Source organism: Amycolatopsis sp. WAC 04197, assembly GCF_003947475.1.
GTDB classification, from domain to species: Bacteria; Actinomycetota; Actinomycetes; order Mycobacteriales; family Pseudonocardiaceae; genus Amycolatopsis; species Amycolatopsis japonica.
In genome coordinates this window covers 55881-280956 of sequence record NZ_QHJK01000002.1, presented here as the reverse complement: position 1 = coordinate 280956, position 225076 = coordinate 55881, and the positions used below count along the sequence as shown (strand labels likewise).

The window sequence follows — 225076 nt, the reverse complement described above, 5'->3', positions numbered from 1 at the left end:
TGAACTGGGCGACGTCGGTTTCGCGCAGCATCGCGAGCCCGAAGTCGAGCACCTTCACACTGCCGTCGGGGCACAGCATCAGGTTCGTGGGTTTGAGATCGCGGTGGCAGATGGACAGCGCGTGCGCGGCGGACAGCACGGCGCAGGCCTGCGCGGCGATCGCGGCCGCCCACGGCACCGGCAGCGGCCCGTGTTCGGCGGCGAGGTCGGCGACGGTCACCCCCTCGATGAACTGCATGACCTGGTACAACCGCTCGTCATAGGTGCCGAAGTCGTACAGCGTCGGCGCGCCCGCGTGTTCCAGGGTGGCCAGGATCCGCGCCTCGCGGATGAAACGCTGTTCGAGTTCGGCGTCCGGACCACCGGGAAGGCCGAGGAACTTCACCGCCACGCGGCGGCCGAGATGCCGGTCGTGGCCCGCGTACACCGCGCCCATCCCACCCCGCCCGAGCGGCAGCTCGTCGAGTTCGTAACGGTCCGCGATCAACAACTAGTTCTCCGGCTTGAGCTGGCCCTCAGTCAGTCCCGCCAAGCCTAGCCTCACCAGCTCCAGGCCCGATTCCGCCGCCTCGCGCAGGGCGTCCTCGAAGGCGGCGAGCCGGGTGAACGCCGCCCCGTGCGCGCGTTGCGTCTCGATCGGCAGACGCGGGATCCGGGTGCGTTTGAGGTCGATCCTGGTCGAGGAGGTCGGCGCGATCTGCCCGGCCGCGCGCAGGCAGCCGGCGAGGAACGCGGCGTCCAGCCGTTCGGGATCGGTGCGGTACTTCGACATCGTCGGCTCCGCCGTGAACGTCTCTCCATTGTGGACATACGCGGGCACGGCGGGTGACGCGACGACGTCGCCTTCTTCCACCGATTCCGGCACGGTGAGCACCCCGGACTTCAGCAGCTCCCCGATCGTGACGTACGAGGGCTTCTCGTCGGACACGACCAGCGATGGCGGTTCCGGCCGAACACCCTCGAAACGCTTGAGGACTTCAAGGAAGGCTTCGCCCGCGTGTTCACCGCGCGCCTGATGGCGAACCGGGGAAAGGTCGATCTCCTCGTCGAGCAGATCGATGATCCGGATCGTGCCGGGTACGTCGGCACCGCGCAGATATCCCTCCACAGTGGACGGGTCAGTCGTCAGAAGAAGCCGGGACGGCGGCCGTTCCCCGGATTCCGGCCGCCGCAGCAACCAGAGATCCGCGCCGCCGACCGTCACCACGGCACGCAAAGCACCGGCACGCAACAGGTTCCCGCGAATCCTCCGCCCCGTGCGACGGCCGGCCGCGGCGGGCGGCATGCGGATCGCGACGAGGCCGCCGGGTTTCACATGCGCGAGACAGTGCTGCACCCAGGCCAGTTCCGGCTCGCCGCGCGGCGGCTGGCCGTACACCCAGCGCGGGTCGCCGATGAGTTCGTCGTAGCCCCATTCCCGTTCGTTGAACGGCGGATCACACACCACCGCGTCCGCGAGAACCCCTTCGTAGGAGTCCATCGACAGGGCGTCCGCGCCGTACATCTCCATGTCCGCGCCCGCGAGCAGGAGCCGGTGCGCGGCGATGCACGAAGTCGCCGGATCGTCGACCTGGCCGAGCAGCCGGGTCCCGCCGGAGGCCAGCAGCAGCGTCCCGAGCCCGCACGCGGGATCGAGCACGACGCCGGGTTCGGGACCGATGAGCCGGGACATCAACGCCGCCACCGGTTCCGGTGTGACGGACAGCTGGCGCGAGTGCGCCTCGACGTAGCGTTCGCACAGGAACTCGTAGGCCTCGCGCGGCCCTCGCTCCTCGGCGAAGCGGTCCAGCAGTCCGAGCAGTTCCGCGTCGTCATAGCGCGGCGAGAAGGTCCACACGCCTCGACGCGAGAGATACGACCCCACGCGGCCGACGCGGTCACCGAGCGCCAGATCGTCGCCGAGGTTCCGCAGCCGCTGCCAGACCCGGTCGCCGAGTGAGATCTCGACCGGCTTTCCCCGCTCACGCAGCCAGCTTTCGACGGCGAACAGGGAAAAGAGGGGGCTCGACGCCGTCCCGCCGACGGGCGGCGGAAAATCGCCGTAACGTCGGCGCCAGTTGCTGACGGCGGCGCGGCCGACGCCGGCGATGCGCGCGATGTCCGCCGCGGTGACGGTGGCTTGCTCCTCCATCGCCGCATCGTAACCGACAGCTGGCTATTCCAACCCTTTGTTTGTGAACTCAGTACACAGCTGCTTTACTGGGACCCATGAGGTACACCCTTCGGTACGCCGCCGGCTCGGACGTCGGACGGCGCCGCCAGGTCAACCAGGACTCGGTCTACGCCAGCGCCAGGATGCTGGCGGTCGCCGACGGCATCGGCGGGCAGCCGCACGGCGAAGTGGCCAGCGCCGCGGCGGTCGGCGTCCTGTCCCGGCTCGACACGGACCTCCGCGGTTTCGACCTCGCGGACGTCGACCTGGTCGAGGTGCTCACCGGCGGGCTTCGCGCCATCGACGACCGGCTCTCCGCGACGGCCGAACAGGACCCCGAGACGCGGGGCATGGGCACCACGCTGACCGCCCTGCTGTTCGACGGCTCGCATTTCACGGCCGCCCACATCGGCGACTCGAAGGGCTACCTCCTCCGCGGCGGCACGCTCCAGCGCTTCACCCGCGACCACACGCTCGCCCAAGCCCTCGCGGACGACGGCCGCATCGACCCGTCAGAGGTCGAGGGACACCCCCGCGGCTCGCTGTTGATGAAGGCGCTCCTGAGCACCGGCAGCGGCGAAGCGGACATCTGGACCTTCGACGCCGCTCCCGGAGACCGTCTCCTGCTGTGCTCGGACGGGTTAACGGCAACGGTTGTCGAAACCGTTATCAAGGACGTCCTCGGCGCCTTCCAAGATCCCGCCGAGACCGTCCCGAGGCTGATCGACCTGGCCAACGAAGGCGGCGGACCGGACAACATCACCTGCGTCGTGGCGGACGTTCTCGCCCCTTCGGCCGCCTGAGCCGGCGAAGCGGCAAACGCAGGTCAGACCCGCCTTCGAGGAGCCGAAACGGCATCCGGTATCGTTCCCCACGGAGGATTGGCCGAGCGGCCTAAGGCGCACGCTTGGAAAGCGTGTTGGGTTCACGCCCTCGCAGGTTCGAATCCTGTATCCTCCGCCGTCAGCAAGGCCCCGGACGTTCCGACGTCCGGGGCCTTGTTGATTACTTAGCAGGACCTTCACTTAACAGAGTCAGTTGATCACGCTAAGTTTAATAGTGGTCGTTCCAGCCCCCGACGTCCCAAGGAGTCCGCCAAAATGGCCGGAGTCGAAGAGATCCGCGCTGGTATCGCGCTCGCGAACGAGAAGGCATCCGCGAGCATCGCCGCACTTCAGCAGGCAGCGCAGTCTCTCGAAGAAGCCCAGCTTTCGCTTTCCCAGGCCACCCAGGGCAGCACCCAGCACGAGGTGAGCCAGGCGCACGGGCTTCTCGCCGAAGCCCTGCAAGGCATCACCGGCATGCAGAGCACCATCCAGGCGGGCATCTCGTCGGCCGAGTCGTACTCGACCCGTCTCTGACATGTACCTCGAGGAACTGCACCAGCTGCTGACGGCCGTCCAAACCGGCCTCGCCGACGGACGCGCCCATGCCGAGCGGGCCAGGAGCCTGCTCGAAGAGTCCAGACGCGCCATCGTGGAACCCCAGGCCCAAGCCGTGCCGTGGGTTCCGCCGCAGCTGGCGCAGGCCGACGAGGGAATGGAAAACCTCCTGACGCGCCTTTCCGCCGCTGACGACCTGGTCAGCGGTTACCAATCCCGCCTCTGAGATCGGCGAGCCGGTATGGGCAGCAAAGCCAGTGAACAGCGCAATCGCGTCGCCACGGCGCTCGAGCGGGTCCGGCACCAGATCGGGCTCGTCCTCGGCGCCGCCGCCGGCGCCCGTCAGGCCGCCGAGGCGGAACTGGCCAAACTGCAACTGGAACAGCACATCGTCCGGGTGGGGATGAACAACTCCACCTCGGAGCAGTACGCCGAATGGTCGCGGCATCCCGCCGCGAACGAGGTGTTCGGCCTGCTGGGCAGCGTGCGCGGCCAGTTCTACGCCGACTGGGAAGCGGGCCCGAACGCGTTGCGCGAACTCGTCGCGAACAACGCGCCGGGTCCCGCGAGCCGGCCGCCGGGCGACTGGCTGGGCCGCGTCGGCGGGAATCCCGGCATCACCTCGCCCGGGCTGTGGCGCGTCGGCTCGGCGACGGTGCCGGGCCAGGACGTCCCGCGCACCTTCGACGTCGCGGTCCCCTTGCTCGACGAGTCGCATCTGTCCATCACGTCGGCGCCGAAGACCAGGGCCGCGGTGGACGGCATCGTGCAGAACCTGCTGATGCGGATCCTCAGCACGTTCGAACCCGGCGCGGTGCGCATCCATCTGTGGGACGTGGGGCAGCTGACCGCGATCCTCCCCGACCTGTACCCGCTGAGCCGCACCAGCGCGCTCACCCTGTACGACCCAGGACGGCTCGAGGACCTCCTCGACGAACTGGCCGGGCACATCCGCCGCATCCACGCGACCGGGATGCAGGCGGGGCACACGTCGCTGCGGGAGATCCGGCGGGCGAGCGGCCAGCGCGTCGAACCGTTCCGTGTCGCGGTGCTCTACGGCAACGGCGAAACCCTCGAACCGGAGCGCGCCCGCGAACTGAAACGGGTCGCCACCGGGGCGCTGGCGGCCGGGATCTGCCTGATCCTGATCGACGTGCCGACCATGCTGTCGACGTCGGTCGAATCGCTGAGCCTGCACGACGAACGGCACGCGACGAGCAGCATGACCGGCCCCGACCTGATGGTCGACCTCGATCCGCCGATGCCGTCCGGGCAGGTCATCCGCGCCGCCGGGCGGATCGCCGAGGCGCTGATCGCCAAACAGGGCGGGCCGCGCGCGTTCGCCGACCTCCTGCCGACCGAACTGGGCAAGGAGAGCTCGGCGCGGGAACTGCGGGCGCCGGTCGGGTTCTTCGAGGGCGAGGCGGTCGAGGTCGTCATCGGCGACGCCAGCCCGCACGTGCTCATCGGCGGGCCGAGCGGTTCGGGGAAGACGAACTTCCTGTATTCGCTGCTCGGCAGCCTCGCGGCACGGTACTCGCCGGACGAACTCGCGCTGTACCTGCTGGACTTCAAGGAAGGCGTGTCGTTCGCCGGGCTCGCGCCAGGGCGGCGGGACGCGAGCTGGCTGCCGCACGCCAAGCTCATCGGGGTCAACGTCAACACCGACCGCGAGTTCGGCCTGGCGCTGCTGCGGTACCTCGCCGACGAGCTGCGCCGCCGGTCGGCCGCCGCGAAACTGCACGAGGTCACCAATCTCGCGGATCTGCGCGAGCAGGACCCCGGCGGGCACTGGCCGCGGATCGTCGCGGTGATCGACGAATTCCAGTACCTGTTCGCCGGTCGCGACGGCGTGACGGCGACCGCGACCCAGCTGTTGGAGGACATCGCGCGGCGAGGCCGGTCGCAGGGCATCCATCTGGTGCTGGCGAGCCAGGACGTCGCCGGGATCGAGGCCTTCTGGGGCAAACCGGCGGTGTTCGAGCAGTGCACGCTGCGGATCGCCATGCCGAAGGCGCGGCGGGTGTTGTCCGAGACCAACAACGCGGCCGTCTCCGCGCCGAAGTGGCACGCGGTGATCAACCACGATTCCGGTGTGGCGCACGGGAACCAGCTCGCGCACGTCCCGGACGCGAGCAGCAAGGACGTCTTCAACAAGCTGCAGCACCGGCTCTGGGAGCGGTATTCGGAGTCGTTCAAGCGGCCCCGGTTGTTCGACGGCGCGCATTCCCCGGTGCTGGAACAGTTCCCGGCGTTCACCGACCTGAAGCCGACGGACAAACCGCGGGCGTTGCTCGGCCAGTCCATCGACGTCGACGAGGCCGCCTGCGGGGTCGAGCTGCCGAAGGCCCCGGGCCGGAACGTCGCCGTCCTCGGCGCGGCCACGGCGGAGGCACTGTCCATCATGGACTCCGCCGCGCGTTCGCTGGCCCGCCAGTATCACCGCGAGACGGTGGAGTTCGTGCTCTCATGCCCCATCGAGGCATCCGTCCCCGCCGTGGCCGAACTGGCCGAGCGCCTGCGCGCGGAGGGCCACCAAGCGACCCTGGTCGACGATCTTCCCGCCCGGGTAATCGATATCGCGGAGAATCTGTCCTCTTTGGACAAAGCGCGGGTGCTGCTGCTGTACGGCGTCGACGCGTCGATCCCCGCCTTGGAGGCGAAGGCACCCGGGCAGCTCAAGAGCGGTCTGGATCAGTTGCGGGTGCTACTGAAGCAGGGCCCGACGCACGGTGTCCACATCATCGGCTGGTGGCGCAGCATCGCCCGGCTGAAGGACACGCTCGGTTTCGCGGGCACCGACGACATCGGCTCCTGGGCGGCGTTGGACGTCCAGGGCAACGAACTGTCGCCGTTCGCCGCCGGGCAGGTCGTGCACTGGTCACCGCGGCCGGGCCGCGCGCTGTTCTTCGACCGCACCACGCACGGCGCCCCTGAGGTGATCATCCCGTTCCAGCGTCCGGAAGGGCTTCTCGATGGATGACGGCATCACCGCGGCCATGCGGTACAAGGAGATCGTCGGCCTCGCGCGCGCTTCGGCGGAGAACCTCCGGAACTGGGAGATCGGCCGCGCGGACGAACTGGAGGCCCGGCTCGCCGAGGCGCATCAGGCGGTCGCGGACGCCGCCGAACGCGAGCAGCGCGCCGTCGACCGGTGCACGCGCTGGTGGAAGATGGCGCAGCACAACGTCGAAGGCCTCTCGTGGCTGCCGGAGGACGAGGAACCGCGTCCGGTGCCGACCGCGCGGGCCGGGTACCTGGAGAAGTACCTGGAAGAGGTCAAGCCGAGCTACCAGGAACTCGTGCAGGCCGTCCTTTCCCTCGGGTGGCGCGCCAAACGCTCCTGACTCCTCCCGCGTTTCGTCCTCTGGATGCGGGTACTTGCGCGTGCAAGTACCGCATCCAGAGGACTAATTGCGGGTCAAGGGCGACCGAAGATCTTCTCCAGGTAATCCGCCAGGTCCCAGAAGGCGTCCTGGACCGGGTTGCCCGCGCTCGGCCGGAACCGCAGCACCTGCGGGTCGTGGTCGCTCGCCTGCTTCGCGAACTCGGCGTTCAGGTGCACGACGTCGTAGTCGAGACCGCGCGGCGCGTTCGACGCCAGGATGTGGTCGAGTACCTGAGACTGGCCCTCGAAAACGTAGCTGTACCGCTCGTTTTCGGGCAGCGACGCGATCAGGTCCTTCAGCGCGCCACCGGCGGTCAGCGTCTTCACGGCGGGCGAGAACGGGTAGTCGTTCAAGTCGCCGGCCACGACGACGTTCGCGTTCTTGTCCGAAGCGAGCAGCTTGTCGACGAAGCCGCGGAGCAGGGTCGCCTGCTTGGCCCGCTGCACCTCGGAACTCCGGACCGGCGGCTGGTTGCGGCCGTGCGTCGGCTGGTCGCCGCCCTTGGAGTTGAAGTGGTTCGCGATGACGAACACGGTGCGGCCCTTGAAGACGAACTCACCGACCAGCGGCTTGCGGCTGGCTTCCCACGCCTCGTTCCCGGGCTCGACGCGGCCGGGCGAGACGGTCAGATGGGTCTTGCCGCGCTCCTTGACCACGCCGACCGGGGTGGTCGCGTCGCCGCCCTGTCGGTCCACAAAGGACACCCGAGCCGGGTTGAACAGGAAGCCGACACGGATGTTCCCGCCGGGCTGACCGCCGTCCTTGCCGTTCTCCGGGTCGATCTGACGCCACTCGTAACGCGGGCCACCGGCGGCGACGATCGCGTCGGTGAACTTCTTCAGTGTCTGGTCCGCGGCGACGGTGCCGTCGTTGGTCGGCCCGTTGTTGTCCTGGATCTCTTCCAGGTTCAGGATGTCCGGCTTCGCGAGGTTGGTGGCGATGGCCTTCGCCAGCTCGCCGAACTTCTCGTCACTGTCCAAAGCGGACAGGTTCTCGACGTTGTAGGTCGCCACGGAGAGCTCACCACTGCGCTGCGCGCGGGTGCTCTCGCGCTGCAAACCGTTGTCCTTGGCGGCGCCGAGCTTCGTCGCGAACAGCGTGTAGCCGCCGAAGTTGCTGTACTCGACCGGGCCGGACGTCTCGCCGGTGAGCACGTCACCGGTGTTGACCTTCGGGAACGGCTGCTCGGCGAACGGGATCAGCGAAGCGACCTTGAGCACGCCGGTGTTGAGCCGGTCGTAGTCCAAGTACACCGCGCCACCGCGGATGCTCGGGTTCTGCTTCGGCTTGGTGGTCACGTAGAGCTCGTTGAACGACGACGTCGGGCCGACGACGCGTGCGTCCGAGACGCTGACGATCTCGCTCTCGTGCGTCTCCCAGAAGTCCAGCGAGTACTTCGCGGGCTCCAGCGGCAACGGCTCGATGCTGCCGCCCGGCGCGGGGGCGACGGTGTCCGGGACCGTGTCCGGCGTGACGACGGTGGGCGCGGGCAGGGCGTTCCCGCTGGAGCCGACCGTCCACTGTGCACTCGTCAGCTCGGTGAGCGACTGGTACGGCGAGGTCGCGGGCGCGTCCGGGTAGAACTCGCGGACGGTGCCGGTGGCGGTCACCGCGTCACCGACGGCCACGGCGGGGGTGGTCGAGCCGGTGAAGACGAACAGCCCTTCGCTGGTGCGCGGGTCGGCGTCGGGCGCGGGGTCGGCGATCCAGAACCCGCGCGCCGAGCCGAAGCTCCGGATCGCGGTGACGACGCCGGTGACCCCGGCGACCTTCCGGTCCTTCAACGGCGAGATCCGCGTGGTGCCCTGGATGTCGTGGATCTTGGCGTCGACCGGCGGCGGACCGGTCTCGCCCGGCGTCTCACCCTTGCCGTTGGTCGGCGTGGGCGCGCCGGAGGTGAAGTCGGCCGCGTTGTCGTCGGTGTCCGCGAGCGTCGTGCCCCTGGCGACGGACGCGGTGTTGGACGGCGCGGGCGCCGCGGCACCCTCACGGATGACGGCGGTGGAGCCGAAGCCCACCAGATCCTTGATGCGGCTGTCGGCCGCGCACTCGGCGGCCGTCTTGCAGGTCAGCGCCGTGGTGCCCTGGACGAGCGCGATGGTGCCGGCGGTCGCGGACAGGGCCAGCGAGCCGGTGGCGTCCGGCGTCGGCAGCGCGACCGTGCCGCCCGCGCCCTTCGCCTGCGCGACGAGATACCGCGCGCCCGGCGCGACGCCGCCGGTCAGCGGCGTGACCTGCCAGCTGTTCCCCGACGCGGGCGCGTACTGGACGCTGAAGCCGTCGAGGCTCACGGCGGCCGCGCCGCGGTTCGCGAGTTCGACGAAGTCGTTGGTCAGCGTGGCGCCCGAGTTGCCGCCACCGCCGTAGACCTCGGCGATCACGGCGTCGGCGCTGGGCGCGGCGAGCGCGGCCGGAGCGGTCAGGCCGCTCACGACCAGGCCCGAGGCGACGGCCACGGTCAGGGCCCGTCTCCGGGCAGCACGTCGGGATGTGGTCACGCTGAGTCCCCTTTTTCGCAAGATCGGTCGAGGCATACTCCCCCGAACAAGTGAAATGAGGAAGACGTCAAGACAACGATTCGTCACCGCTAGCCCGTTCGGATCTCGCGTGAGACGATCGAACTCCGCCGCCTGCCACACACCAGGAGGCGTTTTTCATGCGCGGACTGCTTTGCGCGCTCGTCGCGGCCGGTCTCGTGATCCCGGTTCCCGCGGCGACCGCCGCACCACCACCCGGCAAGGTCGCGTTCGACGTGATGACCCCGGCGAGCACGGTCGCGTCCCGCACCGACCGGCGGCCGAACGCGGGCGGGGTCTTCGACCCGGTCGCGCGCAAGACGTTCATCTCGTGGTCCGGCAAGGCCGCGGACACCTACGTCCAGGCCTACGACCACCGGACCGGCGTCTGGACGGCGCCGAAGAAGATCGCCGACGGCGAATCCGATCCGCACAACTACCCGACGATGCTGCTGGCGGGCGACGGGCATCTGCTGATCTTCCGCGGCATGCACAACACGCGGACCGTGGTCAGCCGCGCGCCGCTCGCCCATTCCCTCGACGGCACCTGGACCGACACCGAGGTGCCCGAGGGTGATTCGGCGAGCTACCCGATGCCGGTGAAGACCGTCGACGGCACGCTTTTCCTGTTCTACCGCGAGACGACAAACGAACTGGATCCGGCGGCGAACTCCGACTTCCGCCCGATGAAGTACCTCGTCTCCCGCGATCACGGGAAGACGTGGAAAAACTCCGTGCAGCTGACCGGGAAGCGGTGGGCGTTCGGCTCGCTGGGCCGGGCCGACCACATGGACGAGATCTACGTCGGGCAGTTGCGGTACCTGCCGTCGTCCGGGCGGATCGACTTCGCCTACACGCTCGCCGGCGGCGGGCCGTCGCAGCACAAACACGACGTCTACCACCGGAACGTCTATCACCTGTCGTTCGACGTGCGGAGCCTGCACTTCTTCTCCGCGGCCGGCCGCGACCTCGGCACGCAGGTCGACGACGCCGAGCAGGAGCGGTATCTCAAGGTCGTCGAAACGCCGCTCGAACTCCCCGGCGGGCTCAAGTCGCCGGACTACATCCTGCAGGTCGGCACCCAGCGCGACGGCAAACCGTTCGTCACCTGGTTCCAGTTCGACGCCGCGGGCTCGCCGCGCGATTTCGCGGGTGCGTGGAACGGCCGGAACTGGGAAGTGCGCGAAGTCGCGAACGGACTCCGATTGCGTGAGATCGAACAGCTCAATGGCGGCACTTGGCGCGTTTACGGAACGCGCGATGGACGACCGGGCATCGAAACGTTCTTGCTCGGGAACGGCCGCGTCTGGACGCCGGAAACCTTGATCACCACACCGAAACCGGTCCAGCGCGTCGAAGTGATCACCGGTTTCCGGGACCCCGCCCGCATTCTGGCGACCGGCGCGTCCAGCGCCCGTGACGTCTCCGTGGCCGACGGTGACGTTTATGTCGCGGGAGCCCCGCGGAAATAGCCCATTGGTGTTCCGCTGCCTTAAATGAACCTCAAGTCCGGGTGCAACCCGGCATTTCCGGAGCTACCTTGACGACGTGAGCGAGGACACAAATCCTCCCTCACGTCGCCGGAGGAGGTGTCCGATGAACTGGCTCATCGTCGGTACGGCACTGGTCCTGCTGCTGACCACCGCCTTGGCCGTCGACCTGCGCGACCGGAAACGCGGCGGACGCCCGGTGGCCCCGTTCGGCGGGGCACGGCTCGACGCCGTCCTGCGCGAGGCCGACCTGGGCGAACGACTTCTGGACGCTCACCGGGGAGGGTGAGCAGGGGGAACTGGGGGCGCACCGCCGGTGCACGGGACCCGTCGGGGGAGGACGGAGCCCGTACACCGGCGGTGTGTCATTTCCGCCTCGCGCCACACGCACTCATCGGACCGTCGATGTCGAGCTCTTCGGATCCGTCACGTCCGCCACGGGCTGATCCGGTTTTGAACCGCCGGAAGGTCACAGCCGTATCACAGGGCGGAGGGGCCGGTTTCCCCTGACTACGGAGGTATCGATGCGACGGCGACTGCCGATGGCCCTGTTCGCGCTGGTCGTCTGGGTGCTCGCGGGCTGCTCGACGGCCACGGGCGCCGCCCCGGCGACACCGGGTGCCAACCAGGCCGACATCACCTTCTCCCAGCAGATGGTGCCGCACCACCAGCAGTCGATCCAGGTCGCGAACCTGGCCTCGGAACGCTCGGCGTCCGAATACGTGAAGGCCACCGCGGCCAAGATCGTCAAGGCGGAGTCGGCCGAAGTCCGGACGATGACCGCGTGGCTCCAGTCGTGGAACGCGGCCGTGCTCCCCGCGGCGGGCCACGCCGGGCACGCGATGCCGGGGATGATCACCGAAGGGCAGGTCGCGTCGCTGCAGAACCTGACCGGCGCCGAATTCGACAAGATGTGGCTCCCGCTGATGGCCGAGCATCTGCGCAACGGCGTCGCGATGGCCAAGACGGTGCTCTCCTCCGGCGAGCACGCCGAGACGAAAGCGCTGGCACAGGAGATCGTCGAGAACCAGACGGCGGCGATCGACGAGATCACCTCGCAGCTTTCTTGACCCCCTGAAGACACCGGAAGGCCCTCCGGTATTGTTCTCGGCGGTGGCGTGTCCGAGCGGCCGAAGGAGCACGACTCGAAATCGTGTGACGGTTAATACCCGTCCGTGGGTTCAAATCCCACCGCCACCGCCATATGCGCGACGTTCAAACCCCGGGTCGGGGCCACCTGACCCGGGGTTTGTTCGGTCTTACGGGCGTCTGACCGACCTGGAACGCCCTGCGAGAACCCCGTAGTGTGGTACTCGTCACAGGTCAACTTGGTTGGTCACTCCCTGACGAGTCGTTTCCTGCGGCAGGTACGAGCACGCGCAGGCATGCAACGGCTCGGTGACGTCGACCCAAGCGATCTCCCCATACTCGTCGACATAGAACTTCGAAGAAGCCTGGTTTGCTGCTGCGCAGGGCGGGGTTCGCCTCGCTATAGAGCCCGGTGGAGTGGCTGGCCGCGAGCGACCAAAAAGCTGATCATCGTGTCTGCCAGTCGCGTGGTGGGGCGGAGTTGAGACCGCAGCGGATCACGACGTCGACAGGGGCGCGGGTCGAGGTCGACGGGGCAGTCCTCGTCGAGACATGGGCTCACCAGGGCCAACGAAAGTCGCGCAGAAGCATAGGGTACGGAGGCCGACGCCCTGAAGCTCCACTCGACCTCTTCTACGCTCCAGGCGCAGCTACGGATCGTCTTGTGCTTCTCCGACAATGTGGTAGCCAATCCGTTCCGAAGTGGACGATCATGGGCAGCTACCGCGCTACGCGACCTGCAGATTGAGGTGCTCGCGGCTGTGCCGCCTGATGGCGTTCGTGCGAGAATCGTCGATGCGCAGCGAGGGCAGTACAGATAGACAGAGTGTGTGCACAGAACTGCTCCTTGTAAGCGCGGCATGTCGGTCAACACACGTGTTGACGCCCTGACAGAATGCCGGCATGGCACATGTCGCCCTTGAAACCGGGTTTCCTGCCGGGGTCGTATCTGTCGCCGCCGAGAAGGAGGCGTGGCGGAAGGAAGTGCACCGCCCCGCAACTCACACGCATAAGTGGTGGGCTCAGCGGCTCGGCAGTGTCTTCCGGGGGATCATCGTGTCTGCGCTTGCCGACTCGGAGGCAGCTGCAGCGAAGCTCTACGGGTCTGTGGTGGATAGGCCGGATGTGGTCGTCTTCGACCCCTTCGCCGGCTCCGGCACAACCCTTGTTGAAGCCGCGAAGATGGGGTGTCGCGTAATTGGGTATGACATTAACCCGGTTGCCACATTGGTTCAGCGTCAAGCAATGGCCGACTGGGATAGCCATGCGCTAAATATGGCCTATAAAGAAGTTGAAGGCAAGGTGCGTCCCGAGATAGACCGGCTGCACGTCAACGCGCGAGGCGAAACTGTTCTTTATTACTTCTGGGTTGGCGTCGCCCCGTGTCCTAGCTGCCCTGTTGACGATCACGATGTAGAGCTCTTCAAGAGCTACGTCTTTGCGCGCCACGCTTATCCTAAGAAGTATCCGACTGCGCAGGCAACCTGCCCGGATTGCCACGCAGTGAACGTTGTGAATCTCACGACCGATACTGAATTCACTTGTTCTTCATGTGACCGATCCGGCTCTTTTGACGGCCCGGTTCGAGGGGCAAGCATGCGGTGCTCGCGAGGGCATGTCACTAAGGTAATTTCGGCCCTGGATGGCAATCCGCCAAAGCAAAAGATGTACGCGAAACTTGTGCTGGGGAAAGACGGAAAGCGATACGAGCCGATCGATTCCTTTGATCTTGAACTTTACGCCGAGTCGGAGGCGTTGTTAGAGGAAAAACGTGAAGAGCTTGTCGGCCCTATCGGAACGCTTGATGCTGGCAATAATACACGGCAGGCAATTAGGTGGGGTTACACGACGTGGCCGCAGTTCTTCAATGCACGACAACTGTACTGCCTTGGCCTACTAGGCGCTGCGATTAGAAATCAGGAAGCCAGTCCAGAGCGAGAAGCTCTCGTTGCCCTATTCTCAGGCGTACTCGAATTCAACAACTTGTTCTGCTCGTATAAGGGCGAGGGCACCGGCGCTGTCCGACACATGTTCTCAAACCACATCCTGAAGCCCGAGCGGACGCCACTGGAAGCGCATCCCTGGGGTACACCTGCGTCGTCAGGATCGTTCTCCACTCTCTTCAAGAGTCGAATCCTACGTGCTCTCGAGTATAAAAAGGCGCCTCACGACATCGTGGATGGCGAACGCGTGGTTGGTATATCAAAGACCCTAGGCTCGCGTATCGTTGACAGTTACGAGCAGTTTGAAGGTGAACCCGCCGCTGCTCTAATTGTCACCGGCTCGTCAGCTGACACTGCACTCCCGGACTCAAGTGTTGATCTCGTCATTACGGATCCACCCTATTTTGACAATGTACATTACTCGGAGTTGGCGGACTTTTTCCACGCCTGGCTGCGTCAGATGTATCCTTTTCCGGCGTATCCATCAAATGAGACAACGCGGATGGTCGGGGAGGTCCAGTCAACCGATGCCGACAAGTTCTCGGCGGCTATCGCCCAGGTATGGAGGGAAGCCGCTCGCGTCATGAAGGAGGATGGCCTCTTAGCTTTCACCTTCCATCAGGCGCGAGCCGCTGGCTGGGAGGCTGTCGTAAAAGCACTTAAACAAGCTGGCCTAATTATCACTGCAGTCCAGCCGGTAAAGGGCGAGATGTCTGTGGCAGCACCGAAGAGTGCTGCCACAGATCCATCTAACCTCGACTCGATTGTTGTCTGCAGAAAAGCAACATCGAGCGCTCGTCCAACACTCGAGCGAGTCATTAATGAGCTACGTGAGTGCAAAAACGCTGGCGTTACTGTTGGCTGGACAGACGTCCAGTCCGTGGTGCGAGGTGCAGTCCTGGCTGCCTATACAGACCCGGCTTCAAAAGAAACGCTCACGCAACTTATGTCACGCGCAGCTGCTGAAGCTGATGAAGCCTGCATTGCACTCGGTGTCACATCGCGAAGGGCTGGGTCACAGGTCGACGACGAAGCGCCCACGAGGTGACGTTTCAACTGACCTGTTCTTAGGTGTAGGGAAGGGATCAACAGCGGGTGTTTCAGAGGTGGTGCGTCCGTCGTTTCGACGGTATGCCCAGAAGCTGTGCTTTGAGCCATCAAAAGCATTGCGAATGACTTCTCGTGCACGAGAGAGATCCTGTTCGTCGGCGAGATCGTCCCGCTCATGAATGAGCGTTGCAGTTCCAGACATCCACTTCCACCCGAGTGGGTTGGCGAAAACAAGCATCGGCCGCTCTCGATCCAAACCATCACCAAACGTCCCCAAGTTGATACTCTTTTTCCGAATGCCGGTCCTGCTTTCATACAGACGCGCATCCTGGTTCAGCGCAGAGCCGCTGACGAGCGCGAGCGACCGCACGAGGTACTGGTCGCCGTGTGGCACATGAAGTGCGAAAAGGTAAAAGGAAGGGACCACAAGAGGTTTCTTGTTCTTTGCGTAGATTCTCACGCGAGAACAGGGAGGTGTAGAGTTGTAGTCCATGCCACCCGCGCGCCCAGATTTACCGTCTTTCGCTGGCTTCACCTTCTTGACCTCGATTGCGACGATATGCCGAGGATCCAGGTCCCAACCGCCCTTGATAAGCAGTGAAGTTTCCTCAGGACGGGCTACGACCAGGTCTGGGCTAACCAAGTTCTTCCCAGAGGAGAGAACGCTTACACCCTGCGGAAGTCGCTCGTCAAGTATGTTTCGTACTAGAACATCGAAGGGATCGTCTTGAGTGTCCTTCTTGTCTGGCTGGCTGAAGGGTAGTGGCTCGCCTGCCTCGTCGAAGAAAGCATCGGCGAGGATGCTGAAGCAAGCAGCGGCCAGGTCGCGCGGCTGAGTCGCGGGCCCTACCGGGACCGTCATGCAGGTTCCCCTCTCGGCAGCGGTCGACTCTGTGTCGACCTCAACGGAACCCACGGTACTCGCCTTATGTGACAGTTTTTGTGTCTTTAGTCGTCTAGCAGAAGGAAGCTGGTCTGGCGCCCGATGGTTCCCGCGTCGCGCCTGCCTGCTAAGCGTGTCTGCGTCGCGGCAGCCAACCCCGCCGGGTAGATTGCTCGGCTGGTGTCCGGTCGCCGGCGCCAAGTGGGCGAGACATGGTTGAGGAGTTGTGGTGACTAGCGCGGACCGTAACCTACTGCCGGGTGAACGGCTCGATTGGACTGCGCGCGCCGACGCAGTAGACGATCGGACATCGGATGAAGCGATCAACGATAAGTACGTACGGGGCGAGATTCGGATCGTCGTTGAACAGGCTCGATACCCACTGAAACAGGTCACTGACCTGGTGCGTAGCGCCGACTATAACTTGCAACCCGACTTCCAGCGTCGGCCACGTTGGTCTCGCGAGCGGCAATCTCGTCTCATCGAATCCTTCGTCGTTAACGTGCCCGTTCCACCAGTTTTCCTTTACGAATCGGAACTCTCACGATACGAGGTAATGGACGGGCGCCAACGCTTGACCGCGATTGCCGAGTTCTATGAGGACAAGTTTAGCCTGCAAGGCCTCACTCAGTGGCCTGAGCTAAACGGACGCAGGTACAGTCAATTACCTGAGCAAGTTAGGCGTGGCATTGATCGACGCTACCTGTCGTCGATCATTCTGCTGCACGAAACGGCGAAATCGACAGCCGAAGCGGATCGCCTGAAGCAGCTCGTCTTCGAGCGAATCAACAGTGGCGGCGAAGACCTATCTGATCAAGAGAAACGTAATGCCTTGCATCCGGGTGCGATGAATACACTGTGTGTTCGCCTCTCCAGGCTGCCGTCATTCTGTGCAATGTGGGGTATCCCGGAGCCTGACAGGACAGAGTTCCGCGGCGGAGAAAATTGGACGCCGCCTGCCGAACTCGGGGACAACGAGTTATATCGGACCATGGGCGACGTCGAGCTGGTTCTGCGGTTCTTTGCACATCGCCAGCGAGGTCGACTATGGAAATCGGGCGCGCTTGATGAGTACCTAACTCGCTACCTCTCTGACGCTAACGGCTTTTCTCGGTCGACATTGCGCGACCTAGAGGAAATCTTTATGAAGACTGCCGACCTCACTTACCGCGTCTTAGGTCCTGACGCGTTCTTGTTATACCGCGCGCGAAAACATGGATGGCTGTGGGTCGGCCGGCCGACTCTGGTCGCGTACGACCCGATCATGTTTGCATTCAGTCGCCTGATCTCCGTCGGCGACCGACTTGTCGAGCAGGCGGCTAACATATGCAACGCCTTGCCTGAATTCTACCAGAATAACTCAGCCGCATTCGATGGTCGAAAAGTAAATTTATCTGACGTGCGAGTTCGCGATCAGTTGTTCTTTGAATTCCTTGAGGGTTTCACGGAATAGACGACATGGCGACCGACATCATGGCACCTGTCTTGCGCCTTCATAATTCAGCGCGAGAGCTAGCGGACTTTATCTCCCTTGTCGAACACTTGGAGACTCTGAGGCGTACCACTCGGCCACCGTCGACCAGTGAAAATGCTGGAATGAACGCGCTGAATAGTCTCGTACCCGTATTAGCAGGTACAGCATGGAAGCGTCAATACTATTCGTTCATCATTGTGCAGCTGTATAGCATGCACGAGAGATTTATTCGCGACCTAGTCGAAAGCTTTGCGCGAGTGCTTGGGCAGGTGTTCAGCAGTTACGATAAACTTCCAGACCGCGTGCGAAAGCATCACCTCTTACTTACGCTTCAGCACCTGCAGGAGCTGAGCCAGAATTCGTCGGGCGACACCACGCTCCTTCAAGATGATGTTCGCCGCCTTGGAGATTGTCTTGATGGTATCATTCAGCTAAACGAAAGTGCCATGTCTAGACATACGGCGAACTTTCGCTACGAAACAATACGAAATATCCTCCTCCGGTTAGATTTTGAAGTTGGACCGACGGAGTCGGATGAGTATTTTAAGACTTTTCCATACGGCGCCCTGGATGGCTTATACACTACACCTGAATCCGTTATCGACGAGCTAGCGGACCGCCGAAATGAGGTGGCACACGGTTCAGATTTCGAAATCTTAGACATCGAAACTCTGAAGGATATCGCTGATACGGTATACAGATTCGACGTTTGGATATTTAGAAACCTGTCCAATTTTCAGATCTGCGACTTGGTCTCCCGAGAGGGGTTAAGTGTTGGCTCCGTAACCCATGTCTGGAAGGACAAGGAGACGGGCGAACGCAGCATTGGCCAATTTCTGCAGGTGGCAGCCGAAGTTTCAGCAGGAGCAAAGGCTTACCTCGTGGGGGAGGCCATCAAAATGTGCTCAGTCAAAGAAATTCAAGCCAATCAAGTGAAGATCAAAACGGCCACACCAGATGGCGGTCCATTTGGAATTAACTTTGATATATCTATCAGGGAGAAGTACGAGCTTAGGCTCCTGGCAGCCAAGTGGTCAGAGGTTGAGTCCGCGTTGCGAGATGCATCCGATGAGCAAGTAAAATTTTCATTTTCTCAAGGTTGATCTAAAGCTTGATAAATTCCCTGCAGTGCCGCGGAGAAGGGTCTGCACTGCGCGTTGATGCTTGAGGGAGGATGGCTTAGGCGAGGGTGGTGACGGGGTGAGACTGCAGCGGACGTGGTTTCACTCGGTTGCTCGAACGCCGAGGTCAAGGTCTGGCCAGCTCGGCCAGCATCGTCGTGATTTCGCGGACCTAACGCAACTCGGTGGCGATGCCGATGCCGAGCCACGCGCGGGTTGGGCACAGGTGTCGCCATTGCGCAAATGCTCCGGCGCCTGTAGGCATCCATCCCTCACCGCGACAGCTCCCGCGCCGGCGCCCCGGTGCACTTCAGGCGACTACGGATGACCTTGACGACACGCGAAAGCATGATGGCGGAAAACTCGAATGCCGACGGCTAGCACAGCACGCGAAGTTCCTGGCAGAACTAGGTTGATCTTGCTCGACGAGCCATCTACCAGCAGCTCCACTACATACAAGAGCAACATCGCCCCATACCACGGTGAATCCCCCTATTGAATCACGGAGAAGCAGAGAATTGCCACCTCGCCGACGCCAATTAGAACATCGTATTGCAGATTGTGATATATGTCAAGCCGAGAACTGTTGTACATCGGCCTCCGCGAAGGCCGCCATAGGTGCGACGTTCAAGCCCGTGGTTGGAATCATCCGGCCAGGGGTTTGAAAGACTTCTCCGGCGTCCGACCGGCCGGGAACGCCCGTCGGCGAGAACGCCGTCGTGTCGTCCTCGCCACACACCGTCAGAATTCGCCTCGCCGTAGAGGCCGACGGAGTGGCTGGCGACGTAGAGCGCGGCTGAGCTGCTCATCGAGGTCTTCCAGCGGCAGATCTCTTCGTCTGTGACGAGCGAAGCGAAAGTAGCAACCGGATCGACGTCGAAGACTCAGGCACCATGACTTCGCACGTAAGTCCGCCAGAGCAGCCGACCTGACACTCAGGCATAGGCGTTGGCGGTCCACCCAAACTGGTTCTGAACGATGGTGGGCTTCGCATCATCGGAACGCACGGCTATGTCGACGCCAAAGGCGGTGAGCACGGCAGGGAGTGACTCCCACATCTAGCAGCCCCCGTACGTACGGCCGAGGGGTTCTCTGCTGTGGGTTCACCATATGCCCGGGACACCAGGTCTCAGTGCGCCACGCACCGCGTCGATCCCGTAGCGACCTACCCGTCTTGGCGCGGACCCGCGTTCCGCAGGGGCAGGCTGGTGTCGATCCGTCCGTCTGACTGAGTACCGGCCCCTCACTACTCTCCGCCGGCACCGAGCGGCCCGCTCCGCCACAGCGCCGCCAGGGCTCTCGCCCAGGTCGCTCCAGTCGAGACGGCAAGATAGACGCGGATGATCGCTACGACGCGTCAGCGGTGTGGCCAGGCTCGTTACGGCAGGGCCCCGTTGCCGAGTTCGACTGGCCGCTCTTTACACGTTCAACTTCGGCCCTCGGGTTGAAAGAAACCCACCGCCACCGCAGCGAAGAGCCGGTCTCCACGGAGACCGGCTCTTCTGCGTTCGCGGCTACTTGTTGAACTTGTCCTTGAGGTCCTGCACGCCGCCTTCCGCGCGGTCGCGGAGGTCGTGCCCGGCCTCCTTGACCTCGCCCTTGGTCTGGTCGGCCCGGCCGGAGTTCGCGAGGTCCTGGTTGTCGGTCTTCTCGCCGAGCTTCTCCTTGGCGGCGCCGATGGCCTGCTCGGCCTTGTCCTTCGCCTTGTCGAAAACGCTCATGGCGGATGTTCCTCCTTCGACTGCGGCCACCGTCTGCGGCCACCTCTCCGGAGGGTTACCCGTGCCCCGGGGTCCGACACATGCTTCACCCGGTGCGGTTACCCCGTTGCCCATGGAAGAAGTCTTCGAGCAGGGCCGCGCATTCGGCCTCCAGGACCCCGCCGACGACCTCCGCGCGGTGGCTGAGCCGCCGGTCGCGGACGACGTCCCACAGCGACCCCACGGCCCCGGTCTTGGGCTCCCAGGCGCCGAAGACGACCTTCGCGACCCTCGCCATCACAAGGGCGCCGGCGCACATCGTGCACGGCTCCAGCGTCACCGCGAGCGTGCAGCCTTCGAGCCGCCAGCCGTCGCCGTAGATCTTCGACGCGGCCCGCAGCGCGAGGATCTCCGCGTGCGCCGTCGGGTCGCCGAGTTCTTCGCGGGCGTTGCGCGCGGAAGCGAGCGGGGTCCCGTCCGGGGACAGGACGACGGCGCCGATCGGCACGTCTTCGCCCGCACCTCGCGCCGCGACGATCGCCGCCCGGACGGCGGCGATGTCGGCGGCGGAGGCGGCGGGGCTCAGATCTCGTCCAGGATCTTGGTGAACTCGGCGGCGAAGCCGCATCGCTGCGCGACCATCTGGAGTTGTTCATCCGGATAGAGATCGACCTCGCCGACGATCACCTGCAGCTCCGCCCCGGGCAGTCCGAGGTCGGACAGGATCTCCAGGTCGCCTTCCGGCCAGACCGCGTCGTCGTCCTCGTCCGGGGGGTCGACTCTCAGCACGTCGAGGACGTCGGCGGCGATGTCGTAGTCGAGCGCCGCGGCGGCGTCGGACAACAGCAGCGACGGGCCTCTGGGGCTCGGCCGGACGATCACGAAGAACTCGTCGTCCACCGCCAGCAGCCCGAACGCGGCCCCTGTCGAACGCAGTTTGCCGAGCTCGGTGATCGCAGCGTCGAGCTCGCCGAGCGCCCCCGGATCAAGGGAACTGCACCGCCACCGACCGTCCTCCCGCACCACGGCCACCGCGAACCCCGTGATCGGCTCTTGCACCGCCATGCGCACACCGTATTCCGCCCGCATTCGGAACGCACGCACGGTGCGCCCGAAGCGCCGCATGCGCCACTATCGAGACATGACCGGACCCACCGACCTGCCCACCCTCCCCGACGCGCGCTTCGCCGGTTTGCTGGACGAAGCCCGCGCTCTCCAGACGAAAACCGTAGAGCTCCGCCGGGAGATCCACCGGAATCCGGAGATCGGACTCGACCTGCCGAAGACCCAGGCCTCGATCAAAGCCGCCCTCGATGGCCTGCCGCTGGAGATCACCGAGGGCAAATCGACCACCTCGCTGACCGCCGTCCTCCGCGGCGCGAAGCCTGGCCCGGCGATCCTGCTCCGCGGCGACATGGACGCCTTGCCGCTGCACGAGGACACCGGGCTCGACTTCTCCTCCGAAGATGACGGCGCGATGCACGCCTGCGGGCACGACACCCACGTCGCGATGCTGGCGTCGGCGGCGAGGCTGCTCAGCGAGCACGTCGACGAGCTGGCCGGGTCGGTGGTGTTCATGTTCCAGCCCGGCGAGGAAGGCGAGCACGGCGCGCGCCACATGATCCACGAGGGCGTGCTCGACGCCGCGGGCGAGCGCGTCGAGAAGGCGTTCGGCCTGCACATCTTCACCTCGGCCGAGTCCGGCGTCGTGCAGACGCGACCGGGCCCGATCATGGCGTCGGCCAACAGCTTCCACGTCACCGTCACCGGCAGGGGCGGGCACGGCTCGGCGCCGCACCAGGCGATCGACCCGGTGCCCGCGGCGGCCGCGATGGTCAGCGCGCTGCAGACGATGGTGACCCGCAAGGTCAGCGTGTTCGAGCCCGCGGTGGTGTCGGTGACCCGTATCGAGACGGGCACGACGACGAACATCATCCCGGAGACGGCGTTCCTGGAGGGCACGATCCGCACGCTGTCCGAGCGGACGCAGGCGTTCGTGCGCGAGGAACTGCCGCGGGTGTGCGAGGCGGTCGGCGCGGCGCACGGCGTCAAGGTGAGCGCCGAGGTCCTCCCCGGATACCCGGTCACGGTGAACGACCCGCAGGTCGCGGCGAGGGTGCTGGACCTGGCGGGCGAGGTACTCGGCGCCGAGAACTCCGAGGTCATGGAAAACCCGGTGATGGGAGCGGAGGACTTCTCGTACGTCCTGCAGCGGGTGCCGGGCGCGTTCGCGTTCCTGGGGGCCTGCCCGCCCGGCGCCGATCTGGCCACCGTGGAGGCGAACCACTCGAACCGGGTGGTCTTCGACGAGGACGCGATGGCCAACGGCGTGGCGATGTACGCCGCGTTCGCCCTGGACGCCCTTCGCTAGCCATTACACAACAGCGTTGATTTAATGGTGTCATGAGCGATGACACCCTGGCCGTCCTGGCCGCGCAGGAGGAGCGCCTGGTCTTCCGCCGGTTCGACAACGAGACCGCGCTGGAGCTGGGCGCCCACCTGCTCGCGGCGGCACGGGACCGCGCCCTTCCGGTGACGGTTTCCGTGCGTCGCGGCGGGCAGCGGCTGTTCCACGCGGCGTTGCCGGGCACCTCGGCCGACAACGACGCGTGGATCGACCGCAAGAGCCGCGTCGTCGACCGTTACGGGCACAGCTCGTTCTTCGTCGGCGAACAGTTCCGCGCGAAGGGCACGACGTTCGAGGCCGACTCCCGCCTCGACCCGGATCTGTACGCCGCGCACGGCGGCGTGTTCCCGGTGATCGTCGAGGGAGTCGGTCCGGTCGGCACCGTCGGCGTCTCGGGGCTGCCACAGGCCGACGATCACGCGTTCGTGGTCGAGCAGCTGGAGATCTTCCTCGCCGCTATGTCCTAAGTGGACTGCCGATCGAGGCGCAAGGTGAGAAAGTCCGCGCTGGGCGAGAGATCCGCGTACTCGACCCGGTAGCCGCCGAAAGCCCCCTCCGCTTTGACCACGTCCATGGTGAACGACACCGCCGGGCCCGCCGACGGCCGGGCGTAGGACATCGTCACGATCGCGCGCCCCGCCGAAGCACATATCTCCCCGTGCGGGCACCGCTCGTCCAGTACCGCCAGATAGACGAGGCGCAGGTCTTCGTCCGGGAGCACCGTCCAGCCACCGAGGCGGAGCGTGAACGCGTCGCCCACCGCCGGCGGGCCACACGAGGCGTTCAGAAACACGAGGACGAGACCGAACAGCACCAGTTTCGCCGGGGTTCCCCAGAGCCGCCGTCTTCGCATACCGGGGAGACGCGCGAACCGGCCGTCCCGGTTGCATCGGACCGCTCGTCCTGATATCCGGGACAGCCGTCCCGACATGCTAGCCTGACGTCGTCACATCATATATCAGATCGGACATGCCAGTGACCTCACCGTTCGACGAGCGGAAACGGCGGCTGTCCGGGGTCGTGGCCATCCCGGTGACCCCGTTCGACGCCGACGGCGCCGTGGCTTCCGAGACCTACGGGCACCTGGTCGACCGCGTGCTCAGCGCCGGCATCGACGTCGTGACACCGAACGGGAACACCGGCGAGTTCTACGCGCTGGACGAGGCCGAGGCACGGCACTGTCTGGAAGTGACGGTCAAAGCCGCGGCGGGGCGGGCGAGTGTGGTCGCCGGGGTCGGGCACGACGTCCGGACGGCGATCGGCGCGGCCCGGCACGCCGGGGACGCGGGCTCCGACCTGGTCATGATCCATCAGCCGGTGCATCCGTACGTCTCGGCGGAGGGCTGGGTCGAGTACCACCGCGCCATCGCGGCGGCGGTCCCGGAGCTGGGTGTCGTGCTCTACGTACGCGACGCGCGTATCACGGGCGAGCAGCTGGCCAGGCTCGCCGACGCCGCGGAGAACGTCATCGGCGTGAAGTACGCGGTGCCGGATCCGGTGCGCTTCGCCTCGGTGGCGCGGGACGCGGGGATAGACCGTTTCGCGTGGATCGCCGGGCTGGCGGAGCTGTCGGCGCCGGGCTACTTCGCCGTCGGCGCGACCGGGTTCACCTCCGGCCTGGTGAACGTCGCACCGTCGCTTTCGCTGGAGATGTTCCGCGCGCTGCGGGACGGCGACTTCGCCGCGGCGATGACGATCTGGGAGCGGATCCGTCCCTTCGAGGAGCTGCGGGCCGCGGACGGCAACGCCAACAACGTGAGCGTGGTCAAGGAAGCGTTGGCACAGCTAGGTTTGTGCCGCGCGGATGTCCGCCCGCCGAGCCGCCCGCTGACCGGCGCGGAACGCGAGCGGGTCACCGCCGCGGTGTGGCCGGGGTTACTCGCGCGTTAACAAGGCGTCAGCGAGGCCGCGCGGAGCGTCAGGGAGACGTTGCCGCGACGGCCGGGCCGGGTCGATCGGAGTTGTGCTGATGAGGCACTGACCGATCGACGCGGAGGTAACCGTGACGCTCAGCGAGCTCCTGCCCAGCCTCGGCTGCGAGGCCGCCGACCACCTCGAACCCGGGGTCTGGCCACGGAGCACCCGGCTCGGGCCGGGCGGGGAACTGCTGTTCGCCGGCGCGCCGGTGTCGCACCTCGCCGCGAGGTTCGGGACACCGGCGTACCTGCTCGACGAGGACGAGGTCCGGCAGAACGCCCGCGCGTACCGGAAAGCACTGCCCGACGCCGAAGTGGCGTACGCGAGCAAGGCCCTCTGCACGCGGGCGGTCCTGCGCTGGGTCGCCGAAGAAGGCCTTTCCCTCGACACCTGCTCGGCGGGCGAGATCGCGGTGGCGCGGTCGATCGGCTTCCCCGCCGAGCGGATCCTGCTGCACGGCAACGCGAAAACCCCCGAAGACCTCAAAGCCGCCTTGTCCTACGGCGTCCGCCGGATCGTGGTGGACTCGCTCGACGAGATCGAGCAGCTCGGCGCGCTGGCCACCGGCGCGCAGCAGGTGCTGATCCGCGTGACCCCCGACGTCGCGGCCGGCACGCACGCGGCGATCACCACCGGCACCGAAGGGCAGAAGTTCGGCTTCTCGCTGCGCGAGGAGGTCCGCGACAACCTCGGGCGCGCCGTGTCCGCCGTGCTCGCGCAGCCCGGACTCCGCCTGGCCGGGCTGCATTGCCACATCGGTTCGCAGGTGTCGCGGGTGGACTTCTACGAACTGGCCGCCCGCAAGATGATCGGGGTGCTCGTCGCACTCCGCGAGAGCCACGGTGTCACCCTGCGCGAACTGGATCTCGGCGGCGGGCACGCCGTGCGCTATCTGCCCGGCGACACGGGTTTCGACATCGACGGTTATGTGCGCCGTCTGCGTGTCGCGCTCGCTTACGAATGCACCTCGCACGGTTTCCCCCTGCCGAAGCTGACGATCGAACCCGGCCGCGCGATCGTCGGTCCGGCGGGGATCACCGTGTACCGGGTCTGCGCGGTGAAACGCGGCTCGCGCACTTTCGTCGCCGTCGACGGCGGGATGAGCGACAACGCGCGGCCTGCGCTCTACGGGGCGGCGTACACCGCCCGTCTGATCGGCAGGCGCAGCCGTTCCGCCCGTCGGCCGATGACGGTGGTCGGACGGCACTGCGAATCGGGCGACGTCCTCGCCGACGGGCTCTCGCTCCCCGACGACGTCCACCCCGGCGATCTGCTCGCCGTCCCGTGCACCGGGGCATACCACCACTCGCTCGCGTCGAATTACAACCTCGTCGGCAGGCCGCCGGTGGTCGGCGTCTCCCGCGGCACCGCGACGCTGCTCGTCCGCCGTGAAACCGAGGAAGACCTGCTGAAACGCGACCTCGGCTGACGCGTCATCCGAAAACCTCGGCACCCGCCCTATCGCACGACAGAATCCTTCGCGCGAAGGCGCCGAGAAAGAGAATCACGACAAACAACTTAACGGCGGTAGCATTCTGGACACTTATCGATACGCTGCGCGACAAGAATCGCATGCCGAAACAAAGGGAGGGACGGCATGGGTGACGAACCACGCGCGCAGATGGAGCAGCGCACACCTAGAGGTTTGGACAATACCGATCGCACCCTGATCGCTCTACTGCAAGTCGACGGGCGGGCCTCGTTCACGGCCTTGGCCAAGGCCGTCGGGCTGTCGGAGGGCGCCGTGCGGCAGCGCGTCCAGCGGCTGCTGCGGGACGAGACGATGCAGATCGTCGCGGTCACGGATCCGGCGAACGTCGGACTCGGCCGTCAGGCGATGGTCGGGATCAAGGTGCAAGGCGATCCGCGGGCGGTCTCCGACCAGCTCTCCGGAATGCCGGACGTCCACTACGTCGTGCTGACCGCGGGAGGCTACGACCTGCTCGCCGAGGTCGCCTGCCGGGACGACGAACACCTCTTGAGTGTGCTGAACGACGACATCCGGCCCATCCCGGGTGTCGTCAGCACGGAGACCTTGGTCTACTTGAAACTCGCAAAACAGACATACGCCTGGGGCAACCTGACCCGATGACAGCACGCCCCGCGTCATGAAAGGGTCGTTCCTGACGTTTTTCGTCAGGAACGACCCTTTCATGACACTCGCGGGAGGGTCAGACGCAGTGCAGGTAAGCGTCGGGAGTCCGCCGCCCGGAATCAAGACCGCGGAGGACTTTCGGCAGCACCCCGCTGTACAGGACCCCGAGCCGCTGCGTCGCCCGCGTCAGCGCGACGTACAGCTCCGCCTCACCGCTCGGGCCTTCCGCGAGGATCCGCTCCGGCTCGACCACCAGCACGGCGTCGTACTCCAGCCCCTTCGTCGCGGACGGCGCGATCGCGCCGGGCACTCCCGGCGGCCCGATGACGACCGAAGTCCCTTCGCGCCCCGCCTCTTCACGGACGAACTCGGCGACGGCGTCCTCGATGTCCACTTCGGACAGTCGCCGCGCCCACGGCCGGACCCCGCACGAGCGCACCGATTCCGGCGGTACGACGTCCGGCGCGAAACTCGCCAGCAGTGACGCCGCCACCGCCATGATCTCCGACGGCGTCCGGTAGTTGACGGTCAGTTTCCGGTACACCCACCGGTCGGCGACGTACCGGGAGAGCATCGCGTCCCACGACCGCGCGCCGGACGGCGACCGGCGCTGCGCGAGATCCCCGACGATGGTGAAGGACCGGCTGGGACAGCGTCGCATCAGCACCCGCCAGTCCATTTCGGACAGTTCCTGCGCCTCGTCGACGACCACGTGACCGTAGGTCCATTCCCGGTCGGCGGCGGCGCGCTCCGCCAGATCCCGCTCGTCGCGTTCGGCGAACCGGTCCGCCAGTTCCTCCGCCATCAGCACGTCCGTCGGCCGCAGCGCGAACTCGTAATCGTCGTGGTCGTCTTCGACCTCGACGATTTCCAGCACCCGCTCGGCGTATTCCTTGCGCGCCAGCCGCCGCCGTTCTTCCGCCCGGCGCTCGGCGGTGCGGTCCCGGCCGAGCAGTTCGACGGCTTCGTCCAGCAACGGCACGTCGGACACCGTCCACGCGTCAGCTTCCTCGCGGAACAGCGCCGGATCGGCCCCGGCGGCCCGCAACCGCTCCGGCGAAGCGTAGAGGTCGGCGAGCAGCCGCTGCGGCGTCAGCGACGGCCAGAGCCGGTCGAGTACCGCACCGAGCTCCTCGCTGGCTTCCAGGTCCCGGCGGGCGTTCTCGAGCATCTCCGGCCGGGTGTGCCGATCGTCCTCCGGGAGCCAGCCCGCGCCGATCCGGTCGACCGCGCGCACGGCGAGCGCGGCGATCACCGTGCGTTCGAAGACGGCCTTGGCCTCGTTGTGCAGCAGGCCGCTCTCCCTGGCCACCTCGCGCGCGGCGGCCGCGATCTCGGCGTCCAACGCCACGGTGACGTCGTCGAGCTCGATCGGCTCCGGTTCGGCGGGCAGTTCCTGCCGGTCCGCCACCGCGGCCGCGAGCACGTCCAGGATCGCGAGCGAACCCTTGATCCGCTGGACCGTCGGCGGATCCTCGCGTTCGGCGCGCAGACCGGCGACGAGGTCGCCGGGTGTCGCGAAAACGGCGCTGGTCTCGCCGAGCGACGGCAGGACCCGGCCGATGTGGTCGAGGAAACCGCTGCTGGGCCCGACCACGAGCACGCCGCGGCGTTCCATGCGCTCCCGTTTCGTGTACAGCAGATACGCCACGCGATGCAGTGCCACCGCCGTCTTCCCGGTGCCGGGGCCGCCCTCCACCACGACGACACCCGCGTGGTCGAGCCGGATGATCTCGTCCTGCTCGGCCTGGATCGTCGCGACGATGTCCCGCATCCCCTCGCCGCGCGGCGCGTTGACCGCGGCGAGCAACGCGACGTCACCCCGTTCCCCCGCCGATTCCGGACGGCCGAAGACCTCGTCGGTGAAGTCGAGGACCTCGCGCCCGAGGGTGCGGAATTGACGGCGCCTCGCCATTCCTTCCGGCGACGCGCCGGTCGCGCAGTAAAACGCGCGTGACGCCGGCGCGCGCCAATCCAGCACCAAGGGTTCGTAGTCGTTCTCTTCGTCGAAAAGACCGATCCGGCCGACGTACGAACGTTCTCCCGAAAGGGCGTCCAAACGGCCGAAACAAAGGCCCTCGTCGGCGACCTTCAGCCGGGCCATCTCGCGAGCCTTCGCGCCGACGGACACCTCGCGGTCGGACAGCGCGAAGCCTTCTCCGCGCAGTGCACCGGCATACGCCTCGCTCACGCGCACGCGTTCGGTGTCCAGCCGCCCGTAGAGCGACGCCACGTAACGCCGCTCGGATCGCAATTCCTCGTCGTACCCCTGATTTGACAAGTTCCCCTCACAGCGGTTAGACTGACAACACATTCGGCGTACTGATCAGTGAATCTGAATCAGGCGCCGATTTTTTATTGTCCCCCGCTTGTCAAGAGACCCCCCGCATTCCCCCGGAAACGACCGTGCGCGATAATGGGGACGGTCGTCCACCATTACCGCGCACGATCCGCGCGAAACTCAGCCGAGCATGAACTCGCGGGGGTCCAGCGCCCTGCCCACCACGCGCACGTCGCCGAGCCAGCCGTGGAACGCCTGCTCGACGATCGAGTCATAGGCGTAGGCGCCGATCAGCCACGAGCCGCCGGGGTTCGCGATCCCCGCCGCCGGCGTCTTCGGGTTCCTCAGCACCGGGCAGCCGTCGACGTAGAGCGTCGTCCGCCTGCCGTCGTTGACGGCCGCGACGTGGATCCATTCCCGCAACGCCAGTTCGTGCCCCAGCAGGTGGAGATCCCGTTCTGGTTCACCGGGAACACCGCCCACTGGAACGCGGCACCGTCCGAAAGGGACAGTGTGGCCGACGGCTCGCCGGGATCGTCGCCGGTCTTGCCCGCCTTGCCGCCCGAGCCCTGCCTGCCGAAGATCGCGGCCCAGGAATGCTTGCCGTCCTTGAAATCCTCAGGCAGTTTCACGAACGCCTCGACGGTGTAGCCGCGGGCGAACGTCTCCGCGTTCATCGGCGCGGAGTCCGCCGTGCGCAGATAACCGCCGCGAGCCGGTTTCTTGCCGCCGTCGAACCGGAGACTCGACCTCGACGGCTGCCGCGTGGAGAACTCGCCGGAGTACCACACCGCTTCGGGCGCGCTCCCGGGCAGGGTCACGCGGACCAGGTCGTTGCCCCTGCCGGAAAGGTCACGGACTCTGTCGACGGGCGCGCCGTCACGGCCCTCGAACCGCCAGTACGCCACGGTTCCGCGGATCAGCTGGCGTTCGGCGGGCCGCGCGGGCGGGACCGGGACCGGCGCGAAACCCGCGAACCTCGACTCGAAGTCGATCTCCATGCTGAAGTAGTCCGCCGGGCCGGTGCGTTCGATCTCCTGCCGCTGCAGCTCGTTCAGCCGCGGCGCCTGGTCCGCGAGCCACGGCGAGACCGTGCGGACGTCGATCACGTTGCGCGCGAGGTCGAACCGGTAGAGCCGGATCATCGCGCTGCCGCCGTAGTAGCGGTCCTGGTAGTTCGTGATGTGCAGATGGACGTCGTGGCCCGCGTTGTTGCGCTTCACCATGCGTCCGGGCGGCCAGTAGTGCCCGTTGAGCGTCAGGAAGATCTGGTCGTTGCCCGCGACCAGTTCGTCCCACACCTTCTGCCCGAACTCCGAGAACTGGGCCTGCCCGGCCTCGTCGGCCCATACCAATTCGTGGATGGTCAGGATCGCCGGAAGCCGCGGATTCCGCGCCAGCACCGACCGCGCCCACTCCAGCCCGCCCGCCGACGGCCGCCAGTCGAGCGCGAGCAGCAGCCACTCACGTCCGCCCGCGCGGAACACGTGGTGGCTGTTGTAGCCGTCCGGGCTCGCGCCGCGGAAGGTCCGCGAACCGCGCTGCCGCTGCGGCCCGAAGGCGTCGAGGTACGGCGTGCGGCCGCGCTGGTCGTCGGTCGAGGATTTGATGTCGTGGTTGCCGGCGAGGGTGCTGTACGGGAACCGGCGCCGGTCCAGGTGCTGGAAGGACCGGCTGATCTGGTCGAACTCGCCCGGTTGCCCGTTCTCGGTGAGGTCGCCGAGATGCGCCAGGAAGACGATGTTCTCGTCGCCGCCGGTGACGTACCGCAGCGTGGCGTCCAAGGGCGCGGGGTCGCCGCGGTCGGCGTCGAACAGGTACTGGGTGTCGGGCAGGACCGCGAGGGTGAAGCGGCCGTCTTCGGTGTCCGGGCCGCGACCGAAGGCCGCCGAGGCGGCGGGGGCACCGAGCGCGGGTAACGCGGAGACCGCCGCACCGGCGCCGAGCAGGCCCGCGCCGCGCAGGAAGGTCCGTCTGGATGAGTCGTTCACGGCCGCAACCTACGGTCGCGGAGGCAACGCGTCCCGAACCGCGGATGAACACTTGCCCCGCTCGGTAGCTTCGTCCCATGGGGAACGTCAAACGCTGGCCCGTGCTCGCCGGGGTCGGTGTGGTGGTGGCCGCGTCGGGCTGGTGGATCGTGGACGAGATGCCGACGGTGGACGACACCGTCGCCCGCGAGGCGCTGCCGCCGATCGACGAGCATCTGCGCGCGCTCGCCGGTTCGGGCGACACGGGAACCCGCTGGGTGTGCACGCAGAAGGTGATCGAGACCAGGCCGGACGGTGACCAGGTCAAGGTCGGCCTGGTCGCGAGCTGCGACGAGGTCGAGCGGGACGCCGGCGGCCTCGTCACGCGCGCCGGATTCCGTCGTCAGCCGATGGTCTACCGCGTCGAACGCACCCCCGGCGGGTTCCGTGTGCTCGATCGGAAGGTCGCCGAGGACGGCGCGGGCTTCTCGCCTTCGGTCAAGGCGATGTTCTCGTGGACCGGCGCCCGGCGGGTGCTCCACGGCGCGAGCCCGGACGACCCGAAGTCCGTGTCGGCCGCCGCTTTCGGCCTGCCCGAAAGCACGCCGGTGCGCACCGGGCGGTGATCAGTCGCCGTTGCGGTCGATCTTCTTCGGCACGACGAGCCACATGACGACGAACAGCACCGCCGACACCACGCCGAGGATCGCCATCGCGATCGGGCCGTAGACGACCTTGGCGATGAGCGCGACGGTCGTGGTGATGGCGGCCGCCAGGCAGGCGAGGCCCGCCAGCACGGAACGATTGCCGACGGTGAGGATGCGCTCACGGTTCCCGGTGCGGAACAGCAGCCGGTGCCACGCGGCGGGCGCCGTCAGGAGCACCGTCGAGCAGACCGTGAGCAGGACCGCCGTCAGGTGGACGGCCTTCTCGAACCCGCTCGCCTCGTGGAACTCGTCGGTGAACACCACCGTGAGCAGGAAACCGAAGAGGATCTGGACACCGGCCTGCGCGACCCGCAGCTCCTGCAGGAGCTCACTGACGTTGCGGGTCAGGCGTTCGTTCTTCGTCTCGCCGGTGTGCTCGACCATGCGGCGGCTCCAAGACCATCGGTTGACGCCTGACCTTTTCATGCCAGCCGAGCGACGTCACTGACACGACCACCACGGCGAGGCCCAGCCACTGAGTACCCGACAATTCGGCGTTCAAGCACAATACGCCGATCACGGCCGCGGTGACGGGGAACGCGAGCTCGGCCAGCGTCGCCCTGGCGGCCGGAGTCGACCGCAGACCCAGGTAGTACAGGCTCAGCGCCAGCAGGCCGGGGACGAAGGCGAGCAGGCCGAGCCCGAGCGCGTTGTCCCAGCCGACCGCGAACTCGCCGCCCTGGTACGCCACGATGCCCGCCGCGACCGGGAGCCCGACGGTGAAGCGCAGGGTGGTGACCTCCTTCGGCGCCAGTTCGGTGGAGAGCAGCCGTCCGAGCACCGTGCCCGCCGCCCACAACGCGGCCGCGCCGACCGCCAGCAGCGCCGCCTTCGCCGCGGCGAGCTGGATGTTCAGCGGATCCTTGAACGCCAGCAGCCAAGCGCCGAGCAGCGCCGGGATCGCGAAGAAGGCGTAACCGGGGCGGACCCGCTCACGAAGGACGAAATACGCCGCCAGCACGGCGAACACCGGCTGGAGCTTCTGCAGCACCAGCGGCGTCACCGGGTCGCCCAGTTTGAAGGCCGCGGTGAACATCGCGGTCGCGAGCGCGGACGATCCGCCGCCGATGGCGAGCACCGCCAGCCATTCCCGCGGTCCGGTCCGGCGCAGCGCGCGGAAAGCGCCGGGAATGAAGGGACTCAGCACGAGCACCACCAGCAGGTGCTCCCAGAAGACCACCGTGGCCGCCGGAAGTGCCTCGGCCAGTGGAAGCCGAAGAAGCCCGTCGGTACCCCAAAGCGCGGCGGCGACCGCGACCAGCCAGGTGCGATCCGGAGGGTTGCTACTCACTTTTCCTGCCCATAGTTTGAGAATGATCGCCCGACGGAGTGACCGCTCTGGCGTGTCCGATTCGTGCCGACTAGGCAAGGGGCATGCGCCCCGTCCCCGCACTCGCCCTCGTCCTGTCCGCGGCCGCCTTGGCCCTGACCGCCGGCGCCGGGCCGGCCACCGCCGTCCCCGGCTCCCGGGTCCACGTGATCACCGCCAAGAGTGGTTTGACCATCTACAAACCCGACCTGGTGCCACCCGGCGCCCGCGCGCACGTCTTCGGGTTGACGTCCAAGGCCCATGGCACCTCGACCGCGATCCTCGTGACCGGCCTGCTGCCCAACCGCGAATACGGCGCCCACGCGCACACGAAGCCGTGCGGCGCCACCGGTGACCTCGCCGGCCCGCACTACCAGAACGTCGAAGACCCGGTGAAGCCGTCGGTGGACCCGGCCTACGCCAACCCCCGCAACGAGATCTGGCTCGACCTCACCTCCGACGCCACCGGCCGCGGCGTCGCCGTGTCCAAAGTGGACTGGACGTTCACCGACCGGCGCGCGAACTCGATCGTGATCCACGAGACGCATACGCACACCGACCCGGGCCACGCCGGGACCGCGGGGGCCCGGCTGGCCTGCGTGACGGTCGGTTTTTAGCAGTGTTTTCTAGAAGCCCCAGGTACGTTCGGGCCGGATCCTGATCCGGACGCTGTACTCCCGGTCGAACTTCGGGACGTCGTAGTCGATCGCCGGGTAGTGCTTCTCGTACTTGGCGAGGAAGCCCGGCTGCTCCGAAGCGAGACCGTCCGGCAGGATCTCGGCCTTGCCGCCGATCACCAGGATCGAGTTCCCGTGCTCGTCGCTGTTGAAGTGGAGGCTGACCTCGGGGTTGGCTTCGATATGGCGGGTCTTCGCCGTGTCCGGCTGGCTGAAGACGATGAAATCCTCACCGTCGAGCACGAACCACACCGGGCGGGGCGAAGGGCGTCCCTTCGGGCTGATCGTGGTCAGCCAGGCGACGTTCTCCTTCGCCCGCTCGGCGAGCCGCGGATCGGGTTGGTAGGTCATGAACCGACCAACCACGATCCCGCGGCTTTTCTTCCACGTCCGCTCAGCGGGACGCGACGAGCTTCGCGTACCGCGTCCCCGCGCCGAGCAGCACCAGCCCGGCGATGAGGAACGCGGCGACCCTGGCCAGACCGTCGAGCGCGGCGAGGTCGAACAGGACCAGCTTCAGCACCGCGGCGCCGACCAGCACGAACCCGATCACCCGCAGGTTGATCGCCGAGATGCCGCGGATGAGCAGCACCAGCGCGGCGACCGTCCACGACACCGTGATCACCACGTGGCCGACGAGGAAACCCGACCGGCCGGGAACCGCCATCAGCGCGCCGCACAGCACCAGCGCGCCCGCGCCGTAGAGCCCGCAGATCCCGGCGAAGAGCCACGGCACCACGTTCTCCGCCGCGGCCTTGAACAGCCCCAGCCGGTGCGAGACCCACGGAAGCGTGATCGCCGCGGCCAAGATCGCCAGCGCCACCAGGAACGCGGCTGCGAGGTCGGCCTCCGAACGGTTGCGGACCAGGAAGAACAGCGTCGGCGGGACGTCGATGACCAGCGCGATCATGCCGCCGATGACGGCGAAGGCGAGGCCGCCGAAGAGCGCGACGTGCTTCTTCGTCCACAGCGCGACCAGGGCCAGCAGGACCGCTTCGCCGATGAGGATCCCCGAACGGGCGCTGCCGTCGAACAGCGTCATCGTGGTTTGCAGGGCCGCGACGAGCCCGGCGGCGCCCGCGAGCTCGCCCGTCCAACCGTCGAGCCACTGCCCGACGGCCCACACCGCGAGCAGCACCAGCGCGACCGAGGCGGTGACGAGCACGGCCGGGGTCTTCGGCAGGAACAGCGCGGCGAGCAAGGACGGGGCGGGGGCGACGGCGAGCAGGGCGAGCCCGGCGGCGTCTCCCGGCCGCTTGAGGGTGACGATCAGGGCCAGCGCGAGAGCGGTGCCGCCCGCGGCCAGCGCGGCGGCGGTGTTGCCCGTGCTGCCGCCGAATCCGACGAACGCCGTGCTGCAGACCGAGGCGAGCAGCGGCGGGATCCCGGCCGCGACCGCGACCGACGGCCACGACTGGCGCAGCTGCACCGGCGTCGAAGCGATCTGGACGACCAGAAGGAACGCGACCAGCTGCGGGGTGAACCCCTGCGTGATGATGGGCGCGCAGATCACGCAGCCGAGCACGACGGCCGTCGCGAGCAGCGAAGACTCCCACCGCACGGCCAGCAGCAACCCGCCGACCGCGATCACGAGCCCGATCGCGAGACCGGCGTAGGCCGGGAGGTACTCGTACATCGTCGTCGCGGCGATGGCGTCGAGGTACAGCGCGCCGATCCCGGTCGCGGCGAGCGCGAACGCCCCCGTGCGGCCCGCCGGCGTGCGGTGCAGGCGGAGGCCGATCCCGACCAGCGCCGCGCCGAGCACGGCACCGCCGATCACCCGCGGCACCGGGCCGAACCAGCCACGCTGGATCGCGAGCACGAGGAACAGCACGATGCCGAGCAACGTGACCGCGCCGCCGATCCAGGCCAGCAACCTGCTGCCGGCGCCCTCCTTGCCCAGCTTCTCGGCGAGCGACACCTTCGGCGCGGGCTGGTACGGGCGGTAGGGCTGCTGGTACTGCTGGCGGTACTGCTGCTGCCATTGCTGCCACTGCGCGTACTGGGCCTGCTGGTGGTACTGGCCCTGGTACTGGGGGTGCTGCGGGTGGGTGAAGTAGCGCGGGTAGGGCTGCTGGGGCACGTGGGGCTGCTGCGGCTGGGCCTGGTGCGGCACCTGGGGCTGCTGCGGCTGTTCGGCCTGGGGCTGCTGCGGCTGGTCAGCCTGCTCGGGCTGGTCTGCCTGCGGCTGGTCCGTCTGCGGCTGGGCTGCCTGCTCGCCTTGCGGTGCCGTGGCCTGCACTTCCTGCTGCTCGGCGGGCTTCTCCGCCTGCTCAGGTGCCTCTTCGGGCTTCGGCTCAGCCTCGGACTGGACGGTCCGCAGCTCGGTGCCGACCCGCGCGAGGCGGGCCCCAAGGTCGTCGATCTCCCCGGCGAGCCTGAGGAGCACATCCCCATCGGTGGTCATGGCGATCAGCATGCGGCCTGCGGCCCGCCGAGGGATCCGTAGCACTACTCAATCGTGATGACGATGTGGTCGCGACCTGCAAGATCATCGCGATCTGGACCACACCCGGAGTGCCCGGCCAGTCCGTGGATCTGCCGATAGGACCCGACACCGGAAGTCGCGTAGAGGTCGTCCTCTGGTCGGGACGCTCAGGAAGGCAAAGCTCTCGAAATCCAGTACTGCGCAGCCGCAACGAGACGATCTTTTCCATCCCATCTCGGGAGATGTCCAGCCCAGCCTTGACGCCTGCGTCTAGCTCTCCTTAGACATACGTCGCCGCCAGGCGGCAACGCGCGGCATGGTGGTGCCCATGCCGAACTGGGCGAGAGCGCGGTGAAGGGGGTGACGGAGGAAGTGAAGACCTATCACGCCGAAGTCGCTCGCGATGGCAGGTTCTGGCTCATCCGTGTCCGCGAGATCGACCGCTCAACCCAGGCTCTCCGCTACAAGGACGTCGTGACGATGGCCAGCGAGCTCATCGAAATCATGGACGGCGCCAAGGACGAAGAGTATGACCTGCATCTCGAAGTACAGTGCTGCTCGCTCTTGGGTTTCACAACGCGAAGCGGGTGAAGTACTCGGCATGTCCTTCCACCGAGTCAGCCAGTTGGCGAAGTCGTCCCGACAGGACGCCGCCCCACGCCACGCGGCGTGCCGCTGATCTGCCGGTGGTCGCGCACGGATCACTCACGGACTACGTTGAACTCGGAGTGTGGCGCCGCGGGCACCGCACGAGTCGCAAGGCCAGGTGCACCCGGGGAATACCGGGACCCTGGCCTTACGCATGTCCGTGGTCAACTTGCATTCGAGCCCGAATGGCCCCGGCGACGATGTCACAGAGCACTGTGTGGATTTCGGGACATCTGACGTCCCAAAATCCACACGGTCACCGCCGGTCGCATGACCTACATCGACGGGACCTACGCCAACGGCGCGATCAAATGGTGGGTGACCGCCCCTCGCGGCGAGGAAATCGGCGCTGGAGCCCGGCCCACCTGCGAGTGACAGACACCACAAGCGACAATGGAGGGCGTGACAGCCACCCTGAGCAAGCCCAGCCTCAAGATCGGCCCCTACGAGGTCGATCCGCCGGTCGTGCTCGCTCCGATGGCGGGCATCACCAACGTCGCCTTCCGGCAGCTGTGCCAGGAGTACGGCGCCGGCATCTACGTCTGCGAGATGATCACCGCCCGCGCGGTGGTCGAGCGCCACCCCGGCACGATGCACATGATGACCTTCGGCGAGAACGAAAAGCCCAGGTCCATGCAGCTTTACGGGGTCGACCCGAAGACGATGGCCGAGGCCGTCCGCATCATCACCGGCGAGGGGCTCGCCGACCATATCGACAGCAACTTCGGCTGCCCGGTGGCAAAGGTGACGCGCAAGGGCGGCGGCGCGGCGTTGCCGTTCAAGCGCAAGCTGTTCGCCGACATCGTGCGCGAGTCGGCGAAGGCCGCGGCCGAGGCGGGGGTGCCGTTCACGGTCAAGTTCCGGGTGGGCATCGACGACGACCACCTGACGTACCTCGACGCCGGGCGCATCGCCGAGGCGGAGGGCGCGGCGGCGGTCAGCCTGCACGCGCGCACCGCCGCGCAGCGGTACTCCGGGCAGGCCGACTGGACGAAGATCGCGGCGCTCAAGGAGGCCGTCACCAGCATCCCGGTGCTCGGCAACGGCGACATCTTCTCCGCCGAGGACGCGCTGCGCATGGTCGACGAGACCGGGTGCGACGGCGTGGTCGTCGGCCGCGGCTGCTTGGGCAGGCCGTGGCTGTTCGGCGAGCTGGAGGCCGCCTTCGCCGGGCGCCCGCAGCCGACGCCGCCGAATCTCGGCGAGGTCGCGAAGGTGCTGCGCCGCCACACGGAACTGCTCGTCGAGCACGACGGCCACGACAAGGCCATGCGCGACATCCGCAAGCACATGGCTTGGTACTTCATGGGTTTCCCGGTCGGCTCGGAGCTGCGACGCGGTTTCGCGATGCTGTCCAGCATGGACGCGCTCGACGACCTGATCGCCAAACTCGACCACGACGCGCCATTCCCCACCGCGGCCACCGGTCCGCGCGGACGGCAGGGTTCGCCGGGCAAGGTCACGCTGCCGCACGGCTGGCTCGACGACCCGGACGACGACTGCGTGCCCGAAGCCGAGGACATGCACTCGGGCGGCTGAAACGAAAAACGCTCCCGCCGGGCGGCGGGAGCGTTTCGTTCACGACTCAGGTTCCCCTGGTCTTGTAGGCGAACTTCCACTGGTCGTGGTCGACCTCGAAGCACCGCATGGTGATCGTGTAATACCGGGCCATGTTGCTCTGCTCGATGAGACACGCCTCGTAGGTCGGGTACGGCCCGAGATGACAACCCGGGTTGCCGTCACAGACCCCGAGCACCGAAACCGGTGCCTCCTGCGCGACCGCGACATTCGCCGCGGTGACACCGATTCCGCCCGCGAGCGCGACGGAAGCGGCGCCGACGGCGAGCCGGCGCCTCCAACTGTTCGACATGTGATACCCCAGTTTCCCCAGTGCGGCCGAAGATCGGCAGCGCGCTTATTAGACGATCAACGAACACTCGTCGTCAATCCCTTGCCGCTCGCCGGAAACCGGAGACCCGTAAAGTCGGCGTCGTGATCGAGCAGCTGAGCATCCCCACCGCGGCCGGTTCCTTCGACGCCATCGCGGCGGGCCCCGAGGACGGCCGCCCCGTCCTGCTGCTGCACGGGTTTCCCGAGGCCGCGGTGGAATGGGAGCACCAGGTCGCGACGCTCGGCGTGCTCGGCTATCGCGCGGTCGCCCCGGATCAGCGCGGCTACTCCCCGGACGTCCGGCCGGAACAGGCCTCCGAATACGGGATCGACGACCTCGTCGGCGACGTCATCGCGATCGCGGATCGCTTGGGGTGGAACGAATTCGATCTCGTCGGACACGACTGGGGCGGCGCGGTCGCGTGGTGGACGGCCGACGCGCATCCCGGCAGGCTCCGCAGTCTCGCCGTGATTTCGACACCGCATCCGGCCGCGCTGGCGGAGGCCATGAAGACCGACGAGGACCAGCATCTCCGGTCGGCGTACATGACCGAATGGCGGCAGACCCGCGTCACCGAACGGCGGATGCTCGAGAACAACGCCGACGCGCTGCGCCGCATGTTCGACTGGAAAGTGCCGCCGAGCAAGATCGACGAATACGTTCAGCGTCTTTCCGAGCCGGGCGCGCTGACCGCCGCGCTCAACTGGTACCGCGCCGGCCGTCCCGGCGGGAAGATCGGGCCGATCGAGGTTCCGACGCTCTACATCTGGAGCACCGAGGACGCCGCCTTCGGTTCGACGGCCGCGCTCGACACCGCGAACCGGGTCACCGGCCCGTACCGCTTCGAGATGATCGAGGACGTCTCCCACTGGGTCGTGGAGGAGGCTCCCGAAGCCGTCACATCTTTGCTCGTGGAGCACCTTTCATCCCACTAACAGGGGTAACTCTGGTCGCGGTACCGGTTACAGCGAGCCTGCTGGTTCAGTGGGTCCGATGAACAACATGACCGAAGTGGACACCGAACGCATCGTCTACGTCACCGAGGACGGCGAGCCGACCGGCGAAACCGCGCCCAAGCTGGCCGCGCACCACGAGCACACCCGGCTGCACCTGGCGTTCTCCTGCTACCTGTTGCGCGGCAGCGACCAGGCCCTGCTGATCACCAGCCGCGCCGCCACCAAGAAGGTCTGGCCCCGCGTGTGGACCAACAGTGTCTGCGGGCACCCCGCACCGGGTGAACCGATCGAGGAGGCCGTCCGGCGCCGTGCCGCCTTCGAGCTCGGGCTGCCGCGGCTGAACGGGCTCCAGTGCGTCCTTCCGTCCTACCGTTACTCCACTCCGCCGTTCGAAGGCGTGGTCGAGAACGAGTTCTGCCCGGTCTTCGTCGCCTGGGTGGACGACGATCCGGAACCGCATCCCGACGAGGTCGGCGACTGGCGCTGGCTGAGCTGGAACGATTACGCACTGTTGCTGAATGACGATGTGACTGACGTGAGTTACTGGGCGAAAGATCAGTTTTCGCAGCTCAAGGACGCCGAGCCGTTTTCGTCCTTATGAAAAGACACTTCGGTGCGTGACAATGGCGCCGAACCGTCGTCCTCTTGAGGGATATTCACTTTGGCCCGTACTCATACCTCAAGAGATCCCTCCTATACGACGAAAACCAATTCGTGGCGGAGGTGAGCGTGGCAGCCGACGACGAGGCCGCGCTCCCACCGGGCGCGCCGGCCACCGATCTGCTCAGTCTCCACGAGTCGATCGCCGGGGTATTGGCCACACAGGGCGACTGGCGGCGCGCGTATCACCACCTCAAATCCGCCTTCGACCTCGCCAGGGCGGGCAGCCTGCGGGACACGCTGACCTCCAGTTACAACCGCCGCTACCTCGACCAGTGGCTGCACGGCCCGGCCGTCGACCACCGCGGTCCGCCCGGTGTCGCGATCGCGCTGGTCGACCTCGACCTGTTCAAGGACGTCAACGACACTTTCGGGCATCTGGTGGGCGATCGGGTGCTCCGCGAGGTGGCCGACCTGCTGCAACAGGGACTTCCGCCGGAGGCGTTCTGCGCCCGCTACGGCGGCGAGGAGTTCGCGCTCGTCATCCCGGACGTCGACGCCGCCCGCGCCGTGCGCATCGCCGACACCGCCCGTATCCGGGTGGCCCGCCATCCGTGGCGCCGCATCCGCCCGGGCCTGTCGGTGACGATCAGCGTCGGGCTCGCGCACGAAAGCCGCATGGAGCCGGACCTCGCGGCCGAACCGGAACGGCAGTTGCGCACCGCCGACGCTTTGTTGTATATGGCGAAACGGGCGGGACGAAACAAAGTGGCCTATCGGGATAGGGAATCGTCGCGCACGATTCCGCATCCGATGAACACGGCGGAGTCCGCGGGCGCTTAGCCACTCGCCGTCCACTCACACAGTCAACGGTCGCACTCTGCGTAGCGGTTTCGAACCTTTTAACGCAGCTTTAACCACGACCGCTCACCCGATCGCATGGACCGTTCGGCGCTTCTCGGTACCTTGGGTGAAGAAAATTCCGGGATGGTTGTCGTCACGAACCTGAGGTGTCCGTACGATAACGAAAGAGCTTCGACGCCAGGCCTGAAAGGAGACCGAGTGCCCGACGAGCACCACACCCCGGGGACCGGTCGCCACAGCAACACCGACAGGAATGCCGGTGAGCGCGGCCGCCGGGCCCGACGCCGCTCGATGGACACCCACGGCGGGATCAGCGTTTCCGACGTCGTCGCACGTCATACCGGTGAACGCCCGATCTTCGACCCCTCCGCCGAAGCGCCCGCTCCGCGCCGTCTCCGGCAGAGCGAGCCGTCGCCGGAGCCTCCGAGACCCGGTGCGCGAGCCGCCCGGACGGAGCCGCCCGCACCTCGCCGTCCTCGTCCCGCCGCCCCCGCCGAGAGTCCGGCGCCCGCTCCTCGCGCGGCCAAACCCGCCGCGCCGCGTGCCCAGATGCCGCCCCGGGGCCCGCAGCCCGACGAGGCCCCGCGTCCGCCTCGCGCGCGCCAGCCGCGCCGCACTTCGCAGGCCGCGCCCAGCCCCGAAGCGCCGACGCAGCGCCGCCCGCCCGTGGTCAACCCGGGCGCGCAGCAGCAGCCCGCGGTACCGCCGCCCCCGCGTCGTCCCCGCCGTCCGGCGCAACGGCCGGTGCAGCAGGCGCCCGTCCCGCCGTCGCCGGGTGTCCCGCCGCGGTCCGAGATGGACCGGCTCACGATGACCGACGAGCTCGAGGCGATCGACGACGCGACGATCACCAAGCGCAAGATCGACCACACGCTCGCCCGGTTCTCCGCCGCGCACGACGAACTCGAGGCCGAAGAGGCCAAGAAGCGCGAGCGCCGCGAACGGCTCGCCCTGCGCCCCGCCGCGCTGCTGGAGCAGACCCGCACGGCATTGCAGCGAGTGGTCACGACCACCGATCCCGAGCCCTCCGCGGCCTCCGAGGAGTCCGCGCCTCAGACCCGGCTGCAGGAGAAGAAGGAACGCAAGACCAGGCAGACGGCCAAGGCGGGCCGGATCACCGCCGCCGTCGTCGCCGCGCTCGTGTTCCTCGCCATCGGTTCGGCTTGGGGCGCCCAGACCTGGTTCGACGCGAAGTTCAACACCGTCGCCTCGCTCGACGAGGATTCGGCCGACATCCAGGACGCCGCGGGCCAGACCGGCGACGAGAACTTCCTGATGGTCGGCTCCGACACCCGTGACGGCGCGGCCGCCGAAGACGGTGTCGGCGACGCCGAGGGCACGCCGGGCGCCCGCTCGGACACGGTGATGATCGCGCACGTCCCCGCGGACCGGCAGCGCGTCGTCATGGTGTCCTTCCCGCGCGACCTCGAGATCAGCCGCCCCGAATGCAAGCGCTGGGACCCGGCGACGTCGTCGTACTCGGACCAGACCTCGCCGGCGCAGAAGATCGCGAAGCTGAACACCGCCTACGCGGTCGGCGGCCCGCAGTGCGTCACGAAGGTCATCCAGCAGATCACCGGCATGAAGATGAACCACTTCGTCGGGATCGACTTCAACGGCTTCAAATCCATGGTCGACGCCGTGCAGGGCGTCACCGTGTACAACGAGAAGCCGATCGACGACACCACGCTCGGCATGATCATCCCGCAGGCGGGCGAGGTGCGGATCTCGGGCGACCAGGCGCTGAACTACGTCCGGGCGCGGCACGTCAAGGGCGACCCGACGTCGGACTACGGCCGGATCAAACGGCAGCAGGCCTTCCTCGGCGCGCTGCTGAAGACGGTGATGTCGAAGGACGTCATCCTGGACACCGGCAAGCTCAGCGGTTTCATCGACGCGTTCGCCAAGGCCACCTTCGGCGAGAACCTCGGCATCAACCAGATGATGACGCTGGCGAAGTCGATGCGCGGGATGGGCTCGGACAAGGTCAAGTTCCTCACCGTGCCCACCACCGAAGAGGCGAACAAACGCGGCAACGAGGTGTTGCTGCAGAGCAAGGCGAAGGCCGTCTTCGACGCGTTGATCAACAACACGCCGCTGGAAGAGAAGGCCCCGGCGCCTCCCGCGAGCGACACGGCGTCGCCCCCGACCAGCTCCGCCAAGTCGGGCGGCGCCAAGAAGAGCAGCAGCTCAGGCTGAGGATCATTCGTTAGTCCGGGTTCACGTCAGGTTCACTCTGGGATGCGGCTTTTGGTCCCTGTTCCCCGTAGGGTTGGGCCATGCGTGAGGCTTACCATGTCGAACTCGAACAGCTCGCCGAGAACCTAGCGAGCATGTCCCTCCAGGTCGCCGACGCGATGGAGCGGGCGACCCGGGCGTTGCTCGAGGTCGATCTCGGGCTCGCCGAGCAGGTCATCAGCGACGACGCGAAGGTCGACGACGCGCGCGCCGAATGCGAGGAGCAGGCGTACGCGCTGCTGGCCCTGCAGGCACCCGTCGCGACCGACCTCCGGACCGTGCTCGCCGCGATCCACGCGGCGGAAAGCCTGGAGCGGATGGGCGATCTGGCGCTGCACGTGGCCAAGGCCGCGCGCCGCCGCCACCCGGACCCCGTTCTGCCCGAAGAGGTGAAGGCGGACTTCGCCAAGATGGGCGAGGTCGGCGTGAGCCTGGCCCGTCAGGTCGAGCAGGTCATCAAGTCCAAGGACGTCGAGGCCGCCCGCACCATCGAGTCGGACGACGACGAGGTCGACGAGATCCACAAGCACCTGTTCACGGTCATCATGGACCGGAACTGGGAGCACGGCGTCGCCGCGGCCGTGGACGTCACCCTGCTGGGCCGCTTCTACGAGCGCTTCGCCGACCACGCCGTCTCGGTCGCGCGCCGGATGATCTTCGTGGTGACCGGCAAGATGCCCGGTTACGGGCCCGACGAGCTGTAAGGGGACTTTCCCGCGAAGGGGTCCTTCACCGCATCTCGTGCGGTGAAGGGCCCCTTCGTCGTGCTGGCGCCGGGGCCGACCTCGCCGCGATCGTCCCCAAGCGCGTGAAGGCCCCCTTCCCTCGGCTCAGCCGAGGAAAGGGGGCCTTCACGCGCGACAAAGATCAGCCAAACCTGCCCGAGATGTAGTCCTCGGTCGCCTTCTCGTCCGGGTTCGAGAAGATCTTCTCCGTGTCGTTCAGCTCCACCAGGCGCCCCGGCTGGCCGACGCCCGCCAGGTTGAAGAACGCGGTCTGGTCCGAGACCCGCGCCGCCTGCTGCATGTTGTGCGTCACGATGACGATCGTGTACTCCTTCTTGAGCTCACCGATCAGGTCCTCGATGGCCAGCGTCGAGATCGGGTCGAGCGCGGAGCACGGCTCGTCCATCAGCAGCACGTCGGGCCGCACGGCGATCGCCCGCGCGATGCAGAGCCGCTGCTGCTGACCACCGGAGAGGCCGCCGCCCGGTTTGTTCAGCCGGTCCTTGACCTCGTTCCACAGGTTCGCGCCGCGCAGGGCGCGCTCGGCGACGTCGTCGAGCTCCTTCTTGCCCTTGGTGCCGCCCAGGCGCAGGCCGGCCACGACGTTGTCGCGGATCGACATCGTCGGGAACGGGTTGGGGCGCTGGAACACCATGCCGATGGTGCGGCGGACCTGCACCGGGTCGACACCGGCGCCGTAGATGTCCTCGCCGTCCAGCAGCACCTCGCCCTCGACGCGGGCGCCGGGGATGACCTCGTGCATACGGTTCAGCGTGCGGAGCACCGTCGACTTGCCGCAGCCCGACGGGCCGATGAACGCGGTGACGTTCCGCGGCGGCACCGAGAGGGTGACGCCGTCCACGGCGTGGAATTTGCCGTAGTAGATGTCCACGTCTTTGACGTCGATTCGTTTGGCCATCTCAAACAGCTCACTTCTTCTTCGGGGCGACAAGACGGGCAAAGAGCATGGCGAGGAGGTTCACGATCGCGATGATCAGTACCAGGGTGAGCGCCGCTCCCCAGATCCTGTCGAACGCGACGGTACCTTCGTCGAACGGGTTGCTGACCCGTTCGTTGTTCATCAGAAGCGGCAGTGCGGCCTGTTCGCCACCGAAGATGTCCCAGTTCACGTAGGCGGAGTACCCCACGAGGACCAGCAGCGGCGCGGTCTCGCCCATCACGCGGGCGAGCGCCATCATGATGCCGCCGATGATGCCGGACAGCGCGGTCGGCAGGACGATCTTCATGATCGTCTTCCACTTCGGCACGCCCAGCGCGTAGGAGGCTTCGCGCAGGTCGTCCGGGACGATCCGCAGCATCTCCTCCGAGGAACGCACGACCACCGGGATCATCAGCAGCACCAGCGCGAGCGACACGGCGAAACCGCTGCGCGGCAGGCCGAACGTCGTGATCCACAGCGCGTAGATGAACAGCGCCGCGACGATCGAGGGGACACCGGAGAGGATGTCCACCATGAAGGTCGTGACCTTCGCGAGTTTGCCGCGGCCGTATTCGACCAGGTAGATCGCGACCAGCATGCCGATCGGGACCGCGATGATCGCGCAGACCAGGCCCTGCAGCACCGAGCCGATGACCGCGTGCAGCACGCCGCCGCCGACCTCGTCCGACAGCACGGAGCCGAAGTCCTCGGTCCACCAGTTGCTGTAGGGGATCCGCTTGACACCGTTGATGACCACGGTGGCGAGCAGCCACACCAGCGGCACGACGGCGATCAGGAACGACAGCCAGATCAACGTCGTGGCGAAGCCGTTCTTGACCTTCCTGGCCAGGCTGACCTGCTGGAAGGCGGGGGTGGTGGCGGGGGTCTTCTCGAGCGTGGTGGACATGCTCAGTCCCCCTTCTTGGCGATGACGGATCGCGCGATGAAGTTGACGACGAGCGTCAGCAGGAACAGCACGAGACCCGCCGCGATGTACGCGCCCGCCGAGATCTCGTTGTTGAGTTCCGCGTAGTCCGCCGCGATCTTCGAGGCGAACGTGGCGCCGCCGTCGAAGAGGCTCCAGGTGAACTCGCGGCCGACCGCGCCGGTCAGGATGATCGCGAGCGCGATCGTCTCACCGAGCGCGCGGCCGAGGCCGAGCATCGAAGCGCCGATGTAGCCCGCCTTGCCGAACGGGAGCACCGTGGTGCGGATGACCTCCCAGCGGGTGGCGCCCAGCGCCAGCGCGCCCTCGATATGCGGGGTGGGGGTCCGCTCGAACACCTCACGGGACAGCGAGGTGATGATCGGCAGGATCATCACGGCCAGCACGATGCCCGCGGTGAAGATGGTGCCCCGCAGGTCCGGCGAGACGTTGCCGGCCGCGAAGAGCGGGATCCACGAGAAGGTGTCGTTGACCCACTGCGAGAAGGGCTCGATCGCCGGCGCGAAGACCATCAGGCCCCACAGGCCGTAGATGATCGAGGGAACCGCGGCGAGCAGGTCGATCACGTAGGCGAAGGGCCGCGCCAGCCGCTTCGGCGCGTACTGGGTGAGGAAGAGGGCGATCCCGAGCGAGATCGGCATCGCGATGATCAGCGCCAGCAGCGACGAGTACACCGTCACCAGCAGCAGGCCCATGATCCCGAAGCGCATGTCGTCCGGGGTGGTCTGCCAGACCTGGCTGGTCAGGAAGTTCACGTTGTCGGCCTGCAGCGCCGGGATGGCCTGCACCAGCAGGAACAGCCCGATCAGGCCGATCAGCGAGACGACGAAGACGCCGGCTCCGGTGGTCAGGATCTGGAAGATGCGGTCACCGGGTCGCACCGTCCTGGAATTGGGGCTCGCGAGGCGCACCGAGGACTGCTCGGGCGGTGACGCGGCAGATTGCTCCGAAATCGGGTCCTCCGTGAAGGTCTCGCGGACGCCAGAACGCCCACCGGGGTCGCCGGTGGGCGTTCTGGGCGAAGACGAATCGCTCATCGACTACTTCTGTCCAGCCTGTTTACTGATCAACCTAGAGGTCGTCGACAGGTCAGGCGATGGCCTTGACGGCGGTCAGGACCTTGTCCTGCAGGCTCTGCGGGATCGGCACGTAGCCCTTGTCCGAAAGCGGCTTCTGACCGTCGGTGGCGGCGACGTTCAGGAACGCCTTGACGGCCTTGCCGACCTCGGCGTCCGCGTACTTCGAGCAGACGATCTCGTAGGTGGCGAGCAGCAGCGGGTAGGCGCCCGCGACGTTGCTGGAGTAGATCGAGTTCAGGTCCAGCGCGAGGTCGTTGCTGCCTTCCTTCTTGAACTTCGCCGAGTCGAGGGACTTGGCGACGTTCGCGGCGGTGAGCTCGACACCGCCGGAGCCGCTGTCGATCAGGGCGGCGTTCAGGCCGTCCTTCGCGAAGGAGGACTCGACGTAGGTGATGGCGCCGTCGGTGGCCTTGACCGCGCTGGCCACACCGTTGGACTTCTCGGCACCGTTACCGACGCCACCGTTGAACTTCTTGCCGTCGCCCTGGGTCCAAGCGCCCTTCGAGGCCGCCTTCAGGTACTTCTGGAAGTTGTCGGTGGTGCCCGACTCGTCGGTGCGGGAGATGACCTGGATGGCCTTGTCCGGCAGGTTGACGTTCTCGTTGCCCTTGACCGCCTTGATGGCCGGGTCGTTCCACTTGGTGATGCCACCGTTGAAGATCTTGGCGGTGACCTCGGGGGTCAGGGTCAGCTTGTCGACCCCGGAAACCTTGTACGCGACGGCGACCGGGCCGATGACGAGCGGGAGGTTCCACGCGTCCGAGGCGCACCGGGCCTTGGCCTTCTCGGCCTCTTCGTCCTTGAGGGGCGAGTCCGAACCGGCGAAGTCGACCTGGTTCGCGTTGAACTGCTTGATGCCGGCGCCCGAACCGCTGGGGTTGTAGTTCACCTTCTGGCCGGAGCACTTGGCGGCGTAAGCCTGCACGAAGATGTCGACCGCGGTCTTCTGGGCGGACGAACCCTCGGCCGAAAGCGGGTTCTTGCCGCCGCATTCGACGTTGGCCGCGCCACTCGGAGCGGCGGCGGCACCCGTGCTGCCGGGCTTGGTCGCCGCCGGGTCGGATCCACAAGCGCCGAGCACGAGGGCGGCGGTGGCCACGATGCCGATCGCGCCCGCGGGCCGCATGATCTTCACTGCATTTCCTCCACTGGGAGACTTTCGCCGGATCGGTGGAACGGGAGCGTTCCTTCCGGACCCGGACATTAAGCACCGACAGTGGACAGGCGGCCGTCTAAGGGTGAACGGCAAGTGAACAAGGCGGCCGATGTGAGCAGCGCGACTACTCCGAAAGTGACCCGTGTCCCGCCCGTGACCTGCGCGTCTGCTCTCCGTGACCGGTCAAGTGCCGCCCGTGTGAACGCCGTTACCGTGCGTATTGAACGTCTACCTCGTATCGGGTGAAGCCGAGCTTCGAATACACGGCGAGTGCGGGCGCGTTGTCCCCTTCGACGTAAAGGATCACTTGCCCCAGTCCGCGATCACGGAGATACCGCAGCCCGGCGAGCGTGAGGGCCTTTCCGAGGCCGCCGCCCTGCGCGTCCGGGTCGATGCCCACGACGTAGACCTCGCCGGCGGGCTCGCCGCCGAACCGGCCGGGGACCGCCTCGTGGACCTTGGTCCAGTGGAAGCCGATGACCTCGCCATCCTCCTCCGCAAGGAAGAAGCCTTCGGGGTCGAACCAGGCGTCCTTCTCGGTCGCGCGGACCTCGTCGGCGGTCAGCGCGCCCTGTTCGGGGTGCCAGTCGAAGGCGCGGGCGTTGACCCGCACCATCGCTTCCTCGTCCTGCCCGGGGACGAACGTGCGCAGCGTGACCCCTTCGCGCGTCACGGGTTCCGGCCAGTCGGCCGTTTCGACGTCGGCGTGCAGGATCAGCAGTTCGCGGGCACGTTCGAAACCTTCGGTCCCGGCGAGGTGGACCGCGGCGGGGTGGTCGCCGTGCGCCCAGACACGCAACGGTTTCCCCGCGGTCTCTTCGACGAGCGCCCTGGTGAGCGCCCTGCCGTGGCCGGAGCGGCGATGCGCGGGGTGGACGAACAGTTCGGCGACCTGGTTGCCGTGCGAGTCGCCCTCGGTGTCCAGATGCGCGTACGCGACCAACGCGCCGTCGACGCGGCCGAGGAGGTGCCGCCCGCCGTCGAACCCGGAGTCCTCCGGGCGGCCGTCGGCCTCGCGCACGGCGAGGAGGAAGTCGTGGATCTCTTCCGTGTCCGGTTCACCGGTCCAAGCCAGATCGAGCATGAAATCGACCCTACCCGGGAACCCGGCACCCGCCTGGACGTCTTGTCAGACAGGAAGGGGGGCTCAGTGCGCGGAGAACTCGCTCGGCTCGTAGACGCTCGAGTCCGGGGCGACGGCCTGCTTGGCCGCCCCCTTCGAGGGACGCTCGAACTTGTAGCCGACGTTGCGCACGGTGCCGATCATCTGCTCGTGCTCCGGCCCCAGCTTCGCGCGCAGACGCCGGACGTGGACGTCGACGGTGCGCGTACCGCCGAAGAAGTCGTAACCCCAGACCTCCTGCAGCAGCTGGGCACGGGTGAACACCCGGCCGGCGTGCTGTGCGAGGTACTTGAGGAGTTCGAACTCCTTGTACGTGAGCTCGAGAGTGCGCTTGCGCAGCTTCGCGGTGTAGGTCGCTTCGTCGATGACGAGATCGCCGACGCGGAGTTCGGCGTCGACCTGCGCGGCACTGCCGTCGCGGGTGGTGACCAGCCGCAACCGGGCGTCGACCTCGGCGGGACCGGCCGTCGGGAGGAGGATGTCGTCGGTGCGCCATTCCGCGCTGACCGCGACCAGTCCGCCTTCGCCGACGACGGCGATGACCGGCGTGGAGGTCTCGTCCTCACCGGCGCCCTTGAGCAGACGGCAGAGGCTCTTCGCGGAGGCGAGATCGGCGCGCGCGTCGAGGACGATGACGTCGCGGTGGCCGGCGTCGAGCAGCGCGGTCACTTCCGGAGCACGGACGCGTACGGTGTGGGGCAGCAGATCCAGGGCGGGCAACACCGTGGTGGCATCTGCTTCCGCGGTCAGTACCAGAAGGTCCAGGCTCATCGCCGCACCGCCTTCGGATCGTGGCCGCCTCGAACGTGGCGACTGCCGGTGCTTAGTGAGAATAGCGGGTGAACAGCCGGGGACCTACCCCGTGCTGGATCGATCACACCTGGCCAAAGAGGTTGACGAAGGAGAATCGACGCAATGGTGAGCAGGCCCGTGGCGCAGGACGACCGACCCTCTCCGGGGCGGTCCGCCAAGCGAGGAAAGCGCCGTGGCCGGGGCTGGCTCATCGCCCTCGCGGTGCTCGTGGTGCTGCTGGTCGGCGCCGATTTCGGGGCGGCGGCGTTCGCCGAGCACACGATCTCCCAGAAGGCCCGCGAACAGCTGGACCTGGCCAACGATCCGGCGGTCACGGTGCACGGTTTCCCGTTCCTGACCCAGGCCCTTTCCGGTGACTACAGTCACATCACCATCAACGCCCAGGGCGTCGCCGTTCCGCCGCGGCTGAGGGACGTGGACTTCAACGCGGACATGAGTGACGTCACGGCGCCGCTGTCGGACCTGACGTCCGGCAACACGAAGTCGATCGTCATCGGCACGCTCAAGGGCGAGGTGACGATCAAGGCCGCGGACATCGCGCGGCAGGCGCCGCTGGACAAGATCGAGAACCTCAAGATCGAACCGGTCACCGAGGACTACGTCCGCAACGGCGACAGCGGCCAGGGCGAGACGAAACCGACGGCGACCAACGAGAACGGCGAGCCGGTGGACACCGCCAGCGCCGGGATCCGGGTTTCGGGCAACGTCCAGATCGCCGGGCAGAAGGTGGAGATCTTCTGCTTCGCGATGATCGAACTCGACGGGCAGAAGATCCGTCTTGAGCCGAAGCGGCTGCAGTTCGGGAATGACAAGGAGACCACCGTCGTTCCCCAGGCGGTACAGGACGCGCTGCTGCCGAACTTCAACGCGACCATCGACACCGGCGCGATGCCGTTCTCGGTGACGCCGACCTCGGTGCGCGTGAACAGCGGCTCGGTGACCATCAAGGGTGAAGGCAAGAACGTGGCCTTCAGCGGAGCGAAGCCTCAGGGGTGACTTGCGGATGACCGGAGTGTGGGTGCTGCTGGGCGTCTTGGTGCTCGGCGGGGTCGCGGGCGCGCTGATGCGAGCGCGTAACGGCCGGATCCGCGCGGCCAAACCCGGCGCGCCCACCTTGCCCGGCCGTGTCTCGGGCGCCCTCGCGCCCGAAGGTGTCACCCTGGTCCAGATCTCCACCACGTTCTGCGCGCCGTGCCGTCACACCCGCGCGATCCTCTCGGCGCTCGCGGACAAGACCGACGGCCTCACGCACGTCGATCTGGACGTCACCGAAACCCCCGAAGTCGCCCAGGCGCTTTCGATATTGCGGACTCCGACGACGCTGGCCTTGACCCCGGACGGCCGGGAGGTCTTCCGGGTCGGCGGCGTTCCCCGAGGTCAGGAGCTTCTCGAAGCCCTGAAGCCTCACCTGGCGAACGCCTGATCCCGAATTTTGGGAAGCGTCCCAAGGTGTGAACACGGTTCCCAACCTGAGGGAGCTCTGCGTACCCTCGTGCCCGTGAACAGGCTGCCCCGAACCTTGCTGACCCAGCGCCGCGCAGTGGATCTGTGCCGCGTTCGCAGCAGCCTGTGTCCCGGCGTTCGCTGAACCTCGCCTGCGCGTGCCCGTCCGGCACGCAGCTCCTTCCCTCTCGTTCGCAGGAGGAACCATGTCCGCAGGACCGGCCGTCGACCCCCGTGGTCCGCGTTTCGCCGCCATCCTGACGACGATCGTGCTCGCGGTCGTGCTCATCACCCAGTGGTGGCCACTGCTCGCGGCGCAGGCGGTGGTGTTCGCGATCGGTGCGTTCGTCGGGCTGAAGCCGGCGCCGTATTCCCTGATTTATCGCTACCTGGTCGCGCCGCGGCTCGGCCCGACGACCGAACGCGAAGACGCCGCCCCGCTGCGGTTCGCGCAGGCCGTCGGGTTCGTGTTCGCGGTCGTCGGCACCGTCGGTTTCGCCACCGGCCTGACCGCGCTCGGCTTCGTCGCCACGGCGTTCGCACTGTTCGCGGCGTTCCTCAACGCGGCGTTCAACTTCTGTCTCGGTTGCGAGATGTACCTGCTCATCAAGCGTTTCAGCCCCAGCCCTCGCGCGTCCTAACCCAGAAAGAGAGTCAGCTCCATGAGCCGTGAAGACGTCCTGGTCACCACCCAGTGGGCCGAGGAGAACCTGGACACCCCGGGTGTCGTGTTCATCGAGGTCGACGAGGACACGACCGCGTACGACAACGGACACATCCGCGGTGCGGTGAAGTTCGACTGGCGCAAGGACCTGCAGGACGGGGTCCGCCGCGACTTCGTCAACAAGGAGGGCTTCGAGAAGCTGTTGTCCGAGAAGGGCATCTCGAACGACGACCGCGTGATCCTCTACGGCGGCAACAACAACTGGTTCGCCGCGTACGCGTACTGGTACTTCAAGCTCTACGGCCACGAGAAGGTGCAGCTGCTCGACGGCGGCCGCAAGAAGTGGGAGCTCGACGGCCGCGAGCTGAACTCGGACGAGGTCAAGCGCGAGCCGACCGAGTACAAGGCCAAGGAGCAGGACCTGTCGATCCGCGCGTTCCGCGACGAGGTCGTCGCCGAGATCGGCAAGAGCAACTTCGTCGACGTGCGTTCCCCCGACGAGTTCTCCGGCAAGCTGCTCGCCCCGGCGCACCTGCCGCAGGAGCAGTCGCAGGTCCCGGGCCACATCCCCGGCGCGCTGAACGTCCCGTGGGCGAAGGTCGCCAACGAGGACGGCACCTTCAAGACCGAGGAAGAGATCAAGGAGCTGTACTCCGACGAGGGCCTCGACGAGTCGAAGTCCACGATCGCGTACTGCCGGATCGGTGAGCGTTCGTCCATCGCGTGGTTCGCGCTCCACGAGCTCCTCGGCTACGACCAGGTGAAGAACTACGACGGTTCGTGGACGGAATACGGCTCGCTCGTCGGCGTGCCGGTCGAGTTGGGAGCTAAGTGATGGCAGACGACAGCTGCGGCGCGCCGGTCCAGGAGGCCACCCCCGCCGATTACGACACCCGCGGCCAGGTCGTGCTGGCCGGCAAGGTGACCGGCTCGGACGGGCCCGTCGGCGGCGCCTTCGTGCGGTTGCTGGACGGCGGCGGCGACTTCACCGGCGAGGTGGTCTCGTCGGCCGACGGCGACTTCCGCTTCTACGCGGCCCCCGGTGACTGGACGGTGCGCGCGCTGCACCGCTCCGGCAACGGCGAGGCCTCGGTGACCGCCCAGGGACCGGGCGTGCACCAGCTGGCGATCTCGGTCGCCTGAGACGGGCTGAAGGGGCCCTTCACCGCATCTCATGCGGCGAAGGGCCCCTTCGTCGCGTCAGATGCGGTGAAAGCGTCCTTCAGCGCGTGTGGGCACTGCCACGCGACCTCGGCAGGCCTGTCGGGGCAGGTAGCGACTAAGGTGCGTGTCGTGGAGATCCTGTTTACGACCCTGCTGGTGCTCGCCGGCGTCGCGATCACCTGGTTCGCCGTGTACGTCGTCTACCGGCTTTACGCGGACCAGCGCTGACCCATGACGGCTAGTGGCGACGAGGCCATCCAGGCCGCGGAAAAGCGCGCGGAGAGCACGCGCGACCGGAACCTTCCGCAGTTCGACGACATGCCCATCCCGGGCGACACCGCGAACTTGCGTGAGGGTCCGAACCTCAACGACGCCTGCCTGGCGCTGCTGCCGCTCGTCGGCGTGTGGCGCGGCGAGGGCGAGGTCGACTACCCGACCATCGAGGGCCCGTACCGGTTCGGCATGCAGCTGACCATCGCGCACGACGGCCGCCCGTTCCTCACGCACGAGGCGCGTGCCTGGCTGCTCGACGAGGACGGCAAGGTCATCCGTCCCGCGGCGCGCGAATCCGGGTTCTGGCGCCCGCAGGCCGACGACACGATCGAGCTGCTGCTGACCCACAACACCGGCATCGTGGAGCTCTTCTACGGCAAGCCGCGTGGCAAGGCCTCGGTCCCGGCCTGGGAGCTCGGCACCGACGCGGTCGTCCGCACCTCGACGGCCAAGGACGTCACGGCGTCTCAGCGGCTCTACGGCATCGTCAACGGCGAACTCGGCTACGTCGAGGAGCGCGCCATGATGGGCCAGGAACTGCAGCCGCACACGTCGGCGCTGCTGCGTCGCGTGGTGGGCTGACGTACTTTCCGATGCGGTGGCGTGCCTACGGCGAGCACGCCGCCCTGCTCGACTGCGCTTCGCTGGCCGAGTCGATGGCGGCGCACGCGATGCTCTCCTCCGCGCGTCCGGACGGCGTCACCGAACTCGTTCCCGGCGCGCGCAGCCTGCTCGTGGTGGAAACCCCCGGCTCGGGCGCGCTCGCGGCCGTCCGTGAACTACTGGCGGACGCCGACCTCGACCATCCGCCGGAAGGCGAATCCCGCGAAATCACCCTCGACGTGACCTACGACGGCGAGGATCTCGAACTCGTCGCACGGGACGCCGGAGTGTCCACAGAGGACGTCGTCCGGCTGCACACCGGCGCCGTCTACACCGTGGCGTTCACCGGGTTCGCGCCCGGATTCGGTTACCTGACCGGACTTCCCGAGCCGCTCCGGCAACCGCGGCTGCCCGCTCCGCGCACTCGCGTGCCACCGGGTTCGGTCGGTATCGCGGGCGAGTTCACCGGCGTGTACCCGCGCGTCTCACCGGGCGGCTGGCGGCTGATCGGGCACACCCGGACCGTGCTGTTCGATCCCCGTGCCGACCGGCCCGCGCTGCTGGCGCCCGGCGACCGCGTGCGGTTCCGGAGCGCCGGATGAGGGCCATCGAAGTGGTCGAGACCGGCCCGCTCGCGCTGATCCAAGATCTCGGCAGGCCCGGCTACGCGCATCTCGGCGTGCCTCCGTCGGGCGCGCTGGACGTCCCGGCGCTGAAACTGGCCAACCGGCTCGTCGGCAACGCCGAGGACGCGGCCGGTGTGGAATGCCTGCTCGGCGGGCTGCGGCTGCGCGCGAGGACGTCCTGCACGGTCGCGGTGACCGGTCCTTCCGTCGCCGTCGAGGTGGACGGGCGTCCCGTCGGCTCGCACGCGCCGGTGTGGCTGGCGGCGGGGCAGGTCGTGGCGGTCGGTGCGCCTGCCACCGGATTACGGTGCTACCTGGCGGTTTCCGGCGGCATCACGGTCGAGGCGGAACTCGGCAGCCGGTCGTGGGACGTCCTCTCGGAGATCGGCCCCGCGCCGCTCAAGAAGGGCGACGTCCTGCCGCTCAGCCCGTCGTCCGTGTCCGGCGGCGCCGACGTCGTGCTGCCCACGACGGCACCGGCGGAACTGGTCGTGCGCGTGGATCCTGGCCCGCGCGCGCACTGGTTCGAGGATCCGGCGGCGGGGCTCGCGAAGACCTGGACGGTGACGGCGGAATCCAACCGCGTCGGGCTCCGGCTCGACGGACCGGCGTTGACCCGCGGACCCGAATACGCGGAGCGGGAGCTGCCGAGCGAGGGCCTGTTGACCGGTGCCGTGCAGGTTCCGCCGAACGGGTTGCCGGTGGTGTTCTTGGCGGATCATCCGACTACCGGTGGTTATCCGGTGGCGGCCGTGGTGAGACAGGCGTCACTCCCGGCCCTCGCGCAGGCCAGACCCGGAACCCTTCTCCGCTTTCACTCGTCCACGAGGGTGTGGAACAGGTAAAGGTCGACGGTGGCACGGGTGTCATCGACACGAATTCGGTACCAACCCAGCCGGAACTGCCGCAGTCGCTGCGGATCGCGCTGGCCACCGGCCAGATGCGGCGTCCGCTCGGCGACACGCTCCGCCCGCTTCTCGACCTCTTCGCCGACGGCGAGTACCAGGTCACCGGACCCGAACGGCTGGCCGAGGACCGCTACCTGACCCCGAGCGCCGACTGGCCGCCCGCCGACGTGTCCCGGGTCGGTTACTACCGGACCGCGATCAAGAGCGGGCACCGGCCGGTCGCGGTCGTGCTGGAGACCACCGACGCGGCGGTGATCCTCGACGGGCACCACAAGATCGCGGCTTACCGTGAGGAAGAGATCCTGCCGCACCTGCTGATCATCAGCCCGCTCGGCTGATGGACGGCCCGCGGTTCCGCGATCCCCAGATTCGGCTCGGGAACCTTGCCGCCGAGCCGATCCTGGTCGTCTGTCCACGCTGCTCGGGCCGTGCCTCCGTCACTCACGAACGGCTGACCTGCGCCGGCTGCGCCCTGGTGCGCGTTCCCCCTGAACCCCACTACCACGTGTGGAACCGGCCCATCGATCCGTTCTTCCACGAACCGCTGTGGCTGCGCGCCGACTGCTGTGGCGGGAACACCCTTTGGGCGTTCCACGAACGTCACCTCGACCTGCTCGAACGATTCGTCGCGGCGAAGCTGCGCGAACGCGGGCTCGGGAACCGTCCCGGCATGACCTTGGTCGCCCGGCTGCCCGCCTGGATCACGACGGCCAAGCACCGGGACGAGATCCTTCGCACCATCGCCAAGCTGCGCGCGACACTCAGCTGATCGCGTACTCGCTCTCGTATGCGGCGGCCAACTCGGCGTGGATCGCGCTGGAGTCGGTGAGCGCGACGCCGTCGAGCGTGTGCACCCGGGTCAGCTTGCGGACCGACGAGGCCAGGAACAGTCCTTCGCCCGCGGTGAGGTCCGAGACCTTGAGCGGCTCGACCTTGACCGACCAGCCCGCGCGCTCGGCGCCGCGGAACAGCGCCGCCTGCGTCGTCCCCGGCAGGATGCCGATGGTCGCCGGCGGCGTGTAGAGCGTCTTGTCCTTCGCGAGGACGACCGTGGAAGTCGGCCCTTCGAAGACCGAACCGTCGGCGGCGGTGAAAATCACATCGCTCGCGCCACGGCGGCCCGCCTCCCGCAACGCCGCCATGTTGACGCCGTACGAAATCGACTTCGCGCCCAGCAGCAGCCACGGCGCGCGCTCGGCGAGGTCGGCCTCGATACCGCGCTCGAGGGTGATCGCCGCGACGCCTTCGACGCGGGCCCGCTGGACCTTCTCGTCGATCTCCACGCCGAGCGCGAACCCGAACGGCTTCGCCTCCGGATCGCCGTCGATTCCCCTGGTGTACACCAGTTTCAGCGCGATCTCGGCGGGGCCCGACCAGTTGTCGATGACCGTCTGCGCGGCGCGCTCCCAGACCGCGAGGTCCGGCTCCGGCAGGTCGAGCATGGCCGCGGAACGGGCCAGCCGCTCGAGGTGCGGGCGAAGCTCACGGGGCCGTCCGTCGACGACGAGGATCGTCTCGAACACGCCGTCGCCGCGAAGCAGTCCCAGATCGTCCACCCGCAGGTGGGCGGCTTCGGGGTCGGCCAGGGTCCCGTCGAGGAAGGCAAGCACGCGCATGGGGACACGGTACTCACTAGCATGGGTTTCATGCCCTACCGCTCCCCCTTGCTCGAGCTTCCTGGACCGATCGCGGCACCCGACGGGCATCCGGAGGAAGGTGTCCCGTGGCACTGGGGTGACCCCTTCGCCGAGCAACGGACCGCGGCGCGCGGCGCGGTCGTGATCGACCGTTCGCACCGCGAGATCCTGGCCGTGACCGGCGAAGAACGGTTGTCCTGGCTGCATTTGGTGATCTCGCAGCATGTCACCGGGCTCGCCGAGGGCACCGGCACCGAGGCGCTCGTGCTGGACAGCCAAGGCCGCGTCGACACGCACATGGTCGTCGCGCACGCGGACGGCACGGTGTGGCTGGACAGCGACCGGGGCGCGGTGGCCACCAGCGCGTTGCCGTCCGGCGGCAAGCAGACACTGCGCGACTACCTCGAAGCGATGAAGTTCTGGTCCAAAGTGGACATCCGCGATGTCTCGGACGAGCTGGCGCTGCTGACCGTCCTCGGCCCGGACGCGGACCGCGTACTGGACTCCGTGGGTGTTTCCGTGGGCTCGGACCCGTACTCGGTCGTGGCGATCCCCGGCGGTTTCGCGCGGCGGATGCCGTGGCCGGGACGGCACAGCGTCGACCTCGCCGTGCCCCGCGCCGAACTGGCCGATTGGTGGCGACGCCTGACCGACGCGGGCGCGCGACCGGCGGGCAGCTGGACCTTCGACGCGCTGCGGGTCGAATCGCTGCGGCCGCGGCTGGGCGTCGACACCGACGAGCGCACGATCCCGCACGAGGTGAACTGGGTCGACTCCGCCGCGCACGTGGCGAAGGGCTGCTACCGCGGACAGGAGACCGTCGCGAAGGTCCACAACGTCGGGCGGCCGCCGCGGTACATGGCGCTGCTGCACCTGGACGGTTCGCCGGAGATCACGCCGGAGACCGGAGATCCGGTGGTGCTGGGCGAGCGGACGGTGGGGCGCGTCGGCAGCGTGGTGCAGCACCACGAACTGGGCCCGATCGCGCTGGCGCTGGTCAAACGCTCGACGCAGCCGGGCGCGGAACTGCTGGTGGGCGCCGAGGATCGCGTCGTGCAGGCGACCATCGACCCGGACTCGGTTCCGGGGGAGGCTCCGGCTCCCGGACGGGAAGCGGCTCAGCGGCTGCGGGGCTGAGGCGGGTCTCGGCTCCATCCGGCGCCTCAGCCGGTGCGCCCAATGTGGCATCGGAGACGCTCAGCGTCCCCAATGCCACATTGGGCGCACTCGTCCGCCGAACCCACGGGCTCCGCCACTTTCGCACCGCGGCCGCGCGTGAAGGGCCCCATCCCTCGGCTGAGCGCTGGAAACTCGGCCTTCGCTCACGACCGAAGTACGTGAAGGCCCCCTTCCCTGCGCTAGACGCAATGAAGGGGGCCTTCACGTACTTTCCGGCTGCCGCCACACCTCCGTCCACAGGTTGTCCACAACTCTGCCCACCTGTGGACAACTCCGCCGACCAGCACTTTTCCCCGCCCACCCCCGGTAGACTGGACCAGGGGCCGCCCCCGGGACGGGTGGGGGGCGGGCTCTGGAAGGGACCGAAAGAGCAGCCGTCCGGCGGAGGGGCTCGGAAGGGGCGGAGATCCTTGTGGTATCGCTCCCTGCGGAACATTTCCGCTGGAGCGCGATAAGCTACGCGCGTGATCGAAGTCCGGCCCGGTGGTCGCCGTCGTATCGACCGCGTGCTCGGCCCTGGGTATCTCAGCGACCTCGGCGAGCTGACGCTTTCCGTGCTGCGCGAGCGCCGTGACGAGGCCGCGCAGGAGGAGACCGACCTGTCGTACCTGCGGCGCCTGCTCCACGCGCGTATCGACATCGTGCGGGCCGAGCAGGAGCGCCGGAGTTCCGGCGGCGAGAGCAGCGTCGTCGAGCGGCTGGCCGCGATCCTGGCGGACAACGCGATCGGCCCGGCCACGGGCTCGGGGAGACATCAGCGGCTGGAGCCGTCTCGCGCGGGCGAGCACCGGCGGTTCGCCGAGGCCCTCATCGGCGACACGGACCTTTCCGACGTCAGCACGCTCTCGGACGAGAAGCTGGTCAACGCCCTCAACCGGTACGCCGACGAAGAGGTCTCCGTCTCTTCGTACCGCCGCGAGGTGCAGAGCGTGATGGACACGATCAACGCCGAGATCGCGACCCGCTACCGCAAGGGCACGGCGTCGGTCGACGATCTCCTCGATACCGAACGCGGCGGGTCCGAGTGACGAATCCGGTCCTGGTCGAGGTCGTCCGATCCGGTTTCGTGGAGAGCGTGCACCGCGGCGCGCTCGTGATCACCGCCCCGGACGGCTCGGTGCGTTTCTCCGCGGGTGACATCGAGCGGCCGGTCTACCCGCGCTCGTCCAACAAACCTCTGCAGGCCGTCGGCATGCTCCGCGCCGGCCTCACCATCGGCGACGAAGAACTCGCGCTGGGCTGCGGCTCGCACAACGGCGAACCCGACCACGTCGAGGGCGCCCTGAAGATGCTGTCCCGCGCGGGGCTCACCGAGGACGCGCTGGCCTGCCCGCCCGCCTTCCCACTGCACGAGCCGAGCATGCTGGCCGTCGCCTCCGCCGGGAAACGCCGGGCCGCGATGAACTGCTCCGGCAAGCACGCCGCGATGCTCACGACCTGCGCCCAGGTCGGCTGGCCGACCGACGACTACGCGGCCGAGATCCACCCGCTGCAGAAGATCATCCAGGCCACGGTCGCCGATCTCACCAGCGAAACGATCGAGACGGTCGGCGTCGACGGCTGCGGCGCCCCGCTGTTCGCGTTCTCCCTCACCGGCCTCGCCCGCTCCTTCGGCAGGCTCGTCACCGCCATGGGCGGGCCGGAACGCCGGGTCGCGGACGCGGTCCGCGCACATCCGTGGCAGGTCGCGGGCACCGGCCGCGAGGACACCGTGCTGATGCGGACCATCGACGGCCTGCTCTCGAAGGGCGGCGCCGAGGGAGTGCACGCGTTCGCGCTCCCGGACGGCACGGCGCTGGCACTGAAGATCGACGACGGCGCGCCCCGAGCCCGGCTCCCGCTGCTGCTCGCGACCCTGCGTCACCTCGGCATCGAACCGGGTGACGAAGCAGTGGACCTCGCGCGCGACGCGGTGCTCGGCGGCGGGAAACCGGTCGGCGAGCTGAAGGTCGCCGCCGGTCTCTTCGGCTAGTTCGCGCGTTCCCGCGCGGCCAGGTCGCCCCAGAAGTCGCGCAGGTCGGCGAACAGTTCCGCCAGCTCGTCGACGTTGCCGGTGCGGAGCGCGTCGAGGATGTCGTGCACCTCTTCGGCGGTCGTGTCGGCCTGCAGGATCGAGTCGGCGAAGAGCTGCACGAGACCGCCGTAGTCGAGTTCGACCGCGGAGCCGGGGTGGAAGCTGTCGAGCCAGCGTCGCGTCTCCAGCAGCACCCGGCCGGGCCCCGAGTCACCGAAGGTCGCTTCGAGCAGGTCCCCGACCTCGCGGGCGCGGTACCGCGCGTCGGCGATGGAGACCCGCCACGACACCTCGCGCTCCGGATCGTCGCGCCCCTTGCCGAGTTTGACCCGGCGCATCCCCGGGTCGAACAGGACGAACCACGGGAGCGGAACGGTCCACGTCGTCGAGAGCGTGTGCGAGGCCGAAGCGGACAAGTCGCCGATCGCGGACTTCGCCCGTGAGCGGATCATGTCCAGCGACGCACCGCCCGCGTCGAGCACCGCGTTCTTCAACGCCGGATGCGCGTCGCCGAGGAAGGTCACCAACGCCGCGGCCGAGCGCGCGCGGATCTCCATCGGACAGATCAGCGGTCCAGGACCGGCGTCGCCGTGCTCACCCTCCGGCACGTCTTCGGGGTCGAGCACGAGGACGTCGGTGACGAGACTGGGGGCGGCCCTGCCGTCCGCGAGTTCGGCGGGCAGCAACCGCCCGACATGCTGTGACTTGAGCCACAGTGCCTGCTCGCGCTCGCCCGCGGCCGAACGATCGAGCCGGGCCACTTCGACGGCCTCGAGCAGGCGTTCGTCCGGTGGATCCCCCAGCGCGAGCAGGGGCTCATAGACGCGGAGATAAGCCGCGAACGGACGGGGCACACGAGCATCGTGGCACGCCGACCTGCGACTATCGCCACCGACTGGCCGGTAACCGGCGTTCCGTGAACACTGTCGCCACCGGCACACCGTGCCACGTCGCATCCAACCCCCCGGACACGGTACGGTGTCAGCAGGAAAGAATTGTCGAGACGATGCGGGGCCGCCGATTCCCCCGGCCGCCCCGCCCCTGTGCGAGGGGGTCGAGCCATGGGGCGCGGCCGGGCTAAGGCCAAGCAGACGAAGGTGGCGCGCGAGCTCAAGTACAGCTCGCACGAAACCGACTTCGATGCTTTGCAGCGCGAGCTGTCCAGTAGTTCCTCGGAAGACAGGCACGAGGACGACAAGCGGTACGACGAAGACCCGTACGACGGGTACGACGAATACCGCCGCTGAGCAACGCGTGACACGCGAGGGTGGATCCGGGCTTGTCCCGGTGACCGCCCTCGCGTGTCGCGTGCTGCCCAAAATATGAGGAGGTGCCATGTCTGACGTAGCGCGAGTAGGTGTCGTCGGGGCCGGGCTCATGGGCTCGGGCATCGCCGAGGTGCACGCACGGGCCGGACTGGACGTGATCGTCACCGAGGTGAACCAGCCGGCGCTGGACTCCGGGCGGGCGCGGATCGAGAAGTCGCTGCAACGCGGCGTCAAGAACGGGAAGCTCTCGCAGGAAGACGCCGACGCCGCGCTCGGACGACTCCGCTTCACCACCGAGATCGGCGAGTTCGCCGACCGCGACCTCGTCATCGAGGCCATCCTGGAACAGGAGCAGGCCAAGGTCGAGGTGTTCCGGTCGCTGGACAAGATCGTCGAGCGCGAGGACGCCGTGTTCGCGTCCAACACTTCCTCGATCCCGATCATGAAGCTCGGGATGGCCACCGGCCGCCCGCAGCAGGTGGTCGGCATCCACTTCTTCAACCCGGTCCCGGTGCTGCCGCTCGTCGAGCTGGTGCCCTCGCTGCTGACCAGCGACGACACCGCCCGCCGTGCCGAGGAGCACGCGACGACGGCGTTGAGCAAGACGGTGATCCGGTCGCAGGACCGCGCCGGGTTCATCGTGAACTCGCTGCTCGTGCCGTACCTGCTTTCCGCGATCCGGATGATCGAGTCGGGCTTCGCGTCCGCGGAGGACATCGACCGCGGCATGGAGCTCGGCACCGCGCACCCGATGGGCCCGCTGCGGCTGTCGGACCTGATCGGCCTGGACACCATCAAGGCCATCGCGGACTCGATGTACGCCGAGTTCAAGGAGCCGCTGTACTCCTCGCCGCCGCTGCTGCTGCGCATGGTCGACGCCGGCCTGCTCGGCAAGAAGACCGGCCGCGGCTTCTACAGCTACTCCTGACCCACGCTTTTCCTCGCGTTTAGTCCTCTGAATGCGGTTCTTGCACGCGCAACTACCGCATTCAGAGGACTAAACGCGGGGCCCTAGACTCGGGGGCGTGGGACAGGGACAGCTGCGCGCGGGTCTGGTCGGTGCCGGTCCGTGGGCGAAGACGGTGCACGCGCCAGGTCTCGCCGATCACCCCGGCATGACGTTGCGCGCGGTCTGGGCCAGGCGTCCCGAGGCCGCGAAGGAGCTGGCCGAGGCCCACGGCGCCCAGGCCGTCGACAGCTTCGACGAACTGCTCGACCAGGTGGACGCGGTCGCCTTCGCCGTGCCGCCCGCCGTTCAGGCGGAGCTGGCGGTCCGGGCGGCCGAAGCGGGCAAGCATCTGATCCTGGAGAAGCCGATCGCCGCGGATCTCGACGGCGCCCGACGGCTCGCGGACGCGGTCGAGGCCGCCGGTGTCGCGGCTCTCGTGGTCCTGATCCTGCGGTTCTCACCGATGACCCGCGAGTGGCTCGACGGCATCAAGGAGGCCGGCGGCTGGCGGGGCGGCGGGGCTCGATGGCTTTCGGGAGCGTTGCTCGGCGGTCAGTACCAGTCCTCGGCATGGCGGCACGACTCCGGCGCGCTCGCCGACATCGGCCCGCACGCCTTCGATCTGCTGGACGCGGCACTCGGCGAGATCACCGACGTGCTCGCGGCGAACCGGACCGATGACGATCTGTGGCAGGTGCTGTTAGCCCACGAGGGTGGCGCGACGAGTACGGCGACCCTGTCGCTGCGGCTGCCGATCCAGCCGACGGTCGTCGAAGTCGCCGTCTACGGCGAGCACGGTTACCGCACGCTCGGCCGGAAGCCGGGCTCGGCCGGCGAGTCGTACACCGCGCTCCTGGACGATTTCGCCGCGATGGCCGCGAGCGGGACGACCTCGCACCCGTGTGACGTACGTCGCGGGCTGCACCTCCAAAAGCTGCTCGAACGCGCGCGGGAGCTCGCCGGACACGGCAAGTAGTACACAGGTCACCCACAAGGCTTTTCCTTGCGGGATAACGCCTTCTTCCGGCTGGTTCGCGGCCGTCCACAGGTTTGTCCACAGGTTCCTTTGTGGACGGTGCCGAGCATGGGAAAACCTTTTCCGCCACCGGAAAAGATCACCTCTTAGTGCGTCCGCTCCGCCATGCCGAGTCGATCTTGTGATGCGAAGGTGATCTTGGGCGCTCCGGAAAGGAAGGCCATGGGTGAGCTGCTCCGCGCTTTCGGTGTGATGATCCCGTTGACGATCACCGCGATTCCGTACGCACTGCTCGGGTGGCCGCTGCTCGCGGCCCATCGACGGCGGCGAAGACAGGCCGACCTCTTCTCCGCGTCGGCGACGGCCGCCGTCGACATGACGCTCGTGCTGACCTGCTTCCTGGTGTTGTGCCTGGTCACGATGCCGGTGACCGGCGCGCACGGCAGCAGGCTGAACCTCGAACCCGGCACCGACCTCCGCCTCGCCTTGAACGACAGCGCCAATCTCTGGCAGGCGCTGGGCAACGTCCTCATGCTGAGCCCGCTCGGCGCCCTGCTCCCCCTGCGGTTCCGCCGCCTGCGCTCACTGGGCCGGATCGCGCTGGGCGCGCTGGCCGTCTCGGTGCTGGTGGAGGGCACTCAGTACCTGATCCAGGCGGGCCGGGTGACGTCGGCGGACGACATCCTGCTGAACACCCTGGGCGCCGTCGCGGGCGCCGCGATGAGCAAACGGCTGTGGCATCGCCTGGACGTCCGGCCGCCCGTGGCGATCCCGGCGCAGGTCCGGCGGGTGTGCGAGGCGCCGGTCCGGCTCCGGGTCCCGAGATCGGTGTGGGACGAGCGGTATTCGGGGATCGCGCATCCGCAGCGGAGGTAAATGGGTTGACCGTCGTGCGAAAGTGATCGCGAAAGCCCTACGCAGCAAGAAAGAGGGATGCCTCATGCCTGACGCCTTCGGTGGCGTCGGCACGAGCTAGCCGGCGCACCCGCCAGCCCCATCACGCACGCGGATCCTCCCGTGCGTCTCCTTCTTCTGCCCGAAAGGCTTTCCACCAGTGCTTTCCGAGACGATTCGTGCTCTGCAGTCCTACATCCGCCTCACCGCGGCGAAATTCCGCGAGACCGAGCGGATCGGGCCGTTCCTGGCCACCTACTACCTCGAATCCAGCAGCCCTTTCCTCAACTACGCGATCCCTGACGACGGCGCCGTCCCCACCGAGGACGACGTCGCCGCGCTCACCGAGGCGTTCCGCAAGCGCGGGCTCGCGCCGCGTCTGGAGTTCCTCACCGAGGCCGTTCCGGCCGCCGAAGCCGTGCTCGTACGGTGCGGCTACACGCTGGAGCGGCGGGTTCCGCTGATGATCTGCATTCCGGGGCAGGTCGTCGAACAGCCGAAACCGGCGGGGATCAGCCTGGTCACCCCGAAGACCGAGGGCGAACTCCGGCAGATGATCCGGGCGCAGAACCTGGCGTTCGGTGAGACCGATCCTGATGAACACCTCGACCCGTCGCCGGATCAGCTGAGCGGCGAGACCATCTCGGTGATGGCGGTCGACGAGAACGGCGAGGTCGTCGGCGGCGGGGTCTCGACCGTGATCCTCGACGGCGCGACGGAGATCGCCGGCATCGGGGTGCTCGAGGAGTACCGGAGCCGCGGGATCGCCGCGGCGATGACGGAGTACCTGACGCGTGAAGCACACGCGCGCGGCGGCCGGTCGGTGTTCCTGACGCCGGGCGCCGGGCAGGCGGAACGCGTCTACGGCCGGGTCGGGTTCAAGACCGCGGCCGAGTGCGTGCACCTGTCAGTCGTCTGAGTAGCCGCCTCGGCGTGACTTCTTGACCTCGCCGCGGCGCTTCTTCGACGCCAGGCGGCGTTCCTTCGAACCCCGTGAGGGTTTGGTGGGACGCCGCTTGGCGGCCGGCGGCGCCGACGCGTCCGTCAGGAGCATCACCAACCGTGCCCGTGCGGCTTCCCGGTTCATCAGCTGGGAGCGGTGTTCGGACGCGGCGATCGTGACGACGCCGTCGACCAGGCGCGACGAAAGCCGGTCCAGCATCCGGGCCCGGAGGTGCTCCGGGACGGACGCCGAACCGGCCACGTCGAAGGACAGTTCGACCCGCGAGTCCGTGGTGTTCACGCCCTGCCCACCCGGGCCCGAGGACCGGGAGAACCGTTCGCTCAATTCGGCACCCGGGATCACGAACCGGGTACCGATCACCACGTCATCAGCCACGGACCCAGTGTGTCACCCGGGCCCAAGCCGTTAAATCAGAAGCGCGGGTGGTCACCCGACAGCACGGCGCGCGGGCCGTCCGGGTCTTCCGCGGGCTGCACGTCGCCGAGGATCCACGCCGGCACGTGCCGCGCGGTCAGCATCGCGAGCGCGCGGTCGACGTCGTCGGGGCCGACGATCGCGACCATGCCGACGCCCATGTTGAACGTCTTCTCCAGTTCGGCGCGCTCGACCTTGCCGCGGTGACCGATCAGCGCGAACACCGGCGCCGGGGTCCAGGTGCCGCGTTCGAGCCGCGCGACCAGGCCGCGCGGCATGACACGGGCGAGATTCTGCTCCAGGCCGCCGCCGGTGACGTGCGCGAACGTACGGACGTCGGCCTCGGCGGCCAACGCGAGGCAGTCCTTCGCGTAGATCCTGGTCGGCTCCAGCATCTCCTCGCCCAGCGAGCGGCCGAACTCCTCGACGTGCCCGTCGAGGGGCATGCGCGCGATGTCCAGCAGCACGTGCCTGGCCAGCGAGTAGCCGTTGGAGTGCAGGCCGGACGAGCCGAGCGCGAGGACGACATCGCCGGGGCGGACCCGCTCCGGGCCCAGCACGTTCGACGCCTCGACGACACCGATGCCGGTGCCCGAGAGGTCGTAGTCGTGCTCGCCCATCAGGCCGGGGTGCTCCGCGGTTTCGCCGCCGAGCAGCGCGCAACCGGCCTGGACACAGCCCTCGGCGATCCCGCCGACCAGCGCCGCGATCTTCTCCGGCACGACCTTGCCGACGGCGATGTAATCCTGCATGAACAGTGGCTCGGCGCCGGTGACGACCAGGTCGTCGACGACCATCGCGACCAGGTCGATGCCGACCGTGTCGTGCTTGTCGAGCGCCTGGGCGACGGCGATCTTGGTGCCGACCCCGTCGGTCGACGAGGCCAGCACCGGCTCTTTCCACTTGTCCAGCTTCAGGGAGAACAGCCCGGCGAAACCGCCGACGCCGCCCATCACCTCGGGCCTCGTGGCCCTCTCGGCGTGCGGTTTGAGCAGCTCGACGGCTTTGTCACCGGCGTCGATGCTGACGCCGGCGGCGGCGTACGTGGCGCTCGTGGACTCGCTCACGGAAGCGGACTCCAACTCTGGAAGAGAGGTCTAGGGACGCCGGATGGCGTCCTCAGCACCGTACCCGGCAGGGCTGACGGGCTTCGCCGCGCCATTCACCGAGTCCAGGCTCTCCAGCAGGTGCTTCCCGATCAGCGCGTCTTCGGGCAGCGCGATCGGGTACTCGCCGGAGAAGCACGCGGTACACAACCGCGACTTCGGCTGCTCCGACGCCGCGACCAGCCCGTCCAGGGAGATGTAGCCCAGGGTGTCGGCGCCGATGGAGCGGCGGATGCCGTCGAGGTCGACGCCGTTGGCCACCAGTTCGGCACGGGAGGCGAAGTCGATGCCGTAGAAACACGGCCAGCGCACGGGCGGCGAGGCGATCCGGACGTGCACCTCGAGCGCGCCCGCCTCCCGCAGCATGCGGACCAGTGCGCGCTGGGTGTTGCCGCGGACGATGGAGTCGTCGACCACCACGAGCCGTTTGCCGCGGATGACGTCGCGCAGCGGGTTCAGCTTCAGCCGGATGCCCAGCTGCCGGATGGTCTGCGACGGCTGAATGAAGGTGCGGCCGACGTAGGCGTTCTTCACCAAGCCCGTGCCGTAGGGGATGCCCGAGCCCTGCGCGTAGCCGATGGCGGCCGGGGTGCCGGATTCGGGCACCGGCATGACCAGGTCGGCGTCGGCCGGGTGCTCGGCGGCGAGTTTGCGGCCGATCTCGACGCGGGTGGCGTGCACGCTGCGGCCGGCGATCGAGGTGTCGGGGCGCGCCAGGTACACGTACTCGAAGACACAGCCCTTGGGCTCGGGGTTCGCGAACCGCGAGGAGCGCAGGCCCTCGGCGTCGATCGCGATGAGCTCACCGGGCTCGACCTCGCGGACGAACGACGCGCCGCAGATGTCGAGCGCGGCCGTCTCGCTCGCGACCACCCAGCCGCGTTCGAGCCTGCCGAGCACCAACGGGTGCACGCCGTGCGGGTCGCGCGCGGCGTACAGGGTGGACTCGTCGGCGAAGACCAGGCAGAACGCGCCCTTGAGGGTGGGCAGCAGTTCCAGCGCGGCGGCTTCGATGCCCTTGTCGGCGGCGTTGGCCGCGAGGAGCCCGCACACCAGGTCAGAGTCGCTGGACGAACCGGTCAGCCCCGCGTGCGGCTTGAGCCCGGCCTCGACCGTGCGATCCCGCAGTTCCGCGGTGTTGACGAGGTTCCCGTTGTGCGCGAAGGACAATCCGCTGCCGGTCGCGGTGGTGCGGAAGATCGGCTGCGCGTTCTCCCAGATGGTCGCGCCGGTGGTCGAGTAGCGGCAGTGCCCGACGGCGATATGTCCCTGCAGCGACTGCAGGACCTGCTCGTCGAACACCTGGCTGACCAGGCCGAGATCTTTGAAGACGACGATCTGCGAACCGTCGGAGACCGAGATGCCGGCCGCTTCCTGGCCGCGGTGCTGAAGTGCGTAGAGCCCGTAGTAGGTCAGCTTCGCGACCTCTTCTCCGGGCGCCCAGACACCGAAGACACCGCATTCCTCGCGGGGTTCCGGATCGGGCTGGTCGGTCACGGGCTGTCCGGCGAGGGACGGGTCGGAAACCACCGAGGTGCTCCCAGGGAGAAAGAGGGCAGGCCGCCACCAGTGTAAACGGTGAGCAGGAGATCAACGCGCCGCACGAGGTGGCGCTGGACACGCTTCGACTGATGACCGTGAGTGACGAGCGGGTGTCAAGACCCGTCACTCACGACCCCCGACCAGCCGACCGCTCCCCCTCGACAGAGGCGGTCGACTGTGCTTAGGAGCTGACTAGCCCGCGGCGAGCCACTTGGACGTGCCGCCGCGGCCGGGGACCCAGCAGCCCTTGGCCGCGGTCTCCGGAACGTAGAGCGAGCCGGGTGTGCGCTCGTCCGGGAGCGCGAGCAGTGCCGTCAGCACCCTCGCCGCGTCTCCGGTGTACCGCCACAGCCAGACCTCGGGTTCGAGGATGTCCTCCTCGGTGCCCGGCATGCGGGTCGCGACGACGTCGTCCTCGGCGTTGAGCCGGACCACGTCGACCACGTTGTCGTGGACTCGCACGCCGACCACGGCCATGACCTCGCCGTTCGCGTCGCACGGATGCACGAACTGGTACCCGCGGTGGATCAGTTCCTGCAGGCCGCTTTCGATGTCGGTGATTTCCGCGGTGATGGTGTCACCCGAGGACGTCATCGAATTCGCCGTCCTTGGCACCCGCGAGGAATGCGGCCATCTCGGCCTGGGTGTAGATCAGGGCCGGACCGGTCGGGAAGCGCGAGTTGCGCATCGCGATCTCTCCGGAAGCGAGCGGCGCCACCTCGACGCAGTTGCCGATCGCGTTGCTGTAGCTGGCTTTGCGCCATTGCGCGCCGGTAAGACGATCGGCCGGGATGCCGTTGTCGAACTGTTCAGCCATGGTCCCCACCTTCCCCGACAGAAGACTTCGGGCGATGCATCTGCATGTGCATTTGCCTGTGATCCCAAAGTTAGCACGTGTGACTGCAGCGGTAAATGCACGTGCAGAAGTTTTTGCAGAATTCGCGTGCAGTGATGACTTAAGTCCTCAGCCGTCCCACCAAAGGGTGACGCGCACTGTCCCCAACGGGTGAACAGCTACGACTGGTCGCCGGAATTTCGGGTGACCGCAAGAAAACCCCGGCCGTCCCCGGCACGGCGGTCAGCCCCACAACGGTGATCGACTCAGATTTCGGCGCGGCGCTTCATCAGCATCTGGCGGCTGCGGTCCGGCGTCTCCGCGTCGACGGCGAGCATGTCCAGCGCGCGGCTGTACCGCTCGATCTCGTCGCGCTTGTCGATGTAGTGCGCGCCGGTCAGGTACTCGGTGTACGCGATGTTCGGCAATTCCTCTTCCGCGAACCTGAGCAGCGAGAACGCGCTGTCCGCGGAGTAGCCGCTCCGGTCGAACGGGAGGATCTGCACCGAGATGTTCGGCTGCTGGATCATCTCCAGCAGGTGGTCGATCTGCGCCTTCAGCACCTCGCGGTCGCCGATCGGCCGGTGCAGCACCGACTCGTCGAGCACCAGCCACAACCGCGGCGCGTCCGGCCTCGACAGCATCTTCTGGCGCCGCATCCGCAGCGCGACCCGGCGGTCGATCTGCTCGTTGACCATGTCCTTGCGGCCGTGGCTCATGATCGCCCGCGCGTAGTCCTCGGTCTGCAGCAGACCCGTGACGTACAGCGGCTCCCACACCTGGATCCGCGCCGCGGCCTCTTCGAGCCCGACGAGGTCGTTGAACCAGCTCGGCATCAGGTCGCCGTAGCGGCGCCACCAACCCGGCTCGTTCGACTCCTTGACCATGTCGAGGAACTGCTGCCGCTCACCGGGATCGGTCATCCCGTACATGGTCAGCAGGTCGGCGACGTCGCGTTCCTTGAAGCCGACGCGGCCGAGCTCGAGACGGCTGATCTTCGATTCCGAGCCGCGGATGCTGTAGCCGGCCTCCTGGCGCGTGATGCCCGCGTCCTCGCGCATCCGGCGGAGCTGAGAGCCGAGGATCATCCGTCGCGCGGTGAGACCCAGGGACTGCTCACCGCCAGGCGGGGTGACCGCGTTCATCGACCGGGGACCTTTCGCGCGACGACACTCACAGGAGAACAAGCCGATTACTGAAAGTACACGTTTGGGCCTCGACACGACAGGGATGGCTCGGTTTACCGGTCGCGTACGTGGTTCTACTCTACGTAGAGCCCGAGACTTCCGACACAGTTTTGTGAGGTTCAAGATGCCCGACGCCCCGACCCGGACGGAACGAGTGCCCGTGGGTGTCGACCCGACCCGGGCCAGCATCGCCCGGGTGTACGACGCCTTCCTGCTCGGCAAGGACAACTACGAGATCGACCGGGAGGTGCTGCGCAAGGTCCAGCAGGCCGCCCCGGAGGCGCAGGACCTGGCGACCGAGAACCGCGGCTTCCTGATCCGCGCCTGCCGGTTCCTCGCCAGCCAGACGGGCATCACGCAGTTCCTGGACCTCGGATCCGGCCTGCCGACGGCGGAGAACACGCACCAGGTCGTGCAGCGGATCAACCCCGAGATCAAGGTCGTCTACGTCGACAACGACCCGGTCGTGCTCGCCCACGGGCGGGCGCTGCTCGAGGAGAACGAGAACACGCACTTCGTCTCGGACGACATCTTCGAGCCGGAGCGGATCATCGAGAACCCGGACATCCGGCGGCACATCGACTTCACGCAGCCGATCGCGTTGCTGCAGCTCGGGACGCTGCACCACTACAACGGGCCGCACGACCAGCCCGCCAAGATCATGAAGAAGTACATCGACGCGCTGCCGTCGGGCTCCTACGTGGCGATCTCGCACTTCTCCGACCCGGAGGACGAGCTGTCCGAGACCGCCCGCAAGATGGAGGACTTCTTCATCCACAGCCCGATGGGATCGGGCACCTTCCGCACGAAGGCCGAGATCGAGGAGCTGTTCCACGACCTCGAGATGGTCGAGCCCGGCGTCAAGCTGTGCGTCGACTGGTGGCCGGACGGCCCGCGGATCAAGGAGCTGAACGCGGCCCAGCGGACCATCTCGGGCGGTATCGGCCGTAAGGCTTAGCCCTCGCGCATGTCATGAAAGGGTCTTTCAGGACATATTTCGTCCTGAAAGACCCTTTCCTGACATCGGGTCTAGAGGCGGACCAAGGGCAGCCAGCGGGCCAGATCGGCCCTGCTCCCGGAGGCGGTGACCCGCCCCGATGCGACGGCGTCGGCCCAGCCGAGCAGCCCAGTCGCCAGTTCCAGCCAGGTACGCGGATCCGTTTCGACGACGTTCGGCGGGGTCCCGCGGGTATGGCGCAATCCTTCGACACACTGCACAGCCGCGAACGGCGGCACCCGCACTTCGACACTCTTCCCCGGGGCGTCCCCGGCCAGCGTCCGCAGGCTCAGCCGCACCGCCGCGGCCAGCTCGGGACGAGCCGGTTCCGGACCGGATCCGCTCAACCAGGGGGAAATCGCCGCGATCGCGGCTCGTAACTCAGCGGGGTCGACCGTACGCGAAGAGGCCATGGGAGAACAGTAGAGTGAGCGCGAACAAACCTTCAGGCACCCGGAACGTGGGGATGGCGATGGCGCAGCGGGACGAGGCGGATCGGTTGGCGTCGAGCCCGGCGGGCAAGAAGAAGCCGAAGATCACCGAAGAGATGCGCGCCAACGCCAAGGCCAACCCGAACAGCTGGCTTTACGTCATCGACGAGGCCTTCGATCCCGACGGCCCGGTGCCGTCCTGGGCGGTCGTCGGCGCGTACCCGGTGAACGGCGGCGGCGAGATCGTCGAGGACTTCCACCCCAACGATCGCTACCGTCCCTCGCCCAAGGCGCTCGGCTTCCCGGAGCCGCGCAACGAGCTCGAGCAGCTCCTCCAGCTGGTGCGCACGAACCACCGCCCGGCCGCCGACCTGCCGCGCGTCATCCTCGACTCGACGCTGTTCGTCTACGCCCTTTCCCCGGTGCAGCGCACGGTGATCGGCTTCCACAACACCGACGGCAAGGTGCTCGTGCCCGCGTACACGGCCAAATCGCTGGTCCCGCGCGAATGGCCGCACGCCCGCGCGGTGCTGGGCCGGGACATGGTCCCGCTGCTCGCTGGCCACCCCGTGACGATCAACCCCCACGACCGGCTCACCGCGATCGTCCCCTCGGAGCACCTCGACAAAGCCCTTTCAGACGAGCGCCGCTAGGGCCCGATTAACCCACTCGGCCCAATTTTTTTCGGCCCGAAAGCAACACTTTCGGGTGATGTTCGAGTCGCTGATTCCCTTTTCCCGAGGGATCGTGGCGACGTGATGAGTCGCAGAGTGTGTTCGAAAGGCTGGGGGGCCGTCCTCGCGGCGGGGGTTCTGCTGCTCGCGCAGACCCCCGCCGTCGCACGGGAAAGCGGGCCCAGGTACGACGGGGCCGAGGAGCATTACGCCGGTTCCCAGATCGCGCTGCACGAAGGCGTCGACGTGTCGGTGGGGCCGCTGTACGGCGGCGAGGCGCATACGCTCGGCCACGACGTCAGCGGCCACCAGGGCGACGTCGACTGGCCCGGCGCCGCGAGGACCGGCGCGAAGTTCGTCTATGTGAAGGCCACCGAAGGCACCGGTTTCGTCAATCCCCGGTTTCCCCAGCAGTACAACGGTTCCTACGGCGTCGGCCTGATCCGCGGCGCCTACCACTTCGCGCGCCCCGACATCTCGGACGGCGCGGCGCAGGCGCACTACTTCGTCGACCACGGCGGCGGCTGGTCCGGTGACGGCAAGACCCTGCCGGGCGCGCTCGACGTCGAATACAACCCGTACGGCGAAACCTGTTACGGCAAGACGCCGGCGCAGATGGTCGCGTGGATGGCGTCGTTCGCCGAGACCTATCTGTGGCGGACCGGGCGGCATCCGGCGATCTACACGTCGACGAGCTGGTGGAAACGCTGCACCGGCAACAGCAACGTGTTCTGGCAGAACCCGCTGTGGATCGCGCGCTACAACACGGAGATCGGCGAGCTGCCCGCGAGCTGGAAGCACCAGACCATCTGGCAGTTCTCGAACAAGGGCAGTCTCCCCGGCGATCAGAACTGGTTCAACGGCACGATCGACCGCGTGCGCGCGTTGTCGCTCGGCTGAACACCCACCCGAGTGGGCGTTACAAGATCACATAACTCGCCCTACTTGGAAATGAAAATCACCCACGCGTAGTACCAATTTCACGGAAGTTAGTGACAAACCCGGCACCCGTCGTCAACAATCGTGCCCGGACGGCTACCACCTGCAAGGTCGCCGTCCTCAGCGAGGGTTATCCGTGAAGGGATTGTCGTGATGCGCACTTCCCGAAGAATCGCCATCGCCGTCGGCTCCGCGCTGCTCCTGCTCGGCAGCACGGTCCAGGCGTCGGCCGCCCCGTCCCCCGAGATCATGTCGATCGAACAGGATCTCCAGCGGAACGACCACACGATCGGATCGCAGATCCGGCGCGTGGAAGGCGACACCTCCACCCCCGAATCGAAGGCCAAGGCCGCCCAGCCGCAGCCCGAGGTCGGCGTGCTCGCGACGGTCGCGGGAATGGACGTGGCCAGTTACCAGGGCAATGTCGACTGGAACTACTGGTGGAACCAGGGCAAGCGCTTCGTGTGGACCAAGGCCACCGAAGGCACCAGCTACAAGAACCCGTACTTCGCCCAGCAGTACAACGGTTCCTACAACAAGGGCTTCATCCGCGGCGCGTACCACTTCGCCCTGCCGAACGTCTCGAGCGGCGCGGCGCAGGCCGACTTCTTCATCAACAACGGCGGTGGCTGGTCGAAGGACGGCAAGACGCTGCCGGGCGCGCTGGACATGGAGTACAACCCGTACGGCGCGACCTGCTACGGCCTGAGCCAGTCCGCCATGGGCTCGTGGATCCGGGCGTTCCACGACCGGTACAAGGCGCGCACCGGCCGCTGGCCCGTCATCTACACCTCGACGAGCTGGTGGAGCACCTGCGTCGGCACGTCGCAGAACTTCGGTGGCACGGTCCCGCTGTGGATCGCGCGCTACGCGTCCACCGTGGGCACGCTGCCCTACGGCTGGGGTTTCTACACCGTGTGGCAGTACACCTCCAGCCCGCTCGACCAGAACACCTTCAACGGCGCTTACGACCGCTTGCAGGCACTGGCCAACGGCTGAGCTGCGCATTCCGTGAACAACGGCTCCCGGCCTCGGCCGGGAGCCGTTTTCGCGCGCGGGGTATTTTCCCTGGGAAATCCCTGGCACGGGCGGATCCGGAACCAGCGCTGACCGCCGGTCGTCTGATCTGAAGCCTCAGGCCCCAGTACGGAAGGCGAGACCGATGACCTACCCACCCCAGCCAGGCCAGCCCTATGGCCAGGACCCGCAGGGACAGCAGCCGCAGCAGGGTGGCTGGGACCCGAACCAGCAGTACGGTCAGCCTCAGCAGTACGGCCAGCAGCAGGGCTGGGATCAGACCCAGCAGTACCAGCAGCAGCCGCAGCAGGGCTGGGACCAGACCCAGCAATATCAGCAGCAGCCGCAGCAGGGCTGGGACCCGAATCAGCAGGGTTACCAGCAGCAGGGCTTCGGTGGCCCGCCCGCGCCGCCGCAGAAGAGCAAGACCGGACTGATCATCGGGATCGTGATCGGCGTGGTCGTGCTGGTGGCGTTCGGTGTCACCGGGTTCGTCGCGCCGGGCTTCCTGCTGAGCAAGGACGAGCCGGTGGCCGCGCCGCCCTCGTCGTCCGAGCCCGCGCCGACCTCCGCGCCGCAGAGCAGCAGCCCGAAGTCGAGCACGACCAGGACCCCGCGGAGCACCGAAAGCGGCGGCACCAGCTCCGGCGACCCTGCGGGCGTCAAGGTCATCCAGGACTTCCTCGCCAAGATCTCGTCGGGCGACCGGCAAGGGGCGATCGCCCTGGCCTGTGAAAACCGTCGGTCGAGCATGGGCTCCGTGCTCGACGTCTTCCTTCCGCCGGGCTCCACGGCCGAGGTCAAGCGGACGCAGGGGACGACCAACCTCGTCATGGCCGAGATCACCGGCACGGTCGAAGGTGAGGACGCCAAGGGAACGATGTTCGCGCAGAGCCAGTCCGGCTCCTGGTGCGTCTCTTCCCTTCTGGTCTCCAAGGCCCGATGAAGCGGTTCCTCCGCTCCCCGTTGCTGTGGACGTTCGTCCTCTCGTTCGTCCTGTTGCTCGCGGTCGGCGGCTGGTTGCTGACGGATCCGGCGACCAGCCGCAGTGAGGCGTTGAAGACCGGCGGTGTCGCCGGCGCCGCCATCGTCGCGCTGTACGCGTTGTGGCTCAACGACCGGCGACGCCGGGTGGAGGAACGGCGGCAGGAGGTCGAACGGCAGCGGCAGGAGCTGGAGCTGCGGCGGGCCGACCAGGACCGGGACCGGATCTCGGACGAACGGTTCGCGAAGGCCGTCGAGCTGCTCGGGCACGACGCCGACCAGGTGCGGGTGGGGGCCCTGCACGCGCTGGCGGGGCTCGCCCGCGGTCGCGAGCTCTACCGGCAGACCGTGCTGGACATCCTGTGCTCGTACCTGCGGCGGCCGTTCGACCATCCGCGCTATGAAGGTGAGGCGAAACGTCCGGGGAACAAGCTTCCCGCGCGGGGTGAACCCGAGCAGGAGCAGGAACTCCAGGTGCGGCAGACCGCCCAGCGCCTCATCGGGGAACTGCTCCCGGCCGCGGACGCCGAGGACGCCCCCGGTTACGACCTCGACCTGACCGGGGCGGTGCTGGAGTACTTCGACCTGTCCGAGCGGAAGGTCGGCAAGCTGCTGCTCCGCTACGCCGGTCTGTACAGCAGCACCAACCTGTCCGGTTGCGTGTTCCTCGGGCCGGTCTACCTGACCGGCGCCGGGACGGAGGCGGGCAAGCGGATCGGCTACTTCCGGTGCAACGAAGCCAAGTTCGAGCAGCGGGCGTGGTTCAGCGGGGTGCGGTTCAGCGAGGACGCCGAGTTCTCCTACACGGTGTTCGCGGGTGAAACGTCCTTTAAGGACAGTGTCTTCGCGAAGGACGCCGTCTTCGCCGACGCCGCATTCGAAGGGGCACTGGATCTGCGCCGTGCGCGGTTCGAAGGGTTCGGGGACCTGAAGTTCCGCAAGGCACCGGGTTCCGTGTCGCTGTACAACACGTCGGTGGATCCGGCGAGGGATCACGAACTCCCGGCGGACTGGTCCGTCGAAACGCTGCCGGACGGCCGTGCCCGGCTCACGGTGAAGGACGTATGAGACGCCTGCTCAAGTCCCCGTTGTTGTGGACGTTGCTGTCGTCGGTCGTGGTGCTCGTGGGGGTCACCGCCTGGCTGCTCACGGATCGCGCGACCAGCCGCGGCGACGCGCTCAAGACCGGCGCGCTGGCGGGCGGGGCGATCGCCGCGCTCTACGGGCTGTGGCTCAACGACCGGCGAAGGCGGACCGAAGAGGACCGGCACGAGATCGAGCGCAGCCGGATCTCCGACGAGCGGTTCGCCAAATCGATCGAACTGCTGGGCAACGAGGCCGATCAGGTCAGGGTCGGCGCGATGCATTCGCTCGCGGGGCTGGCCAGGACCCGGCCGGAGTACCGGCAGACGGTGCTCGACGTGTTGTGCGCCTACCTGCGGCGGCCGTTCGAGCATCCCAAGTTCCCGAGCAAGACGAAGTGGAACAAGGAAACCGAGGCGGCCGCGGAACGCGAACGGCTGGTCCGGCGCGCGGCCGAGCGGCTGATCCGCGACATCCTTCCCCATGCCGGCACCACCGGGCCGACGCTGGGGCTCAACCTCAGCGACGCCCGGCTCGACAAGCTCGAACTACTCGGCAGGCGGGTCGGCTGGTTCGGGGCGGATCGGTGCGAGGTGGCGAGCTACGTGGATCTCACCGACGCCCAGATCTCCGGGAAGTTCTCGCTCAAGGACGTGACCATCCACGGGACGTTCGACCTCACGAGGGCGCGCTTCGAACGCAAGGTGTCGCTGGACCATCTCGTCGTGGAGAAACCCGTCGACTTCGGCGTGGCCACCTTCGTGGAGCCGCCGTCACTTGAGGGCGCGAAGTTCGCGGCCGGTTCGACGCTTCCCGGCCGCAGTACATGAAGGCCCCCTTCCTTGCGTCTAGCGCAAGGAAGGGGGCCTTCATGTACTTGGGGAAGGTGTGACGTATCAGTCGAAGAGGGCCGGGAGCGTGCGCTCCCAAGGCTCCCGAAGCTCCTCCAACGTGAACTCCGTGATGCCCTGGAGTTCGAGCGAGCCCGATTCCGGGTCCACCACGCCGGTCTTGCGCCACGGCAGGCCGCGCGCGGTCAGCATCTCGGTGAACCGCAGTTCCTCGGTCCGCGGCACGGCGACCAGCACCCGGCCCGCGGACTCGGAGAACAGCTGCACGAACGGGTCCTGCTCCGAGTCGAGGAAGACGCGGGCACCGCACTGTCCGATGAGGACGGTTTCGACGAGCGTCTGGATCAGGCCGCCGTCGGAGATGTCGTGCGCGGCGGAGATCATGCCGTCACGGGAACCGGCGATGAGGATGTCGGCGAGCAGCTTCTCGCGCGCCAGGTCCACGCGCGGCGGGCGGCCGCCGAGGTGGCCGTGCAGTTCGCGCGCCCAGGCGGAACCGTCCAGCTCGTCGTGGGTCTCGCCCAGCAGCAGCAGGGTTTCCCCGGCCTCGGCGCCGATCCCGGTGGGGATGCGGCGGGTGACGTCGTCGATCACGCCGAGCACGCCGACCACCGGCGTCGGCAGGATGGCGACGTCACCGGTCTGGTTGAAGAAGCTGACGTTGCCGCCGGTGACCGGGATGCCGAGTTCGACGCAGCCGTCGGCCAGACCGTGCACGGCCTGCTCGAACTGCCACATCACCCCTGGGTCGGTCGGCGCGCCGAAGTTCAGGCAGTCCGAGACCGCGACCGGCTTCGCGCCGCTGGTGGCGACGTTGCGGTACGCCTCGGCCAGCGCGAGCTTCGCGCCCTCGTACGGGTCGAGGTAGACGAACTTGCTGTTGCAGTCCGTCGAAACGGCCACACCGCGACCGGTCGACTCGTCGATGCGGATGACACCCGAGTCCGACGGCTGCGCGGAAACGGTGTTGCCACGCACGTAGCGGTCGTACTGGGAGGTCACCCATTCCTTCGACGCCTGGTTCGGCGACGAGATGAGCTTGAGGATGTCGGCGCGCAGTTCGTCCGAAGTGGACGGACGCGGCAGCTTCGCCGAGGTGTCGGCCTGCAGGGCGTCCTGCGTGGACGGTCGCTGGATCGGGCGGTCGTACACCGGGCCCTGGTGCGCCACGGTGTGCGCCGGGACGTCGACGACGATCTCGTCGTTCCAGGTGATGACCAGGTGCTCGCCGTCGGTGACCTCACCGATGTCGGTGGCGATGACGTCCCACTTCTCGCAGACCTTCATGAACGCCTCGACGTTCTCCGGCGAGACGACCGCGCACATCCGCTCCTGCGACTCGCTGGAGAGCACCTCCGCCGGGGTCATCCCGGTGGCGCGCAACGGAACCCGGTCGAGGTAGATGTGCATACCGCCGTCACCGGCCGCCGCGAGCTCCGACGTCGCGCAGGAGAGCCCGGCGCCGCCGAGGTCCTGGATGCCGACGACGAGCTTCTGGGCGAACAGTTCGAGGCAGCACTCGATGAGCACCTTCTCGGTGAAGGGGTCGCCGACCTGGACGCTCGGGAGCTTCTTGCGGCCGCCCGAGGACTCGTCACCCGAGAAGGTGTCGCTGGCGAGGACGGACACGCCGCCGATGCCGTCGAGGCCGGTGCGGGCGCCGAACAGGATGATCTTGTTGCCCTTGCCCGAGGCGAAGGCCAGGTGCAGGTCCTCGACGCGCATCGCGCCGACGCACAGGGCGTTGACCAGCGGGTTCCCCGAGTAACTCTCGTCGAACACCAGCTCGCCGCCAATGTTCGGCAGGCCGAGGCAGTTGCCGTAGCCGCCGACGCCGGCGACCACGCCGGGCAGCACGCGGCGGGTGTCGGGGGCGTCCGCCGGGCCGAAGCGCAGCGCGTCCGCCACCGCGAGCGGGCGCGCGCCCATCGCCATGATGTCGCGCACGATGCCGCCGACGCCGGTCGCGGCGCCCTGGTACGGCTCGACGTAGGACGGGTGGTTGTGGCTCTCGACCTTGAAGGTGACCGCCCAGCCCTCGCCGATGTCGACGACGCCCGCGTTCTCACCGATACCGGCGAGCATCTTTTCCTTCATCTCGGGAGTGGCGGTCTCACCGAAGTAGCGCAGGTGCTTCTTCGAGGACTTGTACGAGCAGTGCTCGCTCCACATCACCGAGTACATCGCCAGTTCGGCGTCGGTCGGACGGCGGCCGAGGATCTCCCGGATCCGGGCGTACTCGTCGTCGGCGAGGCCGAGTTCGACGTACGGCTGGGTCTGCTCGGGGGTCGCCTCGGCGTGTTGAGTGGTGTCAACGGTGCTGGTCACGGTGTCCGCATCAGGGTTCGCCACGGCCTTGAGAATAGGCGAGGGGATTGTTCACCCGTCGGTCGCCCACGGATAAATCGGTCGCGCCCACGGTGGTGATCCGCTTACCGTCGATAATCGTGCTTTCCGCCACATATCCCCTTCCGCGACTACGACTGCCCGCCAAGCCGACCGCCTGGCGGTACCTGGTCAGGATGATGCTCGCGCGCCCGGGACTGCTCGCCGTCTCGGCGATCAGCGGTGCGCTGTGGTCGTTGCCGATCGCCCTGCTGCCGGTCGCGATCGGCCGGGGTATCGACGCGATCGGCCGCGGCGACGGCGATTCCGTCTGGCTGTGGGGCCTCGCGGCCGCCGGGCTGGGGATCGCGCAGACACTCGCGGGCACTGTGCAGCACTTCGCGTCCTACGGCTGCTGGATCCACGGCGCCGGGGTGACACAGCGGCTCGCCACCGAACACGCGGCGAAGCTGGGCGCGAACCTGCGGGACACGACCACCACGGGTGACGTGGTCGCGATCACCACCAGCGACATCAACCCGATCGGTGACTCCTTCGAGGTGCTCGGGCGGGCGTTCGGTTCGCTGATCGCGTTCATCGTGTGCGCGACGGCGCTGCTGACGACGTCTCCGCTGCTCGGCATGGTCGCGCTGATCGGTGTCCCGCTGGCGGTGGTGGGCATCGGGCCGCTGCTGAAGCCGCTCGAGAAGCGCCAGACGAAGCAGCGCGAGGAGAAGACCGAGGTCAACGCACTGGCCGCGGATATCGTCTCCGGCCTGCGGATCCTTCGCGGGGTCGGCGGCGAGAAGCAGTTCCTCGACCGCTTCCGCCGCTCCAGCCAGAAGGTCCGCGCGGCCGGCGTCCAGGTCGGGCGCAGCGAGGCGTGGCTCGCGGCGGCGGAGGTCGCGCTGCCGGGTCTGGTCACGGTGGTCATCACCTGGCTGGGCGCGCAGCTGGCGATCAACGGCACCATCGGCGTCGGCGAGCTGATCACGTTCTACGGCGTCTCGGTGTTCCTGGTGATCCCGGTGACGACGGCGACCGAGTTCGCCGGCGTGCTGAGCGCCGCACTGGTTTCGGCGCGAAAGGTGTGCAAACTGCTGTCCACCGAACGCACACTCGCCGAGCCGGAGCGTCCGGTGCCGCTGCCGGAAGGCCCGCTGGATCTCTACGACGAGACGTCCGGGATCAAGGTCGAGGCCGGGAAGCTGACCGTCATCGACGTCGGGGCCGACGCCGAAGCGGTGGCGTCGCGGATGGCGCGGTTCACCGATCCGAGTGAACCTGCCCTCGTCGGCGGGGTTCCGGTGGACCGGGTCGCGCTCGACGAGCTGCGGCGGCGGGTCGTGTTCGCGCACAACCAGGACATCTGGTTCTCCGGTGTGCTGCGCGAGCAGGTCAGCCCCGCCGAGCCTGGCGACGTCGAGATCACCGAAGCGCTGTACGCGGCGGACGCCGAGGACATCGTGGACGCGCTGCCCAACGGCGTCGACGAGGTGATCGGCGAACGCGGACGTGAGGTTTCCGGCGGTCAGCGGCAGCGGCTGAACCTGGCCCGCGCGCTGGCGACCGACGCCGACGTCCTGCTGCTCGACGAGCCGACCTCGGCCGTCGACGCGCATACCGAAGCCCGCATAACCGAACGCGTCGCGAAGCTGCGGCGCGGCAAGACCACCGTCGTGTTCAGTCAAAGTCCATTGTGGACGCATGTGGCCGACGTGGTCATCGATACGAAAGTACCGGCATGAAGAAGCTGCCGCTGGCAGACAAGAAAGACGTTCGACGATGGATCAGGGAGACCGCGCGCGCCAACAAGCGCGAGTTCTCCGTGATGCTCGGCCTGTTCTGCGTCGCGACCGCGATCGGGCTGGCCGGGCCACAACTGCTGGGCGCGCTGGTGGACGAGGTCGTCGGCGGCACGACGACCGCCACGATCACCTGGCTGGCGATCGCGTTCGTGGCCGTGCTGGGCGCGCAAGCGTGGTTCAAGGGTTTGGCGCGGCTTCGCGCGCGGGTGTTCGGCGAGCGGATCCTGGCGAAGAACCGCGAGGAGTTCGTCGGGAACGCGCTGGACCTGCCGCTCGGGACGGTCGAGGCCGCGGGCACCGGTGACCTGCTCAGCCGGGCGACCACCGACGTCAGCCGCATCGACCACGCGGTGCGCTTCGGCGCGCCGGAGATCCTGATCGCCGCCGTCACGGTGGTGTTCACCGTGGTCGCGATGGTGATCACGTCGCCGTTCCTGGCGCTGGGCCTGCTGGTCGCGCTGCCGCTGCTGGTGCCGGTGAACATCTGGTACCAGCGGCGGATCCCGGACGTGATGCGGCGGATGCTGGACAAGTGGTCCGAGCTGCAGTCCACCACGCACGAGACCGCGGAGGGCGCGCGGACGGCCGAGGCGCTGAACCTGACCGGCCGCCGGATCCGGACCGGGCACGACGGTCTCGACGCGGCGATGCTGGGCGAGCGCAAGGTCCGGGCACTGCAGATGCGGTGGATCCCGTCGCTGGAGATCAGTTACGTGCTGCCGGTGCCGGTGATGCTCGGGCTGGGTCTGCTCGCCTACTCGAACGGCTGGGAAGGGCTCGGCACGATCACCGCGATGCTGCTGTATTCGCAGGTCATGACGGGTCCGCTGAACGAGGCGCTGTTCTGGCTGGCGGATATGCAGGTCGCGGGGGTCTCGCTGCGGCGGCTGCTGGGCGTCCGGCCTGCTGGGTCTTCAGATGGGGCTTCGGAGGCTCCGCGCGGCCAGGACATCGAGGTCCGCGATGTGCGCTTCGGCTACAACGCGGACCGCGAGGTGCTGCACGGGATCGACCTGCGGGTGCCCGCCGGCGAGCGGCTGGCGATCGTCGGACCGTCGGGGGCCGGCAAGTCGACGCTGGGACGGCTGCTGGCCGGGATGTCGGCGCCGACGTCGGGCTCGGTGCGGATCGGCGGCGCCGAGGTGTCGACGCTGCCGGACGACGTCCTGCGCGGCGAGGTGCTGCTGCTGACGCAGGAGCAGCACGTGTTCGCGGGCACGCTGCGGGACAACCTCACGCTCCCGGCCGGTGACTGGAGCGACGAACGGCTGCTGGCCGCGCTGACCTCGGTCGGCGCTTCGGAATGGGTGGCGAGCCTGCCGGACGGGCTGGACACGAAGGTCGGGGCCGGGGCGGTCGCCGTTCCGGCGGCGCTCGCGCAGCAGCTGGCGCTGGCGCGGGTCGTGCTGGCCGACCCGCACACGCTGGTGCTGGACGAGGCGACGTCGCTGCTGGACACGGGTTCGGCGCGAGAGCTGGAGCGGTCGCTGAGCGCGGTGCTCGAAGGGCGCACGGTGATCGCGATCGCGCACCGGCTGCACACGGCGGCCGCGGCCGATCGGGTCGCGGTCATCGAGGGCGGCCGGGTGACCGAGCTGGGCTCGCACGCGGAGCTGCTTGCCGCCGGTGGGCCCTACGCCGCCCTGGTCGCCGCCGCCTCCTGACGCATTTCGTCCTCTAAATGCGAACGCATTTAGAGGACGAAATGCGAGGGGGTGTCAGGCGGAGACGAGGGCGTCGACCGCGCTGTAGAACATGCCTAGGCCGTCGTCGGAAGGGCCGGTGAGGGCGTCGATGGCGTGCTCCGGGTGCGGCATGAGCCCCACGACGCGGCCGTTCTCGCTGCGGATCCCGGCGATGTCGTTGCGCGAGCCGTTCGGGTTGCCGCCGACGTAGCGGAACACCACGCGGCCCTCACCCTCCAGCTCGTCGAGGGTGGCCTGCTCGGCGACGTAGCAGCCGTCGATGTTCTTCATCGGGATGAGGATCTCGGCACCCTTGTCGTACCGGGTGGTCCACGCGGTCTCGTTGTGCTCGACGCGCAGCCACTGGTCACGGCAGATGAAGTGCAGGCCCGCGTTGCGGATCATCGCGCCCGGCAGCAGCCCGGCCTCGCACAGGATCTGGAAGCCGTTGCAGATGCCCAGCACCGGCATGCCCTTGTGGGCGGCCTCGATCACCGACGACATCACCGGCGCGAACCGGGCGATGACGCCGGCGCGCAGGTAGTCGCCGTAGGAGAAGCCGCCGGGGACGACGACGGCGTCGACGCCCTTGAGGTCTTCGTCCGCGTGCCACAGCGGCACGGCCTCGGCGTCGGCGTAACGGACCGCGCGGGCCGCGTCACCGTCGTCGAGCGTGCCGGGGAAGGTGATGACCCCGATGCGGGCGCTCACGCGTCCACCCGCTTGATGGTCCACTGCTCGATGACGGGGTTCGCGAGGAAACCTTCGGCGATCTTTTCGAGCGTCGCGTCGTCGACGGAGTCGTCGACCTCGATCTCGAAGTGCTTGCCCTGACGGATCCCGGTGATCCCGGTGAAGCCGAGACGACCGGCCGCGCCGAGCGCGGCTTGGCCCTGCGGGTCGAGGATTTCGGGCTTGGGCATGACGTCGACGACGACTCGGGCCACGGCAGGCTGCTCCTTATTCACGCAGGTCGTGGGTACCGCCCGAGCCTACTTCACTACGGTTGCCGCATGACCTACGGGCAACCGCAGTACGCGCCGAAGAAGTCGAAGACCGGGCTCTGGATCACGCTGGCGCTGGTCTTCGTCCTGATCGCGGGTGGTGTCGCGTTCACCGGCTTCGTGACGCCGGGGTTCTTCAAGACCAAGCCCGACATCACCTCGCGCGCGACGCCGGAGCAGCTGGGCCGGTCGTTCGTGAACGGCGTCGGTGAGGGTCGTGTCAGCCAGCTCTGGTGCCCGATCCGCTCGAAGCGGTCGTACACCTTCGAGCAGATGATGGCGGTCTCCGAAGGCGCACAGCTGAGCACTCCCGCGCACCAGCGTGCGGCGCAGGAGTACTCGGCCGCGTTCACCCTCGCGGGTCAGACCATCGGGATCGCGATGATCCCCGGCGAGGGCGGCTGGTGCGTGCGCGACGCCAAGACCGGCGGCGAGCCCGAGCCGCTGCCGAGCCTCGACACGAAGCCAGCGCCCCGACCGGACGTCAAGACCGGGGAAGAAGCGGGGAACAAGTTCGTCGACGCGATCAACGCGCGCGACATCCCGGCGGCGTTGTCCGTGCTGTGCGAGAAGGTGGCGGACACGACCCGCGAAGGCGTGCAGCAGATCATCCACGGCGAAGCGAGGTACACCGTCGACAACGCCGACGTGCTGACCACCGCGAAGCAGACGATCCTGCACCTCACCGGCGAGGTCGACGGCGTCCGGAGCCCGGGCCGCATCGAGACCGAGGACGACGCCGAGGGCGGCCCCTGCGTGACCTCTTTTTCACCCGACTCCGACTGAGCTCGCACCGATCCTTCGTCTGGGGGATGCTCGGAGCGCGGCGCTGGGCCAAGATGAGCCCATTGGCGGGGCGTCAACACCGGGCGAGCAGCAGGAGGCACCGTGGCCGATCAGGACTCCTTCGACTACGTGATCGTCGGCGCGGGCAGCGCGGGATGCGTACTGGCGAACCGGCTGAGCGAGGATCCGTCGGCGCGGGTGCTCCTGCTCGAAGCGGGCGGCGAGGACGACGCCGACGAGATCCACATCCCCGCCGCGTTCCCCGGTCTGTTCAAGACCAAATGGGACTGGAACTACGAGACCGTCGAGCAGAAGCACACCGGTCAGTCGCTGTACTGGCCGCGCGGGAAGACGCTCGGCGGCTGCTCGTCGATCAACGCGATGATCTACATCCGCGGCAACCGCGCGGACTACGACGGCTGGCGTGACGGGCACGGCGCCGAGGGCTGGGGCTTCGACGACGTCCTGCCGTACTTCAAACGGGCGGAGGGGAACCAGCGGCTCGGCGGGCCTCTGCACGGTACCGACGGGCCGCTGCACGTCGAGGACCGCCGCTTCACCCACGAACTGTCCCTCGCCTGGGTCGATTCCGCCGTCGCCTGGGGCCTCAAGCGCACCGACGACTTCAACGGCGAGTCGCAGGAGGGCGCCGGCGTCTACCAGGTGACCTGCAAGAAGGGCCGCCGCTGGTCGACGGCCGACGCGTACCTGCGGCCTGCGTTGTCGCGCCCGAACCTCACCGTGCGGACCAACGCGCAAGCCACCCGCGTCGTCTTCGAAGGCACCCGCGCCGTCGGAGTGTCCTATTTGGACCGAGGGGCCGAGACGACCGTGCGCGCGTCGACCGAGGTTCTGCTGAGTGGTGGCGCGGTGAACTCGCCGCAGTTGTTGATGCTCTCCGGGGTCGGCCCGGCGGAACACCTGCGGGAGCACGGGATCGACGTCGTGGCCGCGCTGCCCGGCGTCGGCGACAACCTGCACGACCACCCGGCGTGCGGGATCATCTGGTCCACACGCGGCACCACCGACCTGGTGGACGCGGCGACGCCCGGCGGCCTGGTTCGCTACCAGCTCACCAAACGCGGCCCGCTGGCTTCGAACATCGGCGAGGCGGGTGCGTTCTTCCCCGCGGCGGACGGGGTTTCGCCGCCGGACATGCAGATCCACGTCGCGCCGACGTTGTTCTACGACAACGGGATGCGCGAGCCGACGGTGCCGGGCTTCACGTCGGCGGCGACCCTCGTGGACGTCGCGAGCCGGGGACGCCTGCGGTTGAAGTCGGGGAATCCCTTGTGGAAACCCGAAATCGATCCGGCGTACTACGCGGAGTCCGTCGACATGGAGAAGATGCTCGCCGGGATGCGCGCGCTGGTGGAGATCGGGAAGTCCGGTCCGCTGGCGCGGTATCTGGACAAGCCGTTCCTGCCGGAGCGGCACGACCTGACCGACGACGAACTGGCCGACTACGTGCGCGAGAAGACGCAGACGCTGTACCACCCGGTGGGGACCTGCTCGATGGGGACGGGCGAGAACGCCGTCGTCGATCCGGCGCTGAAGGTGCGCGGGGTGGAGGGGCTGCGGGTGGTGGACGCTTCGGTGATGCCCGTGGTGCCGCGCGGGAACACGAACGCGCCGACGATCATGGTGGCGGAGAAGGCCGCGGACCTTATTCGGGGCAAGTAGCGCCAAACGTCATGAAAGGGTCGTTCCTGACGTTTTTCGTCAGGAACGACCCTTTCATGACATATGCGGGAGAAGCGTCAGCGCTTCCCGTGCAGCACCGTGATCAGCTTCGCGACCAAAGCGTCGGTCTTTTCCTTGCGGGAGAAGGAGGTCAGCACGATCGGCGCGGTGAAACGCTGCCGCGCGACGGCCTTCGGGCGGGCGAACTCGCGCAGGCCTTCCGGGCCGTGGATCCGGCCGAAGCCCGAATCCCCGACGCCACCGAAGGGCAGCGAAGCGATACCGGCGAAGGAAAGCGGCGCGTTGATCGACGTCATGCCGGTGCGCAGCCGTCCGGCCAGTTCGAGGCCGCGCGACTTCGAGAACACCGTCGAGCCGAGGCCGTACTTCGTGTCGTTGGCCTTCTCGACGGCCTCGTCCATGTCGCGGACCTTGGCGATGGTGACGGTCGGGCCGAACGTCTCCTCCTGCACCGCCGCGGAATCCTCGGGCACGTCGACGAGCACCGTCGGCTGTACGTAGCGGTCGCCGACCGCGTCGACACCGCCGACCAGCGCCTTGCCGCCGCGTTCGATGGCGTCCGCGATGTGGCGCTTGATCACCGAAAGCTGCGAAGGCATCGTCACCGGGCCGTACTGTGCGGCCGCGTCCGAGCCGGCCCGCACGTCCTTCGACTTCTCGACGACCTTCGCGACGAACTCGTCGTGCACACGCTCGTGGACGTACACGCGCTCGACACCGATGCAGGTCTGGCCCGAGTTGGAGAACGCGCCCCAGACGGTCGCGTCCGCGGCGGCCTCGAGGTCGGCGTCCGCGTCGACCAGGACCGCGTCCTTGCCGCCTGCCTCGATGATCACCGGGGTCAGTGTCTCGGCGGCCGCGGCCATGATCTTCTTGCCCGTGCCGGTCGAACCGGTGAAGGCGATCTTGTCGACGCCGCCCGTGACGAGCGAGGCGCCCGTCTCGCCGAAGCCGGTGATCAGCTGCAGCACCGGCCACTCCGGGACGACCTCGTTGAACGCGTCGACCAGCCATTTCCCGACGCCCGGCGTGTACTCGCTCGGCTTGAAGACGACGGTGTTGCCGGCGGCGAGCGCGTAGGCGATGGAGCCGAGCGGGGTGAACACGGGGTAGTTCCACGGGCCGATCACGCCCACGACGCCGAGCGGCTGGTACTCCACCGTCGCCGCCTGGTTCGACATCATCAGCCCGGCGGCGCGGCGCTGCTTGCCGAGGATCTTGCGCGCGTGCTTGCCCGCCCAAGCGATGTGCTCGATGGCGAGGACGCTCTCCAGCTGCGCGTCGGCGATCGGCTTCCCGGTCTCGTCGCGCACAACCTGGCACAGCTGCGGCAGCCTGCGGGTGATGACGCCCTTCCAGCGGCGCAGACGTTCGGCGCGGCCGTCGTAGCCGAGCCCGGCCCACCATTCGGCGGCGTCCCTCGCGCGGGCGATCGCGGCGCGGACGTCCTCCTTGCCGTGTACCGGGTAGGTGCCGACGACCTCGTCGGTCGCCGGGCTGAGGGAATCGAAGGTCTCCCCCACGCTGTGCGCGGTCGGCTTCGGCTGGACTGCGGTCATCGACTTCTCCCGTGTCTCGGCTCAAAGCCCAGGCTACGACGTTACTGACGGCGTGCCAATAGCTCGCCTGGGGCGTGCCACCAGCATCGCACAGGAGACGAGCGCCGCAAGGACACCGAGAAGGGGGCACAGCCACACCGGCAGCACGCCGATCGCCAGCGAGCCCAGCCCGAAGCCGGACGCCTGCACGGTGAAGGCCAGCGAGAACCCCTCCGACCGGCGGCGTTCCGGCAGCAGCTTCTGCAGGTTGACCGACGAAACGGCCATCAGCGGACCGGTGCAGAGCCCGATCAGCGCGACCCCGCCGAGCAGCCCGGCCCAGCCGAAGCCCGCCGAAACGACGATCCCGCCGAGCACGAAACCGGCCAGGAACAGCCGTGGGTCACCGACCTTCCCGCGCGCCGCGTACAGCGCGCTCCCGGTGATGCTCGCGGCGCACAGCACGACGATGACGATCGCCGTCGCCGAGTCAGGGGCACCGAGACGCTGGACGAGCGGCAGCAGCCCGACTTCGATGGTCGACAACAGGAGCCCGACGGTGAACAACCCCGCCAGCCAGGGCACACAGGCGGCGACCGGGATCGCCTGCCGTTCGACCGTCCTTTGTGGATCCCGCTGGACCGTCCGTCGTGGCACGAGCAGCGCCGCGAGCAAGGCGACGACGGCCATCGCGAGGACCGGGACGGCCGGTCCGGACGTCGCCAGGAGCGCCACCAGCAGCGGTCCGCCGACGATGACGCCTTCGAGGATCATCGCGTCCACCGAAACCGCCCTCGGCAGTTCCTCTTCGGTCACCGTCCCGGCGAGCAGGGTCCGGAAACCGCCGTTCAGCCCGCCCGCGACCAGGCCCGGCGGGATCGCCAGCGCGAGCAGCGCCCAGTCCGGGGCTCCGGCGGAAGCGACCGCGGCCAGCAGGAACAGCCCGGCGGCGACCAGGGGCAGCAGGACGACGAGACCGCGTGCGGGGCCGACGCGGTCGAGCAGCCGCCCGGTCGGCACGGCGCCGACCATCTCGGCGGCGACGAAAACGGCCATCATGACCCCGCCGAGCCGGTACGAACCGGTCGTCGCGGTGGTCAGCACGGTGAAGGCCAGCGGCGCCATCGTGGCGGGCAGCCGGTTCAGCTGCACCCCCGCCGACCAGCGCCAATACCCGGAGTTACGCAACAACATCATGCCGGGGAACCTTGCCGAACGCGGTCTGGCGAGAACCACTGATTAGGACATAGCCTAATCAGATGATCGAGCTGGTCCTGACCGCCGAGAGCGCCAACCGCGTCCGCTTCGGCATCTCCCCGCTCGACGAGACCATGGGCGCGATGCAGACCCTGCTCGGACGGCGAGGGCATCCGAGCCACCTGCCGTGGCTGCGCGAGGCGGCCGCGAAACTGCCGGACCTGCCCATCGACGGCTTCGCCAAGGTGATGAGCGCGCGGCATTACATCACCGACTTCCTCAGTCCGCCGCCGAGCGGGCCGGAGACCACCGCGTCCGCCCAGCTCGCCGAGATCCGCCGGACGCCACCGGACCAGGTCGCCCATGAACTGTCCAAAGTAGACGCCGACCTGAGCGGTCTCCCCGAAGACCCGGCCGTGGCAAGGGATCTGCTGGCGGACCAGATGGAGATCGCCTGGACCGAACTGGTCGAACCACACTGGCCCCGGATGCGCCGGTTCCTCGTCGCCGACATCGAAGAACGCTCGCGACGGCTGGCCGCCGGCGGAATCGCGCTCGTGCTGGAGGACATCCACCCGCGGGTGCGGCTGGTCGACGACGTCCTGGTCATCGAGATGAAGGAACGCGGCCGCGTCCGCCTCGACCGCCGCGGGCTCCTGCTGATCCCCGGCGTCTTCGCGTGGCCTTCGGTCGGGGTGATCACGATGGTGCCGTGGCAGCCTTCGCTGCTGTATCCGGCCCGCGGCGTGGCTGAACTCTGGTCGGACCCCGAACGTCCGCCCGGCGCGCTCGCGGGAGTCCTCGGCCGGACGAAGGCCGCCCTGCTCACGACGCTCAACGAACCCGCGTCCACCACCGAACTGGCCCGGCGGCTGGGCTTCTCGGCGCCGACGGTCTCGCAGCATCTGACCGCGATGCACGCCGCGGGCCTGCTCGACACCCGGCGGCGCGGCCGCGAAGTCCGTTACCGGCGCACCGAACTTGGCGACGCCCTGATCCGGGCATAGGCTGGAATCGACCTACCGCGAAGGAGAACACCGATGCGTATTGTCCACTTTGGACACGCTTGCACGCTTCTGGAGACCGAGGGCGCGCGGATCCTGATCGACCCCGGCACCTTCTCGACGGGTTTCGAAGGCGAACGCGAACTGGACGCCATCCTGATCACCCACCAGCATTTCGACCACCTCGACCTGGACAGGCTGCCCGCGCTGCTGGAGGCCAACCCCGGCGTGAAGCTGGTCGTCGACCCGGGTTCCGCCGAAGCGGTGGGGAAGATCGGCGCCGAGTTCCAGATCGCGAACCCCGGCGATGCCTTCGAGATCGGTTCCAGCGGCATCAACGTAGTCGGTGGTGAACACGCGGTGATCCACGAGGAGATCCCGGTGATCCCGAACGTCGGCTACCTCGTCGACCACGGCGCGTTCTATCACCCCGGCGACTCGTTCTTCGTGCCGGAACAGAAGATCGACGTCCTCGGCCTGCCCACCGGCGCCCCGTGGCTCAAGGCCGGCGAGGCGGTCGACTACCTGAGTGCGGTGTCGCCGCGCCTCGCCGTCCCGATCCACGAAGCCGTCCTCGCGCGGCCGCAGATGCACTACGGCCTGTTCGCGAATCTCGCCCCGGAAGGCACCGAGGTAAAGGTGCTCGACGTCGGGGAGCCGGTGAAGCTCTAGCGGTAAGCCAGTTTCCGCACCAAGATCTCCGCCGGTCCCCGATACGCCCGCCGGTGCATCACGTACGCGACGACGACCGTCAGCAGCCACACGCCGAGCCCGCACGCGGCCGCGACGAACGTGCTGCCGCTCAGCCCCAGCATGAACGGCGGAGCCAGGATCAGCCACGCCACCGACTGGAACAGGTAGGCGCTCAGCGTGCGTTGGCCGAGCGCCGAGATCGCGGTGACCACGACGCCGCGACGTTTCCCGCCGACCGCCATGCCGATGAGCCCGAACAGGCTGATGTAACCGATCGCGCCGAACAGGCCCGCTCCCTCGTACATGAGCTTGACGAGCCCGGCGGTCTCCTCGTCGAAGCCGACGTAGTCACCGGCGAAGAGCCCCATCGGCAGCGCGCCCGCGATCGCGACCCCGAAACCCCCGAACAGACCGAAAAGGAGCAGTTTCCGATTCGGCTCCTCCAGCACGCGTTTCTTCGCGGCCCAGGCGCCCACCCAGACGAACAGGATCGACGACAGCAGGACCGCGGTGGTCATCGGCCATTCGACGAGCCGTTCCCCCACAGCGTCGCCGTACGTCGGCGCCAGTGACGACGCGTCCTCGATGGACGGAACCGGCGCGTTCCCGGAGTTCCCGGTCAGCACCAGGTACATCAGCACGGCGAGGTAGCAGACGCCGAAACCCAGGTACAGCACCGGAATCCGATAGAAGCCCTTGCCGCGCCGCAAAAGCAGCAGGGCGAACACCATGCCGACCACGCCGTACGCGCCGAGCACGTCGCCGGAGAAGAACAGCACCCCGTCGATGGCGCCGAAGACGAGCAGCCACGCGTGACGGCGGAGCAGGATGCCCCGTGTGCGCGGCCACGGCTGCCCCAGCGCCTCCTGGCGATCGGCGAACTGCACCATCCCGTAGCCGAGCATCATGCCGAACAGCGGCAGCGCGCACGCGTGGACGAGCACGAACAGCACCACGAAGTACGGCCGTTCCAGCCCTTCCGGCGTCTGATCCACGCCCGGCGTGTTGCCGAGGAAGATGCTCGCGGTATGCGCCAGCGCGACCAGCAGGAGCGCGAAACCCCTGGCCAGATCCGGTGCGAGCACACGCTCGCCCGTCGGTGTCGATGTCATGGTTCCCCCTTTAGTATCCAACGTACACTAATTAATGTCCGGCGGATACTAAAGGCGGAGGGGGGGTTTTGTCAGCTCGCTTCGACGAGAGCGGCGATGCCGTCGAGGACGACGCCGAGGCCGAAGTCGAAGTCGGAGTTCTGTTCGGAGCCGCCGAGGCCCGAGCTCAGGAAGCCCACGGCGTCGGGAAAACGCTCAGGGTCGATCAGCTCGGCGAGGCCTTTGCCGTAGGCCTGCTCAGCCTGCGCCTGGGTCAGCCCGCTGTCCTTCCGGCCCTCGGCGAGCTGGAGTGCCTGCGCGCAGGCGAGGCGGACATACCCGCCGATCAGGACCAGGATCCCGCCCTTGGTCCCCCAGTCGAGACCGGTTTCGCGCAGCGTGCGCAGGAACGCGTCCATCCAGGCGACCGCGTGCGGACCGGCGGGCGGGCCGGAAAGCGGGAGCTCGACCAGCCACGGGTGGCTCATCAGCACATCGCGGTTGGCCTCGGCCAACGTGGTCAGCTCGGCCCGCCAGTCCCCGGTGCGCTCGACCTTCGGCGGATCGCCGATGGCGAAGTCGGCCATCAGCTCCAGCAGCTCCGCCTTCGAACCGATGTGGCGGTACAACGACATCTTCGTGACGCCCAGCTCCTTCGCCACGTTCGCCAGCGTCACGTTCGCGACGCCTTCGCGATCGGCGAGGTCCACCGCCGCCGCCACGACACCGTCGATGTCGAGCACGGACGGCCTGCCGCGCGTCGGGCGTTCCGACCGGCGCCAGAGCCGCATCAGCGTCGCCGGTGCGCCTGCCTCGTCGGTCATCCCGACAATTTAACCCGCGTTCGCGAGAGCGAGCCGTACGTGGTTCCGAAAGCGCGGTTCTCCAGCGAGACGTCGACGGCGTCGAGGAACGCCTGCCGCAGTCCCGGCCGGGCGAGGTCCGCGGCGTCGATGCCGAGCCGCACCAGCCCGCCGCGGCGCGCGGCCCTGGCGGCCGCCAGCACCAGCGCGAAACACCGGACGGTCTCCGTGCGGTGCGACGGTCCGCCGAACTCCTGCACCCTGGCGCGCTGGACGTCGCCGGACACCAGGTCCCGCACCGACGCCAGATCCGCGCACAACGTGAACCCGTGCTCGCGCAGGGCCTGCAGGGTGCCTTCCGACGCGATCCAGCGCGGCGGCGCGAAGCCGTCGACGGCCATGCCGTTGGCGTCGAGCGCCGCCTTCGCCGCGATCAGGCGCAGCCTCGCCTCGTGCGCGGGCAGTGCCGCGAACTCGGCACGTTTGCCCAGGTAGACGGCGCGGTGGGTGGGCGGGATCTGATGGTCGTATCCGTGCAGGAGGACCGAGTCGCCGCGGGTGCGGCGCGTCCGGACCCACTCGGTCACGGGGCCCTCGCCGGTGCGAGCGGCGTAGAGCACGGACAACGGGACCCTGCGCCGATCGAGTTCGGCCGCGAGATCGGCGCAGCGGTGCAACGTCCGGGTGGTCACGCCGGACAGGGAAACCAGCAAACGTGCGTCCACCCCACCAGTGAGCCAGCCTCGGCTTGCGCCGGACTGACGACGGAGTGAACGCCGCAGGTCAGGCGGGCCAATCCTGCAGCGACCGGCCGGTGATGCGTTCGTACGACTCGATGTACCTCGCGCGCGTGGCGGCGACGATGTCCTCGGGCAAGGGTGGCGACCCGGGTCTGTCCCGGCGGTGCCAGCCGGACGCCGGACTGGTGAGCCAGTCCCGCAGCGGCTGCTTGTCGAACGACGGCTGCGGGCTGTCCGGCGCGTAGCCGCCCGCCGGCCAGTAGCGCGAGGAATCCGGGGTCAGGACCTCGTCGGCGAGCACGAGGTTCCCTTCCCGGTCGACGCCGAATTCGAGCTTCGTGTCCGCGAGGAGGATGCCGCGTTCGGCGGCGTACTCCGCGCCGCGGCGGTACACCGCCAGCGTCGCCTCGCGGACCTCTTCGGCCCGCTCGCGGCCGAGCTGCCCGACGACGTCGGAGAAGGCGATGTTCTCGTCGTGCGAGCCGCGGTCGGCCTTGGTCGCGGGGGTGAAGATCGGCTCGGGCAGGCGGGACGATTCGGTCAGACCGGGCGGAAGTTCGACACCGCAAACCGTGCCGCGCGCGCGATAATCGGCGAGACCGGTACCGGTGAGATAGCCGCGGGCGACGGCTTCGAACGGCAGCATCGCCAGCCGCCGCACCAGCAGCGCGCGGCCGCGGACCTCGGCGGGGATGCGGTCGTCGTCGTAGGAGACCAGATGGTTGGGGAGGACATCGGAGAGCAGGGAGAACCAGAACACGCTCATCGCGGTGAGCACCCGCCCCTTGTCCGGGATGGGCGTGTCGAAGACGACGTCGTAGGCGGAGATCCGGTCGGAGGTGACGAGCAGCAGATGCTCGTCATCGACGGCGTAGAGCTCACGGACCTTGCCGGCGGCGATCTTCGGGTATTCGAGCGTCGTCACGGCTGCACCCTAGCGATCAAGGATGATGGCTGATCATGCCGATCCACTGCGTTTCGTTCACGACCGACTACGGGCTGAGCGACGGTTTCGTGGCCGCGTGCCACGGCGTGATCGCGCGGATCGCGCCGTCCGTACGGGTGATCGACGTGAGCCACGAGATCCCTCCGCAGCAGGTCAGGACCGGCGCCGAGGTGCTCGCCCAGACCGCGCCGTATCTGCCGGAGTCCGTCCATCTCGCCGTCGTGGACCCCGGCGTCGGCACCGCCCGGCGCGGCGTCGTGGTGGTCACCGAGCGCGGAATGCTCGTCGGCCCGGACAACGGACTCCTCATTCCCGCCGCCGAAACACTCACCGGGGTGATAGCCGCGTACGAACTCGCGGCGCCGGAATACCGCCTTCCGGTGACGTCGTCGACGTTCCACGGGCGTGACGTGTTCGCCCCCGCCGCGGCGCATCTCGCGCTCGGCGTCCCGCCCGAGGAGTTCGGGCCGCGCGTCGACGACCTCGTGCGGCTGCCCGACCCGTTCGTGGCGGTGTTCCCCGGCAAGCTGGTGGCCGAGGTGCTCACGGTCGACCACTTCGGCAACGTCCAGCTGGCCGCGAGCCCCGCCGACCTCGAACTGGCCGGGCTGGCGGGCACGGTCTCCGTCAGCAGCGAACACGTCCTGGTCAAAGCGCTGGTCGGCGACACCTTCGGCACGGTGCCGCCGGGCCGGAACGTGCTCTACACCGATTCCGCGGGACGGCTCGCGGTCGCCGTGAACGGCGGCTCCGCCTCGGCGGTGCTCGGGCTCGGACCTGCCCAGGAGTGCACGATCACCTCGTCGCCGACGGACACCTGACCGGGCCCGGTCACCGCCATCTTGATCCCGAACGAGACGCCGCCCTCGGGCTCGCGGCGGTAGTCGGCGAGCGACCGGATCGGCTCGGGACCGGCCTTCTTCCCGGTCTCCTGGTCGACCATCGGCACCGTGCAGCGGATGCAGACCTTGGCGTAGCCCAGTTCGAGGCCACCGGCGGTGAGCGAACGGACGTCGTCCTCGCGATGCGGCTCGGGCCAGCCCGCGACGACGATGTTGGGCCGGAAGCGGTCCATCGGCACGGCTTCGGCGCCGCGCGACGCGATGCGCTCGTTCAGACCGTCCAAAGAGGACTCGGAGGTCAGCAGGATCGCGTGCGCGTCGGCGAAGGCCGCGGTGCCGGGGATCTCGCCGTTGGTGACGCGTTCGTGCTCCGGCGCGAGCCCGACGAGCACCGACGGCAGGCCGAGGACGTCGGAGAACCACTCGGCGGCCTCCTCGCCCTGGTGGACGCCCTTGCCCTGCCAGGTGAACGTCGCGGCGGGCTGCCTCGGCCCGTCCGTGACCGTCTCGACCAGCAGCTCCTCGACGCCGGGAGCGGCGAGACGCAGGCGGGCGCCGTCGTCGAGCACCTCGGCCCGGATCGAGGCCATCACCGGATGCTTGCGCTGGCTGCGGAACTCTCCCTCCGGGGAGACGACCATCCAGGCACGGTCGAACCTCAGCCCCGCGGGGGTGACGTCGGCCGTCGCGACCGATGTCCCCGCGCAGCCTTTGACCGGGTAATAGACCAGCTTCGCCACTCTCGACATAGCCGCAGGTTAGCGACTAAGGCGTCGTGAGTGGCGATTCGGGCCAAGGCTGCCATAGGTGCCTACTGAATGTGGGTGGCCGTTGGCCGCAGGTCCGTGAAGGCCTCCTTGCCTACCTTCAGGGTAGGGAAGGAGGCCTTCACGGCCTACACGATCGCCACCCGCGGCTCTGCGACACCACCAGACCCAGCAGTCACAGCAGATGCGCGTGATGGCCCCCTTCCCTCGGCTGAGCCGAGGGAAGGGGGCCTTCACGTACTTGGGGGAAGCGCGCTACAACACCTGAGATAGGAAGCGCTGCAGCCGCTCGCTCCGCGGAGCGTCGAAGATCGCCTCCGGAGCGCCCTGTTCGACGATCTTCCCGTCGTCCATGAACGCGACCTCGTCGGCGACGCCGCGCGCGAAACCCATCTCGTGGGTGACCACGAGCAGCGTCAGCCCGCGCTCGGCCAGCCCCGCCATCAGCGTGAGGACGCCTTTGACCAGCTCCGGGTCCAGCGCGCTGGTCGCCTCGTCGAACAGCATGACCTCGGGTTCCATGGCGAGCGCCCGCGCGATCGCGACCCGCTGCTGCTGCCCGCCCGAGAGCGCGCTCGGCCGGTACGGCGCCTTGTCGGCGAGGCCGACCTCGGCGAGGCGGGCGTGCGCGATCTCCGCCGCCTCCTCCTTGCCGAGTTTGCGCACACTGCGCAGCGGCAGGGTGATGTTGTCCAGCACGCTGCGGTGCCCGAACAGGTTGAAGTGCTGGAACACCATCCCGACGCGCTGCCGCAGCGCGTCCGGATCCGACGAGATGACGCTCTCACCGCCCAGCAGCAGGTCACCCGAGTCGGGCTCCTGGAGGCGGTTCACACAGCGCAGCAGCGTCGACTTGCCGGATCCGGACGGCCCGATGATGCAGGTCGTGCGGCCCTTCTCGACCTTGAGGTTCACGCCTTTCAGCACTTCGAGGGTGCCGAACGAGACGTGGATGTCGCGGAGTTCGACGCTGGAAGAACGGACGGCGGCGGTCATGACATCGGCACCTTTCCGGCGTTCAGGAGTTCCGTTTCGCCGCCCTCGTCGTCGACCCGGATCTTCTTGCCGGTGCGCAGCTTCTTGTCGATGTAGTTGACCAGATGCGTCAGCGGCACGGTGATCACCAGGTAGACGGCACCGGCGGCGACCAGCGGCGACAGGTTCCCGGTGTTCGCCGCGAGGTCCTGCCCGATGCGGAACAGGTCGCGCTGCTCGGCGAGGAAGCCGAGGAAGTACACCAGGCTGGAGTCCTTGACCAGCGCGATGAACTGGTTCACCAGCGCGGGCAGCACGCGCCGCACACCCTGCGGGATGACGACGAGCGTCATCGCCTTGGTGTAGCTCATGCCCAGCGCGCGGCTGGCCTCCATCTGTCCTTTTTCGACACTCTGGATACCGGCGCGGAAGATCTCGCCGATGTAGGCGGCCGCGATCAGGCTCAGCGCCAGAATGCCCAGCGGGTAAGGATTCCGCGACAGCGACGGGATGAGGATCCCGCCGCCCTGCCCGATCACCAGGATGGTCAGGATCGCGGGCAGGCCGCGGAAGATGTCGGTGTACACCCGGGCGGGCCAGCGCAGCCACGCCTTGCTGGACAGGCCCATCGTGGCCAGCAGCATGCCGAGCACGGTGCCGATCAGTGCCGAGAACACCGACAGGATCAGCGTGTTCAGCAGGCCGGTCCCGAGGAGGTCGGGGAAGACCTCCCAGATGTACTCCCAGTTCAGGAAGGTGTTGAGGAAATCGTCCACTTACTTCTGCCCGGCCTTGAACTCCGCGGGCACCGGCGCGTTCGGTTCGAACCGCTGGTGCACCCTTTCCCAGGTCCCGTCGGCGATGACCGCCTTGAGCCCGGCGTTGATCTTGCCGGCCAATTCGGTGTTGCCCTTCTTGACCGCGAAACCGTGCGGGATCGTCGTGGTGATCGCCTTGACCACCTTGAGTTTCGCGTCCGGGTTCTTCGCCGCGTAGTCCTCGGCGGTCGCCTGGTCGAAGATCGCGCCGTCGATCGCACCCGACTTCAGCGCGGTGAGCGCGGCGGCGTCCTGCGGGAACTTCACCGCCTGCGCGGTGGGCGCGTTGGCCGTCAGCCAGCTGTCCGAAACCGTGCCCTGGACGACGCCGATCCGCTTGCCCGCCAAGGAGTTCTCGTCGGTGATCGCGACGCCCTCGCGGGTCTCGATGCCGAGCGACTGGTAGTTGTACGGCGCCGAGAAGTCGACGGTCTTGCGGCGTTCGTCGGTCTGCGAGATCCCCGAGCTGCCGATGTCGAACTTGCCGGTGGCGACCTGGCCGAGCAGCGCCGAGAACTCCGTGGAGACGAACTCGAGTTTCAGGTTCTGGTGCGCGGCGATGGCCTTCAGCAGCTCGTTGTCGAACCCGGTGAACACGCCGTTTTCCTGATAGGCGTTGGGTTTCGAGTCGCTGAGGGTGCCGACGCGCAAGGTCTTCGCGCCGGCGTCTTCACCGCCGCCGCACGCCGCCAGCACCGCCACGAGGACGGCACCGACAGCGGCGGCGAGTGACTTCTTCATCGTGATCCTCACGCCTTGAACTGGGCCGGGACCGGGGCCGTCGGCAGGAACTTCTCGTGCAGCTTGACCCAGGTGCCGTCGGCGATGACCTGCTTGAGGCCGTCGTTGATCTTGGTGAGCAGTTCGCTGTTGCCCTTCTTCACCGCGAAGCCGTGGGGCACGTCGGTGGTGAAGGACTTCACAACCTTGAGCTTCGCGTCGGTGCTCTCCTTGACGTTCGTCTCGGCGATCGCCTGGTCGAGGATGTAGGCGTCGACGGCGCCGCTCTTGAGCGCGGCCAGCGCCGGGGCGTACCCCGGGAAGCGCACGGCCTGCGCGTCGGGCACCGTCGAGGTGAGCCACTTGTCGCCGACGGTCGCCTGGATGACCGCGACCCGCTTGCCGGACAGGCCCTTCTCGTCGGTGATCGGCGAGCCGTCCTTGGTCTGGATGCTCATGACCTCGAAGTTGTACGGGCTGGAGAAGTCGACGTTCTTCTTGCGCTCGTCGGTCTGCGCGATGGCCGAGCTGCCGATGTCGAACTGGTTGTTCGCGACCTGGCCGAGCAGCGAGGAGAAGTCGGTCGACGCGAACTCGAGCTTCAGGTTCTGCTTGGCGGCGATGGCCTTCAGCAGCTCGTTGTCGAAGCCGGTGTAGTTGCCGTTCTCGACGTAGATGTTCGGCGGCGCGTCGCTCAGCGTCCCGACGCGCAGGGTCTTCTCGGTGGCGGATTCGCCACCACCGCAGGCGGCGAGCACGGCGACGAGGCCGGCGGCCAGCGTGGCGAGCAAGGTTTTCTTCATGATTTTCAGACCCCCGGGTTCTGCACGGGCAGGCCGGGGCCGCCCTGTTCGAGTTCCTTCGGCAGCGGCTCGGTTTTGAAGAACTGAGCGTGCAGGCGGGCGACGGTGCCGTCCGCCACGGCCTTCGCGAGGCCGTCGTTGATCTTCTTCAGCAGTTCCTTGTTGTCCTTGCGGACGGCGAACGCGGACGGCGTGTCCTTGGTCTCGACGGTGTAGCCGAACTCCAGCTGCAGGTCCGGGTTCTGGTCGATGTACTTCTGCCCGATGTCCTTCGGCACGACCCAGCCGTCGAGGCTTCCGCCCTTCAGCTGCGCGAAACCGGCGTTGTAGTCGGGGAAGCGGACGACGTTGGCGCCGGGCACCTTGCCGCTGGCGAAATCGTCCTGCACCGACGCCTGCACGACGCCGAGCCGCTTGCCGTTGAAGGCGCCGACGTCCTTGAGACCCGCGCCCTTCTTGGTGATGATCGAGGTGAACCCGGTGCTGTAGCCGTTGCTGAACGCGACAGTCTTCTTACGGGCCTCGGTGGTGGAGATCGTGGAGCTGCCGATGTCGAACTTGTTGGTGGCGACGGCGGCGAGCAGCCCGGCGAACTCGGTGCCGACGAACTCGACCTCGAAGCCCTCGCGCTTCGCGATGTCGCGCAGCAGTTCGTTGTCGTAGCCGGTGAAGGTGCCGTTCTCCAGGTAGATGGACGGCGGCGCGTCGGTCAGGGTGCCGACCCGCAGCTTCTGGGCGCTCGCACCCGCGTCACCGGAGCCGCAGGCGGCGAGGGCGAGGGTGGCCGCTCCGGCCGTGACGACGGCGACGATTTTCGACAGCGTGGATCTCATCGCTTCTTCCGTGGGTTCGGCGCGCAAGGCGCGATACAAGCACGCCAGGCCGCCTCATGGGCGGCCTGGCGCTCCGGGTTCAGCGATCGAGATTAGGCATTTCGCCCGATCGAGTAACTTCGTCTCACTCTGTGAACGCCCCGTGGTGGGGCTGCTCACAGGTCAGAGGATCGGGGCCGGCGAGTAGTTCGCCGCCTCCGGGAAACGCTCCAGGATGGCCTCGACGCGGGACGCGATCGCGGCCACCTGGCGGGGCGCGACACCGGTGAACGAGATGCGGTCGGCGAGGAGTTTGTCCAGCTCACCGCGGTCGAGCGGGATGCGCTCGTCGGCGGCGAGCCGGTCGAGAAGGTCGTTCTCGGCCAGGCCCTGCTCCCGCATCGCGAGCGCGACGCCGACGGCGTTCTCCTTGATCGCCTCGTGAGCGGTTTCACGCCCGACCCCCGCGCGGACCGAGGCCATGAGCACCTTGGTGGTCGCGAGGAACGGCAGATAGCGATCGAGCTCACGTCCGATGACCGCCGGGAAGGCGCCGAACTCGGCCAGCACCGTGAGGAAGGTCTCCAGCAGACCGTCGAGCGCGAAGAACGCGTCGGGCAGCGCGACCCGGCGGACGACGGAGTCGGACACGTCGCCTTCGTTCCACTGGTCGCCGGCGAGCTCACCGATCATCGACAGGTAACCGCGCAGCACCACGGCGAGCCCGTTGACCCGCTCGCAGGAACGCGTGTTCATCTTGTGCGGCATGGCCGACGAGCCGACCTGGCCGGGTTTGAAGCCCTCGGTGACCAGCTCGTGGCCCGCCATCAGCCGGATCGTCTTCGCCAGGCTCGACGGCGCGGCCGCCAGCTGGACGACGGTGGACAGCACGTCGAAGTCGAGCGAACGCGGGTACACCTGGCCGACGCTGGTGAACACGTTCTCGAAGCCGAGGTGGGCCGCGACCCGCGACTCCAGTTCGTCCAAAGTGGACTCGTCACCGAGCAGGTCGAGCATGTCCTGCGCGGTGCCGACCGGGCCCTTGATCCCGCGCAGCGGGTAGCGGCCGATGAGGTTTTCGAGCCGGTCGAAGGCGACCAGCAGTTCGTCGGCGGCGGTGGCGAACCGCTTGCCCAAGGTCGTCGCCTGCGCGGCGACGTTGTGCGAACGACCGGCCATCACCGTGTCGGCGTGCTCGACCGCGATCGCGGTGAGCCGGGCCAGCACGGCGCCGACGCGGCCGCGCACCAGCTCCAGCGACCGCAGCACCTGCAGCTGCTCGACGTTCTCGGTGAGGTCCCGCGACGTCATGCCCTTGTGGACGTGCTCGTGCCCGGCGAGCGCGTTGAACTCCTCGATGCGGGCCTTCACGTCGTGCCGGGTGACGCGCTCACGTGCGGCGATCGAGTCGAGGTCGACCTGCTCCAGGACGCGTTCGTAGTCGGCGACGACACCGTCCGGCACCTCGACGCCGAGGTCGGCCTGCGCGCGGAGCACGGCGAGCCAGAGCTCGCGCTCCAGCACGACCTTGCGTTCCGGGGACCAGAGTTCGACCAGCTCAGGCGAGGCGTAGCGGCCGGCGAGCACGTTGGGGATGCGGGGCTTGTCCGTCACGCGGCCAGACTAACCCGCCCCGCGTTTCGTCCTCTGAATGCGGTGGTTCGCGACGCCAACTACCGCATTCAGAGGACGAAACGCGGGAGTTTCAGGCGAGGGCCGCCTGGAGCATGCGCGCGGCGGCGGCCCGGGGCTCCGGGTCGACCTCGATGAGCGCGTTGACCACGGCACCGTCGACCAGGGCGACGAGCCGCTCCAGCTCGGTGGCGTCCACAGGAGTGCCGGAGCGCGCGAAGATCTCGTGGAGCAGCTCGTACAGCTGCGCGGACAGCGTCCGCATCAGGGGCCGAAGGTACGGACGGCGCCCTGTCCCGACGAGGCGTTCGTAGCGCAGAAGGACCGCTTCGGCGTCGGCCTCGCGATCCGGGCGGAGCGGGCCGAGGAGCATGTCCAGCACCAGGTCGACGGTGGCCTCGACGCCGCGGTTGCGGGTCGCCAGCTCGTCGAGACGCTGCCGCCCGTCCTCCAGTTCCACCTTCGCGTGATGCTCCACCGCGGCGGTGACGAGCTCTTCCAGCGAATCGAAGTAGTACGTCGTCGAAGCGAGCGGAAGACCGGCCCGCTCGGCGACCGCACGATGCCGCACGGCGTCGAAACCGCCCTCGGCCAGGAGCGACGAGGCGGCCTCGATCAGCTCGGCACGGCGTCGCTCACCCTTCGGTGTGGTCGCTGCGGCGGTCATGGCGGGCTATTTTGCCAGCTCGGTCAGTAGCGGGCGGCGAGCACGCCGACCAGCCTGTCGACGTCGGACTCGGGAAGGGCCGGCCTGCCCGAACCGTCGCCGAGGCTCACCACGACCACGAGGGACCCCTTGGGGGTGGTCCGCCGCGCCTCGGCGGCGCCGGTGGGCATCACCGGGACGGACGAACCCGCCGGGTAGACCGCCGCGGAGACCGTGCCGCCCGGCACCTGGAACCCCGCGGACCTGGCTCCCGTCGTACAGATGTCGCCGGGCGTCGACTTGGCGACATCCACGGGGACCGGGAGCTCGCCAGCGAGGGCGGTGGCGAGCTCCCGGTCCACCTGGTCGCACCCGTAGGTGCCTTCGGCCACCAATGGGCCGGTCTTCTCTACTCCGCCGCCCCCCTGCTGAGGCGGCGGGTTCGAGAAGTTCGAGGACTCCCCGTCCTGAGGACGTGCGGACGCCGCCGCGGGTTGCCCCGCGGACGCCGCTTCCTGATCGGATTTGGCCGCGGTCCCCAGTTCGAAGTCGGTTCCGCCGAGCACGCCGAACATGCCCACTCCGGCCAGCACCAAAACCACCGCACTACAGGCCACCGCGATACCGTTTCGGCGTCGGGCGGTGGCGCGTTTCGAGGCGCGGACCACGTCGGCGGTGTCGAAGGTCGGCGACGGCGCGTCGCCGGGGGCGTCACGGAACAACGCCTTCAGGTCATTCTCGTCCATCCCGTGCCACCTCCTCCTTCTCCATGACCTGCCTGAGGTTCGCCAGCCCGCGCGCGGTCTGGCTCTTGACGTTCCCTTCGCTGCAGCCCAGCGCCTTGGCCGCGGCACCGACGTCCAGCCCTTCGAAGAACCTGAGCACCAGCACGGCACGCTGCTTCGGGGGCACTTCGCGCAACGCGGCCAGCAGGTCTTCCCTGGTGACGACCTGTTCGCCGAGGTCGAAGCCGTCCTGCGGCGGTTCGGGCAACTCTTCGGTCTGCCACTCCCGCCGCCACGGCCGCCTCGACTCGTCGATGACCGCCCTGACCAGCGTCTTCCGCACGTAGGCGTCGGTCGCCGCCCGTTCTCTGATCTTCTTCCACCTCCGGTGCAGCGCGACGAACGCCGTCTGCGCGAGATCGTCCGCACGATGCCAGTCACCGCAGAGCATGTACGCGGTCCTGCGCACGGAGTCCCGCTTCGCGGCGAAGTACTCCGCGAACTCTTGTTCGTCGCGCTGGTTCACGCGGTTTTTGTCTCCGCTCTTGCCTCGTCGGTGGGTAGGACGGAACCGGGGGCGTCCACGGTTGCATGAGCGGGCGTGGCGGACCAGCCGGGGAGGAGATTCATGGCGGGCCCGTCGATGTGATGTGATCGTACCGTGACCTCGCGCTCTCTCCCGCTGATCGATTTCCGCTCCGACACCGTCACCCGTCCCGACGACGTCATGCGCCAGGCAATGGCGAAGGCCGAGGTCGGCGACAACGTCCTCGACGGCGATCCGACCGTCGCCGCGCTGGAACAGCGCGCCGCGAAACTCCTCGGCATGCCCGCCGCGCTCTGGACCCCGTCCGGGACCATGGCGAACCTGATCGCGTTGAGCATCCATCTCCAGCGTGGCGACCGGTTCCTCGCGCCGCGCGGCTCGCACGTCATCACCGACGAGCTCGGTTCCGCCGCGTGGCTCGCGGGCGGCATGCCGGAGCCGCTGGAGCACGACGCCGGGCCCGGGCGGCCGACGCCGGAGACGCTTTCGGCCGCGATCGGCGTCCCGCGCGGGCCGTACTACGCGCTGCGCACCCCGCTGTTGTGCCTGGAGAACACGCACAACACGGCGGGCGGCGCGGTCACCCCGCCCGACGAGCACGCGCAGCTGGTGGCGATCGCGAAGGAGGCCGGGCTGACCGTGCACCTCGACGGCGCCCGCATCTGGCACGCGTCGGTCGCGCTGGAGGTTCCGCCCGCGGCCCTCACGGTCGGCGTCGACACCGTGTCCGCCTGTTTCTCCAAGGGCCTCGGCGCCCCCGCCGGCTCGGTGGTGGCCGGCAGCGAGGAGTTCGTCGAGAAGGCACGGCGGATGCGCCAGATGCTCGGCGGCGGCGTCCGCCAGGCCGGCGTGCTGGCCGCGGCCTGCATGGTCGCGCTGGACCGCATCGGCGACCTCGCCGAGACCCACGAGAACGCGACCCGGCTCGCTGCCGGGTTCGCCGAGCTCGGCTGGGAGGTCAACGCTCCCGAGACCAACATCGTGCAGGTCACCGCACCGGACCTGGAAGGACGGCTGGCCTGGCTGGCCGGGCTCGGGATCCTGACGCTGCCGAGCTCGGGCCGGATCCGCTTCGTGGCGCACCGCGACCTTTCCGCGGCGGACATCGAAGAAACCCTTCAACGCGTCAAGACCGGGGGCTGAACATGAACTGGATCGTCTTCGACTACGGCGACGTCATCAGCGAGCACACCGACGCGCTGCCGACCCTGGCCAAGGCCTTCGATCTCGATGTCGCCGACTTCGAGCCGCACTACTGGGCCGAGCGGGTCCAGTACGACTCCGGCGGTTCGGACCTCGAGTACTGGCAGAACGTCGGCCGCGCGCTGAACGTCCCTGTCGACAAGGCGTTCGCCGACGAGCTGACCCGCATCGACGTCGAGGGCTGGACGCACCTCGAACCGGACGTCCTCGAACTGCTGGAAGGGCTGCACGAGGCCGGCGCGGCGCTCGCGCTGCTCTCGAACGCGTCGTCCACCTTCGGCCGCTGGGTGCGCGAGCAGGAGTGGGCGAAGCTGTTCCGCGTGAAGCTCTTCTCCGGTGACCTCGGCTGCATGAAGCCCGACGCGAAGATCTATCGGATCCTGCTCGCCGAACTCGGCGCCGAACCGGGCGACTGCCTGTTCTTCGACGATCGTCAGTCCAATGTGGACGGTGCACGGGCGGTGGGGATGAAGGCCGAACGGTGGGTCGGCGTGACAACAGTGAAATCCGGCTTCGGCTCTTCGGAGGAATAATTCACCCTCACCGCTCATCCGCTTACGCGCGGTGAAGCGGATGACCTACGCTGAACGCGTCCAAACCGAGTTACCCCGGTAGGTGCCCATGTCAGCGGACCAGCGCCCGTTCGTGCCCGTCGATTTCGACCGGCCGAGCATCGCGAGGGTCTTCGACGCGCTGATGGGCGGCCAGGACAACTACGAGGCGGACAGGGTGGCGCTGCGCCAGATCCTGGAAATCTCGCCGGACGCGCAGGCGATGGCCAAGGAGGTCCGGCACTGGCTGGTGCGGACCGTGCGCTACCTGACCGACCGGGAAGGCATCGACCAGTTCCTCGACCTCGGGTCCGGTTTCCCGAGCATGGACAACACGCATCAGGTCGCGCAGCGGTACAACCCCGAGGCCCAGGTCGTCTACGTCGACCGGGATCCGGTGGTGCAGGCGCACGGCCGCGCGCTGCTCGCGGCGAACGACTTCGCGCATATGGTGGCCGCGGATCTGACCGAACCGGCCGAGGTGGTCGAGGAACTCGCCCGCACCCACCGGCTGGACTTCGACCGGCCTGTCGGGCTGGTCCTGTGCGCGATCGTCCACCACCTCCAGGACTTCGACGAGGCGCGGAAGATCGTCCGCGCCTACGTCGACGCGCTGGCCCCTGGCTCGTTCGTCGCACTGCTGCACCAGCACAACCCCGCCGACGGCTCCGAAGCCGCCGACGTCGCGACGGCACTCGAGAAGCGCTTCAACGGCACGGGGCTGGACACGCTCTACCGCACGCGTGATGAGATCGAGTCGTTCTTCGAGGGACTCGATCTCATGGAGCCCGGGCTGACGTACCCGCACCTGTGGTGGCCGGACGGCCCGCGCTTCACCCCGCTTTCGCCCGTGAACTTCACGTCGCTCGGCGGGGTGGCGCGTAAGCCTTAGCGGCGGAGCTGCTTCGGGGTCCCCTTGCCCTTGATGGCGCCGTACGCGGCCGTGCCGAGGAAGACCGCGCCGCCGATGACGGCGATCCAAAAGACGGCCTTCACGAGGAAACCGAGCACGGATCCGAGCACCATGAAGGCCACCCAAGCCAGGATCAGCCCGCCGACGATCTTCCAGAACATGGCATCCTCCGATTGCCTCACCGTGCCCGAGCGGGCCCGGTGAGTCCAGGTTGTCAGGCGAAGCTCGCGAGCGCCTTCATTCCGGCTAACGTTCAGGGTGATTTCCGGGTTCCCCCTGAGCGGTGAGCCACTGGCCCAGCCTGCGGACCCCTTCGTCGATGTCCTCGCGAGAACCCGCGAAGGAGAACCGCACGAACCGGCCGCCGTCGACCGGGTCGAAGTCGATCCCGGGGGCGATCGCGACGCCCGTTTCGGCGAGGAGCCGTTGGCACCAGCTGAGACTGTCGGTCGTGTACGCGGAGACATCGGCGTAGGCGTAGAAGGCGCCTTCAGCCGGCGCGAGCTTGTCGATGCCGATGCCCTTGAGACCGGCGAAGAGCACGTCGCGGTTGACCCGGTAGCGCTCGACGTGACCGTCGGCCTCCGCGTACGCCTCCGGGGTGAACGCGGCGACCGCGGCGTGCTGGGAGACCGCGGGCGGGCAGATGGTGAAGTTGCCGGTCAGGACGTCGATCGCGCGATGCAGCCGCTGCGGCGCGAGCATCCAGCCGAGCCGCCAGCCGGTCATGGCGAAGTACTTGGAGAACGAGCCGAGGACGAGCGCTTCGGTGCCGTACTGCCAGGCGCAATCGAGTCCGGCGCCGTAGGAGATCCCGTGGTAGATCTCGTCGCTGATCAGCTGCACACCGCGTGACGCGCACCAGCCGCTGATCGCCGCCAATTCACCCGGCGGCAGGACCGTGCCGGTCGGATTGCTCGGGCTGGCCACGATGAGTCCCTTGATCGGTCCCAATTCGTCGAGCAGCGCGACGGTCGGCTGGAAGTTCGTGTCCGCCCCGGTGGCGAACTCGACGACCTCGCAACCGAGCACCTTCAGCAGGTTGCGGTAGGCCGGGTAGCCGGGACGCGCCATCGCGACCCGGTCGCCCGCCTCGAAGGCACTGAGGAACGAAAGCAGGAAACCGCCGGAGGAACCGGTCGTCATGATGACGTCCTGCGGGCTGACGTCGACCGGGTACGTGCGGTTGTAGTGCTCCGCGACGGCCTCGCGCAGCTCCGGGATGCCGAGCTGCTCGGTGTAGCCGAGGTTGTGGTCCTTCAGCGCGCGTTGCGCGGCTTCGAGCACCGGCCCCGGCGCCGGGGCGGACGGCTGCCCGGCGAGCAACGGGACCAGGTCACCGTGGCTGCGTTGCCGGGCTTGTGCGGCCGAAAGGACGTCCATGACATGGAACGGCGGGACGTCGGAACGTGCGGCGGGACCGGGGATGAGCATGACGTGAGGCTAAGGCGTGTCCGCCGGGCCGAGGTCGACCGGTCGGGTGAGGGCACGCGCGCTTCGGGCCACAGCTATCGAGGGAAAGAGCAAAGGTGCAACCATTAGCCGATCGTCCACAAAGGACAAATGACCATCCCAAGTGTCCGATATGAGTGTTTTACATTGGGGTCGTGAGTGATATTTGTCGTTCTAACGCTCTTTTTCACTCACGACCCCAGTTCTAAAGCGTGCATATCGGTATCAATCGGACGCAGCATGACACGTTGCCTTGCCCTCGGCTAGCTCGACTTCGCGAGGAGAACCGTGTAGCCGTCGAGGAGCCGTTGCAGGCCGAACTCGAACAGCGTGTCGAGGTCGTAGTCGAACGGAGCGCGCGAGACGACACCGGCGAAGTTCGGGAAACGGCCGCCGGACACCAGATCCCAGAGGATCGGCTCGTGCTCCGCCAGCCAGGCGTCGGCCGTGACCGCCGTTCCGGATTCGGTGTCGGCTTCGGCCTCGAAGTTGAGGGCGATGCCGCGTACGTGGTTGAAGATCGTGATGTGCGCGTACATGATCGTCGACGCCGGGAGGCCGTGACCGTCGAGCGCGCGGGTCGCCCAATCGGCGTGCGTCAGCAGATTCGGCAGCGGCTGCGGGCGGGTGATCGAGAGCGCCTGCGCGAGCCAGGGATGCCGCCGGAACAGCGCCCATTGCGCCCTCGCCATCAGCTCCAGCTGGGCCCGCCAGCCGGATGGCGGCTCGGGCGGGAAGCGGATTTCGCCGAGCGCCATGTCCGCCATCTCGAGGATCAGTTCCTCCTTCGCGGTGACATGGCGATAAAGCGCCATCGTCGCGACGCCGAGCCCGGAGGCGACGCGGCGCATCGAGAGCGCGCGGATGCCCTCGGCGTCGGCGATCCGGATCGCGGCCTTCACCACTCGCTCGCGTGACAGCTCCGCCTCGGTCCTCGGCGCGGCCTTCCGGGTGCGGCTCGCGACGACCGTGCCCGCGCCGGGTTTGGCGACGACCAGGCCGTCCCGTTTGAGCGTGGCGAGCACCTTCGTCGCGGTCGCCATCGCGACGCCCCACTCGGCGATGATCCGGCGGGTCGACGGGACCTTGTCGCCCTCGCGAAGCTCGCCGGACGTGATCCGGCGACGGATCTCGGCGGCGATCCGCAGGTAGGGCGGATCGGTTCTTGCCATAGTGCACCTTACCGCGTTCCAGGCGCCGCACTAGCCGTATCGCACTAGTGCACCGAAGGTTTTCTGCTCGTTCTCCTGGGCTTCGGCCGAGGTGTCCATACGTTGTACGCAGTGCTTCAAAACGCCGTACACAGGGAGTGGACATGCGGAAGGTCCTGATTTCGGGCGCGGGGATCGCCGGCACGACGCTGGCTTACTGGCTGCGCCGGCACGGTTTCGCGCCGACGGTCGTCGAGCGGGCGCCCGCGCCCCGGGTCGGCGGGCACGCGGTCGACATCCGCGGCACGGCGCTCGGCGTCGTCGACCGGATGGGGGTGCTCGAACGCCTCCGGGAGCTGCGGACGGACATGCGCGGGATGTCGTTCGTGAACGGCGAGGGCAAGACCCTCGTGAACGTCACCGACCACACGCTGACCGGTGGACTCACCGACAGCGAGGGCATCGAGATCCTGCGGGACGACCTCACCGACACACTGGCTTCGGTCGCCCAGGAGGGCGTCGAGTACGTCTACGGGGACTGGATCACCGGGATCACGCAGCGCACCGACGGTGTCCGAGTCGCCTTCGCACGCGGAGAGGCTCGGGACTTCGACCTCGTCATCGGCGCGGACGGGCAGCACTCGGCCGTGCGGTCACTGGTTTTCGGTGCGGAGAAAGAGTTTTCGCACCACATGGACACCTATCTCGCGGTGTTCACCGTGCCGAACTTCCTCGATCTGGACCGCTGGCAGACCTTCCACATGACGCCGGGGAAACTGGCCGGTCTGTACAGCGCGCGCAAGAACACGGAGGCGCGGGCGATGCTCGGCTTCCAGTCGCCGGAGCTCGACTTCGACCGGCACGACCTGGAGCAGCAACGAAAACTGATCGCCGACCGGTTCGCCGGTCAAGGCTGGGAAGTGCCGCGGCTGCTTCGCGAAATGGCGTCGAGCGAGCTGTACTTCGATTCCATGACCCAGATCCGGATGGACCGGTTCACCGACGGGCGGGTCGCGCTGGTCGGCGACGCGGGCTATGGACCTTCGCCGCTTTCGGGGCAGGGCACCAGTTTGGCGATCGTCGGGGCCTACGTGCTCGCCGGGTCGCTGGCCGCTTCTCTTGATCACCGCGCCGCTTTTTCTTCCTACGGAAGGGAAATGCGGCCGTTCGTGCTCAAGAACCAAGCACTGGCTGCGATGAACCAGAAGAACCAGACGCGGTTCCGGCAGTGGAAACAGATCCAGTCGATGCGGGTGCTGCCTCATCTGCCGTTCCGGGACCGGCTGATGAAGGCGGCCATGCGACCGCTCACGGAAGCGGCGAACGCCTTGGCACTCAAGGACTACTGACGGCGGGCCCTTGGGGTGTGCCGACCGCCAAGTACGTGAAGGCCCCCTTCACTGCGTCTAGCGCAAGGAAGGGGGCCTTCACGTACATCCGGCGGGCCCGAAACGCTGGCAAGCGAGCCGGTCGATCTCGTCAGTAGCCCTGGTATCCGCCGCCACCGGCCATGGACTTCAGGCCCGGGTGGCCATCGAAACCGCCGTACCGCGAGAACGTGTACCGCACGCCCGCGATGATGTTGTCGACCGGGTTGTAGATGTCGTCGTGCCCGGGCAGCTTGTGCGCGTTGAAGGTCGGGTCGATGCACTGCATCAACCCCTTCGACGGCGTGCCCTTCGCCGCGTTGGAGTCCCAGTTGTTGATGGCGTTGGGGTTGCCGCCGGACTCCTTCTCGATGATCGTCCAGATCTTCTGGATATCCGCCTCGGTCACCGGGATCCCGTTGGCCTGCAGGATCTTGATGGCCTCTTGGATCCACTGCTGGACGTTGCCCGGCGGCGTCGTCGACGGCGGGCCGCCGCTCGGGCCGAGGCCGCCGCCCCCACCACCACCGCCACCGCCGCCTCCTCCACCGCCGCCACCGGCGTGGAGTCCGCCGGTGCGCTTGGGGACGGAGCCGTCCTTGCCGGGCATCGGGACGGTGGAATAGCCGCCCTGGATGTCCTTCTTCATCAGTTCTTGGGACTTCTGGATCATCTGGTTGGCCTGGTCGAGCAGGCCTTTGACCCGGCCGTCCGCGTCCTTGGCGATACCGTTGATGTCGGTCTTGGCCTTCTGGATGATCTCGTCGGCCGAAGGGCTCGGCGCCGGCTTGTGATCCTTCTCGGCCTGCGCCGCGGCCGTGATCGCCGCGTTCTTGTCCTTCTCCGCCTGCGCGTTCCTGGTGTTGACCGCCGCTTCGGCGTCTTCGTAGACGCCCTTCACCTGGGCCTTGATGTTGCCGAGATCGGTGTGGACGCGATCGAGGTCGTCGACGACCTTGCCCAGCTGCTCTTCGACGTTCTTGCCGGCCTTGGTGATCGACTTGACGTACTCGAAGAAGGCCTCCGCGGCGGGCCCGGCCCAGACGCCGCCGTTCAGCGCCTCGGTCGAGGTCGACAACGCCGCGCTGTGGTCGCCCGCGTTGTCGGCGGCCGTCTTGAACTGCCTCGACGCGTTCTGAATGGCGGCGAGGTTGACCTTGCTGATCTGCTCGGCCTTCTGGGTCAGTCCGTCCCAGCCGTCCGGCGTGCCGGCGCCGACACCGTTCAAAGCCACTGCTCAAGCCCCCTTGGTCTTCGGCCCCCAGGCCTGGCGAGTCGTCACAGGTCCCCGTGCACCTTCAGGTTGTCCACGTGGACCGCTTCGGTCTCCTTGATCAGCCCCGCGGCCTTTCGCAGTACGAAGGCCGTGGCCTCCATCAGCTGACCGGCCGAATCGAATTCGTTGTGGACACCCTGTTTGAACTTGCCGACCGCGCCGTGCGCGTCGCCGTGCTCGTCCACTCCACCGAAGGGGCTTTCCTTCTCGTCATCCATCCCGGTGACGCCTTTTTTGGTCTTCTCGAACTCGTCCTTGAGCTTCTCCACCTGACCGGCGGCGATCCCCATGGAATCCGGGTCGTACACAGGCACGGTTCGTCATCCCCTTCACGGAAAAACTTGTGTCCGCCCGATCTGACGCGCGGCAGATCAAGACGGTTCCCGCGCATACTTTAAGACCTCGACAGGGGGCCGTGTGCGTATCCACGCCAACTTCCACCCCGCCGATAATCGGGCGAATCAGAAATCGGCGACTTCCCGGATCCTCGTCGCCAGCAGCTGATTGTCCGCCGGGGTGATGGTCGCCCAATCCCGCCCGTCGCGGTTCCGCGCGACCTGGAACAGATAGCGGCCCGCGTCCGTGTCGTAGAAGGCGACCACGCCGTCCGCGCGCCGGGGACGCCCGTCGCGGCCCGCGCGTTCGGCACCGAACTGGCCGCGCGCCTCCTGGCCCAGCAGCATGCCCGCCACCTCCTGCGCCTGCCAGAGGGGCACGTCCAGATCTTCCAGAGCGGTGACCAGCGCTTTCGCGTCGCCCCGGGCCGCCGCGTCGGCTTGGACGAGGACGTCGTGGGGGATGCTGATCGACTGGCCGACCCCGGGGCCGAGATCACCCGCGACCGAGACGGCGGCTTCGGCCAGCGAGCTTTCGCGGGCCGGGATCAACCACACCTGGCCGGCGTCGATCACGCCGAGCAACGCCTGGTTGCCGACGCTGACCGCCTGCCCCTTGATCTCGCGGTCGGTCCACACCCAGACGTCGATCGCGAGCCGGGGGTGCGCGAACAGGTTCAGCATGTCGACCAGTTCGCCCGACGCCTGGTGACCCCGCGCGAGCCCTCGCGCGCGCAGGGATTCCCAGGCCTCTTCGATCAGTGCCGCCCGCTCCGTATGGGTCGTTCCGGGGCTCGGCACGTCGAGTGCGACATGGCGGCGGGGCAGCCTTTCGGCTTCCCAGAGCATTTCGAACTCGAGTGCGGACAGCACCAGGCTGCCGTTGTCGTTCGGCACAGGTTCAGCGCGCTTCCCGGTTACCGTGGTCACCGATCACGTCGGGCGACACCAGCCGCTCGTCCGTGAACAGATCCTTGTCGTCGACGCCATAACGCCTGATGTGTTCCGCGTCCTCTTCGACGTCCTGGGTGGCCGCGCGCTCCATGAACTTCGACTCGGGCTTCGGCTGCTTCGCGCCGATCTTCTCCGAGCGCCGCATGGCCTCCTCTTCGGGAAGCTCGCCGATCGGCAGCTGACGGGTCGGCTTCACGCCGCCTTCCTGACGGGGACGGCGGTCGCGTTCCTTGTCGCCGCTCAGCGCGCCACCGGCGACACCGGCGCCGAGCGCGGCGGCACCGGCGCCCAGATCCCCCGCGGCCGGACCGGTGACCTTCGGGACGGCGGGGAAGCCGCGACCGGATTCGTTGCCGGGGGCCAACGGCGCCTGCGGTCCGGAGCCGACCGAGCGGCCCTTGCCGAGCGCCTGGTCGCCACCGGCACCACCGCCGACGTTGCCGAAGACACCGGGACCGGAGCTGGAACCGGCGCCTTTGCCGAGCGCGGCGTCGATACCGGGGCCGGTGCCGAAGGACTTGCCGACCGGCTGCGCCGACGTGGTGCTGTTCGGCGGCAGGCTGCCGGTGGACTGGCCCGGCGGGATGTTCGGGTTGGACGGCGCGCCCGGCGGGACGAACGGCGGCGAGGCGGGAGAGCCGGTGACCGGGTACGAAGGCCTGCCCTGTTCGGGCTGCGGGGACGGCCGGTTCGGCGTCACCCAGCCGGAGCCCGGGGCGGGAGCCGGCCGCGAAGTGCCGGCCGGCGTCGTGGAGCCCGCCGACGCGGGAGTGGTCGCACCCGGGGCGGGCGCCGCCGAAGCGGTCTTCCGAGCCGTTCCACCGCCCATGGCGACGCCGTAGGCCGGGGTCGGGGCGTCGTAGGACGGCGCCTTCGGGTGGCTGACCGGCTGCGCGACCGGCGGCACGTACTTCGACTCGACGGCGGCCGACGCGGGCCGCACGCTGCCGTCCGGGGTCAGATCCGTGGCCGTGCCCGCGAGGTCGAGCGGGGCGGACCCGCCGCCCGCGCCGGCGGTCGTCGTGGTCTGGGTCAGGTTCATCGCCTGCGGATCGGCCAGGGTGTCGGTCGTCAGCAGGTTCTCGCCGCTCGTCTTGGCGTAGTCGTTCAACGCCTCCTGCGCCTGCGCCCGCGCGTTGTTCGCGGCGCTGACGGTTTTGGCGTGGTCGGTCTCGAACCCGATGAGGCTCAGCAGGACGTCGCCGACGGTCAGGCCGCCGGCGCCCTTCCGGACCACGTCCGGATCCGGGAGCTTGTGCAGCGTCCGGTTGAAGGCCTCACCCTGGGCGAAGATCATCTCCGCGGAATGCGAGACCTTCGTGTTCGCGTCCTGGGAGAAACCCGCCTGCTCGGTGAACACCTGACCGGCGGCGCCGCCCGCTTCGCTCTGCCATTCCACGCCGAGCTTGCCCAGCTCGTCACGCAGCGTCTTGTCGGTGTCGGCGAGCGCGCCCGCGACGGCCTTCAGCGCGTCGACGGCGATGCCGATGCTGCCGGTGCCGTCGCCGCTGCGGAACTGCTCGATCTCGGTCGCGATCCCGGTGTCGGTGTAGCCGTCGAACCGAAGATCGCGGAGCCTGCCCGCGAGGTCGGAAACGTTCACGCCGCCCTCCCTAATTGCGTGCTTTCAAGGTCTGCAAAGCCAAATCGGCCGCCAGTGCGGATTTCTCGCACAGCTGCGGCATGGTGAACGCGCCGGCGGTGATGGTGACGGCCCGCACCGCCAGCGTCTGTCCTTTCGCGACGCCGACGAGCGTTTCGCAATCACCCGGCGTGCCGGTGTCACGGTGGTTCCTGATGGCGGGGAACCCGTCGACCTGCACCGGTTCCGTCGTCATGCTGTTCTTGCGACGCTTGCCGGTGAACCATTCTTCGACGTCCGCGGTGATCGTGCGGACGTAGTAGCTGTGGAAGGGCTGCTCGGCGTCCGCGTCGAAGACACAGGTCGGGCCGTCGATCGGTTCGGCGGCCGTGCGCGGTTTGCTGTTGATCTTCAGCCGGTCGAGCTGCGGATCGGCGAGCAGGGCACACGGATCGACACCCTGGAGGGGCAACTCGGCGGGCCTGGCGGGCAGCGCGGACGCCTTGGCCCCCTGCGTGGCCGAAGCCAGCGCGGGTTCGTTCGGGAACGGCTGGCCGCCCGTGTCCGTGGTACATCCGGCCAAGGCGAGGGTGAGCACGCCGCCGGACACCAGCACACGGGGCCTACGCCCGGTGAACACCACGGTCCCCGAGTGCGGCCGCCTTGTCCGCATCACTGGTCTTGTACTCCTTGGCCGCCGTGCGGAGCTGGCTGACCAATCCCCGCAGACCGGCCACGTACGCCCGGACCTGCGCGGCGTACGACTGGTCGCCGTCGGCGACCAGCGAGTTCCACACGTCGGTCGCGTGCACGCTCACGGTGTCGTTGGCCGGAGTGTCGATCCGCAGCTGGTCGAGCCGCGTCATGAGCTTGTCCTGCAACGCGTCGACCTGCTCTTCGACGATCTTCGCCACTTCGAGCAGTTTCGACGGATCGACTCTGATGTCGGCCACCGACGGTGGCGTCGGGACCGCCGACGTGAGGTCCTGGACCTTGCCCGATGCTGCCATTCCCCACCCCTTGGACACTGCGCACGGTGACCGTTCGTCCTGCCTGAGGCTACCAACGCGGATGTATCGGCTGCCTAAGCTTTGCCGGAAATACCGGGTTAGACGCACCAAGGACCGGAACGGTTCCGTCCGGAATTCACGAGACCGGGGTGGCGATCTCTCCCTTGGCGGCGAGCAGGGCGATGTCGGTGCGGTGGTGGGAGCCGGCCAAGTGGACCTTCTCGACCGTCGCGTAGGCGTCCTTGCGGGCGGCCTTCAGGTTCTTGCCGGTGCCGACGACCGACAGCACGCGGCCGCCGGAGGAGACCACGGCGCCGTCGTCACGGCGGCGGGTGCCGGCGTGGAGCACGCCTTCGAGCTCGCCGCCGGTGATGACGTCGCCGGTCCTCGGCTTGCCGGGGTAACCGTCCGCGGCGAGCACGACGGTGACCGCCGCACCCGAATCCCACTCCAGCGGCGGCAGTTCGGCGAGTTTGCCGGTCGCCGTCGCGTGCAGGACCTTGCCGAGCGGGCTGCGGAGCAGCGCCAGGACGACCTGGGTCTCCGGGTCGCCGAAGCGGCAGTTGAACTCGATGACCTGCGGGCCTTCGGAAGTCAGCGCGAGACCGGCGTAGAGCAGGCCGGAGAAGGTGGCGCCACGGTTGTCGAGTTCGTCGACCACGGGCTGGACGATCCGGGCGACGACGTCGTCGACCAGGTCCTTCGGCGCCCACGGCAACGGCGCGTACGCCCCCATGCCGCCGGTGTTCGGGCCCGCGTCGCCGTCGCCGACGCGTTTGAAGTCCTGCGCGGGCAGCAGCGGGACGACCGTGCGGCCGTCGACGAAGCAGAAGAGTGAGGCCTCCGGACCGTCGAGGAACGACTCCAGGAGCACCGGGTGGCCGCCGTCGAGCAGCATCAGGGCGTGCTTGCGCGCGACGTCGACGTCCGTGGTGACCACGACGCCCTTGCCCGCGGCGAGACCGTCGTCCTTGACCACCCAGGTGGGGCCGAACCGGCCGAGCGCGGCGTCGAGACGCGCCGGGTTGTCGACGACCTCGCAGTGCGCCGTCGGCACCTTCGCGGCCGCCATGACGTCCTTCGCGAAGGCCTTCGAGCCCTCGATCCTGGCCGCGGACGCGGACGGGCCGAAGCAGGCGATGCCCGCCTTCCGGACCGCGTCGGCGACACCCGCCACCAGCGGGACCTCGGGACCGACCACCACCAGGTCCGCCTGCCACTGCTTCGCGAGGGCGGAGACCGATTCGGGGTCGGCCGCGTCGACACCGAGCTGCTCGGCCACCGAAGAGGTGCCGGCGTTGCCCGGGGCACAGGCCAGTGCGGTGACGGAAGGGTCTTCCGCGACCGCGAGGACGAGTGCATGCTCACGGGCGCCGGACCCGATTACCAGTACGCGCACGACGCACAGGGTAACCGGGCCGGTGAGCTACAGAGACGTCGCCGTCCTCGAGCGGGTGGTTCCATCCGGCGTTCACCCGGCGGTCAGGCCTCCGCCGGTCCGTCTTCGCCGTCCGGACGCCTCCTGCGTCAAGGGTGGCGCGGTACCCCGAGTTCAACCGAAAGAGGTCATCCACCATGCGAAAGCGCCTGGGCGTGCTCGCCCTGTCCGGACTCGCCGTACTCAGTGTCACCGGATTGGCCGGCGCCGCCGAGCCGGGTGCCCGAGATGTGTCGGCGTCCGCCAAGGGCCACGATGGGCCGGTGATCGTCGGACACCGCGGCGCCCCCGGCTACCGCCCGGAGCACACGCTCGCCTCGTATGAGCTCGCCTACCGCCAGGGCGTCGACTGGGTCGACGTCGACCTGGTGCCCACCAAGGACGGCCAGCTCGTCGCCCGGCACGAGAACGAGATCGGCGGGACCACCGACGTCGCGAAGCACCCCGAGTTCGCGGGCCGGAAGACGACGAAGGTCATCGACGGCACGTCGTTCACCGGCTGGTTCACCGAGGACTTCACGCTCGCCGAGCTGAAGACCCTGCGCGCGACCGAGCGGATCCCGCAACTGCGGCCGAACAACAAGATCTACGACGGCCGCTACCAGATCGCCACCTACCAGGAAGTGCTCGACCTGACGCGCCGCCTGGGCCGCGAACTGCGCCGCGAGCTGGGGACGTACCCGGAGATCAAGCACTCGACCTACTTCTCGTCGATCAAGAACCCGACCGAGCCGAAGCTGGTCGAGCTGCTCAAGCGCAACGGGCTCAACCACCCGAAGGCGCCGGTGATCATCCAGTCGTTCGAGGTGTCGAACCTGATCGAGCTCTCGCGCCAGGTGCGGGTGCCGTTGCTGCAGCTGACCTCGGCTTCCGGCGCTCCGGCCGACTTCGTCGCGAAGGGTGACCCGCGGACGTATGCCGACCTCGTGACGCCGGCTGGCCTGAAGGAGATCTCGAAGTACGCGGACTACCTGGGCCCGGAGAAGGCGCAGGTCATCCCGGTGGTGAACGGCGCGCTGGGGCAGCCGACCAAGCTCGTCGCCGACGCGCACCAGGCCGGGCTGAAGGTCGGGCCGTACACGTTCCGCAACGAGAACAACTTCCTCCCGCAGAACCTGCGTTCGTCGGCGAACCTCGCCGAGTACGGCAACGCGTTCGCCGAGCAGGAGGCTTTCCTCAAGGCGGGTGTCGACGGGTACTTCGCCGACCACCCGGACACGGCACTGGAGGCTGTGAAGGCGTTCCGGGGGCGCTGAGCTCTCACGGTCAGGCAGCTGGTCGGCAGGTCAGCGGCGGCCGCATCGAGTGACCCTACGGCTGCACGAGTGTCATGAAAGGGTCGTTCAGGACGTTCTTCGTCCTGAACGACCCTTTCCTGACATCTGGGAACGGGTTTCTTGACGGGACCTTGACATGCGCAGGTCGGCGGGCCTAATTTCGGCGGATCTCAATGGTCTGTCCGCATACCTTTTAAGTGGGTGCCCGATGGATGTCTCTGACAAGCAGGCCGCAGAACCCGCCGACGAAGACAGTGCCCGGCTCCACCAACTCGGCTACGCGCAGGAACTCCGGCGCACGATGTCGACCTTCTCCAACTTCGCCGTCTCCTTCACGATCATCTCGATCCTCTCCGGCTGCCTGACCCTCTACGGATTCGGCATGAAGACCGGCGGGCCCGCCGCGATGATCTGGGGCTGGCCGCTGGTCGGCCTGTTCGTCATCCTGGTCGGGCTGGGCATGGCCGAGGTCTGCTCCAGCTACCCGACCGCGGGCGGCCTCTACTACTGGGCCGCGAAGCTCGCTCCGCGCAACGGCGCGGCGTGGTCGTGGTTCACCGGCTGGTTCAACCTCATCGGGCAGATCGCCGTCACCGCGGGGATCGACTTCGGCGCGGCGCTGTTCCTCAACGCCTTCCTCGATCTGCAGTTCGGGTTCGAGGCGACACCGGGCAACACGATCCTGCTGCTCGCGATCATCCTGGTGATCCACGGCCTGCTGAACACCTTCGGCGTCAAGATCGTGGCGCTGCTGAACAGCATCAGCGTGTGGTGGCATCTGGTGGGCGTACTGGTCATCGTCGGGGTGCTGATCGTCGTGCCCGCCAAGCACCAGGACGCGTCCTTCGTCTTCGGCGAGTTCGTGAACAAGACCGGCTGGGCGTCCCCGGTCTACGTCTTCTTACTGGGGCTCCTCGTCGCGCAGTACACGCTCACTGGTTACGACGCCTCGGCGCATATGACCGAAGAGACCAAGAACGCGGCGAAGGCCGGACCGCGCGGCATCATCAACTCGATCCTCGTCTCCCTGGTCGCCGGATGGATCCTGCTGATCGGCCTCACCTTCGCCATCCAGGACTACGACGGCGCCGTGGAATCCGAGACCGGGGTGCCGCCCGCGCAGATCTTCATCGACGCGACCGGCGCGACGACCGGCAAGTTCCTCCTGCTGATCTGTATCGGCGCCCAGTTGTTCTGCGGGATGGCGTCGGTGACCGCGAACTCGCGGATGATCTACGCCTTCGCCCGCGACGGCGCGATCCCGGGTTCGAAGTTCTGGCACCGCATCAACAAGCGCACCCAGACACCGACCAACGCGGTGTGGCTGGCCGCGGGCGGCGCGCTCCTGCTCGCCCTGCCGTACCTGTGGAGCGCGACCGCCTACGCGGCGGTGACCTCGATCGCCGTCGTCGGGCTTTACGTGGCCTACGTGATCCCGGTGTTCCTGCGGGTGCGCAAGGGCGACGACTTCGAACCAGGACCGTGGAACCTCGGCCGCTGGGGCAAGCTCGTCGGGACCATCGCGACCGTCTGGGTCTGCTTCATCTTCGTGCTGTTCATGCTTCCGCAGGGATCACCGGTCACCATCGACAGTTTCAACTACACGCCCATCGCCTTCCTCGTCGTACTCGGTGGTGCGGCGGTGTGGTGGTTCGCCTCGGCCCGCAAGTGGTTCACGGGTCCGAAGGTGCAGGGCTCCGAGGAGGAACTCGCCGCCGTGGAAAAGGAACTCAAGGAACTGGGGTAGCGGCGACGTTCTCCCGGGAGCGGCCCGCGCGGACTCCGGTCACCGCGGCCGCTCCCAACGCCCCGACTCCGGCGAAGGCGTAGAAACCCCACGGATACGCGATCCCGGCGCTCAGCAGCGCGCCGCCGAGGATCGGGCCGCAGATCGCGCCGACCCGGCCGACACCCGCCGCCCAGCCGATCCCGGTGGCGCGCATGACGTCCGGGTACGTCTTGCCGATGTACGCGTACACGAGCACCTGCGCGCTGAACACGAAACCGCCGGTGAGGAACACGGCCACGTACAGGCCGACGGCGGGCAGCTTCACGCTCAGCAGAGCGAGGAACACGGCCGCGCCGAGGAACCAGAAGATCACCGCCGGCCGGACCCCGAGCTTGTCCGCCACCCGGCCGGCGACGAGCAGGCCGACGACCCCGCCGAGGTTCAGCGTGAGCAGCAACCCGAGCGCCGCGCCCAGCGGATATCCGGCCTGGCGCATGATCTCCGGCAGCCAGGTGTTGAGCCCGTAGACCAGCAGCAGCCCCATGAACGACGTCACCCAGAACGCGATGGTGGCGCGCAGGAGCCCGCCGCGGAACAGCCCGCCGACGACCTCGGTCGCCGACTTCTCCTGCGTTTCCCGCGCCCGCTCGAAGGTCTCGGACTCCGGCAGGTACTTGATCATCAGCGGGACCAGGACGAGCGCGGGCAGCGCGCCCGCGACGAACATCGCCCGCCAGCCGAGCGGCTGGATCAGCCAGATGCCGAGCAGGGCGGTGAGTACCGCGCCGACGTGATAGCCGGTCATCACCGTGGTGGTCGCGCTGCCGCCCTTCCCCTTGCGGGCGTACTCGGTGACCAGCGCGATCGCCGTCGGCAGACAGCCACCGAGGCCCAGCCCCGCCAGGAAGCGCAGCAGGCCGAAGACGAACGCCGACGGCGAGATCGCGCAGAGCGCCGTGAACGCCGAGAACGCGGTGACCGCGATGATCAGCGCCTTCCGGCGGCCGATGACGTCGGTGATCGTGCCGATCGCCAGCGCGCCGATCGTCATGCCGATCAGGCCGACCGTCGAGATCACCGACGCGGTGCCCGGCGTCAGGCCCCAGACGTGGTCACGGAGCAGCGCGGGCAGCACCGTGCCCAGGACGACCAGGTCGAATCCGTCGAGCAGTACCGCCGTCCAGGCGAGTGGGACCACCCACGAACGGGCCGCGGCAGGGGACATGGGGACCTCCAGCTGTGTTCGCTATGCGCACGAGTATGCACAATCCGAACGCTGTGAGCAAGGCCACTGGGCCCCTGGATGTCATGAAAGGGCCGTTCAGGACGATGAATGTCCTGAACGGCCCTTTCATGACACGAGCGTCAGCGCTTCACGAGCTCCCCGAGAACCTGCCAGGTGCGAAGCCGCTCTTCGGTGTTCCGGATGCCGCTCTGGGTCGCGACGACCTCGGTCGCCCCGGCGTCGAAGTACCGCCGGATCTCGGCCGCGACGGTCTCCTCGTCCCCCGCGATCACCAGCTCGCCGGCGGAATCCACGCCCTGGGCGTCGAAGACCGCGCGGTAGGACGGGATGTCGCGGAAGAACGCGTACTGCCGGTCGACGGTGGCCCGCACGGCGTCGGGATCGTCGGTCACGACGACCGGGGCCATCGCGATGATCCGCGGCGCCGGACGACCGGCGGCGGCCTTGGTGATCTCCGGGACGATCAGCCCGGAAAGCGCCTTGGGCCCGGCGAGGAACGGGATCGTGCCGTCGGCGAGCTCGCCGGTGACGCGCAGCGCCTGTCGTCCCATCGCGGCGACGATCACCGGGATGTCCGAAGACCCCGCGACGGAAAGCGAAGCCGCGAAACCCTTGGCGTGCGCCCGGACCGTCTCGCCGTGGAAGTCGACTTCGCCGCCGCCGAGCACCTGACGGAGGATCGTCAGGTACTCGCGAAGGTGTTTGATCGGCGACGGGTACTCGATGCCGTACGCCGGTTCGAGCCAGTTCTTCGCGCCGGTTCCCAGGCCGAGCACGAAGCGGCCCCCGGTGGCGGCCTGCGCCGTCTGCGCGAGACCGGTGATCAGCAAGGGATGCCGCGGGTAGATCGGGACGACGCTCGTCCCGACGGTGATCCCCGGGACCGCACGGCCCGCGAGGGCGGCGACGGTGATCGCGTCGTGCTCCATCTGCTGCGAGAACCAGACCGACGTCAGGCCCGCGTCGGCGGCCTGCCGGGTCTGGGTGACGAGTTCGTCGACGATGTTGACGGCGTCCGCGGTGTCCCCGGACGGGAGTGCCACTCCGATGGTCATGTTCGAGGCCAACGACGGCGCCTTGAGGATATTTCGCCGTTCACCAGTTGGGATCATGCGCGCGGATCGCGGTGTTGGCCCACCCTGGGCGGCGTCCGACACCTCGATCCTGGAGAGACCCGATGTCGCTGACCGATGTCATCGAAGGAACCAAGACCGCCGTCGACGCCGACCCGCGCAACGCCGCCGTCTCGTTCAGCGTCGCCAACGCGCTGACCCCCGGGACCGCGACCCGGGTGGACGTGCGGGTGCGCGACCACTCGTTCGCCGTCGACGAGCCCGCCGCGCTCGGCGGCACCGACACCGCGGCGAACCCGGTCGAGTACGCGCTCGCCGCGCTGGGTTCGTGCCAGGTGATCACGTACCAGTTCTGGGCGGCGAAGCTCGGTGTGCCGCTCGAAGGCGTGCAGGTGACCGTGGACGGCGACATCGACCTTCACGGGTTCTTCGGGTTCTCGGAGACCCGGCCGGGCTTCGGGGACGTGCGCGTTTCGGTCGAGCTGAGCGGGCCCGCCGGGGCGGAGGTCTACGAGGACCTGAAGCGGCAGGTGGACGAGCACTGCCCGGTGCTGGACCTGTTCCGGAACCCGACGCCGGTGAAGACCTCGCTCGCTTAAGACGCAAGGAAAGGTCCTTTCATTGCAAATTTTGCAATGAAAGGACCTTTCCTAGCACGCGAAAGGGGGTCAGACGAACTCGTGCCGCACGATGGTCTGCTCCCGCCCCGGACCGACGCCGATCGCCGAGATCCGCGCGCCCGAGAGCTCTTCGAGCCGCTCGACGTACGCCCGCGCGTTCGCCGGCAGCTCTTCGAAGGTGCGGCAGCCCGAGATGTCCTCGAACCAGCCCGGCAGCTCTTCGTAGATCGGCAGCGCGTGGTGCACGTCGGTCTGCGTCATCGGCATGTCGTACGTGCGGACCCCGTCGACCTCGTAGCCGACGCACACCGGCACCTTCTCCAGGCCGGACAGCACGTCCAGCTTGGTGAGGAAGTAGTCGGTGATGCCGTTGACCCGCACCGCGTAGCGCGCGATGACCGCGTCGAACCAGCCGGTGCGCCGTGAACGGCCGGTGGTGACGCCGAACTCGCCGCCCTGCTTGCGCAGGTACTCGCCGGACTCGTCGTCCAGCTCGGTCGGGAACGGGCCGGAGCCGACACGCGTGGTGTAGGCCTTGAGGATGCCCAGCACGGTCTCGATCTTGCCGGGGCCGATACCCGAACCCGCGCTCGCGCCGCCGGAGGTCGGGTTCGACGACGTCACGAACGGGTAGGTGCCGTGGTCGACGTCGAGCAGGGTGCCCTGCGAACCTTCGAGCAGCACGGTCTCGCCGCGTTCGAGGGCCTGGTTGAGCTGCAGGCGCGTGTCGGCGATGCGGTGCGCGAACTTCTCGCCGGCGGCCAGCACCTCGTCGGCGACCTGGTTCGCGTCCAGCGCCTTGCGGTTGTAAACCTTGACCAGCACCTGGTTCTTGAACTCCAGTGCCGACTCGACCTTCTGCCGGAAGATCTTCTCGTCGAGCAGGTCCTGCACGCGGACGCCGACGCGGGCGATCTTGTCCTGGTAGCAGGGACCGATGCCGCGGCCGGTGGTGCCGATCTTGCGGCTGCCGAGGTAACGCTCGGTGACCTTATCGATCGCCACGTGGTACGGCATGATCAAGTGCGCGTCGGCGGAGATCAGCAGCTTGCTGGTGTCGACGTCGCGTTCCTCCAGCCCGGCGAGTTCGTCGAGCAGCACGCCCGGGTCGATGACGACGCCGTTGCCGATGACGTTGGTGACGCCCGGCGTGAGGATCCCGGACGGGATGAGGTGGAGGGCGAAGTTCTGCCCGTCGGGAAGGACTACGGTGTGGCCCGCGTTGTTACCGCCTTGGTAACGCACGATCCACTGGACGCGGTCGCCGAGCAGGTCGGTGGCCTTGCCCTTGCCCTCGTCCCCCCATTGGGCCCCGATCAGCACGATGGCCGGCATGTGACACTCCAGGTGTTCGGCGACTTGTGGTTTGGCGCTGGTAAATGCCGGTGCATGAGCGTAACGGAGGGCCTTCGGGTGCGCGGAATAGTGGTGGTCTGTCCGGCGGGCGAGCCCACACTCCCGGAGATCGACGACGTCGAAATGGTGCACGTCCCGAGCCGCCCCGGCAAGGCGGATATCGACCCCTTGCTGGGCGAACACGATCATCTCGTGGTCGCGGGCACCGATGCCGACCTCGCGGCGGTCGCGCTGCGGCTGTTACGAAAAGAACAGCTCTCGGGCGTGTCGCTCGGCTTCGTGCCTTCCTCGCCGGACTCCGACGTCGCCCGCATCTGGAGCCTGCCGACACAGCCGCTGCGCGCCCTCTCGCTCGCCTTGCGCGGCGAGGTCGACCCGGTGCCGCTGATCCGCGACGACACCGGCGGCGTGCTGGTCGGACGCGGGGTGATCGGGATGATCCGCGGAGTGGCCTACTGCGACGAGCACACCGTCCTGCGCGGGCCCGCGCGCTCGATCGAGGTGGAGCCGGACACGAGCGGCCCCGGGCTGATGGTCCGGGTGACCAAGGGGACGCTGTTCAAGCGGCCTTCGACGCAGTACGCGCGGGCGTTCCAGCTCGGCTGTATCCCGACGCGGCCGAGCAGCGACGGCGTCGCCCATCCGCGGGCCATGAGCCGGTGGACCTGGTACCGGCACACCGAGGATCTCCGGCTGGTCCGCGGGCTGGACTAGGCCGTTCGGCTCAGAACCTTCAGCTGGACTTTCCGAAGATTTTTCGGCGACGGACACCCTGTCCTACCTGCTCGTGACACCCTCCGTTCACGAATAGCCAGCAGAGTGTCATCCGATGGTGTTGCGTGGGTCATATCCGTGCCGCATGGTGACCAGGTCCCCAAACCTGACACGGAGGCAGCAATATGCCAACTGCGCTTGCTGTTCGTCGCTCCTTAACCGTTCTCGCCGTCTCGGCGATCGTCTCCGCGGGCGTGGTGGGTGTCGCCGAAGCGACACCCCCGGGCATCCCGTCGGCGGACACCGCCAAGAGCCAGCTCGCCTCGCTGACCGTCAAGCCGGACGGTTCGTCGACCGGGTACAGCCGCGACAAGTTCCCGCACTGGTCCGACCAGGGCAACAGCTGCAACACGCGTGAGGTCGTGCTGAAGCGGGACGGCACGAACGTTCAGCAGGACAGCAGTTGCGCCGCCGTCTCCGGCAGCTGGTTCAGCCCGTACGACGGCGCCACCTGGCGCGCGGCGTCCGATGTGGACATCGATCACGTCGTCCCGCTGGCCGCCGCGTGGCGCACCGGGGCGTCTTCGTGGACCACCGCGCAGCGGCAGGCGTTCGCGAACGACCTCAGCGCGCCGCAGCTGATCGCCGTCACGGACAACGTCAACCAGGAGAAGGGCGACAAGTCGCCGGACGCCTGGAAGCCGCCGACCGTCGGCTACTGGTGCACCTACGCGAAGATGTGGACCACGGTGAAGTACAAGTACAAGCTGAGCATCAAGTCGGCGGAGAAGACCGCGCTGACGGACATGCTCAACCGCTGCTGAACCGGTTTTCCCGTGAAGGCCCCCTTCCCTCTGCTCAGCCGAGGGAAGGGGGCCTTCACGCGCATCGCGCGCTGTCAAGCGGGATCATGGGACGTTTCGCGGGCTGGGAGCCGGGTTCAGCATGTGGGCGGGGCTCAAGGCCGTGATTAGCGTGATTCGGGTAGGCGCAAGAGAAAGCGCCCCCGTTCCCCGCTGGAGGCCACCCGGTGTCCCGTACCGCCGCCACTTCCTTGCTCGCCCTCACCGCGATCGTCGCCACTGCTTGCTCCTCCGCGGGTGGTGCGACGGGCGCCGACGCCGGGCCGCCCAAACCCGGTGGCACGCTGCGCCTCGGGATCTCGTCCAGCCCGGATTGCATCGACCCGCAACAGGTCGGCACCAACGCTTCGCTCAACGTCGGCCGTCAGCTGGTCGATTCGCTGACCGACCAGGATCCGGCCACCGGCGAGATCAAGCCGTGGCTGGCCGAAAAATGGGAGAGCAACGCGGATTCGACCGCGTTCACCTTCCATCTGCGCGACGGCGCGACCTTCTCCGACGGCAGCCCGGTCGACGCCGCCGCGGTCAAGACGAGCTTCGACGCGATCAAGGCGCTCGGCCCGAAATCGCAGCTCGGCTCCGGCTATCTGGCCGTGTACAAGGGGACGACGGTCGTCGACCCGAAGACGGTGAAGATCGAGTTCTCCGTTCCCAGCGCACAGTTCCTGCAGGCCAGCTCGACGATGTCGCTCGGCGTCCTCGCGCCCGCCGCGTACAAGAAGACCGCCGACCAGCGCTGCCAGGGCGACGGCCTGATCGGCTCCGGGCCGTTCGTTTTCGAGAGCCTGAAGCAGAATCAGGAGATCGTCCTCGCGAAACGCAAGGGCTACAACTGGGGATCGTCGCTGTTCAAACACCAGGGCGAGGCGTATCTCGACAAGATCGCCTACAAGATCGTCCCGGAACCCGGTGTACGCACCGGAAGTCTCGCGTCCGGCCAGCTCGACGCCATCACCGACGTCCAGCCGGTCGACGAACCGCAGTTCACCGGCAACGGTTTCACCGAGCCCACGCGCCCGAATCCCGGCATCGTGTTCAACCTGCACGCCAACGTCACCAAGGGCGTGCTCACCGACGAAAAGGTCCGCCAGGCGGTGGTCAAGGGCATCAACCGGCCCGAGGTCACGAACACCGTGCTGACCCCGAACTACAAACCCGCCACCAGCATCCTCGGTTCGGCGACACCGTTCTACACCGACCTTTCCCCACTGCTCGCCTACGATCCGGCAGGCGCCACGGCGCTGCTGGAGAGCTCGGGCTGGCTCCCCGGCCCCGACGGGATCCGCACCAAGAACGGGCAGCGGCTGACCGCGAAGGTCGTCTTCTCCCTGGTGTTCAACCAGAACAAGAGCGTGCTCGAACTCGTGCAGCAGCAGTTGCGCAAGATCGGCTTCGACCTTCAGATCGAGCAGCGCACGACGGCCGAGAGCGTGCAGATCACGCAGAGCGGGAACTACGAGTACCTCTGGTACAACACCACCCGCGCCGATCCGGACATCCTGCGCAACCTGTTCTCCACCAAGGCCAACAACCGCAGCAAACTGTCCGCGGGCAATCCGGTCGACGCACCGCTCGACGCGCAGTCGTCCACTGTGGACCCGGCGAAACGGAAGCCCGCGGCCGAGGAGGCACAGCGCGCGATCATCGAGCACGGCTACTCGGCGCCGGTGTTCGAGCTGACCCAGGTGCTGGCGCACGGGCCGAACGCGCACGGCGTCGGTTTCGAGGCGTCGTCCCGGCTTCAACTGTTCGACGCCTGGGTGTCCGGCTCGTGACGCGGTATCTGCTGCGGCGGATCCTGCAGGCGGTCTTCGTGCTGTGGGCCGCGTTCACCGTGTCCTTCGTGATCCTCTACCTCCTGCCGGGCGACGCGGTCAGCGCGAAGCTCGGCGGGGGCGAGGCCGGTCTTTCGGTGACGCCGGAACAACTCGCCGCGGCGAAGGCGGAGTACGGACTCGACGACCCCTTGCCGCTGCAGTACGGAAAGCGGCTGCTCGCGGCAGTGCAGGGGGACTTCGGACGCTCGATCGCCACGGGGGACGACGCCACGAACATGGTCGTCTCCGCCCTGCCGCCGACGCTGGCGGTGACCGGCTTCGCCCTGGTGCTCGCGATCCTGTTCGGCGGCGGGATCGCGTTCGCCGGCACCCTCACGCGGCATCGGTGGCTGGGCAATCTCCTGCTCGCGTTGCCGCCGCTGGGGATCTCGCTGCCGCCGTTCTGGGTCGGGCTGCTGTTGATCCAGTTCTTCTCCTTCCAGCTCAGGCTGTTGCCCGCGCTGGGTTCGAACGGCTTCGAGTCGCTGATCCTGCCCGCGATCACCCTCGCCATCCCCACCGGCGCGATCATCGGGCAGGTGCTGGCGAAAAGCCTCCGCACGCAGCTCGCCGAGCCGTACGCCGAGATCGCGCTGGCGAAAGGGGCGAGCCGGTCGAGAGTCCACTTCGGACACCTCCTGCGCAACGCGGCGGTGCCGACACTCACCATCGCCGGCGTGGTCGCGGGAAACCTGATCGCGGGTTCGGTGATCACCGAGACCGTGTTCTCCCGCGACGGCCTCGGCCGCGTGACGTCGTCGGCGGTCACCGCGCAGGACATCCCGGTGGTGCAGGCGGTGATCGTGCTCGCCGCGCTGGTGTTCGTGGTGATCAACCTGCTCGTCGATCTCGTCTATCCCCTGCTCGACCCGCGGATCCGACACCGGGAGACGACCGATGCCTGACGTTCTCGTGCGCACCGGGCGCAAGCCGGGCCTGATCCTCGCGATCGCCGTGCTGGCCTTCGCCCTGCTGTCGGCGGTCGCGCCCGGCCTCTTCACCGGACAGGACCCGCTCGCCGGCGTCCCCGCCGAGAAGATGCAGGGGCCGTCGCTCGGCCATCTCTTCGGCACCGACGAAACCGGGCGCGACATCTTCGCCCGTGTCGTCCACGGCGCCGCGCTTTCGTTGCAGGCGACCGTGATCGCCGTCGTGGTCGCGCTGGTCGCCGGTTCCGCGCTCGGCCTGGTCGCCGGGTTCCGTGGCGGCGCCCTCGATTCGGCGATCATGCGCTGCGTCGACGTCCTGCTGGCGATCCCGTCGATTCTCCTGTCGCTGGCGCTGGTCACCGCGCTCGGCTTCGGGACGACCAATATCGCGATCGCGGTCGGGGTCGCGAACCTCGCGCAGTTCGCCCGGCTGATGCGGGCCGAAGTGCTGCGGGTCCGCAGTGGCGTGTTCGTCGAGGCGGCCAGGGCGGGCGGTGTGCGCTGGACCGGCGTGCTCGGGCGGCACGTGCTGCCCAACGCCCTCGGTCCGGTAGTCGCGCTCGCGACGCTCACCTTCGGCACCGCGGTGCTGGAGGTGTCGGCGCTGAGCTTCCTCGGCTACGGCGCCACCCCGCCGACGCCGGAATGGGGCTCGCTGGTGGCGGGCGGCCGCGGCTTCCTCGCCACCGCCTGGTGGATGACGACCTTCCCCGGACTCACCGTCGCGGCCGTGGTGCTGTCCGCGAACCGGCTGTCCAGAGCGATCGAAGGAGACGTGCGGTGAGCGAACTGCTGACCATCCGCGATCTCGCGGTTTCCTACAAATCCGTGACCGCCGTGGACGGCGTCTCGCTTTCCGTCCACAAGGGACAGATCGTCGCGGTGGTCGGCGAGTCCGGCTCCGGCAAGAGCACGACGGCGCACGCGGCGATCGGGCTGCTGCCCCGCGGCGGGCGGATCGATCGCGGCGAGATCACCTTCGACGGCCGTGACCTCACGAAACTCTCCGACCGCGCTTGGCGTTCGGTGCGGGGCCGCGAGATCGCGCTGGTCCCGCAGGATCCGACGGTGTCGCTCAATCCCGTGCACCGGATCGGTGATCAGGTCGCGGAAGTCCTGCTGATCCACGGTCTCGCCGACAAACGCGGCGCCGGTGCGGAGGCGGTGAAGCTGCTGCGCAAGGCCGGGATCGCCGATCCGGAAACGCGGGCGCGGCAGTATCCGCACGAGCTGTCCGGCGGGCTTCGCCAGCGCGCGCTGATCGCGGCCGCACTCGCCGGACGGCCGAAATTGATCATCGCCGACGAGCCGACCAGTGCGCTCGACGTCACCGTGCAGCGGCAGATCCTCGACCACCTCGAAGAACTCGCCGCCGAAGCGGGCACCGCCGTCCTGTTGATCACCCACGACCTCGGTGTCGCCTCGGATCGCGCGTCGCGGATCGTCGTGCTGTCACAGGGAAGTGTCGTCGAGGAAGGCACGACCGGCGAGATCCTCGCCGCGCCCTCGGAGAAGTACACGCGGGATCTGCTCGCCGCCGCGCCCAGTCTGTCCGACACCCCGCTGAGGGAGCCGAAACCGCCGTCGTCCGATGCCCTGGTGTCGGTCCGTGGCCTCGGCAAGACCTTCGGCACCGTCCGAGCGGTCGACGGTGTTTCGTTCGACATCGCCCGCGGCCGGACGCTCGCCTTGGTCGGCGAATCCGGTTCCGGCAAGTCGACCACCGCGCGGATGATCCTGCGGCTGGAGACGCCGACCGACGGTGTCGTCGAATTCGACGGCGAGGACATCACGGCGCTGCGCGGTGAGGAGCTGCGGCGGCTGCGGCGCCGGTTCCAGCTGGTGTACCAGAACCCGTACGCGTCGCTGAATCCGAAGTTCAGCATCGAGGACGTCATCACCGAGCCGCTGCGGGCGTTCGGCGTCGGCACGAAGGCGGAACGCCGGGCGCGGGCGGCCGAGCTGGTCGACCAAGTCGCCCTGCCGTCTTCGGTGTTGAAGCGCAAACCCGCCGAATTGTCCGGCGGGCAGCGGCAACGAGCGGCCATCGCGCGGGCGCTCGCCCTGCGCCCGGAGCTGATCGTCGCCGACGAACCCGTGTCCGCGCTGGACGTCTCGGTGCAGGCGCAGATCCTGCGGCTGCTCGCCGACCTGCAGGACGAACTCGGCCTGACGTACCTGTTCATCTCGCACGACCTCGCCGTGGTCCGGCAGATCGCGGACACCGTCGGCGTGCTTCGCGGCGGCGAACTCGTGGAACTCGGCCCGGCGAGGCACGTCCTCGAACGGCCGAGCGCGGACTACACCCGGGAGCTGCTCGCCGCCATCCCGGGCCGCAAACCCTTGGAGGCACGATGAAGTTCGGGCTCTTCTCCCTGGTCGCCAACCATCCCGACCCGGTGACCGGCGCGACGCCGACCCAGCACGAACGCCTGCGCCAGGTCGTCGACGAGGCGATCTTCGCCGAGGAACTGGGCTTCGACGCGTACGGCGTCGGCGAGCGGCACGGCGAACCGTTCCTTTCCTCGGCTCCGCCGGTGATCCTCGCGGCGGTCGCGGAACGCACGAAACGTGTCCGGCTGCTGACCACCTTGACCGTGATCAGCGTGCTCGACCCGGTGCGCGTCGCCGAGGACTACGCGACGCTCGACCAGCTTTCCGGCGGCCGGCTGGAACTCATGATCGGGAAGGGCAACGATCCGCGGCACTTCCCGCTGTTCGGCCTCGAAGAAGACCGGCAATGGGAGTACCAGGCGGAGAAGTTCGCCCTGTTGCGCCGCCTGTTCCTGGAGGAGGGCGTGACGTGGGAGGGCGAGTTCCGCACGCCGCTGACCGACGTCACGACGCAACCGCGTCCGTTCCACCCCCGGCCGCGGATCTGGCACGGCAGCGCGTCGAGCACCGAATCGACCGAGCTGGCGGCGAAGTTCGGCGATCCGCTGTTCACCGCGAACGGCTTCCACCCCAAGAAGAAGTACGCGGACCTGATCGACCACTACCGGCGGCGCTGGGCGGAGTACGGCCACGATCCGGCGGACGCGCTCGTCGGTTCCGGCGCGGGCGGGCTCTATGTCGCCAAGACGTCGCAGGAGGCGTTGGACGGATACCGGCCGTACTTCGAGGCGCTGATGAAGACGCCCGCGTATCAGCACAACAAGTCGGAGTTCACCACGCTGGAGGACAAGATCGCCGGCGGTTCCGCGCTCGTCGGGAGTCCGGAACAGGTGATCGACAAGATCGGCGACTACCACGCGTCGTTCGGGCACGAGGTGCAGGCGGTGTCGGTCGACGGCTTAGAAGCCGGGGAAGCGCGAGACGTCCTCGAGCTCTTCGCCGCCGACGTCGTCCCGATCGTGCGGAAAGAACTGCCCTCGCGCGTCTGGGAAAGCTAGTACCTTCGAGGAGGTGCGCATCCTCTTCACGTGCCGCCCCGCCTACGGCCACCTGTACCCGTTGATGCCCTTGGCGATCGCCGCCCGCGACGCCGGACACGAAGTGGTCTTCGGGACCGGCGAAGCGTTCCTGGACAAGGTCCGCGGGCTCGGTTTCGACGCGCACAAGGTCGGGATCTCGATCCAGGACGCCGTCGACCAGGCCGAAGGGGACGCGCTCGAGGCCATCTTCACCGCCTTCGCCGACATCCTGCCGCAGGCGACGATCGCCGACCTGACCCCGCTGCTCCCCACGCTCCGGCCGGATCTGGTCGTCTACGAGATGAGCGACGCCGGCGCGGCGGCCGCCGCCCGCCGGGCCGGGATCCCGGTGGTGTCCCACGTGATCGGGCGGTCGATGCCCGCCGAGCTGATGGCCGCCGCCGCGCACCGGTTCGCGCCGCTGTGGGACGGCAACCCGCCTGCCGACGTCATGCTGGGCGACGCCGGGATCGACGTGTGGCCGGATGTCGTCCGCGACCCGGTGGCGAGCTCGCTGCCGACGGTCTTCCGGCTCCGGCCGGTGCCGTGGAACGAACCGGGCACGGTGCCGTCGTGGCTCGACGGACGCGACCGGCCCCTCGTCTACCTGACGCTGGGCACCGTCGCCTTCGGCGCCACCGACGTACTGCGCGCGGCGATCGACGGCCTCGCGCGGCAGCCGGTGGACGTCCTGGTCGCCCGTGGCCCCGGTGATCCCGGCGAGTTCGGCGACCTGCCGCCGAACGTCCACGTGACCGGTTTCGTGCCGCAGTCCGAAGTCCTTCCGCGCGCGGATCTGGTGGTGCACCACGGCGGGACCGGGACCGTGCTCGGCGCGCTTTCGGCCGGACTGCCGCAACTGGTGCTGCCGCAGGGCGCGGACCAGTTCGTCAACGCCGAAGTGCTGGAGACGGCCGACGCCGGACGGGCGCTGATCGGCGACGCGGTGACCGCGGACGCCGTCGAGGAGAGGGCCAAGACCCTCCTCGACGACGCCCGCGTGCGCGAGGTGGCGGCGAAGGCCCGTCACGAGATCGCCGCCATGCCCGCGCCGTCGGAGGTCGTCCGGCGGCTGGAGGAGTTCGCCGCTCACGCGTGATCAGAGGCGTAACTCGCGTGATTGGACGCGTGACTCGCGTGATTGGAAGCCGCACACGTGAGTTACGCCTTCAGTCACGCGAGTTCCGCCTCCAATCACGTGAGTTCGCCCTTCAATCACGTGAGTTACGCCTCCGACTGAGTCAGTTTCAGGATCTCCCGCGCGACGATGTCGTTCTGCCGGAACGGGAGCGCGTTGGTCCGCGGCCGGGTGAACGCCCCGGCCGACCGCGCCGATGTATGCGGCCCGAGCGCGAACCGGCGCGGATGCGGGCGGCCCTCGCCGTCGAGCATCCGGCCGTCGGAGACGCGGGTGTGGATACGGCCGGCGAGCAGCCTGTCGCCGGTGACCGGGTCGAGGACGGCTTCCTCGCCGAGCGCGCCGCTGTCGCGCAACTGTCGCAAAAGGACATCGGACGCCCTGGAGACGCTCGGCTCGGGAAGCCGTGCCTCGACCAGGGTCCGAGCCTCGGTCTCGCCGGGGAAACTCGCACCGGAAGCGACGAAGGCCCTGCGCTCCTCGTCGGCCGACACTCGCATTTCGGCCCCCAGGAAGGAAACGAGGCCTGCTTCCTGGAGCGCGAGCAGTTCTTCGAGCCGTCGCGGCGGCGGCCCGCTGGCGAAGTAGGAGAAGAAGCCGAGGAACCAACCGTCCAAATCGGACAGTTGCGACGCCGCGTCGAGCCGTCCGGTCTGCACCAGCGCCGGAAGCTGCCCCATCACGGAAAGCAGCGCCATGAACGCACCCAGATCCGCGCTGTACTCGGGGTCCGCCCGGCGGCTCAAGTCCGCTTCGACGTACTCGCGCAGTTCCTTGCCGTACTCCTCGGCGGTGCCGAACTCGGCTCCCGCCATCGGCCGGTCGAGCCTGCCGAGGTCGAGCCGGTCGTCCGGCGCCGGAACCGCCCGCGCCACCAGCGCGTCGAGCTCGCCGGGCGCGGCGTCCGCGAAAGCGTCGGCGAAGACCGCGAAATCCATCCGCACCCGCTCGGGGTGGGCGGTGAACAGTTCGCTGTAGTAGGCCCACGCGATCTCCTTCGAGATCAGTGGCCAGACGTCGCGGCGGAAGTCGATCGGTCCGGGCACGCCGCAGAGTTTCCCGATCGCGTAGGCATCGAAGAATTTGGGCAACTGCAAGGGTTTGCCGCGCAGCCGGTAGCCGATTTTCGAGTGGTACGGCACGCCACGGCGTGAACCGATGTGCAATACGGGCTCGGCGCCGCTGGGGTGGTACTTCAGCCCGCCGCACGCCTGCTCTTCGAACCGGCCGCCGCGGCCTTCGGTCAGCAGCAGCATCAGATCGACGAACGCGAGGCCGAATCCGCGCACCAGCACGGTTTCCCCCGGTCGGATCGCCGAATAGTCGACGTCGGCGGTGTAGCCGGCCGGGTAGTAGGCGAGGTCGTGCCGGGCGGCGAAATCGGCGAGTGCGGTTTCGCGTTCGTCCGGTTCGGCGTCGAGATGCCCGACGGTGAACAGGACCGCGTCCACGGCGAGGGGCTCCGCCCGGTCCTCCAGCCAGAGCGACTGCGGGTCGCCGTCTTCCAGCCGCACCGCGCGGGTCCGGTGCTCGACGACTTCGATTTCGGGTGGGAGCCCGGCGCGGACCTCGCGATGGAACCAGGCGAGGTACGCGCTCTGCAGCCGTCGCGTCGGGAAGTGATCGCTTTGCAGTGCCTCGAGTTCGACACGCAGGCTTTCGTCGACTTCCGCGTCGAGCGAGCCCTCGCGAACCAACCGCGCCCACTCGATCAGCGAAGGCCCGGGGCGGATCGGCCCGTCGATCTCCACGGTTTCGTCGGTGAACACGGTGACGTCCTCAGGCATGGAGTTCATCCGCAGCAACGGTGACTGCTCATGACGCCAGACCCGCCCGGCCCCGGCGGGAAAGGGATCGACGAGATGCACCACCAGCCGCCGCCCGCCGAGGAGCTCGGCGGCGTTGGCACCGAGCCGTTCGAGCACGCCCACCCCACGTGGACCGGCGCCGACCACCGCGAGCACGTAGGGAAGGTCTGCGGTACTCACGAAGCCGAAGCTACGCCGGGATTCCGGGGCGTGTGCGGGTTCTCAAGGAGCGGAACCCGTTGCCACGGCGAGGAACCGGCGCGTACTCGTCGAACAGGGGGACACGGACGAGAGGGACGGACGATGCCGGTCGAATTCCTGGGTATCGGAGGCACCAACGACGGTTCGGAGACACATCCGCGATCGGGTGGCGTCTTCGACAAGGACTACACACTGCGGCTCGCGCGGGCACACGAGGAATTCGGCTGGGACCGGGTGCTGTTCGCGTACGGCTCCAGCGGGCCGGACCCGGCGCAGGCGGCCGCGTACGTCGCGGCGAAGCTCGACAAGCTCCAGATCCTGCTGGCGCACCGGCCGAACGTCTCGTACCCGACCTTCGCGGCGAAGACGTTCGCCACGCTGGACCAGCTCTCGGACGGGAAGCTCACGGTCCACTTCATCACCGGCGGCAGCGACCACGAGCAGCAGCGCGAAGGCGACTACCTCACGAAGGACGAGCGCTACTCACGCACGCGCGAGTACATCCAGATCGTGAAGCGGGCTTGGACGTCCGAAGAGCCCTTCGACCACGAGGGCGAGCACTACCGCTTCGCCGACTTCGTTCTCGACGTCCGGCCTGTGCAGCAGCCACGCCCTGGCGTCTCGTTCGGTGGCTCGTCTCCGGCGGCGTACGCGGCGGGCGGGGCCGAAGCGGACATCTTCTGCCTCTGGGGCGAGCCCCTCGCGCAAACGGCCGAGCAGATCGAGTCCGTCAAGGCCGCGGCGAAGGCCGCCGGGCGGACCGACGTCCCGCGCATCCAGGTCGCCTTCCGCCCGATCATCGCGCCGACCGAGGAACTCGCCTGGGAGAAGGCGCACCGCACGGTCGACGCGATCAAGGCCCGGACGAGCGGCGGTCAGCAGCTGACCCGGCGGCATTCGCTCACGAATCCGGAGAACACCGGCTCGCAGCGGCTCCTCGCGGTCGCCGCCGAGGGCGAACGGTTCGACCGGGCGCTGTGGACCCCGACGGCGGCCGCGACCGGCGGCGCGGGTAACTCCAACGCCCTGGTCGGCACGCCCGAAACCGTCGCACAGGCCCTGCTCGACTACTACGACCTCGGCGTCGACATCCTCTCCGCCCGCGGCTACGACATGCTCGGCGACACGATCGACTTCGGCCGTCACGTCATCCCGATCGTGCGCGAAGAGGTCGCCAAACGCGACGCGGCGAAGGCGGCTTCGGCGCGCGAGGTACTCGCCGTCGACGGCTGAGCCGTTCACTACACCGAATGGCGGGCAGCGTCATCCATTCGGCGCACGACGCCGACTGCCGTCGATTGTCCCGGTCGTCGCGGAGCGCAGTCGAAACACGTTCGCCCACAAGCGCCTTGGGGACCACTCGCGGACCACCGTCGCGACGCGGCATCCCCGCCCCGGGTGACGCCGTCATGTCCGCTTTTTCCCGGCGAAAAGCCCGAATCAACCCAAAAGCGCTGGCCTGGGCGTTGATACCGGTCACCGGGACATCTTCGCGGGCGGAAGTCCATCCACGAAAAAGATCTCCAACTCCAGAAACCCGGCGAAAGAACCTAGCCAATCACCAACAGTCAGGAGACACTTACGTGAACGAATGACGCTTCGTGACGAGCTCGTGACCGCGTTACTCTCGGTCACGAGTTTCTCGCGTAATAAGGACCCTATTGGGGGCAGCATGGCTTCGGCCGGACGGGTCACTTACCGAGAGGTGTTCGGTGTAGCCGAGTTCCGTTCGCTCTGGTTCGCCGAACTGTTTTCGATCTTCGGTGATCAACTCGCCAGGGTCGCCCTGTCCGTCCTCGTCTTCACCGAAACCCGCTCCGCGACCCTGACCGGTCTCACCTACGCGCTGACCTACGCCCCTTCGCTGCTCGGCGGCATCTTCCTCACCGGCTTCGCGGACCGGTTCCCCCGGCGGACCGTCATGGTGGTCGTCGACCTCTTACGGGCCCTGCTGATCGCGCTGGTCGCGGTGCCGGTGCTGCCGTTCTGGGTCCTGTGCGTCCTCGTCGGCGGCGTCTCGCTGCTGAACCCGCCGTTCAAGGCGGCCCAGCTGGCCCTGCTGCCGCAGATCCTCGAAGGCGACCGGTTCGTCGTCGGCATGGCGATCCGCAGCATGACCGTCCAATCGGCGCAGCTGGCCGGATTCGCCGGCGGCGGGCTCCTGCTGACCGCGCTCGAACCCCATATCGCCCTCGCGCTGGACGCGGTCACCTTCGTGATCTCGGCGCTGTTCGTCCGGTTCGGACTGAAATCGCGGCCGGCCGCGGCGTCCGGGGAGAAGCGCAAGTCCTTCTTCGCGTCGATCGGTTCGGGCGGCAAGATCGTCTTCGCCAGCGCCGGGTTGCGCTCGTTGCTGCTGTTCACCTGGCTGATGGGCCTGCTGCCGGTGTACGAGGGCATCGCGGCGCCCTACGTCGCCTCGTCGGGCGGCGGCCCCGAGGTCATCGGCCTGTTGCTGGCCGCCGATCCGATCGGCAGCGTGATCGGGGCGTTCATCTACTCACGGTGGGTGCCGGCACACGTCAGACCGAAACTGATCGGGCCGCTTTCGGCGTTGACCGCGCTCCCGCTGCTGCTGTGCTTCCTGCAGCCGGGACCGCTGTCGTCGATCGTGTTGTTCGTGCTCTGCGGCGGCTTCGGCACGGTGGCGCTGATGCAGGCGACCGCGTCACTGACGCTGGCCGTGCCGGACGAGAGCCGGGCACAGGTGATGGGGCTGTCGAACACCGGATTGACCACGACGATGGGGGTGAGTCCCCTGATCGGCGGCATCCTGGCGGACCAGGTGGGCCCTCAGTCGACCGTCGGCGTCTTCGGCCTTGCGGGATTGATACTGACCGTTCCGCTCGCGTTGAGCTGGTTCCGGACCCTCAGCCGCGACCCGGAACGGTGGCAGGAAAAAGACGCCGCACGCGCAGAACATTGAGCTGTTCCACGCGCCGGCCCGATCGCGCGGACGTCTGGCGCGCGCCCCAGTTCACTGATCCCTACCGGCCATCGCTGGCACCTTTCCCTCGACCTCTCAGAGAAAAGTACACACCTAGGGAGCTTGTCGACAGCCCGCAAGTCGGTAGAAGCTGTCCGTAAGTAGGGGGTTTCGGAGAATGACGCAAGAGTCAGGGGGAAAGATGATCACATCGGAGGAACGCGCTGGACATCGTTCGGCTCTCACGGTAGCGACGTGGGAGCTGTGGAAGAGGCCCAAGCACTGGATCGCCTACACCGGGCTGTCCGTCGCGACGATGCTGGCACTGACGGGGGTCTTCGCCGCATCCATCGCCATCACGTCTTCGCAGGTCCTGCTGTGTTCCCTGCTCGCGGGGCTCGCCATCGCGCACACCGAGGCGACCCGCCGGATCGAGCGCCAGCGGCGCAGCATGAGCGTCACCCCGCATATCAACATGACCTCGGTCTGGGTCCTGCCGGGCGCGATCCTGCTTCCGCCGCAGTTGACCGCGCTTCTCGTAACCGTGATCTATCTTCACCTCGGATACCGCAGCTGGGCGGGCCTTCGCACGGTCAACCCCCATCGAACTGTGGCGAACGCCACATCGATGACGCTGACCGCGTTCGCCGCCTGGGCGGCCGTGCAGATCGTCGGCGCCGAGACGGCGTCGGTGACGTCGATCTGCGCCGCGAGCCTCGCTTTCTTCCTGATGAACGCCGTCTTCACCGGCACCGGCCTGTACTTCGCGGCGCCCAAGAAGGCGACCGTCCAGACGCTCCTCGGCTCCTGGGACGACAACATCCTCGAAGCCTCGACGGTCTGCATCGGCGCGCTCGTGCTCGCCGTCCTGCCGCATCAGCCGGTGCTCGTGCTGCTCGTCTTCCTGCCGCTGTACCTGCTGCAGCGTTCGGTGCTGATCAAGCAGCTCGAGGAGCTCGCCACCACCGACCAGAAGACCCAGCTGCTCAACGCCACGACCTGGCAGCAGGGCGCCGTCCGCGAGGTCTCCCGCGCGGAGCGCGAGAACGGCCAGTTCGGCGCGCTGATGATCGACCTCGACCACTTCAAGAGCATCAACGACACGTACGGCCACCTGGCGGGCGACGACGTGCTCAAGGGCGTCGCGGCGCTGGTCAAGGCCGAAACGCGGACGCAGGACCTCGCCGGCCGCTTCGGCGGTGAGGAGTTCGTCGTCCTCCTGACGTCGTCTTCGAAGCAGGAGTCCGTCGCGGTCGCCGAGCGGATCCGGCAGCGGATCAGCGAAATGGTCATCAAGACCCAGGACAACGAGGGCAACGACGTGGTCATCGAGCAGCGGACGGCGTCGGTCGGCGTCGCGACGTTCCCGCTCGACGGCCGGACGATCGACGAGGTCATGGCCTCGGCCGACGCCTCCGTCTACGCGGCCAAACGCAACGGCCGCAACCGCGTCGTCTCGTCACCGGATCTGGCGTCGGTCACCGAAGAAGCCATGGAGGCCGTCGCGGCTTAGCGCAGTCTTTCCATCACGTCGGCGGCCGCGGTCCGGAGCCGGACGACGCCGCCGACGGTGAATTCGGTGAGCAGGTCGATGAGCGCGTCCGCGTCGGGCGGCTCACCGTCCCAGCTCGCCTGGACGAGCGCCTCGGTCATCGCGAAGAACAGCGTGACCAGTGCCTTGTCCGCGCGGCCGGAGTCGACGCCGTGGCGCGCCCAGCGCTGACGGCTCGCCTCGGTGTAGACGGTCGCGAGCCGTTCCCGAAGCCGGGTGAGGGCCGGATCGCCCATGCGCTCCGCTTCGCGCAGTACGGGGAACGCGTCGGGATTCGCCGCGACGAAGGCGAACATGTTGGCGTAGTTGGCGCGGGCCCATGACCGGAGCTCGGGCTGCGAGAGGTCGAGGGCGGGCGCGCCGATCGCCTCGAAGGCGCGTTCCTCGATGTCCGCCACGACCTGGGCGAACAGCGTCGTGCGATCACCGAACTGCTCGTAGACGGCCTGACGGGACACCCCCGCGCGCCGGGCGATCTGCTCGATCGTCGCGGCCTGCGCGCCGTGCACCGCGAAGACCCCGGCGGCCGAACCCAGCACCCGCGCGCGTTGCTCGCCGATCGGGAGTTTGCGGGGTCTCCCTCGCGGCGCCGGACTTGACATTGTGCGCCACCTCACTGACTCTCTTTTTCGACACGTCTGTCGAAAATGTTTGTGCTCAACGAGGAGCAAGCATGCGTCCAGGATCCCGGCGCGGTGTGTCCGCCGCCGTCTCAGCGGCCACCATCGCGGCCCTGCTGACCTTCGGGGCACAGCAGGCCGGCGCCGCCCCGTCCTTCTACGATCCCCCGTCGCCACTGCCCGCGGGTGCTCCCGGCGACATCATCCGGCACGAGCCGTCCACCTTCTACGTCGATCCCGTGAAACTCATCAAGGCCGACGCGGACGTTCAGCGCATCATGTACCGCAGCACCGACACCCACGGCCGGGCCAACGCCGTGACGGGCACCGTCCTCACCCCGAAGAAGGCGTGGACCGGCGCGGGCGAGCGGCCGGTCATCGGCTACGCGGCCGGGACGCAGGGCGTCGGCGACCAGTGCGCGCCGTCGAAAGCCCTCTCGGCGGGCATGGAGTACGAAGGCCCCTTCATCGCCGGGCTGCTGCTTCGCGGCTACGGCGTCGTCGTCACCGACTACGAGGGCCTCGGCACTCCCGGCGTCCACACGTACGTCAACCGCGTCGCCGAGGGCAACGCCGTCCTCGACTCGATCCGCGCGGCGCAGCGCCTGCCCGAAGCGAACCTGCCGGACAACGGCCCGGTCGCGACCGCGGGCTACTCGCAGGGCGGCGGGGCGTCGGCGTCGGCCGCCGAACTGCAGCCGTCGTACGCGCCTGAACTCAAGCTGAAGGGCTCGTACGCGGGCGCCGTCCCGGCCGACCTGGCCGAAGTCGGCAAGAACATCGACGGGCACTACGCGTTCGGGTTCCTCGGCTTCACGATGGTCAGCATGGACGCGGCGTATCCGGAGCTGAACATCCCGTCCCTGCTGAACGCGAAGGGCGCCGAAGCGTTCGAGAAGGTCAAGCAGGAGTGCACTGTGGACGCGATCTTCGCGCACGCGTTCACGCAGTCGAAGGACCTGACGAAGGACGGTCGGCCGCTGACGGCTTACCTCGGCGAAGAGCCGTACAAGACGCGAGTCGGTGAGCAGCTCATCGGTGCGCGTAAGCCTGGCGCGCCGACGCTGGTCGTCCACAGTGCTCTCGACGACATCGTCCCCTACGCGCAGGGGCGGACCATGGCGCGCTCGTGGTGCGCGAAGGGTGCGAAGGTGCAGTTCTCGACTTCGCTGGTTCCGACGCACGTGGGCGGGGCGATCCGGGCGTTCCCGGAGGCCTTCGCTTGGCTTGAGGGACGCTTCGCGGGGCTGCCGGCCTTCGGGAACTGCGGCCAGTTCTAGCGCTGCCGAGTGTCATGAAAGGGCCGTTCAGGACATCTTTTGTCCTGAACGGCCCTTTCATGACACGTCACTTGAGGCCGGTGGCTTCCGCGGCGGCGGGGTCCGAGTCGCTCAGGAACGTCTTGCAGCGGTCGTACTCCTCGGTCTCGCCGATCTTGCCGGCGGCCTTGCCGAGGACGGCGAGGGAACGCAGGAAACCCTGGTTCGGACGGTGCGACCACGGCACCGGCCCGTGTCCCTTCCAGCCCGCGCGGCGGAGCTGGTCGAGACCGCGGTGGTAACCGGTGCGGGCGTACGCGTACGCGGCGACGGTCTCGCCCGCGTCGAGCGCCTTCTCGGCGAGGGCGGCCCACGCCTCGCTGTAGTCGGGGTGCTCGGCGGCTACGGCGGCCGGATCGGTCCCGGCGTCCAGCGCCGCCTGCGCGGCGGTGTGCTCGGGGAGATGCGTCGGCTGGGGGCCGAGGAGGTTCGTCATACGGGCCATTGTGCCGACCCGTCTCCCCAAGGGCGCTCCGCGCCCGACGGAGACTTCACATCGCGCGCCCTCTGTCGGCCGAAGGCCACGAAAGTTCGATGAAGGGGCGCATCTCGGAGCACGTGACCGTCGCCGGAGAAAGGCGCCCCTTCGGCGAGCTTTCGTCAGCGCGCGATCAGCAGCGCTGTGACTAGAAGAACAGGCTCCCGAGAATGCCCCCACCGGCCAGCACCAGAGCGGCGACGAGGACCGCCGCGACGAGTCGTTTCGGCATCATGGCGGCACACCTTGCCCTGTTTCGCACGCCGGTCGCAAATCCACCACCCCTACGGGTGAACCCCGATTTTCGACCCCAAATGCCCATCCCGTGATCTGGAGCAGGGAAGATGGCCCGCATGACAAAGGCGACAGAAGTGACCGGGGACCTTTCGCCGGGTGTCATCCCCCGCAGCCCGATCGCGAAGACGAGGCTGTTCTTCAAGCTCCATTGGCACCGCGGCGCGCCGGGACAGGCGACGCCGGACTGGGTGCTGAACTTCTGCTACTCGATGTGGCTGGCCGCGTTCGCCTTCAAACTGGTGGGCTCGTCCTGGGACATGTCGTGGCATTTCATGTGGCTGCGTGACGACCTCGCCCCGCCGCACCTGATCAACACCGTCGGCACGGTGATCATCATGGTGCTGGTGGCGATCCACAGCTACACCGGCATGGGTGCCGACCGGCGTTCGCTGCGGCTGATGCAGATCGGGCTCGTGGTGTTCCTCATCGCGGCGCCGCTGGACGTCATCAACCACCGCGTCAACGGTCTCGACCTGACCGCGTGGAGCCCGTCGCACATGATGCTCTACATCGGAACGGGCATCATGCAGGCCGGCGTGATCATGGGCTGGCTCAAGTACGCCAAACCCGGCCGCCTGCGCACCGGTGTCCTGATCGGACTGTGGGCCTTCTTCCTCGAGAACACGTTCTTCCCGAACGGACAGCAGGAGTACGGCATCCTCGGCCTGCGCGCCTGGGAACGCGGCACGCCCGAGGCCGAGCCCGAGCTGCTGAACTTCGCCGCCAACCAGATCGGGCATCCGGTCGACCGGGTCGCCGTCGAGTACTTCACGATGCCGATCGACGACTGGGTGTACCCGCTGTGGGGCATCGGCGTGATGGCGCTGATCTTCGCGCTGGCGCGGCACACGACCGGTTTCCGCTGGGCGGGTACGACGGTCGCCGCCGCGTACCTCGCGTACCGGCTGGTGATGTGGCCGCTGCTGCTCGGGATGGGCTTCCCGGTCTCGGTCGTGCCGTTCTATCTGCTGGCCGTCGGCCTCGCCGTCGACCTGGCGTTCCGCATCGGGCGGGGGCATCCGATGCTGACGGCGGGTGCGGGCGCGCTGCTGGTGACCGCTTTCGGCTACGGGATGTTGTGGGTGCAGTCGCAGTTCCGGCCGTGGATCCTGGGCGACGCGCACACGGAGTCCGCGCCGCCGGTGGCCTACTGGACGGCCGCGGTCTGCCTGGTCGGGGTCGGCGTGCTGTGGGCCGCCGCCGGGCCGGGGACGCGGGCGATGAACTCGGTGCTGGAGAAGCGTCGCGCACGCGCCGCCTGAGGCTCCGAGTACATCGGCACGGCGTGCCGCATCGGCGAACTCACGTGATCAGACGGCGAACTCGCGTGATTGGAGACGGAACTCGCGTGATCAGAGGGACGACACGCGTGATCGGGCGGACGCCGGCTCGACGATGAGTACGTGAAGGCCCCCTTCCTTGCGTCCAGCGCAAGGAAGGGGGCCTTCACGTACTTCCGCATTCAGAGGACGAAATGCGGGAAGGTCAGAGCTTCTTGCCGGCGGAGCCCAGCGACTGGGCGGCCTCGACGACGCGCGCGGCCATGCCGGCCTCGGCGGCCTTCAGGTAGCTACGCGGGTCGTAGACCTTCTTGTTGCCGACCTCGCCGTCGATCTTCAGGACGCCGTCGTAGTTCTTGAAGAAGTGGTCCGCGATGGGCCGGGTGAAGGCGTACTGCGTGTCGGTGTCGACGTTCATCTTCACGACGCCGTAGGACACCGCCTCGCGGATCTCCTCCGGCAGCGAGCCGGAACCGCCGTGGAAGACCAGCTCGAACGGCTTCGAGCCCGCCGGGAGGCCGAGCTTCTTCGCCGCCGCCTCCTGGCCGCCCTTGAGCACGTCCGGGCGCAGCTTCACGTTGCCGGGCTTGTAGACGCCGTGCACGTTGCCGAAGGTCGCGGCCAGCAGGTAGCGGCCGTTCTCGCCGGAGCCGAGCGCGTCGATCGTCTTCAGGAAGTCGCCCTCGGCGGTGTACAGCTTCTCGTTGATCTCGGCCTCGACGCCGTCTTCCTCGCCGCCGACGACGCCGATCTCGACCTCGAGGATGATGTTCGCGGCCGCGGCCTTGGCGAGCAGCTCCTGCGCGATCTCGAGGTTCTCGTCGAGGTCGATCGCGGAGCCGTCCCACATGTGGCTCTGGAACAGCGGGTTCTGGCCGTTCTTGACCCGCTCCGCGGAGATCTCGATCAGCGGGCGGACGAAGCCGTCGAGCTTGTCCTTCGGGCAGTGGTCGGTGTGCAGCGCGACGTTCACGTCGTACTTGGCGGCGACGACCTGGGCGAACTCGGCGAGCGCGACCGAACCGGTCACCATGTCCTTGACCTTCTGGCCGGACGCGAACTCCGCGCCGCCGGTGGAGAACTGGATGATCCCGTCGCTCTCCGCCTCGGCGAACCCGCGGATCGCGGCGTTCAGGGTCTCCGACGAGGTCACGTTGATGGCCGGGTAGGCGAATTCGTTCGCCTTCGCCCGGTCGAGCATCTCCGCGTAGACCTCGGGGGTGGCGATGGGCATCGTTTACTCCTCCTCGAAGCAGGCTGGTGCACCTCTCGGCCGCATCGTACGAGGTCGGCCGGGAGGTGCCTACAGCCGTCGCGTCAGAGGAGGACCGCGGCGAGCGCCCGGTAGACCGGCAGGGGGTCGGAGTTCAGTACCTGGATGTTGACGTGGTCCGCCCCGGCCTCGATATGCGCGGTGACGCCGCGGGCGACCGTCTCGGCGTCGCCGTGGACCGCCAGCGCGTCGATCAGCTTGTCGCTGCCCTCGCCCGCCAGGTCTTCGTCGGTGAAACCGAGTTTCCGCAGGGAGTTCGTGTAGTTGACGAGACCGAGGTAGAACTTGACGCTCGGCCGTCCGATCTCGCGGGCCTTCGCCGGATCGGCCTCGAGGACGATCTTCTGCTCCGGCGCGAGCAGCGGTCCTTCGCCGAGGATCTCGCGCGCCTGACGGGTGTGCTCGGGCGTCATCAGGTACGGGTGGGCTCCCGCTGTGCGGTCTCCTGCGAGTTTGATCACCTTCGGGCCGAGAGCGGCGAGAACGCGGCCTTCGACCGGCACCCCGGCGGCGTCGAGAGCGTCGAGGTACTCGACCAGCGCCGTGTACGGCTTCTTGAACTCGGCGGTGTGCTCGCGGTGCCCGGCGCCGATCCCGAGCAGGAAGCGCCCCGGGTGCTTCGCCTCGATGCGCTTGTACGACTCGGCGACCGTGGCCGCGTCGTCCTTCCAGATGTTGACGATGCCGGTGGCCACCTTGATCGTCTTCGTGGCGTCGAGCAGCTCCTCCGCCTTCACGAGGTCGCCGTCCGGTGAGCCGCCCAGCCAGATCGCGCCGTAGCCGAGTTCTTCCAGCTCACGGGCGATCTCCGGGGTGAAGACGGATTCGTGCTGCCAGATGCCGATCCTGCCGAGTTCGATTCCCATGTTCCGAGCCAACACCACGGGCGGGCGATGTCTTCCCTTATGTTCGAACCATGGCGAAACTCGGGAACACCGACCTCGACGTCCGTGGGATCAACCTCGGCGGCAACGTCTTCGGCTGGACCGCGGACGAGGAGCAGTCCTTCGCCGTCCTCGACGCCTACACGGCGGCGGGCGGCAACTTCATCGACACCGCCGACCTGTACTCCCAAGGCGGTTCCGAGACGATCATCGGCGACTGGCTGACCAAACGCGGCCGCCGTGACGACGTCGTCATCGCGACCAAGACCGGTATGTGGGAGCAGCGCAAGGGGCTGTCGGCGGCGAACATCGCGGCGGCGGCCGAAGACTCGCTGCGACGGCTTCGCACCGATCACATCGACCTCTACTACGCGCACATCGACGATCCGGACACCCCGGTCGAGGAGACGGTGCGGGCCTTCGACGCACTCGTGCGCGCGGGCAAGGTGCGCTACGTCGCGGCGTCGAACTACTCCGCCGAACGGCTGAGCGAAGCACTGTCCATTTCGGACCGCGAGGGGCTGGCGAAGTACGTCGCGCTGCAGCCGCACTACAACCTCGTCGAGCGGGACTACGAGCAGGACCTGGCGCCGACGGTCGAGCGCGAAGGCCTGACCACGCTGCCGTATTTCTCGCTGGCCAAGGGTTTCCTCGCCGGGAAGTACCGGTCGAAGGACGACCTCGGCGACAGCCCGCGCGCCGCCCGTGCATCGTCCTATTTGGACGAACGGGGCGAGCGGGTGCTCGCGGCGCTCGACGAGGTCGCGGCCTCCCGCGGCGTCCCGGTCGCCGCGGTTTCCCTCGCCTGGCTGTTCGCGCAGCCGACCGTCACCGCGCCCATCGCGAGCGCCCGCTCGGTCGAGCAGCTGAACGACCTCCTGCCCGCCGCCGACCTCGCGCTGACCGCCGAGGAGGTCGACGCCCTCACCGCCGCCTCGCGCTGACCACCTCCCGCATTTCGTCCTCTGAATGCGGTAGTTCGCACTACCAACTACCGCATTCAGAGGACGAAACGCGGACTTACTTGCGGGTAGCTTACTCCGGGTAGGTTGAGGTACCGTCCGAAAGCCTTAGGGCTCGGACGAGGAGGCAACGTGGCCAAGAACAGCGTGAACGGCAAGGTCGTCCTGATCACCGGCGCCGCGAGGGGCATCGGCGCGGGGCTCGCCGAGCGCCTGGCCGCGCAGGGCGCGAAGGTCGCCCTGGTCGGCATCGAAGCCAAGGAACAGCAGGCGGTCGCCGACAAGATCGGTCCCAGCGCGCACGCGTGGGAAGCCGACGTCACCAACTGGGACGACCTCGAACGCGCCACCGCGGGCGTCGTCGAGCACTTCGGTGGGATCGACATCGTCATCGCGAACGCCGGCATCGCGACCTCCGGTTTCGTCCGGTCGGTGGATCCGGCCGCCTTCGAGAAGGTCATCGAGGTCGACCTTCTGGGCGTTTGGCGCACCTTCCGCGTCACCCTTCCGCATGTCATCGACCGCAAGGGCTACCTGCTGGCGATCTCCTCGCTGGCCGCGATCACCCACGCGCCCGGCATGGCGAACTACGCCGCCGCGAAGGCGGGCGTCGAGGCGTTCTGCAACAGCTTCCGCGCCGAAGTCGCCCACCTCGGCGTGAAGGTCGGCGTCGCGCACCCCACCTGGATCCGCACCGACCTCGTCGAGAGCGCCGACCAGCACCCGGTCTTCGGCAAGCTCCGCGCCGGCATGCCCGGCCTGCTCGGCAAGACCTACCCGCTGTCCGTCGCGCTCGACCACCTGCAGGCCGGGGTCAACAAACGCGCCCGCACCGTGCACGTTCCCCGCTGGGTCGGCGGCCTGAAGCTGATCCGCGCGTTCCTGCCGCCGATCATCGAGATCGGCGCGAAGGGCCGGATCAAGAAGGCCGACGCCGCCGCGCTCATGGACATCAAGGAGCGCGGGGCGTACGAATCTTCAGTGACCGGCCAGGCAGGCCGGGCCGCCACACGAAAGGGCTGACGTATGTCCCGTCGCGACCAGATCCGCATGTCACCCGACGAACTCGCCGCCTACCTCGACGAGCAGAAGGTCATCAACGTCGCGACGATCGGCCCGAACGGCCGCCCGCATCTGGCGCCGCTCTGGTACTACCCGCACGAGTCCGGCGTCGCGACCTGGACCTACGGCACGTCCCAGAAGGCGAAGAACCTGGAGCGAGACCCCCGCGCCACCGTGCTCATCGAGGACGGCGACAGCTACGAGAAGCTGCGCGGGGTCTCGCTCGAAGCCGACGTCGAGGTCATCACCGATACGGCCGTGGTCACCCGGATGGGTATCAGCCTCATGCAGCGGTACGCGGGCGCGAAGCCCGGGGACCCGGTGCCCGACGAGCTGTCCGGCTTCATCGGCAAGCAGGCCCCGAAGCGGATCGGGCTGATTTTCCGGCCCACCAAGATCGTCAGCTGGGACCACACGAAACTCGGCGGCACGTACTGACGGGTAGGTAGTACTAGCAAGTAACTGTTACTTCAGGTAACGTCATCTGCGCAAGAAAGCCTCGACGTGGAGGGCGCAGATGACCGAGCGATTCAAGGTCGTGATCGTGGGCACCGGATTCTCCGGGCTCGGCCAGGCCATCCAGCTCGAAAAGGCCGGGATCTCCGACTACGTGATCCTGGAGAAGGCGGACGAAGTCGGCGGTACGTGGCGCGACAACTCGTACCCCGGCTGCGCCTGCGACGTGCAGTCCCACATGTACTCGTTCTCCTACGAGCAGAACCCGGACTGGTCGCGGTCGTTCTCGCCCGCCCCCGAGATCTTCCAGTACCTGAAGGACGTCACCGACAAGTACCGGCTGCGGCGCAAGATCCGCTTCGGGGTCGAGCTCACCGGCGCCACCTGGGACGACACCGCACGCCGCTGGCACGTGCACACCAAGTCGGGTGAGTTCGAGGCCCGGTTCCTCGTCTCCGGCGTCGGCGGCCTGCACATCCCGCAGGTGCCCCAGCTCCCCGGGATCGAGAAGTTCAAGGGCCAGACCTGGCATTCGGCGCAGTGGAACCACGAGTACGACCTGCGCGGCAAGAAGGTCGCCGTGGTCGGCACCGGCGCGAGCGCGATCCAGTTCGTGCCGAAGATCGCCCCCGAGGTCGACGAGCTGACGCTGTTCCAGCGCACGCCGCCGTGGATCATGCCGAAACCCGACCACGCCATGCCGGGCTGGGCCAAGACCGCGTTCCGCCGGATCCCCGGCGTGCAACGGCTTTACCGCAACGCGCTGTACTGGTTCCTCGAAGTGCGCGCCGTCGGCTTCAACGGTCACCCCGCGATCATGAAGGCCGGCGAGGTGATCGCGAAGCGCCACATCGGCAAGGCGATCAAGGATCCGAAGCTGCGCAAGAAGGTCACCCCGACCTACACCATGGGCTGCAAGCGGGTGCTGATCTCCAACGACTACTACCCGGCGATCAATCGGTCCAATGTGGACGTCAACACCGAAGGCGTGCGCGAGGTCAAGGCGCACAGCGTCGTCGATGGGAACGGCGTCGAGCACGAGGTCGACGCGATCATCTACGGCACCGGCTTCAAGGTCACGGATGCCTTGGAATACCTGGACATCACCGGGATCGACGGCCGCGACCTCGCCAAGGAGTGGGCGACCGAGGGGATGCGCACGCACAAGGGCATCAACGTCGCCGGTTTCCCCAACCTGTTCTTCCTCCTCGGCCCGAACACCGCGCTGGGCCACAACTCCGTGGTCTTCATGATCGAGTCGCAGGCGCGGTACGTCGTCGACGCGATCAAACTCGCCGACTCGCGGGGCGCCGCCGCGCTCGACGTCCGTGCGAGCGTCCAGGAGAAGTTCCAGCGCGAGATCCAGGACAAACTCGTCAAGGGCGTGTGGACCCAGGGCGGCTGCAAGAGCTGGTACCTCGACGCGAAGGGCGTCAACCGCACGATCTGGCCCGGCTTCACCTGGCGCTACTGGCTCGACACCCGCAAGGTCGACGCCAGCGACTACGAACTCAGCGGGAGGTCGTCGTGACCGACCACGAGCAGATCGTCCTGCACGCCCGCGACGTCGAGTTCGACTGGGCGTCGCTGCCGATGCACTGGATCCCCGGCGAACCGCAGGCGACGCACACGATCAACGTGCTGCACCTGGCGCTGCCCGAGGGCGAACGCTGGTTCGTCGAGGTGTTCAAGCAGGCCGTCCCGCTGATCCGCGACGAGCGGCTCAAGGAGGACGTCCTCGGCTTCATCGGCCAGGAGGCCATGCACGCCGAGGCGCACGACGGCGCGGCCGAACACCTCGAAGCCGCGGGCGTCCACGTGCGGCCGTACATCGCGCAGATGGAGTGGATGTTCCGCCGTCTGCTCGGCGATCGTGAGCCTTCCGCCAAACGGCGCGAAGAGTGGCTGATCGAACGGCTCGCCGTCATCGCCGCGATCGAGCACTACACCGCGTTCCTCGGCCAGTGGATCCTCGACGCCGAAGCGCTCGACAAGGCGGGCGCCGATCCGACGATGCTGGATCTCCTGCGCTGGCACGGCGCCGAAGAGGTCGAGCACCGCTCGGTCGCCTTCGATCTGTTCATGCACCTCGACGGCCGCTACGCGCGCCGCGTGCGCAGCATGCTCGTGGTGACGCCGGTGCTCGCGTGGGTTTTCTTGCGGGGCACCAGGTTCCTCATGAAGAACGACCCGACCCGGCCGGGCAAGGCGAGTTTCCGGACCTATCTGCGCGTCGCGAAGCTCGGGCTGCTGCCGTCGGGCAGGCAGCTGCGGCGCGAGATCCGGCCGTACTTCCGGAAGTCCTACCACCCCACCGAAACCGGCAACACCGATCAGGCCGTCGCGTACCTCGCGAGCTCTCCGGCCGCGCTGGCCGCCGACGAACCCCGGTGATGACACCGCCGAGGCCGCTGCGGCTCGACGGCAGCGGGCGCACCGACCGCGCGATGGCGTCGCTGACCGGTGTCGTCGCGCTGTACCGCAGGCTCAGCGGGGTGAGCGGCCGTCGCCGTCCGCCTGTGGTCGCCGTCGACCGTGACCTCCCGCTGGTCGTCGACGACCTCCACGCCCAGGCGGACGGCGTCGCCGTCCTGCGGCTGGTGCACGAACGCGGCGAGCCGCTGCCCCGGTGGCGGCCCGGCGCTCATGTCGATCTCTCGCCGCGGCCGGGTCTGGTCCGGCAGTACTCCCTGTGCGGTGACCCGGACGACCGCTCGGCCTACCGCGTCGGAGTCCGGTTGCTCGGCGAGGGATCGTCGGCGATGCACGCGCTGAAGAAGGGCGCGCGGATCACCGGGCGCGGCCCGCGCAACGCCTTCCCGTTCGTCGAGAGCCCGGCGTATCTGTTCATCGCCGGCGGTATCGGGATCACGCCGATCCTGCCGATGGTGCGGCAGGCGGCCGCTTCGGGCGCGGACTGGCGACTGGTCTACACCGGTCGCGACGAGGCTTCGATGCCGTTCTTGGAGGAATTGTCCGAATTCGAGGACCGGGTGTGGATCCGGCCGGACACGGACTACGGGATCCCCGCGTCGGGCGCGGAATTGCTCGAAGGGGCACCGAAGAATGCCCCGATCTACTGCTGCGGCCCGGTTCCGATGATCGTGAGCGTCCGGACGGACGCGGCGCTGCGCGACTCGGGACCCGTGTTCTTCGAACGGTTCTCGACGCCGCCGATCGTCGGCGGCAAGCCGTTCCGCGTCGAACTCGCGCGCAGCGGCGTGACCCTGGACGTGCCCGCGGACCGGTCGACCCTCGACGTCCTGCGCGAGACCGTGCCCGGCATCGCTTATTCGTGCCGGCAGGGGTTTTGCGGGACGTGCGAGCTGCCGACGGTGACCGGCGACCGCGTCCGGGTCTGCGTCGAACGCGAGCCGGTCACCCTCGATCTCTGACCCGTCAGTCTTCCTTCGGGATCCAGGCGCCGATCACCGGCTTGAACTCGCGCACGGTCCGCTTCGCCACGACCCCTTCGAGGTGGTACGGGTCCTGGTCGATGATCTCCAGCAACGCCGCCTCGTCGGCCGCCTGGTACATCGAGATGCCTCCGGAGCCGTCGCCCAGCGGGCCGCCGAGCGCGACGACGCCCTGGTCCGCGAGGTCGGTGAGGAACTTCCGGTGCCGGGGACGCACGTCCGCCAGCTTCTCCTGCACGTACGTGATCTCCACCAGGAACCAGGCCATCGACATCTCCAAGGTCGTTCCGACAGACGCCGCCCAGCTTCTCAGGATCCGATCAGGCAGGACCGTCACCCCACCCGATACGCTGATCGAGCGCCATGCACAGGTTGTGCTTCAAAGGGGTAAATGAACAGGTAGGGGTACATGCTCGAGGGCAATGCGGAACGCAGTGTCGAGGCGACCCTCGGCCACCTGCGCACCATGGACGGACCGGTCACGCCACCGCCGCCTGCGGCACCGCTGACCCTTGAGGATCTCTATCGCCAGCACCGGATGCGGCTCGTCCGGCTGGCCATCCTGCTCGTGGACGAACCGGCGACCGCCGAAGACGTCGTCCAGGAGGCCTTCACCGGGCTGCACCGCAACTGGGGGCGCCTGCGCGACGCCGCCGCGGCCGTCGGATACCTGCGCACCGCCGTGGTCAACGGCTCACGCAGCGTGCTGCGCCGTCGCAAGACCGCGCGTGAGTACGTCGCGCCGCACGCCGTCAACGCGCGTTCGGCCGAAAGCCTCGCCATGCTGTCGAGTGAACATCAGGCCGTTGTGAGCGCTTTGTCCAAACTGCCCCCTCGCCAGCGCGAGGTTTTGGTCCTCCGTTACTACGGTGGGCTGAGTGAGGCCGAAATCTCGGAGGCCGCCGGGATTTCGAAAGGTACCGTTAAGTCAACCGCCAGCCGGGCGCTCGAAGCACTGCAGAAAGCGATGCAGTCACCGAACTGATGCCCGGCCTTCATCTCGACCGCTGGGTTGTGCCGCCATGCTTGGTCCAGACCAATATATGCTGGGGGGCGTGAGAGGCGCCGGAGATTTCGTGATCGTGGGCGGCCGGGTCGTCGCCCCGGACCGTGTACTCGACGACGGCTGGCTGGCTATCGCCGGCGGCAAGATCGTCCAAGTCGGTTCCGGGACACCCCCGGACATCGACCGCGTGGATGTGGACGGGTGCCTGGTCGTCCCGGGCTTCGTCGACACGCACTGCCACGGCGGTGGGGGCGGATCGTTCTCCAGTGCGAACCCCGAGGAGCTGTTCCGCGCGGTCCGCGCGCACCGGCGGCACGGGACCACGACGATGCTCGGCAGTCTGGTCTCGGACCCCATCCCGGTGCTCAGGGACCAGATCGCGGCCCTGCGTGAGCTGGTCCAAGAGGGTGAACTTGCCGGAATTCACCTTGAAGGACCCTTCATCTCGAAGGCGCGGTGCGGGGCGCACGACCCGGCGACGCTGATCGAGCCGGACACGGCCACGGTGAACGCGTTGCTCGGCGCGGGCCGCGGCGACATCCGGATGGTCACCCTCGCCCCCGAACTGCACGGCGGGATCAAGGCCGTCCGGCAATTGGCCGAATCGGGCGTCATCGCCGCCATCGGGCACACCGACGGCGTCGAGGACCAGATCATCCCCGCGATCGACGCGGGCGCCTCCGTCGCGACACACCTCTTCAACGCCATGCGGCCGCTCCACCACCGCGAGCCGGGCCCGATCGGCGCCCTCCTCGACGACGAGCGCATCACCGTCGAGCTGATCTGCGACCTCGTCCACGTGCACCCGACCGTCCTGCGGCTGGCCGCGCATCACGCGGGCAAGGGCCGGACGGTGCTCATCACCGACGCCATGTCGGCCACCGACGCCGCCGACGGCAGCTACATCCTCGGCCGCCTCGAGGTCGACGTCCGCGACGGCGTCGCCACCCTGGCCGGGAACGGTTCGCTGGCGGGCAGCACGCTGACCATGGACGCGGCCTTCCGCAACCTCGTGCGCGGCGCGGGCATCGACCTGCTCGACGCCGTCCGCGCGACCTCCGGGCGCCCCGCCGAACTGCTCGGCATCGCCGACCGGACCGGCTCGCTGCGGGCCGGGCTCGCGGCCGACCTCGTCGTGCTCGACCGCGACCTGCGGCCGGTCAAGGTGCTTCGTCAGGGCGAGTGGGTCGAAGACGACGCTGCGGCTACATTGAGCAGCGCCATCGAAGGCGGTGTGTCGGTCAGCGACGGGTAGCGGCGAAAGGAGTCCGGATGAGCGAGCCCAAGGACCCGGAGAAGCTCCTAGCCGACGCCCTGCGCGCTCAGGCCGTCTTCGCCCCTTCGGCGGAGCGGATGTCCGAGACGACCACCGACAAACCGGTCGAAACGGACACAGAGCGTAGTGACGTTTCCGGGAAGAGCGAACTACCCCCGCAATACGGCCTGCTGTCCGGCGCCGGCGCGGACTCGCTCGAACGGGAGCGCGTCGCGCTGGAAGACGCGGAAACAGCCAGGTTGGCGGAGCGTCCGACGCCGCCTCCGGCACCTTCGCCGGCCAGCCCGCCGCTGCCCGCGTACTGGGTGTTGCTGCTGGCTGTCCTGCTGGGGCTCGCCGCCGGTTCGGTGATCGGTCTGCTCACGCTGATCTGAGCGCGGTCTCCCGCCGGGTCAAGGCACTCTGCGTCACCCTGTACCGTTTTGGTGTGATCCTGGCGCAGAACAACGTGACGACGATGGGCCTCCTGCCGGAGTGGCTGGACCCGCAGCACCTGCTGAGCGGGCTGACCGTTCCGGTCATCACCGTGCTCTGCCTGATCATCTTCATCGAGAGCAGCATCTTCCCGGTGCTGCCCGGTGACTCGCTCCTGTTCACCGCGGGCCTGTTCATCGCGAACGGTTCGATCGAGGCGCCGCTGTGGCTGGTGTGCGTCCTGGTCACCGTCGCCGCGCTGCTCGGCAACGCGGTCGGATACGGCCTCGGCTGGAAGGTCGGCCCCTGGCTGTTCCGCAAGCCGGATTCGAAGTTCTTCAACCAGAAGTACGTGGACCAGACCCACGCCTTCCTGGAGAAGCACGGGCCGAAGGCGGTCGTGCTGGCGCGGTTCGTGCCGTTCGTGCGGACGTTCATCACCTGGATCGCCGGCATCGGCAAGATGGACCCGAAGAAGTACTTCACCTACACCGTCATCGGCGGCATCCTGTGGGCCGCCGGGATCACCGCGCTCGGCCACCTGCTCGGCGGCGTTGCGTTCATCCGCGACAACGTCGACGCGATCTTCATCCTGATCGTGCTGGTTTCGGTGGTGCCGATCGTGATCGAGTACCTGAAGGCACGTCGCGAGAAGAAGCACGGGAACACCGCGACCGGCATCGTCGCCGACACCGCCGAGGACGTCACGCAGCAGATCCCGCGCATCCGCGACTGACCCGCTTCCGTGCCATGAACGGTCCGTTCCTTGCAAATTTCGCAAGGAACGGACCGTTCATGGCGTTCAGAGGGTGCCCCGGCGAAAGCGTGACCCGGCACCGCACTCGCGTGCTCAGACCCGTAACTCGCGTGATCGGAGACCGAACACACGAGTGCGGCCTCCGATCACGCGAGTTACGCACCCAAGCACGCGAGTCACGTTCCTGAGCACGCGAGTCACGGCGTTCAGAGGGAGAACATCGAGCCAGGGTTGAAGAGGTTCCCCGGGTCCAGCGCCCGCTTGATCTGCCGGTGCACCGCGATCCCGACCTCGCCGATCTCCTTGGCCAGCCACTCGCGTTTGATCCGGCCGATGCCGTGCTCGCCGGTGACCGTCCCGCCCAGCGACAGGGCCACGTCGAGGATCGCGTCGAAGGCGACCCGCGCGCGGGCGAACTCCTCCTCGGAATCGGGCGCGTAGACGATCGTCGGGTGCATGTTCCCGTCGCCGGCGTGGCCGACGACGGCGATCCGCAGCCCCACCTCTTCGCTGATCCGCTCGCAGCCGGCGATCAGTTCGGCGATCCGCGTGCGCGGCACGCAGACGTCGTCGGTCAGCCAGACGCCGTACATCTCCAGCGCGGTGAGCACGACCCGCCGCGCCTGCAGCAGCATCTTGCCCTCTTCGAGATCCTCGGTGGCATAGGCCAGATCCGCGCCGCAGTCGACGCAGATCTGTTCCAGCACCGCGAGTTCCTTCCGCGCGACCTCGCCGCCGGAGTCGGATTGCGCGAGCAGCAAGGCTTTGCAGTCCGAACTCGTGCCGAGGTCGGTTTTGAGGTACGCCTCGGCGGCCTTGATGGACGTCGCGTCCATGATCTCCATCAGCGACGGCACCAGACCCTCACGCACGACCCGCGCGACGGCCTCGCCCGCGGCCTCCGTGCTGTTGAAGGCGGCGACGAGCGTGGAAGGCAGCTGCGGCAACGGTTTCAGCGCGACGGTCGCCTGCGTGATCACGCCGAGCGTGCCCTCACTGCCGACGAAGAGCCGCGCGAGGTCGTACCCCGCGACGCCCTTCACCGTGCGGCGCCCGGTCTTCAGCACGGAGCCGTCGGCGAGCACGACTTCCAGTCCCAGCACGGAATCCGTGGTGACGCCGTACTTCACGCAGCAGAGTCCACCGGCGTTGGTGGACAGGTTCCCGCCGATGGTGCACCAGTCGTAGCTGGACGGGTCCGGCGGATAGAACAGGCCGTGCTTCTCCACCGCGTTGCGGAAATCGAGGTTCACCACGCCGGGCTGCACGACGGCGAGCCGGTTGCCTTCGTCGATCTCGACGATCTGGTCGAGCTTCGTCAGCACCAGCACGACACAGCCGTCGATCGCGTTCGCGGCGCCGGACAGACCACTGCCGGCGCCGCGGGGCACGATCGGCACCTCGAACTCCGCGCAGGCCTTGACCACGGCCTGCACACCTTCCACGTCGGACGGCAGGACCACCGCGAGCGGCTTGCCGCTGGCGGCCAGCGGCATCATGTCGCGCGAGTAGGCGTCCGTGACATCGGTGTCGGTGAGCACCGCGGCGTCGCCGAGCTGCTCGCGGAGGCGGGTGACCAGGGCATGGTTGTTCATGCCCTCATGGTAAGCCGGATCAGCTCCGCACTGCGGAATTTTTTTTCCGATCTAGCAGAACAAAGGCCTGAACACCTGTATAGACGAGCACGGCCACGCCCGCCCATGCGGTGACGTGCATCCCCTGGGTGAAGGCCTCGCGGGCCGATTCCAGGAGCGCCTGCCCCGCGGCGGGGTCGAGTTGCTGCGCGGTCGCCACCGCGCCGCCCAGCGTGTCCCGGGCGGACTCGGCCGTCCCCTCCGGCAGACCGGACCGGTAGACCGCGGTCGCGACACTGCCGAGGATGGCCGTACCGAGCGCGCCACCCAGCTCGAACCCGGTCTCGGAGATCGCCGAAGCGGCACCGGCCCGTTCGGCCGGAGCGGCCGAGATGACCAGGTCGTTCGTCAACGTCTCCGACAGGGCGACACCGCCCCCGAGCAGCGTGAACGCCACGACGACGTACGCGAGCCCGCCGCCGGACGACACCTGGGTCAAAGCCAGGAAGCCGACCGCCGCGACCAAGAGACCGCCACTGACCAGCAAGGACACCCGAATCCGCTTCGCGAGCCAAGCCGCGAGGAGCGCACCCGCGATACCGGCGACCGTCGCCGGCAGCATCCACAGCGCGGCGACGACCGGGCTCAGCCCGAGCACCAGCTGCAGATACTGCGGCACCAGGAACAGCAGGCCGACCATGGCGAACACGCCGAGCATGTTCGTCACGACGGAGCCACTGAAGGCCCGGTTCGAGAACAGCTTCAGGTCGAGCATCGGTTCGTCGAGGCTGTTCTGCCTGCGGACGAACACGACACCGAGGCCGAGCCCGATCACGACGCTGACGGCGGCCTTCACCGTGAAGCCGTGTTCGGCGACCAGCTTGATGCCGTAGACCACCGGCAGCATCGCGGCCAGCGACAGCAGCGCCGACAGCGGGTCGAACCGGCCCGGCTTCGGGTCACGCGCCTCCGGCAGCACGAACGGTCCGACGATCAGCAGCACCAGCATCACCGGGACGTTGATGAGGAACACCGAACCCCACCAGAAGTGCTCCAGCAGCCAGCCGCCGAGCACCGGCCCGAGCGCCATCCCGCCGGAGAACCCGGCGCTCCACACCGCGATGGCGATCCGCCGCTGTTTGGCGTCGACGAAGATGCTGCGGATCAGCGACAGCGTCGACGGCATCAGCGTCGCACCGCCGACGCCGAGCAGCGCCCTGGCGATGATCAGCATGAACGCGCTGGTCGAGAAGGCCGCGAGCACCGACGCGGCCCCGAACGCCGCGGCACCCATGAGCAGCAGCTTGCGACGGCCGATGCGGTCGCCGAGCGTGCCCATCAGGACCAGCAGGCCCGCCAGCATGAACGAGTAGATGTCGACGATCCACAACTGCTCCGCACCGGTGGGCGCCAGATCCTCGGACAGGAACGGCAGCGCGAACCCGAGCACCGTCATGTCCACGCTGATCAGCAGCACCGGAAGCACCAGTACCGCCAACGCCCACCACTGCTTGCGCCCCGCCATGGCGCACTCTCCTTTAGCTAAACCGTCTGGACGGTACAGTTACCGCCTCGTTCGAAGGTAAACCGTCCAGACGGTATAGTCAACTGATATGGCGAAGCCCACCGCGAAGGAACGCATCCTCGACTCGTACGAGGAGATCCTCATCGAGCAAGGCCCCGGCGGGGTCACCCTCGATGCCGTCGCCGCGCACGCGGGGGTGTCGAAGGGCGGCCTGCTCTACCACTTCGGCTCCAAGGAGGCCCTGGTCGAGGGCCTGATGGAACGTCTCGCGACGCTGTCGGAAGCGGATCTCGAAGAGGCCCGGAAGGCGCCCGAAGGCGTCGTCTCCTGGTATCTGCGGACCGCGATCACCGATGTCACGCAGCAGAAGGCACTGCATCGCACGACCATGGCGACGATCCGGATCATGCTCAACGAGCCCCGGGTCTCCGAGGTCGTGCAGGTCTACAACCAGAAGGTCCACGACCTGATCAGCGAGCACGTCGACGACCCGCTGACCGCCGAACTGGTCATCCTGGTGGGCGACGGCCTCTATCTGCGGGCCGCGCTCGGCCGGGACGACGCGAGCCCGCTCCTCGACCGGCTCGACGAGATCAAGGCCCGCATCGCCCGCTGACGCATTTCGTCCTCTGGATGCGGTCCTTGCGCGTGCAACTACCGCATCCAGAGGACTAAATGCGGGGGCACCTACATCTGGAGCCCGTAGACGCGCTCGATCGGGATGGTCAGCAGCACCCGCTGGTCGGCGACCATGGCGTCGCGGAACTCGTCCCAGTCCGGATGCTCGCCCCGCGCCCGCCGGTAGTGGTCCACGAGCGCGTCGACGGTCGCGTCGTCACGCGAAGCGGCGGTCGGCGTGAGCACCGCCGACCCCTCGACCACGACGTAGCCATCGCCGCTCTCGGTCGAAACATGGAACGTCGCCCGCGGATCGCGCTGGAGGTTCTTGGTCTTGGCCCGCGGCGCGGTGATCGAGATCAGGATCGCACCTGCGTCCGCGTCGTAGAGGTAGTTGACGGTCGACAGCTGGGGCCGCCCATCACGCTTGATGGTGGCGAGGGTGCCGAAGTTTCGTGCGGCGAGGATCGCGTAGAGCGCGGAGTCGGTCATGACTCCATCAAAGCAAAAGTGCAGCTCAGGGCGAATCGGACAAACATGCACGAATAAATGTGCTTGCATGCGGCAACTAAAGTGTCATCCGACACACAACATCGCTTTCTCCTTGCGAACCTCCTTTGAGAGGAACATCCTTGCTCTAGACAACTAGTTGCAGTGACCAAGCAACCGGCGAGAGAGACCACCATGACACCCACGACACCCGGCACCAGGTCGAAGTCCGACCTCGATCTGGCCGACACCCTCGGGCATGAGCTCGTGCGGCTCGTGCGCCTGGTCAACCGGGCCAAGTCCCAGGTGTCCAAGCAGGGACCGGACGGCATCGAGCGGGCCGCGTACGCGATCCTCTTCTGCCTCATCCACGTCGGCCCCCAGCGGACCAGCAAACTCGCCGAGTTCCTGCACTCCGAGATCTCGACCATCAGCAGGCAGTCGAGTTCCCTCGTCCAGCACGGACTGGTCGAACGCCTGGCCGACCCCGAAGACGGCCGCGCCTGCCTGCTCGCACCGACCGCCGAAGGGCTCCGGGTGTTCGAGGAGAACCGCAAGCAGCGGAACCAGTGGCTCGCCGAGGTGCTCGGCGACTGGTCCGACGACGACCGGAAGACCCTCAACTCGCTGTTCCACCGGCTGAACGACGACCTCGAAAAAACATCTCCACAGTTCGCCGACCCCGCGTCGGCGTCGAAGGCCAAGGGGGCCTGAAGCAATGAGTTCCACCGTAGAAACTCCACCCTCCGTCTCGGAAGACGGACCCCGGCTCAGTCACCGTCAGATCGTCACGATCCTGATCGGCCTGATGTCGGGCATGTTCCTGGCCGCGCTCGACCAGACGATCGTGGGTACCTCGATCGTCCGGATCGCCAATGACCTCAACGGTTTCGACCTGCAGGCCTGGATCACCACGGCCTACCTGATCACCTCGACGATCGTCACGCCGATCTACGGCAAGCTGTCCGACATCTACGGGCGCAAGCCGTTCTACATCGCGGCGATCTCGATCTTCCTGGTCGGCTCGATCGCTTCGGCGTTCGCGACGTCGATGTACGAACTGGCCGCGTTCCGCGCGATCCAGGGCCTCGGCGCCGGCGGTCTGATGTCGCTGGCGATGACGATCATGGGCGACATCGTGCCGCCGCGGGAACGCGCCCGCTACCAGGGCTACTTCCTCGCCGTGTTCGGTATCTCCACCGTGCTCGGCCCGGTGCTCGGCGGCTTCTTCGCCGACTTCGACAAGCTGGGCAGCGTCTTCGGCTACGACATCGCCGGCTGGCGCTGGGTGTTCCTGATCAACGTGCCGATCGCGATCGTCGCGCTGTTCGTGGTGGCCCGCGTGCTCAACGTGCCGCACCAGCGCCACGATCACAAGATCGACTGGTGGGGCGGGCTCGCGCTCGTCGTCGCCGTGGTGCCGTTCCTGATCGTCGCCGAGCAGGGCAACAAATGGGGCTGGGGCTCGCAGAACGCGATCATCTGCTACATCATCGGCGGTATCGGCGTGATCGCCTTCGTCTTCATCGAGAAGCTGATGAAGGACGCGGCGCTGATCCCGTTGCGGCTGTTCAAGAACTCGACCTTCACGGTCGCGATCGTCGGCGGCATCATCGTCGGTGTCGCGATGTTCGGCGCGATCATGATGATCCCGCAGTACATGCAGGTGGTTCAGGAGTTCTCGCCGACCGAATCGGGTCTGCTGATGATCCCGCTGATGGCCGGCATCATGAGCGGTTCGATCATCTCGGGCCAGATCACCAGCAAGACCGGGCGCTACAAGGTGTTCCCGGTGGTCGGCACGCTGCTGATCGCGGGCGGCGCGTTCTTCTTCGCGCAGGTCGAGTACAACAGCGCGCTGTGGCACCCGCTGGTCGCGGCCGCGATCATCGGTCTCGGCCTCGGTGCCTGCATGCAGACGCTGATCATCGCGGTGCAGAACGCGGGCCCGCGCAGCGACATGGGCGTCTCGACCGCGTCGGCGACGTTCTTCCGGCAGATCGGTGGTACCGCGGGTGTCGCGGTGTTCCTGACGATCCTGTTCAACGTCCTGCCGGGCAACATCACCAAGGCGTTCGGCGGCAACCCGCCGAGCGGCCCCGGCGCGGCGGCGCTGGGCGACATCCAGTCGAACACGAGCGGTATCGCGAGCCTGCCCGAGGCCATCAAGACCCCGGTGCTGATCGGCTTCACCGAGTCGATCACCACGGTGTTCTACGTGGCGGGTGCGGTCGCGCTGCTGGCGACGCTGGTGCTGATGTTCATGAAGGAGATCCCGCTGCTCGGCGGCTCGGCTCCTTCGGCAGCCTCGGCTCTCGAAGGCGGCGAAGCACTCCTCGAAGAGGAAGACGTGCCTGTCGAGACGGCTTCCGAGAAGACCGTGGTGACCGCGCCGGTCGAGCCCGGCAAGCACGCGCTGGCCAACGGGAACGGCGCCTACCGGGCGGGATCCGCGCAGATCAGCGGGCACGTCCGCCGGGACGACGCCACGAACGTCGCGGGGGCGGCGCTGACCCTGATCGACCACAACGGCAATCAGGTGGCCAGGACGCACACCAACGAGAACGGCGTCTACTCGTTCGCCGGCATCGTGGGCGGGCGGTACACGATCGTCGCCAGCGGCCGCTGGTTCCGGCCGGTCGCGGCGACGCTGACCGCCACCGGCTCCGGGATGCTGCGCCACGACGTCGAACTGGTCAGCACGATCCTGCTGAGCGGGGTCGCGCGTACCGACGGCGACCGGGTGGTGCCGGACGCGCGGATCACCGTGCTCGACTCCTCGGGCGGCGTCGCCGCCGTGGCGAGGACCGACGCGGAGGGCAACTACACGGTCAGCGACCTGCCCGCCGGGACCTACACGGTGATCGCCAGCGGCTACCCGCCGGCGACCAGCCGGGTGGAACTGCTGGGCGGTGACCAGGCCGAACACGACGTCCGGCTGAGCTACGACCAGGCGCTCGACGAGCTCGTCGAGCACTAGTCACCAACGCCATGAAAGGTCCTTTCCTCGCAAATTTTGCGAGGAAAGGACCTTTCATTGCACTCGGGGAAGGCATCAACGGGACAGTCAGGACACCCCGATTCCACCGTTCGGTGAAGTGCGGTTCGCCGAGTACACGTAGGCTCGCGTCGTGAGTGAGGTGTACACCGAGGCCGCGGGCATCGGGGTGAGCTGGCTCGACACCGCCGGGCCGGTGCTCGTCTGGGTGATCGTGCTGAGCTTCATCTTCGTGGAGTGCGCGCTGATCATCGGGCTGTTCCTGCCCGGCGACTCCCTGCTGTTCGCGGCCGGAGTCGTCCTCGCGCAGCACGGCTCCGACCTGAACGCGTGGCTGCTCTCGGCCGCCGCGCTGCTCGTCGCGATCCTCGGCAACCAGGTGGGGTATTACATCGGCCGGGGCACGGGCACGAAACTGATCGCCCGCCGCGGCGGCAAGGTGCTGAACCGGCACAACCTCGACCGCGCCAGGGCGTTCCTGGATCGCAAGGGTTTCTTCGCCATCGTCGCCGCGCGCTGGATCCCGTGGATCCGCACGCTGGCGCCGCTCATCGCGGGGACCGCGCGGATGGATCCGCGGCGATTCGCCCTCGCGACCGCGCTCGGCGGGCTGCTCTGGGTGCCGACGTTGGTCCTGCTCGGCTACTACGGCGCCGGCCTGCTCGATCAGCTGCCGTGGGTCAAGACGGCGGCCTTGTGGATCAGCATCGCGTTCTTCGTGGTGGGTACGGCCTACGGCTTCATCCGCTACCGGCAGGAGATGCGGCGCCCCGCCGAGGAGCCGGAACAGAGCACGACCTAGACCTCGGGGTCCGCCCAGATCTCCAGCTGGATCCCATCGGGGTCACGGAACACGATGACCGACGAGCCTTCCAAGGTCCGCGATCCCTTCGACGGCGAATAGACGACGCCGTATTCCGAGAGCCGCGCCTCCCATTCGGCCAGTTCCGACCGCGACGAGACCTTGAACGCCACGTGGTCCAGACCTGTCCGCCGTTCGTCGAACCGCGGCCGTTCGGTGTCCTGATGCTCGACGAGCACCACGGCGAAACCTTCGCTCGGCGACCTGAGCACGACCTTCCGCAGTCCCGTCTCCGGGTCTTCCCGACGCGTGAACTCCTCGAGTTCGAGCACACGGGCGTACCAGGGCACGCTCCGGTCCACATCGGTCACGGTGAGTGCCAGGTGGTGCACAGACATGAGCTTGGACATCGGGGATGACCGTCCTGATCAAGAAGCTTGGGGGCGCCACCAGGGTGACACAGGCGCCTCGGGCCACGAGGTGATCCGCCGACTTCCCACATGAATCGTGATATCCGCCGGGAAAGCGTGTTGAAAAGTGGCTGAACCGCACGCGGACCCGATATCGCCCCGTGACCGGTCCGTGGCCCCGGGTGTCAACGCCCTCCGCCGACGGTCAGCACCGTCCCGGTGGTGTACGACGCCGCCGGGGAAAGCAGCCACAGCACGGCTTCCGCGACTTCGCCGGGTTCACCCGCCCGTCCCATCGGGATGGTGGGGGCGATGCGGTCCATGCGGTCGGGCATTCCCGCCGCGGCGTGCAATCCGGTGTGGATCATGCCCGGCGCGACGGCGTTGACCCGGATGGACTCTTTCGCGACTTCTTGCGCGACGCCGTAGGTCATCGTTTCCACCGCCGCCTTGGTGCCCGCGTAATGGACCCATTCCCCGGGTGAACCGGTTTTCGCGGCGGTGGAAGACAGCGTGACGATCGAGCCGCCCGCACCGCCGTACCGGGTGGACATCCGGCGGATGCCCTCGCGGACGCACAGGAAGACTCCCGTGATGTTGACGTCGACCACCCGGCGGACGACATCGACCTCGTACTCGTCGAAGCGGCCCGGGGTGTTGCCGGTGATGGCCGCGTTCGCGACCACCCCGGCGAGTGGGCCGAGCGCGACGGCGGCGTCGAACAGGGCCACCACGTCGTCTTCGGACGCGACGTCACCGCGCTGGGTGATCGCCTGGACGCCGTGCTTCCGGACGCGCGAAGCGACGTCCTCGGCCGCTTCGGCGTCGCCCGCGTAGTTGACGACGACGTCGTATCCGCGCGCGGCGGCCAGTTCGCAGACCGCCGCGCCGATGCCCTTGCTTCCGCCGGTGACGACGAGAACCCCAGTCATGACCGGATCATATGGCGAAGTTGACCAGCGGCAGGTTCTCGAGGACCAGGTCGGCCCGGCCGCTGGTGGACGCGATCAGATCGGCGTTGCGCTGGTCGGAACCGAGCGCGCGGCGACGCGCTTCGACCAGCGAACGGCCGTAGCGGCGGTGCCGCGAGACGAGCCGCTCGATGCGCTCGGGTTCGTCCGGCGCGAGGAACCACGACTCGGCGAGGATCGGCTTCACGCCACTCCACGGGTCGTCCTGCATGAGCAGGTAGTTGCCCTCGGTGATGACCAGCGGGACGTCCGGCGTGACCGCGACGGCACCGGCGATCGGCTCCTCGATCTCCCGGCGGAACTCGGGCGCGTAGACCGTCTCGCGGCCTTCGGCGAGCCTGCGCAGCAGGTGCACGTACCCGGCGGCGTCGAAGGTGTCCGGCGCGCCCTTGCGCTCCACCCGCCCGAGCCGCTGCAGTTCGACCTGCGCCAGGTGGAACCCGTCCATCCCGACCACGGCCGCCCGCGTGCCCAGCGCCTTCGCCAGGCCCCAGGCCAGCGTCGTCTTGCCGGACGCGGGGGCGCCGACGATGCCGAGCACACTGCGCTGTCCCGGCTTCGCCAGCGTCTGAGCCCTGCTCAACAGGTCCTCGAACACCGGAGGCATGGCACTCATGGCTGTCCTTCTCCCATCTTCGCGACCGCGGCCGTCCACGACCTCGGTCCTTCATGCCGCACCCGTTCGGCGGCCACCTCGTTGGCGAACCCGATCCAGCCCGGGACATCCCCTGTGCCCCTGGCGACCGCGTACGCGAAAGCTCCGTGCCAGACGTCGCCCGCGCCCAGCGTGTCACGCGCCCGCGCGACGGGAACGGGAACTGCACCGGATCCGTCCGTCGTCGACCAGCGCACCGGCTCGGGTCCCGCGGTCGTGACGACCACCGGCACGCCGTGCTCACGCGGATCGTCCCCGCGGTACAGCGACGAGCACGCGGCGACGTCTACCAGCGGGAGGAGTTCGGGAAAGACCGGCTTCCAGCTTCCGGCGTCGAGCACCACGGGCACCTTCCGGTCCTTCGCCCAGCGCGCGACCGCCAGCGCGACCTCCGGATGGTGCCCGTCCAGGAGCACACACCCCGGCATTTCGTCCTCTGAATGCGGTAGTCGCGCGGGCAAGGACCGCATCGAGAGGACGAAACGCGAGGAAGCGTGGGCGTTGCGCGAGACAACGGTGCGTTCCCCGTCGGAGTCGCGGACGACGATGGCGCTGATCGCGGGCGGATCGGGTCGTTCGGGATCGAGGTCGACCAGGTCGACGCCGTGCGCCTCGAGGTCGGCGCGGGCGAGTGCCGCCAGCGGATGCGCACCGGCGACCGTCAGCAACGTCGCCCCGGCGCCGAGCGCGGCCACGGTCACCGCCGCGTTCGTCGCCGGCCCCCCGGCGGCGACGTCCACCGACAGCGAACGCACCTTCTCGCCCGGCGCCGGGATCTCGGCGACGCGCTGGATCTGGTCGACGGTGCACAGGCCCGCCAGCAGCACTCGCATCACTACAGTCCGGTGTGGACGGCTGAAGCGACCTCTTCGACCTCGCCGTTCTCACCGATCTTCAGCGCACCCGTGAGCAGGCCGACGACCTGGTTCATAGTGTGCGTCTTCGGCGAGACCACCGCGACCCGCTTTCCGAGGCGGTGCACGTGGATGCGGTCGGCGATGTCGAACACGTGCGGCATGTTGTGGCTGATCAGCACCACCGGCAGGCCGCGTTCGCGGATGCGGTTGATCAGGTCGAGCACCTTGCCCGATTCGGCGACGCCGAGCGCGGCGGTGGGCTCGTCCATGATCACCGCCTTCGTGCCGAAGGCCGCCGCCCGCGCGACAGCGACACCCTGGCGCTGCCCGCCGGACAACGTCTCCACCGGCTGCGTGATGGATTTGATGTTGATGCCGAGCTCGTCCAGGATCCGCTGCGCGTCGGCCCGCATCGCGGCGCTATCCAGTTTGCGAAACACTCTCCCCAACAGGTCCGTGCGCCGCTTTTCCCGGCCGAGGAACATGTTCGACGCGATGTCGAGCGCGGGCGCGACGGCGAGATCCTGATACACCGTCTCGATCCCGTAGTGCCGAGCGTCCAAAGGGGACTTGAAGTGGACGACCTGACCGTCCACTTTGATCTCTCCGGCGTCCGGGATCACCGCGCCCGAAAGGGCTTTGATGAGGCTCGACTTCCCGGCGCCGTTGTCGCCGACGACGGCGAGCACTTCACCGGGGAACAGCTCGAAGTCGGCGCCGTCGATGGCGGTGACCCGGCCGTAGCGTTTGACCAGTCCCTGAGCGGACAACGTGGGCGTCGTCATGACTGCTGCCTCCTCGCGAACCGGTCGACGCAGACCGCGCCGATGAGCAGGGCGCCGGTGGCGACGTCCTGGTAGAGCGCGTCCACCCCGAGCTGGGTCAGCCCGGACCGCAGGACCGCGACGACCAGCGCGCCCATCATCGTGCCGAGTACCGAACCCCGGCCGCCGAACAGGCTCGCGCCGCCGAGCACCACCGCGGTGATGGAGTCGAGGTTGCCGAGCTGGAAGGCGTTCGGGTCGGCGTTCGGCACGCGGCCGAGCGCCTGCCAGGCGGCGATCCCGACGATCACCCCGGCGACGATGTACACCGAAAGGATCGTCCGGTTGACCTTGATCCCGGACAGCCGCGCGGATTCCGGCGCGTTGCCGACCGCGTAGACGTGCTTGCCCCACGGCGTCCGCGTGAGCGCGTACCAAAGTCCCAGGTACATCAGCAAGGCGAGCGTCATGCCGTAGGTGATCGGGATGCCGCCGAAGAGGTACCGGCGGGTGCCGAGCCATTTGAGCAGTTCGTCGGCGACCGGGACGGCCTGTCCGCTCGCGAACAGTTTCGCGGCGGCGGTGAGCACCGTCAGCAGGCCGAGCGTGACGATGAACGGCGGCAGTTTGATCCGGGTGACCAGCGAGCCGGTGACCATCCCGATCACCACGGTCGCCACGATTCCCAGCAGCAGCGCCCAGATCCCGGAGACGCCGCCGACCACGAGCTTCGCCATGATCAGCGTCGCGAGCACCATCGCGGCCGCGTTGGCCAGGTCGATCCCCGCGGTCAGGATGATCAGCGTCTGCCCGAGCGCGAGCGTGCCGACCACCAGGGACTGTTGCACCACAAGGGAAAGATTGTCGAGGTCGAGGAAGGTGTCCGTCGACAGCGAGAACACCACGATCGCGACGAGCAGGGCCAGCGCGGGCCCGACCGCGGGCGCGCGCAGGAAGAACTCACCGATGGACGGGCGTTCGTTGCCTTTGAGGGTTGCGGTAGTCACTTCGTCCCCCAGCAGTTCTCGAGGCCCCACTTGGTGTCCTGGCTTTCCACGCCGGGGATCGGCTTGTCCGTGATCACCGCGGATCCGGTGTTGACGAACCCGCTCGGCTTCTTCCCGGTCTTGGCGTATTCGACGGCGGCGAGGACGCCCTGCTCGGCCATCTTCTTGGGGAACTGCATGACCGTCGCGGCGTACTGGCCGTCGCGCACGTTCTTGACGCCTTCGCAGCCGCCGTCGATCGAGCCCATCACGATCCGGTCCACCAGACCGCGGGCCTGGAGCGCGGCGTACGTGCCGCGGCCCATCGGCTCGTTCATCGTGTAGACGGCGTTGATGTCGGTGGTGCGCTGCAGCAGGTTCTCGACGCCTTGCTGCGCGAGGCTCTGGTCGCCGTTCGCGGGCGTCTTGCCCTTGATCTCCGGCGACGCGTCGGTGAGCCCGATGCCCTTGAGGAATCCGGTGTGCCGCTGGGTGTCCACTGTGGACCCGGCGGTGCCGTCCACCATGAACAGCTTCGGCGGCTTGCCGTTCAGGGCCGCCTTGACGTACGCGCCCTGCTGTCGTCCGGCTTCGAAGTTGTCCGTGGCGAAGGTGGCGTCGACGGCGGTGTCCGGTTCGGTCGCCGTGTCGAGCGCGATGACCAGCACCCCGGCCTTGCGGGCGCGGTCGATGGCGTCGAGGACGCCGGTCGAGGAACTCGGCGTGATCAGGATGGTGTTCGCACCCTGCTGCATGAGGTTCTCGATGGCCCGGACCTGACCGTCGTTGTCGCCGTCGAACTGGCCGGCGAGCGCGCTGAACTCCGCGCCGTTGGCCTCGGCGGCGGCCTTGGCGGCCGCTCTCAGCTCCACGAAGTAGGGATTGGTGTCGGTCTTGGTGACCAGGCCGACCTTGGCCTTGCCACCGCCGCCTGCGTTCGAGCCGCCACCCCAGTGGCGTTCGACGGTGCACCCGGCCGAGGTCACCGCGAGTGCGGCGGCCATGGCGAGCGCGGCGAGACTGCGCTGTCTCATGGGGGATGCCCTCCGATTCAAGGCTGTCCGTGATGGACCGGAAGGTAGACAGGGTTATGCTCAGTCGCAAGCGTTTGCGCAAACGCTTGCCAGCTGACTTCACGAGGATTGGTAATGCCGCCGTCTCGCTCGTCCCGTCCCACCCAACGCGACATCGCCGAGCTGGCGGGAGTCTCGATCACCACCGTTTCCCACGTGGTCAACGGGACGAGGGCGGTGGCCGAGGACACCAAGCTGGCGGTGCTGCGCGCGATCGAGCAGACGGGCTACACCGGCGACGCCATCGCCCGCTCGCTGGTGACCGGCGGGACGCGGTCGATCGGCGTCGCGATCTCCCTGATCGCGAACCCGTACTTCGCCGTGCTGATCCAGGCGATCGAACGCGAGGCCGCGCTGGCGGGCTACACGGTCTTGCTCGCGGACACGCACGACACCGTCGACACCGAGCGTGAGACCGTGCGGACGCTGCGTTCGCGCCGGGTCGACGGACTGCTGATCACGCCGTCGCCGGGCGACGGTTCGGTGATCGGTGAGCTCGTCTCGCTCGACGTCCCGACCGTGCTCATCGACCGGCTTTCCACCCGCACCGACGTCGACCAGGTCGGCGCGGAGAACATCCAATCGACGTCGGCGCTGACTGCGCATCTGGCGTCGCTCGGGCACCAGCGGATCGGCATGATCAGCGGCACGGCCGGGCTGAGCACCAGCGAGGAGCGGATCCTCGGCTACCGGCTGGGGCTCGGGCGCTCGGGTTTGACCTGGTCGGAGGACCTGGTCGCGTGCGGGCAGTCCTCACAGGCCGGTGGCGCGCTCGCGCTGAGCACGCTGCTCGCGCTACCGGAGCCGCCGACGGCGCTCGTGGTCGCCAACGACACCATGATGGTCGGCGTGCTGCACGAACTGCGGCGCCGCGGCCTGCGCGCGGGCGTCGACCTGCCGGTGGTGGTCTACGACGACGTCGAGTGGGCCGATCTGGTCGACCCGCCGCTGACCACGATGGCCCAGCCGATCGAGGAGATAGGCACACAGGCGGTGCGCCTGTTGCTCGCCCGCATCAACGATCCCGCACGCAAGGCCCAGACGATGCGGATTCCGCCTACGCTCCGCCATCGTGCGTCCTGCGGATGCGCTCTCGTTCACTCACATTGATGATTGTTGGGAGACTTTCCGGTCTCGCCGCCGAGTGACGCTCCGTCAGCCGTTACCGTCATTCAAGCTCGGATGAAGGCGTGGAGCGATGACCGCATTGTCCCCGGCGTTACCCCTGTGGGAGGACACCCCTGTCACCCACCGGTTCGGGGTGGCCATGGCGATGCACGCGAACCCGTATTCGGGTGAACTCGTCCGCGCCATCCGCCGCGCCGCACGCCGTCACGGCTGCGAGATCACCCTCGCCGACACCGGCGACAGCGTCGCCGAAGAAGCCGCGGTCATCCGCGCGCTGCGGGCGGACCGCGTCGACGGTGTCCTGCTCGTCCCGGCGGCCGGCGACGAAGCGGTGATCAACGGGCTGGTCCGGATGGGCGTGCCGACCGTGCTCGTCGACCGGATGGCCGGACGCAACGACGTCGACCAGGTCGGTTCCGAGAACATCCAGGCCGTGTGCGCGCTCGTGCGGCATCTGGCGGCGCTGCGGCACCGCAAGATCGGCTTCATCTCCGGCGAAGAGGACGTGACCACCTACGAGGAGCGAGCGCTGGGCTACCGGCTCGGCCTCGGCCGCTCCGGGCTCCGGTGGACGTCGCAGCTGGTCGCGTGCGGGCGGTCGACCCCTGGCGGGGCGGCCGCCGCGACCGCGAAACTGCTCGACAGCTGGCCGTCGCCGACCGCGCTCGTGGTGGCGAGCGAGGCGATGATGATCGGCGTCCAGTACGAGGCGCACCGGCTCGGCATCCGGATCGGGCGCGACCTCGCGATCGTCGGCTACGGCGACATGGAGTGGGCCGGGCAGGTGACCCCGGCGGTCACCACGATGGCGCAGCCGATCGAGGAGATCGGGCGCAAGGCCGTCGAACTCCTGCTGGCCCGGATCACCGACCCGGAGCGACGGCCCGAATCCGTACGGCTCGCGCCGCGGTTCATCCACCGGCAGTCGTGCGGCTGCTGAATCACAAGTCGCTGGTGAGAAGCCCGCCGCCGGGTGATGATGGCGGCATGACCGACCTGTGGACCGTGCACACCGCCGACCTCGAAGCAGGCGTGCTGACGTCGGCACGCGCTCTGCTGGACGACGCTTTCGACGGCGATTTCAGCGACCACGACTGGGAAAACGCCCTCGGCGGCATGCACACGCTCGTCTGGGAGGCCGGCGAGCTGATCGGGCACGCGTCGTTGGTCCAGCGGCGGCTCGTGCACGACGGACGGGTCCTCCGCACGGGTTATATCGAGGCGGTCGCCGTCCGGTCGGATCACCGGCGGCGCGGGCACGGCGCCGCGATGATGGACGCGCTGGAGCGGGTCCTGCGGAAGGCGTACGACCTCGGGGCGCTTTCGGCGTCCGACGAGGCGCTGGAGTTCTACGCGTCGCGGGGCTGGCTGCTGTGGCGCGGGACTTCGTCGGCCATGACGCCTACGGGCATCGAGGCGACGAAGGAGGAGGACGGGTCGATCCACGTGCTGCCGGTGGGGGTCACGCTGGATCTGGACGGGGAGATCACCTGCGACTGGCGGGCGGGCGACGTCTGGTAACCCGCATTTAGAGGACTAAATGCGGTGTTCGGTCGGTCCATCGCCGCCGCGTTTAGTCCTCTGAATGCGGCGGGTCGATCGCCTCGTAGCCGTTGGCGGCCGTATCGCCTTCACGACCGCCAAGGCCGCGCCGATCGCGGTCTCCGCCGCCGCCGACGTTGCGAAAGCCACTTTCGCAACGTTGAAGGTTGCGAAAGTGGCTTTCGCAACCCGCCACCTCCGCCGCCCCACCGCATTTAGAGGACTAAACGCGGTGTTCCAGGGTGGCCGCGGCTTCGAGCAGCATCCACGCGCTCACCTGGACGGACAAGTCGCGTTCGGGCGCGTCGGCGGCGAGGGGTAGCGAAGGCGCCGGAGTCGCCCAGTCGGCGCTGAAGAGCGGCCCGTGCGGCGTCTCGGTGGCACCCGACCAGCACGCGTCAGCCGACCGGATGACCAGATCGCGCGCCACGCCGCTCGGCAGCAGCGGCGCCGCGAGCGCCAGGTATCGGGCCAGGATCCCGCCGAACAGGCCGCCGTCGCCGCCTTCCTGCCCTCGGATCACGCCGTTCGGCGCGACGTGTTCCGCGACCGCGTGGATCGTGTGCTCCACTCTGTCCATTTCGGACAGTTCGAGGCAGGCGCCGAGGTAAACACCTTGGCAGTACGTGAAAATATGCTTCACCAGTTCGCCACTGCCGACGCGTAGGCCATCCCACACCAGCCCGGATTCCGGGTCGACGAGCCGTTCGGTCATCCAATCGGTCAAGCCGCGAGCGTGCTGCGTCGAGCCTTCGCGAGCGTGGAAGATCGCCGCCGGGCCGTTCGCGGGCGCGTTCTTGAAGTCGTCGCCGACGCGCCACCAGATCCCGCCGCCCGCGTCGTCGGTCCAGCCTTCGCGCAGCCGCGAACTGATCGCCTCCAGCCCACCGCGGACGTCCAGCCCGAGATGCCCCACGCGTTGCAGCGCGAGGCCGAGCCAGGCGATGTCGTCGTAGTAGTCGTTGATCCACTTGCCGAAGTTGCGCAGCCGCACGGACACCACGAACCGGTCGATCAGCTTCAGCCGATCCGGCGACGGCTCCCGCAACTGGGCGTCGACGAGCGTCTCCAGCAGATGCGCCTGCCACCAGTAGTTCCAGTGCCAGTGGACGCGCTGCCCCGTCGAGGGCGGCCAGCCGCTGCGGCCCAGCACGGTCCCCGGCAGCCCCCACACGCGGCGCAGATGCCGGTCGCGGATCGCGCGCTCGGCGGTCGCGGCCCGGTCGGCGAGAGCAGTCATCGGGCCATCATCCCTTGCTCGCCGACATACCGCTCAGTATGTTGGGATGATTCCCGGACCCGCGAGGTGCTTCATGACCACGGCGCACGTGACCTGCCCGCTTTGCGAAGCCACCTGCGGTCTGGAGGTGACGATCGACGAGAAGAGCCTGGTGACCCGGGTTCGAGGCGACAGCGAGGACGTCTTTTCGAAGGGTTACATCTGTCCGAAGGGTGCTTCGCTCGGGGCGCTGCATCACGACCCGGACAGGCTGACCGCGCCCTTGGTCAAACGGGACGGCGAGTTCGTCGAGGTCACCTGGGGCGAGGCGTTCGCCGAGATCGACCGGCGGCTGCGGCCGATCATCGACGAGCACGGCCGGAACGCCGTCGCGGTCTACGCCGGCAACCCGACGGTGCACAACGCGGCACTGGTGCTCTACGGCCGCGTGTTCTTCAAAGCCTTGGGCACCAGGAACTTCTACACCGCGACCACGGTCGACCAGATGCCGAAGCACTTCTCCTCCGGCTACCTGTTCGGCGACCCGCAGACCATCCCCGTCGCCGACCTCGACCGCACCGGGCACCTGCTGATCCTGGGCGCGAACCCGTTGGTGTCCAACGGAAGCCTGATGACCGCCCCGGACACGCGCGGCAAGCTGCGCGGCATCCAGAAACGCGGCGGCAAGATCGTCGTCCTCGATCCGCGTCGGACCCGGACCGCGCAGCTCGCCGACGAGCACCACGCGATCCGGCCCGGCACCGACGCGTTGTTCCTGTTCGCGCTGGTCAACGTCTTGTTCGCGGAGAACCGGGTCACGCCGGGCGAGCACGTCGACGGTGTCGACGAGGTCCGCGCGCTCGCGGAGCCGTTCACGCCGGAAGCGGTCGCGCCCGCGACCGGGATCGACGCCGCCGAGATCCGCCGTATCGCGTTCGAACTCGCGAACGCCGAACGCGCCGCGGTGTACGGCCGGATGGGCACCACGACGCAGGCGTACGGCACCATCGCGAGCTGGCTGGTCGACGTCCTCAACACGCTGACCGGCAACCTCGATCGCGAAGGTGGCGTGATGTTCCCGCTGCCCGCCCTGTGGCGGCCGCGCCGGTCCTCGCCGTTCACCAGCGGCCGCTGGACGAGCCGGGTGCGCGGGTATCCCGAGGTACTCGGCGAACTGCCGGTGGCCACGCTCGCGGACGAGATCGAGACGCCGGGCGAAGGCCAGGTGCGGGCGCTCGTGACCATCAGCGGCAACCCGGCGCTGAGCACGCCGAACTCCGCGCGGCTCTCGGAAGCGTTGCGGCAGCTGGACTTCATGGTCTCGCTCGACGTGTATCTCAACGAGACCACACGGCACGCCGACGTCATCCTGCCCGGGCCGTCGCCGCTGGAGCGGCCGCATTACGACGTCGCGCTGTACGCGCTCGCCGTACGCAATGTCGCGAACTGGACGCCGCAGACGCTCGAGACGGACATGCCGCAGGAGTGGGTGACCCTGTTGCGGCTGGCCGGGATCGCCGCCGACCAGGGCCCGGACGTCGACGTCGCCGCCTTCGACACGATGGTCGCGGGCGAAACGGCGCGGCGCACCGGCGTCGATCTCTCGCTGGCCGATGGTCGTACGGGACCGGCACGGATGATCGATCTGATGCTGCGCGGCGGACCGTACGGACTGAGCCTGGCCGACCTCGAAGCCGCCCCGCACGGCATCGACCTCGGCGCGCTTAAGCCGCGGCTGCCCGAGGCGCTCGCCACCGCGAGCGGAAAGGTCGAATTGGCCCCGGAGGCGATCACGAAGGACGTGCCGCGGCTGCGCGCGGAGCTGGACAAGGCGCCCGACGGCGGGTTGCTGCTGATCGGGCGGCGGCATCTGAGCTCGAACAACTCGTGGATGCACAACCTGACGCCGCTGGTACGCGGCGGGAACCGGTGCACCGTGCAGGTGCATCCGGACGACGCTTCCCGGCTCGGGCTGACCGACGGCGGGCTCGCGTCGGTGACTTCGCGGGCGGGCAAGCTCGAAGCGCCGGTGGAGGTCACGGCCGACGTCCGGCCCGGCGTGGTGAGCATGCCGCACGGCTGGGGGCACGACCTCGACGGAACACGGACGAAGGTCGCCGCCGCGCACGCCGGGGTCAACTCGAACCTGGTCGCCGACGAGACCCTGCTCGACGTGCCGTCCGGGAACGCCGTCCTGAACGGGATCCCGGTGGAGGTGGCCCCCGTCTAGCCCGCGTTTCGTCCTCTGAATGCGGTCCTTGCGCGTGCAACTACCGCATTCAGAGGACGAAACGCGGGGGTCACCAGGCTTGGGCGAGATCGGCGTGCTGCCGGACCCAGGCGTGCATGACGATCCCGGCGGCGACGCCGGCGTTGATCGAGCGGGTCGTACCGAACTGCGCGATCGAAACGACCAATGACGCCGTCTTCTGCGCCTCGGCCGACAGCCCCGGCCCTTCCTGGCCAAACAGCAGGACACACTCGCGCGGCAGTTCGGCGGTCTCGACGGGCTGCGAACCGGGCGTGTTGTCGACCGCGACCACGGCGAGGCCTTCCGTCGCGGCGAAGGTCAGCAGGCCGTTGACGTCCTCGTGGTGGAGAAGGTGCTGATAGCGGTCGGTCACCATGGCGCCGCGCCGGTTCCAGCGCCGCCGCCCGACGATGTGCACCGCCGCCGCGGCGAACGCGTTCGCCGTCCGGACCACGGTGCCGATGTTGTGGTCGTGCTGGAAGTTCTCGATCGCCACGTGGAACGGATGCCGCCGCGAGTCCACATCGGACACGATGGCCTCGCGCCGCCAGTAGCGGTACGGGTCGACGACGTTGCGGCGATCACCGTTGGCCAGGAGTTCCGGGTCGTAACGCTCGTCCGCGGGCCACTCGCCCTCCCACGGACCGACGCCGACCTCTTCCCGCGCCACCCATTCGGTGGGCCCGGCCTCGTTCTCAGTCACTCGGAGATTGTCACCCAGTGGTCGCCATCGGAAGTCCTTCGGGGGTATTCGGCGGATCCAGGTTTCCGCTGGGTGCGCGGCCGCGAGGTCCTCGTACCGGGTCGTACTCGGGCCTCGCGGCCGTGCGCCCAGCGGGAAGCTGGGCCGTCGAGACCCTCGGAGGACTTCCGATGGTGACCACTAACCCATGCTGACGCGGTGCGCCGGTGCGTCTCCGTCGTGGTGGCGGTGACGCCAGCGCTGGTACGCGCCGACGTAGGACACGATCACCGTCGCCATCGCGATCACGACGACCACCGGCAGCGACGAACGCGGGAACACGGTGTCGTAGAGGTAGTAGGCGTTGAAGCCGCCGGGCAGGTCGCCGAGGCCCTGCTGGTGCCGGAAGTAGTTCTCGGCCGCCGTCAGCGGGCAGGGCCAGGGAAAGACGTTGACGAGGACACCCCATGCGGCGAAGAACACATGCCCGAAGATCACCTTCGGCCACCGCCACGCCAGGAAACCGCCGAATCCTATGAACAACAGCGCGAAAATATGCACCGCGACTGTCACGTTCGCCAGGAAACCCGCCACCTCAAGCCCCCTTTCACACCCCTACCAGCGACGTTACCCCTCTCCTCTTGAGAAACGCTCACGAAAAAAGGGGCATCCTCCGTTCGCACACGGAGGATGCCCCCTTCGGGACGCTTTACTCAGGACAGACCGAGATCGTCCTTGTTCAGAATGTAACGGTATTCGAGGCCTTCCTTCTCGATGGCCTCGCGCGCTCCGGTGTCCCGGTCGACGACCGTCGCGACGCCGACCACGTTCGCTCCGGCCTCGCGCAGCGCCTCGACGGCGGTGAGGACGCTGCCGCCGGTGGTCGAGGTGTCCTCGACGGCCAGCACGCGCTGTCCCAGCACCTCGACGCCTTCGATCCGGCGCTGCATGCCGTGTTCCTTGACGGCCTTGCGGACGACGAACGCGTCGAGCACGACGCCGTCGGTCGCCGCGGAGTGCAGCATCGCCAGCGCCACCGGGTCCGCGCCGAGGGTCAGGCCGCCGGCGGCGACGTAGTCCCAGTCGTGCGTGAGCTGCCGGAGCAGCTTCCCGATGAGCGGCGCGGCCGCGTGATGCAGCGTCGCCCGCCGGAGGTCGATGTAGTAGTCGGCTTCCTTGCCAGAGGACAAGGTCACCTTGCCGTGCACGACGGCGAGTTCGCCGACCAGTCTCGCCAGTTCGAGTTTCGCCGCTTGATCAACACCGGGGTACGCCACGGCCGAGAGTCTTACACACGGCCCGCCGGGTCCTGCGACGGTAGCTCTAGTCACTGCCGGCCGTCGCCGCGTCCACGGCCGGGCCGCGGGTGGCCGCCCAGGCCGGGACCAGGGTCGCCGCCAGTGCGAGCGCCGCGGCGAGCCCGATGACGGTCAGGTAGATCAGCGGCGAGCCCATCGGCAGCAGCGAATCGGCCGCGACCAGGCAGAACGGGACGATCGCGCCCGCCGAGACGACGGTGCCGAGCACGATCCCGACCAGTGCGACGAGCCCGCCTTCGAACCCGGCCATCCGCAGCACTTGAGCCCTCGTCGAGCCGGTGAGCCGCTGGAGACCGAACTCACGGCGCCGCCGCACGGTCGCCATCACGAGCGTGTTGGCGACCGAAATCACCGTGTAGGCGATGATCATCCCGACCAGCAGGTAGTTCACCCACGCGCCGACGGCCTGGTCCTTGTCGTGCGCCGCGACGAGCGCCGCCCGGTCACCGACGGACACCGGCAGTCCGGCCGTCGCCTCGCGAAGCCGCTCGGTGAGCACCGCCGGATCGACGTCCGGGGCGGCGCGGACCAGCATCTGCGGCGCGAGTCCCGCGGTGGTGTGCGGGGCCAGGAGGTCGGCCGGGAGCAGCAGGCTTTCGAAGCCGGGACGCTGGCTGGTGACCGCGACGACCTTGACGTCGACGGGCGCGCCGTCGCCGAGCCGAAGGCTGAGCGTGTCGCCGAGGCCGCGGCCGAAGTCCTTCGCGAAGACCTCGGGGAGCGCGACGGTCCGGCCGGTCAGTGCCGTCAGGTCGCCCTGGGTCACCTTGGTGTCGGTCGTGGCGGCCGCCCCGGAAGCGGTGAGGCCGATCGCCGGACGCCCCTCGTCGGAGGAGTCGTACGGCTTCTCGAGGAACACGCTGCTGGTGACGTACTCGGACGCACCGGCGACGCCGGGCACGGTCTGGATCCGCTGGACGAGGTCCGGGGACAGCCCGCCCGCGACGGAACCGATCACGGCGTCCGCCCGGACGTCTTCGGTGAAGGCCTGGTTCGCCAGCTCCTGCTGGGTGGTCTGCAGGTAGATGTTCGCGGTCGCGATGCCGACGGCGAGCATGATCGGGGTGACCGCGCCCGCCGCCCGGACGATGCCGGCGCGGGTGTTGAGCACGGCGAGCCGGGCGTCGATGCCGCCGAGCAGGCGCATCGGCCACTGCAGGATCGCCGTCATCACCTTGGCGACGCCGGGCGTGATCATCGCGACGCCGATCGCCCACAGGATCACCGCGGGGCCGGCGGTGCTGGCCGCGATCGGTCCGGTCATCACCGCGACGGTCACGATGGCCAGCGCGGTGCCGCCCCCGAAGCAAAGTGCGGCGACGATGACCCGCGTCGGGGTCAGCCAGCGGCGGGTGACCGCGGCCTCGGCGAGCGCCTCGGTCGGCCGGATCTTCCCGGCCCGGCGGCCGGCGACGAAGGCGGCGATGAACACCGCGAGCATCGCGGCGCCCGCACCGACGACGGCGGGCAGCCAGCCCTGGTAGAACCGCAGGACCGAGGGCACCACGCCGTTTTCGACCAGCTGCCCGAACAGCCATTCGCCCAGGACCGGGCCGAGGACCGCGGCGAGCGCGGTGGCGAGCAGACCGACGGCCAGCGCTTCGCCGAGGACCATGCGCCGCAGCTGACGCGGGGTCGTGCCGATCGCCCGCATCAGCGCGAGTTCCCGCGAACGCTGCTGGGTGGACAGGCTCAGCGTGCTGGCGACGACGAACATCGCGACCATCACCGAAAGCCCACCGGACACCGCGGCGATGACGATCAGGTTGGTCCCGCTCGTCTCGGCCTCGGGGAACTCCGCGACACCGCGGTCGATACCGGTCAGGACGTTCGCCCCGGACGCGGCCTCGGCGACCTTCGCCCGCACAGTTTCGACGTCGGCACCGGGATCGGTGAAGACGCCGATGACGTCGGCCTTGCCGGGGTGCCCGGAGAGCCGGGCGGCGTCGGCGGCGGAGAAGAACACGGCGGCCTGCGTGATCGAACGCGGCGCACCGGCCACTCCGGCGACGCGGAACGACTCGGTCTTGCCGCGCGCGGCGATCTGCACGACGTCACCGGGCTTCGCGCCCGACGAGGACTCGACGACGACCTCGCCCGCGACCGGCGCGGCACCCGCGACCAGCGCGTACGGGGTCAGGGCGGCGGAGTCCCAAGCGTGGCCGAGCGCGGGTTTCCCGCCCGCCGCGAGCGGGAAGCTCACTTCGCCGACGACGTCCGAGACGCCGGGGACGGACCGCAGCCGGGAGACCAGGCCGTCGTCGAGGCGGACGCGTTCGGGAAGCCGCGCGTCCTCGAACTTGCGTTTGTCGTCGGGTTCGAGGGAGGCCGGGTCCTCCTTGGGCAGCTCGAAGGTCTGGCCGCCGGTGACGAGGATCGGGGCGGCCGCGAGCCGCTGCGGTTCCGCGTTGCCACGGATCCCCGTCTCCATCAGGCCACCGCACGAGGCGACGATCAACGCGCCGAAGAAGACGGCGATGAAGGTGCCGATGAAGCCGCCCTTGCGCAGGCGCAAGGTCCGGAAGGCGAGTCGCAGCATCACGCACCCGCCCTGGCCGGGCTGCCCCAGGCACCCAGGTGGGTCATGCGTTCGGCGACGACGTCCGCGGTCGGCGCGTGCAGTTCGTCCGCGATCCGGCCGTCGGCCAGGAAGATGACCCGGTCCGCGTAGGAGGCCGCCATCGGGTCGTGGGTCACCATGATCACCGTCTGACCGGTGGTGCGGACCGAAGCGCGCAGCAGTTCGAGGACCTCGGCGGCGGTGCGGGTGTCGAGCGCCCCGGTCGGCTCGTCGGCGAAGACCACCGCGGGCCGGGTGACCAGTGCCCGCGCGATCGCCACGCGCTGTGCCTGCCCGCCGGACAGTTCACCGGGAAGGTGCTTGCGGCGGCCGGAAAGCCCGACGCGGGCCAGCATCTCCTCGACGACGCGACGATCCGGCTTGGCACCGGCGAGCTGCTGCGGGAGCGTGACGTTCTGCTCGACGGTCAGCGCCGGAAGCAGGTTGAAGGCCTGGAAGATGAAACCCACCCGGTCGCGTCGCAGCTTCGTCAGCTTCGTCTCGCTCATCCCGGCCAGCTCCTGCCCGTCGAGCACGACGGATCCCGACGTCGGCCGGTCCAGCCCGGCCGCGCAGTGCAGGAAGGTGCTCTTGCCCGAGCCCGAAGGCCCCATTACGGCGGTGAAGCCACCACGCGGGAACGCGAGCGTCACCCCGTCCAGCGCGACGACGCCCTTGCCGTATTCCTTGCGGACGCCGTCGAGCCGGACCGCGTCTCCGTTCCACCCAGGGTTCATGCTGAAAACCCTAGGAATCCCAGGTCGGAAGCACCCTGGGGCGAGCGTGCGTCTCCTTGGTAGGGCGGGCCCTACCTGACCGCCCCGGTCTTGGCGTCCACGTCGAGGTCGTGCTCGATCCCCTTGCCGTCACGCAAGCCGACCTGCCAGACGAGGGCACCGTCGGTGGCGCGGTCGATCTCCATCTCGTCGAGCTCACCCGGCTGCCGTTGCTGCGCGGTCTGCAGCGCCTTGACCGCGTCGACGTCCGCCTGTGCGATCTTCGCCAGGTCGTCGCTCGGCTTCGCCGTTTGCCGATCGCCGAGGACCTGCCCGCCGTCCCGGCTCACGCGGATCTCGTGTTCCTGCCCGCCGGACGCGACCTTGATCGCCCATCCGTCGTTCGCGGGCTCCACGTCGAACACCCGCCCGCCGGGCACGGCGGCCGCCGCGGCCTGGATCGCCTTCACCGGCTGGGCTTCCGGCCCCGGAGCCGCGGGCCCCGGCGGTGGCTCGGTGGAACAAGCGGCCAGCGTCAGCGCGACCGCGATGACGAGAAGTGATGACTTCATGATCCGCGCGTACCCGCCCGCCGCCAGCTCGAACCGTCGCCGGACCGGATGGCACTGTGGGGTGATGGTCTCGAACGGACAGGGCTGGCTCCAGATCGGCGAGCTGACGACGGCGTTCGCGCTTTCGGCGGCGATCGGGCTGGAGCGGCAGATCAGGGGCAAGAGCGCCGGGCTGCGGACCCAGACGATCGTGGGCACGGCGTCCGCGCTGATCCTTTTGGTCAGCAAGTACGGTTTCGGCGACATCCTCGCGACCGGGCAGGTGGTACTCGACCCGTCGCGGATCGCGGCGCAGATCGTCTCCGGTGTCGGCTTCCTCGGCGCCGGACTGATCATCACGAGGCAGGGCGCGATCCGGGGACTCACCACGGCCGCCGCGGTCTGGGAGACCGCGGCCATCGGGATGGCGGCGGGTGCCGGCTTGCTGCTGCTGGCGGTCGTCGTGACGGCCATGCATTTCGTGGTGGTACTCGGTTTCACCTGGCTGACCGAGCATCTTCCTGGCGGCACGGGTACGACCAGGCTGCGGGTGAGTTACGCGGACGGGCAGGGTGTCCTGCGCGATCTGCTGGCGCTCTGCACGAGCCACCGATGGTCGATCACGTCCTTGCGGATCACCGACGACCGCGACGGCGAGGTGACGGTCTCACTCGACCTCACCGGCCCGGATCACGCCGCGGCCCCGACCGTGCTCGCCGCGACCGAAGGTGTGCGGTCCATCGAAACCGCCGATGACGACTAGGTGCGGCCTTTGCCGCCGAAGCCGCCGCCGAGTTTGCGCAGCACCGCCCTCGGCAACAATCCGCCGACCGCGACGAGCGCCTTGTACTGCAGGCTCGGCACCGAAATCACCTTGCCGCGGCGCAGATCCGCGAGCGCCTCGTCGACGACCTGGTCGACACCGAGCCAGAAAGCCTTCGGTCCTGGCTTGTCCAGCCCCGCCCGCTCGTGGAACTCCGTGGTGGTGAACCCGGGGCACAGCGCCATCATGCGGATGTTCTTCGGCAGCGAGGCGGCGATGCCCTCGGTGAACGAGGTGACCCAGTTCTTGCTGGCGGTGTAGGTCGAGCCGCGGCCGCTGAAGAACCCTGCGACCGAGCTGACGTTGATGATCGCGCCCTCGCCGCGCTCGATCATGCCGGGCAGGGCGGCGCGGGTCAGCCGCAGGACGGCCGTGACGTTGACGTCGAGCTGACGCTGCAGCGCGTCCGGCGGGATGGCCCAGAAATCGCCGTTGAGGCCGAAACCCGCGTTGTTCACCAGCAGGTCCACCGGCTCGTCTTCCAGGCGGGCCTCGACCAGCGCCCGTCCGTCCACTTCGGACAGATCGGCGGGCAGAACGACGACGTCGACGCCGTGCGCCTCGATCAGTTCCGCCGCGAAACCCTCCAGCCGGTCGACGTCGCGGGCGACGAGCACGAGGTCGTACCCCTCGGCGGCGAGCCGGCGCGCGAACTGCGCACCGATGCCGGCGGTGGCACCGGTGATCAGGGCGGTCTGTGTCATGCCGCCGAACCTACTCCTCGGTCGGATTCCGGGAAGACGCTCGGCTGAGGCGAGCGTGGGGGTCACCCACCGTGGGGATTTGACGTGCAATGGCCGGAGTCGGGAAGTATCGTCCGCCCCCATGGGGAAGCACAGCAGGCGAAAGCCGAGCTACCTGCCCAAAGTCGCGGTCGGCGCGGCGCCGCTGGCGTTGTTGCTCGCCGGCCCGGCCACCGCGATCGCCACCCAGACCGACCCGTCGATCCCGCTGCCCCTCGACCACCAGCGCGAAGGCAGCCTCGACCGCGGGGCCGGCTTCACCACCGAAGGCGACACATCCGTCTTCCGCGGTTTCTTGACCAACACCGAACGGAACGTCTTCGGCAAGGACCTGGGCGACGCGAAGGTCGTCGCGGACGTCCGCCGCTCGATGAGCGAGACCGTCGAGACCCGCGAGAATGTCACGGCCCGCCCGGACAAGGTCGGCGCGCTCGGCGCGGCGAAGACGACCGAGACCCTCAAGCAAGGCCAGCGCGAAGCCGTGAAGGTCGACCGCTACGGCAGCGTCGTCGCCGGGAACGAGACCGAACTCGAACGGACTGGCGCCCGGCTGACCGAGGTCGCGCTCGACCCGCGCACGGGCGTCCCCACCTTCGTCTCCCAGGACGGCCGCGGTCTCCGCGCGGCCGAGGGGACCTACCACGCCGTCCGTCCGCTGCCCGGGGTCGGCGTGATCAACGAGACCGACCAGCGCGCCGGCGGCACTCTCGACCGCGCCTTCCGGCTCGATGGCGGATTCTCCGGCGACCTCGGTGGTGTTCTGGAGGCCGGGCGGTCGTCCGGGCACGCGGTCGACGTCGGCGAACTCGCGGCCGTCGGGACGACGTCGGCACAGCACGGCAACGGCCGGTTCAAGGGTGTACTCCCGCTCGACGTCGGCTCGGGCGCCGCCTTCGGCCAGGAACACGCGTTCGGCGGCACCGTCGGTCCGGCGACCGGGCTGGTGACCACCGGACAGGACGTGGATCTGGCGCAGCACGGCGGCGGATTCACCGGAGGCGGTTCGCACACGATCAGCGGCGACCTCGGCATCGGCGAGGTCGCGTCCGCGCACGGCACCACGACGTCGTCCGTGCGCGGGGTCCTGCCCACCACCGATCCGGTGGAGGCGGGGCATGGGACGCAGTCCGGGACGCTCGACCTGACGTTGCTCGGTCAGCCGGCGCACACCGGCTACGTCGCCGGGGCCCTCCCGCTGGAACTCAAACGCTCTTAAGCCTGGGGCTCGATGTCGTCAGCGGCCTCGGCCTGCCAGTGACGGCCCGGGGTCTGGGCGTTGTCGTACTCCTCGTCGAACGGGTCGACGATGTCGGCGATCTCGCCGAGGTCGCGCAGCAGCCGCTCGAGCCGCGACGGCCCGGCGTTCGGGGCGACACTCGCGAGCACCCACTCGTTCTCCAGCCACGCCACGCCGACGTCGCCGCCGAGCGAATCCGCCGCGTCGACGAGTTCCTGCGTGATCACCTTGCGGGCGCCCTCGGAGTCGTCCGCGAAGGCGTAGCGCTGACCGATCGGACCGAGCATCTCGGGCATGTCCTGGCGCTGGAACGGCACGCTGGACAGCCACATCTCCAGCGGCGTCTCGTGCACGCGGTTGCAGCGCACGGCGACCACGACCGCCGGGATCTGGCCCTCGGTCTCGATGTCGAAGATGAAGACGGGGCGCCGTCCGTCGGAGGTGAAGGTGGACCCGGCCACGACGTTGACCGCCAGCTGCGCGCCGAAGTAGCCGATCGCGCCGTTGGACCACTGCCGCGGCAGCCGCTCGTCCTCTTCGACGAACTGCCAGCCGCGCAGCTCGGCCCAGCGCATGCGCTCGCGATTGCGCGAGCCCTCCTTCGCCCGGTCGGCCGCGAGCAGCGCCAGCCCCGCCACCAAGGCGACGGCGGCGATGACGAACCAGATCCACGCCGGAATACCCACGACGGTCAGGGTATCCCCCTGCCCTCACCGGATGTGATCGCCGGGCGCCGTGTCGCGCGCCCCTTTCGGTGCGGCACCCGGGAAAGACCACGAAAGACGCAAGGAAAGGTCGACAAATCTCCCTGTCGCCAATGCCATGAAAGGTCCTTTCCTTGCGAAATTTGCAAGGAAAGGACCTTTCATGGCGCTCAGGCGAGGGAAGCCAGGTGCCTCGACCACCCCGGTGCGGCGATCACACGTGATCAGCCGGACGACACGTGTGATCAGCCGGACGACTCACGAGGCCTCAGTCCACCCGCGTGACCGTCAGGGCGTCCGACGCCTCCTGGGCCGGGATGTCCACCCGGACCGTGTCGCCGTCCCGGATCTCACCGGCCAGCAGCTGTTTCGCCAGCTTGTCGCCGATCGCCGACTGCACGAGCCGCCGCAGCGGCCGCGCGCCGTAGATCGGGTCGAAGCCGTTCAGCGCGAGCCACTCGCGTGCCCCGTCGGTGACCTCCAGCGTCAGGCGGCGCCGCGAAAGCCGCGTGGCGAGCCGCTCGATCTGGATGTCCACAATGGACGTCAGCTCGTCGGTGCCCAGCGCGTGGAAGACCACGATGTCGTCCAACCGGTTCAGGAACTCCGGTTTGAACTGCCGCTGCACCACCGACATCACCGCGTCGTTGCGCTGACGCTCGTCGAGCGCCGGGTCGGCGATGGCCTGCGAGCCGAGGTTCGACGTCAGCACCAGGATCGTGTTGCGGAAGTCGACCGTGCGGCCTTGGCCGTCGGTGAGCCGTCCGTCGTCGAGCACCTGCAGGAGCACGTCGAACACGTCGGGGTGCGCTTTCTCGACCTCGTCCAGTAGCACCACCGAATACGGCCGCCTGCGCACCGACTCGGTCAGCTGCCCGCCCTGGTCGTAGCCGACGTAACCCGGGGGCGCACCGACCAGGCGCGCCACCGAGTGCTTCTCGGCGTACTCGCTCATGTCGATCCGCAGCATCGCGCGCTCGTCGTCGAACAGGAACTCCGCCAGCGCCTTCGCCAGCTCGGTCTTGCCGACGCCGGTCGGGCCGAGGAACAGGAACGAACCGGTCGGCCGGTCGGGGTCGGCGACGCCGGCCCGGGTGCGGCGCACCGCGTCCGAGACGACCTGCACGGCTTCCTTCTGCCCGACGACCCGCTTGCCGAGCTCCTCCTCCATCCGGAGCAGCTTGCCCGTCTCGCCTTCCAGCAGCCGCCCGGCCGGGATGCCGGTCCACGCGCTGACCACGTCGGCGACGTCGTCCGCGCTGACCTCCTCCTTGAGCATGACGTTCTGCTGACTGACCTCGTTCGCCTCGGTCGCGGCCTGGAACTCCTTCTCCAGCGCGGGAATCCGGCCGTAGCGGAGTTCGGCGGCCTTGCCGAGGTCGCCGTCGCGTTCGGCGCGTTCGGACTCGCCGCGCAGCTGCTCCAGCTGCTCCTTGAGTTCGCGGACGCGTTCGATCGAGCCCTTCTCGTTCTGCCAGCGCGCGGTCAGCGCGGTCAGCGTTTCCCGCTTTTCGGCCAGTTCCGAGCGCAGCGCGGCGAGGCGCTCCTTGGACGCGGCATCGTCCTCTTTGGACAACGCCATCTCCTCGATCTCCATCCGCCGCACGGCGCGCTCGACCTCGTCGATCTCGACGGGTCGCGAGTCGATCTCCATGCGGAGCTTCGAAGCGGCCTCGTCGACCAGGTCGATCGCCTTGTCCGGCAGGAACCGGGCGGTGATGTAGCGGTCGGACAGCGTCGCGGCGGCGACCAGGGCGGCGTCGGTGATGCGCACACCGTGGTGCACCTCGTACCGCTCCTTGAGCCCGCGCAGGATGGCGATGGTGTCCTCGGGGGACGGTTCGCCGACCAGCACCTGCTGGAAACGCCGCTCCAGCGCGGCGTCCTTCTCGATGTGCTCGCGGTACTCGTCGAGTGTGGTCGCGCCGACCATGCGCAGCTCGCCGCGGGCGAGCATCGGCTTGATCATGTTGCCCGCGTCCATCGCGCCCTCACCGGTCGCGCCGGCGCCGACGATGGTGTGCAGCTCGTCGATGAAGGTGACGACCTCGCCCGCGGAGTCGGTGATCTCCTTGAGCACGGCCTTCAGCCGCTCTTCGAACTCGCCGCGGAACTTGGCGCCCGCGACCATCGAGCCGAGGTCCAGCGCCACCACGCGTTTGCCGCGCAGCGACTCCGGCACGTCACCGGCGACGATGCGCTGGGCGAGCCCTTCGACGATGGCCGTCTTGCCGACGCCGGGTTCGCCGATCAGCACCGGGTTGTTCTTGGTGCGGCGCGAGAGCACCTGCACGACGCGGCGGATCTCGGTGTCGCGGCCGATCACCGGGTCCAGCTCGCCGGCGCGGGCGCGCTCGGTCAGGTCGACGCCGTACTTCTCCAGCGCCTTGAACGTGCTTTCGGGATCCGCGCTGGTGATCCGCGCGGAGCCGCGCACCTTGGCGAACGCCTCGCGCAGCGCGTCCGGGGTGGCGCCGTGCCGTTTGAGCAGCTCGGCCACCGGCCCGCCTTCGGTGGCGAGGCCGACGAGGAGGTGCTCCGTCGAGACGTATTCGTCGCCGAGTTCGGTCGCGAGCTTCTGCGCGTGCGTCAGCGCCTTGACGGCGTTCGTGTCGAACTGCGGGCTCGACACGGTGGCGCCGGTCGCCGACGGCAACGCCGCGATCAGCGGCTCCAGCTCCTTGTGCACCTGCGCCGGATCGGCCCCGACCGCGGTCAGCAGCGGTGCGGTGAGCCCCTCACCCTGCGCCAGCAGGGCGCCGAGCAGGTGTGCGGCCGCCACGTGCGGGTTCCCCGCCATCGTGGCCGCCTGGGCCGCCGACGAGATCGCCTGCTGGGTCTTCGTGGTCGGGTTGAAAGCGTCCATCCCTCACCTCGTACTAGGTCTTGCAAAGCTCTGTCGACAGGTACAACGTCAGGAAAGTTGAGTCTGTTCCACTCAACTCCGAAAAGTTTCAGCCCCCGGTCGGGGAGACGGCCTCCGCGGGCAGCCGCGGACCCACCCGGCCGAGGCCGACGACGGCCGCGCAGGCGCACGCGGCCACGAGCACCCACGGGATCCAGACTGCCACGGAGAACAGCGCGACGACGGCCGGAGCGATCACCGCGGCGAGCGTGAACGCGTATTGGAAGGCCGCCAGATACCGGCCCCGCGCCTCCGGTGGCGCCGCCGCTTCGGCCAGCGCCCCGGAGCGCGGACCGAACGCGAGATCGCCCGCGGCCAGCACGAGGGTCGCGCCGAGCAGGTAAACCGGCTGGAACACCTTCGGCACGAACACCACCATCAGACAGGCGAGGCACCACACCGCGAACAACGCCGAACCGGCGCGCATCGCGGCGATCCGGGTCAGCTTCCTGGTCAGCCGCAGCCCGAGGACTCCACCCAGACTGGTGACGACGGTGAGCAGCGCGATGATCGCGCCGGGAAGCCATCGAGGCCCATGCAAGGCGTTGAAGACGTACACGGGCATCCCGATGAGGAAGAAGTCCATCGTGAGCGCGAAGAGGCCGCTGAACACGATGAGCGCCAGGTACGGACGGTTCCGCCAGACCCGCGCGGGCCCCGGGCGCCGCGGCAGATGCCGAGGGGCGGGCGTGACGAGCGTCGAGAGGATGGCCGCGGCGATGACGAAGGTCGCGACGTCCAGCATCACGGCGACGTAGAGGCCTTCGCGCCCGATCCACACCAGCAGCCCGGCCGCCGCGAGCCCGCCCATCCCGAAGCCCGCGGAGCGGACCATCGCGGCTTCGGCGAACGGCCGGTCCTTCGGTCCTTCGCCCGCGACGTCGGCGATGAGCGAGAACTGCGAGCTGTAGAACAGCTGCTGCCCGGCCGCGAGCATCACGGACGCGCCGACGACCCCGGCGAACCCGCGGGCCAGCAGGAAGGCACCCACCCCGGCGGCTTGCAGGACGTGGGCGCAGATCATCACCGTCCGCGGGCCGATCAGGTCGACGAGCCGTCCGGCGAACGCGGGGACGAGCAAGCCGGCCAGTGCACCGAGAGTGACGGCGCTCCCCGCCTGGGCGAGGGGCAGACCGACCACACGGATGACGAAGACCAGCCCGAGCGGGAGGAAAAGGCCCGAGCCGAAGTTGTCGATTCCCAAGGCGACCAGCAATGCGACCCGGTTACGCACTGATACGACGCTACCGGCGTCACAGCGCTACGAAAGGTCCGTTCAGTCAAGACCGGCGGGTAGTAACGACCTGGGTCAAACGTCGCAGGTCCGCACGGACAGGGCGGCGCGGACGTCGGCGTTCATCTCCGCCAGGCGCGTGGTCAGTTCGAGGACCTTTTCGTCGTCCCAGCCGCCCAGCGCGCGCTCCATGAACTCCAGATACCCGGCCCGCCTGCGCCCCAGTTCCGCGCGCCCGCGCTCGGAGATGCTGATGATCGACGCGCGGCCGTCTTCGGGCGCCGGACGGCGGTCGACCATGCCCGCCGCGGACAGCTGGGAAATTTGACGACTTACGACCGAAAGGTCCACGAAGCGTCGTTTGGCCAATTCGGAAGGCCGTGCCTCGCCGTGCTTCGCCAGATCCGACAGCAGCATCGCGGCCGCCGGGTGCAGCCCGGGGTCGTCCTGCCACGCCTGCATTATCCAGGCGTGCTGCAGCTGCGAGGCGGCCTTCAACTCACGCATCAGCTCGACCCTGGCGTCGTCCGCGGAGCTCATCGGTCCCTCCTGGCTACTTGTACAGTACAACTTTATTCGGCGACACTTGCGTAAGACAACTATTTACCTCGTGAGATCGCCCACTGCGGACCGGCTTCGAGTACACCCGTCCGGAGCAACGATGCGGGCAAAAGGTCTCTCGGCGGCTAGTCTCGCGAACGAGCCGGAACTCAGCCGACCGGCCGACAGCCACTGACCGGAGAGGTGAATGATCCGTGAATTCTTCTCCAGTGGACCCTCGTACGTGAAACCGGGGAACTGTCTTCCGGTATGCGCTTCCCGATCAGCGACTCCCAGCCCGTGACGGCCGACGCGGTCAGCCCGGTCCCGCGGTCTTCGGCTCCGCGCGAAGCACCGCCCGCCGTCACCGCGATGGTGCGGCTCATCCGGGACACCTGGGCGAAGTCGGAACCCTTCATCCCGGAGATCTCGCAGTTCTTCTACGGGATGCTGTTCACCCTCGCGCCCGCCACCCGCGACTTCTTCCCGATCAACATGGAGGTCCAGCGGGGCAGGCTGGTCCGCGCGCTGGTCCACATCGTGCAGATGGTCGACCGGCCGGACGATCTCGTCCCGTTCCTGACCCAGCTCGGCCGCGACCACCGCAAGTTCGGCGTCATCCCGCGGCACTACGAGGCCGTGGGCACCGCGCTGCTCGCCTCGCTCAAGAACCACCTCGGTCCGGACTGGACACCCGAGGTCGAACGAGCCTGGGCGGAGGCGTTCACCATCGTCGCCCGCGCGATGCAGGAGGCCGCCGCGGCCGACGTCAACCCGGCGTCGTGGTCGGCGACCGTCCTCGAACACCGGCGGCTCACCTGGGATCTCGCCCTGGTCCGCGTCCAGCCCGAATTCCCGGTGCCGTATCAGCCCGGCCAGTACATGAGCGTCGAAGTACCGCAGCGGCCGAGGCTCTGGCGCTACCTCTCGCCGGCGAACGCGCCGCGCGAGGACGGCGGCATCGAGTTCCACGTGCGCGCGGTCGACGGCGGCTGGGTGTCGCGCGCCATCGTGAGCCACACGCAGCCCGGTGACGTCTGGCGGCTCGGACCGCCACTCGGCAGGCTTTCGGTCGACCGGACCGACGGCCGCGGCGTCCTGATGATCGCGGGCGGCACCGGTATCGCGCCGCTGCGCGCCATCCTGGACGATCTGGCGCAGTGGGGCGAGAACCCGAAGGTGCAGTTGTTCTACGGCGGACCGTCGCGTGAGGACCTCTACGACCTCGACGAGTTGCGCGCCCTGGCGGCCACGAACCCGTGGCTCACCGTGACCCCGGTGGTCGAACACGGTGAAGAAGCCCCCGGCTGCGTGCAGGGCACGCTCGCGGAAGCCGTTACACAGCAAGGATCCTGGCCGGGGCACCGGATCCTCGTGGCCGGCTCACCCGCGATGATCCGGGCGACGGTGTCCCGGATGCTGGTCGCGGGCAGCGCGCTCGACCAGATCGCGTACGACCCCTTCACCATCGACTAGGCAATTCGATTCCACAATGGTGTTCGGCCGCGTTACGTGATCTCGTAAGCACGGAGAAAAACCCACCCGATCGGCCGATCACGCATTCCTTTACTTAGTGCCAGACGGGGTTGACGGCGCGTATATCGTTTGCTCCGTTCGAGCGGGAAACAAACATTCGTGGATCCTTTCGCGACTTTCGGGCATACAGTCGAGAACCCTCGGGGGAACACGCGCACGATGACATCGGGTCTGGAGAATATGCCCGATCCAACTGGAGAAAATCGTTCACCCATGACTGCCGAAACAGTGAAGTACGAGCATCCGCCCAGTTCGTCCAGATCTTCACCGATTCCCGTCCCGCCCTTGATCGAGACGCCGACGGCGGACAAGTCCGTCCAGCTGGCCAAGCTCATCAGGGAGAGTTTCGCCGCCGTCGAAACGAAGTCCGAGGAGCTGTCCCAATACTTCTACGGGGCGCTCTTCTCCGTTTCGCCCGACGCCAGGGCGCTCTTCCCGATCAACATGGCCACGCAGCGAAATCGTTTGCTGCGCGCTCTCGTCTACGTCGTGCAGATGGTGGACCGGCCCGACGAACTGGCCACGTTCCTCGGCCAGCTCGGCCGGGACCACCGGAAGTTCGACGTCCTCGGCCGCCATTACGACGCCGTCGGCGTCGCGTTGATCGCCGCGTTGAAAAGGTTCTTGAAGGACGACTGGACTCCCGAGGTGGAGGACGCCTGGGTCACCGCGTACGGCGTCATTTCGAAGACCATGCGCGAGGCCGCGGGCAAGGAGGTCGGACCGGCGTGGTGGAAGGCGACCGTCATCGAACACCGCGTCGTGTCCCGTGACGTCGCCATCGTCAAGGTGCGCACCGATCAGCCGCTGCCGTACCGGGCCGGCGGCTACGTGAGCGTCGAGGTCCCGCAACGGCCGCGGATGTGGCGGTACTTCTCGCCGGCCACCGCGCCACACGACGACGGGACGATGGAGTTCCACGTGCACGCCGTGCGCGGCGGCTGGGTCTCGCGCGCGATCGTCCACCACACCCGGTTCGGCGACGTCTGGCGTCTCGGCCCGTCGCTCGGCGCGCTTTCGGTGAGTCACACGGAAAGCCGTCCGCTGCTGATGATCGGCGGCGGTACCGGCGTCGCGCCGCTGCTCGCCCTGCTCGACGACATGTCGCGCTGGAAGAACAACCCGCCGGTGCACCTGTTCTTCGGCGGGCGCCGTCCGGAAGACCTCTACGCCCTCGACGAACTCCGCGGGCTCACCGTCACCTGCCCTTGGCTGACGGTGACACCGGTGACGGAGGAAGGCGCCGTCACCGGCGGCGACCGCGGCACGCTGGCGACGGCGGTCACGCAGCGCGGGGCTTGGAAGGAGCGTGACGTGTACGTCGCCGGGTCGCCGTCGATGATCCGGGCGACCATCGCGAAGCTGCTCGCCGCGGGCACGGACCTGGGCCGGATCAAGTACGACCCCTTCACCCTGGACTGAGGTGATACTTCGTTCGTATTAGGCCGATCGGCTGTTCCACCTGGGCTCGACGCAGCAGTAGGTCAGTGAATCATTGACCACGGTCACCGGCGGATTTATGGTCTAGACCACATTGCTCCCCCTCACGGGAACACCGTCGTTCCATCCCCAGGAGCCGGCATGACCGTCAAACGCAAGCTCGTGGCAGCCGCCGCCGGTGCGATCCTCGCCCCGATCGCCATCGTGGCCATCCCGCAGGTGGCCAGCGCCCACGGCTATGTGCTGTCCCCGCCCAGCCGCCAGGCGAACTGCGCCCAAGGCAAGGTTTCCGGCTGCGGCGCCATCGTCTACGAACCGCAGAGCGTCGAAGGCCCCAAGGGGCTCCGCAGCTGCAACGGCGGCCTTCCCGGATTCGCCGAACTCAACGACGAGTCGAAGCCGTGGCCCGCCGCGTCGGTCGGCAACAGCGTGACCTTCAACTGGAAGTTCACCGCCTACCACCGGACCACGAACTACGAGTACTACATCGGTGGCACCAAGATCGCCGACATCAGCGGGAACAACTCCGCGCCGAAGGACCCGACGTCGCACACGGTGAGCCTGGCCGGCTTCAGCGGCCGCCAGAAGGTGCTCGCCATCTGGAACATCGCGGACACGCCGATGGCCTTCTACAGCTGCATCGACCTGCAGATCGGCGGCGGCACCCCGCCCACCAGCACCAGCAACCCGCCGACCACCAGCAACCCGCCCACGACGTCGAACCCGCCGACCAGCACCGGCAACCCGCCCACCGGCGGCACCTGGGCGGCCGGGACGTCCTACGCGGTCGGCAACACGGTGACCTACGGCGGCGCGACCTACCGCTGCCAGCTGGCGCATACCGCGATCCAAGGCTGGGAACCGCCGAACACCCCCGCCTTGTGGACCCGGCAGTAAGGGGGACGTGCCAGTGAAGCTGGCCCTCGTTCTCGTCGCCGGTCTCGTGGCCCTCGCGGGCTGCGGGGCCGGCGATGGCTCACCCACCAACGCCGGCGCCCCGATCTCCCCGGTTCCCCAGTCGGCCGGGGCGTCCGCGGAGTACAACGACGCCGACGTGATGTTCCTGCAGATGATGATCGCCCACAACAACCAGGGCGTGGAGATCGTCAAGCTGGTCAAGGCCAAGCAAGGGCAGAAGCAGGAGCTCAAGGATCTCGCGGCCGCGATCGAGGCGACGCAGCAGACCGAGAGCACCGACATGCGGAACTGGCTGAAGGCCTGGGGCAAACCCGAGACGGGTTCCATGGACCCGAAGGCGCACCATCATCACGGTGGCGACGGGCTCACCGACAAGGGCCTGCTCGACGCACTGTCCAAAAAGGATGGTCCGGAGTTCACCCTCGACTTCGCCGACATCTTCGTGGCGCACCAGCACAACGGGGTCGCGCTGGCGAGGACCGAGCTGAAGGACGGGAAGAACCCCGAGTCGAAGGCGCTGGCCCAGCGGATCCAGGACTCGCGCACCGGCGAGGTCCAGCAGATCCGGACCCTGGTCCCCGGCCAATGACGCATTTAGTCCTCTAAATGCGTGAAGTACGTGAAGGCCCCCTTCATTGCGTCTAGCGCGGTGAAGGGGGCCTTCACGTACGCACGAGGGCTGGGGACCCGCGGCATTTAGAGGACTAATTGCGTTTTTTGGGCTTCCAGACCACGAGGGCCGTCTGCTGCCGCAGGGGAACGAGATCCTTGCGGTAGGAGGCGTGCACGGCCGCGGCCGTCTGTTCGGCGGCGAGGTACGCCGCCGTGAGCTCCTCGGTCAGTTCGGCGATACGCGAGCGGAGCGCGTCGACCTGGTTCTCCAGCTCGATGATCCGCTTGATGCCCGCGAGATTGACACCGTCCTCTTGGGACAGTCGCTGCACTTCGCGCAGCAACGCGATGTCCCGCATCGAGTAACGCCGTCCACCGCCGGAGGTCCGGCCGGGCGACACGAGACCCTGGCGGTCGTAGGACCGCAGGGTCTGCGCGTGCAGGCCGGAAAGCTGTGCCGCCACCGAAATGACGAACACCGGGGTGTCCTCGTCCGCACCGTGCGGCAGCCCGCCGAACATCTTGCTCACCTGCCTTCGAGAAGTTCGGTGATCTCCGGTCGCGGGTCGTGGTCGGCCATGGCTTCCGCGTACGCCTCCAGCGCTTCACGGGCCTTGTCGTCCAATTTGGCCGGGATGGCCGCCTGCAGGGTGACCAGCAGATCGCCCTGCGAGCCGTCACGCTTCGCGATTCCCTTGCCGCGCACACGAAGCACGCGACCGCTCGCCGTACCCTGCGGCACCTTCAGCGAGACCTTGCCCTCGAGCGTCGGCACGGTGATCGTGCCGCCGAGGGCCAGCTCCGTGAAGGACACCGGCACGGTGATCGTCAGGTCGAGGTCCTTGCGCCCGAACAACGTGTGCGGAGCGACGTGCACGCGGACGTACAGGTCGCCCGGCTGCGCGCCGCCACGGCCCGGTTCGCCCTGGCCCGCCAGCCGGATCCGCTGGTCGTCGGCGACGCCCGGCGGGATCCGCACGGTCAGCGTGCGAGTGCGGGTGCTGATGCCCTCGCCCGCGCATTCCGGGCACGGGTCGTCGATGATCTGGCCGCGGCCGCGGCAGTCGCGGCACGGCTCGGAGAACGCGAACGCGCCCTGGCTGCGGCTGACCAGCCCGCTGCCCTGGCAGGTCGCACACGTCCTCGGGGAGGTCCCCGGTTTCGCGCCGTTGCCACCGCAGGTGGAACAGGTCGCCGGGCTCGACAGCCGCAGCGGCAGGGTCGCGCCCTTGACCGCCTCGGTGAAGTCGATCCGGACGTCGGTCTCGACGTCCGATCCGCGTTGCGGCCGGTTCGCCGTGGCACCGGCCGCGCCGCCGCGGCGGCCGAACAGCCCGCCGAGGATGTCGCCGAGGCCGCCGAAGCCGCCCTGCTGCTGACCCGCTTGGCCGAAGATGTCGCCGACGTCGAAACCGCCGCCGCCGGCACCGCCGCCCGGGAAGCCGAAGCCACCGGGACCGCCGGAGCCGAAGAGGCGGCGAGCCTCGTCGTACTCCTTGCGCTTGGCCGTGTCGGACAGCACGCCGTACGCCTCGGAGACCGCCTTGAACTTCTTCTCGGCCTCCGCGTTGCCCGCGTTGGCGTCGGGGTGGTTCTCCTTGGCCAGCTTGCGGTAGGCCTTCTTGATCTCGTCCGCGGTGGCGTCGGAGGAGACGCCCAGTTCACGGTAGAAGTCCTTACCGATCCATTCCCGTGCACTCACCGAACGTCTCCTCCTTTCACGCCGTATCGCCGATCAGCGGTTGTTCTCATCGAAAAGTTCGCCCTCGAGCGGCAGCTCGCCGCCCACCGGCGGGTCCACCGGGGCGCCACCCGGCTCGTGGTCGGTGACCCCGACCATCGCCGGACGCAGCACGCGCTCGCCGAAGCGGTAACCGCGGCGCATGACCATGGTGACCGTCGGCCCGGTGACGTCCGGGGACGTGCTGTGCTGCACGGCCTCGTGCACGCTCGGGTCGAAGGGCTCGCCTTCGGTGCCGAACGCTTCGAGGCCCGACCGCTGCAGGCTCCCGACCAGCTTCTCGCCGACCGCCTTGAAGGCACCGGTCAGGTCGCCGTGCTGCTCCGCGCGCTCGAGATCGTCGAGCAGCGGGAGCAGGTCGCCGACGACCGACGCCTTCGCGCCGACGACGACCTGTTCGCGGTCGCGGTCCACGCGCTTGCGGTAGTTCGCGTACTCGGCCTGGAGGCGCTGAAGGTCGGCGGTGCGTTCCGCCAGCTCCTTCTCCAGTCCCGTGGCCACCGACACCGAGTCGTCCACAATGGACTCCCCGAGGCCGGGGCCCGCGTGTGCCGCGGGCTCCGGCTCGGTCGATGCGGTGTCTTCACTCGGAGCGGCGTGCTTCGGGCCGTCCTGGGGTTCGGCGGCCGGGGCAGCCGGGCGGACCTCACCGGTCAGCGGGTCGATCCGCCTACGGTCCCGCACGACCACCGGTTCCTCCGGGCCCCGGCCCTCGGTTTCGTCGTAGCGTCCCGTCACTTCTTGTCCTTCTCGTCCTCTTCGACGATCTCGGCGTCGACGACGTCGTCCGCCTTGGCCTGCGAACCGGTACCCGCGCCCGCCGTACCGGCGGCGCCTTCACCGGCGGCACCTTCGGCACCCGGGGTGGCGTTGGCGTAGAGCGCGGTGCCCAGCTCCTGCGAAGCGGTGTTCAGCTTCTCGATGGACTCGCGGATCTTCGCCGAGTCGGTGCCCTTGAGCGCCTCGTTGGCCTCGTCGATCGCGGACTTCACCTTGCCCTTGAGCTCGTCGGGCAGCTTGTCCTCGTTGTCCTTGACGAACTTCTCGGTCTGGTAGACCAGCGTCTCCGCCTGGTTGCGGGTCTCCGCCTCCTCGCGGCGCTGCTTGTCCTCCTCGGCGTGCGCCTCGGCGTCCTTGACCATGCGCTCGATGTCGTCCTTCGGCAGCGCGGAGCCACCGGTGATCGTCATCGACTGCTCCTTGTTCGTGCCGAGGTCCTTCGCGAGGACGTGCACGATGCCGTTGGCGTCGATGTCGAAGGTGACCTCGATCTGCGGCACGCCACGCGGCGCGGGCGGGAGACCGGTCAGCTCGAACATGCCGAGCTTCTTGTTGTGCGCCGCGATCTCGCGCTCACCCTGGAACACCTGGATCTGCACCGACGGCTGGTTGTCGTCCGCGGTGGAGAAGATCTCCGAACGCTTGGTCGGGATCGTGGTGTTGCGCTCGATGAGCTTGGTGAACACGCCGCCCTTGGTCTCGATGCCCAGCGAAAGCGGGGTCACGTCGAGCAGCAGGACGTCCTTGACCTCACCCTTGAGCACACCGGCCTGCAGCGCCGCGCCGACCGCGACGACCTCGTCCGGGTTCACGCCCTTGTTCGGCTCGCGGCCGCCGGTCAGCTCCTTGACCAGCTCGGACACGGCGGGCATGCGGGTGGAACCACCCACGAGCACGACGTGGTCGATGTCGCCGACGGCGACACCCGCGTCACGGATGACGTTGTTGAACGGCTTGCGGGTGCGCTCAAGCAGGTCCGAGGTGATCTTCTGGAACTCGGCGCGGGAGAGCTGCTCGTCGAGGAACAGCGGGTTCTTGTCCGCGTCCACCGTGATGTACGGCAGGTTGATGCTGGCCGAGTTGGAGCTGGACAGCTCGATCTTCGCCTTCTCGGCGGCCTCACGGATGCGCTGGAGCGCCATCTTGTCCTTGGTGAGGTCGATGCCGTTGGACGACTTGAACTTGTCGACCAGCCAGGTGACGATCCGCTCGTCCCAGTCGTCACCACCGAGGTGGTTGTCACCGGAGGTCGCGCGGACCTCGACGACACCCTCGCCGATCTCCAGCAGCGAGACGTCGAACGTACCGCCACCGAGGTCGAAGACCAGGATGGTCTGTTCCTTCTCGCCCTTGTCGAGGCCGTACGCCAGCGCGGCCGCGGTCGGCTCGTTGACGATGCGGAGCACGTTCAGGCCGGCGATCTGCCCGGCCTCCTTCGTGGCCTGCCGCTGCGCGTCCTCGAAGTACGCGGGGACGGTGATGACCGCGTCGGTGATGGTCTCGCCCAGGTACGCCTCGGCGTCGCGCTTGAGCTTCATCAGCACGCGGGCGCTGATCTCCTGCGAGGTGTAGGCCTTGCCGTCGATCTCGGTCTTCCAGTCGGTACCGATGTGCCGCTTGACCGACCGGATGGTCCGGTCGACGTTCGTCACGGCCTGGTTCTTCGCCGGCTGGCCGGTCAGCACTTCGCCGTTCTTGGCGAAGGCGACGATGGACGGGGTGGTGCGTGAACCTTCCGAGTTGGCGATGACCGTCGGCTCGCCGCCCTCAAGGACAGCGACGACCGAGTTGGTCGTGCCGAGGTCGATGCCGACCGCTCGCGCCATGGTGTGATCCTCCTGCTAGTTCGTGACCTGCACGTTCTCACCCACCTTGAGTGGGCTCAACGCAAGTTGTATCGGGATGATGGGGCTTCCGTCAAGCCGGACTTGAGTCACCCTCACTCAACCTTGTATCCGGCTCAACGTGCGGCACGGTCGTCTTGTTCCCGGACTACCGGCAGACCGTGCCCGGAGCGGGTGTGACACCGCTCACCAGGTACTTCACCTCTTCGGTGCGCACGCAGGCCGAGTTCAGCAGCCCCGTGTGCCCGTACCCGGCGTCGACGAGCAACGTCGAGTTCTCGATGTTCCTCGCGAGCCCCTTCGCCCAAACGAGCGGCGTCGCCGGATCGTGTTCACCGCCGACCACGAGGATCGGCGCCGCGCCGCTCACCTTCTGCGGCCGCGGCAGATACGCCGAGGGCACCGGCCAGGCCGCGCACCCGCTGGCCATGTCCCAGAACTCCGAGTACCGCCAGCCGTGCGGCGAGAGCGTCTTCACCAGTCCCTGCATCGCCCTCATGTCGGCGTAGGAGGTGAACGGCGAGCCGAAGTCGTGGCAGCCGATCGCGCGGTACGCCCCGTAGGACGGGTCGAGCTGCGAATACGGCAGCAGTCCGTCCGCGTCGCCCGCCGTCGCGGCGTCGATCGCCTTCGCCAAGCCCGGCCAGAACGCGGGCAGGATGAGGTTGCCGTAGACCCCGGACGCCATCTCCTCGGCGGTCACGTTCCGCCCGAGCTGTTTCGACGGCACGCCGCCGGGCGTCCGCATCAAGGCGTCGTAGGTGGCGAGGACGTCCTTCCCGCGAAGAGCGCAGTCAGCCGACGTCGTGCACCACTTCGCGAAGTCCTTGAGGGCGCCTTCGGTCGCGACGGCTTCTTCGAGGACCGCCTGCCTGGTCGGCCGCGAATGGTCGACGGCGCCGTCGAGCACCATCGTCCGGATGCGGTTCGGGTACTTCTCCGCGTACACGGCGCCGAGTTCGGAACCGTAGGAGACGCCGAGCCAGTTCACCTTCGGCTCGCCGAGAGCGCCACGGATCGCTTCGATGTCGTCCGCGGCGTGCCAAGTGTCCATAGAGGACAGTGCTCGCCCGGTCCTCTTCAGACATTCCTCACCCGAGGCGCGGTTGTGGGCGAGGAGCTTGTCGTAATCGGCGCGGCTCCGGGGGAACCGGCTGACCGCCGGATCGTGCAGATCCGGCCCGCAGGTGATCGCGGGCGTGCTTTCGCCGACGCCGCGCGGATCGAATCCGATGACGTCGAACCGCTGCCGCACTTCGGCCGTCTCCGGCTTGTCCAGCGCGAAACCGCGGCCGCCGTACTTGAGCACGGTGACCCCGGAACCACCCGGCCCGCCCGGATTCGTCAGCAGCGAACCGATACGGCGCCCGGGATCGGTCGCGGGCAGTTTCGCCAGCGCGATCGAAAAACCGCCGCTCACCCGGAGGTTCGCGCATTCCAGCGTCGGCGCGTACTCGGTCGCGCACGGCCTCCAGTCGATCCCGGACGCGGCGGACGCCGGCAGCGCGGTCAGCGGAAGCAGGGTCAGCGCGGCGACGGCGGCGAGCGCTTTCATGCGGGCTTCACCGTGATCGAGCCGGTGCCGGACTGGAGGTCCAGTACGTTCGCCGAAGCCTGGTCCTGCCGCACGCCACCGGTCTCGACCTTGCCGGTCTCCGCCTTCGCGCGGACCTGGTACGCGCCGTCGGGAACGGTGACGACGACCTTGCCGACCTCCGCGTTCGCGGTGACCGCGCCCGGCTTCGCCAGGCCGATCTCGATGTCGCCGGTGCCGGTGCGCAGGTTGACCGGCCCGGACGTGCCCATCACCTTGAAGTCGCCGACGTCGCCCTTCAGGTCGACCGAGGCGGCGCGGGCGAGGGTGATCTTGCCGGTGCCGATGGCCCCGGAGATCGCCAGCTCGCGCGGCACCACGACGTCGTAGTCCACGCCGCACTGCTGGCAGCCGCCGAGGACCAGCGTGCCGTTCTCGACGCTGTACGTCTTGCCGGGATTCTTGCCGTTATAAGTCACTTCACGGCGCAGCGAGACGGGCGCGCCGTCCTCGACCCGCAACGTGACCGCGCCGACCGGCACGTCCACCCGGATCGCGGTGATCTGCTCGGTGACGGGCGCGCCGTCACTCAGTTTCTGCTGGAATTCCCCTGTGCAGCCGACGATCCCGAAGGCGGTCAGCGCGCCGAGAGCGAGCGCGCCGAGAACGCGCTTCTCCTTGTTCCCCATGAGAAAGTATTCCCCCGATAAGTCGGTCAGGCCGCTTTGACCGTGACGCTTCCGCTGTCGGTGTTGAGATCGAGCTTGTGCTGGGCCGAACCGGACTGGTTCACGCCGATGTCGCGGTGGCCGCTGCCGGTGCCGCCGGTGACGTTGTACTCACCCGACGGGACGGTGACCTCGACCGAACCGCTGTCGGTCCGCGCGGTGACATCGGCACTCTTGAGGAGTTCGAGTTCGATACGGCCGCTGTCGGTCCGTGCTTCGACGTCACCGCCGAGCCGTTCTCCCTTGATGGCACCGGAAGCCGCCTGCACCGTGACGGCCTGCCCGATGTTCGCCAGGTCGACGCGACCGGCTTCGGACCGGACCTTCACGGTGCCCGGCACGTCGCGCACCTCGACCCGGCCGGAGTCGACCGTGACGTCCACAGTGGACGCTCCGGCGATGTCGAGCGCCCCCGAGTCCAGCTTGCCCGAGACCGGGATACCCGCCGGGACCACCACGTCGTAGGCGACCTCGCAGGACGAGCCGCAGTCGGCGAGGACCAGGGTGTCGCCCTCCACGCGGAAGGCGTCGCCCGGCTTGCCGCCGCGGTACTCGAACTGCTGGTGGATCCGCACCGGCCCCTCGCCGGCGTGCACCTTGACGCGGCCCTCCTCGTTGTCGATGCGCACACTGCGGATCGGCTGGGCCACCTCCGCGGTGGCCTCCGCGTCGGACGGCCACCACCAGCCGAGGCCGGTGAGGACACCGACACCGATCAAGGCGATGCCGCCGATTGCGAGGAGTGGGCGCGCCATGGTCTTGAGTCCCTCCAGAGCAGGTTTTCGTGTAACCCGACGCTAAGGGCACCAGGGCGGCTTGGACATAGGGGTAACCCCCGGATTCGTCCCTGAACCCGCGCCCGGGGCCTCGGGGTCATAACCTGGCTCCGTCATCTGTTCAACGACCAGGAGGACGCATGCCGCAGGCACCCGATCCGTACAGCTTCCTGCCCGATCTGCCTGCCTTCACCCTGAGCAGCACCGACATCGAAGAAGGCGGCTTCCTGCCGACACCCCAGCTTTCCGGGATCTTCGGCGCGGGCGGCGAGGACCGTTCCCCGCAGTTGTCGTGGGAAGGGTTCCCCGCTGAGACCAAGAGCTTCGCCGTGACCTGCTACGACCCCGACGCCCCGACGGCGAGCGGATTCTGGCACTGGGCGGTGTTCAACATCCCGGCGTCGGTGACCGCGCTCGCCGCGAACGCGGGCGACGAAACGGGCTCCGGTCTGCCGGAGGGCGCCGTCACCCTGAAGGGGGACGGCGGCGTGAAGCAGTTCCTCGGCGCGGCTCCGCCGCCCGGACACGGGCCGCACCGGTACATCTTCGCGGTGCACGCCGTCGACGTCGAAAAGCTGGAAGTCGGCGAAGACGCGACGCCGGCGTTCCTCGGCTTCAACCTCTTCGGCCACGCGATCGCCCGGGCGTCGCTGACGGCCCTGCACGAGAACAAGGGCTGATCGGTCCGGTGGGTCGTGAGTCCGCACTCACGTGATCAGCGGCGTGACTCGCGTGACCGAAGGCGGAACTCACGTGATCAGAGGCGGAACACTCCGAGTGCGGTCTCCAATCACGCGAGTCACGTCCCTGATCACGCGAATCACGCCTTTGCGCACGCCGCGCTCTGTGTTCCAGTCCGTGAAGGCCTCCTTGAGGGACTCTGGGTCCCTCAAGGAGGCCTTCACGGACTTCGGACCAGGAAGGGGGCCTTCATGTACTTGGGGCTAGACCTGCCCGTTCGCCCGGCCCCGCTCCATGTACTGCCCTTCGGGCGGGTCGCCGAAGCCGAACTGCCGGTACAACCCGTGCGCGTCGGCGGTGTGCAGCATCCACCGGAACTCCGCGCCCGGCCCGTTGTCGATCATCTCCCGGACCAGTTCCTTGCCGAGCCCAGCGCCACGCGCGTCGTCGACGACGAACACGTCCGCGAGATAAGCACTGCCGATGGTGTCCGAGAACGCCCTCGCGAAACCGACCAGACGACCGGTCGACGTCTCGTACGCCCCCACGACGCGCCAAGCGTTCCTGAAGACCTTCTCGACCAGTTCGCGGTCTCGCCACTTGCCCCAGTAGACGCCGGTGGACAGGTGCTTCCACACCACGTCGAGGTCCACCCGTGCCGGGTCGTCATCCAGTTCGTACGCGCCGACGATCCTCATGATCCGAACGCTACCCAGCAGGTCAACGAGGTTTCAGCAGGTAGTCCACCACCGGCCGCAGTTCCTCCGCGGACGGCGGCTCGTCGTCGATGAGGCCCTGGATCAACAAGCCGTCGATCCCGGCGAGGAACACCCGGAACGCGACCTCGTCGTCGTGCCGGACCATCGAGGTGAGCACGTCCAGCCAGCGCCGGGCGGCGGGCCGCAGCTCGGGTTTGCGCGCGGCCAGCAGGTACAGCTCGTACTCCGCCATCGTCCGCCCGCGGCGCGGACCCAGCGCCTCCGCGAGCAGTCCGGCGACCTCTTCCGCGCCGCGGCTGCCGCGCGAGCGGGCGCGGTCGATCATCCAGTAGACCTCGGTCGCCATATCCCGCGCGCACGAGATGAGGGTGGCGATCAGCAGGTCGTCGAGGCTCGAGAAGTGATAGGTCGTCGAAGCCGTCGGCACGCCGGCCTCGGCGGCGACCGTCCGATGGGTGACGCCGGCGACGCCGTCCCGTTCGATCACCCGCAACGCGGCCGCGATGATCTCTTCGCGCCGCTTCTCGCCCCTGGCCTTGCGGCCGTCGACCTGGATCTTCACTTAGTGCGCGCTCCCTGCCTCGATCAACACGACGCCGCCGACCACCAGTACCAGACCGGCGATCACGGAGAGGTTGACCGGCTCCTTGAAGAACACCATCCCGACGGCCGCCACCAGCGCGACCCCGGCCGCGGCCCAGATCGCGTACGCGACGCTCACCGGCACGCCCGCCTTCAGTACATACGCGAGCGCGACGAACGCGACGGCGTATCCGACGACCACGACGATCGACGGCCCCACCTTGCTGAAGCCCTCGGAAAGTTTCAACGACACGGTCGCGGATACCTCAGCGGCGATGGCCAAAGCCAGAAGGAGATACGCACCCATGTCACAAAAACTACCTGGACGATCGTCTTAAAACAAAGAGAGGCGTACACCACATCGGTGGGACTTGGGCGCGGTCAGTGGGTTACCCATCAGTAAGAAGCATTAGTCTGCCCCCACCACCACACGCTTCACTCGGACGAAAGGCACCCGAAGATGGGCGCTGTACAGCTGACGCTCGGCGGGATCGCGGTCCTGCTCGGCGTCGTCGCCTGGGGAATGTTCTTCGCGACCATCGCCCGCTTCGTGCGGGTGATCCGCCTCGGTCAGCCGGACTCGACCCGCAACGGGCCGTTCATCCCGCGGATGAAGACCTTGATCAAGGAATTCGCCGCGCACACCCGGATGAACAAGGTCAAGAGCGTCGGCCCGGCGCACTGGCTGGTCATGTGGGGCTTCCTGATCGGGTCGCTCGCGCTGTTCGAGGCGTACGGCGAGGTCTTCGTCCCGACATGGGGCTGGCCCATCCTCGACGACTGGTCGCTGTTCCAGCTGCTCATGGAACTGCTCGGGGTCGGCACCATCGTCGGCATCCTGGTGCTGATCTGGATCCGGCAGAAGAACCACCCGCGCCGCGCGGACCGGCAGTCCCGCTTCCAGGGCTCCAACTTCAAGTGGGCGTACTTCATCGAGGCCGTCGTGCTCATCGAGGGCATCGGCATCATCGGCGTCCGTGCCGCGAAGTCCGCGCTGAACGTCCACGAGACCCCGATCTGGGCCGCGTTCGTCTCGCACCCGATCGGTGAACTGCTGCCCGCCAGCCCGGACCTGGTCTCGGTGTTCGCCTTCGTCAAGCTGATGAGTGCGACGATCTGGCTGTTCGTCATCGCACGCACGATGACCATGGGCATCGCCTGGCACCGCTTCAGCGCCTTCTTCAACATCTACTTCAAGCGCGAGGCCGACGGCGGCGTCGCACTGGGCGCGCTCAAGCCGATGATGAGCAACGGCAAGGTGCTCGACCTCGAAGAAGCGGACCCGGACGAGGACACCTTCGGCGTCGGCAAGATCGAGGACTTCAGCTGGAAGGGCTGGCTGGACTTCTCCACCTGCACCGAATGCGGCCGCTGCCAGTCGCAGTGCCCCGCGTGGAACACCGGCAAGCCGCTTTCGCCGAAGCTGCTCATCACGCAGCTTCGCGACCACGCCTACGCGAAGGCGCCGTACCTGCTCGCGGGCGGCAAGCGCGACATGGCCGGCGACGAGATCGGTTTGTCCGGCGACAACATGTACGCGGGGATCGACGTCCTCGCGATCGCGGAGTCCCAGAAGGCCCTCATCGGTGACGACGGCGGCGTCATCGACCCCGAGGTGCTGTGGTCCTGCACCTCCTGCGGCGCTTGCGTCGAGCAGTGCCCGGTGGACATCGAGCACGTCGACCACATCGTCGACATGCGCCGCTACCAGGTGATGATCGAGTCCGCGTTCCCCAGCGAGCTCAACGGGATGTTCAAGAACCTGGAGAACAAGGGCAACCCGTGGGGCCAGAACGCCAAGGACCGGCTCGCCTGGACCGAGGACCTGGACTTCGAGGTGCCGGTGTTCGACGGCGACCTCGGCGACACCGAGTACCTCTTCTGGGTCGGTTGCGCCGGCGCGTTCGAGGACCGCGCGAAGAAGACCACGCGGGCCGTCGCGGAGCTGCTGCACATCGCGGGCGTCAAGTACACCGTGCTCGGCTCGGAGGAGTCCTGCACCGGTGACCCGGCCCGCCGCGCGGGCAACGAGTTCCTGTTCCAGATGCTGGCGCAGCAGAACGTCGAGATCCTGAACTCGGTGTTCGAGGGCCGCGAACGCAAGGCGCGCAAGGTGGTCGTCACCTGTGCCCACTGCTTCAACACCCTCGCGAACGAGTACCCGGAGCTGGGCGGCCAGTTCGACGTCGTGCACCACACGCAGCTGCTCAACCGCCTGGTGCGGGAGAAGCACCTGACCCCGGTGGCGCCGGTCGCCGAAGACGTCACCTACCACGACCCGTGCTACCTGGGCCGCCACAACAAGGTCTACGACGCTCCCCGTGAGCTCGTCGGCGCTTCGGGCGCCCAGCTGCGCGAGATGCCGCGGCACGGCGACCGCTCGATGTGCTGTGGCGCCGGTGGCGCGCGGATGTGGATGGAAGAGAAGATCGGCAAGCGGATCAACGTCGAGCGCGTCGACGAAGCGCTCGGCACCGCCCCCTCGAAGATCGCGACCGGTTGCCCGTTCTGCCGCGTGATGCTCACCGACGGCGTCACCGCGCGCCAGAGCGACGGGCAGGCGAGCGAGAAGGTCGAGGTCGTCGACGTCGCCCAGCTGCTGCTGACCGCCGTCAAGCGGAAGCCGGAGCCGCAACTGGTCCCGGCGGGCGCGCCCTCCCTGGACGCGGTCTCGGACGCCGAACTCGACGGAAAGGCCGACACGCCGACCGACGAAACGGCCACCGGAACTCCGCTGCCCAAGGAAGACAAGTAGAACGTCACACCCGGAGGGGACATTCTCTCGCACATAATGCGAGAGAATGTTCCCTCTTGTTTTATCCCGGTGCGGTTATTTCGTTCCATTACCCGTTCGGCGGTACACCGTGGCGATAGGCTGCAGCGGATCCGGAAAAAAGGGGCGAGGAATCAATGGGCAACCGTCACGAACTCCGCTCGGTCAGAGAGCACCGGCTCGCCACACCGGGATCGCCGACCGTTCGCCCGACCGCCCGTATCCCGTCGTCCGCGGCACTCGCCAGGGTGGCCCAGGAAGCGACCATCCCCAGCATCCCGGCCGCGCGGCGGCCGCCGCGACAGGAACGGAAACGCACGCGCGTCCGCCCGTACGTCCGCACGGGCGGACGCACGCAGTCCAAGCGGAACTTCGCGATCGAAGCGATGATTTCCGTCCGGAACGACGCACCGTGGACCGCGCCGGGATTCAGCGTCGAATTCCATTCCGTGAGATCACTCTGCCGTCGTCCGACTTCGGTCGCCGAAGTGGCCGCGTCCTTATGTGTTCCACTCGGCGTTGCAAAGGTCCTTTTGGGTGACATGGCCGAACTCGGTTTGGTCACCGTTCACGAAACGCAGGCTGAATTCGACGGTCATCCGGCACTCGCCTTGATGGAACGCGTCCTGCAGGGATTGCGTCGCCTGTGAGATCGGCGCACCCGCACTACGCTACGCGAGGTGAGTGAAGAATCCGGTGACGAAAGCACGCTGACCGTGGTGCTGGCGGGTGGGGTCAACCTCGCCATCGCCGTGCTGAAACTGATCGCCGGGCTCATCACCGGCTCCGGCGCGATGCTGTCGGAGGCCGCGCATTCGGTGGCCGACACGATCACCGAGGTGCTCCTGCTGACCGCGCTGAAACGGTCGGACCGCCCCGCCGACCGTGTCCATCCCTTCGGCTACGGCAAGGAGCGGTACTTCTGGTCGCTGCTCGCCGCGGTGTCGATCTTCGCCTCCGGCGCGATGTTCGCGCTCTACGAAGGCTTCTCGACGGTCTTCGGCGAGGCGACCGAGCAGACCGATCCGATCGTCGGCTACATCGTCCTCGCGATCGCGTTCGCCCTCGAATCCGTCTCCTGGTTCCAGGCCGTGCGGCAGGTGCGCCGCGACGCCGCCGCCTCGGGCCAGAAGGTCTCGGTCTACCTGAGGATGATCGACGACCCGGCGCCGAAGACCGTCCTGTTCGAAGACTCGGCCGCGCTGATCGGCCTGCTGCTCGCGTTCGCCGGGATCGGGCTGCACCAGCTCACCGGCTCGCACGTCTGGGACGGCGCGGCGTCGATCGCGATCGGGATCCTGCTGGCGCTGGTCGCCTACGTGCTCGGGCGGACCAACCGCGGCCTGCTGATCGGCAGGCAGGCGGATCCCCGGCTGGTGCGCGGGGTGCGGGAGCACCTGAGGAACGCGCCGGAGATCGAGGCCGTCGTCGACCTGCAGACCATGCTCATGGGCACCGACCAGGTGCTCGTCTGCGCCCGCGTCGACTTCGACGATGCACTCGGCGCGGCGGACGTCGAACGTGCCTGCGTCCGGATGGCGACCGAGCTGACCGGGACCTTCGGCGACGTCACCGAGGTGTTCATCGAACCGGTCCCGCGCACGGACGCCGAACTGCGCGCGGCCGTGCTGGCCCGCTACGGCGACATCGCCGAACGGTGGGACAAGGGTCAGTAGCCGAAGTTCTGCGTCCAGTACATGCCCTTGGTGTTGACGCCGACACCGATCTTCTTCAGCTTGCAGTTCAGGATGTTCGCGCGGTGGCCCTCGGAGTTCATCCAGGCGTCCATCACCTTGGCGGCGCTCGACTGGCCCTTGGCGATGTTCTCGGCGCCGGGCTTGTCGTAGCCGGCGGCCCGGATGCGCTGGTCGAACGTGACGCCTTCCGGCGTGGTGTGCGAGAAGTAGTTCCGCGCGGACATGTCGTCGCTGTGGCCCTGCGCGGCGGCGGCGAGATGCGACTCGTTGCTCACCGGCGAGCAGCCCGCGTCGGCGCGCTCGGCGTTGACGAGGTCGATGACCTGCCCGGCGAGCGAGCTGTCCTGCGAACGGGGCGGCTCCGGAGCCTTGCTCGGAGTGGGCTTGGGAGCCTCGGAAGACTTCGCGGGCGGCTCGGCCGCGGCGGAGGACGAGCTGGGCGGAGCGGCGGACGACGTGGGAGCCGCCGAGGACGACGTCGGAGCGGCCGAACCGGGGGCGGAACCGTCCGGCGCCGGGGAGGACGTCTGGCCGAAGTAGGCGGGCGGCTTCGCGAGGGCGTCGCCGGGCCTGCCCTTGGTGTCGGGGACGCTGAGGGAGAGATTACTCAGCGCGGTGCCCTGGAACCGATCGGTCACCATCAGGTAGCTCGCACTGGCGATCACCCCGCCCAGCAGGACGCTGAGCGTGACAAGCAGTAACCGGCTTCTTGTTCTATTGGGGGACACGGGGCCGAAAACTATCACGAACTGGTTACGGCAATACCCCCGAAAGTAGTAATACCGGTCAGCGGCCGAGGCGGCCCGTGGAGTCGTGCGTGATCGCCGCCGCGTCGGCGAGGAACCGGATCACGGTCTTCAGCTCGTCGTCCGTGTAGTTCTCGCAGGCCTCGCGGACCGACTTCACCAGGTGATCCCACAGAGGCGCGGCGGAGGCCATCCTCGCCGCGTCGATCTCGATCAGGACCTTCCGCCGATCCTCGGGATGCGGCTTCCGGGTGACGATCCCCTTGCCTTCGAGCCTGTCGATGAGCGCGGTGATCGAGGCCGGCGCGAGCCCCGACAGCTGCGAAAGAGCCTTCGGCGTCTGTGGCCCGAAGCGGGCGAGGTAGTCGGCGACTTTGCTTTCGACGGCCGAAAGGCCGCTCAGCTCGGCGATGGCCGTGTGGAACATGACCGTCTCCGTCGACAGCGCGCGCGACCCGTTGAGGATCCGCTCGACCAGTTCCGCTCGCTCGCTTGACACATCGACCAGCCTAGCGGAGTCTTTAGTTCGATAGAACGAATTAGTTTCTAAGAGATTCGATGGGGTGAACGACATGGCGAAGGTACTGATCGCCGGCGGGGGTATCGCGGGCACGATCACGGCGATCGCACTGCACGAGACGGGCCACGAGCCGGTGATCCACGAGGCGTACGACCGGACCGCGGAAGGGGTCGGCGCGTTCCTGACCCTGGCGGTGAACGGCCTCGACGCGCTGGCGCCACTGGGTCTGAAAAGCCTGGTCAAGGGCCTGGGATTCGACACGCCACGGATAAAGATGCATCTCGGCGACGGACGTGAACTGGCGGATTTCGCCCTCGGCGGAGCGCTCGAGGACGGCACCGTGAGCCAGACCGTGCTGCGCTCCGAGCTGTACATCGGCCTACGCGACGAAGCCGTCAGACGCGACATCGAGATCCGCTACGGCAAACGTTTGGCCGACGCGCACGAGACCGGCGACGGCGTCCTCGCGACCTTCGAAGACGGCTCATCGGCCGAAGGCGACCTGCTGATCGGCGCGGACGGGCTCCGCTCGCGGGTGCGGACGATCATCGACCCGAACGCGCCGTCACCGCGCTACGTGCCACTGCTGAACACCGGCGGACTGGCCGAAGGCCTGCGGCTGGACGACGAACCCGGCGTCATGCACATGACGTTCGGCAAGCGGCTGTTCTTCGCCCACGTAGTCCACCCGGACGGGGGTGTCTGGTGGTTCGCGAATGTCCCCCGGAAGCGGGAGCCGTCGCCGTCCGACCTCACCGTGACGGCCACCTGGCGCGAGGACCTGATCCGGAGGCTGGCGGTGGACCGCACCCCGGCCGTCGAGATCGTGCGCGCGACGCGCGAGATCTACCGGCCGTGGGCGACGTACGACTTCCCGAGCGTGCCGACCTGGCGAACGGACCGGATGGTCATCATCGGCGACGCCGCGCACGCGACCTCACCCGCGGCCGGGCAGGGCGCCGCGATGGCCATCGAGGACGCCGTGACGCTGGCGCGATGCCTGCGTGACGTGTCCTCGATCCCGAAGGCGCTCGCCGTCTACGAAGGCCTGCGGCGCGAGCGCGTCGAGGCCATCGTCGAGCGCGGTAAGCGCAACGGCGACAACAAGGCGGTCGGACCCGTCGGGCGGGTGATCCGGGGCTTCTTCCTCACGCGGGCGTTCAAGAACCCGCCGACGGAGGATCCGAACGCCTTCATGTGGCGGCACCGGATCGATTGGGAAGCCCCAGTGGGCTGACGCGCTACCTCCAGGTGTCGACGCGGTGGAAGTTCTTGTACGCGCGGCTCGGGGTCGGACCCCGCTGCCCCTGGTAGCGCGAACCGGCCTCGTTCGAGCCGTACGGGAACTCCGCCGCGCTGGACAGGCGGAAGATGCAGAGCTGGCCGATCTTCATGCCCGGCCAGAGCGTGATCGGCAGGTTCGCCACGTTCGACAGCTCGAGGGTGATGTGGCCGGAGAAGCCGGGGTCGATGAAGCCCGCGGTGGAGTGCGTCAGCAGGCCGAGGCGGCCGAGGGAGGACTTGCCCTCCAGGCGGCCGGCGAGGTCGTCGGCGAGCGTGACGGTCTCGTAGGTGGAGCCGAGGACGAACTCGCCGGGGTGGAGGACGAAGGGGTCTTCGCCCTCCTTCTCGACCAGCGAAGTCAGCTCGTCCTGCTGCAGCTGCGGGTCGATATGCGTGTACTTGCTGTTGTCGAACACGCGGAAGAAGCGGTCGAGTCGCACGTCGATGCTCGACGGCTGGACCATCGTCGGGTCGAACGGGTCGACGCCGAGACGGCCTGCGTCGAGCTCTTTACGGAGGTCACGGTCGCTGAGGAGCACGCGATCAGCGTAGTCAAGCGGCCTTCATGTGCCTGCCGTAGGTCGGGTCGAGCCCGAACACCTTGGTCACCTGCCGTAGATAGTGGCGACGGCCGGCCGCCCCGATCAGCTCCTGGAGCGCCGTCGCGCCGGGCACCACCCGCCGCACCGTCTCGGCGGCGAAGTTGACCCCGGCCGCCGCGACCACGGCCGCCTGGGCGATCGGATCGTCGGGCAGTTCGAGGAAGTCGGCGTTGGTCTTGCCGAGCAGGAGCCTGCTGATCGCGCCGTGCCCCGCGACCGACACGTGCGCGAGGACCTTGCCGAGCGCGCCGCGGCCGTCGCCGATCCCGGCGTGGGCCTTCATGAGGGCCGCGGCGAGCCGTTTGGAATCGTCGTCGGGAATGAACTCGGTGGTCGCGAGCAGCCACAGCAGCCGCCAGGCGTCGTCCTCGCCGGCGGGCAGGAGTTCCTCGTCGACGCCCATCAGCCAGCCGACATAGCGCCAAAGATGCAGGATGTCGGCGCGCTCGCGGGCGCTGTAGCGGAGCCCGAGCAGTTGCGTGCCGAAGACGTAGACGAGGGAGAAGAGCAGGAGCGTGCCCGCGGTCTGGACCTGGTTGACCGGCCTGTCCCACGCCGCGTAATTCCAGTCCTTGCGGCGGTTCATGGCCGCGCGGACGTGGGCGTGCACGATCCGCACCCGCAACGCGGACTCGTACCCGCGCCCGCCGGGCACCAGCGCGCCCGGTGTCGTCACGTGGATCCACCACGTCGCCGTCTCGACGAGACGTCGTGCCGCCTTGTACTCGATCTCGCCGGTGCCGACGAGCGACTTCGTGGCGCGCGAAGCGAGATAGCCGCCCATCAACGAGACGTCGCCGAGCGGGAAGAGCCCGAGCAACCCGGCACGCGTGATCGCCCGCGCTCCGCGGTCAAGGCGGTCCCGGTCGACCCAGTACGGCGTCGCCTCGACGTTGCGAAAGAAGGCTTCGAGCTTTTCCGGCGGACTCTCGACACTGTCGATGCCCTGCCGCAGCGCCTGCTCGAACTCGGGTTGACATTCGCGCAGCAACGGCACCAGCACGTCGGCCGCCGGGTCCTCCCGCTGCGCGAACTGCCGCAGCCGCGCCACTTGGCGTTCGTCACCCCTGATGTCGCCCTCGATTAACAACCTCGACGCAACCCGGAACCCGCCTTGACGGAACAGTTCGGGGTCAGGCAGCCGCTCGCCCATCCGGATCACCTCCGAGGTAGACAACAAGTGTTGTCACTTTCGGCGGCGACGTCAAGATGGGCGGGGTCTTGGCAAGGAGAGATCCGGGCCATGTATGCTGGCCGAGCACTGCGGATGTAGTTCAATGGTAGAACATCAGCTTCCCAAGCTGAATACGCGGGTTCGATTCCCGTCATCCGCTCTCATGTGAAAGCCCCAGGTCAGTGGATGTCCACTTAGGACCTGGGGCTTTCGCTTTGTCCGGGTGATCTTCCGGCTGGGCCATTAACGGGCCATTAGCCGACGGGCACGGGCTGACCGCTCAGGCCGTCGTCATCGTCGTCTGGCTTGCCCGTCCGATGCTGGTCGACGAGCTTCGACAGCCGGTCGGCGATCCGTTCGTCAGCGTCGCTGGTCGCCCGCTGGTAGATCAGCGCCGCCCGAATGTCGTCATGCCCCATCCGCGCCATGAGGTCTTTGGTCGACGTGCCCGCCTTCTCCTGGACCTACACTTTCAAGATCCCCGACCGACCCCGGAGAACCCATGCCCGAGCGCTCGACCACCCGGCCGGACAACCTCCGCGCCGACGTCCAGACGCTCTGGGACTACCACGACATGCACCACGAACTCCGGCCCGCAGACGTCGGGATCGGACTCGGCAGCCACGATCTCGGGGTCGCGGCCTTCACCGCGGAACTGTTCCACACCGGAATGTTCCCGCTCATCGTCTTCACCGGGGCCAACGCGCCGACCACTGTCGAACGGTTTCCGCGCGGCGAGGCTGTGCACTATCGCGAACACGCGCTTGAGCTGGGCGTGCCAGATGACGCCATCCTGGTCGAGCCCGAGGCGCGGAACACCGGGGACAACATCACGCTCACCCGGAACCTGCAGGAGTCTCGCGGCATCGAGGTCGGGTCGGTCGACCTCATCTCGCGGCCATACCAACAGCGACGCGCGTACGCGACCTGCAAGAAGCTGTGGCCCGAGGTCGACGTCATCTGCGCTTCGCGGCCACTGCCGTTGGACGACTACATCGAGAGCATCGGCGACGTGGACCGCGTCATCAACATGCTTGTCGGCGACACCCAGCGCATCACCGTCTACGCCGAACGCGGCTTCACTATCCCGCAGGAAGTTCCACCTAGCGTCACCGAGGCCGTCGACCGCTTGACCAGTGCGGGTTTCACAAAGCGCCTCATCTGACGGCCGTGTATCAGGCCTTCCTCGACGACCAATCCCGTCAGCTCCCTAGCCAAGTTAACTCAAGGACGCTAAAAGACTCCATAGAAGCAGACGCAAGCATGCAGTTTAAGCCTTCGAGTACCAATTAACTTACACCGTCTAACACTAAATGGTGTTCACAGTTGCGTCGTTTGCTCTCGCATTTGTCGTGAAGTTCACGGACCAGTCAGGGTTGCTTTCGCCGTCGACGGCAACACTCCATGTATAAGCTTCTCCGGTCTTCAGAGGCAGGCTGCCGAGTTGAATAACAATCGGCGCCACCGCTGGGAGTTCCACTCGCATGCCAGCTTTGGGTTCAATGGTCGCGTCGAACTCAAGGCGACGAAAACCGCTCGCCGAGAGGTCAACCACCCCACCCTTGTGGTCTAGCAACTGAACCACAACGTGGTGAGATTTGCCCGCCTCTTCTTCCTCCTCCAACGACAGCAGGACCACCACCGCCATAGGCGCCGTTGGCGACCCGGTCCTGGTCCAGCCGAGCCCCAGAATATGAGCCTTGCCTCCGCTATCAACTTGCGCGGAATCGCCCAAGAGCACATTGATTCTCAACGAACCGCCACCTCGAAGCGGGACGTTTGATAGTCAGCCTGCGTACCAGCCTCCGCAGCACGGGGCACAACCTGAGTTTGCACCGGACTAAGGAAGGGATCGACCGCAGCAACTATGAAATCCAAGTCTGCCCCCACAGCGTCGGCATAGCGAAGGAGCGTAGAGACCTTGGGATCCCCACTCAGCCGCTCGAAGCTCGAGACGGACGACTGGGTAGTTTCCATCCGGTCGGCAACCTCACTCTGAGTGAGGTCTCGCTTCTCTCGCACCTGAACGAGACTGTCAATCAGGCGCGCGATAGCAGCGCCATGACGGCGGCCAGCAGCGACACCAGGGTCATCTGGCTTGTATCCGAGCAGGTCAAGCAGCTTTCGCGCCACGCCCATCACCTCCGTCGTCCTCACCAGTATCGCCTGTAGGCGATATACTTGCTAGTTCCGTTTGTGTGACGCTCGTACCTACGAATGCCGCTTGGTCCACTCGCGCAGCCGCTTCACAGCGAGATCAAGAGCGCGCTTGTCTACCTGCCTCTTCTTGCTGATGAAGTGCAGTGCCAGAAGCAGGGGGCCACCACCCAAGTCGGCGTAGAACAGCCTGAACGTCCTGTCACGACCATCGATCAGAACCTCCGAGACACCATCTCTCAGGTACTTGAAGTCGATGTTTGGCCGCGCCATGCCGTCCGCAACAAGGTCAAGTAGCGCATCTAACCTACCGACCTCCCATTCGGAAAGCTTCACCTTCTGTAGCTCTTTGGCTACCGGGCTTCCCCCGCCAGGCGCGGTGTAGTAGTCCCACTCACGCGCCAACATGCCTCCCCGACTTCGGTTGCATTCAGAGTCGCCTGGTGATGACGTTTGGTTACAGGCAACGTGCAACAGGCCTGTCACGGTCCAGATCCTTGAAGGCTTCAAGTTGCAGCGACTTATGACCAGAGCGACTGCCCAGCGAGCGATCCGCGATGACAGACGTTGCCTGCCGAACTTGGCTCTATGGGATCGAGGCGCCGCCACCGGCGGCGCGCACGTCACCGCCCGTACGGCGGGCTTCGCCCCATGGCGGAACGCCGGCCCCCCGCTCCGGCAGGCGCTGCGGGGCGAGCCCGCCGACGAGGCAGCACCGCACAGCGTGCCACCGCCACCGGGCCCATGGAGCACGACGTCAGACCACCCGACCTACCTGACCGCGCGGCAGTGGTCACCGGGGTGTCTGTCGCTGCTTAGCGTCTAACACCGTGCCGCTCGCATCAAAGGCGGGAAATTGTGCCTTGACACGACCGACCCGGCGATAGAGATAGCAGGGGCGAAGGAAGCGGATCAAGCAGTCACAAAGACGCAGGTGGAGACAAGGCGCGTTGGGCCATTTATAGGGGTCAACCACGGTCAATCGCCCCCGAGCAAGCGCCGCCCGCAGGTCAGGGCCACTTTCCAGCATGATCACCCTGGTTCCCAAGCCGAATACTCGGGTTCGATTCCCGTCATCCGCTCTCACGCGAAATCCTCAGTTCAGTCTACTTAGAACATGAGGGCTTTCGCCTGCTTCGAAGTCCTGCCGCCCGAGAGCATCGGCGCGCCCTACGCGACCTGCAAGAAGCTGTGACCCGAGTTGGACGTCATGCGCTTCCCGGCCCCACGCAACAGATCGCAGTGCGTGGTTTCGCCGTCCAGCAAGACATCCCGGACAGCGTCGCCGTGACTGTGTGGATTTCGGGACATCTGACGTCCCAAAATCCACACAGTCACGCGCCACCGGACCTGTCGCGACCCGAGCCAAAGCCGGGGACCCGTCCCGCGCCCCGCGATTACCTTCTCCACCGTGCGGAAAATGCCGAGCGACGGTACGGCCGCGGCCTTGCTGACCGTGCTGGCCGGGTCGCTGATCCTTCCGCTCCTCCTGGTCGGCGGGATCTTCCTCATCGTCGGCTTGAACACTGGCAGCACCCCGGGGCCGTACACCGTCGTTTTCGCCAAGGCGGGTGACGAATGCGGGGCGACGGGCCAGTATCTCGACGCGTCCACAGGAGACCCGCTGAGGTGCATGGGTCCGGGAGTGCTGCGCGACGCCTCGCTCGAATTCCCCGGTTTCTCCCGCGAGCAGAACGACGAGATTCGCCGCTGGCTGGCGACGTTGGCGGAAGACGGCGAGCTGAGCGTCTTCGACCATCGTTCGGTCCAGGCCAAGATCGACGGGATCGCGGCCGGATTGCCGCCGGGGGTCCGTGTCGAGCGGGAATCCGGCTCGACGCGGATCTGGATTGGCTCGGGTTTGACGGTCGCCGGCCTGTTCTTGCTCTCCGGCTTCGCCTGGCGGTGGCATCGGAACCGCCGGGCCGGTTATTGACTTCCCAGCGTCGTTACCGTGCCAGGTATGGAAATCCGGGAGTTCACCCAAGACGACTGGGCACAGGTCTGGCCGATCGTGCGCGAAGTCGTGCGGGCGGCGGACACGTACACCTACGACCCGAACCTCACCGAGGACGACGCCCGCGGCACCTGGGTCGAGACGCCGCCTGGCCGGACGGTGGTCGCGGTCGAGGGCGGCCGCGTGCTCGGCACGGCCAAGATGGGGCCGAACCGCGGCGGGCCCGGGTCCCATGTGGCGACGGCCAGTTTCATGGTGGACAAGGACGTTCGCGGCAAGGGCATCGGTGGCGCGCTGTGCGCGGATGCCCTGGATTGGGCCAGGGAACGGGGTTTCGCGGGGATGCAGTTCAACGCGGTCGCCGAGTCGAACGCGGCCGGGATCCGGATCTACGAACGGCTCGGGTTCGAGATCGTCGGGACGGTGCCGGGCGCGTTCGAGCACCCGACGCTGGGGCGCATCGGGTTGCACGTCATGTACTGCGACTTCGGCCGGGGCTGAGGTCAGCCTTCGACGAGTTCCCAAGGGGCGTCGGCGCTCGGCCGGTCGTAAACCTGGCCGGGCGCGGCGCTCAGCACCAGGGCGACGTCGGGATACAACGTGACGGCGTGTTCCATTTCGAGGGCTTCGACCTCGAAGTCCTCGCTCTCCGGGACCTGGAAGCCGACGAGCAGCCAACTTCCGTCCGCCTCGCGGACGACCTGGCGGACGGCGCGCGCCGGGGCGGCGGGGTCGGTGGAGATCTCGGCGAGTTCGGTGCTCACCTGGACTTCTTCCAGCGGCGAGCCGGGATGCGTCCACGCGGCGAGGCGGGCGGCGCGCACCAGGAGGTCTTCCTCGTCGTCGTCCGAGTCGGCGACCGAACTGAGCAGCCACGTGCGCCGCTCCGGATCCCAGTCGGCGGCCATGCCGGTGGGGAGGCCGGCCAGCGCGGCGATCTCCGGGATGAGCTCCACCGCGTCCCGCAGGGGCAGCGCGCCGAACGCGTCCTTGTTCTCCTCCATGTCCTCGGAGAACTCGTTGCCGTCGCTGATGAACCAGTCGCCGTCGTCGTCCAGGACGACGAACGCGAGGTTCGACGGATCCTCCACCAGCGACCGGGAGATGATCACCGGCGACTCGGGATCCTGACTCATCGGCCAGTTCTCGCTCGACATGCTGGGCTCCCAACGGGGTTGTCCGGCTGTGGGGCACCATCCCACCACGACCGGCGGAAGCTCATTCGCTGAGGTCGTACTCGTCGACGTCTAGCGCGGCCGCCGCTTCGGTGAGGAACGCGATCACGGCGGGCGAGAGGTGCCAGCCGAATTCCTCGCCGCCGTCACGATGATGGAAGTAGCGCACCACTTGCAGCACCGCGCTCACGCCTTCGTCCACCAGCCGCCGGATTTCCGGGCGGACCGGGGCGAGCCTGCCGATCACGCTCTCGATCTGGTCGTCGACCGGTTCCGAACCGCGATGCGTCACCTTCCAGGCGTGCATCCGCGGCAACCGGTGTTCGGCGGACCGCGAACCCAGTACCAGCACCTCGTCGGGCTCCATGCCGAGCCGCGCGGTGATCTCCCCGGCGGACACGGTTTCGCTCTTCAAGGCGAAGTAGCAGTACTGGTGGACCTTCATACGCCCGGCACCCTAGCTTTCGGGCAGGCTGACCAGATGAAACGTGATCAATCGCTTATCGAACGGCTCGCCAGGGAGCGCAACGCCTGGTTGTGCACACTCCGCGGGGACGGATCACCGCACGTCACGCCGGTGTGGTTCGTGTATCTCGACGACGTCTTCTGGATCGGGAGCGGCGAGCGGAACGTCAAGGTGCGCAACATCGACGGCGATCCACGGGTCAGCCTCGCGCTTGAGGACGGCGACGCTCCAGCTGTCGCCGAAGGCGTGGCGCGCGTCTATCGAGGAGCTCTGCGCGAAGACGTCCTCGCGGCCCTGGCGGCGAAGTACGACGGCTGGGCGGCCGGAGTGGAGATCGCCCCATTCGGCGCCAGAGTGCTGCTGGAAGTCCCCGTTAAGCGGTGGCTGCTCGAGGGTGTCGCCCAATAGTCTGGAAAGTCCGATACCGATCTTGGGATGGACGATGCTGACCGGTGAACTGATCCGCTTGCGCCCGCTGGAACCCGAGGACGCGGACACGCTGTGGCGCTGGCACAACGACCCGGAGGTCACGCGCTGGATGCCCGCGGACCACCCGGAATCCCTCGCCCAGATCCGCGAACGCTTCACCCACCGGAAACCCAACAGCTTCAGCCAGGTGGAGTTCGCGATCGAGAGCCTCGCCGTCGGCACCTTGATCGGCACCTGCACCCTGCGCGACGCCACCCCGGAGCAGGGCCGCGCGGAACTCGACATCTACCTCGGCGAGAAGGACCACTGGGGCGGCGGCTACGGCACCGACGCCATGCGCACGCTCTGCCGCTACGGCTTCGACATGATGCGGCTGCACATGATCGCGCTGTGGGTCGTGGTCGACAACGAGGCCGCGATCCACATCTACAAGAAGCTCGGGTTCCAGGTGGACGGCAGGCATCGGCAGTCGTTCCGCGGCCAGAACGGCCAGTGGCACGACGAGTACCTGATGAGCCTGCTCGAAGGGGAACTCCGCTAGTCGTTCAGTCCTTTCGTGAGCCTGGCGGGTGCCTTCATCCGCCAGGCCTCCTCGATGAGTTCGCTCAACTGCGCCTTCTCCACCTTCTCGAGGTCGACGAGGATCGCGCCGTAGCCGTCGTAATGCGGAGTGGTGAAGTACGCGGGGTCGCCGGAAGCCAGCAGGGCCTCCTTCTCCGCGTGCTCGCACAGCAGCATCAGCCCGCCCTCGGCCTCGGTGCGCAGCCGGGCGAAGTTCTTGCCCGCGACCTTGAGCGACGGCGTGCGGTACGACGTGGACTCCTCGACCTCCGGCAACCTGCCCGCCAGAGCCACGACTTCTTCCCAGGTCGTCATGGCGGACATTGTGCCCTGGGTCACTGACAAAACCACCCCGTTGATGTCAGGAAAGGGCCGTTCAGGACGAAAAACGTCAGGAACGGCCCTTTCATGACACTCGCGGGAGCTACGGCAGGACGGTGATCCGGTCCGCGGGCGGCGGAGCGATGCCCGGGTGCGCCCCGAAGTACGCGATCAGCGCGTCCAGATCCACCGGACCACCCGACAGGTTGGTCCCCTTCGTGAACTCGGTGAAGCCGTCCCCGCCGGCGGCGAGGAAGTTGTTCACCGAAACGCGGTACGACGCCGCCGGGTCGATCGGCGCGCCGTCGAGCGTCAGGTTCGAAACGCGCGAACCCTGTGCCGCCGACGCCGAATACGAGTACTTCAGCGACTTCGAGATCTGCAGCGTGCGCACGACGCCGTTGGCCTGCCACTGCTGTTCGAGCACGTTCTTCAGGTTCGCGCCGGTGAGCGTGATCGTCTGCATGATGTTCGCGAACGGCTGCACCGCGAACGCCTCGCCGTAGGTCACGACACCGTCGCCTTCGCCGGCGGGCGACGACGCGTAGGTGAAGTCCGTGCGGATACCGCCCGGGTTCGTCATCGCGATCTGCGCGCCGTTCGACTTCGTGGCTTCGAGCTGGGCATCGGCGATGACGTCGCCCAGCGGCGACTCACCGGACGCGGCGCCCTTGGCGACCAGGTCCGCGGTGATGGTGCCGACGGCCTTGTTCGCGATCGGCGCGGCCTTGGTCTTCGCCTCGTCGATCAGCTTCACCACGTCGGCGTCCGGGGTGACGTCGCGGGTGACGATCTGGTTGTGCGCCTTGGTCTCGCCGCGGACGACGTCGCGGGTCCGGCGGTCGATCTTCAGGTCGACGACTGAGAGCAGACGGCCGAACGACGCGCCCTGGATCACCGGACGCGGTGCGCCGTCGGGATCGTTGATCACGCAGTTGTACTGCTGGTGGCTGTGCCCGGTGAAGATCGCGTCCACTTTGGACGTCACCTTCTGCGCGATCGCGGTCGCCGCGCCCGGCTTGACCTTGCACTCGTCCGGGCCGGCGGTCTCGGAGTTGTCGCCCTGGTGCAGCAGCACGACCTGCGCCTTGACCCCGAAGAAGTCGAGCAGCTTGGCCGTGCGGTCGATGGCCTGGACCTCTTCGCCGAACTTGAGACCCTTGATCGCCTCCGGGGTGACGACCTGCGGCAGATCCTTCAGCGTGGCGCCGATGACGCCGATCGGGACGCCGCCGGAGACCTCGATGCTGAACGGCAGCAACGCCGGGACGCCGTTCTCGTAGTACACATTGGACCCGAGGAAGGGGAAGTTCGCGCCCTTGAAGGATTCGCGGAACTGGCACCCGTCGGTGGGGTGGCAGCCGCCGTGCTGCATCCGGCGGAGTTCCTTGAGACCTTCGTCGAATTCGTGGTTGCCCACCACGGAAGCCTCGACGCCGAGCCGGTTCAGCAGCTCGACGGTCGGCTCGTCGTGGAACAGCGCCGAGATCACCGGCGACGCGCCGATGCTGTCACCGGCCGACAGGACGACCGAGTTGCGCGCTTCGCCGCGAAGCTTCTTCAGGTGCGTCGCGAGGTAGGCGGCGCCGCCCGCGTTGACGGTACTGCCGTCGGGCAGCGTGACGCGGCCGCTCGAACCGGACGGCGGTTCGAGGTTGCCGTGCAGGTCGTTGAACGTGATCAGCCGGACGTCGGTGGTCGCCGACGCGGCGGACGCGGGCGCGGCGACGGCGGCCAGCGCGGTCAGCGCGGCACCGGCGACGACGGCCAGCCGGGTGGAGAGCTTCATTGTTGGGCGCACGGCGGAGGAGTCTGCCTTGCGGGTTTGACCTTCACCAGGGGAAAAAGGAGGACGATAGGCAACCGTCACATGCTCGTCGGTCAAGCTATTGACTGCTACCGGCGGTAACAGGTAAATAAAGACGTTCGCGCCGACGGGTGACGTCGTTCGGCATCGGCTCCAGTTCACCCGTCGCGATGAACCCGAGCTTCAGGTACAGCCGCCGCGCCCGGTCGTTGTCCTCCGCGACGTGCAGCCACACCTCGCGCGCGCCGTCGTCCTCGGCCGCCGACCGCACCTCGCCCAGCAACCGGGTGCCCAGCCCCCGGCCCCGGGCTTCGGGCGCGACCCACATCGAGTAGAGGATCCAGCCGTCGTCCCGCGCCCGTCCGGCGACGAGACCGACCGGCCGCCCGTCGTCGAAGGCGGCGAACCAGACGTCGCCCGCCAGCTTCGCGAGCCACTCCTCGTCGGATTGCGCGCTTTCGGCCGCGGCGATCGAGCCGTAGTTCTCGGGGGTGTCCGTCAGGGCACGCAGGCGGACCTCGCGGAAGACGTCGAGGTCCGAGGGGACGAGCCGTCGAACGAGCAACATCCGGGCAGAATCCCACGTCGAGCGGCGGATCGGGGAACGAATATCGCCGATCGGCCAAGATCGGGGTCGGCCACTCGGCCGATCCGGCGCCGTCCGCCGCGGCCCTTCGACCGAAGTGGCGGACCCCTCGTGATCCATAACGTCGTGGTCATGACGAACGCACAGGTCACCGCCCTGCAGTACGGCTTGATCGGCTTCTTCGCGCTCTGGGCGACGGTGCTGATCCCGCAGCTGATCGTCCTGCACGCGCGGCACGGCCGAGTGCGGCTTCGTCCCGTCTTGACCATGGCCGCCGTACTGCTCTACGCGACCATGACGGTGGCGGTGACCTTCCTGCCGCTGCCCGGCCCCGGTGTCAAACGGCTGAGCCAGACCGTGCAGCTGAACCCCTTCCAGTGGGTCGCCGACATCCACACCGAACTGCTCAAGCACGGGCTGCCGATGGCCGACTGGTTCACCACGCAGACCTTCCAGCAGGCCACCATGAACGTGCTGCTGTTCGTCCCGCTCGGTTTCTTCGCCAGGACGCTCTGGAAGCGCGGTCTCGTCGGCACGACGCTGATCGGCTTCGCCGCTTCGCTGCTGATCGAGGTCACACAGCTGACCGCGAACTTCGGCACCGCGCCCTACGTCTACCGGATCTTCGACGTCGACGACCTGCTCAACAACACCGGCGGCGCGATGCTCGGCTGGATCGCCGGGGCCTTGCTGCTCAGCCTCGTGCGGAAGCCCGTTCCCTCAACGGTCGAGCTTCAGCTTCCGCGCCGCGAGCGGGTCGACCTCGCCCAGGTCCGCTAGCCTCGCCTGCCGTCGCTGGGCCGCGCGCCGCGCGGCCCGCCGGTCTTCCGCGATCACCAGCACGGTGGCCACGACGAAGATGAACGCGACCAGGCCGAGGATGAGCGAGAGCTGCAAAACGCCTCCTCGAAACGACCTTGTGTGCGAGATCACAAACAGTACGCACATCGTGCTGAGTTGACCACCCCTTGAGACGAAAGTGGGTGTCGCAGGTCACTCGGGGCTCGCCGAGAACCAGGTCCGGTCTTCGGCGTGCCAGCGTTCGAAGGTCAGGCCTGCGCTGGTCAGGGCGGCTTTCAGGGACTGCGGGTCCAGCCGTCGGCAGGTGAACGCCTGGCTCCACCACCGGGTGCCCGCCGAATACCGCACGACGGCCGAGAGCAGGTCGCCGTCACGGACGACCTGGCCGAGCCGGACGTCGACCTCGCCGAGCCTGCCGCCCTGACCGTCGCGGACCGAGTCGAACCACTCCGGCGGATGCCATTCGACGAGCACCCGCCCGCCGGGCGCGACATGCGCGCGGGCGGTGGCCAGGAAGGCCGCCCGATCGGCTTCCGAGGCGGTGTTGACCAGGTGGCTGCCGAGCAACACCACGTCGAAGACCCGGCCGAGCCGCAGGTCTTCGATCTTCGAACACACCTTCTCGGCACGGACGTTTGCGAGCATCTCCGGCGAATCGTCCACCGCGACCACCGGATGCCCGAGCTCCAGCAACGCGTGCGTGACCCGCCCGGCGCCGCTGCCGAGCTCCAGGATCGAGGCCCCCGCCGGGACCGCCGCGTGCACGATCCCCGGCTCGTCGCCGGGCGGCAACAGCCGGTACACCTCCACCGAACAGCCGTCCGCCGTGAACGCCCCCTGCTCCATACCCGCCAGCGTGCCGGAAACTGGCCCGGTGAGGACCAAACCGACCAAGGACGAGCTGGCCGCCGCCTACGGCAAGACCATCGACGACGTCATCGCGCCCGATCTGGACGTGTTGTTCTGCGGGATCAACCCCGGCCTCTACTCGGGCGCCCTCGGCCTGCACTTCGCCCGGCCGGGGAACCGGTTCTGGCCCGCGCTGCACCGCGGCGGCTTCACCCCGCGCCTGTTCGACCCCAGTGAGCAGGAGGAACTGCTCGGTCTCGGTCTCGGCATCACGAACGTCGTCGCGCGGACGACGGCGCGGGCCGACGAGCTGACGCCGGACGAGTTCCGGGAAGGCGGCCGCCTGCTCACGGCGAGGGTCGCCGCATTCCGGCCACGCTGGCTCGCGGTGGTCGGGATCACGGCCTACCGGACCGCGTTCGGCCTCCCGAAGGCGAAGATCGGCCCGCAAGACACCGAGATCGGCGGAGCGCGGGTCTGGGTACTGCCGAATCCGAGCGGGTTGAACGCGCACTGGACGCCCGCAGCGCTCGGGGACGAGTTCGGGCGCCTTCGTGCCGAAGTCCACTCTGAGTAGTGAACGGGTCAGGATCTCCCGCCGGCGCGCTCATTCGAGCAAGAGATCCACAACCAGCTGATACGCAGAGTTTGCTGCGACGAGGCGATACATCTATGAGGGGGATATCGCGTCACGTGCTCCGACCTACCGACTCGTAATAGTTACGAGGTGTCATCTCTGTCCGGTCCCGCAGGGGGGACCGGTTGACGAGGGTGACCACGCCGGGGGGCAGTGGTCACCGAATGGACTTCCGAGTCCTCTCGTCCGGAGATGGCGGGCACGAAAACGGAGGGGTCCGTGATGCGAAGCATCGAGCCGAACCGAACGCAGGCCGGCAGGCCTGGCGGACTGTCGCCAGGCGGCCGCGGACTCGGCGTGGCCGCCGTCGATCCGATCCCGATCTTCTGCGAGGGATTGAGCTCGCTGGTCCACCGCACGCCGGGACTGACGTGGCTCGGCCACGCGGCGAGCCATCATGCCGCGCTCCAGCTGTGCGAACAGCTCAAACCGGACGTCATCGTGCTGGATTCGGCGCTCGACCCGAACTGCCATCTGTCCCGGCTGCTCAGCGGCGGCGACCCGGCGCTGGTCATCATCACGATGATCAGGGACACCAACCGCACCCAGCAGTACCTCGCCGCGGCGATCGCGGCGGGCGTGCACGCGATCGTGCCGAGGGCGACCGACGGACGGCACCTGGCCGAGGCGATCCGGCGCGCGCACAGCGACCGCCGCTACATCGATCCGACGCTGGCCGCGCTGACGGCGCGGCCGAAACGCCAGCCTGTGCTCCCGAAACCGGGCGACGCCCCCAAGCCGGCGACCGCGCGCGGCCTGATGCCGCTGTCCCGCCGCGAGTACCAGGTCCTGCAACTGGTGGCAGAGGGGCTGGAGAACTCCGGGATCGCGAAGATCCTGTTCCTGTCCGTCGAAACCGTGCGAACGCACGTCAAGAGCATCTTGCGCAAGCTTTCGGCCCGCGACCGCACGCACGCCGTGACGATCGCGTTCCGCTCCGGCATCCTGGTGGCGAACCCCGACGACGCGCACACCCCGGTCGAGCCGGCCGCCGCGGCTTCGATCGCGCCGTCACCCCGATGAACCAGCACCCAGGCCCCCCGAATTGCTGATTTACACATCACAACAGTGGCCATTCACTTGCCGCCGGTTACCCACAGGTAATATCCTGATGTTACCGGCGAGTAGGGACGTGTGCCCGGCCGGGGAGCCGAACACATTGGAGTGACGAAATGGGCCAC

The 225076-nt window shown here is 68.1% G+C and carries 229 protein-coding genes, 3 tRNA genes and 1 pseudogene (2 of these 233 only partly in view); 118 read left to right on the top strand and 115 right to left on the bottom strand.

Features of this window, described 5'->3' with window-relative positions; genetic code table 11:
* A protein-coding gene (locus tag DMC64_RS08475) for a serine/threonine-protein kinase (protein ID WP_125733114.1) crosses the window boundary here: on the bottom strand, positions 1-490 show its 5' portion. It extends 395 nt beyond the left edge of the window; only the first 490 of its 885 coding nucleotides appear in the window; the start codon lies at positions 488-490; its stop codon lies off the left edge, out of view.
* Positions 491-2131, bottom strand: a complete 1641-nt coding sequence (locus tag DMC64_RS08470; protein ID WP_125733113.1) for an N-6 DNA methylase — start codon at positions 2129-2131, stop codon at positions 491-493.
* 77 nt (positions 2132-2208) lie between these two features.
* On the opposite strand from DMC64_RS08470, the gene DMC64_RS08465 reads away from it, so the two are divergent.
* The 6 genes from DMC64_RS08465 to DMC64_RS08440 all read left to right on the top strand — a co-directional run bounded on the left by DMC64_RS08465 (position 2209) and on the right by DMC64_RS08440 (position 6881).
* Positions 2209-2955 carry a PP2C family serine/threonine-protein phosphatase gene (locus DMC64_RS08465; RefSeq protein ID WP_125733112.1) on the top strand — a complete coding sequence of 249 codons (747 nt, stop codon included), beginning with the start codon at positions 2209-2211 and terminating at the stop codon, positions 2953-2955.
* A gap of 72 nt (positions 2956-3027) precedes the next feature.
* Positions 3028-3112 (top strand) — tRNA-Ser (locus DMC64_RS08460).
* 140 nt (positions 3113-3252) lie between these two features.
* Positions 3253-3513, top strand: a complete 261-nt coding sequence (locus DMC64_RS08455) for a hypothetical protein (RefSeq protein WP_005167132.1) — start codon at positions 3253-3255, stop codon at positions 3511-3513.
* A 1-nt stretch (position 3514) separates the two neighbouring features.
* Entirely contained in the window at positions 3515-3760 is a 246-nt protein-coding gene (locus tag DMC64_RS08450) for a hypothetical protein (protein WP_016337967.1), read from the top strand.
* Positions 3761-3775: 15 nt separating this feature from the next.
* Positions 3776-6517, top strand: coding sequence for an FtsK/SpoIIIE domain-containing protein (locus tag DMC64_RS08445; RefSeq protein ID WP_125733111.1), 2742 nt, complete (start codon positions 3776-3778; stop codon positions 6515-6517).
* Complete coding sequence (locus tag DMC64_RS08440; RefSeq protein WP_037334861.1) at positions 6510-6881, top strand: hypothetical protein; 372 nt, start codon at positions 6510-6512, stop codon at positions 6879-6881. Before DMC64_RS08445 ends, DMC64_RS08440 begins: the two co-directional genes overlap by 8 nt.
* Before the next feature lie 74 nt (positions 6882-6955).
* Here the strand turns inward: DMC64_RS08440 and DMC64_RS08435 are convergent, their stop codons facing one another.
* Entirely contained in the window at positions 6956-9421 is a 2466-nt protein-coding gene (locus tag DMC64_RS08435; RefSeq protein ID WP_125733110.1) for an endonuclease/exonuclease/phosphatase family protein, read from the bottom strand.
* Positions 9422-9579: 158 nt separating this feature from the next.
* Between DMC64_RS08435 and DMC64_RS08430 the strand changes: the two genes are divergently transcribed.
* From DMC64_RS08430 to DMC64_RS08410, 5 genes are all read left to right on the top strand, one after another.
* A complete protein-coding gene (locus tag DMC64_RS08430; RefSeq protein WP_125733109.1) occupies positions 9580-10911 on the top strand; it encodes a BNR-4 repeat-containing protein in 1332 nt (443 codons plus the stop codon).
* A 124-nt stretch (positions 10912-11035) separates the two neighbouring features.
* The gene (locus DMC64_RS08425) at positions 11036-11218 is read left to right on the top strand and encodes a hypothetical protein (protein WP_037334852.1); all 183 of its coding nucleotides are present in this window, start codon (positions 11036-11038) and stop codon (positions 11216-11218) included.
* A gap of 235 nt (positions 11219-11453) precedes the next feature.
* Positions 11454-11999, top strand: coding sequence for a DUF305 domain-containing protein (locus tag DMC64_RS08420; RefSeq protein ID WP_125733108.1), 546 nt, complete (start codon positions 11454-11456; stop codon positions 11997-11999).
* 42 nt (positions 12000-12041) lie between these two features.
* Positions 12042-12132, top strand: a tRNA-Ser gene (locus DMC64_RS08415).
* Between the two features lie 789 nt (positions 12133-12921).
* Positions 12922-15009: a DNA methyltransferase gene (locus DMC64_RS08410; RefSeq protein WP_125733107.1), complete on the top strand. Its 2088-nt coding sequence runs from the start codon at positions 12922-12924 to the stop codon at positions 15007-15009.
* On the opposite strand, the gene DMC64_RS08405 is transcribed toward DMC64_RS08410, so the two are convergent.
* Positions 14977-15873 carry a hypothetical protein gene (locus tag DMC64_RS08405; RefSeq protein ID WP_125733106.1) on the bottom strand — a complete coding sequence of 299 codons (897 nt, stop codon included), beginning with the start codon at positions 15871-15873 and terminating at the stop codon, positions 14977-14979. The genes DMC64_RS08410 and DMC64_RS08405 overlap by 33 nt on opposite strands.
* Positions 15874-16123: 250 nt before the next feature.
* Between DMC64_RS08405 and DMC64_RS08400 the strand changes: the two genes are divergently transcribed.
* Both DMC64_RS08400 and DMC64_RS08395 read left to right on the top strand, forming a co-directional pair.
* Positions 16124-17347, top strand: coding sequence for a DUF262 domain-containing protein (locus DMC64_RS08400; RefSeq protein WP_125733105.1), 1224 nt, complete (start codon positions 16124-16126; stop codon positions 17345-17347).
* A gap of 5 nt (positions 17348-17352) precedes the next feature.
* The gene (locus tag DMC64_RS08395) at positions 17353-18471 is read left to right on the top strand and encodes an MAE_28990/MAE_18760 family HEPN-like nuclease (RefSeq protein ID WP_158634208.1); all 1119 of its coding nucleotides are present in this window, start codon (positions 17353-17355) and stop codon (positions 18469-18471) included.
* Between the two features lie 1532 nt (positions 18472-20003).
* On the opposite strand, the gene DMC64_RS08390 is transcribed toward DMC64_RS08395, so the two are convergent.
* The 3 genes from DMC64_RS08390 to DMC64_RS08380 all read right to left on the bottom strand — a co-directional run bounded on the left by DMC64_RS08390 (position 20004) and on the right by DMC64_RS08380 (position 21254).
* Positions 20004-20210: a CsbD family protein gene (locus DMC64_RS08390; RefSeq protein ID WP_037334843.1), complete on the bottom strand. Its 207-nt coding sequence runs from the start codon at positions 20208-20210 to the stop codon at positions 20004-20006.
* Between the two features lie 85 nt (positions 20211-20295).
* On the bottom strand, positions 20296-20817 hold the full coding sequence (locus DMC64_RS08385; RefSeq protein ID WP_228688266.1) for a nucleoside deaminase: 522 nt from the start codon (positions 20815-20817) through the stop codon (positions 20296-20298).
* Positions 20772-21254: a tRNA adenosine deaminase-associated protein gene (locus DMC64_RS08380; protein WP_197684721.1), complete on the bottom strand. Its 483-nt coding sequence runs from the start codon at positions 21252-21254 to the stop codon at positions 20772-20774. Before DMC64_RS08380 ends, DMC64_RS08385 begins: the two co-directional genes overlap by 46 nt.
* 76 nt (positions 21255-21330) lie before the next feature.
* Between DMC64_RS08380 and DMC64_RS08375 the strand changes: the two genes are divergently transcribed.
* Together DMC64_RS08375 and DMC64_RS08370 are read left to right on the top strand one after the other, a co-directional pair.
* Complete coding sequence (locus tag DMC64_RS08375) at positions 21331-22560, top strand: M20 family metallopeptidase (RefSeq protein ID WP_125733103.1); 1230 nt, start codon at positions 21331-21333, stop codon at positions 22558-22560.
* Between the two features lie 32 nt (positions 22561-22592).
* Complete coding sequence (locus DMC64_RS08370) at positions 22593-23063, top strand: heme-degrading domain-containing protein (RefSeq protein ID WP_125733102.1); 471 nt, start codon at positions 22593-22595, stop codon at positions 23061-23063.
* Here the strand turns inward: DMC64_RS08370 and DMC64_RS08365 are convergent.
* Positions 23060-23449, bottom strand: a complete 390-nt coding sequence (locus tag DMC64_RS08365; protein ID WP_125733101.1) for a hypothetical protein — start codon at positions 23447-23449, stop codon at positions 23060-23062. The genes DMC64_RS08370 and DMC64_RS08365 overlap by 4 nt on opposite strands.
* Before the next feature lie 116 nt (positions 23450-23565).
* Here DMC64_RS08365 and DMC64_RS08360 point away from each other — a divergent pair, with 116 nt between their 5' ends.
* The 3 genes from DMC64_RS08360 to DMC64_RS08350 all read left to right on the top strand — a co-directional run bounded on the left by DMC64_RS08360 (position 23566) and on the right by DMC64_RS08350 (position 26605).
* The gene (locus DMC64_RS08360) at positions 23566-24486 is read left to right on the top strand and encodes a dihydrodipicolinate synthase family protein (RefSeq protein ID WP_125733100.1); all 921 of its coding nucleotides are present in this window, start codon (positions 23566-23568) and stop codon (positions 24484-24486) included.
* Positions 24487-24598: 112 nt separating this feature from the next.
* The gene (gene lysA, locus DMC64_RS08355) at positions 24599-25942 is read left to right on the top strand and encodes a diaminopimelate decarboxylase (protein WP_037334829.1); all 1344 of its coding nucleotides are present in this window, start codon (positions 24599-24601) and stop codon (positions 25940-25942) included.
* Between the two features lie 168 nt (positions 25943-26110).
* Positions 26111-26605: an Lrp/AsnC family transcriptional regulator gene (locus tag DMC64_RS08350; RefSeq protein WP_037334827.1), complete on the top strand. Its 495-nt coding sequence runs from the start codon at positions 26111-26113 to the stop codon at positions 26603-26605.
* A 79-nt stretch (positions 26606-26684) separates the two neighbouring features.
* Here the strand turns inward: DMC64_RS08350 and helR are convergent, their stop codons facing one another.
* Entirely contained in the window at positions 26685-28889 is a 2205-nt protein-coding gene (gene helR, locus DMC64_RS08345; protein ID WP_305017167.1) for an RNA polymerase recycling motor ATPase HelR, read from the bottom strand.
* 180 nt (positions 28890-29069) lie between these two features.
* Positions 29070-30880 (bottom strand): annotated as a pseudogene (locus DMC64_RS08340) (LamG-like jellyroll fold domain-containing protein).
* A gap of 77 nt (positions 30881-30957) precedes the next feature.
* Between DMC64_RS08340 and DMC64_RS08335 the strand changes: the two are divergent.
* A complete protein-coding gene (locus DMC64_RS08335) occupies positions 30958-31485 on the top strand; it encodes a hypothetical protein (protein ID WP_125733099.1) in 528 nt (175 codons plus the stop codon).
* Here DMC64_RS08335 and DMC64_RS08330 read toward each other — a convergent pair whose 3' ends face one another.
* The gene (locus DMC64_RS08330) at positions 31486-31950 is read right to left on the bottom strand and encodes a DUF6328 family protein (protein WP_125733098.1); all 465 of its coding nucleotides are present in this window, start codon (positions 31948-31950) and stop codon (positions 31486-31488) included.
* Entirely contained in the window at positions 31895-32857 is a 963-nt protein-coding gene (locus DMC64_RS08325) for a DMT family transporter (RefSeq protein ID WP_125733097.1), read from the bottom strand. Before DMC64_RS08325 ends, DMC64_RS08330 begins: the two co-directional genes overlap by 56 nt.
* An 83-nt stretch (positions 32858-32940) precedes the next feature.
* Between DMC64_RS08325 and DMC64_RS08320 the strand changes: the two genes are divergently transcribed.
* A complete protein-coding gene (locus tag DMC64_RS08320) occupies positions 32941-33492 on the top strand; it encodes a superoxide dismutase family protein (protein WP_037334809.1) in 552 nt (183 codons plus the stop codon).
* A gap of 9 nt (positions 33493-33501) precedes the next feature.
* Here the strand turns inward: DMC64_RS08320 and DMC64_RS08315 are convergent, their stop codons facing one another.
* Positions 33502-33903 (bottom strand): TIGR03667 family PPOX class F420-dependent oxidoreductase, encoded by a 402-nt coding sequence (locus DMC64_RS08315; RefSeq protein WP_037334807.1) that lies wholly within the window; start codon positions 33901-33903, stop codon positions 33502-33504.
* 43 nt (positions 33904-33946) lie between these two features.
* Complete coding sequence (locus tag DMC64_RS08310) at positions 33947-35971, bottom strand: DUF2339 domain-containing protein (protein WP_125733659.1); 2025 nt, start codon at positions 35969-35971, stop codon at positions 33947-33949.
* 369 nt (positions 35972-36340) lie between these two features.
* Between DMC64_RS08310 and DMC64_RS08305 the strand changes: the two genes are divergently transcribed.
* Both DMC64_RS08305 and dusB read left to right on the top strand, forming a co-directional pair.
* Positions 36341-36571, top strand: a complete 231-nt coding sequence (locus DMC64_RS08305) for a hypothetical protein (RefSeq protein ID WP_125733096.1) — start codon at positions 36341-36343, stop codon at positions 36569-36571.
* Positions 36572-37021: 450 nt separating this feature from the next.
* Positions 37022-38167: a tRNA dihydrouridine synthase DusB gene (gene dusB / locus DMC64_RS08300; protein WP_125733095.1), complete on the top strand. Its 1146-nt coding sequence runs from the start codon at positions 37022-37024 to the stop codon at positions 38165-38167.
* Positions 38168-38213: 46 nt separating this feature from the next.
* Here the strand turns inward: dusB and DMC64_RS08295 are convergent, their stop codons facing one another.
* Complete coding sequence (locus tag DMC64_RS08295) at positions 38214-38498, bottom strand: hypothetical protein (RefSeq protein WP_037334795.1); 285 nt, start codon at positions 38496-38498, stop codon at positions 38214-38216.
* A gap of 122 nt (positions 38499-38620) precedes the next feature.
* Between DMC64_RS08295 and DMC64_RS08290 the strand changes: the two genes are divergently transcribed.
* The 5 genes from DMC64_RS08290 to phoU all read left to right on the top strand — a co-directional run bounded on the left by DMC64_RS08290 (position 38621) and on the right by phoU (position 43881).
* Positions 38621-39454, top strand: coding sequence for an alpha/beta fold hydrolase (locus DMC64_RS08290; RefSeq protein ID WP_125733094.1), 834 nt, complete (start codon positions 38621-38623; stop codon positions 39452-39454).
* 58 nt (positions 39455-39512) lie between these two features.
* Positions 39513-40076 carry an isopentenyl-diphosphate Delta-isomerase gene (gene idi, locus DMC64_RS08285; RefSeq protein WP_037334789.1) on the top strand — a complete coding sequence of 188 codons (564 nt, stop codon included), beginning with the start codon at positions 39513-39515 and terminating at the stop codon, positions 40074-40076.
* Between the two features lie 113 nt (positions 40077-40189).
* Positions 40190-40918 (top strand): GGDEF domain-containing protein, encoded by a 729-nt coding sequence (locus DMC64_RS08280; protein ID WP_125733093.1) that lies wholly within the window; start codon positions 40190-40192, stop codon positions 40916-40918.
* Positions 40919-41734: 816 nt separating this feature from the next.
* Complete coding sequence (locus tag DMC64_RS08275; protein WP_125733658.1) at positions 41735-43138, top strand: LCP family protein; 1404 nt, start codon at positions 41735-41737, stop codon at positions 43136-43138.
* Positions 43139-43218: 80 nt separating this feature from the next.
* Complete coding sequence (gene phoU / locus DMC64_RS08270) at positions 43219-43881, top strand: phosphate signaling complex protein PhoU (RefSeq protein ID WP_125685853.1); 663 nt, start codon at positions 43219-43221, stop codon at positions 43879-43881.
* A 163-nt stretch (positions 43882-44044) separates the two neighbouring features.
* On the opposite strand, the gene pstB is transcribed toward phoU, so the two are convergent.
* From pstB to DMC64_RS08240, 6 genes are all read right to left on the bottom strand, one after another.
* Positions 44045-44821 carry a phosphate ABC transporter ATP-binding protein PstB gene (gene pstB / locus DMC64_RS08265; RefSeq protein WP_016338000.1) on the bottom strand — a complete coding sequence of 259 codons (777 nt, stop codon included), beginning with the start codon at positions 44819-44821 and terminating at the stop codon, positions 44045-44047.
* Positions 44822-44831: 10 nt separating this feature from the next.
* Positions 44832-45749 carry a phosphate ABC transporter permease PstA gene (gene pstA, locus DMC64_RS08260; RefSeq protein ID WP_037334778.1) on the bottom strand — a complete coding sequence of 306 codons (918 nt, stop codon included), beginning with the start codon at positions 45747-45749 and terminating at the stop codon, positions 44832-44834.
* Between the two features lie 2 nt (positions 45750-45751).
* Complete coding sequence (pstC, locus tag DMC64_RS08255) at positions 45752-46669, bottom strand: phosphate ABC transporter permease subunit PstC (RefSeq protein ID WP_016338002.1); 918 nt, start codon at positions 46667-46669, stop codon at positions 45752-45754.
* A 208-nt stretch (positions 46670-46877) separates the two neighbouring features.
* Entirely contained in the window at positions 46878-48002 is a 1125-nt protein-coding gene (pstS, locus tag DMC64_RS08250; protein ID WP_125733092.1) for a phosphate ABC transporter substrate-binding protein PstS, read from the bottom strand.
* Positions 48003-48231: 229 nt separating this feature from the next.
* Positions 48232-49107, bottom strand: a complete 876-nt coding sequence (gene mshD, locus DMC64_RS08245) for a mycothiol synthase (protein WP_125733091.1) — start codon at positions 49105-49107, stop codon at positions 48232-48234.
* 63 nt (positions 49108-49170) lie between these two features.
* On the bottom strand, positions 49171-49917 hold the full coding sequence (locus DMC64_RS08240) for a response regulator transcription factor (RefSeq protein WP_037334769.1): 747 nt from the start codon (positions 49915-49917) through the stop codon (positions 49171-49173).
* Positions 49918-50061: 144 nt separating this feature from the next.
* On the opposite strand from DMC64_RS08240, the gene DMC64_RS08235 reads away from it, so the two are divergent.
* The 10 genes from DMC64_RS08235 to DMC64_RS08190 all read left to right on the top strand — a co-directional run bounded on the left by DMC64_RS08235 (position 50062) and on the right by DMC64_RS08190 (position 56409).
* Positions 50062-50955 carry a DUF2993 domain-containing protein gene (locus DMC64_RS08235; protein ID WP_081975722.1) on the top strand — a complete coding sequence of 298 codons (894 nt, stop codon included), beginning with the start codon at positions 50062-50064 and terminating at the stop codon, positions 50953-50955.
* A 7-nt stretch (positions 50956-50962) separates the two neighbouring features.
* On the top strand, positions 50963-51382 hold the full coding sequence (locus tag DMC64_RS08230; RefSeq protein ID WP_125733090.1) for a thioredoxin family protein: 420 nt from the start codon (positions 50963-50965) through the stop codon (positions 51380-51382).
* A gap of 226 nt (positions 51383-51608) precedes the next feature.
* Positions 51609-52043 (top strand): DUF4395 domain-containing protein, encoded by a 435-nt coding sequence (locus tag DMC64_RS08225; protein ID WP_125733089.1) that lies wholly within the window; start codon positions 51609-51611, stop codon positions 52041-52043.
* Positions 52044-52064: 21 nt separating this feature from the next.
* Positions 52065-52901 carry a sulfurtransferase gene (locus tag DMC64_RS08220; protein WP_125733088.1) on the top strand — a complete coding sequence of 279 codons (837 nt, stop codon included), beginning with the start codon at positions 52065-52067 and terminating at the stop codon, positions 52899-52901.
* Positions 52901-53209, top strand: a complete 309-nt coding sequence (locus DMC64_RS08215) for a DUF1416 domain-containing protein (protein ID WP_037334762.1) — start codon at positions 52901-52903, stop codon at positions 53207-53209. The genes DMC64_RS08220 and DMC64_RS08215 overlap by 1 nt, the downstream gene beginning before the upstream one ends.
* A gap of 252 nt (positions 53210-53461) precedes the next feature.
* Complete coding sequence (locus tag DMC64_RS08210) at positions 53462-54085, top strand: FABP family protein (protein WP_037334760.1); 624 nt, start codon at positions 53462-53464, stop codon at positions 54083-54085.
* Positions 54086-54096: 11 nt separating this feature from the next.
* Positions 54097-54708 carry a 5-oxoprolinase subunit PxpB gene (gene pxpB / locus DMC64_RS08205; protein WP_125733086.1) on the top strand — a complete coding sequence of 204 codons (612 nt, stop codon included), beginning with the start codon at positions 54097-54099 and terminating at the stop codon, positions 54706-54708.
* On the top strand, positions 54705-55577 hold the full coding sequence (locus DMC64_RS08200) for a biotin-dependent carboxyltransferase family protein (protein WP_125733085.1): 873 nt from the start codon (positions 54705-54707) through the stop codon (positions 55575-55577). The genes pxpB and DMC64_RS08200 overlap by 4 nt, the downstream gene beginning before the upstream one ends.
* Positions 55565-55978 (top strand): hypothetical protein, encoded by a 414-nt coding sequence (locus tag DMC64_RS08195; RefSeq protein WP_037334753.1) that lies wholly within the window; start codon positions 55565-55567, stop codon positions 55976-55978. Before DMC64_RS08200 ends, DMC64_RS08195 begins: the two co-directional genes overlap by 13 nt.
* Positions 55978-56409: a TFIIB-type zinc ribbon-containing protein gene (locus DMC64_RS08190; RefSeq protein WP_125733084.1), complete on the top strand. Its 432-nt coding sequence runs from the start codon at positions 55978-55980 to the stop codon at positions 56407-56409. Before DMC64_RS08195 ends, DMC64_RS08190 begins: the two co-directional genes overlap by 1 nt.
* Here DMC64_RS08190 and DMC64_RS08185 read toward each other — a convergent pair.
* Positions 56402-57256 carry an aminodeoxychorismate lyase gene (locus DMC64_RS08185; protein WP_037334749.1) on the bottom strand — a complete coding sequence of 285 codons (855 nt, stop codon included), beginning with the start codon at positions 57254-57256 and terminating at the stop codon, positions 56402-56404. The two genes, DMC64_RS08190 and DMC64_RS08185, sit on opposite strands and share 8 nt — an antisense overlap.
* Positions 57257-57286: 30 nt before the next feature.
* Between DMC64_RS08185 and DMC64_RS08180 the strand changes: the two genes are divergently transcribed.
* The 3 genes from DMC64_RS08180 to DMC64_RS08170 all read left to right on the top strand — a co-directional run bounded on the left by DMC64_RS08180 (position 57287) and on the right by DMC64_RS08170 (position 60428).
* Positions 57287-58414: a folate-binding protein YgfZ gene (locus tag DMC64_RS08180; RefSeq protein WP_043849249.1), complete on the top strand. Its 1128-nt coding sequence runs from the start codon at positions 57287-57289 to the stop codon at positions 58412-58414.
* Positions 58415-58920: 506 nt separating this feature from the next.
* Positions 58921-59484: a hypothetical protein gene (locus DMC64_RS08175; RefSeq protein WP_007032564.1), complete on the top strand. Its 564-nt coding sequence runs from the start codon at positions 58921-58923 to the stop codon at positions 59482-59484.
* On the top strand, positions 59481-60428 hold the full coding sequence (locus tag DMC64_RS08170) for an asparaginase (RefSeq protein WP_125733083.1): 948 nt from the start codon (positions 59481-59483) through the stop codon (positions 60426-60428). Before DMC64_RS08175 ends, DMC64_RS08170 begins: the two co-directional genes overlap by 4 nt.
* On the opposite strand, the gene DMC64_RS08165 is transcribed toward DMC64_RS08170, so the two are convergent.
* Positions 60425-61324, bottom strand: coding sequence for a hypothetical protein (locus DMC64_RS08165; RefSeq protein ID WP_125733082.1), 900 nt, complete (start codon positions 61322-61324; stop codon positions 60425-60427). The genes DMC64_RS08170 and DMC64_RS08165 overlap by 4 nt on opposite strands.
* Before the next feature lie 207 nt (positions 61325-61531).
* Between DMC64_RS08165 and DMC64_RS08160 the strand changes: the two genes are divergently transcribed.
* The 5 genes from DMC64_RS08160 to DMC64_RS08140 all read left to right on the top strand — a co-directional run bounded on the left by DMC64_RS08160 (position 61532) and on the right by DMC64_RS08140 (position 65476).
* Complete coding sequence (locus DMC64_RS08160; protein WP_016338022.1) at positions 61532-61717, top strand: DUF3073 domain-containing protein; 186 nt, start codon at positions 61532-61534, stop codon at positions 61715-61717.
* 88 nt (positions 61718-61805) lie between these two features.
* Positions 61806-62666: a 3-hydroxybutyryl-CoA dehydrogenase gene (locus DMC64_RS08155; RefSeq protein ID WP_091598365.1), complete on the top strand. Its 861-nt coding sequence runs from the start codon at positions 61806-61808 to the stop codon at positions 62664-62666.
* 97 nt (positions 62667-62763) lie between these two features.
* Entirely contained in the window at positions 62764-63663 is a 900-nt protein-coding gene (locus tag DMC64_RS08150) for a Gfo/Idh/MocA family protein (protein WP_083649867.1), read from the top strand.
* A 222-nt stretch (positions 63664-63885) separates the two neighbouring features.
* The gene (locus tag DMC64_RS08145) at positions 63886-64539 is read left to right on the top strand and encodes a VanZ family protein (RefSeq protein WP_125733081.1); all 654 of its coding nucleotides are present in this window, start codon (positions 63886-63888) and stop codon (positions 64537-64539) included.
* Positions 64540-64717: 178 nt separating this feature from the next.
* Complete coding sequence (locus DMC64_RS08140) at positions 64718-65476, top strand: GNAT family N-acetyltransferase (RefSeq protein ID WP_125733080.1); 759 nt, start codon at positions 64718-64720, stop codon at positions 65474-65476.
* On the opposite strand, the gene arfB is transcribed toward DMC64_RS08140, so the two are convergent.
* From arfB to DMC64_RS08110, 6 genes are all read right to left on the bottom strand, one after another.
* A complete protein-coding gene (gene arfB / locus DMC64_RS08135) occupies positions 65465-65896 on the bottom strand; it encodes an alternative ribosome rescue aminoacyl-tRNA hydrolase ArfB (protein ID WP_016338029.1) in 432 nt (143 codons plus the stop codon). The genes DMC64_RS08140 and arfB overlap by 12 nt on opposite strands.
* Before the next feature lie 35 nt (positions 65897-65931).
* A complete protein-coding gene (gene purM / locus DMC64_RS08130; protein ID WP_007032555.1) occupies positions 65932-67002 on the bottom strand; it encodes a phosphoribosylformylglycinamidine cyclo-ligase in 1071 nt (356 codons plus the stop codon).
* A gap of 30 nt (positions 67003-67032) precedes the next feature.
* Positions 67033-68571, bottom strand: coding sequence for an amidophosphoribosyltransferase (gene purF / locus DMC64_RS08125; RefSeq protein WP_007032554.1), 1539 nt, complete (start codon positions 68569-68571; stop codon positions 67033-67035).
* 204 nt (positions 68572-68775) lie between these two features.
* Positions 68776-69177, bottom strand: a complete 402-nt coding sequence (locus tag DMC64_RS08120) for a hypothetical protein (protein WP_125733079.1) — start codon at positions 69175-69177, stop codon at positions 68776-68778.
* Positions 69161-69400 carry a DUF397 domain-containing protein gene (locus DMC64_RS08115; RefSeq protein ID WP_005152616.1) on the bottom strand — a complete coding sequence of 80 codons (240 nt, stop codon included), beginning with the start codon at positions 69398-69400 and terminating at the stop codon, positions 69161-69163. The genes DMC64_RS08120 and DMC64_RS08115 overlap by 17 nt, the downstream gene beginning before the upstream one ends.
* 284 nt (positions 69401-69684) lie before the next feature.
* Positions 69685-70563 carry a helix-turn-helix transcriptional regulator gene (locus tag DMC64_RS08110; protein ID WP_125733078.1) on the bottom strand — a complete coding sequence of 293 codons (879 nt, stop codon included), beginning with the start codon at positions 70561-70563 and terminating at the stop codon, positions 69685-69687.
* Between the two features lie 202 nt (positions 70564-70765).
* Here DMC64_RS08110 and DMC64_RS08105 point away from each other — a divergent pair, with 202 nt between their 5' ends.
* On the top strand, positions 70766-71563 hold the full coding sequence (locus tag DMC64_RS08105; protein WP_037334723.1) for an SAM-dependent methyltransferase: 798 nt from the start codon (positions 70766-70768) through the stop codon (positions 71561-71563).
* A gap of 71 nt (positions 71564-71634) precedes the next feature.
* Here DMC64_RS08105 and DMC64_RS08100 read toward each other — a convergent pair whose 3' ends face one another.
* On the bottom strand, positions 71635-72015 hold the full coding sequence (locus DMC64_RS08100) for a sterol carrier family protein (RefSeq protein WP_125733076.1): 381 nt from the start codon (positions 72013-72015) through the stop codon (positions 71635-71637).
* 53 nt (positions 72016-72068) lie between these two features.
* Between DMC64_RS08100 and DMC64_RS08095 the strand changes: the two genes are divergently transcribed.
* From DMC64_RS08095 to DMC64_RS08070, 6 genes are all read left to right on the top strand, one after another.
* Complete coding sequence (locus DMC64_RS08095; RefSeq protein WP_037334719.1) at positions 72069-72686, top strand: type VII secretion system-associated protein; 618 nt, start codon at positions 72069-72071, stop codon at positions 72684-72686.
* Positions 72687-72791: 105 nt separating this feature from the next.
* A complete protein-coding gene (locus DMC64_RS08090; protein ID WP_199754959.1) occupies positions 72792-73607 on the top strand; it encodes a lysozyme in 816 nt (271 codons plus the stop codon).
* Positions 73608-73799: 192 nt separating this feature from the next.
* Entirely contained in the window at positions 73800-74645 is an 846-nt protein-coding gene (locus DMC64_RS08085; protein WP_037334714.1) for a lysozyme, read from the top strand.
* 163 nt (positions 74646-74808) lie between these two features.
* On the top strand, positions 74809-75609 hold the full coding sequence (locus tag DMC64_RS08080) for a Twin-arginine translocation protein TatA (RefSeq protein WP_125733075.1): 801 nt from the start codon (positions 74809-74811) through the stop codon (positions 75607-75609).
* Positions 75606-76715 carry a pentapeptide repeat-containing protein gene (locus tag DMC64_RS08075; protein WP_125733074.1) on the top strand — a complete coding sequence of 370 codons (1110 nt, stop codon included), beginning with the start codon at positions 75606-75608 and terminating at the stop codon, positions 76713-76715. Before DMC64_RS08080 ends, DMC64_RS08075 begins: the two co-directional genes overlap by 4 nt.
* Complete coding sequence (locus tag DMC64_RS08070; protein ID WP_125733073.1) at positions 76712-77560, top strand: hypothetical protein; 849 nt, start codon at positions 76712-76714, stop codon at positions 77558-77560. Before DMC64_RS08075 ends, DMC64_RS08070 begins: the two co-directional genes overlap by 4 nt.
* A 66-nt stretch (positions 77561-77626) precedes the next feature.
* Here DMC64_RS08070 and purL read toward each other — a convergent pair whose 3' ends face one another.
* The gene (purL, locus tag DMC64_RS08065; RefSeq protein ID WP_125733656.1) at positions 77627-79909 is read right to left on the bottom strand and encodes a phosphoribosylformylglycinamidine synthase subunit PurL; all 2283 of its coding nucleotides are present in this window, start codon (positions 79907-79909) and stop codon (positions 77627-77629) included.
* Between the two features lie 119 nt (positions 79910-80028).
* Between purL and DMC64_RS08060 the strand changes: the two genes are divergently transcribed.
* On the top strand, positions 80029-81654 hold the full coding sequence (locus DMC64_RS08060) for an ABC transporter ATP-binding protein (RefSeq protein WP_125733072.1): 1626 nt from the start codon (positions 80029-80031) through the stop codon (positions 81652-81654).
* Entirely contained in the window at positions 81651-83378 is a 1728-nt protein-coding gene (locus DMC64_RS08055) for an ABC transporter ATP-binding protein (protein ID WP_125733071.1), read from the top strand. The genes DMC64_RS08060 and DMC64_RS08055 overlap by 4 nt, the downstream gene beginning before the upstream one ends.
* A gap of 54 nt (positions 83379-83432) precedes the next feature.
* Here the strand turns inward: DMC64_RS08055 and purQ are convergent, their stop codons facing one another.
* Both purQ and purS read right to left on the bottom strand, forming a co-directional pair.
* On the bottom strand, positions 83433-84110 hold the full coding sequence (purQ, locus tag DMC64_RS08050; protein WP_037334697.1) for a phosphoribosylformylglycinamidine synthase subunit PurQ: 678 nt from the start codon (positions 84108-84110) through the stop codon (positions 83433-83435).
* Positions 84107-84346 (bottom strand): phosphoribosylformylglycinamidine synthase subunit PurS, encoded by a 240-nt coding sequence (purS, locus tag DMC64_RS08045; protein ID WP_005152565.1) that lies wholly within the window; start codon positions 84344-84346, stop codon positions 84107-84109. Before purS ends, purQ begins: the two co-directional genes overlap by 4 nt.
* A 66-nt stretch (positions 84347-84412) precedes the next feature.
* Between purS and DMC64_RS08040 the strand changes: the two genes are divergently transcribed.
* Entirely contained in the window at positions 84413-85189 is a 777-nt protein-coding gene (locus DMC64_RS08040; protein WP_125733070.1) for a hypothetical protein, read from the top strand.
* A 102-nt stretch (positions 85190-85291) separates the two neighbouring features.
* On the top strand, positions 85292-86872 hold the full coding sequence (locus tag DMC64_RS08035) for a GMC family oxidoreductase (protein WP_125733069.1): 1581 nt from the start codon (positions 85292-85294) through the stop codon (positions 86870-86872).
* A gap of 77 nt (positions 86873-86949) precedes the next feature.
* Here the strand turns inward: DMC64_RS08035 and DMC64_RS08030 are convergent, their stop codons facing one another.
* Complete coding sequence (locus DMC64_RS08030) at positions 86950-88452, bottom strand: aldehyde dehydrogenase family protein (RefSeq protein ID WP_125733068.1); 1503 nt, start codon at positions 88450-88452, stop codon at positions 86950-86952.
* A gap of 33 nt (positions 88453-88485) precedes the next feature.
* A complete protein-coding gene (locus tag DMC64_RS08025) occupies positions 88486-89628 on the bottom strand; it encodes an MFS transporter (protein ID WP_199754936.1) in 1143 nt (380 codons plus the stop codon).
* 62 nt (positions 89629-89690) lie between these two features.
* On the opposite strand from DMC64_RS08025, the gene DMC64_RS08020 reads away from it, so the two are divergent.
* Positions 89691-90635: a DUF5937 family protein gene (locus tag DMC64_RS08020; RefSeq protein ID WP_125733067.1), complete on the top strand. Its 945-nt coding sequence runs from the start codon at positions 89691-89693 to the stop codon at positions 90633-90635.
* 33 nt (positions 90636-90668) lie between these two features.
* On the top strand, positions 90669-91304 hold the full coding sequence (locus DMC64_RS08015) for an MBL fold metallo-hydrolase (protein ID WP_125733066.1): 636 nt from the start codon (positions 90669-90671) through the stop codon (positions 91302-91304).
* Here the strand turns inward: DMC64_RS08015 and DMC64_RS08010 are convergent.
* From DMC64_RS08010 to DMC64_RS07995, 4 genes are all read right to left on the bottom strand, one after another.
* Positions 91301-92437, bottom strand: a complete 1137-nt coding sequence (locus DMC64_RS08010) for a DUF418 domain-containing protein (protein WP_125733065.1) — start codon at positions 92435-92437, stop codon at positions 91301-91303. The two genes, DMC64_RS08015 and DMC64_RS08010, sit on opposite strands and share 4 nt — an antisense overlap.
* A gap of 71 nt (positions 92438-92508) precedes the next feature.
* Positions 92509-93240, bottom strand: coding sequence for a TetR/AcrR family transcriptional regulator (locus DMC64_RS08005; RefSeq protein ID WP_125733064.1), 732 nt, complete (start codon positions 93238-93240; stop codon positions 92509-92511).
* On the bottom strand, positions 93237-93944 hold the full coding sequence (locus tag DMC64_RS08000; RefSeq protein ID WP_228694807.1) for a DUF2334 domain-containing protein: 708 nt from the start codon (positions 93942-93944) through the stop codon (positions 93237-93239). The genes DMC64_RS08005 and DMC64_RS08000 overlap by 4 nt, the downstream gene beginning before the upstream one ends.
* A 58-nt stretch (positions 93945-94002) precedes the next feature.
* Positions 94003-94884: a phosphoribosylaminoimidazolesuccinocarboxamide synthase gene (locus DMC64_RS07995; protein WP_125733063.1), complete on the bottom strand. Its 882-nt coding sequence runs from the start codon at positions 94882-94884 to the stop codon at positions 94003-94005.
* A gap of 35 nt (positions 94885-94919) precedes the next feature.
* Here DMC64_RS07995 and DMC64_RS07990 point away from each other — a divergent pair, with 35 nt between their 5' ends.
* Entirely contained in the window at positions 94920-95726 is an 807-nt protein-coding gene (locus DMC64_RS07990) for an S-adenosyl-l-methionine hydroxide adenosyltransferase family protein (RefSeq protein WP_125733062.1), read from the top strand.
* On the opposite strand, the gene DMC64_RS07985 is transcribed toward DMC64_RS07990, so the two are convergent.
* The 10 genes from DMC64_RS07985 to DMC64_RS07940 form a co-directional block, all read right to left on the bottom strand.
* Entirely contained in the window at positions 95609-96496 is an 888-nt protein-coding gene (locus DMC64_RS07985) for an MOSC domain-containing protein (protein ID WP_199754935.1), read from the bottom strand. The two genes, DMC64_RS07990 and DMC64_RS07985, sit on opposite strands and share 118 nt — an antisense overlap.
* A 273-nt stretch (positions 96497-96769) precedes the next feature.
* Complete coding sequence (locus DMC64_RS07980; RefSeq protein ID WP_037334665.1) at positions 96770-97510, bottom strand: amino acid ABC transporter ATP-binding protein; 741 nt, start codon at positions 97508-97510, stop codon at positions 96770-96772.
* Positions 97507-98265, bottom strand: coding sequence for an amino acid ABC transporter permease (locus tag DMC64_RS07975; RefSeq protein WP_037334661.1), 759 nt, complete (start codon positions 98263-98265; stop codon positions 97507-97509). The genes DMC64_RS07980 and DMC64_RS07975 overlap by 4 nt, the downstream gene beginning before the upstream one ends.
* On the bottom strand, positions 98266-99048 hold the full coding sequence (locus tag DMC64_RS07970) for an ABC transporter substrate-binding protein (protein ID WP_125733061.1): 783 nt from the start codon (positions 99046-99048) through the stop codon (positions 98266-98268). It abuts the gene before it with no gap.
* Between the two features lie 8 nt (positions 99049-99056).
* The gene (locus tag DMC64_RS07965; protein WP_125733060.1) at positions 99057-99830 is read right to left on the bottom strand and encodes an ABC transporter substrate-binding protein; all 774 of its coding nucleotides are present in this window, start codon (positions 99828-99830) and stop codon (positions 99057-99059) included.
* A gap of 5 nt (positions 99831-99835) precedes the next feature.
* The gene (locus DMC64_RS07960; RefSeq protein ID WP_081975717.1) at positions 99836-100663 is read right to left on the bottom strand and encodes an ABC transporter substrate-binding protein; all 828 of its coding nucleotides are present in this window, start codon (positions 100661-100663) and stop codon (positions 99836-99838) included.
* Positions 100664-100825: 162 nt separating this feature from the next.
* The gene (purB, locus tag DMC64_RS07955) at positions 100826-102256 is read right to left on the bottom strand and encodes an adenylosuccinate lyase (protein ID WP_063271957.1); all 1431 of its coding nucleotides are present in this window, start codon (positions 102254-102256) and stop codon (positions 100826-100828) included.
* A 91-nt stretch (positions 102257-102347) separates the two neighbouring features.
* Positions 102348-102941, bottom strand: a complete 594-nt coding sequence (locus DMC64_RS07950; protein ID WP_037334651.1) for a TetR/AcrR family transcriptional regulator — start codon at positions 102939-102941, stop codon at positions 102348-102350.
* A 23-nt stretch (positions 102942-102964) separates the two neighbouring features.
* Positions 102965-103666, bottom strand: a complete 702-nt coding sequence (locus DMC64_RS07945; RefSeq protein ID WP_125733059.1) for a hypothetical protein — start codon at positions 103664-103666, stop codon at positions 102965-102967.
* Positions 103653-104171, bottom strand: coding sequence for a SigE family RNA polymerase sigma factor (locus DMC64_RS07940; RefSeq protein ID WP_125733058.1), 519 nt, complete (start codon positions 104169-104171; stop codon positions 103653-103655). The genes DMC64_RS07945 and DMC64_RS07940 overlap by 14 nt, the downstream gene beginning before the upstream one ends.
* A gap of 135 nt (positions 104172-104306) precedes the next feature.
* Here DMC64_RS07940 and DMC64_RS07935 point away from each other — a divergent pair, with 135 nt between their 5' ends.
* From DMC64_RS07935 to DMC64_RS07925, 3 genes are all read left to right on the top strand, one after another.
* Complete coding sequence (locus DMC64_RS07935; protein ID WP_125733057.1) at positions 104307-105335, top strand: low specificity L-threonine aldolase; 1029 nt, start codon at positions 104307-104309, stop codon at positions 105333-105335.
* 2 nt (positions 105336-105337) lie between these two features.
* Entirely contained in the window at positions 105338-105928 is a 591-nt protein-coding gene (locus tag DMC64_RS07930) for an HAD family phosphatase (protein ID WP_125733056.1), read from the top strand.
* Positions 105929-106016: 88 nt separating this feature from the next.
* Positions 106017-106838, top strand: a complete 822-nt coding sequence (locus tag DMC64_RS07925; RefSeq protein ID WP_125733055.1) for an SAM-dependent methyltransferase — start codon at positions 106017-106019, stop codon at positions 106836-106838.
* Here the strand turns inward: DMC64_RS07925 and DMC64_RS07920 are convergent.
* From DMC64_RS07920 to DMC64_RS07910, 3 genes are all read right to left on the bottom strand, one after another.
* On the bottom strand, positions 106835-107020 hold the full coding sequence (locus tag DMC64_RS07920) for a hypothetical protein (RefSeq protein ID WP_007032516.1): 186 nt from the start codon (positions 107018-107020) through the stop codon (positions 106835-106837). The genes DMC64_RS07925 and DMC64_RS07920 overlap by 4 nt on opposite strands.
* 85 nt (positions 107021-107105) lie before the next feature.
* Positions 107106-108293 carry a pyridoxal phosphate-dependent aminotransferase gene (locus tag DMC64_RS07915; RefSeq protein ID WP_125733054.1) on the bottom strand — a complete coding sequence of 396 codons (1188 nt, stop codon included), beginning with the start codon at positions 108291-108293 and terminating at the stop codon, positions 107106-107108.
* Positions 108294-108574: 281 nt separating this feature from the next.
* Positions 108575-109483 (bottom strand): TetR/AcrR family transcriptional regulator C-terminal domain-containing protein, encoded by a 909-nt coding sequence (locus tag DMC64_RS07910; RefSeq protein ID WP_125733053.1) that lies wholly within the window; start codon positions 109481-109483, stop codon positions 108575-108577.
* A gap of 143 nt (positions 109484-109626) precedes the next feature.
* Here DMC64_RS07910 and DMC64_RS07905 point away from each other — a divergent pair, with 143 nt between their 5' ends.
* Positions 109627-110811 (top strand): FAD-dependent monooxygenase, encoded by a 1185-nt coding sequence (locus tag DMC64_RS07905; RefSeq protein WP_125733052.1) that lies wholly within the window; start codon positions 109627-109629, stop codon positions 110809-110811.
* Between the two features lie 130 nt (positions 110812-110941).
* On the opposite strand, the gene DMC64_RS07900 is transcribed toward DMC64_RS07905, so the two are convergent.
* From DMC64_RS07900 to purD, 7 genes are all read right to left on the bottom strand, one after another.
* Complete coding sequence (locus DMC64_RS07900) at positions 110942-112063, bottom strand: transglycosylase SLT domain-containing protein (RefSeq protein WP_125733051.1); 1122 nt, start codon at positions 112061-112063, stop codon at positions 110942-110944.
* 44 nt (positions 112064-112107) lie between these two features.
* Positions 112108-112419 carry a hypothetical protein gene (locus tag DMC64_RS07895; RefSeq protein WP_026467133.1) on the bottom strand — a complete coding sequence of 104 codons (312 nt, stop codon included), beginning with the start codon at positions 112417-112419 and terminating at the stop codon, positions 112108-112110.
* A 147-nt stretch (positions 112420-112566) separates the two neighbouring features.
* Positions 112567-113337: an ESX secretion-associated protein EspG gene (locus DMC64_RS07890; RefSeq protein WP_125733050.1), complete on the bottom strand. Its 771-nt coding sequence runs from the start codon at positions 113335-113337 to the stop codon at positions 112567-112569.
* A gap of 4 nt (positions 113338-113341) precedes the next feature.
* Positions 113342-114997 (bottom strand): hypothetical protein, encoded by a 1656-nt coding sequence (locus tag DMC64_RS07885; RefSeq protein ID WP_125733049.1) that lies wholly within the window; start codon positions 114995-114997, stop codon positions 113342-113344.
* Between the two features lie 10 nt (positions 114998-115007).
* A complete protein-coding gene (locus DMC64_RS07880; RefSeq protein ID WP_233629601.1) occupies positions 115008-115649 on the bottom strand; it encodes a DUF3558 domain-containing protein in 642 nt (213 codons plus the stop codon).
* Positions 115600-115986 carry a PE domain-containing protein gene (locus DMC64_RS07875; RefSeq protein ID WP_037334617.1) on the bottom strand — a complete coding sequence of 129 codons (387 nt, stop codon included), beginning with the start codon at positions 115984-115986 and terminating at the stop codon, positions 115600-115602. Before DMC64_RS07875 ends, DMC64_RS07880 begins: the two co-directional genes overlap by 50 nt.
* Positions 115987-116122: 136 nt before the next feature.
* Entirely contained in the window at positions 116123-117385 is a 1263-nt protein-coding gene (gene purD, locus DMC64_RS07870) for a phosphoribosylamine--glycine ligase (RefSeq protein WP_037334615.1), read from the bottom strand.
* A gap of 176 nt (positions 117386-117561) precedes the next feature.
* On the opposite strand from purD, the gene DMC64_RS07865 reads away from it, so the two are divergent.
* Complete coding sequence (locus DMC64_RS07865) at positions 117562-118680, top strand: glycerophosphodiester phosphodiesterase (RefSeq protein WP_125733048.1); 1119 nt, start codon at positions 117562-117564, stop codon at positions 118678-118680.
* 229 nt (positions 118681-118909) lie between these two features.
* The gene (locus DMC64_RS07860) at positions 118910-120448 is read left to right on the top strand and encodes an amino acid permease (RefSeq protein ID WP_125733047.1); all 1539 of its coding nucleotides are present in this window, start codon (positions 118910-118912) and stop codon (positions 120446-120448) included.
* Here DMC64_RS07860 and DMC64_RS07855 read toward each other — a convergent pair.
* Together DMC64_RS07855 and DMC64_RS07850 are read right to left on the bottom strand one after the other, a co-directional pair.
* Positions 120432-121655 (bottom strand): aromatic acid/H+ symport family MFS transporter, encoded by a 1224-nt coding sequence (locus DMC64_RS07855; protein ID WP_125733046.1) that lies wholly within the window; start codon positions 121653-121655, stop codon positions 120432-120434. The genes DMC64_RS07860 and DMC64_RS07855 overlap by 17 nt on opposite strands.
* Before the next feature lie 140 nt (positions 121656-121795).
* Positions 121796-122731 carry an LLM class F420-dependent oxidoreductase gene (locus DMC64_RS07850; protein WP_125733045.1) on the bottom strand — a complete coding sequence of 312 codons (936 nt, stop codon included), beginning with the start codon at positions 122729-122731 and terminating at the stop codon, positions 121796-121798.
* A 122-nt stretch (positions 122732-122853) separates the two neighbouring features.
* On the opposite strand from DMC64_RS07850, the gene DMC64_RS07845 reads away from it, so the two are divergent.
* A complete protein-coding gene (locus DMC64_RS07845; protein WP_037334605.1) occupies positions 122854-123348 on the top strand; it encodes an OsmC family protein in 495 nt (164 codons plus the stop codon).
* A gap of 69 nt (positions 123349-123417) precedes the next feature.
* Here DMC64_RS07845 and DMC64_RS07840 read toward each other — a convergent pair whose 3' ends face one another.
* Entirely contained in the window at positions 123418-124704 is a 1287-nt protein-coding gene (locus DMC64_RS07840; RefSeq protein ID WP_037334603.1) for an adenylosuccinate synthase, read from the bottom strand.
* Positions 124705-124758: 54 nt separating this feature from the next.
* Here DMC64_RS07840 and DMC64_RS07835 point away from each other — a divergent pair, with 54 nt between their 5' ends.
* From DMC64_RS07835 to DMC64_RS07800, 8 genes are all read left to right on the top strand, one after another.
* Positions 124759-125439: a hypothetical protein gene (locus DMC64_RS07835; protein WP_369797380.1), complete on the top strand. Its 681-nt coding sequence runs from the start codon at positions 124759-124761 to the stop codon at positions 125437-125439.
* A gap of 185 nt (positions 125440-125624) precedes the next feature.
* Complete coding sequence (locus DMC64_RS07830) at positions 125625-126263, top strand: DUF1524 domain-containing protein (protein ID WP_125733044.1); 639 nt, start codon at positions 125625-125627, stop codon at positions 126261-126263.
* 206 nt (positions 126264-126469) lie between these two features.
* On the top strand, positions 126470-128077 hold the full coding sequence (locus tag DMC64_RS07825; protein WP_125733043.1) for an ABC transporter substrate-binding protein: 1608 nt from the start codon (positions 126470-126472) through the stop codon (positions 128075-128077).
* Entirely contained in the window at positions 128074-129024 is a 951-nt protein-coding gene (locus DMC64_RS07820) for an ABC transporter permease (protein WP_125733042.1), read from the top strand. The genes DMC64_RS07825 and DMC64_RS07820 overlap by 4 nt, the downstream gene beginning before the upstream one ends.
* A complete protein-coding gene (locus DMC64_RS07815) occupies positions 129017-129832 on the top strand; it encodes an ABC transporter permease (protein ID WP_125733041.1) in 816 nt (271 codons plus the stop codon). The genes DMC64_RS07820 and DMC64_RS07815 overlap by 8 nt, the downstream gene beginning before the upstream one ends.
* A complete protein-coding gene (locus DMC64_RS07810) occupies positions 129829-131406 on the top strand; it encodes an ABC transporter ATP-binding protein (RefSeq protein WP_125733040.1) in 1578 nt (525 codons plus the stop codon). Before DMC64_RS07815 ends, DMC64_RS07810 begins: the two co-directional genes overlap by 4 nt.
* Positions 131403-132440, top strand: a complete 1038-nt coding sequence (locus DMC64_RS07805) for an LLM class flavin-dependent oxidoreductase (RefSeq protein ID WP_125733039.1) — start codon at positions 131403-131405, stop codon at positions 132438-132440. The genes DMC64_RS07810 and DMC64_RS07805 overlap by 4 nt, the downstream gene beginning before the upstream one ends.
* A gap of 13 nt (positions 132441-132453) precedes the next feature.
* Positions 132454-133560 carry a glycosyltransferase gene (locus tag DMC64_RS07800; RefSeq protein ID WP_125733038.1) on the top strand — a complete coding sequence of 369 codons (1107 nt, stop codon included), beginning with the start codon at positions 132454-132456 and terminating at the stop codon, positions 133558-133560.
* A gap of 125 nt (positions 133561-133685) precedes the next feature.
* Here the strand turns inward: DMC64_RS07800 and DMC64_RS07795 are convergent, their stop codons facing one another.
* Positions 133686-135587 carry an FAD/NAD(P)-binding domain-containing protein gene (locus DMC64_RS07795; RefSeq protein ID WP_125733037.1) on the bottom strand — a complete coding sequence of 634 codons (1902 nt, stop codon included), beginning with the start codon at positions 135585-135587 and terminating at the stop codon, positions 133686-133688.
* Positions 135588-135710: 123 nt separating this feature from the next.
* Here DMC64_RS07795 and DMC64_RS07790 point away from each other — a divergent pair, with 123 nt between their 5' ends.
* The 3 genes from DMC64_RS07790 (at position 135711) to DMC64_RS07780 (ending at position 140047) form a co-directional block, all read left to right on the top strand.
* Positions 135711-136841, top strand: coding sequence for an LLM class flavin-dependent oxidoreductase (locus DMC64_RS07790; protein ID WP_037334594.1), 1131 nt, complete (start codon positions 135711-135713; stop codon positions 136839-136841).
* A gap of 439 nt (positions 136842-137280) precedes the next feature.
* Complete coding sequence (locus DMC64_RS07785) at positions 137281-138534, top strand: MFS transporter (RefSeq protein WP_037334593.1); 1254 nt, start codon at positions 137281-137283, stop codon at positions 138532-138534.
* A 202-nt stretch (positions 138535-138736) separates the two neighbouring features.
* The gene (locus tag DMC64_RS07780; protein ID WP_125733036.1) at positions 138737-140047 is read left to right on the top strand and encodes a GGDEF domain-containing protein; all 1311 of its coding nucleotides are present in this window, start codon (positions 138737-138739) and stop codon (positions 140045-140047) included.
* Here the strand turns inward: DMC64_RS07780 and DMC64_RS07775 are convergent.
* On the bottom strand, positions 140044-140625 hold the full coding sequence (locus DMC64_RS07775) for a TetR/AcrR family transcriptional regulator (protein ID WP_081975716.1): 582 nt from the start codon (positions 140623-140625) through the stop codon (positions 140044-140046). The genes DMC64_RS07780 and DMC64_RS07775 overlap by 4 nt on opposite strands.
* Positions 140626-140759: 134 nt before the next feature.
* Here DMC64_RS07775 and DMC64_RS07770 point away from each other — a divergent pair, with 134 nt between their 5' ends.
* Complete coding sequence (locus DMC64_RS07770) at positions 140760-141986, top strand: lipase family protein (protein ID WP_125733035.1); 1227 nt, start codon at positions 140760-140762, stop codon at positions 141984-141986.
* Positions 141987-142053: 67 nt separating this feature from the next.
* On the opposite strand, the gene DMC64_RS07765 is transcribed toward DMC64_RS07770, so the two are convergent.
* Entirely contained in the window at positions 142054-142461 is a 408-nt protein-coding gene (locus DMC64_RS07765) for a DUF3151 domain-containing protein (RefSeq protein WP_037334586.1), read from the bottom strand.
* A 395-nt stretch (positions 142462-142856) separates the two neighbouring features.
* Between DMC64_RS07765 and DMC64_RS07760 the strand changes: the two genes are divergently transcribed.
* Positions 142857-144062, top strand: a complete 1206-nt coding sequence (locus tag DMC64_RS07760) for a hypothetical protein (RefSeq protein ID WP_037334584.1) — start codon at positions 142857-142859, stop codon at positions 144060-144062.
* A 223-nt stretch (positions 144063-144285) separates the two neighbouring features.
* Here DMC64_RS07760 and fbaA read toward each other — a convergent pair whose 3' ends face one another.
* Both fbaA and DMC64_RS07750 read right to left on the bottom strand, forming a co-directional pair.
* The gene (fbaA, locus tag DMC64_RS07755; protein ID WP_037334580.1) at positions 144286-145314 is read right to left on the bottom strand and encodes a class II fructose-bisphosphate aldolase; all 1029 of its coding nucleotides are present in this window, start codon (positions 145312-145314) and stop codon (positions 144286-144288) included.
* An 83-nt stretch (positions 145315-145397) separates the two neighbouring features.
* Positions 145398-146219, bottom strand: coding sequence for an LLM class F420-dependent oxidoreductase (locus tag DMC64_RS07750; protein WP_037334577.1), 822 nt, complete (start codon positions 146217-146219; stop codon positions 145398-145400).
* A gap of 50 nt (positions 146220-146269) precedes the next feature.
* Between DMC64_RS07750 and DMC64_RS07745 the strand changes: the two genes are divergently transcribed.
* The 6 genes from DMC64_RS07745 to DMC64_RS07720 all read left to right on the top strand — a co-directional run bounded on the left by DMC64_RS07745 (position 146270) and on the right by DMC64_RS07720 (position 152112).
* Entirely contained in the window at positions 146270-147181 is a 912-nt protein-coding gene (locus DMC64_RS07745; RefSeq protein ID WP_125733034.1) for an aldo/keto reductase, read from the top strand.
* A gap of 150 nt (positions 147182-147331) precedes the next feature.
* Positions 147332-148222: an SDR family oxidoreductase gene (locus tag DMC64_RS07740; protein ID WP_125733033.1), complete on the top strand. Its 891-nt coding sequence runs from the start codon at positions 147332-147334 to the stop codon at positions 148220-148222.
* Between the two features lie 3 nt (positions 148223-148225).
* The gene (locus DMC64_RS07735; protein WP_125733032.1) at positions 148226-148699 is read left to right on the top strand and encodes a pyridoxamine 5'-phosphate oxidase family protein; all 474 of its coding nucleotides are present in this window, start codon (positions 148226-148228) and stop codon (positions 148697-148699) included.
* Positions 148700-148778: 79 nt separating this feature from the next.
* A complete protein-coding gene (locus DMC64_RS07730) occupies positions 148779-150248 on the top strand; it encodes an NAD(P)/FAD-dependent oxidoreductase (RefSeq protein WP_125733031.1) in 1470 nt (489 codons plus the stop codon).
* Positions 150245-151111: a metal-dependent hydrolase gene (locus DMC64_RS07725; RefSeq protein ID WP_125733030.1), complete on the top strand. Its 867-nt coding sequence runs from the start codon at positions 150245-150247 to the stop codon at positions 151109-151111. The genes DMC64_RS07730 and DMC64_RS07725 overlap by 4 nt, the downstream gene beginning before the upstream one ends.
* Complete coding sequence (locus DMC64_RS07720; protein ID WP_125733029.1) at positions 151111-152112, top strand: oxidoreductase; 1002 nt, start codon at positions 151111-151113, stop codon at positions 152110-152112. Before DMC64_RS07725 ends, DMC64_RS07720 begins: the two co-directional genes overlap by 1 nt.
* Positions 152113-152116: 4 nt before the next feature.
* On the opposite strand, the gene DMC64_RS07715 is transcribed toward DMC64_RS07720, so the two are convergent.
* Positions 152117-152401 carry a YciI family protein gene (locus tag DMC64_RS07715; protein WP_043849254.1) on the bottom strand — a complete coding sequence of 95 codons (285 nt, stop codon included), beginning with the start codon at positions 152399-152401 and terminating at the stop codon, positions 152117-152119.
* Between the two features lie 141 nt (positions 152402-152542).
* Here DMC64_RS07715 and DMC64_RS07710 point away from each other — a divergent pair, with 141 nt between their 5' ends.
* The 4 genes from DMC64_RS07710 (at position 152543) to DMC64_RS07695 (ending at position 155565) form a co-directional block, all read left to right on the top strand.
* Entirely contained in the window at positions 152543-153118 is a 576-nt protein-coding gene (locus DMC64_RS07710; protein WP_007032484.1) for a SigE family RNA polymerase sigma factor, read from the top strand.
* 91 nt (positions 153119-153209) lie between these two features.
* A complete protein-coding gene (nagA, locus tag DMC64_RS07705) occupies positions 153210-154394 on the top strand; it encodes an N-acetylglucosamine-6-phosphate deacetylase (RefSeq protein WP_125733652.1) in 1185 nt (394 codons plus the stop codon).
* A gap of 17 nt (positions 154395-154411) precedes the next feature.
* Positions 154412-154789, top strand: coding sequence for a hypothetical protein (locus DMC64_RS07700; RefSeq protein ID WP_125733028.1), 378 nt, complete (start codon positions 154412-154414; stop codon positions 154787-154789).
* Positions 154790-154842: 53 nt separating this feature from the next.
* Positions 154843-155565 carry a DedA family protein gene (locus DMC64_RS07695; RefSeq protein WP_037334559.1) on the top strand — a complete coding sequence of 241 codons (723 nt, stop codon included), beginning with the start codon at positions 154843-154845 and terminating at the stop codon, positions 155563-155565.
* Between the two features lie 227 nt (positions 155566-155792).
* On the opposite strand, the gene DMC64_RS07690 is transcribed toward DMC64_RS07695, so the two are convergent.
* Both DMC64_RS07690 and DMC64_RS07685 read right to left on the bottom strand, forming a co-directional pair.
* Positions 155793-157181, bottom strand: a complete 1389-nt coding sequence (locus DMC64_RS07690; protein WP_037334557.1) for an FAD-binding oxidoreductase — start codon at positions 157179-157181, stop codon at positions 155793-155795.
* Positions 157182-157200: 19 nt separating this feature from the next.
* Entirely contained in the window at positions 157201-158685 is a 1485-nt protein-coding gene (locus DMC64_RS07685; protein ID WP_037334555.1) for an MFS transporter, read from the bottom strand.
* An 88-nt stretch (positions 158686-158773) separates the two neighbouring features.
* Here DMC64_RS07685 and DMC64_RS07680 point away from each other — a divergent pair, with 88 nt between their 5' ends.
* Positions 158774-159301 (top strand): TetR/AcrR family transcriptional regulator, encoded by a 528-nt coding sequence (locus DMC64_RS07680; RefSeq protein WP_125733027.1) that lies wholly within the window; start codon positions 158774-158776, stop codon positions 159299-159301.
* 71 nt (positions 159302-159372) lie between these two features.
* On the opposite strand, the gene DMC64_RS07675 is transcribed toward DMC64_RS07680, so the two are convergent.
* Entirely contained in the window at positions 159373-159795 is a 423-nt protein-coding gene (locus tag DMC64_RS07675) for a PPOX class F420-dependent oxidoreductase (protein ID WP_125733026.1), read from the bottom strand.
* Between the two features lie 192 nt (positions 159796-159987).
* Between DMC64_RS07675 and DMC64_RS07670 the strand changes: the two genes are divergently transcribed.
* The 3 genes from DMC64_RS07670 (at position 159988) to DMC64_RS07660 (ending at position 163592) form a co-directional block, all read left to right on the top strand.
* Positions 159988-160506 (top strand): MarR family winged helix-turn-helix transcriptional regulator, encoded by a 519-nt coding sequence (locus DMC64_RS07670; RefSeq protein ID WP_037336196.1) that lies wholly within the window; start codon positions 159988-159990, stop codon positions 160504-160506.
* Between the two features lie 4 nt (positions 160507-160510).
* Positions 160511-162772, top strand: a complete 2262-nt coding sequence (locus DMC64_RS07665) for an MFS transporter (RefSeq protein WP_125733025.1) — start codon at positions 160511-160513, stop codon at positions 162770-162772.
* 151 nt (positions 162773-162923) lie between these two features.
* Positions 162924-163592 (top strand): DedA family protein, encoded by a 669-nt coding sequence (locus DMC64_RS07660; protein WP_037334547.1) that lies wholly within the window; start codon positions 162924-162926, stop codon positions 163590-163592.
* On the opposite strand, the gene DMC64_RS07655 is transcribed toward DMC64_RS07660, so the two are convergent.
* From DMC64_RS07655 to DMC64_RS07625, 7 genes are all read right to left on the bottom strand, one after another.
* Complete coding sequence (locus DMC64_RS07655) at positions 163589-164002, bottom strand: VOC family protein (protein WP_005160702.1); 414 nt, start codon at positions 164000-164002, stop codon at positions 163589-163591. The genes DMC64_RS07660 and DMC64_RS07655 overlap by 4 nt on opposite strands.
* 185 nt (positions 164003-164187) lie before the next feature.
* Entirely contained in the window at positions 164188-164934 is a 747-nt protein-coding gene (locus DMC64_RS07650) for an SDR family oxidoreductase (protein ID WP_125733024.1), read from the bottom strand.
* Between the two features lie 7 nt (positions 164935-164941).
* Positions 164942-165589: a nucleoside/nucleotide kinase family protein gene (locus tag DMC64_RS07645; protein ID WP_016338118.1), complete on the bottom strand. Its 648-nt coding sequence runs from the start codon at positions 165587-165589 to the stop codon at positions 164942-164944.
* Positions 165586-166461, bottom strand: a complete 876-nt coding sequence (locus DMC64_RS07640) for a PfkB family carbohydrate kinase (RefSeq protein ID WP_125733023.1) — start codon at positions 166459-166461, stop codon at positions 165586-165588. The genes DMC64_RS07645 and DMC64_RS07640 overlap by 4 nt, the downstream gene beginning before the upstream one ends.
* 2 nt (positions 166462-166463) lie before the next feature.
* Entirely contained in the window at positions 166464-167270 is an 807-nt protein-coding gene (locus tag DMC64_RS07635; RefSeq protein ID WP_125733022.1) for an ATP-binding cassette domain-containing protein, read from the bottom strand.
* Positions 167267-168256, bottom strand: coding sequence for an ABC transporter permease (locus tag DMC64_RS07630; RefSeq protein WP_037334541.1), 990 nt, complete (start codon positions 168254-168256; stop codon positions 167267-167269). The genes DMC64_RS07635 and DMC64_RS07630 overlap by 4 nt, the downstream gene beginning before the upstream one ends.
* On the bottom strand, positions 168253-169269 hold the full coding sequence (locus tag DMC64_RS07625) for a substrate-binding domain-containing protein (RefSeq protein ID WP_037334539.1): 1017 nt from the start codon (positions 169267-169269) through the stop codon (positions 168253-168255). Before DMC64_RS07625 ends, DMC64_RS07630 begins: the two co-directional genes overlap by 4 nt.
* Before the next feature lie 114 nt (positions 169270-169383).
* Between DMC64_RS07625 and DMC64_RS07620 the strand changes: the two genes are divergently transcribed.
* The 3 genes from DMC64_RS07620 (at position 169384) to DMC64_RS07610 (ending at position 171957) form a co-directional block, all read left to right on the top strand.
* Positions 169384-170418 (top strand): LacI family DNA-binding transcriptional regulator, encoded by a 1035-nt coding sequence (locus tag DMC64_RS07620; RefSeq protein ID WP_037334537.1) that lies wholly within the window; start codon positions 169384-169386, stop codon positions 170416-170418.
* Positions 170419-170506: 88 nt separating this feature from the next.
* Positions 170507-171376 (top strand): LacI family DNA-binding transcriptional regulator, encoded by an 870-nt coding sequence (locus DMC64_RS07615; RefSeq protein ID WP_037334535.1) that lies wholly within the window; start codon positions 170507-170509, stop codon positions 171374-171376.
* 47 nt (positions 171377-171423) lie between these two features.
* Entirely contained in the window at positions 171424-171957 is a 534-nt protein-coding gene (locus DMC64_RS07610; RefSeq protein ID WP_125733021.1) for a GNAT family N-acetyltransferase, read from the top strand.
* A gap of 244 nt (positions 171958-172201) precedes the next feature.
* On the opposite strand, the gene DMC64_RS07605 is transcribed toward DMC64_RS07610, so the two are convergent.
* Positions 172202-173218: a glycoside hydrolase family 76 protein gene (locus tag DMC64_RS07605; RefSeq protein ID WP_125733020.1), complete on the bottom strand. Its 1017-nt coding sequence runs from the start codon at positions 173216-173218 to the stop codon at positions 172202-172204.
* Between the two features lie 73 nt (positions 173219-173291).
* Between DMC64_RS07605 and DMC64_RS07600 the strand changes: the two genes are divergently transcribed.
* Positions 173292-175427 carry a molybdopterin oxidoreductase family protein gene (locus tag DMC64_RS07600; protein WP_125733019.1) on the top strand — a complete coding sequence of 712 codons (2136 nt, stop codon included), beginning with the start codon at positions 173292-173294 and terminating at the stop codon, positions 175425-175427.
* Between the two features lie 70 nt (positions 175428-175497).
* Here DMC64_RS07600 and DMC64_RS07595 read toward each other — a convergent pair whose 3' ends face one another.
* The 6 genes from DMC64_RS07595 to DMC64_RS07570 form a co-directional block, all read right to left on the bottom strand.
* Positions 175498-176151 (bottom strand): TrmH family RNA methyltransferase, encoded by a 654-nt coding sequence (locus DMC64_RS07595; RefSeq protein WP_125733018.1) that lies wholly within the window; start codon positions 176149-176151, stop codon positions 175498-175500.
* A 180-nt stretch (positions 176152-176331) separates the two neighbouring features.
* Positions 176332-176724: a DUF2784 domain-containing protein gene (locus DMC64_RS07590; protein WP_125733017.1), complete on the bottom strand. Its 393-nt coding sequence runs from the start codon at positions 176722-176724 to the stop codon at positions 176332-176334.
* A gap of 119 nt (positions 176725-176843) precedes the next feature.
* Positions 176844-177407 (bottom strand): orotate phosphoribosyltransferase, encoded by a 564-nt coding sequence (pyrE, locus tag DMC64_RS07585; RefSeq protein ID WP_016338130.1) that lies wholly within the window; start codon positions 177405-177407, stop codon positions 176844-176846.
* A gap of 46 nt (positions 177408-177453) precedes the next feature.
* A complete protein-coding gene (locus tag DMC64_RS07580; RefSeq protein ID WP_125733016.1) occupies positions 177454-179988 on the bottom strand; it encodes an FtsX-like permease family protein in 2535 nt (844 codons plus the stop codon).
* Positions 179988-180746, bottom strand: a complete 759-nt coding sequence (locus DMC64_RS07575; protein WP_125733015.1) for an ABC transporter ATP-binding protein — start codon at positions 180744-180746, stop codon at positions 179988-179990. Before DMC64_RS07575 ends, DMC64_RS07580 begins: the two co-directional genes overlap by 1 nt.
* Before the next feature lie 71 nt (positions 180747-180817).
* Positions 180818-181297 carry a PepSY domain-containing protein gene (locus DMC64_RS07570; protein WP_037334520.1) on the bottom strand — a complete coding sequence of 160 codons (480 nt, stop codon included), beginning with the start codon at positions 181295-181297 and terminating at the stop codon, positions 180818-180820.
* 61 nt (positions 181298-181358) lie between these two features.
* On the opposite strand from DMC64_RS07570, the gene DMC64_RS07565 reads away from it, so the two are divergent.
* Positions 181359-182039 carry an MgtC/SapB family protein gene (locus DMC64_RS07565; protein ID WP_125733650.1) on the top strand — a complete coding sequence of 227 codons (681 nt, stop codon included), beginning with the start codon at positions 181359-181361 and terminating at the stop codon, positions 182037-182039.
* Here DMC64_RS07565 and DMC64_RS07560 read toward each other — a convergent pair.
* Positions 182036-182803 carry an SDR family oxidoreductase gene (locus DMC64_RS07560; RefSeq protein WP_125733014.1) on the bottom strand — a complete coding sequence of 256 codons (768 nt, stop codon included), beginning with the start codon at positions 182801-182803 and terminating at the stop codon, positions 182036-182038. The genes DMC64_RS07565 and DMC64_RS07560 overlap by 4 nt on opposite strands.
* A 121-nt stretch (positions 182804-182924) precedes the next feature.
* Between DMC64_RS07560 and DMC64_RS07555 the strand changes: the two genes are divergently transcribed.
* A complete protein-coding gene (locus DMC64_RS07555) occupies positions 182925-184058 on the top strand; it encodes a hypothetical protein (RefSeq protein WP_125733013.1) in 1134 nt (377 codons plus the stop codon).
* Here DMC64_RS07555 and DMC64_RS07550 read toward each other — a convergent pair.
* The 4 genes from DMC64_RS07550 to DMC64_RS07535 form a co-directional block, all read right to left on the bottom strand.
* Positions 184055-184765: a hypothetical protein gene (locus DMC64_RS07550; RefSeq protein WP_125733012.1), complete on the bottom strand. Its 711-nt coding sequence runs from the start codon at positions 184763-184765 to the stop codon at positions 184055-184057. The two genes, DMC64_RS07555 and DMC64_RS07550, sit on opposite strands and share 4 nt — an antisense overlap.
* A 286-nt stretch (positions 184766-185051) precedes the next feature.
* The gene (clpB, locus tag DMC64_RS07545) at positions 185052-187649 is read right to left on the bottom strand and encodes an ATP-dependent chaperone ClpB (protein WP_037334507.1); all 2598 of its coding nucleotides are present in this window, start codon (positions 187647-187649) and stop codon (positions 185052-185054) included.
* Between the two features lie 88 nt (positions 187650-187737).
* On the bottom strand, positions 187738-188922 hold the full coding sequence (locus tag DMC64_RS07540) for an MFS transporter (RefSeq protein WP_125733011.1): 1185 nt from the start codon (positions 188920-188922) through the stop codon (positions 187738-187740).
* A 75-nt stretch (positions 188923-188997) separates the two neighbouring features.
* Positions 188998-189462 (bottom strand): MarR family winged helix-turn-helix transcriptional regulator, encoded by a 465-nt coding sequence (locus tag DMC64_RS07535; protein ID WP_037334501.1) that lies wholly within the window; start codon positions 189460-189462, stop codon positions 188998-189000.
* 270 nt (positions 189463-189732) lie between these two features.
* On the opposite strand from DMC64_RS07535, the gene DMC64_RS07530 reads away from it, so the two are divergent.
* The 4 genes from DMC64_RS07530 (at position 189733) to DMC64_RS07515 (ending at position 193945) form a co-directional block, all read left to right on the top strand.
* A complete protein-coding gene (locus tag DMC64_RS07530; RefSeq protein WP_172843548.1) occupies positions 189733-190938 on the top strand; it encodes a globin domain-containing protein in 1206 nt (401 codons plus the stop codon).
* Between the two features lie 273 nt (positions 190939-191211).
* On the top strand, positions 191212-192420 hold the full coding sequence (locus DMC64_RS07525; protein ID WP_370323670.1) for a globin domain-containing protein: 1209 nt from the start codon (positions 191212-191214) through the stop codon (positions 192418-192420).
* Positions 192421-192579: 159 nt separating this feature from the next.
* Entirely contained in the window at positions 192580-193335 is a 756-nt protein-coding gene (locus DMC64_RS07520; RefSeq protein ID WP_125733010.1) for a lytic polysaccharide monooxygenase, read from the top strand.
* A gap of 7 nt (positions 193336-193342) precedes the next feature.
* Positions 193343-193945 (top strand): DUF305 domain-containing protein, encoded by a 603-nt coding sequence (locus DMC64_RS07515; RefSeq protein WP_233629599.1) that lies wholly within the window; start codon positions 193343-193345, stop codon positions 193943-193945.
* A gap of 115 nt (positions 193946-194060) precedes the next feature.
* Here the strand turns inward: DMC64_RS07515 and DMC64_RS07510 are convergent, their stop codons facing one another.
* From DMC64_RS07510 to DMC64_RS07480, 7 genes are all read right to left on the bottom strand, one after another.
* Positions 194061-194489: a heat shock protein transcriptional repressor HspR gene (locus tag DMC64_RS07510; protein WP_125733648.1), complete on the bottom strand. Its 429-nt coding sequence runs from the start codon at positions 194487-194489 to the stop codon at positions 194061-194063.
* A gap of 5 nt (positions 194490-194494) precedes the next feature.
* The gene (gene dnaJ / locus DMC64_RS07505; protein ID WP_125733008.1) at positions 194495-195670 is read right to left on the bottom strand and encodes a molecular chaperone DnaJ; all 1176 of its coding nucleotides are present in this window, start codon (positions 195668-195670) and stop codon (positions 194495-194497) included.
* Positions 195671-195703: 33 nt separating this feature from the next.
* A complete protein-coding gene (gene grpE / locus DMC64_RS07500) occupies positions 195704-196447 on the bottom strand; it encodes a nucleotide exchange factor GrpE (RefSeq protein ID WP_125733007.1) in 744 nt (247 codons plus the stop codon).
* Complete coding sequence (gene dnaK / locus DMC64_RS07495) at positions 196444-198315, bottom strand: molecular chaperone DnaK (protein WP_125733006.1); 1872 nt, start codon at positions 198313-198315, stop codon at positions 196444-196446. Before dnaK ends, grpE begins: the two co-directional genes overlap by 4 nt.
* Positions 198316-198481: 166 nt before the next feature.
* A complete protein-coding gene (locus tag DMC64_RS07490; protein WP_125733005.1) occupies positions 198482-199888 on the bottom strand; it encodes an alpha/beta hydrolase in 1407 nt (468 codons plus the stop codon).
* Entirely contained in the window at positions 199885-200556 is a 672-nt protein-coding gene (locus tag DMC64_RS07485) for a DUF4097 family beta strand repeat-containing protein (RefSeq protein WP_125733004.1), read from the bottom strand. The genes DMC64_RS07490 and DMC64_RS07485 overlap by 4 nt, the downstream gene beginning before the upstream one ends.
* Positions 200557-200582: 26 nt before the next feature.
* The gene (locus DMC64_RS07480) at positions 200583-201350 is read right to left on the bottom strand and encodes a DUF4097 family beta strand repeat-containing protein (protein ID WP_125733003.1); all 768 of its coding nucleotides are present in this window, start codon (positions 201348-201350) and stop codon (positions 200583-200585) included.
* 161 nt (positions 201351-201511) lie between these two features.
* Here DMC64_RS07480 and DMC64_RS07475 point away from each other — a divergent pair, with 161 nt between their 5' ends.
* Complete coding sequence (locus DMC64_RS07475; protein ID WP_125733002.1) at positions 201512-202051, top strand: YbhB/YbcL family Raf kinase inhibitor-like protein; 540 nt, start codon at positions 201512-201514, stop codon at positions 202049-202051.
* 264 nt (positions 202052-202315) lie between these two features.
* Here the strand turns inward: DMC64_RS07475 and DMC64_RS07470 are convergent, their stop codons facing one another.
* Genes DMC64_RS07470 through DMC64_RS07460 form a run of 3 tightly spaced genes read right to left on the bottom strand, consistent with a single transcriptional unit; the run spans position 202316 to position 203660 of the window.
* Positions 202316-202750 (bottom strand): GNAT family N-acetyltransferase, encoded by a 435-nt coding sequence (locus tag DMC64_RS07470; protein ID WP_037334472.1) that lies wholly within the window; start codon positions 202748-202750, stop codon positions 202316-202318.
* A 22-nt stretch (positions 202751-202772) separates the two neighbouring features.
* Positions 202773-203333: a TetR/AcrR family transcriptional regulator gene (locus tag DMC64_RS07465; protein WP_016338154.1), complete on the bottom strand. Its 561-nt coding sequence runs from the start codon at positions 203331-203333 to the stop codon at positions 202773-202775.
* Positions 203334-203660, bottom strand: coding sequence for a multidrug efflux SMR transporter (locus DMC64_RS07460; protein WP_037334469.1), 327 nt, complete (start codon positions 203658-203660; stop codon positions 203334-203336).
* 153 nt (positions 203661-203813) lie between these two features.
* Between DMC64_RS07460 and DMC64_RS07455 the strand changes: the two genes are divergently transcribed.
* The 3 genes from DMC64_RS07455 (at position 203814) to DMC64_RS07445 (ending at position 207802) form a co-directional block, all read left to right on the top strand.
* Positions 203814-206108, top strand: coding sequence for a (Fe-S)-binding protein (locus tag DMC64_RS07455; RefSeq protein ID WP_125733001.1), 2295 nt, complete (start codon positions 203814-203816; stop codon positions 206106-206108).
* A 155-nt stretch (positions 206109-206263) separates the two neighbouring features.
* Entirely contained in the window at positions 206264-206776 is a 513-nt protein-coding gene (locus tag DMC64_RS07450; protein WP_037334464.1) for a DUF742 domain-containing protein, read from the top strand.
* A 30-nt stretch (positions 206777-206806) separates the two neighbouring features.
* Positions 206807-207802, top strand: a complete 996-nt coding sequence (locus tag DMC64_RS07445; RefSeq protein WP_125733000.1) for a cation diffusion facilitator family transporter — start codon at positions 206807-206809, stop codon at positions 207800-207802.
* Here DMC64_RS07445 and DMC64_RS07440 read toward each other — a convergent pair.
* Positions 207796-208488: a CAP domain-containing protein gene (locus tag DMC64_RS07440; RefSeq protein ID WP_125733647.1), complete on the bottom strand. Its 693-nt coding sequence runs from the start codon at positions 208486-208488 to the stop codon at positions 207796-207798. The two genes, DMC64_RS07445 and DMC64_RS07440, sit on opposite strands and share 7 nt — an antisense overlap.
* A 121-nt stretch (positions 208489-208609) precedes the next feature.
* On the bottom strand, positions 208610-209068 hold the full coding sequence (locus tag DMC64_RS07435) for a MarR family winged helix-turn-helix transcriptional regulator (protein ID WP_125732999.1): 459 nt from the start codon (positions 209066-209068) through the stop codon (positions 208610-208612).
* 73 nt (positions 209069-209141) lie between these two features.
* Here DMC64_RS07435 and DMC64_RS07430 point away from each other — a divergent pair, with 73 nt between their 5' ends.
* Positions 209142-210326, top strand: a complete 1185-nt coding sequence (locus DMC64_RS07430) for an NAD(P)/FAD-dependent oxidoreductase (protein ID WP_125732998.1) — start codon at positions 209142-209144, stop codon at positions 210324-210326.
* Between the two features lie 4 nt (positions 210327-210330).
* On the opposite strand, the gene dcd is transcribed toward DMC64_RS07430, so the two are convergent.
* Together dcd and DMC64_RS07420 are read right to left on the bottom strand one after the other, a co-directional pair.
* The gene (gene dcd, locus DMC64_RS07425; protein WP_016338162.1) at positions 210331-210912 is read right to left on the bottom strand and encodes a dCTP deaminase; all 582 of its coding nucleotides are present in this window, start codon (positions 210910-210912) and stop codon (positions 210331-210333) included.
* A gap of 13 nt (positions 210913-210925) precedes the next feature.
* Positions 210926-212128, bottom strand: a complete 1203-nt coding sequence (locus tag DMC64_RS07420) for an oxygenase MpaB family protein (protein WP_125732997.1) — start codon at positions 212126-212128, stop codon at positions 210926-210928.
* 110 nt (positions 212129-212238) lie between these two features.
* Here DMC64_RS07420 and DMC64_RS07415 point away from each other — a divergent pair.
* Positions 212239-212309: transfer RNA gene (locus tag DMC64_RS07415), tRNA-Gly, on the top strand.
* A gap of 94 nt (positions 212310-212403) precedes the next feature.
* Here DMC64_RS07415 and DMC64_RS07410 read toward each other — a convergent pair.
* Positions 212404-212577, bottom strand: coding sequence for a hypothetical protein (locus tag DMC64_RS07410; RefSeq protein WP_199754934.1), 174 nt, complete (start codon positions 212575-212577; stop codon positions 212404-212406).
* Positions 212578-212651: 74 nt separating this feature from the next.
* On the opposite strand from DMC64_RS07410, the gene DMC64_RS07405 reads away from it, so the two are divergent.
* A complete protein-coding gene (locus tag DMC64_RS07405) occupies positions 212652-213314 on the top strand; it encodes a YdcF family protein (RefSeq protein WP_125732996.1) in 663 nt (220 codons plus the stop codon).
* A gap of 144 nt (positions 213315-213458) precedes the next feature.
* Here DMC64_RS07405 and DMC64_RS07400 read toward each other — a convergent pair whose 3' ends face one another.
* The 3 genes from DMC64_RS07400 to DMC64_RS07390 form a co-directional block, all read right to left on the bottom strand.
* Positions 213459-213902, bottom strand: a complete 444-nt coding sequence (locus DMC64_RS07400) for a hypothetical protein (RefSeq protein ID WP_125732995.1) — start codon at positions 213900-213902, stop codon at positions 213459-213461.
* On the bottom strand, positions 213899-214282 hold the full coding sequence (locus DMC64_RS07395) for a helix-turn-helix domain-containing protein (RefSeq protein WP_158634207.1): 384 nt from the start codon (positions 214280-214282) through the stop codon (positions 213899-213901). The genes DMC64_RS07400 and DMC64_RS07395 overlap by 4 nt, the downstream gene beginning before the upstream one ends.
* Before the next feature lie 78 nt (positions 214283-214360).
* Entirely contained in the window at positions 214361-214714 is a 354-nt protein-coding gene (locus DMC64_RS07390; RefSeq protein ID WP_125732993.1) for a type II toxin-antitoxin system RelE/ParE family toxin, read from the bottom strand.
* A 1012-nt stretch (positions 214715-215726) separates the two neighbouring features.
* Here DMC64_RS07390 and DMC64_RS07385 point away from each other — a divergent pair.
* Positions 215727-216242 carry a hypothetical protein gene (locus DMC64_RS07385; protein ID WP_233629598.1) on the top strand — a complete coding sequence of 172 codons (516 nt, stop codon included), beginning with the start codon at positions 215727-215729 and terminating at the stop codon, positions 216240-216242.
* A gap of 27 nt (positions 216243-216269) precedes the next feature.
* Entirely contained in the window at positions 216270-216764 is a 495-nt protein-coding gene (locus DMC64_RS07380) for a GNAT family N-acetyltransferase (protein ID WP_125732992.1), read from the top strand.
* Positions 216765-216766: 2 nt separating this feature from the next.
* Here DMC64_RS07380 and DMC64_RS07375 read toward each other — a convergent pair whose 3' ends face one another.
* Both DMC64_RS07375 and DMC64_RS07370 read right to left on the bottom strand, forming a co-directional pair.
* Positions 216767-217420 carry a hypothetical protein gene (locus DMC64_RS07375; protein WP_125732991.1) on the bottom strand — a complete coding sequence of 218 codons (654 nt, stop codon included), beginning with the start codon at positions 217418-217420 and terminating at the stop codon, positions 216767-216769.
* Positions 217421-217481: 61 nt separating this feature from the next.
* Entirely contained in the window at positions 217482-217883 is a 402-nt protein-coding gene (locus DMC64_RS07370; protein ID WP_016338169.1) for a DUF4279 domain-containing protein, read from the bottom strand.
* A 36-nt stretch (positions 217884-217919) separates the two neighbouring features.
* Between DMC64_RS07370 and DMC64_RS07365 the strand changes: the two genes are divergently transcribed.
* Together DMC64_RS07365 and DMC64_RS07360 are read left to right on the top strand one after the other, a co-directional pair.
* Positions 217920-218312 carry a pyridoxamine 5'-phosphate oxidase family protein gene (locus DMC64_RS07365; protein ID WP_125732990.1) on the top strand — a complete coding sequence of 131 codons (393 nt, stop codon included), beginning with the start codon at positions 217920-217922 and terminating at the stop codon, positions 218310-218312.
* Between the two features lie 34 nt (positions 218313-218346).
* Positions 218347-218874, top strand: a complete 528-nt coding sequence (locus DMC64_RS07360; protein WP_125732989.1) for a GNAT family N-acetyltransferase — start codon at positions 218347-218349, stop codon at positions 218872-218874.
* Here DMC64_RS07360 and DMC64_RS07355 read toward each other — a convergent pair.
* From DMC64_RS07355 to DMC64_RS07345, 3 genes are all read right to left on the bottom strand, one after another.
* Positions 218871-219209: an MmcQ/YjbR family DNA-binding protein gene (locus tag DMC64_RS07355; protein ID WP_037334431.1), complete on the bottom strand. Its 339-nt coding sequence runs from the start codon at positions 219207-219209 to the stop codon at positions 218871-218873. The two genes, DMC64_RS07360 and DMC64_RS07355, sit on opposite strands and share 4 nt — an antisense overlap.
* A 109-nt stretch (positions 219210-219318) precedes the next feature.
* On the bottom strand, positions 219319-221004 hold the full coding sequence (locus tag DMC64_RS07350; RefSeq protein ID WP_125733645.1) for a bifunctional UDP-sugar hydrolase/5'-nucleotidase: 1686 nt from the start codon (positions 221002-221004) through the stop codon (positions 219319-219321).
* Between the two features lie 97 nt (positions 221005-221101).
* Positions 221102-221590, bottom strand: a complete 489-nt coding sequence (locus DMC64_RS07345) for a GNAT family N-acetyltransferase (protein WP_125732988.1) — start codon at positions 221588-221590, stop codon at positions 221102-221104.
* 150 nt (positions 221591-221740) lie between these two features.
* On the opposite strand from DMC64_RS07345, the gene DMC64_RS07340 reads away from it, so the two are divergent.
* The gene (locus DMC64_RS07340; protein WP_037336175.1) at positions 221741-222388 is read left to right on the top strand and encodes a VanZ family protein; all 648 of its coding nucleotides are present in this window, start codon (positions 221741-221743) and stop codon (positions 222386-222388) included.
* On the opposite strand, the gene DMC64_RS42945 is transcribed toward DMC64_RS07340, so the two are convergent.
* Both DMC64_RS42945 and DMC64_RS07335 read right to left on the bottom strand, forming a co-directional pair.
* Entirely contained in the window at positions 222329-222505 is a 177-nt protein-coding gene (locus DMC64_RS42945) for a hypothetical protein (protein ID WP_199754933.1), read from the bottom strand. The genes DMC64_RS07340 and DMC64_RS42945 overlap by 60 nt on opposite strands.
* 96 nt (positions 222506-222601) lie before the next feature.
* Positions 222602-223255, bottom strand: a complete 654-nt coding sequence (locus tag DMC64_RS07335) for a bifunctional 2-polyprenyl-6-hydroxyphenol methylase/3-demethylubiquinol 3-O-methyltransferase UbiG (protein ID WP_125732987.1) — start codon at positions 223253-223255, stop codon at positions 222602-222604.
* 28 nt (positions 223256-223283) lie between these two features.
* Between DMC64_RS07335 and mug the strand changes: the two genes are divergently transcribed.
* The 3 genes from mug to DMC64_RS07320 all read left to right on the top strand — a co-directional run.
* Entirely contained in the window at positions 223284-223835 is a 552-nt protein-coding gene (gene mug, locus DMC64_RS07330; RefSeq protein WP_125732986.1) for a G/U mismatch-specific DNA glycosylase, read from the top strand.
* A 282-nt stretch (positions 223836-224117) separates the two neighbouring features.
* Positions 224118-224918, top strand: a complete 801-nt coding sequence (locus DMC64_RS07325; protein WP_037336170.1) for a response regulator transcription factor — start codon at positions 224118-224120, stop codon at positions 224916-224918.
* Positions 224919-225067: 149 nt separating this feature from the next.
* On the top strand, positions 225068-225076 hold the beginning of the coding sequence (locus DMC64_RS07320; protein ID WP_125732985.1) for an acyl-CoA dehydrogenase. Its footprint extends 1836 nt past the window's final position; the window shows 9 of its 1845 coding nt (coding positions 1-9); its start codon is at positions 225068-225070; its stop codon lies beyond the right edge, outside the window.

Coding starts and splice junctions, on each gene's coding strand:
- DMC64_RS07530 (WP_172843548.1), top strand. CDS start 189,733: ATGCGCTTCCCGATCAGCGACTCCCAGCCCGTGACGGCCGACGCGGTC.
- DMC64_RS08380 (WP_197684721.1), bottom strand. CDS start 21,254: ATGGCGGTGCAAGAGCCGATCACGGGGTTCGCGGTGGCCGTGGTGCGG.
- DMC64_RS08395 (WP_158634208.1), top strand. CDS start 17,353: ATGGCGACCGACATCATGGCACCTGTCTTGCGCCTTCATAATTCAGCG.
- DMC64_RS07655 (WP_005160702.1), bottom strand. CDS start 164,002: ATGTCCAAGCTCATGTCTGTGCACCACCTGGCACTCACCGTGACCGAT.
- DMC64_RS08090 (WP_199754959.1), top strand. CDS start 72,792: ATGAGTCGCAGAGTGTGTTCGAAAGGCTGGGGGGCCGTCCTCGCGGCG.
- pxpB (WP_125733086.1), top strand. CDS start 54,097: ATGCGGTGGCGTGCCTACGGCGAGCACGCCGCCCTGCTCGACTGCGCT.
- DMC64_RS07970 (WP_125733061.1), bottom strand. CDS start 99,048: ATGAAGAAGTCACTCGCCGCCGCTGTCGGTGCCGTCCTCGTGGCGGTG.
- DMC64_RS07670 (WP_037336196.1), top strand. CDS start 159,988: ATGACACCCACGACACCCGGCACCAGGTCGAAGTCCGACCTCGATCTG.
- DMC64_RS07470 (WP_037334472.1), bottom strand. CDS start 202,750: ATGAGGATCGTCGGCGCGTACGAACTGGATGACGACCCGGCACGGGTG.
- DMC64_RS08085 (WP_037334714.1), top strand. CDS start 73,800: ATGCGCACTTCCCGAAGAATCGCCATCGCCGTCGGCTCCGCGCTGCTC.
- DMC64_RS08210 (WP_037334760.1), top strand. CDS start 53,462: ATGACGGCTAGTGGCGACGAGGCCATCCAGGCCGCGGAAAAGCGCGCG.
- DMC64_RS07770 (WP_125733035.1), top strand. CDS start 140,760: ATGCGTCCAGGATCCCGGCGCGGTGTGTCCGCCGCCGTCTCAGCGGCC.
- DMC64_RS07880 (WP_233629601.1), bottom strand. CDS start 115,649: ATGCGGACAAGGCGGCCGCACTCGGGGACCGTGGTGTTCACCGGGCGT.
- DMC64_RS07450 (WP_037334464.1), top strand. CDS start 206,264: ATGGGCAACCGTCACGAACTCCGCTCGGTCAGAGAGCACCGGCTCGCC.
- DMC64_RS08115 (WP_005152616.1), bottom strand. CDS start 69,400: ATGGCTGAACAGTTCGACAACGGCATCCCGGCCGATCGTCTTACCGGC.
- DMC64_RS08080 (WP_125733075.1), top strand. CDS start 74,809: ATGACCTACCCACCCCAGCCAGGCCAGCCCTATGGCCAGGACCCGCAG.
- DMC64_RS08365 (WP_125733101.1), bottom strand. CDS start 23,449: ATGCGAAGACGGCGGCTCTGGGGAACCCCGGCGAAACTGGTGCTGTTC.
- DMC64_RS07510 (WP_125733648.1), bottom strand. CDS start 194,489: ATGTTCGGCGGGCTGCCGCACGGTGCGGACGAGGACACCCCGGTGTTC.
- DMC64_RS07410 (WP_199754934.1), bottom strand. CDS start 212,577: ATGGCGCGGATGGGGCATGACGACATTCGGGCGGCGCTGATCTACCAG.
- DMC64_RS07570 (WP_037334520.1), bottom strand. CDS start 181,297: ATGAAGTCATCACTTCTCGTCATCGCGGTCGCGCTGACGCTGGCCGCT.
- DMC64_RS08015 (WP_125733066.1), top strand. CDS start 90,669: ATGCGTATTGTCCACTTTGGACACGCTTGCACGCTTCTGGAGACCGAG.
- DMC64_RS07730 (WP_125733031.1), top strand. CDS start 148,779: ATGACCGAGCGATTCAAGGTCGTGATCGTGGGCACCGGATTCTCCGGG.
- DMC64_RS07700 (WP_125733028.1), top strand. CDS start 154,412: ATGAGCGAGCCCAAGGACCCGGAGAAGCTCCTAGCCGACGCCCTGCGC.
- DMC64_RS07375 (WP_125732991.1), bottom strand. CDS start 217,420: ATGTCGAGCGAGAACTGGCCGATGAGTCAGGATCCCGAGTCGCCGGTG.
- pstA (WP_037334778.1), bottom strand. CDS start 45,749: ATGTCCACCACGCTCGAGAAGACCCCCGCCACCACCCCCGCCTTCCAG.
- DMC64_RS07640 (WP_125733023.1), bottom strand. CDS start 166,461: ATGCGAGTGCTGCTGGCGGGCCTGTGCACCGTCGACCAGATCCAGCGC.
- DMC64_RS07780 (WP_125733036.1), top strand. CDS start 138,737: ATGATCACATCGGAGGAACGCGCTGGACATCGTTCGGCTCTCACGGTA.
- DMC64_RS07950 (WP_037334651.1), bottom strand. CDS start 102,941: ATGACCGCCGCAGCGACCACACCGAAGGGTGAGCGACGCCGTGCCGAG.
- DMC64_RS07690 (WP_037334557.1), bottom strand. CDS start 157,181: ATGAACAACCATGCCCTGGTCACCCGCCTCCGCGAGCAGCTCGGCGAC.
- DMC64_RS08455 (WP_005167132.1), top strand. CDS start 3,253: ATGGCCGGAGTCGAAGAGATCCGCGCTGGTATCGCGCTCGCGAACGAG.
- DMC64_RS07930 (WP_125733056.1), top strand. CDS start 105,338: ATGAACTGGATCGTCTTCGACTACGGCGACGTCATCAGCGAGCACACC.
- DMC64_RS07710 (WP_007032484.1), top strand. CDS start 152,543: ATGCTCGAGGGCAATGCGGAACGCAGTGTCGAGGCGACCCTCGGCCAC.
- DMC64_RS08025 (WP_199754936.1), bottom strand. CDS start 89,628: ATGATGTTGTTGCGTAACTCCGGGTATTGGCGCTGGTCGGCGGGGGTG.
- DMC64_RS08095 (WP_037334719.1), top strand. CDS start 72,069: ATGGCGATGGCGCAGCGGGACGAGGCGGATCGGTTGGCGTCGAGCCCG.
- DMC64_RS07865 (WP_125733048.1), top strand. CDS start 117,562: ATGCGAAAGCGCCTGGGCGTGCTCGCCCTGTCCGGACTCGCCGTACTC.
- idi (WP_037334789.1), top strand. CDS start 39,513: ATGAACAACATGACCGAAGTGGACACCGAACGCATCGTCTACGTCACC.
- DMC64_RS07790 (WP_037334594.1), top strand. CDS start 135,711: ATGCCGGTCGAATTCCTGGGTATCGGAGGCACCAACGACGGTTCGGAG.
- DMC64_RS08145 (WP_125733081.1), top strand. CDS start 63,886: ATGGGTGAGCTGCTCCGCGCTTTCGGTGTGATGATCCCGTTGACGATC.
- DMC64_RS07390 (WP_125732993.1), bottom strand. CDS start 214,714: ATGTTGGCGCGTGAGTGGGACTACTACACCGCGCCTGGCGGGGGAAGC.
- DMC64_RS08375 (WP_125733103.1), top strand. CDS start 21,331: ATGACCGGACCCACCGACCTGCCCACCCTCCCCGACGCGCGCTTCGCC.
- DMC64_RS07830 (WP_125733044.1), top strand. CDS start 125,625: ATGCCAACTGCGCTTGCTGTTCGTCGCTCCTTAACCGTTCTCGCCGTC.
- DMC64_RS07405 (WP_125732996.1), top strand. CDS start 212,652: ATGCCCGAGCGCTCGACCACCCGGCCGGACAACCTCCGCGCCGACGTC.
- DMC64_RS07575 (WP_125733015.1), bottom strand. CDS start 180,746: ATGAACCCTGGGTGGAACGGAGACGCGGTCCGGCTCGACGGCGTCCGC.
- DMC64_RS07815 (WP_125733041.1), top strand. CDS start 129,017: ATGCCTGACGTTCTCGTGCGCACCGGGCGCAAGCCGGGCCTGATCCTC.
- DMC64_RS07980 (WP_037334665.1), bottom strand. CDS start 97,510: ATGACCGCCGCCGTCCGTTCTTCCAGCGTCGAACTCCGCGACATCCAC.
- DMC64_RS07680 (WP_125733027.1), top strand. CDS start 158,774: ATGGCGAAGCCCACCGCGAAGGAACGCATCCTCGACTCGTACGAGGAG.
- DMC64_RS07765 (WP_037334586.1), bottom strand. CDS start 142,461: ATGACGAACCTCCTCGGCCCCCAGCCGACGCATCTCCCCGAGCACACC.
- DMC64_RS08190 (WP_125733084.1), top strand. CDS start 55,978: ATGGACGGCCCGCGGTTCCGCGATCCCCAGATTCGGCTCGGGAACCTT.
- DMC64_RS08470 (WP_125733113.1), bottom strand. CDS start 2,131: ATGGAGGAGCAAGCCACCGTCACCGCGGCGGACATCGCGCGCATCGCC.
- DMC64_RS08180 (WP_043849249.1), top strand. CDS start 57,287: ATGCCCTACCGCTCCCCCTTGCTCGAGCTTCCTGGACCGATCGCGGCA.
- DMC64_RS08230 (WP_125733090.1), top strand. CDS start 50,963: ATGACCGGAGTGTGGGTGCTGCTGGGCGTCTTGGTGCTCGGCGGGGTC.
- DMC64_RS08155 (WP_091598365.1), top strand. CDS start 61,806: ATGTCTGACGTAGCGCGAGTAGGTGTCGTCGGGGCCGGGCTCATGGGC.
- DMC64_RS07325 (WP_037336170.1), top strand. CDS start 224,118: ATGCGAAGCATCGAGCCGAACCGAACGCAGGCCGGCAGGCCTGGCGGA.
- dusB (WP_125733095.1), top strand. CDS start 37,022: ATGGAGGGCGTGACAGCCACCCTGAGCAAGCCCAGCCTCAAGATCGGC.
- mshD (WP_125733091.1), bottom strand. CDS start 49,107: ATGCTCGATCTGGCTTGGACCGGTGAACCGGACACGGAAGAGATCCAC.
- DMC64_RS07720 (WP_125733029.1), top strand. CDS start 151,111: ATGACACCGCCGAGGCCGCTGCGGCTCGACGGCAGCGGGCGCACCGAC.
- DMC64_RS08320 (WP_037334809.1), top strand. CDS start 32,941: ATGCGCCCCGTCCCCGCACTCGCCCTCGTCCTGTCCGCGGCCGCCTTG.
- DMC64_RS08075 (WP_125733074.1), top strand. CDS start 75,606: ATGAAGCGGTTCCTCCGCTCCCCGTTGCTGTGGACGTTCGTCCTCTCG.
- DMC64_RS08295 (WP_037334795.1), bottom strand. CDS start 38,498: ATGTCGAACAGTTGGAGGCGCCGGCTCGCCGTCGGCGCCGCTTCCGTC.
- DMC64_RS07840 (WP_037334603.1), bottom strand. CDS start 124,704: ATGCCGGCCATCGTGCTGATCGGGGCCCAATGGGGGGACGAGGGCAAG.
- DMC64_RS07335 (WP_125732987.1), bottom strand. CDS start 223,255: ATGGAGCAGGGGGCGTTCACGGCGGACGGCTGTTCGGTGGAGGTGTAC.
- DMC64_RS08385 (WP_228688266.1), bottom strand. CDS start 20,817: ATGCGGCTTCGCCGCCGAGTTCACCAAGATCCTGGACGAGATCTGAGC.
- DMC64_RS07520 (WP_125733010.1), top strand. CDS start 192,580: ATGACCGTCAAACGCAAGCTCGTGGCAGCCGCCGCCGGTGCGATCCTC.
- DMC64_RS07945 (WP_125733059.1), bottom strand. CDS start 103,666: ATGGACGAGAATGACCTGAAGGCGTTGTTCCGTGACGCCCCCGGCGAC.
- DMC64_RS07370 (WP_016338169.1), bottom strand. CDS start 217,883: ATGAAGGTCCACCAGTACTGCTACTTCGCCTTGAAGAGCGAAACCGTG.
- DMC64_RS07760 (WP_037334584.1), top strand. CDS start 142,857: ATGACAAAGGCGACAGAAGTGACCGGGGACCTTTCGCCGGGTGTCATC.
- DMC64_RS07610 (WP_125733021.1), top strand. CDS start 171,424: ATGACCGACCTGTGGACCGTGCACACCGCCGACCTCGAAGCAGGCGTG.
- DMC64_RS07835 (WP_369797380.1), top strand. CDS start 124,759: ATGAGCGTAACGGAGGGCCTTCGGGTGCGCGGAATAGTGGTGGTCTGT.
- DMC64_RS08390 (WP_037334843.1), bottom strand. CDS start 20,210: ATGAGCGTTTTCGACAAGGCGAAGGACAAGGCCGAGCAGGCCATCGGC.
- DMC64_RS07750 (WP_037334577.1), bottom strand. CDS start 146,219: ATGGGAATCGAACTCGGCAGGATCGGCATCTGGCAGCACGAATCCGTC.
- phoU (WP_125685853.1), top strand. CDS start 43,219: ATGCGTGAGGCTTACCATGTCGAACTCGAACAGCTCGCCGAGAACCTA.
- DMC64_RS07650 (WP_125733024.1), bottom strand. CDS start 164,934: ATGACTGGGGTTCTCGTCGTCACCGGCGGAAGCAAGGGCATCGGCGCG.
- DMC64_RS08430 (WP_125733109.1), top strand. CDS start 9,580: ATGCGCGGACTGCTTTGCGCGCTCGTCGCGGCCGGTCTCGTGATCCCG.
- fbaA (WP_037334580.1), bottom strand. CDS start 145,314: ATGCCCATCGCCACCCCCGAGGTCTACGCGGAGATGCTCGACCGGGCG.
- DMC64_RS07380 (WP_125732992.1), top strand. CDS start 216,270: ATGGAAATCCGGGAGTTCACCCAAGACGACTGGGCACAGGTCTGGCCG.
- DMC64_RS07535 (WP_037334501.1), bottom strand. CDS start 189,462: ATGAGCTCCGCGGACGACGCCAGGGTCGAGCTGATGCGTGAGTTGAAG.
- DMC64_RS07420 (WP_125732997.1), bottom strand. CDS start 212,128: ATGGGCGAGCGGCTGCCTGACCCCGAACTGTTCCGTCAAGGCGGGTTC.
- DMC64_RS08220 (WP_125733088.1), top strand. CDS start 52,065: ATGAGCCGTGAAGACGTCCTGGTCACCACCCAGTGGGCCGAGGAGAAC.
- DMC64_RS07845 (WP_037334605.1), top strand. CDS start 122,854: ATGTCGCTGACCGATGTCATCGAAGGAACCAAGACCGCCGTCGACGCC.
- DMC64_RS07350 (WP_125733645.1), bottom strand. CDS start 221,004: ATGAAGCTCTCCACCCGGCTGGCCGTCGTCGCCGGTGCCGCGCTGACC.
- DMC64_RS08360 (WP_125733100.1), top strand. CDS start 23,566: ATGCCAGTGACCTCACCGTTCGACGAGCGGAAACGGCGGCTGTCCGGG.
- DMC64_RS08410 (WP_125733107.1), top strand. CDS start 12,922: ATGGCACATGTCGCCCTTGAAACCGGGTTTCCTGCCGGGGTCGTATCT.
- DMC64_RS07605 (WP_125733020.1), bottom strand. CDS start 173,218: ATGACTGCTCTCGCCGACCGGGCCGCGACCGCCGAGCGCGCGATCCGC.
- DMC64_RS08055 (WP_125733071.1), top strand. CDS start 81,651: ATGAAGAAGCTGCCGCTGGCAGACAAGAAAGACGTTCGACGATGGATC.
- DMC64_RS08275 (WP_125733658.1), top strand. CDS start 41,735: ATGGACCGGCTCACGATGACCGACGAGCTCGAGGCGATCGACGACGCG.
- DMC64_RS07785 (WP_037334593.1), top strand. CDS start 137,281: ATGGCTTCGGCCGGACGGGTCACTTACCGAGAGGTGTTCGGTGTAGCC.
- DMC64_RS08335 (WP_125733099.1), top strand. CDS start 30,958: ATGGGGAACGTCAAACGCTGGCCCGTGCTCGCCGGGGTCGGTGTGGTG.
- DMC64_RS07675 (WP_125733026.1), bottom strand. CDS start 159,795: ATGACCGACTCCGCGCTCTACGCGATCCTCGCCGCACGAAACTTCGGC.
- DMC64_RS07475 (WP_125733002.1), top strand. CDS start 201,512: ATGCCGCAGGCACCCGATCCGTACAGCTTCCTGCCCGATCTGCCTGCC.
- DMC64_RS07910 (WP_125733053.1), bottom strand. CDS start 109,483: ATGGCAAGAACCGATCCGCCCTACCTGCGGATCGCCGCCGAGATCCGT.
- DMC64_RS07635 (WP_125733022.1), bottom strand. CDS start 167,270: ATGACGACGCCCACGTTGTCCGCTCAGGGACTGGTCAAACGCTACGGC.
- DMC64_RS07580 (WP_125733016.1), bottom strand. CDS start 179,988: ATGCTGCGACTCGCCTTCCGGACCTTGCGCCTGCGCAAGGGCGGCTTC.
- DMC64_RS07920 (WP_007032516.1), bottom strand. CDS start 107,020: ATGTTCTGGAAGATCGTCGGCGGGCTGATCCTGGCTTGGGTGGCCTTC.
- DMC64_RS07875 (WP_037334617.1), bottom strand. CDS start 115,986: ATGGCAGCATCGGGCAAGGTCCAGGACCTCACGTCGGCGGTCCCGACG.
- DMC64_RS07855 (WP_125733046.1), bottom strand. CDS start 121,655: ATGTCCCCTGCCGCGGCCCGTTCGTGGGTGGTCCCACTCGCCTGGACG.
- DMC64_RS07620 (WP_037334537.1), top strand. CDS start 169,384: ATGCCGCCGTCTCGCTCGTCCCGTCCCACCCAACGCGACATCGCCGAG.
- DMC64_RS07615 (WP_037334535.1), top strand. CDS start 170,507: ATGACCGCATTGTCCCCGGCGTTACCCCTGTGGGAGGACACCCCTGTC.
- DMC64_RS07645 (WP_016338118.1), bottom strand. CDS start 165,589: ATGAGTGCCATGCCTCCGGTGTTCGAGGACCTGTTGAGCAGGGCTCAG.
- DMC64_RS07915 (WP_125733054.1), bottom strand. CDS start 108,293: ATGCTCATCCCCGGTCCCGCCGCACGTTCCGACGTCCCGCCGTTCCAT.
- DMC64_RS08100 (WP_125733076.1), bottom strand. CDS start 72,015: ATGGCCTCTTCGCGTACGGTCGACCCCGCTGAGTTACGAGCCGCGATC.
- DMC64_RS08450 (WP_016337967.1), top strand. CDS start 3,515: ATGTACCTCGAGGAACTGCACCAGCTGCTGACGGCCGTCCAAACCGGC.
- DMC64_RS08160 (WP_016338022.1), top strand. CDS start 61,532: ATGGGGCGCGGCCGGGCTAAGGCCAAGCAGACGAAGGTGGCGCGCGAG.
- DMC64_RS08440 (WP_037334861.1), top strand. CDS start 6,510: ATGGATGACGGCATCACCGCGGCCATGCGGTACAAGGAGATCGTCGGC.
- DMC64_RS07360 (WP_125732989.1), top strand. CDS start 218,347: ATGCTGACCGGTGAACTGATCCGCTTGCGCCCGCTGGAACCCGAGGAC.
- DMC64_RS08040 (WP_125733070.1), top strand. CDS start 84,413: ATGACCTACGGGCAACCGCAGTACGCGCCGAAGAAGTCGAAGACCGGG.
- DMC64_RS07560 (WP_125733014.1), bottom strand. CDS start 182,803: ATGACACAGACCGCCCTGATCACCGGTGCCACCGCCGGCATCGGTGCG.
- DMC64_RS08235 (WP_081975722.1), top strand. CDS start 50,062: ATGGTGAGCAGGCCCGTGGCGCAGGACGACCGACCCTCTCCGGGGCGG.
- DMC64_RS08315 (WP_037334807.1), bottom strand. CDS start 33,903: ATGACCTACCAACCCGATCCGCGGCTCGCCGAGCGGGCGAAGGAGAAC.
- DMC64_RS08420 (WP_125733108.1), top strand. CDS start 11,454: ATGCGACGGCGACTGCCGATGGCCCTGTTCGCGCTGGTCGTCTGGGTG.
- DMC64_RS07985 (WP_199754935.1), bottom strand. CDS start 96,496: ATGTCGAGAGTGGCGAAGCTGGTCTATTACCCGGTCAAAGGCTGCGCG.
- dnaK (WP_125733006.1), bottom strand. CDS start 198,315: ATGGCGCGAGCGGTCGGCATCGACCTCGGCACGACCAACTCGGTCGTC.
- DMC64_RS07905 (WP_125733052.1), top strand. CDS start 109,627: ATGCGGAAGGTCCTGATTTCGGGCGCGGGGATCGCCGGCACGACGCTG.
- DMC64_RS08330 (WP_125733098.1), bottom strand. CDS start 31,950: ATGGTCGAGCACACCGGCGAGACGAAGAACGAACGCCTGACCCGCAAC.
- DMC64_RS07805 (WP_125733039.1), top strand. CDS start 131,403: ATGAAGTTCGGGCTCTTCTCCCTGGTCGCCAACCATCCCGACCCGGTG.
- DMC64_RS07925 (WP_125733055.1), top strand. CDS start 106,017: ATGTCAGCGGACCAGCGCCCGTTCGTGCCCGTCGATTTCGACCGGCCG.
- DMC64_RS07600 (WP_125733019.1), top strand. CDS start 173,292: ATGACCACGGCGCACGTGACCTGCCCGCTTTGCGAAGCCACCTGCGGT.
- DMC64_RS07625 (WP_037334539.1), bottom strand. CDS start 169,269: ATGAGACAGCGCAGTCTCGCCGCGCTCGCCATGGCCGCCGCACTCGCG.
- DMC64_RS07345 (WP_125732988.1), bottom strand. CDS start 221,590: ATGTTGCTCGTTCGACGGCTCGTCCCCTCGGACCTCGACGTCTTCCGC.
- DMC64_RS08310 (WP_125733659.1), bottom strand. CDS start 35,971: ATGCTGATCGCCATGACCACCGATGGGGATGTGCTCCTCAGGCTCGCC.
- DMC64_RS07850 (WP_125733045.1), bottom strand. CDS start 122,731: ATGACCATCGGAGTGGCACTCCCGTCCGGGGACACCGCGGACGCCGTC.
- DMC64_RS08425 (WP_037334852.1), top strand. CDS start 11,036: ATGAACTGGCTCATCGTCGGTACGGCACTGGTCCTGCTGCTGACCACC.
- DMC64_RS08030 (WP_125733068.1), bottom strand. CDS start 88,452: ATGACCGCAGTCCAGCCGAAGCCGACCGCGCACAGCGTGGGGGAGACC.
- DMC64_RS07340 (WP_037336175.1), top strand. CDS start 221,741: ATGACGAACGCACAGGTCACCGCCCTGCAGTACGGCTTGATCGGCTTC.
- DMC64_RS08225 (WP_125733089.1), top strand. CDS start 51,609: ATGTCCGCAGGACCGGCCGTCGACCCCCGTGGTCCGCGTTTCGCCGCC.
- DMC64_RS08110 (WP_125733078.1), bottom strand. CDS start 70,563: ATGAACGCGGTCACCCCGCCTGGCGGTGAGCAGTCCCTGGGTCTCACC.
- DMC64_RS07455 (WP_125733001.1), top strand. CDS start 203,814: ATGGGCGCTGTACAGCTGACGCTCGGCGGGATCGCGGTCCTGCTCGGC.
- DMC64_RS07960 (WP_081975717.1), bottom strand. CDS start 100,663: ATGAGATCCACGCTGTCGAAAATCGTCGCCGTCGTCACGGCCGGAGCG.
- DMC64_RS07555 (WP_125733013.1), top strand. CDS start 182,925: ATGGGGAAGCACAGCAGGCGAAAGCCGAGCTACCTGCCCAAAGTCGCG.
- DMC64_RS07385 (WP_233629598.1), top strand. CDS start 215,727: ATGCCGAGCGACGGTACGGCCGCGGCCTTGCTGACCGTGCTGGCCGGG.
- DMC64_RS08350 (WP_037334827.1), top strand. CDS start 26,111: ATGGGTGACGAACCACGCGCGCAGATGGAGCAGCGCACACCTAGAGGT.
- DMC64_RS07685 (WP_037334555.1), bottom strand. CDS start 158,685: ATGGCGGGGCGCAAGCAGTGGTGGGCGTTGGCGGTACTGGTGCTTCCG.
- DMC64_RS08185 (WP_037334749.1), bottom strand. CDS start 57,256: ATGCGCGTGCTTGCCTTCCTCGACGGGACCCTGGCCGACCCCGAAGCC.
- DMC64_RS07860 (WP_125733047.1), top strand. CDS start 118,910: ATGGATGTCTCTGACAAGCAGGCCGCAGAACCCGCCGACGAAGACAGT.
- DMC64_RS07735 (WP_125733032.1), top strand. CDS start 148,226: ATGTCCCGTCGCGACCAGATCCGCATGTCACCCGACGAACTCGCCGCC.
- DMC64_RS08465 (WP_125733112.1), top strand. CDS start 2,209: ATGAGGTACACCCTTCGGTACGCCGCCGGCTCGGACGTCGGACGGCGC.
- DMC64_RS08070 (WP_125733073.1), top strand. CDS start 76,712: ATGAGACGCCTGCTCAAGTCCCCGTTGTTGTGGACGTTGCTGTCGTCG.
- DMC64_RS08120 (WP_125733079.1), bottom strand. CDS start 69,177: ATGACGTCCTCGGGTGACACCATCACCGCGGAAATCACCGACATCGAA.
- DMC64_RS07745 (WP_125733034.1), top strand. CDS start 146,270: ATGGCGAAACTCGGGAACACCGACCTCGACGTCCGTGGGATCAACCTC.
- DMC64_RS08010 (WP_125733065.1), bottom strand. CDS start 92,437: ATGACATCGACACCGACGGGCGAGCGTGTGCTCGCACCGGATCTGGCC.
- DMC64_RS07715 (WP_043849254.1), bottom strand. CDS start 152,401: ATGGCCTGGTTCCTGGTGGAGATCACGTACGTGCAGGAGAAGCTGGCG.
- DMC64_RS08215 (WP_037334762.1), top strand. CDS start 52,901: ATGGCAGACGACAGCTGCGGCGCGCCGGTCCAGGAGGCCACCCCCGCC.
- DMC64_RS07460 (WP_037334469.1), bottom strand. CDS start 203,660: ATGGGTGCGTATCTCCTTCTGGCTTTGGCCATCGCCGCTGAGGTATCC.
- DMC64_RS07490 (WP_125733005.1), bottom strand. CDS start 199,888: ATGAAAGCGCTCGCCGCCGTCGCCGCGCTGACCCTGCTTCCGCTGACC.
- DMC64_RS07965 (WP_125733060.1), bottom strand. CDS start 99,830: ATGAAGAAAACCTTGCTCGCCACGCTGGCCGCCGGCCTCGTCGCCGTG.
- DMC64_RS07485 (WP_125733004.1), bottom strand. CDS start 200,556: ATGGGGAACAAGGAGAAGCGCGTTCTCGGCGCGCTCGCTCTCGGCGCG.
- DMC64_RS08405 (WP_125733106.1), bottom strand. CDS start 15,873: ATGACGGTCCCGGTAGGGCCCGCGACTCAGCCGCGCGACCTGGCCGCT.
- DMC64_RS07365 (WP_125732990.1), top strand. CDS start 217,920: ATGAAACGTGATCAATCGCTTATCGAACGGCTCGCCAGGGAGCGCAAC.
- DMC64_RS07355 (WP_037334431.1), bottom strand. CDS start 219,209: ATGACGACCTGGGAAGAAGTCGTGGCTCTGGCGGGCAGGTTGCCGGAG.
- DMC64_RS08200 (WP_125733085.1), top strand. CDS start 54,705: ATGAGGGCCATCGAAGTGGTCGAGACCGGCCCGCTCGCGCTGATCCAA.
- DMC64_RS07430 (WP_125732998.1), top strand. CDS start 209,142: ATGGCGAAGGTACTGATCGCCGGCGGGGGTATCGCGGGCACGATCACG.
- DMC64_RS08020 (WP_125733067.1), top strand. CDS start 89,691: ATGATCGAGCTGGTCCTGACCGCCGAGAGCGCCAACCGCGTCCGCTTC.
- DMC64_RS08005 (WP_125733064.1), bottom strand. CDS start 93,240: ATGACCGACGAGGCAGGCGCACCGGCGACGCTGATGCGGCTCTGGCGC.
- DMC64_RS07525 (WP_370323670.1), top strand. CDS start 191,212: ATGACTGCCGAAACAGTGAAGTACGAGCATCCGCCCAGTTCGTCCAGA.
- clpB (WP_037334507.1), bottom strand. CDS start 187,649: ATGGACGCTTTCAACCCGACCACGAAGACCCAGCAGGCGATCTCGTCG.
- DMC64_RS08445 (WP_125733111.1), top strand. CDS start 3,776: ATGGGCAGCAAAGCCAGTGAACAGCGCAATCGCGTCGCCACGGCGCTC.
- DMC64_RS08240 (WP_037334769.1), bottom strand. CDS start 49,917: ATGAGCCTGGACCTTCTGGTACTGACCGCGGAAGCAGATGCCACCACG.
- DMC64_RS07990 (WP_125733062.1), top strand. CDS start 94,920: ATGCCGATCCACTGCGTTTCGTTCACGACCGACTACGGGCTGAGCGAC.
- DMC64_RS07480 (WP_125733003.1), bottom strand. CDS start 201,350: ATGGCGCGCCCACTCCTCGCAATCGGCGGCATCGCCTTGATCGGTGTC.
- DMC64_RS07665 (WP_125733025.1), top strand. CDS start 160,511: ATGAGTTCCACCGTAGAAACTCCACCCTCCGTCTCGGAAGACGGACCC.
- pstB (WP_016338000.1), bottom strand. CDS start 44,821: ATGGCCAAACGAATCGACGTCAAAGACGTGGACATCTACTACGGCAAA.
- DMC64_RS08370 (WP_125733102.1), top strand. CDS start 22,593: ATGAGCGATGACACCCTGGCCGTCCTGGCCGCGCAGGAGGAGCGCCTG.